Origin of the sequence: Prevotella melaninogenica, assembly GCF_013267595.1 — a bacterium.
Lineage (GTDB): Bacteria > Bacteroidota > Bacteroidia > Bacteroidales > Bacteroidaceae > Prevotella > Prevotella melaninogenica_D.
The window spans coordinates 519045-749730 of record NZ_CP054010.1 but is presented as its reverse complement, the minus strand read 5'-3'; the positions used below and the strand labels follow the sequence as shown (position 1 = coordinate 749730).

Genomic DNA, 230686 nt, shown 5'->3' with positions numbered 1-230686 from the left:
TTTCGCAGTTTGCGAAGCTTTTACCCAAAAGCCAACAGGAATTGTGGCAGAAAGAAAACATGATAAGTCTCTGAGAAAGAGATAATTAGGCAATAGAATATAACAAAGTATAACATAATAAAATCGGCTATCTCATTGAATTTCAGTAACTTTATAGATGTAAAAAGACAATAAAGTTTATGCTGATAACCAACTTGATTAGCCGATATATGAAGCTCTGCAAAGCAGCATTTAGTGCTGAAGATGGAGCAAAGTTAAACAAAAGTATTCAAACAAACGTCATGGAAATGCTTTTTCTTTTGATGGTCATCCCAAGGAAATGTAATTTTACGCAGATGGGACGCTATGGAAAGCGTGGCGAACAATGCTATCGGCAGACGGCAGAGCGCAGCGTGAACTGGCTCGAAATAAATATGTGGCTGAGTGCTTTCGCCTTCAAGCAGGGTAAAGGGCTCAATGCCATCGTTATTGATCCAAGCTTCATCAAGAAGGCTGGGAAGCATACCCCATACGTGGGTACGTTTTGGTCGGGCTGTGCAGGTGCGGTAAAGCACGGTCTTGAGATCCTCGGCATCGGTGTGATAGACGTGGACTTGCATGAGTGTATGATGCTCAAGGCTGTGCAGACCACATTGGAAAAAGGGGAGGAGAAAAAAGAGATGAGTCTATACGACTGGTATACCAAGGTGTTGGAGGACGACAAGGTAACCTTACAGCGTATTTGCAAGGTTCTTGTCGCTGACTCAGCCTTCTCCAAAAGACCTTTCATCGACAAGGTAATGAAGATGGGCTTCCATGTTGTGAGCCGCTTGCGTCATGACGCAGCCTTGTTCTACACATGGGATGGGGAACCCACGGGAAAGCCTGGCCGTCCTCGTATCAAAGGTGACAAGATTGACGTAAGGAACATCGACATATCCAAAGGCAATGAGCTTGATTTAGGAGAGACCAAAGGCAAAGCCTATGCGCTCAAGGCGTGGTGCAAGTCCTTGCATAGGGTCGTGTCGATTGTCATCCACGAGTTGCCCAACGGTGTCCGCCGTTTGTACTTCTCTACGGATGAGAGCATGAGTGGACGCGATGTGATGGAGTACTATACCACACGTTTCCAAGAGGAGTTTTGCTTTCGCGACGCAAAGCAATTCCTCGGTCTTACCGATTGTCAGGCACGCGACAAGAGAAAACTTGAATTTGCTTTCAACTCTTCATTCACAGCACTCAATGTGACCAAAATCATGTGCAAGGAACTTGGCACGTCCATCGGTCGACTTAAAGCGCAGATGGTCAATGCCTACTATGCACAACGAATTATTGACGTGTTCGAGAAGAACCCGAACACGCCATTAAATAAAGAAAGGATAAATGATATATTTAGTTTCGCTGCTGATGCAGCATAATATTTAACGGACTATTGATAAGCTATGTGATAAAAAAATCTCGAGTGGCTCTTGGGAATATTCGTGTCCCTCTGCTGCCGTTCTTCAAGGGCTTTGGATATAAAACCGAACTTTTCTGTATCTTTCAGATATGGCTCAATATCCGTACCTGGTGGACAGATAATGTCAATGTCTATGGATAGTCGATGGGCAGATTCTCCCAAAAGAAGCATCAGAGCCGAACCGCCCTTGAAACAGAAAGGGCAACCGGACAATTTCAGCATCTCCAAGAGCGACATTGCCCTAATAACTTTCTCTATCAGATTCAGGTCTTTATATTTGTTACGAACAGATATGGCCTTTATCCATTCTGCAGTCATACATTCCTTCTTGATCATACAAATTCTTTGATATATTTTTCTATTTGCGCTTTAATATTGCGCCGTGAGGCATAACGCAGTAACATTCCTATATTCACATTATAGTTGGCAAAGGCATTCTGCATCATGTACAAGGACTCTTGACCTTGCAGGTAGAAGAAATCCCTGTCACATTGGATATCAACTAAGAGTTTCTCTATTGTTGGTACATTGATACCGTTTACTTCCTGTATGGGCGATTCTGAAACAAGAGGCTTCACAATAAAGGATTTTTTGTCCAACCGGATATAATCGGACATAATATCCTCCTTTGGCGAAAGGAAACTGCGTTCGTGCATATCCTGTACAAAGTGGAAAATGGTTTCAGTGGCATCACGCTCCGTTTCTATATAGATATTGTTGTTGTACGACAGGTGATGCTGCAAGTCAGACAGTATTTCACCATTATAGACACAAAAGTCCAATAAGGGATATTCCGTTTTTAATTTCTTATACAACCGAATAGAGTGAACATTAGGAGCAGGACGGAAAATGGCTTTAGGGGTTGTTGTATATACTCCTTTGCTTATTCTGAATATTTTTTTTTCGTCCAACAACTTGCGTAAATGCCAAGACAACATCTTCTTGGAAAGTTCAATCTTCCCAGAAAGATACTCAGACAAGTCATTCGTCTTAAATTCCTTGTTGGCGTTTGCAAAATCTACAATTATATTACTGACGTTCATCCTGCTATCACTAATGGTTCGATGCAAAGATAGTTAGATTTTGGCAATAAAACAAATATTTTGCCAAAATCTAACTTATTATTATACCGTCTTTCGTTACCAACCATCTCGCTTTCGTACCATTTCATCAATTTCTTCCCGAAGGAAAAGTAACCTGCCATTTGCTTTGAGATAGGGAATTTTTCCTGCCCACACCCAATTATAGATGGTCTTTTGTTCTACTTTGAGTATCTTGGATACATTTATGATATCCAGATATTCCGGTTTCAGGGGAGGATGGACGGTTGTGTCAACAGATTGATCCTGCAGGACAAGCAGGCGGTCGAGTTTATCCTCGACGCTTATCAGCTTGTCGAACAGGCGTTTTTGCCAAGTGTCTTCGGTTTTATAATCTATGTACGGCATAGTTCTCCTTTTTGATAGTTACCATTGGTATCTTGTGCCAAGATACGTTGTTCTTTCATATAGGCGATGTATTTCTTTGCAGTTCTGTCCTTGATTTCCATTTCGCGCATCAGAACCTCACAAAGTTCTTGGTAAGTGAGCTTGAAAGAATTTCGGAAGGCTTCTTTGACAACGGCAATGAGTTCATCAGTCTTGCGCTTTTCCTTGTCCTCTTTAGATTTCTCGCCACGATAGACGTGCATGTCCTCAGCCTTATCCCAGCCGAAAAGCATCATCGGTACGTCCAACGGACTTCCGTCACGGACTTTCAATGCTTTTACGACCGAGTATTCGGGATTATCATCTTTCTCTGTGGAAAGAATTCCCGCTGCTTTGCGCTGCAATTCTGAGCCGATATGCCCACGGAGTTTAATACCATTCGGTACGAAGTGTAGCACGCAGATGATACAGGTATTATAAATCCCCGCCAAGCGATAAAGCTCGTCCACAATGGCAATACTTTCCGTTTCATCGTTGGCAGAACGTATCAAGTCGGCTATTCCGTCAATTACCACGAGGTGGATACCTCCATGCCTGTGATGGAACAAGTCCATACTCTCACGGATAAGGTTCAGTCTGTCCTTACGAGACAGAGAGGCAAGGTACAGAGAATGGCAAAACTCCGGTACTGCCGTCAAAGAAGCCCTACGCAGTGTCTTACCCAAGTTCTTGTGCAACTGTGCCTCGGACTGTTCCGTGTCATAGTGTAGGACCGCCAAGCCTTTGGGATTGGGGGTAATCTCTAATCCCAAGGTCTTCTCTATCGGTAATCGTTTTTCTCCCAATGTCCCAGCAAGGATAGCACCCACATAGTTGCTCTTGCTCGTACCTTCACCTCTGGTAATGCAGAACAGATTGTCCTGCGTTCCTAGTGGAACACCATTCACAGCCACAACCGATTTGGAAATGTCTGGTGGATTCTCATAATCAATCTCACAGGAACGTAACATCATCATGGTTTGACTATATAGATCTGAGAACATCTTGGCAAGCAGCTCTTTCAGTTCCTTTGCCCCATTACCCAAGGCAAAGAAATCAGAAATGTCTTTTTCGGACTTCGTGCCACAGAGCGGAAGTGAAAGGTTCAAGACCTTGTATTCCACCAGATGTTCAGACTGTTTATGTGCCTCCCGTACACCTGTTTCATCCGCATCATATAAGAGTATTATATGCCTAAAACGAAGCTGAAGGCTCTCAATGATACTTGTCGGTATCTGTGCGGTTTCACTGTTGAAGCAAATCGCATTGAAGCCGTGTGCATACAACGAGAGGATATCCTTTTCCCCACCTGTTATGAAAAGCATATCTCCTTTGGCAGGAATCTGCTCCATTCCGAAGCAATACGTGGCAGGCATCCGTCCACCATAAACCATAAAGAAAGCGGATTTTTGGACTGTGAGGTCGGCATATCTTTACATACCCGTTTCCGATATAGGCAAACATAGCTTCCGTAGGTGATCCATAAAGTTCAAATTTCTTACCTTCAGCAGATACACTTTCATAGCGTTTAAGACTATGTACCCGAAAGCGTCGGAGTGTATCCTCATGGATGCCGTAATGCGCCCAATAGTTCAGCAGGCCATCGTCAAATGGCTGTATCACGAAACTGTATGGGCGTTCTTCCGCATTTTTGTTATATCAGCCTTAGGACTGGAAATGATAGGGCTTTTATTAGCCAATGCAACACGCTTGCCGTGCTTCTCATCCTCACACAAAGAATACAGTTCCAGTTCTTGGACGATGGTTTTCAAGACTTCTGGAAAATCAGTTTTCAGATTTAAGCCAGGTAGGGTTGCCACAAACCAGAAACAGTCCCCTGAATAGGTGGTATCACCATGATCATAGAACTTATAGGATGAACTCTTCCTGTCATAAAAGATGTGGCATGAAGCCCGCTTGTCATCATAGAAAGGACTGCGGAAGTTGCGATGAAGGTTCACCTCAAAACCAAGGAAATGGGAAAACACATTCAAACCTCCTTGTGTAAGTAAAAGAATCTGTTCCTTTTCTATCATAGTTGTCGGTTTTTAGGATTAATACATGAACTCATGATGAGATTGTCCTTGAAACGGTTGAGCCGACCAAGAATCTCATCGTTTCTCATACCTGATACGCGGAGCCGGTTACACTTCGTGGCTATCACGATAGACTTGAAGAAGTATCGTACATCGCCACCCTTCGTGTAGCGATACCGTACCAACTGTTTCTTGCGCCAGCGGTAAAGTGTGGACTCTGAAACATTCAGAGTCCCGATAAGGTCTTTGGTTGTCATCTCCAGCTCGTCGTCAATGTCTTGAATAAGACGGGAGGTGCGTTCAACATACTGCTCAATTCTATTGAGCCTGTCTATCAAATCCTGATAAGCCTGGCTCTCCACTGCGATTATTTCCATTAGCGTAACCGTTTGGTTTTAATTGTTACATGTTCTATTCCAAGTTCACTGATAAACAGTGAAAGTCTTCTGAATGCTTCCTCAGTAAAAACCTCCAGATGAATTTCTGCTATAGGTAAAGGACTGGGCTGCCCATTACGTGCAAGAAACTCGAATATTTGGTAGACTGGATGCCCACTTTAGAAGTGTACGTCAGAATTTGTTCAAGGGTCATTGCTGTCTTTCCTTCCCCAGCGCGAGATCCAACTCGAGCTAACTTTCAGAATAATAGATAGATACTCCTGCGAATAACCATTTTTCACTCTTGCTGACTTCAGCATTTCCAATAACTTTTTCATACTTATAAAGTTACTAAAGCGCCGTTATAAGTGCAACCCGCCACATGCAAATGTTTGCACACTATGCAATCCGTCTTGCAGACGGTGCAAGTTTGTTTGTTAGTAGCGGAATACACAGTGTACCAATAGATATAACGAACTAAATCTAAAACATTTTATTACTCTTATATCTTTGTATAATTATTATTGCTTTGTAAAACTCCAGTGCAAGGTGCAAGTCCCTTTATATATAAGGGCTTGCACCTTGCACTGGAAAGTGTAGCAGTAAAATATCTAAATATTTATGGCACAAAGATTTGGAGATGTAAACAAAAAGATCTAACTTTGTACTCCGAGAATGGGAGTGAGCGTGCTTTCAACAGATAGTCAAAATAGCGGTCATAAACCAGTCAGTTTGCTGCTACATTTCTGCTACACAGACTATCAGTACAAAAGGTAAATATTTACTAACAGCGATAAGGATATACCGTGGATTAGTCCAGGCTGGTCCACAAAAGGGTATTAAAGAGTTGTAGAGGTTTCTGCAACTCTTTTTTTATGTGGTCATTTTCGAAGGTGGGGGTGGACGGTTGTCGCCTGTGTAAGGATGAAGGATACGAGCGTTTTTGATGTTGTTTACTCCGTATGTTGGATGAATAGGCTGATTGACATGCTGAGTCCGTTAACTGAAAGGGCTTCATTGGGCGTTAAGTATTGACTTATCACGGGAAGGAGATGTTTAGAATTAAGATGCTAATAACTGAAAAATATTCTTTTAAAAGGGGCAATTTTCTCTGATTTTATTTGTATTTTTGTCATGCTAATCGTATCGTTTCGGACGCTTTTATCTAATAATAAATAAGGTGACTTTTACGATGTGGCAAAGTCCTCATGATAGAAGCCTGTGCTATTCATGTCTGTTGAGACGCTACTGAGGCTCTATAAAGCTGATTCATTCATGGCTTTATATGAGGAAAAAACAAATGAAAAAGAACAAGTATGGCAATAATTTATCTACTTCTCGGCATCATCATCGGTGCAAGCATTATGCTCCTCTGGATGAAGAACAAATCAACACAGGAACAGAAGAATGTTAGTGAGCAATTAGCTGTCCTCCGTAGTCAACTTGAAACAGAACGAAAGAATGTTGACGAGCGTATTGCGGTGGTGAAAGAGAATGCTTTGCAGCAGCTTGAGGCAGAGCGAAAGCATGGCGAACAGCTACGCAACGAACTCCAGAAGCAGGCTGAAGCGAAGAACCGACTCTTACAAGAAGAGGTGCGCAATATGGCTGCACAGATGTTGGATGAGAGTCGGGAGAAGATGAATACGACTGATAAAGAACGTTTGGATGCTCTCCTCTCGCCGCTAAAAGAGCGTTTAGAGTCCTTTAATCAGACTGTTACAAATAACAGCAAGGAGAATACTGCCAATAAAACAGAGATTAAAACGACCTTTGAGGAGGCGATGAAACGTCTTCATGCGGAGCAGGAACTGACCATCAAGGCGATGCGTGAGGATCAAGAACGGGCAGTAAAGGAACTGCGTGAACAGACGGAACGTATTGGTAATGACGCTGCTTCGCTCACACAAGCCCTTAAAGGTGACTCTAAGATGCAGGGCGATTGGGGTGAGATGATTCTCGATAAGACGTTGGAAGACTGCGGTCTTATTCAGGGGCAACAGTATTTTCTGCAAGAGAACTACAAGGACAAGGATGGTAATAACTTCCGACCAGATGCCGTGATAGTCTTTCCGAATGAAGAACGTGCCGTGATAGATGCTAAGGTTTCACTGACAGCTTATCAGGCAGCAATCAGAGAAGAGAATGCCACGGAGCGTGAACGCTATTTGAAGGAACATGTTTCCTCAATCAAGAAGCATGTCGACGAACTGTCGGCTAAGAACTACGAGAAACTTGTACCGGGCTGTATCGGCTTTGTACTGATGTTCGTCCCTTACGAAAGTGGCTATTCTGCTGCTTTGAAGACCGATCCATCTATCTTGCAATACGCTTATCGTAAGCATATTATCATTCTGAGTCCAAGCAATCTTCTCATGGCTTTACAGTTGACACACACGATGTGGCAGAACTTCCGTATGACAAAGAATGTAGAGGAAATCCTCCACCAATCAAACGAACTCTTCGATAAGTTCGTCACCTTTGCAGAGACTTTCGTAAAGTTAGGTGCCGACATCGAACGCCTACAGCAGGATTTCAGCAGGGCGAAGGGTCAGCTAAACGAGGGTAAGGGTAACATCGTTCGCCGATTAGAAGGATTAAAAACATTAGGTATCAGTCCGAAGAAACAGATTCCGGAGAGCCTGTAATAAGTGGAAACCGAGCTATAAATAGCTTTCAAAAATTATATATAAAACGTCCTCAACAATCTGCTTTCAGATTGCTGAGGACGTTTTGTCGTTTCTGAATTTCCTTTACATTTCCTTGTGCTTTTATACCGAAAAAAGGCTAAAGAAAGGTCTTCTTTTCTACCTTTGTAACCCTCTTGTTATAAAGAAGTTACGAAACGGTGTTTCAAAAGGTGCTTAATAGGACATCAAAAGGGCGTTAGTAAGGGTCTTAAAGGGCACCTTTTGCAAGCCAAAAGGGCGTCTTTACGAACCTAAAAGAGCATGTGTTGATTTTCAAGTGTTGAATTTTTTATTACAAAATAGTTGGTTGTTTTTGGATTGTTCGGAATAGAGATTGGTAAAATCTATACTATTCAAAGAACATATTTATCTTTTATTTGTGTGAATATGTATTCTACTAAGAATAGATGGGTACACAGAAATAGAGCGGACGGAGCTAAAAGTAATATTACAAAAGTGCGATGGTATAAAGAATGACAGCGACGAAGCTTACAAATTTTATCAATAATTCCAGATAAAGTCTGCTTTGTTTAATACTTTCTTTATATCTTTGTAGAGTAGAAAATCGTTCATCTAAAAGGAGGTGACACGGTGTTGCGTGGGTGAAGGTAATCACTTGAGCATAAGCGTGTTTAGCAAAAAGAATCATATAGTAATGCTTCGTTATATCAATACAGATATTGTCTTTCAGGAGTTTCCCGATGAGGTGACGCTTGCCATTAATATTTCGGGATGTCCGTGTCGTTGTCCGGGCTGTCATAGTCAGTTCTTGTGGGCAAATAGGGGAGATGAATTGACGACTGAAGCATTGTCTGCACTGATTCATGGTGCGAAAGATACCATTACTTGTGTGGGTTTTATGGGGGGCGATGGTGACCCAGCGGCAGTTGACCTGCTTGCAAAATATGTCCAAGAATGTCACCACGGATTGAAGGTTGGTTGGTACACAGGGCGCACAGCAATCTCTCCGCTCATCAATCAACAGCATTTCGACTATATCAAAGTGGGCCCCTACCTCCGCCATTTGGGTGGACTCGATTCCCCACGTACTAACCAACGAATGTACCGCCGCTGCACAGATGGAAGCTTTGAGGATATCACTTCCCGCTTTTGGAAACATCAGACAGAGAGTAGCTTATAAGAAAAAAGTCTGCTCCGCTTGACATTCTGCTTTAGAATCATTACCTTTGCAATCGCTTTACGGCTACTCCTAAATAATGGAAAATATGTTTTTAGAGTCCTTGTAAGTCAAAGAATAACAGAATAATAATGAAAAAGTTTAAGACAATAATCATGTTGCTATTGGTTGCTATTGCATTATATGCGCAGCGAACTCCAAGAGTGACGAATGATTTTAAGGAGGGAGACTTAATCTTTCAAGTATCGCAAAGTCGTCAGTCACCTTTTATTCAATTAGCAACTAATTCTCCGTGGTCACATTGTGGTGTGATTGTAGAGAAGGAAGGAAAACCCTATGTGCTTGAAGCTTCTAATGTTGTCAAGCTCACTCCACTTAAGAAATGGATTGATAGGGGTAAGATGGGAAGGTATAAGAGAAGACGAGTACTGAACAAACCTGTCAAAATTAAGTACGCTAAATACCTTGGTAAGCGTTATGATTTAGCCTTTAAGTTTAATAATGACAAGTACTATTGTTCAGAACTTATATATGACATCTATAAGGATCAGTTTGGTATTCAACTCGCTACGCCCAAGCCTATCAAGTCTTATCATATCTTCGGACTTGGTAAACTAATGAAAAGACGTGGTATGGACCCAAATCAGAAAGTCGTTGCTCCTTGTGACTTGTTATAGATTTAGCTGCATAACGGAAACCGAATTCTCATGTTGCCTTGTACTCTCCACAAGCAACCTGTTAACTTGTCGGCTCGTTCACTCGTCTAACTTGTCACCCCCTCATGTCGCTTTGTTTTTTTAATACATTTCTATAAAACAAACTTTGCTGTCACTGCTTTCACTCGAAAAACTCGTCTAACTTATTGGTTTACAGTGTGATTACTTGAAGTGTTAAAAGTGACAGCAAATAAAAACTAAACTCTTCTTGTAAGAAGTGTATTAGTCTCTTGCTTTTTCAACCCCTTCTCACCCCATATATTATAAGTACTTACCCTGTCCGCCTGTTACTTTGTCTTCCTTCACAATCAACTCGTTTACTATCAACTTGTTTACTCGTCAACTCGTCCCCTTGTTACTTTGTCTTCCTCCACAATTAACTTGTTCACCTGTCCACTCGTTTACTTGTCCACTCGTCCCCTTGTTACTCTGTCTTCCTTCACAATCAACTTGTTTACTCGTCCACCCGTTCACTTGTCCACTTCCTCCCAAGAGTGTATTATTTACGTAATATCCTCCCTTTCTCATTGCTTATTTGTTTTTTTTTATTAACTTTGCCTACATTGATAAAAGAAATGAGGTCTGCATGCTGAGTAACAACCTTATAGCGTCTTTGGAGAAACCTTGAAGAAGGCAGTCAGAGACAGATAAGACAGAATATAACACCTAACTATTATGCATAAACAATTTTTAATCGGTTTATTATTATCGTCATTAACAGCTGCGCCTATACAGGCTGATGACTATCCTGCTGGAGGCTATCTCTTCGGTCAGGCAACAGCACCAACTGGTAATGAATGGCAGTCACCTGGTGCACTGGGTTATAACAAGTTGCCAGCTCGTGCGCTATTCTCTTCTTTCTCATCGGTTGATGAGGCAAGAAAAGTATTGCCAGAGTTTGCTAAGGATTACCTTTCTCTCAACGGAGAATGGAGTTTCCACTTCTCAAAGAACCCCGATGAACGTCCAAAAGACTTCTTCACAAAGGGGTATGATGACAGCAAGTGGGACCGTCTGCAGGTGCCAGTAAGTTGGAATATGGCAGGTATTCAGAAAGATGGAACACTGAAGTATGGTGTGCCAATCTATGTAAATCAGTGGGTTATTTTCAAATATAACATCGAACCGGGCGACTGGAAGAAGGGCGTTATGCGTGAACCGCCAAAGAACTACACCACTTACGAATATCGTAATGAGGTAGGTTCGTTTAGAAGAAGCTTTGATATTCCAACTACTTGGGACGGTAAGGAAGTCTACCTCAACTTTGATGGTGTAGACTCATTTTTCTATTTGTGGATCAACGGTCGTTATGTAGGCTTCTCAAAGAACTCACGCAATACGGCACAATTCGATATTACCCCTTATATCACTAAGGGAAAGAATGAGGTAGCAGTAGAGGTTTATCGTTCGTCAGACGGTAGTTTCCTCGAGGCACAGGATATGTTCCGCTTGCCAGGTATCTTCCGTAATGTCAGCGTAACAGCTACTCCGAAGGTACATATTGCTGATGTGAAGGCTATCCCTTCCTATACAGACGGCAAGGGTACTGTAAACCTTAACACAACACTGCAGAACCTCACTACAAAGAATGCGAAAGACTTACATCTGCGTTGGAGTATCTATAAGAACAGACTCTTTGCTGATGACAACGAGTTGGTGGCAACCTTCGAGGATGCAAAGGCAAAGACTGTTTGTAACAGTAAGGGACAGACTGACGTTCGACAGACACTCACTGTGAACAATGCGGCAGCATGGACAGCAGAAGAGCCAAATGTCTATGTTCTCGTTGGTGAGTTGATGCAGGGAAAGAAGGTAGTTGAAACGATAAGTTTCCAAACTGGTTTCCGTACTGTTGAGATTAAGGATACACCAGCAAGTCAGGACGAGTTCGGTTTGGCAGGAAGATATTATTATATCAATGGTAAGCCAGTGAAACTCAAGGGTGTGAACCGCCACGATACCAACCCATTGACAGGTAAGGTTATCTCTCGTGAGCAGATGGAAAATGAGATTATGCTGATGAAGCGTGCGAACATTAACCACGTGCGTACCTCTCATTATCCTAACGACCCTTACTTCTATTATCTCTGCAATAAATATGGTATCTACTTGGAGAGCGAGGCAAACATTGAGAGTCATGAGTACTTCTATGGTAAGGCGTCGCTTTCACATGTGCCAGAGTTCCAAGCAGCACACGTTGATCGTGTAATGGCAATGACTCACCAGCTTGTTAACCAGCCTTCAATCGTTATCTGGAGTTTGGGTAATGAGGCAGGACCGGGTCATAACTTCGTTGTAGCCTACGACTCTCTGAAGGCTTACGATGCTTCAAGACCAGTACAGTATGAACGCAACAATGACATCGTGGACATGGGTTCTAACCAGTATCCAAGTATTGCATGGACTCGCGATGCGGTGAAGGGTAAGATGGGTATCAAGTATCCTTTCCATATCTCAGAGTATGCCCATTCAATGGGTAACGCTGTAGGTAACCTCGTTGACTATTGGGAGGCAATGGAGTCTACGAACTTCTTTATGGGTGGTGCTATCTGGGACTGGATTGACCAGAGTATGTACAACTACACAAAGGACGGCAAGCGTTACCTCGCTTATGGTGGTGACTTCGGTGATACGCCTAACGATGGACAGTTTGTTATGAATGGTGTTATCTTCGGTGATGAGACTCCAAAACCACAGTATTATGAGGTGAAGAAGGTGTATCAGTATATTGGAACAAGCTGGAAGGACGCTAAGACAGCTACTTTAGATGTATTCAATAAGAACTACTACTCTGATGATCTCAGTGGTTATGCAATGTCTTATAGCCTGAGCGCTGATGGTGTAACCGTTAAGAAGGGCGACCTTGACCTCGGTAGTGTACCAGCAAGAAGTCATAAGAGCATTACAATCGCAGGACTCAACGAGGGTCTTGACCCAAATAAGGAGTACCTCCTCCACATTACCTATCGTCTCAAGCATGACATGCCATGGGCAAAGGCAGGATATGTTCAGGCTGAAGAGCAGTTGCCTGTACAGGTAGCAGCGGCTCGTCCAGCTATCGCTGCAGCAGGTAAGGTGAATATGTCTGCCGTAAAGGATAATAAGATAGTCTTCTCTGGCAAGACCTTCACAACGACATTCGACCTCACAAAGGGTACGATTTATAACCTTCAGTATGATGGTAAGACTATCATTGCAGACGGTTGTGGACCAGAGTTGAACGCTTTCCGTGCATGGGTTAACAATGACAACTGGGCTTACGAAGGATGGTATGCAAATGGTTTGAACAACCTACAGCACAAGTGTACTAACTATACAACCCACGCAAATGCTGACGGTTCTGTTTCTGTTGTGTTCAATGTTGAGTCACAGGCACCTTATGCTTATCGCCTTGAGGGTGGTAATGCCAACTGGAAGAAGCTCATCGAATACAAGGAAAAGCCATTCGGTAAGGATGATTTCCGCTTCAATACGCAGGTGGTTTACACCATCTTCCCTGACGGTAGCATTGAGAGCGAGAGCGCAATAACAAGCAATAAGCCTAATCTGACACTCGCTAAGTTAGGTTATACCGTACGTGTTCCAAAGGCACTCAGCTTGTTGAATTACTATGGTCGTGGTACAGTTGACAACTATCCAGACCGTAAGACAGGTCAGATGATTGGTATCTATGAGCAACAGGATGTTGAGGATGAGTTCGTTGCCTTCCCTAAGCCACAGGATACGGGTAACCATCAGGATACTCGTTGGCTCTCACTTACAGGCAATGATGGCGGCGATGCCCTCTATGGTGCTGTCTTCGTGGCTAAGGATAAGATGAGCTTCTCTGCGCTTCCTTGGTCGGATAACACCATCGCAATGGCTAACCATCCACACGAATTACCTCAGAGCGAATATACTTATTTGCATCTTGACATGGCAATCACTGGTCTTGGTGGTAACAGTTGTGGACAGGGTGGTCCGTTATTGCGCGACCGTGTTATGGCAACGCCACACACCTTCGGTTACATGATTCGTCCGATGAACTCTGTTAAGACCAACGACCTCGTTAGCAATGCGAATGTAAGTCTGAATGGTGCCACACCACTTACCATCGTACGTGACGGTGAGGGCAATGTGACAATCAATGCAAATGGTGCGAAGGGTGATATCTACTATTGTGTTAATGACAGCAAGAAGGCTGTGAAGTACACTGGTCCTGTTAGCTTGCGCAATGGTGGTACGATTTCAGCTTGGACAAAGGAGAATGATTGGCTCGTAGCTTCTCAGACCTTCTCACGCATTGAGAGCATCCCATTGTCAGTAGTCTTCGCTTCAAGTCAGGAGAGTGGTGAGGGTGATGCAAGCCACCTTACCGATGGAAATCCAAGCAGCTACTGGCACACAATGTACTCTGTTACTGTGGCAAACTACCCACACTGGGTTGACTTTGACTGTGGTGGCATGAAGACTATCAAGGGCTTCACCTACCTCCCACGTCAGGACAGTAACAATGGTAACATCAAGAAGTACAGCATTCTGGTAAGCAATGACGGCAAGACATGGGGTAAGGCTGTTGCTGAAGGTGAGTTTGAGAACAACAGAAAGGAAAAGACTATCCTCCTCACCACACCAGTTAAGGCTCGCTTCGTTCGTCTGACAGCCCTCAGCGAACAGTCTGGTCAGGACTTTGCAACAGGTGCTGAGTTTAAAGTGTTGGAGAAGTAAAGGCTTTTCTATCAGTTGTAGGGCATCCCTGCAATTGCTACCCCTGCTTCTGATAGAGCTACATAAAATGAATAAGGAGTGGAAGAAACGATATTTTCTTTCACTCCTTTTCGTTTTGTAAAAGCCTGAAATGTGACTAAATACAATGTTACACCTTGTTTGAACTATTGCCTTAGAGATGGAGAAACATTCCTCTCACACCAAGCGATGAGCGCTGAGATGAGTGGAAATAGTTCTTTTCCAATGTTTGAAAGGGCGTATTGTTTGTCGCTTTCAACAATAATCCGATCTTCTTTTAATATATTTAGCGAGGCGGATAGGGGAGAGTCGGGCAGGTCATACCTTAACTCTTCGTAAGTTGCTCTGCCTTTCTTACCGAGTGTTTGGATAAGGCAAAGCGTGTCCGCCACGCATATCCGTGAGAGGATATTACGTATCGGACACGTAGGGAATAGTGGGTCAATTACCATTTTAGTTCTTCATTCAGTATCACTCCATCGCCAGCAGGTGCATCATTCTCAGCAAAGCTGTTTGCCTTATACTGAATACAGAGCATTAACATCTCGTCATTACCAGTATTCTTCAGCGCACGCTTACCTTCTGGAGCAACGCGAATAATACTACCTTCAGTCACTGGGAATACCTCGCCATCAACCTGATATTCACCTTCACCTTTGAGGATAAAGTAAAGTTCCTCGTGTGTCTTGTGTGTATGAAGGAAACCACTGTCCTGACCAGGTACAAGAGTCTGGAATGAAAGTTCGCTACCTGTTGCTTGCAATGCCTGACCAGCGAATACCTTACCCGGAATCTCAATCTCTCCGAATGGGAGCACATAGTCCTTGATATCGCTGAGCTTACCTACGTTTACTGCTGTGAAGTTCTTACCGTTCTTGATCGTTTCAACTGTTTTCATAATTCTTTTTGTTTTATTGTTTTGTTTGTTTTGATGATGCAAAGGTATTGATTTTCAGTCTATTCTACAAGTAGGCACGCAAATGTCAGCCAGTTACCTTGAGGTAAGTAATACTGATAATAAAGCATTTAAAGGGTACTTGTTTTACATAGTTTAACACTAAAAGATGCGAGCCTTAGCTTATAATAGTTACTTTTGTGCAGTAATATAACTTAAAGAGCTTATAAGTATGAATAGAAATGAAGTCAGAGATGCCCTCTATCCTAACTGTCCTATAAGAAATGTACTCTCAAGAGTAGGGGACAAGTGGTCGATGTTGGTGCTTTTCACGTTGGAGAACAACGATTGTCAACGCTTTAAGGAACTGCAACGTAATATCCCCGATATTTCTCAAAAGATGCTGACTGCAACGCTGAAGATGTTGGAGGGTGATGGACTTATTCATCGGGAAGTCTTTCCAGAGATACCTCCCCGCGTTGAATATTCGCTTACGGAGAAAGGGAAAAGTCTACTACCGCTTATCGACAACCTCCTTTCATGGGCGAGTGAGAACATGGAAGATATTATAGAGTCGAGAAAACAGTATCTTTTAAAGTAGGCTTTTTAGAGGTTTTGGAGGTTAATAGTTTAACTGTTAGCAATCCTCTTTGTAATTATTTTTCATCTACTCGATTTTTATTAAGGCTTAATTACATTCGAATTAACGCCTTTTTGGCTTGCAAAAGGTGCTCTTTAAGACCCTTACTAACGCCCTTTTGAAGTCCAATTAAGCACCTTTTGAAATGCAATATCACAACTTCCTGACTCTCTGATAGTTACATAGCAGACTTCCAGAGGCATTTTTAGGGTAAAAAAGGGCTTTACGAAGACGATAAATGTAAATATTTTTCTAACAAACATATATACAAATACACTTGATAAAAAGCTATCAAAAAAATCCAAATCAACCATTAGAAAATGAGGACTTCAGATTCTAATGACTAACTTGGATTTGTTTTTTCGGTCTTTCCCCCTGCACAATGGCAGGAGGAAAAGATTAAGAGAGTTTTATGAAATTACTATCTTCTTTTCAGCGATGGGGTCTATAATTTAATTCCATCTTGGAATGGTAAATACATTATTCATCTGGGTTCTTAAGAAAGACCACTGCCCGTGCTTTATTTTTAGGTTCAAACACCGCCTTATTTACTTTTTGATAAGCGAAACTACCATCATGGAAGCTGCCGCTTTTCACCTTTAAATGGAAGTCAACACCAAGTCCTCCTAACAAATCATTATCAAAGTCCAGATCTCGAACTACTTCAACATGCGCACCTCCAATGTAAGTATCAAAGTTCATAAAACTTCTCCTATGAACCTTACCATTGGTATTATAAACTACGAAATTGATTACAAATATAGTTCTATTTTTTTCACCTGCCACATGTATATTTCTTACACCATTCACTTGAGCCACTCCGTATCTTCCTTCGTCCGTTCTGAAGTAGAATGTACCACTATGAAGTTCGAATGACTTTGAGTTCATCTTATCAATAGATTCCACTATACTGCCGAATGTTGCAATATCTTTTTCATCAGGACTATCTGAGCCGCCAGAACCACCAGAGCCACCAGAACCACTTGTTCCAATCTTTTCCTTAAGTTCGTCGAGCTTCTTAACGATGCCTGCGAGAGCCTTAGCAGCATCCGTATTTCCACTATTCACCGCAGAGATAAGGTTATTGATAGCTGATGTAGTATTAGCGAGTTCTGTAGACACATTACTTTGTGCTGTACCAACCTTTTCAACCTCTTTCTTCATTAAGTTGAGCGCATCAACGATGGCTTTGAACTTAGCATCATAGTTAGGCATAGCTGCAATGGCTGCTTCTATAGCAGTAAGCTGATCTCCATAATTAGGGAGTGCAGCGATAGCTGCCTCGATAGCCTCTAACTTCTCGCTATAATCCGGCAGTGCCTTAATAGCCTTCTCCAAAAGTTCCATCTTCTTCTCAAAAGATAAAGTTTGTGCCTTGAGGGCCTTTTCCAACAACTCCATCTTAGCCTCTAATGACAAAGTCTGTGCCTTGAGGGCCTTTTCCAATAACTCCATCTTAGCCTCTAATGACAAGGTTTGTGCCTTGATAGCAGACTCTACTGCAGCAAGTTTAGCTTCAAGAGTAGAGTTCATAGAAGTCAGAATATCGTAAAGTGCTTTTAGTTTCTGCTCCTGTGAAGTATTCATCTTATCGATGACTTTTGTTAGACTATCTACTGCCTGTTCATTCTTGAGGAAGCCCTCGTTGATAGCCTGCACAACCTTTGTAAAGTCATTTGTCACCGATACGTTCATCGTGTAATTAATCTCGGGTGCGTCTTCCTGACATGAAGTAAAGAAGACAGGTGTTGCCATCAACATCACGATGGCGAACATCATAGCTTTAATATGTTTCATAACTATTATTTCTTTGGGAGTTAAGGAAGGTAAACGAAGCAGGTTCGGTTGTTCTGTCAGTCGCTTTCCTAAACTCATGTTTATGATTATTGTTATTTTATTCACTCGTCAACTTGTTCACTCGTCAACTCGCCATCACTTGACCAACTTAATCGTAACTCTTCGTCCTGCGGCATCTGGTTTACCATCTTGTTCTCCAATGGCAATCTGCGGATGGAGGTCTTCTTTAGCAAAGCCTTCCTTCAAGAGTACCTTAACCACATGTTTAAGACGGCGTTCAGAGAGTTTCTGATTATAACCTGTTGGACCGGGTGTGCTCGCTTCGGCAATGATTGATAGCTGATGACCACGCATGTAGGCCGCGAAATACTTGAGATGTGCAAGTTCGTCGCGACTTATGCCAGCACTGTTGTTAGCAAATTGAACATAGTGAGCAATCTGAACGGCAGGACTTGGTTCACTTATGCTGCGTTCATATTCAGAGAGACGTTGTTGTAAGTCAGCATTCTTTTGTTCTACCCTCTGCCGTTCAGTAGCTTCGCGGTCGGCACGTGCTCTGTTTTCAGTAGCTTCCTTTTGGAGCGCATTCACACGGTCGTTAAGTTGAGATAGCTCTCCTTCATAATAAACTTGCTGTACCTTTGCACCACTTCTAACAAAGTTATAACGCACTGTAGCAAGGGCAAAGATATAGTTCTTTGGAGCAATTCCCCCACGACTCAACAGCCAGTCCATCTCCCCCTTCAGTCCAACCGTGAAGCGACGGCTCACGTCTGCCTCAACATGTAAGGTTGTAGGGATGAAAAGTTTGTTGAACTCTTCATGTCGGTTTGTTGTTCGGACGTTACCCGTAAGTGTTAATTCAGACTCGTTACTGATGGCTGAATTATTGCCAATAGGTGTTGTCTGTCCGTTCTGATTCATCGTATTGCTGAAATACATTCCATACTCATTACCCTTGAGAAAGGAATATCCTAAGCCTGTTCCCATCCAAACATTAAGCCACTGAGCACGCCGTTGTGGCCATAACTCCATGAAGTTGAGCTGCAAACCGAGTTTAACATTATGGAAGTTCATCATATAGTTACCATACACCTTGACTGGCATTGATTGAGTATTAAGGTTGGAGAATCGCTGTTCACGACGATAACGCGACCATAAATATTCTCCCCCTATGCGTATCCAAGGGCGGATAGTGAAGTCGATACCACCGCCAACGGCTGGTGATAGCTTGTAACTTCGTTTAGCATCAAGGTTCTGATACCACACATCCGTTGCCCAAGACAATCCTCCTTCGGCATAGATGCTCCATGTTTTCCTACGCAATTCGCTGTTTAGATTCCGTGGCAACTGAGTTCTGTTCTCCTGTTCATTCTGTGCCTGTATAGGAACAGTTGTCGACAGTGTGAATAAGACTATCAGTCCCACTCTTGCCCATCTTCCGCTGAGCGGTGGAATGAGCGGTTTAGATAGCTTCCTCTTCATAATAGAAACTGTGTCTCCCTTTTATAACTCCTTTCGGAGTAGTGCCGTATCGAAGACTTGGGCTTTTATGTTTAAATAATAGATATTCTCGCAGATTTGTGTTAGTGTTTAGAACATAGATTGCTCTTCGATAACATCAATGTCCTTTGTCAAATACGCAAAGTTTCCTTATAAGCGTATGTCATTAGTGTATAGATATCTTGTACAGTTGTAGTTTATTCTTATATACTTTACTGTCCCCCATTCTCCTCACCCACTCTTTGGGTGAGGATGCCGTTCGGGGACATGGGCGTTAAAGTTAGTTTCAAACGATTTTTTCTGAGTCTTTTAGTACTGACTGAGTCATCATCTTTAATAATACTGATAGCTTGAGTATTGATTCTCATATTGTAGATAAGACAGATAACTATTGAAAGTTTGTACGTTTCTATGTTATATTAAAAGTAAATTATAGCCTGCGCATGTATGTTACTATGCGATGTTAAATTTATATTGTCGTCTTAGTATGTCTGTTCTTATATGATAATGAGATTAAAATCTCTTCTCTGTTACCTACGTTTTGCCTCTCATCAGCGACTTCCACCACTTTTTAAAGCATCCACATAAGCTGTTGTAAGGGGATTCATTTACTATTGAAGGCGGTTTAATCTCATGTTCCACCTGATTCTCTTGATCTATCTTTATCCCTCTTTTATTGAGCTCAACGTCTATCATTTCATGAATCGTTTCAAGTAGTTGAAAGCGTTCTTCAGAGAATTGCATATTCTGCTTTTGCTTAGCTGTAAATTGCTTCTTGGCTTTTTGTACCATATCTTCTCTTTTATTGCTTAAAACTTCTGCTGCAAATTTAAGTTCAGAAGTGCGAAAGCTTGTTATCACTATCGGACAAAAAACTATCTTTTTCGGACATTTTTTATTTTGTTTATATGTCACATTCGGACACAAATGAAATATAACCAACTATAAAACAAGTATTTACCACTGACATTTTTACATATTTTTCACATACTACTTACAATAAAATTTATTTATAATATTCTATTATTCCAAAATAAAATCCTATCTTTGTCAAAGATGACATACTTATAATTTCCCTCACATATATATCAAATTAACTAATTATTATATATGCAATATCATAAGCACACCCAATCTATTACAGCAAAGAGAAATCATCGTATGCAAAGAAGCTACGGTTATTATCCATCGACTCTGCAGATATTAACAGTCTTCATTACAATTTTTACTCTTCTTTCATGTGGACAGAAAACGTCAACCTTTACGCCAGAAGAACGCAAAAGAGCAGATAGTCTTGTGAATACTGTCACCAATACCGACTCACTTGCCTTACTACAAAAACAATTAGAAAAGAAAGGAGATAAGCTTGGTAGCATCATTGCATTAAGGGAATGGGGAAAGAACCTCCGCAATGAAAGCCGATTTGAGGAAGCGTTGAAGGTACATAGTAAAGGACAAATACAAGCTGAAGACATAAAAGACACCCTCGAATGGGTGCAAGCCCGTAATAATATTGGTACTGACTATCGTCGTATTGGCATTCTTGACGTGGCACAGGACTACCATTACCGCGCATGGATGCTTAGCAAAGAAAGCACCGACACATCCTTTACTGTGAGGAAAAATCGTGTTGTTTCGCTCAACGGACTGGGTAACATCTATCTCACACTGGGCAATTATGAACGTGCTGACAGTGCTTTCCGCATTGCATTAAAGGGCGAGAAAGAACTGAACAGTACGGTGGGACAAGCCATCAATTATGCTAACATTGGTGCTATCTTTGAACATAAAGGAAAGCTTGACTCTGCTTGGGCCTACTTCCGCAAGTCAATGGCACTCAACATAGAGGCAGGAAGCGACCTTGGAATATCGCTCTGCCATACTTATTTCGGTTCACTCTATGAGAAAAACAAGCAATATGACAAAGCCACAGAGGAGTTTGAAGCGGCTTACGAGATAATGAAAGCTTCAAAAGACGAGTGGCATGCGTTGGGTACACTTATCGCTCTCGCCAGAATTAAACATACGACTGGAAACAACGAGATGAAGATGATCTACCTTAACAAGGCTAAGGAAACAGCAGAGCGCATCAAGTCTCCTGAGCATCTGGCGGAGATTTACACCCTATATTATAAACACTATACGCAGACAGGCGATTACCGTCAGGCTTTAGCTGCCTACGAACAAGCCACAACCTTGCAGGATAGTGTCATCAATATGAAGAAGGTGAATCGTATTCAAAACACGACACTCAACATTGAACGCAACAAACAGTTAAGAGAAATGGCACTGGCGAAACAGTCTTTAAACGAGGAACGTGAGGCGCGTAACATTGGCTTTACTATTTTTGGAATGACTTCAATCATCCTGATTGTTGCTTTAATCGTCTTCCTCTATCTACAACGTGTACATCGCCGCAACCATCTGGAATTAAAAAAGATGGCTGAACTCAGAGAGAACTTCTTCACAAATATAACCCATGAGTTCCGCACACCGCTCACCGTCATTCTCGGATTGAGCCACGACATGCAAGAGGATAGCAAAACAGGAATTAAAGAGAAGGCTATCATCATCGAACGACAAGGCAAAGGGTTACTTACGCTCATCAACCAACTCTTAGACATCTCTAAGATTAAGTCGACCATTGGCAAAGCCAACTGGCAGAATGGCAACATCGTAGCTTTCCTCACAATGATCGTTGAAAGCTATCATAGCTATGCCCATTCTCACAAAATAGACTTGCAGATAGTAAGCAAAGGCGAGGTTATAATGGACTTTGTGCCCGACTATGTGATAAAGGTAATGAACAACCTGTTGGCAAATGCTTTCAAGTTTACCCCACCTTACGGAAAGATAAAGGTCAGTGTATGGGGCGAGCAACAACAACTACACATAAAGGTATCAGACACTGGTAGGGGAATGAGCAAAGAAGCTGTTACACATGTCTTTGAACCTTTCTTCCAAGAGGAAAACGATGCGCATAACACTGGTACAGGCGTAGGGTTAGCACTGGTACATCAGATAATAAAAGCTGTGAATGGAAAAATCACAGTTGACAGCGAGTTAGGTAAGGGTACTACCTTCTATATCAGCCTGCCTATCTACAATCGCAGTCAAAAGCAGCTGAAACATTCAGCTGAAAGCAACAAGGCTATTATCCCAGAAACAGCAGAAGAACTGAAAGACAGCTGTAAAGAGAATGAGAAAAGTCTGCTCATCATTGAGGATAATCGGGATGTTGCTTCCTACATTGGTTCGCTCTTCACCAAAGATTACTCTGTCTTCTATGCTGAGAATGGAAAAGAAGGATTGGAGAAAGCACAGGAGATTGTGCCAAACCTTATCATTACCGACCTCATGATGCCTGAAACAGACGGTTTAGAGGTGTGCCGACAGGTGCGCAGCAACACAATTATCAGCCATATTCCAATCATCATTCTGACAGCAAAGGTTACGGAAGAGGAGCGCATCAAAGGTATAGAAGCCGGTGCCGATGCCTATATCTGTAAACCATTTAACTCTGACGAACTACGCACAAGAGTCGAGAAATTGTTAGAAGGCCGCAAGTTATTACAGGAGAAATTCTGCTCTATATCAGGCGAAGTTAAGAAAGAAGAAGTGCAAGCAAACTATGCCAAGAAAGAGGTTGACATCCGTTTCCTCACAAAGCTTTCAAGTGTTCTCTATATGCAACTCAATAATAACAAGAGTGTCGACATCGCTACTCTTGCATCAAGTATGTGTATGAGCCCTCGACAATTCCATCGTAAGATTAATGCACTCACAGGCTACACACCGTCTGCCTATATCCTTCGCCTAAGAATTAAGAGAGCTACTACCCTACTTAATAATCATCCACAGGTGAGCCTCAACGAGGTTGCAGATAAATGTGGCTTCAGCGACTACTCAAACTTCGTACGTGCTTTCAAAACCGTCTGTGGCGTTACCCCTACCGACTACCGACGAGAGAACAGCCTTTGAGCATTGAGAGCAACTGAAAAAAGAGACAAGAAAAGCAAAGGGAATCTTCTTTTTGTAATAAAAAAGTCAGCGCCCAAAATTCAACAGATGCTCTTTTAGTTTCTAATTAACGCCCAATTAGCTTGCAAAAGGTGCTCTTTAAGACCCTTACTAATGCCCTTTTGAAGTCCAATTAAGCACCTTTTGAAAAGCAGTTTTGTAACTCTTTTATAATGAATGAGTTACAAAGGCTGTAAGGAAAGTGTTTTTTCGGCTGTTTTTGGTAAATAAATCAATGGTGGATGTAAATAAAATTCAGAGCTGTGGGTTTCTTATAGGATATGAATTAATAAAGTTTATTGTAGCTATAGAATTCATGTAGTAACCATTTGTAGTACCTGAAAGCAACTAATAAACCGATAAGAAGGTATAGAATAGAACTCCAAAAGAATAATCAAAAAGGCTTAGTTAGCGCGCTAACTAAGCCTTAAATCCCAATCAATCATTAGACCACAATATGTTTGTATCATATTATGGTATTGTTTCCTAACATCTTTCATTTTCTTATCGGCATCTTGTTTGTCTCTGTAACTTGACGTAGCCCGCTACGCCTGTGTTCCAAAGCCAAACAATCTACTCGATAATAAAATAAAATATGTTTAGGCTCTAATAACCGATTGGGGTTTTAAAAATAACGTTACAAGAGTTTTGTTGAAGGCTAACGATATAGCCCTCCCTATTATTAGGCTGATGAAAAGAGAGGACAACAGGATGTGTATGGGCTGAGAAGATTCTTTTCAGCACGCTACACATCGGTTGTCATTCTCTAAAGTGTGTTAGTTACTACTTGGATTTTGTTCCAGATTGCCCTTATAAGCATTGATAGCCGACTGTGGAATGAAGTAAATCACACGGTAGTCGGTTGCTGGAATGTCAACCATTGGCTGATGAGGTCCAGGGAAACGACGAGTGAGGGTGTCGCCATTGCGGAACACATCGTAGCTGCGCTCTGCCTCAAATGCCAACTCTAACTGACGTTCTTTATCCACCAAAGTCTTTGCTGTGGCAGCAGTAAACTGAGCACTCGTATAGCTTCCACCCACGATAGCACGCTCACGGATTGTGTTCACGTCAGCCATCGCATTAGTGATATTACCCAATTTCACATTTGCTTCAGCACGATTGAGATACATTTCGTCAAGACGAGAGATGATAGGCGAATACAACTGATTCTCCTTGCCACCCTGACGAGAGCACTTCACCACATAGAACATAGGATAAACGCGGTTGAGCTTCATCTGATAATCAAGCACACCACGATAGGTATGTCCCTGATAATTAATCGAGTAAAGACGCTGTGCAGGGTCGATTGGGGTGAGAACAAGTGGGGTCGTGTGTCCTGTTCCAGTGGTATCGCAAGTCAAACTATTGTCTGGCTGACGAGTATAACGCAACTGTACGTAGTTGAAATTCACCTGATTGCCACTTGCATCATAGACATTCTTGATGAAGCGGAAGACTGGAACGTACTTGTCTGTCTTGTCTTTTACATACTGTGGCTCAATGAATTGCGCACGAATATCAGTGTACTTCTTATTAAACCAGTCGTTCTGTCCAGTCTCGTTCAGCAAATCAAGGTATTTACCAGACGCATACATTTCGCCCCAACCCATACCGCCGATATTTGAATACATACCGCCGATGGTGTAATAATAATCCCAACCAGGGAACTCAGAGTCTACTCTTTTCACCACGAAGATGTTTTCAGGGTTGTTTTCTGGCTCAAGAGTGTTGCTAACGCCATAGTCCTTACGGCTCAACAGACTAAACTTACCAGAGTCGATTACCTTTGTTGCGTACTCAACACTCTTCTGTGCATAGGCAGTGTTAGGCGTTTCGTAAGTTCCACTCATATAGAGATAGATTCTACTCAACATAGCCCAAGCAGCCTCTTTAGAAGCAAAGATACAACGTTCTTCGCCGTGCAGGTCTTCTGTCATCAGCGAAGCCGCCTTCTCCAAGTCCTTAATTGCCTGTTCGTAGGTCTCTTTCACAGTAGAACGATTAGGCAACATAGCGTGTACAGGGTCGTCAGGTGTACCGTTAACGATAGGCATACCGAGGTTTGTATCAGGGTTTTGCGCGTATGGTCTACCGTATGCACGACAGAGATAGAAGTAAATCATGCCACGTAGATAGTAGCATTCTCCTAACTGTGTATCGGTAATCGTACTCTTACCTTCAGGGATATCCTTGATGATATTAGATGCCTGCGCAACCACTTTATAGCTATAATCCCAGAAATTCTGCAATCGGTAGTTATTTGGAGTGCGCGAATAAGAGATAAACTCATAGAAAGCATCGGTAGACGTACCACGAATCATGATGTTATCTCCTGCGTATTCGCCACAGCGATACATAGGGTCCGACCATGTTTTTAGGAATCCATAGCATCCATTCAGTAGCGATGGAAAACTCTCATCAATGTTTTTAGTCATGGTATCATCATCCATCATGTATTCAGGATGACGCTCTACGCTACACGATACCATTGCAATAGCTGCTAAGAGCAGCACATATATTTTTTTCATAGGGCAGATTCTTTATTTAGAATGTGACGTTAACGCCGAGCATAAACTTACGAACAGAAGGATAAACGCCAGCGCCTGTTGAGATTGAAAGGGCTGTTGAGCGTTCGCCAGAAGCATTTCGACCACTATCAGCAGCAGGCAATTCTGGGTCTACACCAGAGTAATTGGTGATGCAGAAGAGGTTTTCACCACTGATATAAACGCGCAATGCCTTCACGATATCACTCTTAAGACTGAAGTTGTAACCCAAAGTTATTGAGCGAAGCTTCAAGAAGTCAGAGCTCTCTAAGTAGCGAGTTGACGCCTTGTTAGAGTTAGATGGGTTGTTATAGGCAGCAACTGGGTGTGTTGCAACGTCTCCCTTCTGTGCCCATCTCTTCCAACCTTTCTGCAAGCTGAACTGGTTACGATCGGTATAAGCACCATCTGAGTCATACTCCTGTCGTGAGTAGTTATAGATGTAAGCCCCCATTGAGTAGCCGAAGACAGCGTTGAAGTCGAAGTTCTTATAGGTAAGTGTGGTAGAGAAGCTACCGAATACACTTGGAGTGGCACGCTTGTCAAGGGCTACTTGATCAGCCTTGGCATAGTTGTGGGTAATTACACGATTGCCATTCGCATCCGTTGTGTACCATTGTGGCGCACCATTCTCTGGGTCAACACCTGCCCATTCACGCAAGTAATAGGTATCTGCGCTCAGACCCGGACGTAACAACGTGTTGGTTGAACCAGCAATACCATCACCTTCGATAATCTGGTCTCTACCGCTATACAGCTTTTTAATCTTGTTAGAGTTGGTAGAAAGGTTGGCATCAACTGTCCAAGTGAGGTCCTTACTCTTGATGATATCAGCCGAAAGAGTAGTCTCAAAACCTGTGTTGGTAAGCTCACCAATGTTCTGCCAGATGCTTGTCACACCGATAACACCAGATATAGGCACTGCAAAGAGTAGGTTGCTTGTACGCTTGCTATAGAAGTCGAAGGTCATACGCAGACGTTTAAACATATTCAAGTCGATACCTACGCCAGTGGTATAGCTCTTCTCCCAAGTCAGTTTCTTATTGGCAAGCTGAGCGATTACAGCACCAGGAACCTCGTTATAGCTTGCACGTAAGCTGTAAAGTCCGTATTGAGGATAGAGGCTGTTAGGGCGACTTCCTACTGAACCAAACGATGCACGCACCTTCAAATAGTCAATGCAAGGCACCTTAAACCACTTCTCAGCCGTAGCAACCCAGCCACCACTGACAGAGAAGAAGGTTCCGTATGCAGCATCAGAACCAAAGTTACTTGCGCCATCGGTTCTCAGTGAGAGTTGCAACAAGTACTTATTAGCATAATCAGCATTGAGGTTTGCGAAGAAAGACTGCACTGCCCACTCGTATTTATTACCTCCCACAGCCTCAGGAGTTGAGGTAATATCAAGTTGAGCAAAGCCCGGAACTAAGCCTGTTCCGTCACTACTATGATAGCGATATTCACCATCATTAAATTCATAACCAAGCATTAAGAAGCCATGATAATCACCGAAACTACGTGTTGCTTTCAGCAGCTGGTTGGTATAACGACGTGTGTTCGTACTCGTGCTTTCACTCACACGACCCTTACCCTCTGCACCTGATGTACGAGGATCAGCGTAACTCTTATCAAGGTGGGTACTCCAACGATAGCTATTCACAGAAGAGAACGTCAGCCAATCAGTGAGATAGATGTCAAAGTCGAAGTTGCCATTAAAGGCATAAGAATCGTACTTGCTCCAATTATACTGCAATTCGTAAAGGTAATTGGTAGAGTTGCTATTCACCCATGATGATGATCTATTGCCAACAATCTTGCCGGTTTCATCGTAAGGGCTATCCCATGGCAGCATAGAATACATAGAATAGGTAGAGCGTTGACGGTCGTCAATCACTCCCTTGCTACCATTAAAGGATGGACGGATAGCAATCCAAGAATAAGGTTTGAAGTTCAGCTTCATCATCGTGTTGTATCGAGTGAAGTCATATCCACGCACAGCACCATCCTCTTTATAGACACCACCTGTGAAGACAGCACTCAACTTCTCACCACCACTGTTAATAGTAAGGTCGTAATTCTGAACGTTTCCAGTGTGTGTAGCCAACTTCCACCAGTCGAAATTACTATCACGGAGCTTATCATTCCAGCGTGGGAAAGCAATCTCAGCAGCATTAGTAAATGACTTATAATAGTCGTATAGCTCGGCTCCATCCATCATCTTCACTTTACCATTGTTCAGAGTTGAAATGCCCATCTTGGCAGAGAAGGTAATAGAAGTCTTACCAGACTTTGCCCCCTTAGTTGTAACAACGATGACACCATTGGCACCCTGTGAACCATAGATAGCTGTTGAGGCTGCATCTTTGAGTACGGTGAGTGTCTCGATGTCGTTAGGATTGATGTCACCTGGGTCTTTACCGACGATTACTCCATCAATAACCCACAGCGGTGCAGTACTACCGTTGATAGTAGACTTACCACGAACGATGATGGCACCGAACGAACCTGGCTTACCAGAACCCGGCATAACGTTCATTCCAGGTATCTTACCCGTCAACATGTTGGTGACATTAGCCGTCGTAATGTTAGTAAGTTCTTTACTATCAATACTCTGCAACGAACCCGTCAGACTGTTTCGTTTCTGCGTGCTATAGCCCACAACCACTGTTTCGCTAAGCATCGTAGATGAAGAAACCATGCTTACGGTCATGTTGTTTTCAGCTCGCACCGTCGTTTTCTCATAGCCTAAGGACGTAATCACCAGCTCGTCACCAGCCTTTGCGTCGATAGAGAACTCACCATCAATGTTGGTAAGAGCGATTTTCTTTGTACCACTTACGGTGACACTGGCACTTATGACCGGTTCGCCTGTACGTGAATCGATAACTTTTCCTTTGATAACAGAGGCTTGTGCCTGTATGGTTACTGTCGGGGTGGCGTATGCCTTATGTGCAGTATAAGGACAACACACAAGGGGCACTACCAGTAGCAGCGACCTTCCAAGGTTAGATTTTCTCATAGCTTTCATGCTTAAAAGGTTTTTATTTATATTTTGTTTAGGTCTTGTGACATTAGATATGACACTTAGGTTGTCGATAGCTTAGATGTGTGCAAAATTATAGTATTTTTTTTAATTCATGCATGTTTTATCTTCTTTAACATAATATTACGTGCGTTTTTATTTCCAACTTGTATCTTGGACACATAATAGTGCATGTTTTGCGGTGTTTACCTTATATAAAAAGCAGTACGGAAAGGGTAGGTTGCTTTCAAAAACAAATGCGAAACAACACATTGATAAGTAGGCAAGAAAGCAAGGGAAAGAATGATAGTATTTGATTAGTTGTAATAAAAAAGTCACTAAGCAGAAATCAATAGATGCTTAATTGCCTTTGAAAAGACGCCCTTTAGGCTTGCTAAAGATGCCCTTTAAGACGCTAACTAACGCCCTTTTGAACCCTTAGAAAGCACCTTTTAGAATACGACTTTATAACTATTTGATTATCTGTTGCTTATAGCAGTCTGCTTTTAAGCCCTTTTTTAGCTAAGATAAGGACTAAAAGCGCTCTCGAAATGTAAGGATATTTCTAAACATCTGTTACTTAAAAACAGAAGATAAGAGGGTATAAGAAATGCAAAAGTTAGATAGAATTTCTTATTTCAATATAGTTTTTAAACAGCCATGAGTGTCCCTCTGATAAGAGTTTCACAGCCTCTGCACAGACGAAAAGTCCTATAAAGACCGAAAGGAGGAAGATAAAACTGAAGCCAAAGAATATCCAAAGGTCGCCATCTGTGTATTTCTCTTGAAAACGACGAAGCCATGAAGACGATTTATTTACAAACTCACTGGTACTTTCTGTCGCATTCTTCAAGGTCTCACCGGCCTGCTTAGATACGTGAAGGGCACGCTGAGAAGCCTCTATCAGCTTACTTCTCATCTCAGCAAGCTTCTCTTTTGAAGGCGAACTAACGAGATGGGTTGAGACTGTAGGAAGATCCTTGGCTTTCTTTATCTCAATAGGTGAGACGTCAGCCAATGGAATAACGGAACGAGCACGTGTGCGGAAAGACTTAGGGGCATCAAACCTACAGTTCAACACATTACCACAATAAGGGCAACGATATTTCATTGTCCCATATTGCTCAGTCTCAGCTACAAAGTCGCGACCGCAGTTATTGCATTTGACAGTATATCTCATGATGGTGGCAAAATTATAAAAAAATGTTGAAATGTGAGCAGAAAACTATGTTAATTCAGAATTTATCATTTAGAATTATTCGAACGGTGTTCTTGTCAGAGTGTTATAATTCTGATTATTCGTATGGTGTTCTCATTGGCATGATGTGTGAGATGTTGTGTCTATGGATTAATGATAAAGTCTTATGTCGATACTGATTTTTCAAGTTTTTTTAGTATCTTTGCATTTGAATCATTGTGAGATGCAAGGATTCAATAGCTTTACATCACTTTGTTAGAATGGTAAGAAGTGAGGATAAGAAGTTCAATAATCATTAAAAAACAGGATAAAACAATGAGAAAAATAATTCTTGCGGTATCTATAGTATTACTCTGTGCTGCTTGTGGAGGTGACGGAAGTTCGTCGGATCCAATACAGCCAAACCCATCTACTGAGCAAAATGCGGCAGAAGTAACGAATGACGATATTGTGAAGTTTTTTAATCTTGATAAGCAACAGAATGTTTATCAAGCATTGGAAACGGCAAAAGCAAGTTTAGGAAATAAAACTGTCAATGGTAAGGCGTTGAATGTTACGGCTGTAGATGTACTGAATAGCGATGAAGAGAAGGGTACTTTTACGTTGAGAGTAATGGGTAATAGCAGTGGTAAAACCTTTACTAAGGACGTTGAATATGCTGGTTTTGCACAGAAACCAAATGATTATGAGATGGTTTCACGTGCTGTTGCAGCATGGAAAACGGACGTTAACTATCTGAAAGACTTCGATTTCGATACACTTTATCGTCTTAAGGATAATAGGAAGTTTACTGCAGCGTATTTACAGAAGTTTATTAATCTGTCTTCTTCAAGTGTTGGTGGCAGCAAGCATTACACCTTTACGCCAGCTGATTGGGCAAATACGACGGTTAGCGATGTGCGTTACGTTGGTGGCAGTACGTCTGGTCAGGTAGCGTTTACGATTACTTATAAGGGTCGAAAGAATAGTTTGGTTGGTGTTGAGATAAATAAGAATGAGTATTATCGCAACCAAATCAGTGTAAATACAGAGGAGGTTAGCAAGTTATATATGCGTGGTGTGTACGAGCATGCAGATGTTTTTCATACCTCTTTGCTTAAATTTGATAGTGAGAAGTTCGTACCTTATCTTAAGAGTAAGCATCGAGATGATGGGACAAACGCTATCACGCTCTCTATCCAACTTGTTGCTAAGGATGGTCACGACACAGAATTGGCTAATTTCAATGTGGAACTTACAGGTTTTAAACCACTTTCTGCACTTGATAAAGAACTTCTTGTCGCCAACAGTACAGACGTTGGAAAGTTCTTTGGTAAGTATTTTAGAAGCAAGGCTGATGGTGACTATTCTGCAGCAGTGAAGTCATTTGACCCACGAGTATGGTTTAAGAAAGTTCAGATGTCATTAATGCGTGATGGCGAAAACATTGACTTGTATGCAAATGAGGTGCAAGGTGATAATGGAAATTCTAACCTTGTCGCATGGATTCCTGGTAGTGGTTTAGCGAAATATTTGGATATCTATCTCTTAGATCCACGTATCGAGGTGATAAGTGCGCAGAAAACTGGCAACTTCCTTGATATCAAGTATAAGCTTGTTTATGTCAATGAGGTGTCTGTAGCGGGTAAGGAAAAAACCTTGCATGTGCATCTATTGGCACCATAAAGAGGCTCAGCAGCATAAGTCGATTTGGGCAATTGGAAAGTTTTTTGTATTTTTGTACGACAAAAGGTAGTATATCCTTTCACACCTTATAATATATAAAGAGGGTAGGGAGGGTAAAGAAAGACTATCATATGCAGTAATGTAGAAATTACATGAAACAAAAACTATGGCAAAATTAACAGTAAACAATTATGATGAGCTTGCTGCCCGACTGGGTGAGAAGCTTGGTGAGAGCGAGTGGTTACTCGTTGACCAGGAGAGAATTAACCTCTTTGCTGATGCTACCCTCGACCATCAGTGGATTCATGTTGACACAGAGCGTGCAGCTGTAGAAAGCCAGTTCAAGAGTACTATCGCACATGGCTATCTTACACTTTCACTGCTCCCACACATGTGGCAGGAGATTATTGAGGTGAATAACCTTAAGATGATGGTCAACTATGGTATGGATAAGATGCGCTTTGGTCGTCCAGTCCTCGTGAACTCACGCATTCGTCTTGTTGCCACACTCGATAGTATTGAGAATATCCGTGGTATCTGCAAGGCTGGTATCAAGTTCCAGATTGAGATTGAGGGCGAACGCAAGCCAGCACTTGAGGGTGTTGCAACCTTCCTTTATTACTTTGAATAAGTAGAAATAAACCCTTATAAATACGCATAAGCGGACATAAACGATTTGTATTGTTTATGTCCGCTTATTATTGTTTTATGTTATCAAAACACGACTTTAGCTATACAATTAATGTTAAAAGTAGGCTTATGTCATTAACGATAAATATAAATTGTTGTACCTTTGCAGCACGAACAGATTATTTTCAGGTAACAATATAGTTTAAAGTTTACTTCAGGAGTTTGAAGTTATCAAAACATTTAAGGAAAAAAGAATGGTATACGACCAACTAAAACTGCAGAGCCAACTCTGCTTCAGATTGTACACAGCAAGCCGCCTTGTTACTCAAACTTATTATCCATTGCTTGAGGATTTAGGTATTACCTATCCTCAATATCTTGTATTGATGGCTCTTTGGGAAGAAGACAATCAAAAGGTGATGGAACTTGCACACCGGCTTTATCTTGACTCAAACACAATGACCCCACTTGTTCAGCGTATGGCTCAACTTGGATTGGTTAACCGTGTCAAGGGTGAAAAGGATGGAAGAGAAACCTATGTTTCGCTTACTGAGCATGGTAAGGAATTACAAGAGAAGGCGAAGGATATCCCATCTTGCATGGTAGGGAAGTTGTTTGAGAATGAAGAGGAGTTCGTTCAGTTCAAGGAGATAGCTGCTGATCTTGATCGTCTTATTGCTCGTCTCTCAGGACAACGCTCTAAGGAGAAGGAGGAAGCAATGGCTAAGATGCGTGAAGAGCGCCTGGCTTCTAAAAGAAAAAGAAAGTAATTGCAATAAGCTTTATCACATAAAGTAATGAAGGTGTACCAATAATAGGATGACTATTAGGGTACACCTTTGTTAATTCATAATGCATAATTCAGAATTCATAATTATGAATACTAATGTTAACTGTGGTTTATCGCTACAACTAATGGGCTAACTCGTCAACTACGAATTACGCAAATGACACGAATTACGTTGCAATAAGCATTAGCGTAATTAGTGAAATTCGTAGTCGGTAAAAGTGAGATAGAGGTTTGTACATATCATAAAGTTCAAAGTTCAAACCTCAAAGTTCAAAGTAAATGGTTCAAAGTTTAAAGTAAATTTTCTCCTTTTCTTGCTCATTCTCCATATTTTTCATAATTTTGTATCGTGTCATAATATCATTGTTTTAAAATGATAAAGGCAGATGAAGGCACGGAATAAATGAAAGAAGAAGAATGAAGAAAATACTACTATTATTGACAGTGCTTCTCTTTGCAATGGGAGCACATGCGCAAAAAGATATTGTTTCGATGGCTGATGCTATTAAAATCTTTCAAGCAAAGACACTACAAGTGGGTAAACAGGTGCTTGAGAAGCAAGGCTACAGCTATAAAGGAGTCTCATCGGACGAGTTTGGAAAGGACTATAACTGGGTAAAGAATATGAACCTAACCAGCGACTTCCTACCAACTGCCATGGGACGTGGTAACTCCAGTATGGTACTCTTGGCACAAAATGGCAAGACGGTTTATATCTATGTCTTTAACCGTACTGCCTTTGCGGGCTTGCAGGCACAGGTGAAAGCGATGGGATATGACATGGGTAATGCTGTGAAGGGAGACAAGACTACGCTGATTTGTACGAAGGATAATCAGCCAACAATTAGCTTTCTGACCCTCCAGCAGCCACTTCCTTACTGTGTGCAGATTACCGAGTAAGCGAAAAAGGCAATAAGATAAAAGGATAGAAAACGTAGATAATGAAGAAGAAACCAACCTATAAGGTACCCGTATCCATCTGTGCTATTGTGCTTGTGGTGGGTGCTATAGTACTTGCTGTTCTCATGGAAACACGTGAGATGGCTCCTCCTCGTAAGTATGAGGTGGATATGTCGGGTGAAGTTATCGGTATTGATAATGGTCCGAAGATTCCTGTATTGACAAAGGAAGAGGAGAAAGACGAAGAGGTGAAGGAGGAGAAGAAGACAGAAGCTCCAAAGAAAGAATCTTCTGAGTCGGAAGAGACAGCAGATCCAGAGAACCCTGTCATTGTTCCTAATGTTCCAGAAGGTCAGACAGAACCAGTTGTAAAGGCTCCAGTGCCTGAGATTAAAAAGCCTACGATTGATCAGATTGAGAATTAACGTGGGTGATAGGTGTTGGGTGTTAAATGTTGGGTGTTGATGGTTTGTAAAAAGGGCTATATAACATCTCACATAGAATATCAAGTTATATGTACTTGGTATTTTTAAAAATAAGTTGCTGTCACTTTTAACATTTCGTGTAAATGAATGAAATGTTGGTACTTATGAGCCTAAAATGGCTGACAGGAGTGACAGCAAGTTTTATTTTACCAGCCATTAACCCCAATGTAAAGCATATTGTTTTTGAATAGTCTTGTTTTATTGTCGGTTTTTTGTCAGTCTTTCTGTCTTGAAGTAATTCGCTACAACGCTAATATAAAGACAATTAGTTCGTTCGACAATAAAACAAAACTTGTTTGAGTGCTAATCTTATTTACCTTAAAAGGGTAAACCTATTACCAATTAATATGGGTTATTTTGCCGTTCTTGATTGTCGCAGAGATAACATAACTACGTTTTGACTTACCACCTTTGCGATCGATATCCAATGTAGCTGGTATCTTTAGGCAAATATCTGCACCCGCTTCATTACTCTTTTTGGTTACTTCTGCAGGCGAACCAAGGTGCCAATTGATTGTCTTGACATCAGCTTGATAAAGTCGGTCGGTCATATAACGGCGAATATCCTTCACCGTAGCACCACCTGAACCAAGGAAGTTTAATGATGGCGCAACAGCACCAGAAATCTTATCCGTGCTTTTACTGTTGATACCTTGTAAGAGTTGGCGCACCGCAGCAACCGCTTTTGCTCTCTCACCATCCGTTACCTTTGCAACAGCTGACTCCTCAGCCTTCTCTGGTGTCAGAATATTCTTCAACTTCTCATCGGCTTCCTTACTATGAATACCATTCGGATGCTGCGCCTTATAGCCAAGATAAGCATTCTCGTTGTTTTTAGCTACAGCTCCTGCCCAGTCTATTTCGTCAATCTTTGCTTCCAACTCACCACGATGTTTTGAGTCTGGATACTTAGCAATAAACTGCTGCAACACTTCTTTTGAGTTGCTGGTCAATGCCACAGAAAGGTCATTATCAGACTGTTGCATATTCTGAGTGGTAGTTGTCAGCACCTTTAGACGGGCTGATATACTATCACGATGTGCCTTAGAAGCTGATGGATTTTCCTTGAGATAATTCTTTAGTACGGTTGGTTCGCTACTACTCATTGCTTGTGTGAAAGCCTCCTGCTCATTGTTAGCTTTGCTTGCGCCCACCCCTTGGTTGTAAAGGAAGAGTAATACGGCTGCAGTGATCGCAGCGATGAGCAGTGAGACAGCCAATGACAGATGATTATTCTTATCTGGAGTACTTTCCTCCTCGTCCTCAGCTATAGCCTCGGCATTGGCAATCACCTCCTCGTCAGCATTATCATCCATGATGAAGTCGGCATCGACAGCCTCTTCCTCCGTCTTTGGCTCGTTGAAAACGTCTTGTGTCTTATCGTTGTAATTATCCGTTTCGTGTTCTTCCGTTTCCTCTACTGGGATGATAACATCATCGTTTCCTGTTGCTTCCTCCTTGTCAACTGACATGAGAACAACAGGCTCTTGCACCTTACTTTCGTTCGCAGCCTCACTTGTGTGATGCTCTGCAGCCGTAACAGAACTCTCTACATGGTGTTCTGTATGATGACAGTTCGGACATGATGATTCCTCTTTGAGGTATAATTCACCGCAATGAGAACATTTAATGATATGTCCGGCAATCTCTACACCGCAGCTTGGGCATACGGGAGCCTTGTCGCTCACTTGATGGCCACATTCAGGGCATTTGATGATCATTTATCTAACGTAAGATTATAGTAGTGTGGATAATTATCTATTTCCTTTTCTCTTTGTGTTGAAGCTAACGCTTTCGTCGGAATCGCAGTTCACGCATACTGTGGTTACCCATCAGTCGAGACTTATCAACATATCCTCTCACACCGTTGATACGTCCCTTGCCAGTGTACTGCCAAGCAAAGATGTCTCTTCCATCGTTCAGCTCTGGCTCGCGTCCGTTATATTGTGCAATGAAAAGTTTATAGCCGTCGAGTGCACCGCTGAGATACCTGTTATAGAAGTTTGTGTAGGTATAAACTAATGGTTTGACACCATACTCCTTTGTCATAAGCACAAGAAACTTCTGTAAACTATCGCGTAAAGCCTCCGTACTCAGTCCGCCAGTAGTCTCGATATCTACCATTGGGATGAGGTCTTGGTCTTGTGGACGACACTGCATGCGGAAGTTGCGCAACTGCTCCTCTTGTGGGATAGCAGGGCGATAGAAGTGGTAAGAACCGACATTCATACCATAACGTTGTGCTGCCTCAATATTATCAAGATAGCGTTGGTCAATACGTGAACCGCCCTCAGTGGCTTTTAAGTAAACGTAATTGAGCTTATGATTGCTGTTTTCAGCTACTGTCTCCCACCACACATCGCCTTGGTAATGGCTCATGTCAAGCCCATGAACATGGCTGCAGGTGTCTTCGCATTGGATAGTATATTGTGCCTTCAGACCTGCAAAAGAGAATATGCAGGCGATGAGCATTATTATCTTTTTTAACTTCATAGATGCAAAGATAACATTTTAAGTTGAGATAGCAGTCTGAACAAAGTATAATTCTGTTGATTTTAGTATTTCTTAATTCATAAATCTTAGATTTATAGTGTCTTAATGTTAGTGCGTAGAGTGAAAAGAGGTTCTTCTGGAATGTGAAGTAATGCACTAAAAATCTTATGTGTTATGGCACACAGAGTTATGGAGGGAACGGAGCTAAAGGCTATGTCACAGAGGTGCCGATAGCACAAAGAGCGACGGAGGTGTAGCGTACAGATTCCTGATAACTCTTTTGGGATAAAGGTTTTGTGTGTAAATTGCTAATAGAACTGACAAACAAACTCTATTGCTCCATGCACCGCCGGTGCCTCCGTGCCTATCGTTGCTTTGTTTTCAATAATCCTCCGTATCCTCTGTTTCTCTGTGTGACATATTGTCAAAGTCCTAAACTTAGGGCGGTATCCTTATCATTCCCAATTTATGAAGACTACAAAAAAGCGGATTGTTACTATGTCTATTCAGTGTTTTCTGTCGTTCAATACAATCTGATAGTTTTCTTGTAATGGTTTTTGTCAATTATTTTCTAACAGTTCGAACGCAATTCATGCTCTTTTAGCTTCTTAAAGACGCCCTTTAGGCTTGCAAAAGATGCCCTTTAAGCCCCTTACTAACGCCCTTTAGCAGTCCTATTAAGCACCTCTTGTTTTACTCCTTTATAACTATTTGATTTACTGATGGTTGTAAGCGTGGTGTTCTTAGGTGTTTTCCGTCTTTTTAGGAGTAGTTTTCAATGAAATTATGTAAGTTTTTTTCAAGTCTTTATTGTTATTTTTTGCGGTGTTAAGCTGGAGCATTTTTTAGTGTGAAAGGGTGGGCGAGATCGTTTGTTGGTAGTGTTTAGGATAGCTTGGGATAGCAAAAAAACAGGTCTTTTCGTTAAATGTGCGTACGTTTATCATACCACTTTAACGAAAGGACCTGAAAAGATAAGCCTTTTGTTAGCTTATTATGCTTCTGCAGCCTTTAGATACTGGTTGTAAAGCCACTGCTTTTGCTCGGCAATTGTGAGCTGACTGTTGTCGAGTTCGAGAGCATCATCAGCCTTGCGAAGCGGTGATGTCTCACGATGAGAGTCGATATAGTCACGCTCTTGCACATTCTTAAGGATGTCGGCAAAGTCTGCTTCCATTCCCTTCGCCTTCAACTCGTCGTAACGACGTTGCGCACGTACCTCAGCTGATGCGGTAACGAATATTTTAAGTTCGGCATTTGGGAATACCACCGTACCGATGTCGCGACCGTCCATAACGATACCTTTCTCTGCTCCCATGCGTTGCTGCTGTTCAACGAGAGCCTTACGCACAAAGGCGAGTGTGGCGATAGGGCTAACATGAGATGACACCTCCATCGTACGGATTTCGTTCTCAACATTCTCACCATTGAGATATGTTTCTGGACGCCCCGTCTCCTTATTGAGTTGGAAACTGATGTTGATATCCTTCATCTGTGCCTGCAACTCCTCTTCGCGGATGGTTCCGTCTGCGTTGAAGAGGTTATGACGTAGCGCATAGAGTGTAACGGAGCGATACATAGCACCCGTGTCTACATAGATATAGCCAATCTCTTTGGCAAGATCTTTTGCCATTGTGCTCTTTCCACATGATGAAAAGCCGTCGATGGCGATAGTTATTTTCTTCATATAATTTTAAATTCAGAATTCATAATCCTTATTTAATTCATAATTCAAAATTCACAATTCATAATTATGATTACCATTGCTTGATATGTTTATTGCTACACACAGCTTGTCAATTCATTATCACCCATCATTCAACACCAAATACTCTACCCATAGTTTGTTAATTCATTATCACCCATAACTTAACAAATCATCACCACCCAACATCTAACACCCATCACCCAATACCAAACACCCTACACACATTCTCATTGGTTTGTCGTGCAAACTCAGCCTCGTCAATACCATAGCTAAGAGCAAGGGTGCGCATTACTTCTACGATGAAAGCACTCTCGTTACGCTTACCACGATGAGGAACAGGAGCCATGTAAGGGCTGTCAGTCTCAAGAACGATGCGGTCAAGGGGTACTGCTGCAGGGAAATCTTCGCGCAGGTGACTGCTTTTAAAGGTTGATACACCACCCACACCAAGCACGAAGCGGTCGAAACGGAGGAATGCCTCTGCCTCCTTCTGATTACCGGTAAAGCAGTGGAAGACACCACCCGGCAATTCCTTTTCGTATGGTCGCATGATATGTAGCATCTCACTCTGTGCCTTACGGCAGTGAATCATCAGCGGAAGACGTGTCTCAACGCTCCATTTCACAGCCTCCTCAAAGGCAGCAAGCTGCTGTTTCTCGTATTCACGTGTCCAATAGAAATCAAGTCCTACCTCACCAATCGCAATCACTGTCTCACCTGGTTTGGCTGTTCCCTCTACCTTCTGTCGAAGCGATAGTAGGATTCGTTCGTGCATAGCGTCCAACACTTCACGCCAATCATCGCGCACCTCCTCTGGCTGCAGTCCAATCATTGGATAGCAGGTGTCAGGAAACTGTCGGCAAACAGCCAATACAGTATCCACTGATTTGAGGTCGATAGCTGGTAGGAAAATCTTTCCTACACCTGCCTCGTGGGCACGACTGATAACCTCTGGGAGGTCGTCAGCAAAGTCTTCTACATCTAAATGGGCGTGGGTGTCTATTATCATTGGGTGATAGGTGTTAAATGTTGGGTGTTGATGAAGTGTTTATTGGGTGTTGGGTGTTGAATGTTGGGTGTTGTTGATTTTTTGGATGACAGGTCTTGACGAGTAGTATTTCTCAGCAATCAATGCACCTATTTAACTTTATCCTGACCTTATCCTATTTGCCTCCCTCCCCCTTTGGGGAGGGTCGGGGTGGGGCTTTATCCTATTTGCCTCCCCTCCTTTACTTCCCTTCGGTCAGTGACCGTTGGTTCGGAGGGGTCGGGGGAGGCTTCACCACTTCCTATGTAGCATCTTCTGTGCATACGCTAACAGTTCAGCCTTGCGTTCATCAGGAAGGTTTACTGCCGCAATATATTTGTTTGCTTCATCAAAATAATAGTTGATGCGCTCAATAGCCATCTTGTCAACGCCGATGCTGTTATACAACTCAGTGACGGCAGCAACCTTCTCCTCGTGATTGAAGTTCTCACAGCCAATCCATTTCTCCAACTCCTTACACTGACGAGCATTCGCCTTGTTAAAAGCATTGATGAGCATGTAGGTCTTCTTGTTGCAAATAATATCGCCACCTATCTTCTTACCGAATACCTTTGGGTCGCCATAGACGTCAAGATAATCGTCTTGCAGTTGGAAGGCAAGACCAATCTGCTCGCCAAACTTGTAGAGATTCTCTACATCTTCTGCAGGAGCATCGGCAAGGATAGCACCAATCTTCATCGCACAAGCTAACAGAACACTGGTCTTAAGACGAATCATCTCGATGTATTCTTCTTCCTTTACGTCATTACGATTCTCAAACTCCATGTCGTACTGCTGACCCTCACCAATCTCAAGTGCCGTAACGGTGAAGAGTCGAAGCACTTCACTGAGGTGTCTGCTGTCGCACTGAGCCATTCTTTCGAAAGCCAAAACAAGCATTGAGTCACCCGATAAGATAGCCGTATTGGCATCCCAACGCACATGGACAGTCTGCTGTCCGCGACGAAGCGGAGCATCATCCATCAAGTCATCGTGCAAGAGTGTATAGTTATGATAGGTCTCAAGGGCGCAAGCCGGTGAGAGAATCGTCTCTGGGTCGTCCTTAAAAAGATTGTAAGAAAGCAGCATCAGCGTAGGACGGATGCGCTTCCCTCCCAATGAGAGGACGTATTTTATCGGTTCGTACAAGCTTTGTGGCTTGCGGTCATAAGTAAGGTTGTTTATATACTCGTTTACTTTACTCAGAATTTCATTAGCAGTGTACATATAGAATTGGAGTTAAAAGTTATTTTCAAAATAAGCGTTGAAGGCTTTTGGGCGGGTCAAAAGTCTTATGCAAGTTGGAAGACAAACGGAATCTCTATCAGCGAACGGCATGGTTTATTCTTCTCAATGCCTGGCTTCCACTTACCCATTGTCTTGAGAACGCGTAGTACTTCGTCGTTGAGAATAGGTACCTTACCACTCTTAATTCTGACATCATCAACCGTACCATCAGCATTGATGATGAAAGTAATATTCACCGTTCCCTGCAGTTTGTTCTCCTTTGCAGCAGCAGGATATTGCAATGTCTTTGTAAGCCATTTCATAAACTCCACCCATCCGCCCGGTGGTGTTGGTGTTTCGGAGAGTATTCGCTTGCTAACCTTGTCGTCATAGCGTTCTACAACCTTGTCGGAATTGTCATCGGTCATCTTCTCCATCTCCTTCTTAGCCTCTTCTTTTATCTTCGGAGGTTCAGGAGTAGTAGTTACCATCGGCATAACAATCGGTTCGTTACTTACCTGTGGAGCCCCCGTCTTCTTATCGTTCGAGTTCATACTTCCTGCATCGTGAGGCGTAACCTTATTCGGAATATCACGGCGTTTAAGGTTGAGCATGTCCTCCATCGTAGGCTTCTTGTCTTCTTGTGTCTTGGCAAGGTCTTGCTGGTCAATGGCAGGCAGCATGTCCATATCGTGGAGTGTGACATTCTTGATGGTCTTAGTATTAGCCGAATCATCGTCACTCCCCGTTGCATTATACTCCATGGCAACAAAGAAGAAAGACAGTGCAACGATGATTCCCAATAGGAAACCAATCCACCGCTTATTCTCTAAATCTGCTCTATTTGACTTCTTTATTTCCAAGATAAGATATACTAAACACCTTTTTCTGCCGTTATACAATCCATAATGGGCACAAAAACGCCTCATTATAAGTTGCAACGACAAAAGTAATAAGATATTCGGAAAAAGATGTAACTTTGCCGAGAAATTAATTTAGATTAAATGAAAAAAATCGTTTTCACCCTCCTGTTAACCCTTTTTGCGGTTGTAATACGAGCGCAGGAGAGTCAAACTGAATACAACTTCCTACGACTTCCAGTGAGTGCGCATGCTGCTGCATTGGGTGGAGAGAATATTACTATCATTGAAGACGACCCCTCACTGATGTTCTCTAATCCTGCTTTGGCTTCTTCCGTAAGCGATAAAACCGTGGGACTTAGTTACATGAATTATATGCGTGGAGCTCATTATATGGGTGCTTCTTATACGAAAGCATTGGGTGAGAAAGCAACGCTTGCAGGTGGTGTGCAGTATATGAACTACGGAAAGATGAAGGAAGTTGATGCTAACAACGTACAAACTGGTACTTTCAATGCCAGCGAAATCGCTGTTGAAGGTATCTTCTCCTACGAATTAGCACGTAATCTGGTGGGTGGTATCACGGCAAAATTCATTACTTCTTACATTGGTAGTTATAACTCTATGGCGGTGGGTGTAGACCTTGGTCTCAATTGGTATGAGCCTGAAAGACAGTGGTCGGTATCCTTAGTTGCCAAGAACCTCGGTGGACAGATTAAGGCATACGAAGAGGAGTATGGTAAGATGCCGATTGATGTGCAGGTGGGTGTGAGCAAGACTTTTGCTGCCCTCCCTGTCAGAGTGTCTGCTACGCTTGTCGATCTTACGCATTATGACTATCGTTTTATCAATCACCTCAATCTCGGAGCAGAAGTCTTACTGTCTGAAAGTATTTGGGTTGGTGGTGGTTACAACTTCCGTAAGGCAGACGAAATGACCATTGGTAAGGATGAGAACGCCAGTGTGCATGGTGCAGGATTCAGTGTCGGAGCTGGTATCAACCTTGAACAATTCAAACTCAACCTTGCCTACGGTAAGTATCATGCAGCCAGCAACTCGATATTGGTGAACTTGGCGTACTCCTTTTAGAAGGCGTTGGTAATTCATAATTCAAAATTCATAATTATGATTACCATTATTAGCTTTGAACTTTGAGGTTTGAACATTGAACTTTATGATATGTAACTTTAAAGAACTACGAATTACACGAATTTCTCGAATGTTGTTTGTGATAATGATTCGTGTCATTAGTGCAATTCGTAGTTGTCTATTAGCTGTTGACGAGTTTCACATTACTGTAGCTATAAACCACAGTTAACATTAGTGTTCATAATTATGACGTACTGATGGGAACTTCGTTCGAATAATTCTGGATTATGAATTCTGAATTATTACAGCGTCTATTCTCTCTTCTTATCACATGAACAGCATGCCCACTTGGAAGACCACAGCACTAACGATCCAAGCTAATGCTGTAGTGTAACCAGCAGCAAAGAGAGCCCAACCCCAACTGCCTGTTTCGCCTTTAATAGCTGCTATCGTGGCTACACAAGGGAAGTAAAGCAGTACAAAGAGGAGGAAAGAGAAGGCTGTCAGCGTTGCAATAGGCTCTGCTTCCTCGTAGCTGATGTGATGTATTGTCGCTACATCCTTTGTAATCAGATTATGTAGCTTTGAGTATTTACCTGTCTCACTACTATAACTGCTGTCGTCAGAGAAGCTATCATCATTAGAATAGAGTACGCCCATTGTTGATGCAACAATCTCTTTTGCACCCATACCAGACAATAAACCAACATCCAATTTCCAATTGAAACCCTGTGGACGGAACACTGGCTCAACGGCTTTACCGATTCGTCCGATATAGCTTTGTTCTTGTCGTGCTTGATTATCCATGTTCGGATCGTCTGGAAGAGGGAAGTAGCCTAAAGCCCATACGATGATAGAAGCAACAAGGATAATACCTCCCATCTTTTTAAGATACTGCTTACCTTTCTCCCATGTATGGCGACCAATCGCCTTCCATGTTGGGAAACGGTAAGGTGGTAGCTCCATCACAAATGGTGTATCCTCACCTTTGACCACAAAAGCTGAGAACAAACGACTCACCACCACTGCCATCAACACACCTATTATATATAAGGAGAGCATGGCAAGCGAACGATATTTCAACGCAAAGAACGAACCCGTAATCATTACGTAGATAGGTAGACGAGCCGAACAACTCATCAAGGGGAGAATCAACATTGTTATCAATCTACTCCTCCGACTCTCAATCGTACGTGTTGCCATCACCGCTGGCACATTACAACCGAAGCCCATGATAAGTGGAATAAACGACTTTCCATGCAGTCCCATCTTGTGCATCAGTCGGTCCATGATGAAGGCGGCACGTGACATATAGCCGCAGTCCTCCATGTAGGAGATAAAGAAGTAAAGTATTAATATCTGAGGAAGAAATACAATAACAGCTCCTACACCACCGATAATACCATCAACAATCATATCTTTTACTGGTCCGGCAGGCATATTCGTAGAAATGAACTCGCCTAACCAACCCACACCAGCCTCTATCCAATCCATTGGATACTGACCAATGACGAAGGTTGCCGTGAACATTACCAACAGTACAAAGAAAAAGATTGGGAAACCAAAGTATTTGTTTGTCAATACATGGTCGATGACATGGGTGGTTTGATAGGTGTCTTTCTTATCACCTGTCGAGAAGTTTGCTTCCTTCAGCGCACCATTAATAAAACCATACTTGGCATCCATGATGGCTGTTTCGCTATCATTACCCGTCTCTTCCTTTACACGAGCGGCTGCCGTATCACGATGATTGAATATCTCAATCGAATCACCTAACGGACTAACGAGTTGCTCTACGTCCTTGTCATGCTCTAACAGCTTGATGGCAAGATAGCGGGTAGAGTAGCGATGGCAGAGTTCAGGGTATTTCTTTAAATGCTCCTGCATCTCTTTAATACCATTCTCTATCTCATGTCCGTGGTTGATATGGATATGACGGAACTGCAACGACTCGTCTTCTTTCCCTTCATAAACGGCAATAATCTGGCGGAAGAGTTCCTTCACACCTCTACCATTGGTGAATACTGTTGGTATCATCGGCACTCCGAAGAGCTCAGAAAGCTTATGTGCATCAATATGGTCACCACGCTGTTCAGTCTCATCAAACATATTTAGCGCACAAACCATACGTATGTGCATGTCTATCAGCTGGGTTGTAAGATAGAGGTTGCGCTCAAGGTTAGACGAGTCTATCACATTGATGACTACGTCTGGTGTCTTGTCAACCAACTGCTTACGCACGTAGAGTTCTTCAGGACTATAGGCTGAAAGACTATAGGTACCAGGCAGGTCAACAAGGTTAAAAACATAGCCATCAAACTCAGCACGTCCCACCTTCGCATCAACCGTCACACCCGAATAATTACCTACTCGTTCGTGTGCTCCCGATGCAAAGTTGAAGAGCGATGTCTTACCGCAATTAGGGTTACCGACAAGTGCCACATTGATTGTATGGCTCTTACGGCGCACAGCATCTGATTGTTTCTCGGGCGTTAGCTCCTTGTCCGTACTGTCGTATGTGGTTGAATCCATCTCAACCTGATTGTCTTCCTGCTCCTCCTCATTCCCAAAAGAGTGAGTCTTCACATCCGACAATACCTCAATCTGGTCAGCCTCGCTATGACGAAGACTAACCTCATAACCCATAATCTTATATTTAACGGGGTCTTGCAAGGGTGCATTGAGCAATACCTCAACGGTCTTACCCTTGATAAATCCCATCTCTATGATTCGTTTACGAAAACCACCGTGTCCCGATACCTTTACGATAACACCAGTTTCTCCAGTCTTTAATTCTGATAGTTTCATATTCTCTATAATTCAGAATTCATAATTCAAAATTCATAATTATGATTACTACTATAATTCATAATTCATAATTCAAAATCCATAATTATGATTACTACTGTTTACTCTATTTATTGCTGCAAGCAACTTGTTTACTCGTTTACTCGTTAACCCGTTAACTCGTCAACTTGAAAGACTTGTTTACTTGTCTACTCGTTCACTCGTCCACTTGTAAAAGTTCCTTTGTCTTCTTCTCAAGCAACTCGTTCACTTGTCTACTCGTCTACTCGTCTACATCGTAAGAAACAAAGGTAATGAAAAAAAACAGAATAGAAAATGTTTATATAGTAAATACCTAATAATGGGGATAGGCAACCGCATGAAAAAAGGTTATAACAGGTAATTTTCTTCATGTAATAATAACAATACACTTGCCATAGGAATGAGGTAATTAATGCTTCCTAACAGGAGAGATACTATTACCAAACCTACAAGAATAGTTTTGTTTTAGTTTGCTGTCACTTTTAACACTTTGTGTAACAATACTGTAAATTAATGAGTTAAGTGGTGATTGTGGCTGACAGAAGTGACAGCAAGTCTGAAATACAGAGAAGACGTGATGTCTACTATCAATTAATAAACAAGGCGTTTATCCTCGAAGTTATTAGGAATCTGTACACTATATCTTCGTCGCTCTTTGTTTCATCGTTCTCTCTGTGCCATTTCCTTATCTCCGTTTCCTCCGTTTCTCAGTGTGCCTTATTATGTAAGTTTGTAAATAAAATTCACTACTCTGAAAATTAAAGAGCATCTTTTGGACTTTAATTAACGCCCTTTTGGCTTGCAAAAGGTGCCCTTTAAGAGCCTTACTAACGCCCTTTTGAAGTCCAATTAAGCACCTTTTACTTTCTTGTTCTGTAACTTGTTGATTATTATAGAGTTGTGAGGGTGATGAGAAATACTGTTTTTTGTGTGAAAAGAGGTGTTTTACGGGGTTGGTTTGTAAATATATTTCTAAGTCTGAAAACGGTAAATGCTATCTTTATTATCTCTTTAGAGACGAGTGCAAAATTATTCTATGCAATGGATTCATTGTTTTACAGATATGAAAAGATAAGAAGTGTTGCATAAATAATCGTTGTAAGTCAATACCACATATATGGTGTTTTTCGTCGCTTTCGATAAACTTTTTTGGGGTATTGTTAGGATAAAATGGGAATTTATCCCTATCTTTGTAATGAATTAAAGATATGACCGCAGTGCTATTCTCTACATGGTCACGCTTATATAATAAGGTAGGGCGACATGGCACCATAGGTAAAACGTATAAATATAAAAGATTGTAAGATATGAAATGTTTAGAATTACTATTCCCAAAAGCTGAGAGTACAAAGACATCACTTATTTTATTGGTATCACGCCTTGTGTTTGGATTGACATTTGCGAGCCACGGACTCGACAAGTTACTGCACTTCTCAGAAACAGCTACACACTTCCCTGCACCCTTCGGAATGAGTGGTGAGGTGGCAGTAGGATTGAGTATTTTCGGCGAGTTAGTGTGTGGTTTGGCTTTTGCCTTCGGTTTCCTCACACGTTTAGCACTCTTGCCAATGATTTTCACCATGCTCGTTGCTTTCACAACCGTTCATGGCGGTTCAGTCAGTGGTGGTGAGTTAGCCTTCCTTTACCTTGTCATCTTCGTTCTCTCATGGTTCGCTGGTGCTGGCAAGTTCTCAGTTGATGGCATCATCAGAAGCAAGATAAGTCGGGGTAATTGATAATTCACGGTTGTAATTCATAATTCATAATTCACAATTCATAATTATGATTACCATTATTAGCTTTGAACCATTAACTACGAACTTGAGCTTTGAACTTTAAGCTTTATGATATGTGCAAACTCTATCTCACTTTTACCGACTACGAATTTCGTTAATGCTTATTGTAATGTAATTCGTGTCATTTGCGTAATTCGTAGTTGGAGAGATAATACGTTACTGTAGCAATAAACCACAGTTAACATTAGTGTTCATAATTATGAATTGTGAATTATGAATTATGAATTGAGGCTTATTGCCCCCAGCATTCAATATCTTTTTCTATATCGGGCATTGTCTCACGTTTGAAGACAGGACTCTTCACGCCTGCGCGCTTCTGTTGACGATAATCATCGAGTAGGCGGAAGGCATATTTACCAAGTGTTAAGATAGCAACGAGGTTGCAAATTGTGATGAGTGCCATGAAGAAATCACCAATACTCCATACAAGGTCGAGGCTGGCAATGGCACCAAACATCACCATTACACCACCTGTTATCACACGCAAAGCGAGAATGGCTGAAGGCTTTTGAGTAAGGAATCGTACGTTTGCCTCACCATAATAATAGTTTCCGATAATACTGCTAAAAGCAAAGAAGAAGATGGCTATCGCTATAAAGATTGGACCAGCTGCACCCACTTCGCTCTCTAAAGCAAGCTGAGTAAGGAGAATTCCTGAGTCGGAATTGTTGACATAAAGTCCACTGATGATAATGATAAAAGCCGTACAGCTACAAACGAGGAGCGTATCTGTGAATACACCGAGCGACTGGATGAGTCCTTGTTTCACGGGATGAGTAGTAGATGCGGTCGCTGCAATATTTGGAGCAGAACCCTCACCCGCCTCATTACTGAATAGTCCACGCTTAATACCGTTCATCATCGTAGCACCTAAGCCGCCACCTGCAACCTGTTCAAAGCCAAAAGCGTTCTCAACGATAAGGCGGAAGACGTGTGGAATGAGTTGAATATTCATTACAATAATGACCAAAGCAAGGAGTACGTAACCCACTGCCATCAGCGGAACGAGTACGCTACTGACCTTTGCAATACGCTGAATACCACCGAAAACTATTGCTAAAGAGAGTATAGCGAGAGCGCCACCCATCCATGTCTGATCAATAGAAAATGCCTTTTGCATAGCACCACAAATCGTATTACTCTGTATGGAGATATAAGCCATACAGAAGGTCATTGTAATCAGTACGGCAAAGAGTTTCGCCATCCATTTACAATGCATACCATGTAGAATGTAATAGGCTGGTCCACCAATGAACGAGTCGGCATGACGACGCTTATAAAGTTGGGCAAGTGTAGACTCTATGAAGGCTGTTGCAGAACCTAAGAGGGCAATAACCCACATCCAAAAGACAGCACCAGGACCACCAATAGCTATCGCACTTGCCACACCAGCAAGGTTTCCAGTACCTACACGTGAGGCAATTGAGACTGCAAAAGCTTGAAAAGATGATACGTGTTTCTCACCTTCGTCATGCGTTCCTGTCGATTCTCCTAATAGGCGAACCATCTCGCCAACCATGCGAAACTGCACAAAGCGCGTCCGCCATGTAAACCATAAAGCACAAATAACGAGTCCTGCTACGAGGATATATGTCCATGTAAAATAATTGATAGATACTATGGCTTGATTCAGCCAGCCGTCTGCGGAAAATAATTCTATCATTTAATATAAGGCTAAAAATTACGCACAAAAATAATAAAAACATCTGAAAGATATAAGTTTTGTGCGCAAAAATTTTCGCTATTCACTTGACTTTCATAATTATTTCACTAACTTTGCAAAATGCTAATGGTTGACAAACACAATGGTAAGAAAAAGAAAAAACAAGTTTAGAGATGTACGCGAATTCCTGATGATTGCATTGGCAATGATCATCGGCAGCTTTGGCTGGTGTGCATTCTTATTGCCACATCATATCACGATTGGTGGTATTGCGGGTATTGCATCGGTTATTCAGTGGGGTCTTGATATCCCTGTGCAGTATACCTACCTTACTATCAACGGAATACTGCTCTTTGTCGCGTTAAAGATATTGGGTTGGAAGTTCTGTGTCAGGACGATTTTTGCCGTACTGGTGTTCGCCTTTTCGACGTCGGTATTGCGTGAGGTCTTTGCTGGACATCCGTTGTTTTCAGACGAACCTTTCCTCGCCTGCGTTGTAGGTGGTGTGTTATTAGGTGTCGGAGTCAGCATCGCCTTGCAGTATAATGCCAGTTCGGGTGGTTCGGATGTCATTGCAGCAATGATTCACAAGTATCGTGATGTGTCACTCGGACGTGTCATCCTTGCTTGCGACCTTTGTATCATTACCTCCAGTTACTTAGTTTTGGAGAATTGGGAAAAGGTTATCTATGGTTACATAGTTCTCTTCGTAATGACCTATGTGGTGGATTACCTTATCAATGGTATGCGTGGTTCCGTGCAGTTCTTTGTTATTTCTGAACACTGGGAAGAGATTGGTTCTGCCATTAACAACGATGTTGATCGTGGCTGTACGGTTATTGAGGCTCGTGGATTCTACACTGGCAAGAAGGTGGGAATGCTCTTTGTCATCGCACGTCGTTCTGAAGCACACTCCATCTATCAAGTGATTGACGAAATAGACCCGAATGCCTTTGTGTCACAAGGTGCTGTCAATGGTGTCTATGGCATGGGGTTTGATAGAATGAAAGTAGCACATAAAAAGAAAACAGCTGACGAAAAAGTCAGAACAAAAGAATAAGAAAGAAGGAAAGATTGTAAAGATGAATATTCAGGAACTCGAAGGTAAGCGTATTGCCGTTCTCCTTTCTGGAGGTGTTGACAGCTCGGTTGTGGTCTATGAGTTTGCACGATTAGGACTACATCCAGACTGTTTCTATATCAAGATAGGACCGGAAGAGAAGGAAGACTGGGACTGTAACTCTGAAGAAGACCTTGAAATGGCTACACTTGTGGCACGCCGCTTTGGCTGTAAGTTGGAAGTCATCGACTGTCATAAGGAGTATTGGGACAAGGTGACACGCTATACCATGGAGAAGGTGAAGGCTGGTTTTACGCCTAACCCAGATGTGATGTGCAACCGACTGATAAAGTTTGGGGCTTTTGATGAGAAGATGGGACATGACTATGATCTCATCGCAACGGGTCATTATGCACAGACAGAATGGATTGACGGACGTAAATGGCTCACCACAAGTCCTGATCCAGTCAAAGACCAGACAGACTTCTTAGCACAGATTTATGACTGGCAGCTGAAGAAAGCAATCTTCCCTATTGGCCACTACGAGAAGAATGAGGTGCGAGAGATTGCCGAGCGAGAGAATCTTATCAATGCGCACCGAAAGGATTCGCAGGGAATCTGCTTCCTTGGAAATATCGACTATAATGAGTATGTACGCCGCTATTTAGGCGAAGAAATAGGCGACGTCATCGAACTTGAAACGGGAAAGAAGATTGGCGAACACAAAGGACTATGGTTCCATACTATCGGGCAACGGAAGGGACTCGGTCTTGGCGGTGGCCCTTGGTTCGTTATCAAAAAAGATGTAACTAAAAATATCCTGTATGTAAGTCATGGCTACGACCCTGCTACAGCCTACAAAAAAGATTTCCCGCTCCATGACTTCCACTTCCTAACAGAAGGTATCACAACCTTACCTGAGAAGATTACCTTCAAGATTCGCCACACACCTGAGTACCATCCAGCAACTGTTGAACAGTTGTCGGACGGTAGGTGTATCATTCACTCTACCGAAAATATCCATGGCGTTGCCCCTGGACAATTCTGTGTTGTCTATGATGAACAGCACCATCGCTGCTTTGGTTCTGGAGAAATAACGTTGTAAAGTTGACGAGTTGATGTGTTGACAAGTTGACGAGTTAAGGGTTGACAAGTGGACGAGTTGTGTGTTCTGTTTGTTGAGTTAGCTTGAAGAACTTTCATTTTGCCTTTGCTACAATGATAAACAATCATAGTCGGGTTATTTTTTCATACAAAAAGAATAGATAAAGATAGGCTATAACAGCTTTTCTAAGTATTGCTATCTGGTAAACATTCCCTATATCCGTTAGAAATTAGTGGCTTACTATCTTTATTACTATAATCTTATCGCCCCTTTCTTTCCGTCTTCAAATAATGTGTTGACGCCCCGCACATGTCGTGCTGATGCTTAGCACCAATGGTGCTGAGTACTAATTACGTTGTAATATATGACCGATGAGGTCTTAATTTGGGTTCTTCCGAATATGGAGTGATAAACTAAAAGTCTTATATAATAGGCACACGGAGTCACGGAGGGGACGGAGGTAACGCAATGTCACGGAGGTGCCGATGGCACAAAGAGCGACGGAGGTGTTGCGTACAGATTCTTGATAACTCTTTTGGGATAAACGCTTTGCATATAAAGAGCTAATAGAATTGGCATACAAACTCCGTCGCTCTATGCACCGACGGTGCCTCCGTGACTTCCATTGCTTTGTTTTAATAATCCTCCGTACTCTCCTTTTCTCTGTGTGACATTGCTTCAAACTCTAAACACAAGTGGCAAACCTGATCACTCCAAAATCCTGAAGACCCTTAATTTGTTGTTAGAAGTGAGTCATACTATTAAAAATAAACTTAATAGATTACTGGTCTAAGAGCAGAGAAATAAATTAAAACGATTTTTCTTATATATTAATTAGGTGGGATTTGATTGTTTCCTGCCACTTATCAAACGACTTTGTAGATAATTCTTCTTGTTAACTTCGTTTTCTAATATCTTTTATTTTCTTAAACTAATGTTGTATACCTTTGTCTACTTATTTATATATTCAAATGTGTCCTTTTTACAACCACATCCCGTTCTCTTTTATCTAAATATCTGCTCAACCCTTTTGTAGCCTACAAACTACGAGAATTTTATAATTATAAGTGTTTTATGTACTCTTTTGTTTGAAATAGAAATTAAGAATACATTTTATGATTTAAAGTATAATTTTAATCGAAAAAAGATTGCTTCTTTTATAAATAATATTTATATTTGCACCAGATATGTTATAGAACGAATAACCTGTAAGAGTCTTTACTCATCATTCGTCTAAAAAACTCTTCAAATAAGAGTTAAGATACCATAGAGATAAGAGTTGCATCTGATATTTGGTCACTAATAAATATGTATATATGAAGCAGGTTTACTATTTTATTTTCTTAGTGCTACTGGCGTTCTCGTCAGTAAACGCAAAGGCTGACACAACTGTAAGGGTCAAGGTTGATGATATCAACAGAGTTTCAGTCAAAGTAAATTACGTGCCCGTTGTCAATCTTGCTAACGGAACAAATGAAATTACTGTGCCCCAATATGGTGCCTTAACCATTGAAGCAAAACAAGGTTATTACTTAAAGAGCGTTCTCAAGACGATTGATGCTGACAACTCTGCACCACAGACTATTAATAATCTAACCAGTTGCAATATTTATGTTTCAGATGCAGACAATAATAAGCTCTTCACTGTTAAAAGTGCTGACTTAGCTGCAGCGCGCACAGGTTCATGTACTGTAAACGTTGATAATGCCTCAAAAGTGAGGGTGTCACGCAATGAATCACGCACGTCTGTAGAGTTACAAAATGGTGAAAACACAGTTAAATGGATTCCTAATACCGAGAAAACACTTGTAATTACCAATGCTAATTATGGCGATGCTCCTATATATAAGGTGACACTTGATGGTATCGACGTTACTCCTTCAAGTGGTCAATACTTTGTCACGCTGACCGCTGGCTGTGTTGTAGATATCAAAGCAGATTATCCAAACGTATCTTATCCTGTTAAATTCAACTTTACTGACGAGAAAGCAAAGGGTGTTATCTCAAAGGTAATGGCTGATGGTGTGGAAGTTAAGAACTACAATGACGCTGATTTCAAGCTGAAAGCTGGAACAAAATTGTCATTAACTTTCGACCAAAGTAACTATGCTTTAGATGCTTTCAAGGTTAATGGGACTGCCACTACGATATATGGTACCTACGAATGCTATGTGAAAGACAATCTTGTCTTTGATATTCAAGCACATAAATATGCTACTGTAAAGGCTGTTTTGACTGTTGATAACGCAGCAAATATCACCGCTTATGAGGGACAAAGCTATAATAATAAGGTGATAACGCTACAGAATGGCAGTAATAATATTGAGTTAGGCGAGAAGAATAACCTCATCCAAATAAAACCTAATAGCGGTTGTAAGATTGAGTCTATCAAGGTAAACGGTACTCCTGTAACAGCTAATTACGAAGGAGCATACGAGATAAGATTAACCGATGGTATGACGATTGAGGTTACAACATCAGCCATTGTGCGCGACCAGAAGGCAACGGTTTTCATTGACGACATCAGCCTTGCTAACTATGGCTTCAACTTCTACCGCTCTGATCACTCAACGGTAAAGCTGCAGACAGGTGAAAATATAGTGATGTTCTCAGCCGACGACCATCACTTCATGCTTGGTGCTTACGGCAACGACTTGAGTAAGATGGTAGTTAAACTCAATGGAACGATACTTGCCCCATCCTATCCTGGCGGCACAAGCTTTGAGTTTGATTTGAAGAACAACGACCGTCTGGAGGTCTTACTCAAGGGCGACACAGCTGGTATTGATGCCATAGAAGCCGTAAAACAAGGGAAGGCTGTAGTCTATCGTCTCGATGGCAAGCGCATAGAAGGCACACAACTGCCTAATGGAGTATATATTATTAACGGTAAAAAAGTTATAGTTAACAAGCGATGAGAAAAATTCTACTCACTGTATTTTGTTTATGTTCAGTAGGATTAGCTTACGGTCAGTCGAAGCTTGACCTACAAAGTCAGTTGGAACTGTTCAAACTCCGTAACACTTCCATTCCTACCTACAACAGTCGTACACGTTCGTTTGAACGTCCAAAAAGTGTACCAGAGAACACAATGGCAATGGTCGAACTGAAGGATCAGAACGGCCGTGCAGACTTAGAGGCACAAGGAGTAAGGGTGCTGCGAGTACGTGGTAATATTGCCATTGTCGTAGCTCCAATAAAAGACATTGAGCGTATTGCAGACTTGAAGTGCGTTCGTCGTATGGAACTCCCACGTCGCGTTTATCAGAAGATGGACGTCGTACGTAAGGAGATTGGCGTAGATAAGATTCACCAAGGCATCGACCTCCCACAGGCTTACACTGGTAAAGGAGTGGTAACGGGTATTGTTGATGGTGGTATTGACCCTAACCATATCAACTTCCTCAAGCCAGACGGAAGCACGCGATTTGGTTATATCAGTAAGATTACAGCCAGTCAGTCAAATAAGGATGGTTATCAATTCGATAACTATTACCCTCGTGTCGTACTTGATACCTTAACAAACCGTGATAATGCATACGCTATTGAGGACTTTACGACCGATTCCTACACTACGTTCCATGGTACTCACACTACAGGAATCATGGCGGGTGGATACAAAGGTAATATCACCTATGCTAAGACTAACGATAACGATAGGTCTTATAAAGTGACAGGTCCTAATCCTTTCTATGGTTGTGCGACAGAGTCAGAACTTGTGGCTTCATGCGGTGATTTGCGTGATCAGTATATTGCATTTGGTGTTGATGATGTCGTACAGTATGCAAAACTATCAGGAAAGAACCCAAAGCCATGTGTTATCAACCTTTCATTAGGTAGTAACATTGGTGTACACGACTCTACAAGTGTAATGAATCGCTTCCTTGCAGAGGAAGGAAAGCACGCAATTATCTGTGTTGCTGCAGGTAACGAAGCGAACATGGGCATCGCATTAAAGAAGAATTTTACCGCTGCAGATGAGACGGTTAAGACTTTCCTCACGCCAATGCAGCCAGATACTTTGCGTTCTGGGAATAAGACCTACTTTAATCTTCGTAACGGACAGATAGCTGCTTATAGTAATGATTCTACAGAATTCGAGTTACAAATTGTTGTTACTAATGCAAATCGTCGTAATCGTGCTGTAGCCAGAATTCCTATTTTAAAGAATACAAATGGCCAACCTGTGACCTATGCATCAGGTGGTAATGACTATTCAATGTCAGGCGCTGTGATTGACCCAAACTTTGCGAAAGCGTTTGATGGTTACGTCACAGCAGCTTCTGCTATAGATGCTGAAACGGGCCGTTACTATGCTATGGCGCAGATAATGACCAGTGATAACCAGAAAGAAAATCAGGATGGCCACTATAAACTGGCATTGGAAATAAAGAGTAAGAAGCCTGGACAGCGTGTTGAAGTTTATAGCGATGCACAGTTTATCTACTTCGATAGTAACAGGCAGGAGGGTTTCGTAAGCGGAACACGTAATGGTTCTATCAGCGATATGGCATGTGCTGCAAACATCGTTACTGTTGGTAGCTACAATGTACGCAACCATTGGTCATCTCTCAACGGCTTTGTTTATGGATACAACAAGCGAGGTGACGAGGATGACTTCCCTGAAGGCGAGGCTTCACGCTTCTCTTCTTTCGGTACATTAGCCGATGGTAGAAACCTTCCACACGTATGTGCTCCGGGTGCATCTATCATCTCTTCTGTTAACACATATGCTGTAGAGAATCAAGAGTTAGGATATACTGACATGGCATTGCAGGGTAGATTGGAGAAAGGTGGTAAGAAATACTACTGGCATCAATCACTCGGTACATCCATGGCTACGCCTGTTGTGGCTGGTGCTATTGCCCTCTGGCTTGAAGCGAACCCAAGCTTGACAGTCAAGGACGTAGTCCGTATCATCCAGCAGACTGCTCGTAAGGATAACTTTGTTACTAATACAGGTGACCCAGTACAGTGGGGAGCTGGTAAGTTTGACGCTTACGCAGGTTTGAAGCAGGTACTAAAAGAAAAGGAAACCAATGGTATTAATGGCGTAAGATACGCTGAGAGTCAAGCAGTACCTGTCATCACAATGACTGGCGAACGTTCTTTCTCAGCCTTCCTTGCTGGTGCAAAGCAGCTGAACTTACGTGCTTACTCACTTAGCGGACAGTTAGTTCACTCGCTCTCAGCACAAGGTGACGAACTCAACGTTAATGCCTCTTCATGGAACAAGGGCGTTTACTTGATTCAAGTAAATGGTGGTAAGGCACAACGTATCGTTATCTATTAAGGCTTGATACATATTGAATAATATTCCCAAAGGATAGGACTAACACTCCTAACCTTTGGGAATACGATAAGTAAACATAAGCTATAAAATCAGAACACAATAATATTTATATTTATATGAAGCACAAATTTACTTTTTTTCCATCATTCCTCCTCTTAGTGATGGCTATGTTGTGGAGTTCGCTTGCTGCCCATGCACAAGACGAAGTTTTGATTCGATTCCACACCAATGTGCCTGAAAAGGCAAAAAAATCTGGTGTGGCAGCACAGGTTTCTTTTGTGTTGGGTTCTAAGTCAGACAAGGCCGATGTATCTATCGACTATGGTTCTGGTGATACCGAAGTTGAGATTAAGAAAGCTATTGTTGAGAATGATAATGGCGAACAGACCATTAAGGGTACTCTCTGTACAAGTGCTGTGACAGATGCAGGTTGGGTAACGATCTCTGGTGACCCAGACGACCTCTATTTCTTCAATGCTTCTGGCAACGAGATCGACCAGATTCAGTTTAATGACAACTTGAAACTCCAGGTCTTGAACTTAGAGCATAACAACTTAAAGTCACTCAACATCGACCGTTTGCAGAGTCTAAATATCATCTATTTGCAGGATAATCCTTTCTCTGCTACAACTCCATTGATGATTGGTCGTATGCCAAATCTTATGGTGTTGGAGGTTCCACAGATTGGACATATCTCTCTAAACTTCACACTGAAGAACTTCCCTAATCTCCGTTCGTTTGATGCTTACCACACTATCAGTCTCAAGACAGCAGATCCAACAGGCTGTCCATATCTGCAGCGTTTGAGCCTTGACATGACAAGTGTTGAAAGTGTAGACCTCTCAAAGAACCCAGAATTGCAGATTCTCAACGTGGGTGACTCTCGTGTAAAGACACTTGATCTTAGCCATAACCCTAAAATTACACAGCTCTATATCTCTCATTCTTCTGGAACTGTCAATACTGACGTGAAGTTTGAGACCATTGATGTATCGCATTGTCCTGAACTTTACTACTTCTATTGTGGTGGTAATAACTTGAAAGAACTTGATTTAAGAAGCAATCCAAAGCTCTTTACGCTCTCTTGTGATCGTAACCTCTTGAGAAAGCTCGACGTTAGTCAGAACCCTGCACTCTATAGTGTCAACGTACGTTATAACTATATGGATTTTGCTACACTGCCAGAGCCAGGCAACTGGTTTGAGTATTACCACGAGCAAAACCCTATGGAGTTGAATGATACATATAAGGTAGGTGATGTTATCGACCTTAGTAAGCGTGTGCTTCGTGCAAATACAACGACTCAGGCAAGACTCTACCGTGTTCCAAAGGCTGACCCAACAAAGCCAGTAGAGTTAGACGACAGCTATTACTCATACGAGGCTGGTAAGGTGACATTGAAGAAAGCACTTGATGAAGAAGTCTTTGTTCAGTTTACTAATAGCCGTCTCAGAGACTATCCTATCCGCACAGAGAACTTCCGTGTGAAGACTGTTGCCGAGTTTGGTAAGGATGTGAAGGCTGTTGAAATGTCAAGTCTTGGATCAGAGGGTTCTCCTGTTAACATGTCGGTGGGTATCCTTGGTGCTACAGCAGCTAATCCTGTAACAGTAAAGGTTGACTTAGGTGATGGAGAAACAAAGCCATTCCAGATTAAGGAAGAGCGCCCTGCTACAGCAAATATTGCTACTACACGTACTGGCGCAGGTAACATTATTATATATGTTCCACAAGATAAGTACGTAACAAGTCTTGAGTCTGATGGTCAATACATTGATAACATCGACCTCTCTGCACTTACAGAACTTCGCATACTGACGTTGAAGAATGCAGGTCTTACTACTATTGACCTCTCTTATAACAATAAGCTTGAGAAACTCGACCTCTCTCATAATCAGCTAAATCGTGTTGATCTTCGTGGTCCATCATCTTATTTTAATAAGAGTAAGTTGACTGATATCAATATTAGTCATAACCAAGTTGACTCATTGCTCTTCAATACCATCTATGGTGTAACCAAGCTCAATGTAAGTCACAACAAACTGAATAAGTTGGATCTTAAGGATGCCGACAACTTGCGTATGCTTGATATCTCTAACAATAAGTTCACTCGTCTCCTCCTTAATCACAGCGAACTCATCGAGGATATCAATGTGGCAAACAACGAACTTACTGAGGTGAAGATTCCACCTGTAGCACCAGTTAAGAAGTTGAATGTTAGTGGTAACTACTTCACATTGGCTAATATGCCTAACGACTTCGGTCTGACTCGTGGCAACTTTATCTATGCACCACAGCATGTATTGCAGATTTCAACCTCTTCACCAGGTATTGATCTCTCTGAACAGAATATTACAAAGGATGGGTCAACAACTAACTTTGTATGGAAGAAGAAAGATGGTACACTGTTACAGTTGGGCAAGGACTACACCATCACCAATGGTTCAGCTAAGTTCACCAACCTCGCACTTGACTCAATCTATTGCGAGATGACACATCCTGCTTATCCTGATTTCGAAGGTAAGAACGTCTTCAAGACTACTAATGTTCATCCTATCGCCTTCCCTAAATACGAGTTGGCATCATTTACTACTGTCAACCAGACCGATAGCGTAGTATTGTCTCTCGCAAGCTATGTTCCTGGTAAGTCTGTTTACTTCGAGTGGGGCGGCAATGGTAATGTCACACAGTATACACTTGGAGAGACTTACAAGATCTTCCGAGCTAAGTCAAAGCCGAATACAAAGGTACGTGTGCTTGTTGCTGAGCCTGATGATAAGGTGAAAGTCTTCAGTGTTGCAAACGTTAATATGACTAATGTAGACCTCACTGGTTTGAAGGAAGCGAAGCTCATTTCTATAACTCATGCCGGACTGACATCTGTTAAGCTCCCTGCAGCACCAAATCTTACTGATTTGAACCTTGAAGCAAATGAGTTGACTGATATTGATTTGTCAGCTTTCCCAAAACTTAATTTCATCTCGTTAACGGGTAATAAGATTAAGAACTTCGACTTATCAAAGGCGCCAAACCTTGGTATTGCTTACCTCTCAAGCAATAAGATGAAGGAAATCAAGCTTGACAACCCTAAGCTTTGGAACCTTGACTTGAGCGATAACGACCTCGAAAGCGTGTCACTCGACAAGCTTCCTCAGTTAGAGCAGTTGTGGTTGAACGCTAATAAGTTGACAAAGGTTGACGTATCAAAAAATACCAACCTTAGAGTTCTCAACGTTGTTGGCAACCGTCTGAAGTTCTCTACAATGCCATTGCCAAGCAATAACGGCAAACGATTTGATAGATACTCTTACAACCTTCAGGCACCAATCGATGTTAAGTGCGTTGATGGTAAGGTTGACCTCAGCTCTGAAGCTGTCGTTGGCGGTGAGATGACAACCTACCACTGGTTCATCGGTAATGTGACCTATAAAGATGGCGAGTTACAAGGTGAGAAGTTAGAGGTCAATGATGAGTATACCGTTGAGAATGGTGTAACTACATTGAAGCTCACTCAGCCTATCACCAACCTTGTTTGTGTGATGTCGAACGATAACTTCCCTAATGCACTTATCTATACAAACTACATCGCGTTTACACCTGACCCAACAGGCATTGATGCTGTTACAGCTGATAAGGATGTTAAGATTCAGTTCTTCGATGGTGCTGTTAATATCCTTGGTGCAAAGAATGCTACAACAGCTATCTACTCAATCGATGGTAAACTCGTTTACCAAGGTAAGGTTGCTGACGATAGCACACGCATCTCTCTTGCTCGTGGTACCTACATCGTACGTGTAGGAAACAAGGCTGCAAAGATTAGCGTAAAGTAAATTAGTAGTTAATAAATAGTCAATCCCCTTGTTTGTTGTAGAATACTTATTCGACAACAAACAAGGGGATTCTTTTATTTATGTAGCCTTATCGCAATCTTTTAGCACCTGACACCATTGGTGCTTACCATCAGCACGATGCGTGCTAAGCATCGACACGTTAGGTGATGAGAGTAGGAGAGGGACTTTATAATCATTAGAATGAATAGAATAGGTCATGTCCAGAATAGCAACAAAAAAGATTTAGAGGTCCTTAGCATGAAGATGAAAGTAGACAATTACTTCTTTGGCTATCTTAATCTCTCATAGGTTATTATACTACAATGCCTTTCATCTTTATTTGTCTACATTGAAAAGAATATCTCATCATTTCATAATCCCGAAGGCTCAATAACATCTTACGAACAGTTTTTACATAGGTAAATAAGAAAGTAACGTATACAAAAACAGACACATGGTTAAAATTCGTCATAAAAGATTAGATTATATGCCTTTAAATCTTTATCTTTGCACACACTAAATAATACTTATGGACTGGTTAATTGATATTTTTTCGGCAGAGAAACAGGATACGGTAGCCCATATTATGCTATTGTATTCTATTGTCATTGCCTTGGGTATCTACCTGGGCAAAATTAAAATTGGAGGTATTTCGCTTGGCGTTACCTTTGTGTTGTTTGTGGGCATTCTTGCTGGTCACATTAAATTTACAGGACCTATCCCCGTATTGACCTTTGTACAAGACTTTGGATTGATTCTTTTCGTCTTTATGATTGGTTTGCAAGTCGGACCGGGATTCTTTGAAAGTTTCGGTAAAGGTGGTCTGAAGTTGAACATTCTTTCGACGGTGGCAATCCTGCTCAACGTCCTTGTGATGTTTGCTTGTTACTACATTTTCTTTGACACGCAGGACAAGACAAATCTTCCTATGATGGTCGGTACGCTCTATGGTGCTGTGACGAACACTCCTGGTCTTGGTGCTGCGAATGAAGCACTCCACAGTGTCTTCAAGAATGGCATGGACTTCGACATCGCTTCTGGTTACGCTTGTGCTTATCCTTTGGGTGTGGTTGGTATAATCAGTGCGACGATCGCTATCCGTTATATCTGCAAGGTAAACCTTCAAGAGGAGAATGAAAAGCTGAATGAGGAAGAAGCTGAGAATCCTCATGCAAAGCCTTACACAATGTATTTGAAGGTACAGAATGCGTATATCGCAGGCCGTAAGCTCGAAGAAATATCAGAATTCCTTAATCGTGACTTCGTTTGTACACGTCTTATGCACGAAGGTGTATTGTCTGTTCCTACCTTAGATAATGTTTTTGAGTTAGGTGATGAGATTCTCGTTGTCAGTGCAGAGGGTGATGCAGCTGCCATCCGTGCTTTCATCGGTCCAGAGATTGAAGTAGACTGGCACGAGGAAGACCAGCCACAACAGTTGGTTAGCCGTCGTATTGTTATCACCAATAGCAAGATTAACGGTAAGACTTTGGGCGATATGCATTTCCGTTCAGTATATGGCGTGAACGTAACACGTATCAGCCGTCAGGGTATGGACCTCTTTGCTGGTCGCAACCACCGTTTTATCGTGGGTGACCGTATCATGGTTGTTGGTCCAGAAGAGAACGTTAACCGCGTTGCTTCTATGATGGGTAACTCTGAAAAGCGCCTTAACGCACCAAATATTGCAACCATCTTCGTTGGTATCATCGTTGGTATCATCTTCGGTACGTTGCCAATTGCGATTCCTCACATGCCTGTACCAATGAAACTCGGTCTTGCAGGTGGTCCGTTGGTTATCGCTATTCTTATTGGTCGTTTTGGTTATCGAATGGGACTTGTGACCTATACTACAACGTCAGCGAATATGATGCTCCGTGAGATTGGTTTGGCACTCTTCTTGGCTTCTGTAGGTATCAAGGCAGGAGCAACCTTCTGGGACACCGTAGTACAGGGTGACGGATTGAAGTATGTGTACACAGGTTTTATCATTACGATTGTTCCAATCCTTATTGTCGGCACTATTGCTCGTTTGAAGTATAAGTTCAATTACTTCACAATTATGGGTATGCTTGCCGGAACCTATACCGACCCACCAGCCTTGGCTTATGCAAACTCTATCTGTGCAGGTGAGGCTCCAGCTGTAGGTTACTCAACAGTTTATCCGCTCAGTATGTTCCTTCGAATCTTCTTAGCGCAGGTAATTGTACTCTTCTTCTGCCAGATTTAGGAAAGAATAAGATAAAAATAAAAAATAATTAGGGTGTATCAAATTTCTGATGCACCCTATTTTTATTCTCTTAAACCCAAATCGGTCATTAGAGCCTAAACATAATTTGTTTTATTATCGAGCAGATTGTCTGTCTTTGGGATGCAGGCATAGCGGGCTATGTTAAGTTACAAAGGCAGACAAGATGCCGACAAGAGAATAAAAGATGTTAGGAAACAACACAAAAACAAGAATTCCTGAAACATTGTGGTCTAATGACCGATTGGGGTTAAATGTGTGAGAGAATGTTTTACTCTAAATACAAAGTCCTTAGCTATCTGTTTTCTTACCACAAAGTTTCTTCTTAAGCCTCTGAATTTACTTTACATTATTTCGTTGTTTATTTGCCCCAAATGGCCATAAAACCTCTTTTTGAATAGCCTTTGTAACTTCCTTTATATCAATTTATTGCAAAACTGCTTTTCAAAAGGTGCTTAGTAAGATTTCAAAAGGGCGTTAGTAAGGCTCTAAAAGGGCATCTTTTACAAGCCAATTGGGCGTTAATTGCAAGCTAATTTATGCCCTTCTCAATTCGAATATTAAATTTTTCTTTACATTATATTATTGTTTTATGGTGTCTGGGATAGGAGGGTAGGGGTTGAGCGGTAACTCATTATGCTATTATCTCGTTCCATATTATTTTGTTATTTGGTCTTTGCTTACTTTGTTACCTTGTCTTTTTACCTTATCTTTATTCTGTCTCCCCTAATCTTTTGTCTTCCTTTAAATCAGCAATTTAGTTCATTTACACGCCCATTTACGTGTAAACAAAACTTATCAACATGTAAACAAAATCCTATTTTTCTTTTATAACTAATACCTTGTTCAGATGTTCACTTGTCAACTTGTCAAGTAAAACCTGTTTACTTGTCAACTAAACACCCTTCTGTTTATAATTATAAGTGTTTTATGTACTCTTTTGTTGAAATCAGTAAGTATTCAAGTAAATTTTAATAGAAAATGTAATTTTACTCGAAAAATGCTTGCAACTTATATAAATAATATTTAAATTTGCATCCCATGAAAGTAATAATCTTTTTATATTGTGAAAAAGCAGCAATATATTTAGGTTTAAGACTCATCTCTAATAAAATGTTTCAGAAAGGAACAAAATCGTAAAGTTTAGCGAAACAGTTACACAATAATATTTTAATAATCAAAAGAGATCTATGGAGAAAAGAATTACTCTCTTTTTGTTTGGTCTTATCCTGTCATTAGGAACAGCGTTTGGTCAGGCAAAGATTAACGGAACCGTAGTTTCTCAGGACGATGGAGAAGCCGTTATCGGAGCATCTGTCATGGTACAAGGTACTACGACGGGTACAGTTACCGATATTGATGGTCACTTCACTATCGACGTTCCTGCAGGAAAGAAACTCGTAGTCAGTTACATTGGTATGGTCACTCAGACCGTAACAGCAAAAGATGGCATGAAGGTTGTCCTCTCTAATGACAATCATCAGCTTACTGAGGTCGTCGTAACGGGTATGACCCAGCAAGACAAACGCCTCTTCTCTGGTGCTGCTACCAAGATTGATGCTTCAAAAGCTAAGCTCGATGGTATGGCGGATGTGAGCCGTTCGCTTGAAGGTCGTGCTGCCGGTGTGAGCGTTCAGAACGTGTCTGGTACGTTCGGTACTGCTCCTAAGATTCGTGTTCGTGGTAACACGTCAATCTTCGGTTCATCAAAGCCTTTGTGGGTTGTTGATGGTGTCATCATGGAAGACATTGCCAATGTTGATGCAAGTTCGTTGTCATCAGGTGATGCAAAGACTTTGATTTCTTCTGCTATTGCAGGATTGAATGCTGATGACATTGAAAGTTTCCAGATTCTGAAGGACGGTTCTGCTACATCTATCTATGGTGCTCGTGCTATGGCAGGTGTGATTGTTGTAACAACAAAGAAGGGTAAGGCTGGTCAGAGCCATTTGAGCTATACCGGTGAGTACACTCTCCGTTTGAAGCCAAGCTATAAGAACTTTAATATCATGAACTCACAGGACCAGATGGAGGTTTATCGTGAGTTAGAGAAGAAGGGCTATTTGAATTATGCCGAGATTGCTAACGCCTCTACAAGTGGTGTTTATGGTCGTATGTATCAGCTTATCTCTGAGTATGATGCTACTAAGGGACAGTTCGGTCTTGAGAATACACAGGCTGCACGTGACGCTTATCTGCGTGCTGCTGAGTATCGCAATACTGACTGGTTCGACCAGCTTTTCTCAAGTTCAATCATGCACAACCACTCTGTGAGTGCTTCTGGTGGTACAGACAAGGGTCAGTACTATGCTTCACTCTCTGCGATGTATGATCCGGGATGGTATAAGTCAAGCCGTGTTCAGCGTTACACAGGTAACATCAACACGACTTACAACATTAATAAGCAGGTAGGTTTGAACCTTATCGCTAATGCTTCTTACCGTAAGCAGAGAGCTCCAGGTTCGTTGAGCCGTACGATTGACCCATCAACAGGTGCTGTTAGTCGTGCTTTCGATATCAACCCTTACTCTTATTCTTTGAACACTTCACGTACACTCGACCCAACCGAGTCATATACACGTAACTATGCTCCGTTCAACATCTTCAATGAGTTGAACAATAACTACATGGACTTGAATGTACACGACTTCCGTATACAGACAAGTATTGACTATAAGCCAATAACAAAGTTGAAGCTTACTGCTTTGGTAGCTGTTAAGAGTGCTGCTTCAACGATGGAACATGTCGTTCGTGAAAACTCTAATCAGGCTTTGGCTTATCGTGCAATGGGTACAACAACTATCCGCGATGCCAATCCTTATCTTTATACTGATCCTGACAACCCATTTGCTCTTCCAGAGTCAATCCTCAAAGAGGGTGGTATTCTTGACAGAACAGGTAACCACTTCTTTGGTTGGGATACCCGTCTTTCTGCTGCTTACAACGATGTATTCAATGATACACACATCGTGAACCTCTATGCTGGTGTTGAGAGTAATAGCGTTGACCGTAAAGCTACTTTCGACCGTGAGTGGGGTATGATGTTTGATGCTGGTGAGATTGCTAAGCTGAACTATCGTGCATTCAAGATGTTCCAGGAGCAGGGTTCTGACTACTATAGTTTGTCAAATACCCACATTCGCAGTCTTGCTTACTTCGGTACAGGTACCTATTCTTATAAGGGTCGCTATCAGATGACTGGTACTTTCCGTTATGAGGGTACTAACTATCTGGGTAAGGCTACATCAGCTCGTTGGTTGCCAACCTATAACGTTTCTGGTGCATGGAACGCACATGAGGAAGAATGGTTTAATAAGGTGTTTAAGCAGGCGTTGACACATGCTACATTCCGCTTGAGCTACTCACTTACTGGTGACCGTCCTCCTGTAACCAACTCATTGCCAATCTTCACAGCAACAGTGCCTTGGCGTCCATTTACTTCTATTCAGGAGACTGGATACGATGAGCAGTTCGGTAATAAGAACCTTACTTATGAGAAGAAGCGTGAGTTCAACCTTGGTTTTGACTTTGGTTTCCTTGACAACCGAATCAATCTTACAACTGATTTCTACTGGCGTCGCAATAGTGACCTTATTGGTTACGTGAACCATCCACAGCTGGGTTCTTATAACCTTGCTAACGTTGCTTCAATGAAGTCTAATGGTATGGAGCTTTCATTGAATACACATAATATCAAGACAAAGGACTTCAGTTGGGAATCTAACTTTATCTTCTCATGGACACACAATGAGATCACAAGTCTCTTCACCCATGCACGTGTTATCGACCTCGTACAGGGAACTGGTTATAGTCTTGTAGGTTATCCTGTAAACTCTATCTTTAGCATCCCATTTGCTGGACTCGATGGTGAGGGTTTGCCTACATTCATGAACGAGGATGGTAGAAGAACAATCTCTGGTCTTAATCTCCAGGAGCGTGATCAGGAGAAGATTAAGTATCTGAAGTTCGAAGGTCCTGCCGACCCAACTACAACGGGTTCATTTGGTAACGTCTTCCGTTATAAGAACTGGGACCTCAACGTATTCGTTACTTATAGCTTTGGTAATAAGGTTCGTTTGAACCATATCTTCAGCAATCGCTATGACGATATGGATGCTCTGCCTAAGGAGTTCCGTAATCGCTGGACATACAGTGGTGATGAGGCTTTGACTACTATCCCTGTAATTGCTTCACGTCGTCAGAACCGCAACAATTCACAGTTGGATGTTGCTTACAATGCTTATAACTATTCTGATGTTCGTATCGCAAAGGGTGACTTTATTCGTATGAAAGAAATCTCATTGGGTTACACTTTCCCTGCAGCTATGATTAGAACGATTGGTGTTAGTAGTTTAGCTTTGAAGCTTCAGGCAACTAACCTCTTCCTCTTCTATTCAGATAAGAAGCTGAACGGTCAGGATCCAGAGTTCTTCAATACAGGTGGTGTAGCTGCGCCAGTTCCAAAGCAGTTTACCTTGACATTGAGATTAGGTCTTTAATATTTTAACGGAGGCTTCATATTCAGCTGAGAATATCCAAATGTTGATAGTAACTTTGGAGTTCCTAACAAGGTGAATGGTTGTAAAATGATACAGCCATTAGACAATAAAGAGATGCTGAATCAGAACCAGAAGTAATTTAATATAGAACGAATATGAAAATTAAGAATATCATATATAAGGGCAGCTTGATGCTTGCATCTGTAGCGATACTTGCATCTTGTGCTGACCAATTGGATACGTTGCCAGACAACCGTACGACTTTGGACACACCAAAGAAGATTGCTGGTCTGCTTGTGACAGCCTATCCTGACCGTACACCGACACTCTTTAACGAGTGGATGTCTGACAATACCGATTACATGGGAGCACAGAATAGTCAGGGTAATCGTGGTGGTGATCAGTACTTCTTCTGGCAAGAGCAGACAGAAGGTGGTAATGACTCTCCTGAGCAGGTGTGGATGCTTTATTATGAGGGTGTCTATAAGGCTAATGAAGCTTTGGCTGCCATTGAGGATCAGGGCGGTCCAAAGAACGATATACTTCGTAATTCAAAGGGTGAGGCTTTGCTCATTCGTGCCTATGACCACTTTATCCTTGCTAACGAATTCTGCCGTCCTTATAATGGCAAGACCAGTACAAAGGATGCTGGACTCTACTATGCAACAGGAATTGCAGACTTCTCTGCAGCTGCAGAACAGAGTAATCGTGGTACTGTAGCTGATGTCTATGCAAAGATTGCTGCTGATATTGAGGCTGGTATCCCATTGCTTAACGATACATATGAGGTGCCAAAGTATCACTTCAATAAGCAGGCTGCTTATGCTTTTGCAACTCGTTTCTACCTCTATTATGAGAAGTGGGAGAAGGCAAAGGAATATGCTGATAAGCTCTTAGGTAGTAACCCTGCTGCTTCTTTGCGTGACTATAGAGCATTGCAGGCTATGCCACTGAGTAAATCAGAGCAGGCAGTAAAGATTGCTGAGGCTTATTGTAGTGCTTCTGCAGACTGTAACCTCCTTGTTCAGACCAGTATTAGCAGTGCAGGTATGGCTCTTGCGCCATGGTTAACCAGTAAGCGTTATACACTCACTAACTACTTGTCAGAGACAGAGTTGTTCCAGAGTAATAACATCTGGGGCACATCATCAAACCTCATTTGGAAGCCATTTACCGTTAATTCAGGTGAGAGTAACTTCGCTTTATTGATGAAACTTCCACGTGAGTTTGAGATTCGTAATACTACAACAGGCTCTGGTTATCTTCGCACATTGAATGTTGACTTCACGATGGATGAGGCTTTGCTCAACCGTGCAGAGGCTGAAATCATGCTTGGTCAGAATGATGCTGCTTGTGCAGATATGACTATTTGGATGAAGAACTTCTTCAATACCAATGTGAGCCTTACCCCAACAAGTGTACAAACTTACTTCAAGACAGTTCTATATGCATATGCTGATGCTGCTAAGATGGTACCAAGTTTCAAGAAGCACATCAGCCCTCGCTTCACTATCGATGCTGAAGGCTCAGTGCAGGAGTCACTCTTACAGTGCTTGCTGAACTTCCGTCGTATCGAGACAGTACATCAGGGGATGCGTTGGATGGATATCAGACGTTACAATATCGAGATTCCACGTCGTTTGATTGGTGCTAACGGTAAGCCTTCAAAGAACCTTGATTGGTTGGAGAAGGACGACCCTCGTCAGGTGGTACAGATTCCACAGAGTATTCGTGAGGCTGGTGTTGCTGGCAACCCAGCTAAGGCTCTTGTAGCAGGTGCGAAGCTCGTTGACCTTTCTCAGTACAAATTGCCAGTACTTTCAGCGGTCAATCAGTATTCTGCTCCAGTAAGTGCACACTCTTTTTAATAGCTAATTAAAGGATTAAGAAATGAAGAAAAACATATTAGCTTTATCGCTATTGGCGGCAGTGACAGCAGGCTTCACTGCTTGTTCAGACGATAATTTGTCAAGCGAGAGCGTTATCAAGCCTTCTAAGACGGCAAACACTGTTTTCGACAAGTGGCTGTATAAGAACTTCGTAGTACCTTATAACATTCAAATCCAATGGCGTTATGAGGACAATGAGTCGGATATGTCTTACTATGATGTGCCAGCCGATTCAGCTCAGTCAGTGGAGTTAGCGCATATCGTGAAGTACACTTGTGTTGAAGCTTATACCGAAGCAGCAGGTATTGATTTCACACGTCGCTTCTTCCCAAAGCTCTTCAGCTTCTTGGGTGAGTTCGAGTATGGAAACAATGGTAGTATAAAACTCGGTACTGCTGAGGGTGGAAAGAAGATTCGTCTCTTGGGTGTTAATCATCTTGATAAAGTCAAGAACAATCGTACCGCTTTGGATGAATATTATCTTAAGACGATTCACCACGAGTTTGTTCACATCGTGAACCAGACTAAGGACTACCCACGTGAGTTTGGTAAGATAACACCAACAGGTTATGTTAATGATTCGTGGCTTTCTGAGAAGTATGGAACAGGCTATGAGAAGCGTGGTTTCGTTACAGCCTACTCACAGAAAGAAGAGCGTGAGGACTTTGCTGAGGTAGTAAGTACTTACATTATCTCTACCGATGCACAGTGGAAGGCTATCCTCAAGAAAGCAACCATTGTGGATGCGAATGGTGCAGAAGCAAAAGATCAGCCAGGTGTAACAGCTATTGAGAAGAAGCTCGAGATTGCTAAACGTTACTATAAAGAGACCTTTAATGTCGACCTTGATAAGGTGCGTGATACTGTCATTGAGCGTGAGAACAACGTTGTTAGTGGCAGTTATAATCTGACAAATCTTAATTATTAAGAAAGGATCATTATATGAAAGCAAATAAATTATTTATATATCTCCTACTTGCCTTGCCAGCTCTTTTCCTTCAGTCATGCCAGACAGAAGAAGAGAATGTCTTTGGAAAGCCTTACTCTGAGCGTATGGACGAATTCCTTCAGAAGGCACAGGAAACGTTGGTTGCATCGCAATATGGCTGGGCTTTAGACTATTATCCACAGAGAAACCAGGCTTATGGTGGCGTGGCTTATACGATTAAGTTCACCCGTGACAATGCGATTGTACGCTACGAGAATAATCCTGATGATGGCGAGGTAAAGTCATTGTATAAGATGAAAGAAGACGACGGACCGGTTTTGTCGTTCGATACGTACAATACCTTCCTCCACATTTATGCTACTCCAAAGAATGGTGAGTATCTCGGTAAGGAAGGCGACTTCGAGTTCGTTATCGATAGTATTGGTGCTGACCGCATCAAGATTCACGGCAAGCGTTCGTTGAATACTATGTATCTCAATAAACTCTCTGGCGAAGCTTCAGAATATATAGAGAAGGTAACAGAACTTACCAACCTCTTTGTTTTCTCTGATGTAGCTCTTACCATTGGTGGAAAGCCTTACACACTCGTTGTCACCGATAAGAACAATCGTCAGTTGGCTATCTATGATGGTGATAAACTTGTTGCTGAGTCTGCTTACGCCTTTACAGATAAAGGAATCCGTTTGTATGAGCCTATTATGTTGAATGGCGTACAGTTGTACGACTTAACATTTGATAAGGCAACAGCTAAGTTTACTGGAACAGGTGTGGAATCTACTGCTTCTAATGTTGATGTAAATCTCATTGCGAAGATGATAGGTGCTATCAACGCTTCTAATGGTGAAAAGACTATTACTAAGACCATTCCATATCTTAACAAACTCGACATCACTTGCGATGCATCATGGCTTCACCTCTCTAAGGATGGTGATAAGCTTACTATTAAGGTAGATGCTAATCCTATTGCAACGAAAGCACGTGGTGCAAAACTTAAGATTTCAAATGGTATAAAAGAGGCACAGGTTCAGATCCTGCAGTTCGACCTTTCTGCACTCATGGGTACTTATGAGCTCACGATGACTTCATATGTATCAAAGGATGGAAAGATGGGCTTCTTTGATAATACTCGTACAGCACGACTGAGATATGTTGGTTCTGGTGCGAACCGCAAGTTCTACCTCAATGTTCACAGTGCTTATGGCTCAGACTATGTATTCCCATTGACCTACGTAGCTTCTGCTAATGCATTCTTGATGCAGGGTGGTCAGAAGGTGATGACCTTCCAGGGAAATAATGTAAGCTATAACATCGGTAATGCCTTTAACATCGATGAGAAGAGTGGTACAGGTACAGGTACAGGTGCTTACAACCTCATTACCTTCACCGTTGCAGACAATGGCGACATCAGTGCGTCACTCTGTGGACCATTGTTCAGCATCTCTAATGGACAGGTACAGTATACTGGTTTGACTACTGAGCGTATCATTCTCTGGGCTTACACTGGCGAACCATTCACCTCTGAGAATCTTGCAGGTTGGTGGGATAAGTGGACTAACCCAGTAATCACCAAGAAGGCCTCTACATCTTCATCTGCCAAGCCTTCTATCTTGCCAGAGGATTCATTCGACAATACAGCGTCTGTATTGATGCCACAGTATCTACCAAACCGTGTTGCACGCTTCGATGTAGACTGGAACTCATTCCTCACAACATCTACAGCGTCTCAAGTAAAACTAAACAAGTAAGTGTTTTATGAAAAAGATATTTAATATTTGTCTTCTCCTTGCTGTTACTGCAGGCTTCGTTGCCTGCAGTGACGACAACGATGCAGGTAGTAATTACTTGCGTGAGAACCCTGTGCAGGTAGTAAATTCAAAACTTACCTTTACTGCTGCGGCACAGAAGGGTGGGGTGAAGTTTACTGCACCTGCTGGCTCAACCGTCTCTGTCAGTGATTCATGGGCAACAGCTCTGTTGCAGAACGATTCTATCGTAGTCAGTGTTACTAACAACCCAGCCATTGACAGTCGTTCTGCTGTGTTGACAATCAAGAATGGTAAGGATTCTACTAATCTGCCAATCTTGCAGGCTGGAGCTCTTTTCAAGTACAAAGGTACTAAGTATTACGCTGTGAGTGATAAGGATACAACCCTCACTCTACCTTATACTGCATTAGGTGCTGAGCCTTCTATGGAGCTTGCTGATGCTTCCGATGCTTCTGGTGTGGCATCAATTGAGAATAAGGACTCTGCTTTCGTGGCACATATTGGAGCTAACACAACAGGTGAGATTCGTACTTTCTCACTCGTTTTGAAGAACCAAGAGAATCGTGATACTATCACTGTAACACAGGGTGGCATTGACGATCTTGCAGGTAAGACCTATAGTCTCTATGGTTATGACCTTCTTAAGATGACCTCATCTACAACTGATATTAAAACTTTGGTTACGCAGATTGTTGGTACACTTGAGAAGAAATCTGATACCGAGTTGACCTTTAATTCAAGTGATACGGGTATGAAGATGACGCTCACCTTTGATCCTGCTAAGGTATCATTGTCATTGAAGGCTGGTGAATATGTTCTTTCAAAGAGAGTTAATGATACCACTTATTTCTACAGAACTGCTATTTGGGACATCAATCATTATGGTACATTCATGAAACTTATTCGTCAGCAGATTGAAGGTCATAATGCTGGTAAGGTGAGTGATACCGAATTTGCTGCATTCCAGAAGGTTGTTCCTGGTATTTATAACTATTATGCGTCAAATCAGTTGACAATGACAGCAAGGATGTCTTACTCTAAGGCGGATAAGATGGTTGCTGGTATTCTTGAGGATAGTGGTAAGAATGCCGCTTACATAAAGAGCTTAAAGTATTTAGGACCTTTAGGTTTCCCTCTTAATTCATTTAATGGAAATGTCTTCGCAATCTATAAGTACAACCAGCAGGGAAGCCAGTTATATCTTAATGGTCCTCTGTTCTTGCTTCAGCCTGTGATGCTTTTCCATCCTTTAAGCAAAAGTGCTAAGCCTGCTGCGTTCATGCAGAAGAGATAATGAAAGGTTTGAGAAGGCTTTAAGAGGGCGACTCTTTTTAAGTGGATGAGTCTTTTTAAGTAGACGGAGTACACAAGTAAACGAGTTGACAAGTTAATTGTTTTGAGGGGTATGGCTCCTTGGGATAATTAACTTGTCAACTCTTTTTTTGTGGTTTTGCATTCCTTGATGGAGACAGGGTAATGGGATACTAAGTAGACGGAGTACACAAGTAAACGAGTTGACAAGTTAATTGTTTTGAGGGGTATGGCTCCTTGGGATGATTAACTTGTCAACTCTTTTTTTGTGATTTTGCATTCCTTGATGGAGACAGGGTAATGGAAGACATGGTAACAGAGTAATAAGAGACATGGTAACAGGGTAATGGAAGACATGGTACAGGGTAATAAGAGACATGGTAACAGGGTAATAAGAGGTTCTTCCAAAATATGGAGTGATAAGCTAAAAGTCTTATATAATAGGCACACGGAGTCACGGAGGGGACGGAGGTAAACGCAATGTCACGGAGGTGCCGATGGCACAAAGAGCGACGGAGGTGTAGCGTACAGGTTCCTTATAACTTTTGGATAAATTGTTTGTGTATAGAATCTCTGATAAAGCTTGCAAATATGCTCCGTTGCTTTATGCACCTGCGGTGCCTCCGTGACTTCCATTGTTTTGTTTAAATAATCCTCCGTCCTCTCCTTTTCTCTGCGTGACATTACGTCAAAGCGGATTACACCAGAATTATGAATACTCAAAAGAAGGGTCTGAAATTTGTTTACAATAATTCCGCTTTCTACGCTTAAAAGCGGAATGAAAAGCGTTGATTTTACTACCTTTGTAAGTTTCCTATAATCAGATGGTTACAAAGTTGGTTGATAAAAGGTGCTTAGTTGGGTTCTTAAAGGGCGTCTTTAAGAGGTCAAAAGGGCGTCTCTTGGAAGCCAATTAGGCGTCTTTTAGAAGCCAAAAGAGCCTCTATTGAAATGGAGGTAGTGAAATTTTATTACAAAACGAAGGGTAAAGGGGGATTGCCCCAGCTCCCATTGAGTTAATAATTAATCTCAATGGAAGCTGGAAAAACTCTGTATGGGTCGAAATATTCGGTACAGCTATTAATCATGTCTTGGAGGTTTGCCTTCACATTCTTCCTATAGAGCTCTTTTCCGTTGACGATAACTGTCACAGGCTTGTTCATGTCTATGAGTTCGCTATTCAAATAAATGCGAAGTCTACCGCCCTTTGCATTTGTGTAGCTGCGGTTAAATCTCATTTCAATACCCCAATGTTTGTCCTTCTCAACAGCGGTATATTCCACCTCCTTGATATTTATCTTCACCACATTGTTGTGGATATTCATGTCATAGTAAGTGCGGTCCTTCGTGGGAGAGGTTAACACTTGTAGGTTGTAGAAGCCCGAACGATGGCGCCCATCCATGTCATAGTCTTCCCAGAGCACCGTCTTTGGATAGGGATTACGAACGAAATTCTTAAGCCATGGAGTAGTGAGGTCGTATTTAATATGATGCTGCATGCCAGGCAGTAGGTTGATACGATGAACAAAGAGAAGACGTTTGTCGGCATCAAGCGGTCGTGCCAACTGAGCAGAGTCAAATGCAATCTGCGTATAGTAAGTTAGAATATTACGGTAGAAACCAGTGTCATCCGCCCCTGTGAGGAATGAGAAACCAATGTTAGCACAGTTTTCTACAGGTGCATTCTTCAATGGTTCGCCACCAGCCATCGGACCAGCTGCAGCCCAATAGTCGGCATAGAAAGAGGCAAGACGCTGACTGCCATAGCCACCTTCAGATATACCGAAGACGTAGAGACGATTAGCATCAACATTACCCTCGACAAGTGCCTGTCGGATCAGTTTCTCCCAAGCAAACTGCTTTGCTACTTGCCACCAGCGATAGTAATCGCCTTCGTTAGGAATCTGTGGAATGAAATAGAGTGAAGGACCATCTTGGAATCTGTTTCCTAAGATAAGTCCGGTCGCCCATTCATGTTCCTTTGGACCAGAACCATGCAGGTAAAGGAACAACGGAAGCTTGCCTGCTGCGCTTCCCTTTACACCATAGTAGTAAGGCATGACGGCATTCTTTTCCAATGCTTCAGGTAAATTCCACGATGCTTTCATGCCCTTCCGCAAGTCTTCAGGCTTCGCGAGCTTCTGTTCATTCAACTCGCGATTCGCCTCACACCATGCCGCCCACACCATCTTTTGGTTTTGAGCGATATCTTTGTTCTTAATCAGCTGCTGTATATCTGTCGTATAAGTCTTATTACGTTGAAAGGCTTCCTTGCTCTGCTGCTCCACATTCTGCTTCGTTTTAAGCGTTTGAAGGAAGTAGTTTTTCACCTTCTCCTGCAAGTTTTTCACCTGTGCCTGTACATTGTTTGGTGTTACAGAGAAAGCGATTGTTAAGCCCACTGCTAAGATAAAGTTATTGATAGGTTTCATTATCAGTATTTATTTATTTGGGTTTACCCTTCTTTGAATGATTTAGGGTTGCAGACAAAGGTAAGCATTTTCAAAGGATTGTACAAGAGTTCTTGGTATAATACAGCCTCACCCCCAGCCCCTCTCCATTACTTCCCTTCGGTCAGTGACCGCTGGTTCGGAGAGGGATTGGGGGTGAGGCTGTTAGAATCCACCGAATCCACCGCCCATAGGAGGACGACCGCCACCGTTGCCAGAAGGACGACCATTTGGACGTGGACGCATTCTGGGAGCATTGCGGTCGAAGTCTGGACTATCCTTTGGTTTAGGCATAGCGTTCTTACCACCAAAGAGGTTCAGACGGTAGGTAGCACGCAGCATGATATAGCTATTAATACTATTGTATTCAGTATCTGTACGACTCATAGAGTTGATGACACGTGAGAGGTTGCTCTGCTGACGTAAGATGTCATAGAACTGCAAACTGAAGGTCAGTGCATTGCCTTTCAACATACTCTGTGAAATTTGCGCATTCCAAAGCAGCTCATTGGTGTTCAATGAAGCATCGCTATATCCACGACGACTGTTCTGGTGAAGGTCGGTCGAGATACTCATGTTCCAAGGGAGGTTAAGACTCAACGTACCACCGTATGCAAACTGCCATGTACGTAGATTGCTCATACTCTGAAGATTATTCTTCGTGTTCGTATAGTCTACTGAGCCGTCTAACTCTAATTCTAACCAAGAGGTACGATAGCTGGCAGCGAGTCGTTCTCCTAAGGTCAATGACTTCGTTATATTCTTCTCTAAGTTGCTTGTTCTGTTAAGCTGCAGATAGCTGACGTAACGATTGAAGTTAGTACGCGTAAAGGTGTGGAGATTCCATACGCCTGCCGAGTCGATACTTGTGTTATACATCAATCCAGCATCAGCATCCCAGTTACCATTTACGTTCACTGGCTGAATCGTACGAGCACCTGTAATCGCATCGTAGGTCACACTGTTGCCAATTGCATTTCGTGTCGTTGAGAAGTTCGCAAAGGTCATCAGCGCCTGTGAATGACTCTGCTTGTACGTGTTATAGAACAAGCGGAAGTTATTGGTGAAGGCTGGCTTCAGTCCCGGGTTACCAACAGATATATTCTGTGGGTCAGTGTTGTCGACGATACTCAACAGCTGACTCATCGTAGGTTGAGTGATCGTACCCTTATAATTGATACGCAGATTACTCTGCTCGCTGAACTTATAACGGAAGTCGAAAGTAGGACTCCAGTTGAATACTGTGCGCGCTGTGTCAACGTGTACACCGAGGTAATCCTGCATGTAAGTAGAGTGCTGTGGCTGGCACATCACACCCACGTTCATCTTCCACTTATCACGAATCATTCGCATCATCACCTGCATGTCGTGTGTATAGGTGCGATACTCAGAGTAACGGCTCAAGTTATCATCGAGATAGCTTGCCATAGGGTTGGTCAACAGTCCAAGATAATTGTCCCATGAACGGTAAGCAGGTTGCAGACTACCGAATGTTCCTGAAGGCATAGCAGAGAGGTCGTAGGTGTCACGGTCGCTCTTTGAGAAGCCATACTTAAACTGATAGCTGAACTGCAGGTAAGTCTTGCGGGCTATTGGCTCGCTATAAGTTGCCTGTAGGGCATAGTCCCAACTCTTTGTTGGCATAAGGTTGTAACGATAGGCACGATAAGTAGAGTCGTTTCCGAGTGCATCTTGCAACTGGAAATACTGAATATCTTGTGTTGAGAAAGTCTTTGAATCCGAATCACTATAGTTACCATCTACACGTAGGGTAACGTTTCGTCCGTTGCTTGAGAGCTTGCGATTCACCTGCAGCATAGCACCTAAAGCGGTGGTATTACCATAGCTTATGGTCATATTACGCTGTGTATTCACCATCGTTCCCAATGCTTTCAGCTGTGCGATAGAGGCTGCTGACAATGGATCATCCACTGTTTCGTATGGGTCAGCGTTATTGGCAGCAGAAGAACTAACCACCTGTCCGTCGTTCTTAGTGAGTCTGAAGTTGGGTCGGAACGTAATATTCCATACAGAGTCAGGTCGCCACTCCAAGCGGAAACGGCCGTCCCAAGAGTTCGTTCTGGTGTATTCTTGTGAAAGACGGTTGGCAAATGAGCCCTGACTTGCTACGAAGTTCTCACTTGATACACGTGTGTTCAGGTCGCCATCAGAGTGGTTCCAACGCACACTACCATCCCACTGCAAGGTGTTTCCGTTGTCATAATTCAGGTTCAGACCCACCATCTTGGTTGCGTTCAATCCCTGTCTTACACCACCGAAACCGCCACGTGGACCACCACCGAAGCCCATGTCGTTTACATTATTGGCTGATGCAAAGCCCATTATACGGAACTTATTATTGAAATAAGCGCCCATCGCCTTCTCTGAATAGCGGTTATGCGTACCGATACCCAAATCAATATTTGAGAATAAACCTTTGTTCATTCCAGCCTTGATACCAAAGTCGAGTACGGTTGACTCGTTACCATCATCGATACCCGTCACACGACTCAAGTCACTCTTTTGGTCGTAAGCCTTAATAGTTTGTACGATAGAGGTAGGGAGATTCTTCATAGCGGTCTTGGTGTCGCCCACCATGAACTCCTTTCCATCAACAAGTATCTTCTTAACTTCCTTTCCATTAATCTTAATGGTTCCATCACTCGACACTTCCGCACCAGGTAATCTCTTTACAAGGGCTTCAATTGTCGAACCTTCTGGCACGCGATAAGCCGAAGCATTGTACTGGAATGTGTCGGCTTTTACGACAACTTTCGGTGCACTTGCCACAACTTTCACCTCTTTCAAGGTGCGTGAGTCTACTTGGAAGTCTAACTGACCCACTGCCACATCCTGCTCATTGGCAATGGTAATGTTCTGAAAAATAGTCTTGTAGCCTACATACGATGCTTTTAAAATGAATCGTCCGTTTGTAGGAGCTGTAATCTTAAAGCTTCCTGCTTCATCTGATGTGGCACCAACAACATAGCTGCTGTCCTGCTTCAACAGCTGAACAACAGCAAATGGTACTTTCTCCTTTAACTCTGCATCGTAGAGCGTACCTGTAACGGTTCTGTTCTGTGCCAGCATCACAACAGTGCTGGTCAGCAGTAGAACGAAAATCAACAATCTTTTTGCCATAATAAACTTTTCTAATTCTTAATGGTATATATGACGCTAAGAATTTCAAAAAGTTTAATAGGCAAATAGATTTTTATTTAAAGATGAGAATATGGGTGCTTGTGGGAAACTTTAGAAATAAGTCTTATTTTATTCCTACTTGTTTAAGTTGATTCTGACACCCATATTAAGATTGAAGTTGGTAGGCTTGTCCTTGTAAATACTCTCAACGTTGCTCCCATTATTGAAGTGATGGCTTATTCCAGGCTCAATATAAGCACTGACATCTTTGCTAATTCTGAGCTCTCCTCCAATGGAAAGAGCGGTTGAGAATACTGGTCTACCCTCTTTAATAGTTGTATGTGTCGGAGTTATTTGTGACATGGCTTCAGCAGATAAGTTGACTTCACCTTTCACGAGTTTCTCTATTTCAGCACCTGCAGTCGCATAAACATTGAACCTTTTGGTCTTAATGAAACTGTAACTTGCATTTACAGGTATGCCGACGTATTGCAGTTTTTGTTCTACGGCATATTCTGTTCCTCTCTTTTCATAAGAGAAGTCGGAAGCAAGTCGACTGTAATTGAGTCCTGTCTGTAGGCTCCACCGATTGTTGATATTATACCTTATGGAAACACCTAACTTTATTGGTTGGTGGTGTTTAGTCCTCGTTCTTCTATCTTTTGTACCTATTGGGCTGTCTTGTATGTTTCTTCCAGAGAATTCTGGGTCATAGTCACCATAAGGGTTTGCTACTGGCAATAGCATCTTGTCAGAATTATGGGAAGTTCCCGTACCATAATTATAGGAAGTTCCTATGCAGAAGCGAGATGATGGATCATTCTTCTTCGCATTTGTTGCGTAGATTCTTTCCGAATTCCCCCACGACTGTGGTTTTGTAGTCTGTTGTTTATCAACATTTTCTATCTTGTCTTGTCTTGTCTTATTGGTTGTTTCTTGAGTTTCTGTGACATTATTATTATCTGTAGTCGTTTCTTTTTCTTCTTCTTTATTGTAGACCGTATTGCCAGACAAGTTGTTGTTAACAAGTGGATTCTGTATACTTTGATGAGTAGCAACAGCTAACTTTACGGAGTTTGTTACATAGTTCTCTTGAGTTATACTTCTAATTTGGGAAGGCTGAACATTCTTTATCTTATTGTTTATAATTGTTGCGCACTGCTTCGGAAGAGATGTGTGGTCAAAAAGCAAGTGACTTAGAAAAATTCCGATACCTATTATAGCTGCAGCAGAGGCAACACGATAGGTCCACAAAGGTACTACGCTTGCCTTCTGCCGAGTAGAGCGCATAGGAGTAACTCCACGACGGTTCATCTCCTGTTTGATATCATTGAGAAGACCATCTGGTGCCTTTACATCACATTCATTCTGAATGCGTGTACGCAATGTGTCAAGCCAATCTTCTTTCATACTTTTAATTCTATTTATTTTGCTCTTTCAGCATCTTCGCAAGCATATTCCTTGCCTTGTGGAATTGTGATGCAGATGTATCTGGTTTGATGTTGAGTATTTCTGCTATCTCCTTGTGACTTTTGCCTTCTACCACATATAGGTTGAAGACAGCTCTGTAGCCTGGTGGTAGTTTAAGTATTGTTTCTGTTATCTGTGTTATAGACATACTGTCAATATCAGGGTTCTCAGTACTACAATCAGGTATGTCAGTCGCCTTGTCTATGAAAATAGCTGGGTCATTGTCTCTGAGAAAGTGAAGAGATTCGTTAACTACAATCTTCGTGAGCCAAGCTTTTAATGACCCCTTCCCTCGATATTCAAAAGTATGTATCTTAGTAAATATTCTGATGAAAGCTTCTTGTAAAACATCATGTCTATCTTCTTGGTTTCCAATATACCTCGAACACACTTTTGCTAAATAATCAGCATACTCGCCATAGAGTTTATCCATGGCGAGTGCATCACCTTTTTCAAAAAGGCTTATAATATACTGTTCTCTATTATTCCCAAATAATCCCATTGACAAGCAGTGGATTTTCCTCTGTACTATTTACGGCTTTTGTATTTGAATTTGACTGTTTTTACACCTGAGAATGATTGCCACTTCAATGTCAGGTTCACTGTTTTCCCTTGTGTGTCAGGAAGATCACTAAGTCTGAATGCTACAAGTCCGTCACGAATCAAACCCTTTGTGTCGCCAGAAGCATTATGATGGAGTACAACTTCGTAAGGATTGTCTCCTTTGACAAGATTCACCACATGTTTTTTCCCATTACCGAAGTAGGTTCTGAAACGTAAAGTCAGGTATCCGTCCTCTACCACAGTTGTCCAGTCCTTGACTATTTCTACAGGGTCTTTTCCATATACTGTTTCGTTTTGTTTACCAAGAGTTGGTGCCATATTCTTAGTAAGTATAGTGTCGAGCCGGTTTACATATGCACTCTTTGAGTATCCTTCAGTCTTTCCGTCCTGAACTTTGATGTTCGTAAGTGCTCGCAGTTCCTTTTTACCATAAGGAGAAGTCTTCATGTTCGTAGGAAGAATTGTGGTCTCATCATTTAACTGGAAGTAGACCTGTCCAGTGGAACTATTTGTCTTGATTGTCACAAGTGCATTAGGAATATTGGTAGGGTAATCAGTATCATCATCGTTTAAGCAAGATTGCAAAGAGAATGTACCTAACACTATTCCAAGGATGAGGACAATATAAAGTAATGGATTCTTTTTCATATTCATTCCTTTTTAGTTAATACTGCAAATTTACTAAATCATTTTCATTTTTAAGTTGTTGCTTGAATTTATGTCTAATCTACCTTATAAAATCAAAAGTTGAAATAACTTGCTTCTTTAAAAGTTAAAATAATGTTAAATTTTGTCGGAATGAATGATAGAGTATTCTTTTTATTCGATTATATTTTATCTTTTGATTTATTGCACATAGGGAAAGCAATCTGCGCAATATTTGAGTTATCAGTATTAAAGAGTGTGAAATATAGGTTCTGTTTCGTCTGTTAGTGGTAGGAAAAACCGTATTTTTGTATTGAATATTAAAGGAGAAAGCTTATGGGACAGAATATTATTATATCAAAACAGTTCAAGTGTGAATTGGCTACAGCCATCTCAGAATGTGAGAAGGATAAGATCTTTGTACTCGTTGATGAAACGACACGTGATAAGTGCTGGGAACTTGTCAAGGATGACTTCTGTCTGAAAGGAGCACAAGTAATTACGATTGGTACGACTGACAGTAGTAAGACGGTTGATACGGTAGCTCATGTATGGGAAGCATTGCAGCAGGGAGGTGCTACGCGCCACTCTTTGCTTATCAATCTTGGTGGTGGTATGGTGACCGATCTTGGTGGCTTTGCGGCTTCAACTTTCAAGCGTGGTATCAACTTTATTAATATTCCAACCACGTTGCTTGCGATGGTAGATGCCAGTGTGGGCGGTAAGACGGGTGTGAACTTCGGAGGATTGAAGAATGAGATTGGCGTGTTTAGTGAGGCTGATGTCGTTCTCCTTAATACCGAGTGGCTTAAAACACTCGATACGGCAAACATCCGAAGTGGTTATGCTGAGATGTTGAAACATGGTTTGATAGCTGATGAAGCAATGTGGGCAGAGCTGATAAACTTTAATCTTGCACAGCCAGACTTGCAGCAGTTGAGCGCAATGCTTGGTAAGAGTGTTAGGGTAAAGGAACGTATTGTAGCGGAAGACCCACAGGAGAAAGGTATTAGAAAGGCTTTGAATCTCGGACATACCTTCGGTCATGCTTTTGAGTCATGGGCATTAGAAAACCATCCAATCCTCCATGGTTATGCAGTAGCTTTCGGTTTGATAGCTGAGCTTTATCTGTCTGTTGTGAAGACTGGCTTCCCAACTGAGCGTATGCGCCAGACGGTCAACTTCATTCGTGAGTATTATGGTACATTACCTATTACGTGTAATGATTATCCTAAGCTCATTGAGTTCATGCATCATGATAAAAAGAATCGTGGTAATGAAATCAATGTCACGCTCTTAGGTGGTGTTGGTGATGTCCGTATCAACCAGTCTGTCAGTGAGGATGAAGTTAAGGAAGCCCTTGACTTTGTGAGAGAAGGGTAAGCCTTTGAACTTTGAGGTTTGACCTTTGAACTTTATGATTTGCGTTTAACCTTTGAACTTTGAGGTTTAACCTTTGAGTTTTACCCTTATCTATTTATCAACTTCACTGTACCCCACTTTAATCTATTTGGGCTCCCCTCCTTTCGGAGGGGTCGGGGGAGGCTTTTTACACCCCCTCTTCCTCAGCTTTCTCCAACTCACTCTTTGGTTGTTGTTGTGGTTGGTCGCTTGGCGTATCAAGTTGTGTAGCCTTACTGATTCGCATGCGGCTCATATTATCGATGGTTACATCCAATGGCACATACTCATCGCTCTTTGGATCAGGTGAACCCACACTCGCACCAAAGTAGAGTTTGTTACCCTCTGCACGGTCGAACATGAAACCAATCAGTGCACCATCCTTACCATATTGGTTATCAGTATATTCTCTGAAATCATCTTTCGTAAGTGTACGCTCATAAAAAGATGAACCATCTTGACGGAGAATCTGTACCTGGAACTTATTATCGTAGTATTTACGTCCGTCTTCATCGCTGACGATTGACAATGACTTGTCTGCAAAGCGGTGGATACGAATCGTATAGGTACTACCCATCCATTCTATCTTCTTCTCATACTTGAAATCGGTCATTGGTTGTGGACCGCTTGGTACCTTTGGTTTAGGTGCTATCTTTGTGATAATATCGTTTGATTTCTTTTCTTGCTTGCAGGCTGTGACACCAAAAAGTATCAAGCCCAAGCTTAATAATTGAAATATCTTTCTTGTCATAATGCGTAATTCTTGTACGCAAAAGTACGTATTTTCTTTGAACCTTGCAAGTATGAAGTGTAAAAGATAGTTTTTCAAGTGGGGGAACGATAACGGATTATAAGGACATGTATAGAATAGAAAGAGAAAGATTCTCTATTCCCTGAAATCGCTAATCGGACATAAATCTCTTATTAGTATGCTCATCACAAAGGCACTATTCAAATAGTGTTGACCCTGCGCACCAATGGTGCGGACGCTCCGCACCATTGGTGTTAGGCGTTAACACGTTGCTTATCGATGCTAATGAGTTAGGATGAAAACGCTGAAGCAAAAAAAAGGATGCACGAAATGTGCATCCTAAAGAGATTCTATTGAGAAACAATCTGTTACACAATGAGTGAAAAGACCACCTTAGGCGTCTTTGATGCACTCCTTTAGTAAATTGATAAACTTCTCTTCGCCCAACCCTGAACGCTCTGAAGCGGTGCGGACAGTAGCTTTCTTGAGAATTAATTTACCCAATGGTGTGTTTAGCATTTTGAAAGATGGATAGCGAGAAGCAAGTTCTTTCTTCAGATTTGGATAAGCTGCAAAGAGGTCTTTCAGACGGGTGTCTGGTGTTATCTCAATAGGTGCGTTTGATTGTGCAGCAGACGCTTCGTCGCCTTCATTGTCAGAAGAAGTAGTATTCGCAGCACTTTTCTCTTCTTTCCCAGCCCATGTCAGCAAGGTCTGTGAACCTGTCAGCTCACGGATATGTGTACAGTCCTGCATCATCTCGAGTACACCACGGAAGCGGCCTTCTGCATCGCGCACAGCAAAGTAAACGATGTAGATAAATACTTCTGGCTTGTTAATCCAGAATTCGGCTTTATCTTGTTCGCCACTACGGAACTTCTCTACGATTTCCTCAACGATGTGTACGCTCTTACGTGGGTGACAATTAGAGACCTGTCGTCCGATGACATTCTTTGATCTTGGGAAGATACGATGGTCGGTATCTGAATAGAACTTCACCAACTCGTTTTCGTCTACGAAAGAGATGTCTACTGGCAGATGCTTATAGATAAGGTTTATCTGCTCTAAGGTCAGCTTACCTGTTGCCACATCCAACTCCTGCTGTGGACCTGCAGAGTAGCCATACTTGCTGAGTAATGCCTGCAGGTCTTCTGCAAAGCCCTTTTGAGGTGTTGAGTGTTGAGTGTTGGGTGTTGATGGTGTGTCTACTTTGAAGAAGGCAAAACCAATCTCTTGGTCGCCCGACTTCATGTCCTCAAACTCCTCTGCCGAGATAAGAGCGTATGAAGTAGGGTAGAGGATAGTCTCCTCCTTTTCCATCAAGTCGCGTGCATAGGCGATAAGCTCATTTTGTTTAGCGATGAAAGCTTCATCTTCGCCAGCCTCTAAGAGTCGGAGTGAATCCTTAATCTCATCACGAACGATGTCGTCAAAGTTCCACATTGTTGTCGTTGGGCGGTCGAATCCTTTCTTCTCCAAAAGTGGGTAGAGCTGATTCTGCTTACGGTGATAGTGGATAGGATACTGACGAATCTGGTCGTAGAGTTCTAACCACTGGTTTTTAATGACAGGATATTGTACAAGATCCTCGACCGCAAGGAGCAGTCTTCGCATCTCGTCATTCTCTTTATAATAATGTGAGAGTGGGTGATCCTCTGGTACATCAGGGCGGCTGTAGTCCATGAAACCTTCAACGAGTTCGATAATCTTGCGCATGTCTGCACGGATACACTCGTCGTCCTCACGCGACTTCATGTTCTGTTCGATGAAGGCAAGGTGATAAGGGCGAATCTTTCCTATCTTTGTCTTCATCACTTCGCGTGCCTCTTCTAATGAGAGCTGTCCTGTTTCGTACTTTTCTTCAAGCTCAAGCATTGCCTGCATTTTCTCCATCTCAATTGCTGGGAGAAAGTCTTTCATCTTATTTGCCATAACTTTGTTACTGATTTTTATTATTTCTAATGCAAAGATACTGAGTTATTGGTAAATAGTAAGATAACAAATGTGACCATGTTAAGTTAAATAATGGTAATTTATTGCTTAAATTAATGTGATGTTTTTGGCTGATTAATGTTTCCCCTTCTATCATTTCTTTTCTTCCTCATAATTTATTATCTTTGCCATAGTTTCATTGGATAAATTATTTTACGGACAATTTATGACCTTCCATTTTCGAAGAATCTATATCACTTGTAGATATGATTTATCTTAGAAAGGATTTATAACAATGGGGATAGATAATGTCTTGAACAAAATACTGCTAATAGAACATGGTTTTCAGCATATTATTGATGGGGCTGACGAGCTGGTTTCTACGTATCCGAAAGAACAATGTTTTGAACTTGCACTCACGTTGTTTAATCACGAAGCCTATCAAGCCCGAATGTTGGCAACAACGATATTGGGCAGATTGGCAACAGAAGATAATAACGCACTTCGTTTTCTGAAAGAGCGAGTAAGCACTGATGAGAATTGGCGAGTGCAGGAAATGCTTGCAAAGGCTTTCGATGAGGTGTGCCGACATAGAGGGTATGAAGTTTCTTTACCTCTCATAGAGGAATGGATAACAGACGATAATCCAAATGTTATCCGTGCTGTAACTGAGGGACTGAGGATTTGGACAAGTCGCCCGTATTTCAAAGAAAATCCATCGGTGGCTATTGCTCTCATTGCTAAGCATAAGGCACACGAAAGCGAATATCTTCGGAAATCCGTAGGAAATGCTTTAAGAGATATAAGCAAGAAGCACGCAGAATTGGTATGGCAGGAAGTGAAACGATGGGATTTATCCAATCCTCGAATTTCATTTACTTACAAACTCGCAGCCAAGCTGCTAAAATGAATATTACAATGCGCAAAGCCATTCTTTTTATTTTCTCTGGACTACCAGCAGTTGGCAAATCCACACTTGCAAGATTTTTAGTAAAAGAGTTTGGAGCTGTTTATCTGCGTATTGATACTATAGAACAAGGATTGAAAGATCTATGTCGTATCAATGTTGAGGGAGAAGGCTATCGGTTGGCATATCGTATGGCAGCTGACAATCTGCAATTGGGCAACAATGTCGTGGCTGATAGTTGTAACCCTATTGAACTGACAAGGCGAGAATGGGAAGAGGTTGCTGTCAATAACAACTGTCGTTTTGTAAATATTGAGGTTATATGTTCGGATAAGACAGAACACAAAAAGCGTGCAGAACAGAGAAATACAGAAGTAGCAAATATGAATCTCCCTGTGTGGGATGACATCGAAAACCGAGAATATCACGAGTGGCACAAAAGCCGTATCGTCATTGAAACGGCAGGAAAGACTATTAAACAATGTCAAACCGAGCTAAAAGAAAAGGTTGCAGATAGTCTTTCGCAAGAAGGAGATGGTTAAGAATATGAAGGCATAGACGATTCGTTGAAAGCAACCATCAACGAAAAGTTCTGTTATACAAAACTTGTGTATGAGAGAATAAACCGAAAGCTCGGACTTTATCTATCGCCACAAGAAATAGAAAGCTTGACTTCTTTAGACATTAAAACAGATAAAGTATAAGAAAAAAGTATGGAACTGCAAACAAAACGCCTAATATTGAGAGCGTGGAAAGAAAGCGATGCTGAAGCATTATACAAGTATGCTCGGAATCCAGACGTTGGTCCGATTGCTGGTTGGCCACCACATACAAGTGTAGAGAACAGTCGTGAAATAATAAAGGCAGTACTCTCTGCTCCTGAAACCTATGCAGTTGTGTTGAAAGAAACTGGAGAAGCTGTCGGCAGCGTTGGAATAATGACTGCAAGAAGTGAAATCAAAAGCGCACAAATGACAGACAATGAGTGTGAAATAGGTTATTGGATTGGTGAGCCCTATTGGGGACAAGGCTTGATACCTGAAGCCGTAAACGAATTGCTTCGGTATGCGTTTGAGGATTTAGGGAAAACTACAGTTTGGTGTGGGTACTACGATGGCAACGAGAAATCGAAACGAGTACAAGAGAAATGCGGATTCGTTTACAGTCATACAGAAGACAATAAGACTGTTCCACTGTTAAATGAGGTTCGCACAGAGCATTTTACCAAAATCACTTTAGAGGATTGGAAGAGACAGTATGGTAGTTTGAAATAAATAACAAGAGAAATTATGGCAAAAATAAACTTAATAATGATGCTTCTTCCTTTCGTGTTTATGGTTCATGATTACGAGGAAATTATTATGTTTAGGCGTTGGATTGACAGAAATAGGGAAGAATTGAAAAAACGATTTCCTAAAATCGCATCGTTTTTTACTCGACAAGGACCTTTCGATTATTCCACTTCGACCTTTGCCGTTGGTACTGCTCACGAGTTCATACTTATTTCTGTTGTTTCGTTTTGCTCGGTTTGGACAGGTCAATATCAATGGTGGTTTGCTGCATTGACAGGATATTCCGTTCACCTATTAATGCATATTGTGCAGTGGATTGTATATCGAAAGTATGTGCCCGTTATCATTACAAGCCTCCTTACATTGCCTTACTGCATCTATTCTTTTGCTGAATTCTCAAAAGTAACAGTTTTATCTTTCCCACAACTGGTTCTATGGGCAGTTATTGGTATTGTTCTTACCATACTAAGTGTGTTTTCTGCATTCTTCTTTATGGATAGGTTTCAACGTTGGGAGAAGGGTAATAAATAAGAAATACATGATGGAAGATTATTATAAGATAAACAAAGAAGCGTGGAATGCAAGAACAAAAATTCATTTGTATTCTTCATTTTACGACTTGGACAAGTTTAAAAGAGAGGTAAAGTCTGTTCCTGACTTGGATTTGTCTCTATTAGGAGATGTTCGAGGAAAGTCTATTCTGCATCTTCAATGCCATTTCGGCATGGATACGCTTTCCCTGTCAAAGAGGGGAGCTAATATCGTTGGTGTGGATTTCTCGGAAGAGGCTATACAAACAGCAAAGTCGTTGAATGAGGAATTAGGGCTGAATGCACAATTCTGTTGCTGCAATATCTATGATGCGCCTATCATGTTGAAAGGGCAGAAGTTCGACATTGTATACACATCTTATGGTGTAGTTAATTGGTTGCCAGACTTAATCCAATGGGGACAAGTACTTTCACAAATGCTGAAAGACGGTGGAAAGTTTGTTATCGTGGAATTCCACCCCGTATTGTGGATGTTCGATGAAAACTTTTCTCAAGTCCGATATGCTTATTCACGCAAAGAGCCTTACATTGTGGAAGAATCTACCTACACTGATTCGGAAAATGACAATCGGCAAAAGACCGTTACGTGGAACCATGGGTTAGCTGTAGTGCTGAATGGTTTGCTCAATAATGACTTACAGATCCAGTCTTTCGGGGAGTATGATTACTCACCTTTCAACCTATTTGGAAATATGGCTGCTGAAAATAATGGAACATTCAAAATCGCAGGAAAGAATGGTGAGATACCATTGCTGTTTTCTGTTGTTGCCGTGAAACCTTCAAAGTAAAGGAAAATTTGATAAAGAAGGAATGGTATGGCTATTGAGAAAAGTCTTTCAGTTTAAGGCTACGGTGTTCTTGGTAAATGGTATGATAGCAAATGTTTATTAAGTTAAATAATGATAGTTTATTGCTTATGTTAACGTGATATTTTTGCTTGAATAATGTTTTTCCTCCATTATTTTTTTTCTTCCTCATAAGTTTATTATCTTTACCATAGTTTCTATGCAATATTCATAGCATTATGATTAAGTTTCGCAAAAACATATATGTATTGGGATGACAATAATACTAAAAGGATAGGAAAAGAATAGGAGAGTGAGTATCGTTTAGTACTGATGACTTCAGAAGTTTATTAAGAAATATATGATTTTATGATTTGTAATGTTACAGAAATGCAGATAATAACCAGATTATTTGTAACTTTGCAAACAGATATATCAAAGTTGATAAAGTTATGAAAGGATTAGGAATTAGTGCTAAGAACTGCTATCTACTTATTAATTGTAGGACATGATTAATTCCATCTAAATAAACTTGCTAAGATTATTATGAGGCAAAAGAAACATTATGAAGGATTGAGCGACACAGAGGTGTTGAAGAGTCGTGAGCAATATGGGGCTAATGTGTTAACGCCCCGAGAGAAGAATCCACTATGGAAACAGTTCTTAGAAAAGTTTGAAGATCCACTGATTATTATTCTGCTTATTGCGGGTTTTCTCTCTATTGCTATCTCTTGTTGGGAGTATTGGGGACTTCATAGTGAAGATGGTGCGGCTGTTTTCTTCGAGCCTGTCGGTATTTTTATCGCTATCCTCTTGGCTACGACGATTGCTTTCTTCTTTGAATTAAAAGCGGATAAAGAGTTTGCTATCCTCAATCAAGTGAACGATGAAGAGGAGGTAGAGGTCATCAGAAATGGAAATACAACAACTGTTGCTAAAAAAGATATTGTAGTTGGTGATATTGTTATTATCAATACGGGTGCCGAGATTCCTGCTGACGGTAGGTTGTTGGAGGCTATCTCATTGCATGTTGATGAGTCTACACTGAATGGAGAGAGCGTACCTGCTTATAAATCGGTAAAAGAAGAGGAGTTTGAAAAGGATGCTTCCTACGCAACGAACCAGGTGTTACGTGGTACGAAAGTAATGGAGGGGCATGGTATCTTTCAGGTTGAGGCTGTAGGCGATAGGACCGAAAACGGTAAGGTGTTTGAGGCTGCACAAATTGATGATAGCGTTAAAACACCTCTTAGTGAGCAACTTGATGGACTGAGTGTGCTTATAACTAAACTAAGTTATGTCTTTGCAGGACTTATCATTGTAGGTAGATTAATGGTGTTTTTCCATTGGAGTCCTATTGTTTGGACTTTAACCATTCCTACTATCATCTTCTTTTGGCTTGTTATCAGGAAGTTTGATGGCTGGAAGTGGTATTCGAAAACAATCAGCACTGTAGCTTATTTCTGTATTTTGATGGCGTGTGTGATCGTTTTCCACGATTGCCTCATGCCTGATAAGAGTATGGCAGGATTGCTTGCTCATGCACTGAATACAATGATGATTGCCGTAACATTGATTGTTGTAGCAGTGCCAGAAGGCCTTCCTATGGCTGTGACATTGAGCTTGGCTTATAGTATGCGCCGAATGATGAAGACCAATAATCTTGTACGTAAGATGCATGCTTGTGAGACAATGGGTGCTACAACGGTTATCTGTACAGATAAGACGGGTACGCTGACACAGAACCAGATGCGTGTTTATCAAACTCAATTCTATGCTTTAGATAATCAAAGATTAGATGATGGTCTTGCTTCTTGCTTGTTGAAAGAGGGGATAGCTGTCAATTCTACTGCTTCAATAGATTATACCGATGCGTGTAATCTTAAGGTTTTGGGTAGTCCTACAGAGGGCGCGTTGCTTCTTTGGTTGAATGACCAACAGGTTTCTTATCAAGAGTTGAGGGAGACGGTACAGATTGTTGATGAACTCCCTTTTACTACAGATCGGAAGTATATGGCAGTGCTTGTCAACTCTGCTTTGATGGAGGGTAAGCAGATTCTCTATGTGAAGGGTGCGCCAGAGATTGTCTATGGTCTTTGCAAACAAACTGATTGCAATGTGCCGAAAGAGGAGATTGAGCATCAGTTGGAAGGCTATCAGGAGCAGGCTATGCGAACGTTGGGCTTTGCTTATCAGATTGTAGATGGTAAGGCGGAGGTCTTTAAGGAGGGAAGAGTTGTCGCTGATAATCTAACGTTCCAGGGTATTGTCGCAATTAGCGACCCTGTGAGAAGTGATGTTCCTGAGGCTGTCGCTGAATGTATGAAGGCGGGTATTGACGTGAAGATCGTAACTGGAGATACCGCAAGGACGGCTAAGGAGATTGGTAGACAAATAGGCTTGTGGACAAGTAGTGATACGGATAAGAATATTATAAGTGGTCCTGACTTTGCTGCACTTTCTGATGATGAATTGGATAAGCGTGTGAAGGATCTGAAGATTATCTCTCGCGCTCGTCCGTTGGATAAGAAACGTCTTGTGGAATCGTTGCAGCGTTGTAATGAGGTGGTAGCGGTTACGGGAGATGGAACCAACGATGCACCTGCGTTACAAGCGGCACATGTGGGACTTTCGATGGGTGATGGTACTTCTGTTGCTAAGGAGGCTTCGGATATAACAATTATCGACAATTCTTTTAGTAGTATTGGGAAGGCTGTGATGTGGGGACGTTCGCTTTATCAGAATATACAACGTTTCTTACTCTTTCAGCTAACTGTCAATGTTGCGGCTTGCTTCCTCGTACTTGCTGGTGCGTTTATGGGTACGGAGTCTCCGCTGACAGTAACGCAGATGCTGTGGGTAAATCTTATTATGGATACCTTTGCGGCAATGGCATTGGCTTCTTTACCTCCGTCGGAGAAAGTGATGAAGGATTGTCCACGTGATAGGAATGCCTTTATTATCAATCGTTCTATGGGCTGGAATATCATAGGGGTGGGTGGCTTCTTCTTTGTGCTGCTGTTGGCATTACTTTATATCTTCGAACATGCTGATATTACTGCATTGAGAGATATTCTTCATTTGCAGCTTGGTGAGGTTAATGGACTTAGCCCATACGAGTTGACCTTGATTTTTACTATCTTTGTGATGACGCATTTCTTCTATCTGTTCAATGCGCGTGCTTTTGAGACTGGACGGAGTGCGCTTCATTTCAAGGGGTGTCGTGGATTGCTCTTTATAATCTCAATTATCTTTATAGGACAAATTGCGATGGTGGAACTTCCTATTCTGCAGAAGTTCTTTAATATCGTTAAGGGTGGTCTATCTTTTGAAGATTGGGCTATCATCTTGATTGGTTCCTCTTTAGTCTTATGGGTTAGAGAGGCTTGGCATCTGATAAAATCGTTTAAAGAATAAGTGAATAGGGTGTTATAAGTCTCTTTTGTGAGTGGTTGAGTACCTTGAAGGGGGATTACTCATAGTGGTGTGATTACAAAAAGGTATTATCACGGTTTTACATATATAATAAGGTGAAATAGGGTTTATTTCCTCTCTAACGAAGAAAAAACACTTTTTTGATAAAATTTTCCTTCAAAACATTTGGTGGGAATAAAAATTCTCTATACCTTTGCATTCGCTTTACAAAACAAGCCACCTGGCAAGTTACTTAAAGCATTTAAGAAAGAGTTCTTTGAAAAGATTTACATAAACAGAGAAGTAGTACAAGAAGCGTCTGTTTGGTTTTATATCAAATGGATGGGTAAAAGAAATGAACCGATCAATTCGTTGTTCCTACTTTTGAGACATCGTCTCAAAACAATTAAGGAACAAAAGAAAAGGTGCTTTTTACTTGATACTTTTAGGATAAGCGTTCTGAAACAGAGGTTACTCGGTGGAGTGCTTGGGAAATATTGGTATCCATTATCATTTATCACCCATCACTTATCACCAAAACATATTTTACAATGGAGAGTTTGATCCTGGCTCAGGATGAACGCTAGCTACAGGCTTAACACATGCAAGTCGAGGGGAAACGGCATTGAGTGCTTGCACTCTTTGGACGTCGACCGGCGCACGGGTGAGTAACGCGTATCCAACCTTCCCATTACTGTGGGATAACCTGCCGAAAGGCAGACTAATACCGCATAGTCTTCGATGACGGCATCAGATTTGAAGTAAAGATTTATCGGTAATGGATGGGGATGCGTCTGATTAGCTTGTTGGCGGGGTAACGGCCCACCAAGGCAACGATCAGTAGGGGTTCTGAGAGGAAGGTCCCCCACATTGGAACTGAGACACGGTCCAAACTCCTACGGGAGGCAGCAGTGAGGAATATTGGTCAATGGACGTAAGTCTGAACCAGCCAAGTAGCGTGCAGGATGACGGCCCTATGGGTTGTAAACTGCTTTTGTATGGGGATAAAGTTAGGGACGTGTCCCTATTTGCAGGTACCATACGAATAAGGACCGGCTAATTCCGTGCCAGCAGCCGCGGTAATACGGAAGGTCCAGGCGTTATCCGGATTTATTGGGTTTAAAGGGAGCGTAGGCTGGATATTAAGTGTGTTGTGAAATGTAGACGCTCAACGTCTGACTTGCAGCGCATACTGGTTTCCTTGAGTACGCACAACGTTGGCGGAATTCGTCGTGTAGCGGTGAAATGCTTAGATATGACGAAGAACTCCGATTGCGAAGGCAGCTGACGGGAGCGCAACTGACGCTTAAGCTCGAAGGTGCGGGTATCAAACAGGATTAGATACCCTGGTAGTCCGCACAGTAAACGATGGATGCCCGCTGTTGGTACCTGGTATCAGCGGCTAAGCGAAAGCATTAAGCATCCCACCTGGGGAGTACGCCGGCAACGGTGAAACTCAAAGGAATTGACGGGGGCCCGCACAAGCGGAGGAACATGTGGTTTAATTCGATGATACGCGAGGAACCTTACCCGGGCTTGAATTGCAGAGGAAGGATTTAGAGATAATGACGCCCTTCGGGGTCTCTGTGAAGGTGCTGCATGGTTGTCGTCAGCTCGTGCCGTGAGGTGTCGGCTTAAGTGCCATAACGAGCGCAACCCCTCTCTTCAGTTGCCATCAGGTTATGCTGGGCACTCTGGAGACACTGCCACCGTAAGGTGTGAGGAAGGTGGGGATGACGTCAAATCAGCACGGCCCTTACGTCCGGGGCTACACACGTGTTACAATGGCCGGTACAGAGGGATGGTGTAATGCAAATTGCATCAAATCTTGAAAGCCGGTCCCAGTTCGGACTGGGGTCTGCAACCCGACCCCACGAAGCTGGATTCGCTAGTAATCGCGCATCAGCCATGGCGCGGTGAATACGTTCCCGGGCCTTGTACACACCGCCCGTCAAGCCATGAAAGCCGGGGGTGCCTGAAGTCCGTGACCGCAAGGATCGGCCTAGGGCAAAACTGGTGATTGGGGCTAAGTCGTAACAAGGTAGCCGTACCGGAAGGTGCGGCTGGAACACCTCCTTTCTGGAGAGTTCGCTTATTCGTTGATTTAGTTGATAAGTATTTAAGTATACAAGTCAACAAGTTAACGGTAATCAAGATAAATAAAAGAACCTTTGGTTCATTTTTCTTCTTGTACTCACTGCACTCTGTATTATATAAATGTAGGAGTTTAGAGTTTAAGGCTCACATAAAGGTTCAAGCCCTTATCCTCCACCACGCTGTTCTATGCTTCTGAGGCATTGCCTCAGAACACACAGAACAACAGCACAAGATCTTTGACATATTGACACAAGCAAGACTGTAATGTAGAACTATTCTTTCTTTAAAAAGGAAGAATTAGTATTCTAATTATTGAAGAAACAACTTCAAATTCTTTAGAATCACACAACAGCTGAAAGTATGAGCTACATTCTCTGTAAGCAATTACATAGAAGGCGAAGAAAGTAAGAAAGGGCGCATGGCGGATGCCTTGGCTCACGGAGGCGATGAAGGACGTGATAAGCTGCGATAAGCCTTGGGTAGGTGCAAATAACCTTTGATTCAAGGATTTCCGAATGGGACAACCCAACAGGTTGAAGACCTGTTATCACTACAGACGTAGTGAGGCGAACGAAGGGAACTGAAACATCTTAGTACCTTTAGGAAGAGAAAATAAATAATGATTCCCCTAGTAGTGGCGAGCGAACGGGGAGGAGCCTAAACCTGCTTTGTGGCAACGCTTAGCAGGGGTTGTAGGACCACGCTGTCGTACTTAGATTGTGAGAAGAATGTTCTGGAAAGAACAATCATAGAGGGTGATAATCCCGTATTCGAAGCATGACGAGACGTAGTGGTATCCTGAGTAACGCGGAACACGTGAAATTCTGCGCGAATCCGCCGGGACCATCCGGTAAGGCTAAATACTCCCGTGAGACCGATAGTGAACGAGTACTGTGAAGGAAAGGTGAAAAGCACTCCGATGAGGAGAGTGAAATAGTTCCTGAAACCATGCGCCTACAAGCGGTCGGAGCCGCGTAAGCGGTGACGGCGTGCCTTTTGCATAATGAACCTACGAGTTACCATGTCTGGCAAGGATAAGCGTCATGAGACGCGCATCCGCAGTGAAAGCGAGCCTGAAAAGGGCGTCGAGTCAGATGGGGTAGACGCGAAACCAAGTGATCTACACTTGCCCAGGTTGAAGTCCGGGTAACACCGGATGGAGGACCGCACGGATAAGCGTTGAAAAGCTTCCCGATGAGGTGAGTGTAGGAGTGAAAGGCCAATCAAACTTGGAGATAGCTCGTACTCCCCGAAAGGCATTTAGGTGCCGCGTGCGACGATCTCCATAAGAGGTAGAGCGACCGATAGGTCAAGAGGGCTTCACCGCCTATCGAGACCTGACGAACTCCGAATGCTTATGGACTGCAGTCGTGCAGTAAGGGGGCGGGTGCTAAGGTCCGTCCCCGAGAGGAGAAGAATCCAGACCGCCGTCTAAGGTCCCGAAATTCTGTCTAAGTTAGTCTAACGAAGTCTGGTCCCCGTGACAGCTAGGATGTTGGCTTGGAAGCAGCCATTCATTCAAAGAGTGCGTAACAGCTCACTAGTCGAGGGTCCGGGCATGGATAATAATCGGGTATAAGTCAGATACCGAAGGCGCGGGATAGTAATGTATATTAAAAGTATCGGTAGGGGAGCATTCCATTGGCGTTGAATGGTGAGGGTAACCGATCCTGGAGTTTATGGAAAAGCAAATGTAGGTATAAGTAACGATAAAAAGGGTGAGATTCCCTTTCGCCGAAAGACCGAGGTTTCCCGGGCGATGCCAATCAGCCCGGGGTTAGTCGGGTCCTAAGTCTCAGCCGAACGGCGAAGGCGATGGCAGATGCGGTTAATATTCCGCAACTCGCATATACAGTGATGTGGAGACGGAGCAGTGACACTGCCGCGCCCTGACGGAATAGGGCGTTTAAGTGCGTAGGCTATGAGGGAGGCAGGCAAATCCACCTTCCGAGTTGAACCATGAAAGTACAGGTAATCCTTCGGGATAACTTGAGTGCAGGTAATCATACTTCCGAGAAAATCCGCTAAACTTAATGTATGTGCGACCCGTACCGCAAACGGACACACGTGGTCGGGTAGAATATACTAAGGCGTTGAGAGATTCATGGTTAAGGAACTAGGCAAATTGACCCCGTAACTTCGGGATAAGGGGTCCTCATAGCAATATGAGGCGCAGAGAATCGGTCCAGGCAACTGTTTAACAAAAACACAGGGCTGTGCAAACTCGAAAGATGAGGTATACAGCCTGACACCTGCCCGGTGCCGGAAGGTTAAGAGGAGATGTCACCAGCAATGGGAAGCATTGAATTGAAGCCCCGGTAAACGGCGGCCGTAACTATAACGGTCCTAAGGTAGCGAAATTCCTTGTCGGGTAAGTTCCGACCTGCACGAATGGTGTAATGATCTGGACGCTGTCTCAACCATGAGCTCAGTGAAATTGTAGTATCGGTGAAGATGCCGATTACCCGCGATGGGACGAAAAGACCCCGTGAACCTTTACTACAGCTTAGCATTGACCTTGGTCATCCGATGTGTAGGATAGGCCGGAGGCTTCGAAGCGGGTGCGCCAGCATTCGTGGAGCCATCCTTGAAATACGGCCCTTTGGCTGTCTGAGGTCTAACGCGCCTGAGGTGCGGACACTGCTTGGTGGGTAGTTTGACTGGGGTGGTCGCCTCCAAAAGCGTAACGGAGGCTTCCAAAGGTGCCCTCGGGCCGATTGGTAACCGGCCTTATAGAGTGCAATGGCATAAGGGCGCTTGACTGGGAGGCAGACATGCCGAGCAGGCAGGAAACTGGGGCATAGTGATCCGGCGGACGTGTATGGAAACTCCGTCGCTCAAAGGATAAAAGGTACTCCGGGGATAACAGGCTGATCCCCCCAAGAGCTCATATCGACGGGGTGGTTTGGCACCTCGATGTCGGCTCGTCACATCCTGGGGCTGGAGAAGGTCCCAAGGGTTGGGCTGTTCGCCCATTAAAGTGGCACGCGAGCTGGGTTCAGAACGTCGTGAGACAGTTCGGTCTCTATCTATCGTGGGCGTTGGAGTTTTGCGTGGTGCTGACACTAGTACGAGAGGACCGTGTTGGACAGACCTCCGGTTTACCAGTTGTGCCGCCAGGTGCACCGCTGGGTATCTGAGTCTGGATTGGATAAGCGCTGAAAGCATCTAAGTGCGAAGCCAGCCGCAAGATGAGAACTCCTCATAAGGGTCGTCATAGACGATGACGTTGATAGGGTGTAGGTGTAAAGACGGTGACGTCAAAGCCGAGCACTACTAATTGCCCGAAACTTTCTTCGGGTCTCCCGCCTCCAAATTTTGGAGTGCGGGGACCAGTGACTCAGACTTTGAGCTGTGTATTCTTCTAACGTAAGAAGAAAAGTTCTATATGTTTTGCTTGTGGAAATACGTCACCTTATACGGCTGACAAGTCAGTAGACGAGTTGATAAGTTAACGAGTTAACAAGTTATTAGTTCTCGTGACATTATTTAATAACGGATTTACTGATAAGAAGACAGAAAGAAGACAGGAATAAAGACGAATATCTAGTCAACTTTTCTACTGTGAATTGGTCATCCGAAAGAAATATCAGGTGGTTATTGCGGCGGGGTCCCACCTCTTCCCATTCCGAACAGAGAAGTTAAGCCCGTTTGCGCCGATGGTACTGCAATGCAATGCGGGAGAGTAGGTGGCCGCCTTCTTTTACGAGAGCCTTGAAGAGAAATCTTCAAGGCTCTTTTTTGTTGTTGGGTAATGGGTGTTGGTTGTTGATGAAGTGTTGGTAGGACAGAAGCTGCAATATTATATTGGGCTAATAAGGCTTATAGGGCTTATATAATGTGACAGTAGATATGTGACAGTTGATTTTTAGTGGGGATAGGCATATATTTTAGCAAGTCTAAAAAGAAAGAAACTTTAATTTACTGAGCCATAAAGTTTATTGGGTTCATGAGGCTAATTGGCATAATAGGGCTAATTAGAGGAATATATTCTTTAATAGTATTTTTTCTGAAGTCTTTTATTTTCTTATTTGGTTTCTTGTCTGTTAAGGAAAGAATTATTTACTGTTGCCTGCTTTCTCGTTGTAGAGGTCGTCAAGATAATCATAGAAGCAGTATTTTTGCCATTTTTTATTTAGTTGTTCATAAGTAGGGTTGTGCTTTGTGCGGAGTGTGGTACCATTTGGCGCAAATGTTTCTTCGAGGAGGTAGATTCCTTTTGTATAGTCTCTTATGAGTTTGGAGTATAAAACAAACTTATTGTTGGTGTATTGATACATCTTCCATGTATAACAGTTTTTGTTATCATCACTTTGTTGTGTGACAAGAAATTTTAAGTCTGAAACAATAATAGGATAGCTATTAATGCTATCAGACTTTGCTTTTATGTATTTACCTTGAGCAGTAGACCATAGATAGATAATTGCTTTAGATTCTTGCTGTGGATAGAAACAGATGTCACGTTGTCCGTCAAAGTTGTAATCCTTTTGTTCAATTGTGTATAATTGTGACTTTGTAAGCTGTACTGATTGGAGGAACTTATGATTGACATAGATGTTGGCAAAGTATTTTTCTTTTACCATTTTTATTTCCCAAGTAACTACTTTCTCTTTATTTTTTCTCCACCATTCCCGTTGCTCTTCAGCAGTAGCTCTCTGATAGTTTTTATTATTTGGAGTCATTACGTTCATATAGGAATCCCATCCAAGATGTTGTTTTGAGGGGTCAACCCTAAACTCACTACTTCCAATATCTAATCCATTATCATTTGGAATGCGCCCAATACCAAAATTTGCTTTTTTTATAGCATTAGTTTTATATGATTTCCATACTCCTTCATACTGATTATTATAATAACCATCCACTTCACTATATATTTCATCCATATAGACAGAGTCTTTATATATATGAAGAAGTCAGACTCTAACTGACCAGAGAATAACCCTGCACCATATTGTTTAGTATCTTCTTTAAATTCATATTTTGCAAACATTTTATAGCGTTTGATAGGATAGAATTCGGCGTCAAGCTGCTTAAATCTGCTGATATGAATATTACCCGTAAAGCAGCATACGTTATCTTTTACACGGCTTTTGCCAATAACATGATAAAGTTCAGCTATCTTCTTATCCTTGTAAATGGTATCAAAGTGTATGTATAGTCGTTGCCCATTACCGATGCAGCCAATAGTATTGTTATTCAGCAACAAACGGCTGTAATCGTATCTCATACAATTGTCATCTTTTGCGTACGTTAATTGGAAAGATGTAACTAATAGTAGGATGAGTATTAGGTTTTTCTTCTGCATTGTTATATTTTTTTGTTTCTGCAAATATAATCTTTATTTCTTTATTGAAGTTACTTTCTCTTATATTTTTTTGTTTATCAAGATAGGGTATAGTTACTTGTCAATCGACGATGTCCTATAAAATAGCGTTTACAGTCTTTGCAAAACCAACGCTGATAACCATTCTCCTTACTTTTTTTAATGGTGCGATGAGAACCGCAATAAAAGCAATTTTTTGTCATCAAAAAGTTTTTACTCAAAACTATAGTAAATAAAGGGATTACAAGAGATTTCAGGTCTCTTTTTGTCATATAAGCCCAAATGTGAGCATTTGAGTAGAGTATTATTAGGACGGACGGAAAAGAGCACATTAAGTAAGCTGTGATGGCAATACTTAATGTGCTCTTATATTTTGTTTATAGTGTATTAATCTATACTATATTCCAAGTGAGGATCATTTGTTTAGGAGCTTTTGATTCTACATCACGCTCAATGTTGTCAGGGAGATTACAGAAGAAGTCGATGCCAGTTTTTGCTTCGAGTTCTTTGATGCTGATAACATATGGCTTAAGGGAGGTTCCGTTATTGTTTTCGTGTTTGAACCAGAAGGCAATAGCTTTATATTGCCAGTCGCCTTGACCCTTCACTTTGTATTTCATCAGTGCTGCAGAGAAGAAATAAGTCGGTACAATAAACTTATTTTTTATATAGGTGTACTGGTCTTGTTTGTCAATTGTACCGCCACGACAGATAAATAAAGTATCTTTAGAGCCACTTGTATAGGTGATGTATGTTCTCATCTTTCTCTCCATTACTTCCCAGATACCAGCGTTGAAGCCGTGAACTTGTGGCTGCATATTACTGAGATAGAAGGTTTGGTCATTAGACTCTCGGCTGTTCACTCTGTCTTGTGATGGGCAGAGATGGCCGTGGTCGTAGCCAAATCTATAATAAGGATCGGATGAAAAGAAGGAAGTAGGAGTCCACAGTGGGTCTTTAGGATAGAGGTCAACACTCTGTTGACTTTTTCTCTTTACAGTTTGTTGAGCATTGCTTGCGTAAATCTGATAGCAGGTCCAACGATTGGACATCTTTTCAATGTCCCATTCAACGCTGTAATTAATCTCACCACTGCTTAGTTTATGAGTGAGGACAGTACTGTGCCCACCCTTTAGCTTCGGAAACTCCAAGCGGTGCGTTGCTGTACGCAAATCTTTGAGATTTGAGTTTGTGTTATTGGTTATAGTTTCTGCAATTCCTGAATTATTAGAATTATCATCGTCCTTGCTACATGATGTGATTGTGCTAACTGTAAGGAGTGTTAAGCCCCACACAGTTGTGTATCGTATTATCTTATTCATTTTTGTCTTTGGATGGTTGACTATGAAGTTTTAGCTTGTTTGAAGCAGACGGATTATGAGTAGATGTCTGTTCTACGCGTTATCCCGAATCTTTAGCTTTCTATGAAGCTTTATCCTTTATCTTATACAATCTGTAAACAGCGCAGTATTCGTTTCTGTTCTGTTGAAAGCAAAAGTGCGAGCAAACGTATATGCAACTACGTTTGTCCGCACTTTGTATGTAATAATGTCGAAGGGTATTATCGATTACTTCTTCAACTTACCGTAACGGCTCATGAAGCGGTCAACGCGACCTGCTGTATCGACAAGCTTACTCTTACCAGTGTAGAATGGGTGAGAGGTGCTTGAGATTTCGACTTTTACCACTGGGTAAGTTTCGCCTTCAAATTCTACTGTCTCTGAAGTTTTGCATGTAGACTTTGTAAGGAACATATCGCCGTTGGACATATCCTTAAATACGACGGGGCGATAGTTTTCTGGATGAATACCTTGTTTCATTTTATTGTTATCTAATTGTTAATAATATACTTGCTGTAGTCTTTCCTTTAACTAAAAAGGATACAGACACTTTTCAGAGTGCAAAATTACGAATAATTCTGTAGGTAGCCAAATATTTTAAGCTGTTTTTTAGGCTCATTTGTCATTTCGAGTGATACAACTAAAAATATCTACGTTATAAACTTTTGCTTCCCTTTAGGTCATTTCGTAACCAATAAGTTTCCTTATACTTAGTAATTCCGTGTGTCATGAGCCTCCGCACCATTGGTGTTTACCATGCGCACCATTGGTGCGGGGCTTTCGCACGTAGATAAGATAAGGGAACTTTACTTAACTTCTACGTCCTTGATTTCCCATGTACCAGCTGCTGATGTTCCATCACAAGTGTAGAGGAAACCTATGCGGACATTGCTTTGACCAGCATAAGCAGAAAGATTACATGTTGAAGTAATAAACTTCCAATCTTTAGCAGGATATGTAGAAACAGGGACATCATGCCAAGTTGTTCCGTCAGTTGATACTTGAACCTTGAAGTTGTCAGCTGCTGTTGTGAAGAAGTTTGCTGCAACTTGGAAAGTTAAGGTTGCTGATGTCTTTCCAACAAGACTAAACGCTGGTGACTCTAAGCGACTTTGTGCTGCATAATTGGTATTGTTCTTATATGATGATGCCTTCATATATTTTTTACTTGTATCATGCTTCCATACGAAAGAAAGGTCTGATGGGAGTGTAATGTTATTGATAGTAAAGTTATCCATACCAGTCTCAAACTTAGCGGTAAGACCAGTAGCAGCAGGCTGAGGAGTAGAAGCACCACTGATAGAGATAATCTTATTGTTCTTGTCAATCTCCATGATAACCTTGCCCTGCTTATTGGTGAAAGCCTTCAAGTTACCCTTAACAACTACCGTCTGACCAGCTTGAAGATCAGTCTTTGCAGCGAAGTCAGCACCATTGAGACCCTTACCAGAGAATACCTGGAGCGTCTTATCTGTACCGTTATCAGAGATATAGTAAGTGATACTCTTATAGTTCTCGTTATAAGAAACTACCTCAGAGATAACACCCTTTACATAAGCCTCGCCCGTAGCAGTCTGGTTAGCCTGAATCTTTTGTACAGCTTCAGTAACAGTCCATGCAGTAGTCTCTGTATTCAAGTCAGCTGTTGGTGTTGGCTGAGCAGCCTTATTACCATTGAGAGAGTAGATATAGTTGCCCTGTGTGAACTCCTTCGTACCCTTGAAGTTTACAAGTTTACCATATACAACAACCTTATCGCCAGCGTTAAGTTTATCGCTTGCAGTGAACTTCTTATTACCAAGTGCATAGCCGCGATATACAGTCAACTGTCCGTTGGTCGTTCCATCGTCAGAGATAAGATAGGTAGCATTACCATAGTTGGCTGCATCAATCTCCTTAACGCTAACGATAGTACCAGAAACATATACATCCTTATCAAGGTTCTGACCAGCATCAATATACTTCAACGCTGCTGCAACGTTGAATGGATCAGCCTCTGTACCAGTTCCAGCAGTAGGAGTGGTAGGTGTGTTTGTGTTGTTATTGTTGTTCTCTTCAAATGTAACACTGTATGGAGCTGGAACATCCTCACAACTTGTGAAGACAGTTGTTGTCATAGCCAGCGCCATCATTGAATAAATAATCTTTTTCATATTCTGTATAGTTATTTGTCTTGTTAATTAATTGAGATAATCTTACTGTTACGACCAACCTGTGGAGTTGAAGTTGCCTCGTAAAAATCCAAGGTGCCAAGGATAACCACTTTCTTGCCAACACTTATCTGTGAGGAGTCTGTGAATTTATCACCATTAAGGTATAATCCACGAAATACTTGCAACTGCTCAGTAGAAGTGCCATCGTTAGAGAGGTAGTAACGAGCGTTACCATATTGGGTTGAGACCTCATCAATCTGTGAGATGATACCCTTGATATAGTAAGTGTTAGCATCCTTCTTGTTCAACTTAGCGTATGCCAAAGCACGTGTGATATCCAATGGGTTAGCCTGTGTGCCATCACCCTTGCCAGGGAGTCCCTTGAAAGGGTCAACCTTCTCTGCAGTCTTGATGTCATCAAGAGAGCGGATGACAATCTCCCACTGGTTATTAAAGCGTTTGAAGATACCAACGATGTCAACCTTACCCGTTGGGACCTTACTATTAGCGAATTTAGCAAAGTTACTATTATACACGATAACTTTTCTGCCATCCTGCTCGTTTAGGGTCCAGCTCACGCTACCCGCACCGCCATTAGCATCAGCGAAAGTATCAGTAACCTTACTGCTGTTGCTACTCTTAAAGCTAACGTTACGAATAATACCCAACTTGCCGCCATCAGTATCGAGGTCCCAAGTTGTTGCGTTAGTACCAGAAGCAAACTCAGTAGGTTCAACCTTATTACCAGAAGAGAGAATCTTATAGTGCTGATCCCAAACAGTACGGCTGATACGACCAATGGTTGTTGCACCAGAAGCATTCACAGAAGGAACACCAATCTGTGCCTGCTTGCCATAGTTGCCAACGTAAAGGTCCTTCAGACTTACCAAGACTTCCGTGCCGATAGGTAGTGCACCATGCAAACCACCCTGAGCAACACTAACGATAATAGCACCTGTTGCGTCCTGTAAAGCTAACTCCTGATAGATGTTACCCGCAACGTCAGAACTTGTAACGATAGCCTTTATCTTGACATCGTCTGTAACCTTAGCATAGCTGACGCCATCACGGTAATCCGTCGCAATATAGTTAGCAAACTTACTCTTCAGCTGAGCAATAGAAATGACATTTGTTTCGGTCAGTTCATTGTTGCCGTATGGTGCAGAACCTGTTTCAGCTGGCTCTGCGTAGCTATCGCCCATACAAGATGCAAAGAGCACGCAGACAGCTGCCATCATTAAATATTTCAGTTTCTTCATAATCGTTTCCTGTATTTAGTTTTAGAATTTGTAAGCTACGTTCAACATACCATTGATACCATTCACGTAATACTTCTTAGGATTGCGGTAGAAGTCGTAAGCACGTGTTGTAGCAGCTCCAGTAGTCTTGTTGACAGTGTAGTTGCTGCGGCCCTGCTCATAACCACCACTAACAATCTTCTGATTGTTCAGTAAGTTGGTAATCATCAAGTTGATTGACAGACTTCCATGACGGAGATAAAGACTCTTACCGATAGATGCATCGAGCATAAAGCCCCCATGTCCCTCACTCTGTGCGTAAGGAGTATAATTGCCATCAGCATCCATACCGCCAAGGGAGGTACCCATTGTGCGGAGTGTGTTACCATAACGGAGGCTTGGTGCGTAAGAGAGGTAGATACGATCATAGTAGTTACCGCTCAAATCGATGAACCAACCACCCTTGTGATAACTGAGGATTGCACTGTAAACACTCAGAGGAGTGCTTGCTTCGTGCATATTCTTATTGTAAACAATATCCTTGTTATAAGTGCTCTTTGTAGAGTTCAAGTAGATAACATCGGCATTGTTAGCATTCTTAGCCTCGCTCCATGTACCGAGCGCCTTGAAGTTAAGGAAGCTTGTGAGCTTGAAGTCAAGCCCCAACTCAATACCATAGTAATTCTTCTTCATGTTAGTCATGCTAACGTATGTGAAAGAGTTAGCATCATCAAAGTAGAAGTTCTGCCACTCAGTCACGTTTGTCATGTGGTTGTAATAGCCACTGAGGTTAGCACGGAGCCAACTGCCAGAGTATTGATAGCTAAGTTCGCTTGAGAAAATACGCTCATTGTGGAGGTTGAGAACGAAGTCATTGTTCATCTCAGGTGAAGCAAAAGCAGTGTTAGCATTTGGTGCACGATGCTCATAACCCAGTCCGAGAGAGAACGCATTACCACCACCGAGGGTAACGGTAGCATTAGACTTCACACCACCTGTAAGGAAGTTAGCATCCTTGCTCTTACCAGTAGAGTTGTCAGCAAACATACCATTGCGCATGTTACCTACGCGATACATGTTGTCATAGCCAACTCTACCAGCTACCATATAGTGAAGTTTGCCAATAGTTTGCGCATAATTAGCCCAAAGTTTAGCACGGCGTACGTTGATATTATAGTCGTAACCGAATGTATCACCCTCATATACGAGCTTACCTAAACCCAAAGTACCGGTTGTATTAAGGTCATACTGAACACGTGGGTCAGCTGCAGCGTAGGTTCCGAGGGCATAAGTATTGATATTATGGAAACTCTTTGCACCCAAGAGATCCTCCATCGTCTGATAGTGACGAGCTAAAGTCTGACCGAGTGAAAGCCCAGCATTAAACACCTTGTTCTTACCAAGATGGTTAGTAAGAGTAGAAGACAGTGTCGTTGTCATTGCATTGTTGTGCTTAGCCTGCACGTAGTAAAGTGCATCCTCGCCATTGGCTGCAGCCTGGCGGTTAGCATAGTAAAGTCGATCCCACTGAATCTGGCGGTTCTCCTTATAGCCCCACCAGTTGACAGCTGTCTGCCAATCAGAGAAAGTCTGTGCTGTGCGATAGCGTGCATTGCTCTGATCCCACACGTCATAGTAGCTACTTGGAAGGTTCTTCCAGTAGTCAGGCTGTGGGTTTTCGCTGTTGTTATAGTTTAGCTTAGTGCTCTTATACATAGAATACTGAGCAAAAAGACTTGTTGTCAACTTCATCTTCTTATTGATATCCCAATCCCAAGTGAGGATAGCAGAAGGAGCGAAGTCGTTTACAACACGGCTATTGCGCTTGTGACTATTCTGATAACCCCAATATGGGTTGTACTGATAGTCATTTGCAAGCCAGTAAGCCTCGTCAGTACTTGCGCCCTGTGTAGAACGCTCAGTTGGGTTGCCCCATGTAGACAAAGCCAATGAATGACCATTGTTCCACTTCTTTTGAACACCGAAGTAGTAAGACAATGAGTTATAGAAAGTACCCTCAACGTAACCACGGTTAGCCCAGCGATAAGCAACGCTGGCAGCAATAGCCCAGCCCTTAGCGTTGAATCCACTTGCATAGTTGTACATACCACGGAGGGTATAGTTACGGTTAGCAGCAGAAAGCGTGAGACGATGTCCGCCAGCCATTGAGCCAGCACGGAAGTCATAGTTGTTGCTTCCAGCCAAGGCAGTCATTGAGAAGTTGTTATTCTCAAAAGGAAGTGCATAGTCAACGTTACGTGTCTGCTGGTTGATACCACCTACCATAGAGTAACGGAACTGTCCGCTTTCCATATCGTTCATAGGTGCACCATTGATATAAACATCGTTATATTTCTGGTTCAAAGCACGGTAACGGAACCGCATGGGCGAATACAAGAAACCCACTTGTGAAGCATAGACGTTACTGTTTGAGTTGAGAATCGTTACATTTTCGTTCATGTCATTGTTCTCACCTAACTGCGCTTCAGTGAAGGTGAACGCCGATTCATCCATAGCGTTGGCCGTTTGCGCCTGCTGGTTCGTCTTGGTATCGGTATTCTGTGCGACCACCATAGACGAACTGCATAGTGCTAAAACGGCAAGTTTCAGCTTTTTCTGCATAGTTGATTACATTAAAATAGGTGTTATACTATAAACTGTAAAGTAACGAAATAAATTTGGATATAGAAAGTCTTTTTGATGAATTTTTCGAGAATTATGCGTAAATGTCGGATTATTTACCGATATTTGCAAACTAAACATGACTGTGTCCAGGATTCAGTTATAGGCTTTGTGTGTCTATACTTAAAAGTCGAGTACATATCAGCTTATGCTTTTGTTTTCGTATTATTGCTGATTCTTAGGGTACTATAAGTCTTTGTTTAGACGCTCTGATAAAAACAACAACATTAAAAATAATGAGAAAGTTACTATTAGTTCTTTTCTGTGCCGTTCTTTTCGGTACGTCAGCTTCAGCCCAGAAGAAGTTTTCTGTTTATGCTATAGGATTTTATAATGTAGAAAACTTGTTTGATACAACACATGATGAAGGGAAAAACGACCACGATTTCACGCCGACTGGTAGTTATCAGTGGAACGAAATGAAGTATAGTCATAAGTTGCATAATATGGCATCGGTATTGGCAGAGATGGGTACGGATGTACTTCCGAATATTGGTTGTGCGGCTATAGGATTAGCAGAGGTTGAGAACGACCATGTAATGAACGACCTCATATCCCAGCCAGAGTTGGCGAAACGTGGCTATAAGTATGTACATATCGAAGGACCCGATCATCGTGGCATCGACTGTGCCTTGATTTATAATCCCAAACTCTTTACCGTAAGAGATACAAAGTTGGTACCTTATGTTTATGATTTACCAAAGGACAGCACTCGTGCTACACGTGGCTTCCTTACTGTAAGCGGTACATTGGCTGGCGAACATGTGACCATCATCGTGTGCCATTTACCAAGTCGTGGTGCAGGTTCTTACTATCGTGAGTTGGGTGGTAAGCAGATAAAGGCATTGAAGGACTCACTTCTTCGTGAAGACCCAAAGGTGAAGGTGCTTGTAATGGGTGATATGAATGACGATCCAACCAATAAGAGTATACATGAGTGTCTGTCTGCAAAGGGCGAAATCAGCGAGGTTGGTGCAAATGATATGTACAACCCTTGGTATAATGTCCTTGTAAAGGAGGGCACAGGATCCTTGCAGTATCAGGGCAAATGGAATCTCTTTGATCAGATTATTATGACTCCTAACTTGCTGAATAAGGCTGGTAAGAAAGACTTCTCAGAGTTGAAGTTCTGGAAGAACCAAATCTTCCGTCGTGATTATCTCTTCCAAGAGTCAGGTAAGTATAAGGGTAATACCAAGCGAACCACTGCTGGTGGTGTGTGGCTCGATGGTTATTCAGACCACTTACCAGTTGTAACTTACTTTGCTAAACAGCAGTAAAGATTATTAGGCTTATTAGGCTAATTAGCTCAATAAGCCTTATTGAGAAGAATAAAACAATGGAAATAGAAACTCATCCTTTTGAGCCGTGGCTCCCATCCAATGCCAAATTGTTGCTATTAGGAACCTTCCCGCCAGCACCCAAGCGTTGGTGTATGGAATGGTATTACCCTAATTACACGAATGATATGTGGCGTATCTTTGGTCATATCTTCTTCGGTGATAAGCAGTACTTTGTAGATGAAGAAAAGAAGACCTATAAGCTTGATTTGCTCAAGCCCTTCTTAAAAGAAAAGGGCATAGCCATCTTCGATACCGCTTTACGTATTTATCGTACAACAGGAACGGCATCTGATAAAGACTTAGAAATCATTGAGCGTGCCGATCTTGATGGAATGCTTCGTTCATTGCCAGAGTGTAAGGCTGTGTTGGCAGCAGGTCAGTTGGCTACAACGGTCTTTACAGAGCATTATGGAATTGATGCGCGAAAGATGAAGATGGGAGATCGCAAGGAGTTTAGCTTTGAGGACCGGACATTATACCTTTATCGTGAGCCAAGTAGTAGTCGTGCTTATCCGATGAAGGTCGAGAAAAAGGCAGAGTATTACGAAAGGATGTTTAGGGATTTAGGGATATTAGGCTAATAAGGCTAATAAGCCCAATAATAAGAATAATAAAATCAACCAATATGAAGGATAAAATAACTATTATAGGAATAGCTGGTGGTACTGGTTCGGGAAAGACCACCGTAGTGAAGAAAATCGTAGAGAGTCTTCCTCCTCATTATGTGGCTGTTGTGCCGTTGGATTCTTATTATAATGACACGACAGAACTTACCGATGAAGAGCGCAAGGCAATCAATTTCGACCATCCAGACGCCTTTGATTGGAAACTACTCATTAAGCAGGTGAATGAGTTGCGTGAGGGAAGAGCTGTTGAACAGCCAACATATAGTTATATTCTCAGCAATCGCTTGCCAGAGACTATTCATGTAGAGCCAAAGCCTGTAATCATCGTTGAGGGTATTATGGCATTGAGTAACAAGCGTCTGCGTGATATGATGGATCTCAAGATTTTTGTTGATTGTGATCCTGATGAGCGCCTTATCCGTAATATTCAGCGTGATACGATAGACCGTGGTCGTACAGTTTCAATGGTTGTAGACCGCTATCTGGAAGTATTGAAGCCAATGCATGAACAGTTCATCGAGCCTACTAAGCGTTATGCTGACGTGATTATCCCACAGGGTGGCGAGAATGTAAAGGGTATCAACATCCTCTGTAAGTATATCGAAGGTTTAATGCCAGAGGATAAAAGCTTATCCGATATGTAAAGTGATAAAGTTAACTTTTGAAAGTGGAACTTCAGTATGAGAGATGAAACGCTCTTATTAACGTGCGGAGCCTCCGCACATATGGTGCGGAAGGTAAACACCAATGGTGCGGATGGCTGATAGCAATCGATTGGGCGGTTTATAACCTTATTAAATCCAAATAGGAAACAATACCATAGTAAGGACTATACATAAGCCTAAGTTAGAGTTTCTATGTAAAGATTGAATGTTTTTGAACGCTCTATCTCGATACCCTTTACAAGACAAATCACTTGAAACAAATTTTGCTGTCATTGCTATCATCCAAAGTGCTCTTGTAACTTGTTCTTTTACAGTTAGATAACGCGAAATGTTAAAATGACAGCAACGTAATATAAAACTATTCTTGTAAGATTTGTAATAGTTTTCTTTCGCACATTAGATAGATTCTTCTCACTCTATAGATCAGGATATCTAATAAAAAAGCGACAGCATCAAGGGATAACCTTTAATGCTGTCGCTTTTATATTGGAATCTTTTTGTTTTATCTGATTCTGTCAGCTGCTCTTACCAAGGCTTCATCAGCAAGGATAGAGTGGCGTGCAAGCCACAAGAGGATGAAGGCTACGAGTGGAAGACAGGCTGCAAACTTTATGTGGAAGTCGAAGCCAGTCATCAATACTTGGCTGAACACACCATAAACCACATACCAACCAATAATCATTAACATGGAGAACGTACAGAAACGAGCCTGACGCTTGCGGTTATGATAGTCGAAGATGGCGAAGAGGTTGATAGGACAAGTTACTAAAAGAATAGCAAACAACGCCCATACGTTAAAGTCCTTACCACCGTTAGCATCGCTTATCCAGAGATTCATTAACATGCTCTCTGCACCCATACCCTTTGGTTCAAAGCTACCTACAGGTAGACAGAGACACGCAATGGTAGTAAGCAATGCAAGAAACAGGAATACAGTTTGTTTCCTCTGTATCATAATTTAATCTTCTTCCTCGTTCAGAGCATCCTTAGAAGGATCGCGCCAATAAACGTCACCATCGACGAACTCCTGAGTAGCTAACAATGTTGGCTTAGGTAGTTTCTCGTAGTAACGGCTAATTTCAATCTGCTCACGGTTCTCGAATACCTCGTCAAGAGAATCGTTATAAGAAGCAAACTCAGCAAGTTTCTTACTCAAGTCCTGCTTAATTTCAACCGAGATTTGGTTTGCTCTCTTTGCTATGATAGCAACACTCTCATAGATGTTACCAGTATCTTTCCAAAGTTCCTGAACATCTCGGGTTACCGTATTTGACGGTGCTTTTGACTTCCTGTAATCCATTCTAATTGTCTATATTTTATAAGTCTGTTATTCTTTAATCTTTTGTAATTTGCTTACATTTCTTGATATAATCCTCAGCTGTCTTACGTTCCTTAGACTCTGGGTACTCGTTGATAAATCCGTAGCACTCGTCTTCAGCATCCTGGAAACGTTGTACTTTCTTTTCCTCAACACTCATTTGAGCTAATTCAAACTTACTCTTCATAATAAGGATAGCGAAGTTCTCGCGTAAGTCGCTATAAGGATAATCGTTCAAAGCATTCTGTGCGGTGATGATACAAGCCTCATAGTTATTACCACCACTGGTGCAGTTACCAAAGTAAGAGCCAAGGTTATAATATAACTTTGCATTGAGATACTCCTTTCGGACAAGTTTATCCTGTAAAGAAAAGAGTCGTTGCTGAGCAGTTTCTTTCATCTTGCCATTTGGGAAGATATCCAAATACTCTTGGAAAGCTGCGATGGCTGCGACGGTAGGAGTCTGGTCAAGACGTGGCTCAGGGGTTCCTTCAAAGAGACTCTGCCCAATGTAGAAGGATGCCATTTCAGCATACTGACCACGTGGGTAAGTCTGATAATACTTCTTAAATGTTTCTGAAGCAGCTTGATAATCCTTCAAGGAATACTCTGCCATAGCGAGCATATAGAGACATTCCTGTGCGTTATCAGTACCTTTCTCGATAGTCACAAGGTCTTGCAAAAGAGGTACGGCAAAGCCATACTTTCCTTTTGCAAAGCATTCCTTTGCAAATTCGTATTTATAATCGTTGTTTGTTGTCTTGTAAACTTGATTATATTCGTGTGCGCAACTTGTCAACAGTAAAACGGCACAAAGACCAATAAGAATTCTTTTCTTCATAATTTGACTTTGAAGTGCAAAGTTACATATTATTCTATAAATACGCAAAGGTGGTTTGCTTTTTTAGCAAAAAATCACTATTAATTATATACTATCAGCGCTTTTTTGTATCTTTGCAATCAAAGATTGATTCACTTGACGTGTAGAAAATGAACTTTAAATTAACATCGAAATATAAACCGACAGGCGACCAGCCAGAGGCAATCAGAGAACTTACAGACGGATTAGAGCGTGGCGATAAGAGTCAGGTGCTCTTGGGTGTGACGGGTTCGGGTAAGACGTTTACGGTTGCGAACGTGATTGCGAATGTCAATAAACCCACACTTATCTTGTCGCATAACAAGACTTTGGCTGCACAGCTTTATGAGGAGATGAAGGCTTTCTTCCCCGATAACGCTGTGGAGTATTATGTCTCTTATTATGATTATTATCAGCCAGAGGCTTACATGCCTGTGACGGATACCTATATTGAGAAAGATCTTGCGATTAATGACGAGATTGATAAGTTGCGTTTGTCGGCTGTATCTTCTTTGTTATCAGGTCGTAAGGATGTTATCGTTGTGTCTTCCGTTTCGTGTATCTATGGTATGGGAGCGCCAATAGCCATGAAGGAAAATGTCATTTCTATCAAGAAGGGGCAAGTCATTGATCGTAATGATTTTTTAAGACGCTTGGTCGATGCACTTTATATGCGCAATGACATCGAGCTACAGCGTGGAAACTTCCGTGTGAAGGGTGATACGGTGGATATTGCAATGGCTTATAACGACAATGTCCTGCGTATTACGTGGTGGGATGATGAGATAGACTCAATCGAAGAGGTGGATGCTGTTGACTTTCATCGCCTTGCTACCTTTGATGCTTACGAAGTATATCCTGCCAACCTCTTTGTTACGTCTAAGGAACAGACCGAAGGAGCTATCCGTCAGATACAAGATGACTTGGTGAAGCAGGTTGATTTCTTCACCGAGATTGGGGATAATATTAAGGCGCAACGAATCAAGGAACGTGTAGAGTATGATATTGAGATGATTAAGGAACTCGGTCATTGCTCTGGTATTGAGAACTATTCACGCTACTTCGATGGTAGAGAGGCGGGAATGCGTCCTTACTGTTTGTTAGACTTTTTCCCAGAAGATTACTTGATGGTGATTGATGAGAGTCATGTGAGTGTACCGCAGATTTCAGCGATGTATGGTGGCGACCGTGCCCGAAAAAAGAATCTTGTGGAGTATGGTTTCCGTCTTCCAGCAGCCTTTGATAACCGTCCGCTTCGTTTCGAGGAGTTTCATGATTTAATTCATCAGATTATCTATGTGTCGGCTACTCCAGCTGACTTCGAGTTGGCTGAATCAGAAGGTGTTGTCGTTGAACAGCTTATTCGTCCTACTGGTTTGCTCGATCCAGAGATAGAGGTGCGCCCATCGGAGAATCAGATTGACGACTTGATGAACGAAATCGTTATCCGTGCAGAGAAGGAAGAGCGTGTTTTGGTGACGACACTAACCAAACGAATGGCAGAGGAGTTGACCGAATACCTGCTGAATCATGATATCCGTACGGCTTATATCCATAGTGATGTTGCCAGTTTGGACCGTATTAAGATTATCAACGACCTGCGTGCGGGTATTTATGATGTCCTTGTGGGTGTCAATCTCTTGCGTGAGGGATTAGACTTACCAGAGGTTTCATTGGTTGCTATCCTTGATGCCGATAAAGAAGGTTTCCTCCGCAGTCATAGAAGTTTGACACAGACGGCAGGACGTGCGGCTCGTAACGTGAATGGAAAGGTGATTATGTATGCCGATAACATCACGGAGAGTATGCAAAAGACCATTGATGAGACGATGCGAAGACGCACGAAACAGCTGAAATACAACGAGGAAAATAATATTACTCCGACACAGATTGTCAAAGCAATTAAGGGTACACTGCCAGTGGGTGGTGAATCGAATCTCACCGCACAGACAGCTTCTATCAGTAGGAATGTCGGACAGGCATACGTTGAACCAAATAATGGTGTTCTCTTTGCTGCTGACCCAATTGTTGCGAAGATGAGTAAGGCACAGCTGGAGAAGAGTATTGCTAATACAACTATCCTCATGAAGCAGGCAGCAAAAGACCTTGACTTTCTGCAGGCAGCGCAGTATCGTGATGAGATAATACGTTTGCAGAAGGAGTTGGAGGGGAAGTAAGCAAGCAAACAAAGCCAATCAACCAGCCCAAGCAGCCACAACCAGCCCCTCCCCCGACCCCTCCCCCAAAGGGAGGGGAGTGATTAGCGAGATACCCCGAAGTTTTAAATGTATAAGATAGTAGCCTCACCCCCAGCCCCTCTCCGATTGGAGAAGGGAGTAAAATGCGAGATACCCCAGATGTAAAATGTAAAAAGAGGGGTAAGAGAAGGGCGAAAAAATGTTTGTTTAGTTCGTTTAGGTCATGGTGAAAACGTTGCTACAAGGGTTTGAAAATTCATTACATTATTTTAGGTAAGGGGTCCCTAATATAAGTGAAAAATATGTGTAAGAAGTGAGTTTGTAACTGTTAGTAAATCAGTATGTTATAAAGTTGCTTTTCAAAAGGTGCTTAATTGGACTTCAAAAGGGCGTTAGTAAGGGTCTTAAAGGGCATCTTTTGCAAGCCAATTGGGCGTCTTTAAGAAGCCAAAAGAGCATATGTTGAAAATCAAGTTGTGAAAAAAATAGGACAATTCTTTATTGAATATAGTACTCATAGTTATGAATAGTGAACTCTGAAAGTAATCATAATTATGAATTTTGAATTATGAATTCTGAATTATCGGTAGTTCTGTCTCAATAAAAAAAGATAAAAACTTACTGAAAGGTTCGATAAAGCAAACAATAATTTGTATCTTTGCTTGTTAAATTGTCATTAGATAAAAGTTTGAACATATGAAGAAATTTTTGATATTCTTGTTTATGTGCCTTCCAATGATGGCTGCGGCACAGACTACGCTGACTCCAGAACAGAAGTTGGAACAGGCACAACGCCAGTTAGAGGAGGCTAAGGCTGCCTTGGAACAGGCGAAGGCAAACGCTGCAAAAGCGAAGGCTGAGGCTGAAGCAAGAGCCAAGAAAGAAGCTGAGGATAAGGCGAAAGCAAAGGATATAGAAAAGAAGATTGCCGATATGAAGGCTGAGGCTGAACGCTTGTCACGTGAGGCTGAGGCACTCAGTGAGGCTGCTAATAAAGCTCAGACGACTACGGCAACACCAGCAACAAAGGCTGCGGCAACCACTACAAAGGCTGTTAGTAACGCTTCTTCAGATGCGTGGGTTGTTCCAACAACGCCAGCGACTGCTGCTGCACGTGCCAATAAGAATGTGAGTGCGGATAGTAAAGTAAACAAGGATATTTATCTTCAGAAGGGTATCATACCAGAGGTGAACGGTCAGGTGGTATGGACTGAAACATTCAATGTACCAGGAGCAACTGCTGACGAACTCTATGACAAGGCGTTTGCTTATCTTACAGAACTTACACAGGGCGACAATCAGTTGAGTGGTAGTAAGGTTGCCTTGGTGAACAAGGGTGAGCATAGTATTGTGGCAACGGTACGTGAGAAGTTGATTTTCTCATCTTCGTTCCTCTCATTAGACTATACGCAGTTTAACTATGTGCTTCAAGCAACTTGTCGTGATGGACAGGCAACATTGACAATGAACCGTTTGACTTATCGTTATGATGTTCAAGGCAATGTTTCTGACCTATCGGCAGAGCAGTGGATTACCGATAAGTATGCTGTGAACAAGAAGCAGACTCGTCTCTTGCCTGTATCTGGTAAGTTCCGTCGTGCTACTGTTGACCGTAAGAATAGTATCTTTGAAGGCTTCGCTCAGGCATTGAAGTAAGACAAAGAAGGGATATACTTTTGGGAGTGTCAGTGGTGATGGGTAGGGATAACGACCTTATGTACGTTTGTTCTTTGCCTATTCTAATGCGCTGAATAAAGCGTTATATCAAAGCTGCTGGCAAATATTTTAACACAATAAAGAATAGAAAATGGAACTACAGAATAGTACGGCACGTCGTCCAGAACGTCGTCGTCATAAACGTGAGACAGAAGATAGGTTTCTTCCTATCCGCCAATGGCTTAACATTATCTTTATGTTAGGTGCGCTTGTTGGTGTGATTGTCTATTTCTTAACCGATAACACTACGACTGGTACAATTATTATTCTTGTTTCGATGGTCTTTAAGATGGTCGAAAGCGTACTCCGTTTTATTCGTTAAATGAAGAAACTTACTATCTTATTTTCCCTTTTTGTGTTAGTGGCTAATGCTGCTATGGCACAGACAGACGCCACCACTCCGTATGATGATGGTACTTTTACGGCTGATGGTTATAGAAACAATCGTAACATAGGACGTTCTGATTCTATACAAAGTGAGCACAAGGAGATACCACGTGGCTTGAAGGTGTGGACGATTGATGAACGTTTCGGTGACCGCAAAGCTGCTGTTCCCGATACGCTGTCGTATATGTATATGAATTCTAACCTCACTTACGGCAAGCGAGGGGAGTATAACACCTTAGGAAACTTGGGTTCTCCACGTCAGAATCGTATCTTTATTGATCGTCCTGCCACGTCAGAATTTTTCTTCCTCGACCCGTATGATATGTTTATCGTACAGCCAAACAACTTCCAGTTTACCTCAACCCTTTCGCCAATCACGGTTCTCTCTTATAATACCGCTGGTAACAGAAACAACGGAGAAGACCGATTTAAGGCAATCTTTGCGGTGAATGCGGGTAAGGAGTGGGGCTTCGGTTTTAAGTTTGATTACCTATACGGACGTGGATATTATAGCAATCAGAGTGCTTCTCACTTCAACTATTCAATGTGGGGAAGCTATTTAGGTGAACGCTATCAGGCACATTTGCTCCTTTCTTTGAATCATCAGAAGGTCGCTGAGAATGGTGGTATTGCCAATGATGCCTATATCACGCACCCAGAATCGTTCCGCGATAGTTATAGTGAAGAAGAGATTCCAACCATATTAAAGAAGAATTGGAATAGAAATGATAATCAACATGTGTTTTTCAATCACCGTTATAGCCTCGGTTTCTTCCGTAAAGTGCCGATGACGGAAGAGGAGATTAAGGCAAAGCAGTTTGCTCTTAAATCTCAGAAAGCACAAGAAGCACAGCAGGATAAAGAGAAGGCTCGTCGCCGTGCAAAGGCAAAGGGCGAGAAGTTTGATGAGGAAGCTTACGATAAGGAGAAGCGTTCTGCAGGTCGACCTGACGATGCTGTCATCGCTGGTGATGCGTCACAAGTGAAGACAACAGCGGAGAATGCGAATGGCAATGAGCGTATGACGGTCAACTTGGAGGACTCTACTCAGATGGCAAACCTCAAGAAACAGGATGCTTTGGCTAAGGATTCCACTCAGAAATGGATGAAGGAAGAGTATGTCCCTGTGACGAGTTTCATTCATACAGTACGTTTCGATAATTACCGTCGTATTTATCAAGCATACGATACTCCGACTGATTTCTATGCACAGAACTTCTTTAACTATGGTACTGCAGCCAATGATTCGATTTTTGATACGACAAAGCATTGGTCATTGAAGAATACCTTTGCGGTCGCTTTGCTTGAGGGATTCAACAAATGGGCGAAGGCTGGACTGAAAGCTTTCCTTTCCTATGAGTTGCGACATTATGCCCTTCCTTCAATGATAACGCCAAGCGGCTCTGCGGTAGCATTCTATAACGGGGATAAGACATGGAACCAACATGACATTTCTGTCGGTGGTCAGCTGTTGAAGACACAGGGTAAGACGTTCCATTATGATGTTAGTGCTGAGGCTTGGTTGGCTGGAAGTAGGGCAGGGCAGGTTCATGTTGATGGTCATGCTGACCTCGGTTTCCCTCTTTTGGGTGACACAGTTCAACTCGCTGCAACAGCTTTCTTCCACCGTTCTGCTCCATCCTTCTATATGGGTCAGTACTATGGTAAGCATTATATGTGGGACAATAACCTCAATCAAGAGATACATTCTCGCATCTTGGGTGAGTTCTCTTTGAAGAAGACACGCACCAAGTTGCGCGTTGGTTATGATGTTCTTAAGAACTATACCTACTTTGGTATACAAAACGACCGCATCCAAAGCGGTGATAACTACCTCGTACAGCATAACAACTTGAATGTTCGTCAGTCCAGCAGTCCTATCAACTTGCTGACTTTACAGCTACAACAAGACTTCCGTTTGGGTATTTTCAACTGGCAAAATGTGCTGACTTTCCAGAAATCAAGTAAGGAAGATATACTCCCAGTACCGACATTCAACGCTTATAGTAATCTGTTTATACGATTCAAGATAGCACGTGTGTTGGATGTTGACCTTGGTGTTGACGGTCGTTACTTCACAAGTTATTATGCGCCAGAGTACATACCTGGAATCGGTGCTTTTGGTATACAAGAGACCGATGCGAGCCGTACAAAGATTGGTAACTATCCACTTTTGAATGCTTATGCTAACTTCCAGTTACAGCATACTCGCTTCTATGTAATGTTCACGCATGTAAACAGTGCTGATGGGGGTAAGTATTTCTATACGCCTCACTACCCATTGAACCAGCGCTTATTGCAGTTTGGTATCAGCTGGAACTTCTTTAACTAATCGTTTAGACATACGAATACATGATTTCAGAGAATGACAAGATAAAGACCAACAGTCTTTCTGCATGGGTACTTGCTGCGCGTCCGAAGACGCTCACAGGTGCAATGGTTCCCGTAATGATAGGAACTGCTTGGGCGTGGAAGCTAAGTGGCGGGGAGAACTTTCGAGTTATCCCTGCCATTCTTTGTTTTCTTTTTGCCTTTCTGATGCAGATAGACTCCAACTTCATCAATGACTACTTCGATTGTTTGAAAGGCAACGATGATCGTACCACTCGTTTAGGTCCGAAGCGGGCTTGTTCTGAAGGCTGGATAACCCTCCCTGCCATGCGTATAGGACTTGTTATCACTTCGTTATTAGCTTCTCTTGTTGGTATTCCCCTCATCTTCTATGGTGGTTGGGAAATGATACTTGTTGGTGTAGCCTGCGTTCTCTTTGCCTTTCTCTACACCACTTACTTCTCTTATCTCGGCTTAGGCGATGTCTTGGTACTGGTGTTTTTTGGTATTGTACCTGTCGTTTTCACCACCTATGTCATCCTTCCTGACCATTCTCAAGCCCTGTGCTTTGAGGTTATTATGTCGGGAATTATCTGCGGTTTGGTGATAGATACCCTGCTTGTTGTCAATAACTACCGTGATAGAGAGAATGATAAACGTGACGGAAAGATAACCCTCATTGTGAGAATAGGTGAGAAAAAGGCTGAAAAGCTGTACTTAGTATTAGGTCTTATGACCTATCTTCAGATGCTTCTTCTTCTCTTTTCAGGAGAGAGAGACAATCTCCTACCCTTTATCTTCGTGTTTATTATCTTCATACCTTATGGTATCTTGCATTACAAGACAGCTATGCAAATGAAGCTAATAAAGAAAGGTAAGGAACTAAATATCATCTTGGCGCAAACCGCTCGGAACATGCTAATCTATGGTATAGCAACCACGATTGCATTAGTTGGTTTATAAACCCGCTTTTAAATTTCCTCACCTAATCCCTCATTTCATCATCACCCAACATCCAACACCCCTCACCCAACCCCTATGTCCCAGCCCAACCTCGAACTAATGAACTTTGTGGAGCGACAGATACTCCCACGCTATAATGACTTTGGAAAGAGCCATGGACTCGGACACGTGCAGCGTGTCATTAAGAGTTCGCTTGCTTTGGCAGCCGTAACGGGTGCCGATGTGAATATGGTATATGTCATTGCCGCCTATCACGACCTTGGTATGGCGGGCCCAAGAGCCATTCATCATATCACGAGTGGTAAGATTCTCATTGCTGACGCACGATTGAGAAAATGGTTCTCTACCGAACAGTTGAAGATTATGAAGGAGGCTGTCGAAGACCATCGGGCAAGTAGTTCACGCGTACCACGTAGCATCTACGGCAAGATTGTTGCTGAGGCTGATCGTGACCTTGAGCCAGAAGTCGTCTTCTCACGTGCCATTCTCTATGGTATTGAGAACTATCCAGAGAAGAATGATGAGCAAATGTGGCAGCGTTTCCGCGATCACATGAAGGAGAAGTATGGTCGTTCTGGCTATCTGAAACTATGGATTCCCGGCTCACCAAATGCCAAGAATCTTGAAACAATCCGTAAGACGATTGACAGTGAGGCGGAGTTGCGAAAGGTGTTTGACCGCATCTACAAACAGATACGTGAACAAGACGAAAAGAACTAACAAAATACAACTGAAATGACGAAAGAAGAATTGATGCGAAGAGCTATCGAACTCTCTGCTGATAGTGTACGTAATGGGGGCGGCCCATTTGGTGCTGTCATTGCCCGCAATGGCGAAATCATTGCAGAAGGGAGCAATGGTGTGACCATTTACAACGACCCTACAGCGCACGCAGAGGTCTCTACAATCCGCAAAGCGTGTCAGAAATTGAATACCTTTGACCTCAGTGGTTGCGAAATCTATACCTCTTGCGAACCCTGTCCGATGTGCTTTGGTGCTATCTATTGGGCTCACCTCGATAAAATCTACTATGCCAACGACCGCAAAGATGCTGCCGACATTGGTTTTGATGATGATTTCATCTATCAGGAGATAGCCGTACAACCGCAATATCGTAAGAAGCCATCAGAAATCCTTTTGCGTAATGAAGCCTTAGAAGTCTTTAAGCAATGGACAGCAAAGGCTGATAAAACGGAATATTGATACCCTCTAATGATAAGTCAATGTAAGCACACTGCAGTTTACATTGACTCTTTTGTTTATAAGATTCTTACTACAAACAAAGCTTCTGATCATGAAAAAAGGAGTATTGAAAACGAGGAATAAAACACTTTTAATCACAGTATTCCTCTCAACGTTGATGATAGAATTTATCTTAGTATTCCTACATGGCTGTTCTGATGGCGAAGGTCTTGCTTTCGACATAGATAAACAAGCCTTCGTTGTGAAGCAAGGTTGTGTCTGTGGTGGTAGCTTATACATTAGCGGTGAAGCTGCATCAGATGAGTTCGCTGTCATTTATAATAAGAATGTACACGCCTTTTGGTATGATAGTTACAACCCATCTGTCCTTGAAATCAACAATCTACCCACTTGTTGTAATGTCGTTTCACATGGCGACACCTTATCTCTTCGTCGCCTCCCCTTACGACCCAACACCTCCTATGCCGTTTACCGCATGTCAGGTTGCTGCAGAACTTGTCCCCTTACTATCAAGACCGACAAGCAGGGTAGGGTAGTCAGTGCAGGAAGAGGGCTACAATAAAATAATATTGATTGGTCAATAACTCCCACAAACCCCTGCCATTCGTATCTAATAATAGGTGATTAATCCTTGCTCTTACTCTTTTCTATTGATGTGTTGATGCTCCGCACATATGGTGCGGATGCTTAGCACGTGTCGTGTGGATACTTAGCACCAATGGTGCGGAGTACCAAATCTCTTGCAATATATTCTCTGTCTGAAAACAACTTATGCCTAATATAATGCCATAAAAACACTACAACATTTGTAAGATATAATGAAGTGCAGGGCTTGAAATGCTTAATAATTGTTAAGCATACCCCTTTTATTTGATGTAATTATATATCTTTACAACCCTAAACAATTACTAACCCCGCTGCAAGCAAGAATAAACCTAAACGCACAACAAGTAAAGGAATAGTTTGAACGTTATTGCAGTCGACTAAATAGAAGTAGGGTTACGCCTGAAAAGGCATACTACTATGTGTGTGACATGGCGCAGAGATGGCGATATGAACGCACATAATGGCGAATAGCCAACCTAAAATGAAGCTATAGATAACTGAAAACAATTTACCTAAATTTATACAAATGAACATTTATCTACATCGAACTATGAAAGCGATGGGCAGGCTTTTGCTCATCATGCTGTTGCTTGTCCCACTGTGTGTGGATGCGCAAACGTTAACAACAATCACAGGTTCTGTAAAAGACAGCCAAGGCGAACCGCTCGTCGGGGCAACTGTTATGCAGAAAGGAACGTCAAACGGAACGGTTACGGACCTCGACGGACAGTTCTCTATACAGGTGCCAGCTGGCGTTACGTTGGTTTTCCGTTACGTTGGTTTTGACGAGTCAGAGCTGAAAGCAGCTGCTAATATGGCTGTAACACTGAAAAGTAATGTCAAAGCCATTGACGAAGTGGTGGTGGTTGGTTATGGATTACAAAAGAAAGCCAACCTCACTGGCTCCGTTTCTCAAGTGAAGATGAGCGACGTCTTGGGTGATAGACCTGTGGTGAATGCTGCAGCAGCATTGCAGGGAGCTATGCCAGGACTTACCATTGGTGGTGGATCAGGACCCGGTTATTCAAAGTCTTTGAACGTGCGTGGTACGCTTTCTATCAATGGAGGTGGTCCGTTAGTCTTGATTGACAACGTAGAAGGCGACCTGAGTACGCTGAACCCTGAAGATATCGAGAGTGTAACGGTATTGAAAGATGCTGCCAGTTCGGCTATTTACGGTGCGCGTGCAGCAGGCGGTGTGATATTGGTAACACTGAAACATCCGAAGAATGACGCCCGTTTTACAGCTAACTACAACTTTAGTTTAGGATGGGAACAGTCGCTCAACCATTTGGAGCAGGCTTCTTTGATGCAGTATTTGGATGCTTATCTTGAGGCTGGTTACTCTAATTCTTATTGGGCTGGTAATGGTGACGTGAGCAAGTGGCGCGACTATTTGCAGAAGTATCAGACTGATCCTTCTTCTGTTGCAACTGTAGGCGATGGTATCTTCAAGGACACTGATGGCCGTGTTTACTGGTTGTCAGAGAAGAATTTGGCTAAGAACATCCTTACCACAGGTTCGATAACCAACCATAATCTGACCATCTCTGGCGGAACTGACAAGATACGTTATCGTGTTTCAGGAAGCTTGAGCCGTGAGAATGGACCATTGGTTACGGATAAAGATATGTTTAGACGTAAGACAATCAGCGGCTTTGTGTCAGCTGATTTGCAGAAATGGTTTACGCAAGAGGCAACCCTTACCTATACCAATTCAGTGCGACAGTCGCCTGAGAACGTTGGAAACATGAGTGGTTTCTATTCAACTCGTTTGATTAATTATTACCCAGAAGGGCTCATTCCGGGTGATATCCTTGGTATTTCAGATGATTTACCATCGCAGACTCCTCTGAATATGTTGACCAATGCACCTTCTGCTTTTAGTGAGCAGTCTGTTCCACGCATCTCTTTGCGCTCTATCTTTAAGCTGTTGCCGGGTTGGACTGTTACTGGTGAATACACCTATAACCGCACTGATGAGCACTATCAGTTCTATTCTAACAGATTTAGATTTGCTGATGTGCAGTTGGCTGCTAAGTATTCAACCGAGAAAGGGCAGGACTTCTATCGTATGTATGACGCTACAACAAAGTATAATGCGTTGAATATCTTTACGAATTACGACCATTCTTGGGGTGCACATTCATTCAAGGCAATGGCTGGTTTCAACCAAGAAAAGTCGTTCTATCGCTATTTCTATGGTAATGTACTTGCTCAGGCAGTTCCTACCGTACCATCATTTGCAGGCGGAACAGGTGAGAAGACCATTGATGATAAGTACTCTGAGTATTCTATTCGTAGTGGTTTTGCACGTCTGAATTACACTTTCATGGACCGCTATTTACTTGAGTTAAACGGTCGTTATGACGGTTCTTCTAAGTTCCCTAAGAGTCATCGCTTCGGCTTCTTCCCATCAGTGAGTGTGGGATGGCGTTTAGGTCAGGAGTCGTTTATGAACTGGTCACGTAGCTGGTTGGATGACTTTAAGGTGCGTGCATCCTATGGTTCGGTTGGTAATCAGCGTATCAGTCCTTATCAGTTCTCACCAGTAATGAGCCTACATAGCAATGGTACTTACATCTTGGATGCTGAAGGAAAGACCACTTACATCACTTCTCCGGGCTTGGTAAGCCGCAACTTCACTTGGGAGAAGGTTACTACGCTTAATATTGGCTTCGATCTCTATGCTTTTAAGAATCGCCTTACCGCTACATTCGACTGGTTCGACCGTCGTACAACGGGTATGTTGGCAGCTGGTATAGAGATTCCTAAGGTTGTAGGTACAGCCGCTCCGCTGCAGAACGTGGCTGACATGAAGAATAGAGGATGGGAACTTAACGTCACATGGCGCGATAAGATTGGTGACTTCGGCTATCATGTAGGCTTTAATATCTATGATAGTCAGGCAGAAATCACGAAGTTTAATAACGAGTCTCGCCTGCTTTCGGACTATTATGTAGGCAGAAAAATCGGTGAGATATGGGGTTATGAAACGGATGGATACTACACCATCAACGACTTCAATGCAGATGATGCAAAGCATAAGACTTGGACTTTGAAAGAAGGTGTAGTAAAAATCAATGGTTATAATCCACAACCTGGTGACGTGAAGTTCAAAGACTTGCGTACTGATGGTGTAATCAATGCAGGCGATAATACCGTAGATAACCCTGGTGACCGTAAGATAATTGGTAATGATGCAGCACGTTATCAGTTCGGTATTAGCCTCGGTGCTTCTTATAAGGGATGGAGTTTGGAAGTACTTTTACAAGGTGTTGGCAAGCGAGACTACTGGCTTGGCGGTCCAGCTATGTTCCCATTCGGTGGTGCAGGGGCAGGAGATGCAGTGTTCCAAGCACTCTATGCGAACCAAACCGACTATTGGAGAGCTAAGAGTTACGACCCATCAAGCAGCGATTATATGGTTCCTGTAAATCCAGATAGTAAGCTGTTCCGTATTTATGATCAAGGTAACAATGTGGGTTCTAACACTCGTGTAAGCGACAAGTATCTGCAGAATGCAGCCTATATGCGTATAAAGAATATCACACTTGCCTATACCCTGCCTAAAGAATGGGTAAGAAGAGCTTTCATACAAGATGCTAAGTTCTATCTAAGTATCGAAAACCTCGCTACATTCAGTAGTCTTCCAAAGGGCTATGACCTAGAAGGTACAGCACCATCATCAACCGCTAACGCCTTGAGCAATGGCATTTCATGGGGCTATCCATATTACCGCACTATCTCTTTAGGTGCAAGTATCACATTCTAATCATAATAAGTAGTTATGAAAAAGATATTAACAGCCATCTGTGTTGCAGCAACAACGCTAACGGCATGCAATGATAATTTTCTTGAGAAATACCCTTTGACCGACCTCACTGAGGAGAATGCGTTTAAGGAATACGATAACTTCAAGGCATTTATGAACCCTTGTTACGAGATGTTCACGAACACTACCATTCATACCAGTATCAACAACAGCTATATGAATGCGCAATTCTATGGCGATTGGTATGGTGGATTGGTGACCCATCGTGATAACTCTCGCAACCCATATGCCTATCAAACCATTACAGCAACAGCTGATGGTGGAGGTTGGGACTTCTCTTATATCCGTCGAGTGAACATTATGTTGAGCCATCTCAATGATGGTGCGCTCACAGAGGCACAGGCTGCTCATTGGCGTTCGGTAGCTTATTTCTTCTCAGCTTACTGGTATATGGAACTCATCGACCGCTTTGGTGATGTGCCTTGGGTGAACAAAGTGCTTGACGAGAGTTCGCCAGAAAGCTACGGACCACGTACCCCACGTGCTGAAGTAGCTGATAGTATCGTGGCAAGATTAGAGTATGCTGCGGCAAACATTGGCAACTTTAACGATGGCGATAACACGGTGAATGCAAATGTTGTTAAGGCAGCTTTGTCTCGTTTCTTGCTCCGCGAAGGTACATAGGCGAAGTATCATGGACTCAACGAACCTTATGAAACCTATCTACGGAAGTGTCTAACGGTTTCGCAGGAACTGATGGATGCTTATCCAACCCTCTATAAGGGCGAGGACAAGCAAAACCAACCTGCTACCGGATATGGCGAGATGTGGACCACAGAGAGCCTAAAGGGTAAGCCGGGAATTATCTTCTATAAGGAGTTTGTTAACAATGTCTTGATAAATCGTTATAACGACTTTGAACACATTGCTGCCAACTCTGCCGATGTACCTCAGTACACGGTGGATATGTTCTTGATGAAGAATGGTTTGCCTATTGGCAATACAGCGTCAGGCTATCAAGGTGGCAAGGGCAAGGATATGTGGGGTACTTTCGCAGATCGTGACCCTCGTCTTTACCAGAATATCCAGCCTCCTTACGTTGTTGCTCCTCATAAAGGGGCGGTTGATAACGTAAACACCTTCAAGAGTTGGAAGTTCTTGAAGGCGGGTGATAACAACCAAGGACACGTCGTTACAGCTGATGAGGCTGCCAAGTATCGTTACTACATCGACTATATGGGCGCTAACGAGAAGTGCTTGCGTGGTGGTTCTTACGGCGGTGAGGGCATGAAGAGATGTCCTGGACAGAACTGGGGCGCTGCGCTTACACCAGTGAGTCCTAACCTCACGACCGACTCTCGTGTGCCATATATGCGTTGTCGTACGGGTTACTACTTCTGGAAGAACTATGATATGTGGGAGTTCTCAACCGGTTCATCGGCTTTCTGTACAGCTGACAAACCAATCTTTAAGATTGAAGAGGTGTTGTTGAACTATGCTGAGGCTGCATGGGAGTTACAGCAGTTCGACCAAGCTGTGGCTGATAAGACTATCAACAAACTGCGCGATCGTGCAGGTGTTGCACACATGACAGTAGCTGATATCAACGACAGTTTCGACCCAAATCGCGATAAGGGCAATGCTCCTTGGTGGACTGGTAAGGGCGGAAAGTTTGGTAACTACAATGTAAACCCAGTCTTGTGGGAGATTCGCCGTGAGCGTCAGATTGAGTTGTTCGGTGAGGGCTTTGCCTTCTATGACATCCGTCGTTGGGCAAAGGCTGCCTATTATGTCAACCGTCAGCCTTGTGGTTTGTGGACAACAGCTACTGATAATATCTATGCACCAAAGGCTAATGCCTACACAGGTCAGTTTGTAGACTACGAGGAAATCATGAGAAGTGGTAGGGCTTCTGCTGAGAACAACAGTGCTAGAAGTGGCTGGATCTATACCTACGAGAGTCCACTTGCACATGGTGGATGGTTAGATACTTACTACTTAAGCATGGTTCCTACCAGTCAGCGTGCGCTCAACAAGCAGCTAACGCAAAACCCAGGCTATAAAGAACTCTTCGGTTTGAGTGACTAATCCGCTCATACCTCCTCATATTAAACAGTCCCACACTAACTTTTCCACTCTCATTTTTTGAACGAGTAAAAGACTATGAGGTGATGGGAAGCTGGGGAATGATACGAAAAGAGGGATGCACAAGTTGATGTGTATCCCTCTTTAATCTCCTCTATTTTGTAAATAAACTTCAAAGACTGAAAATCAAAAGACGCTCTTTTGGCTTTCAATTAACGCCCAATTGGCTTCTAAAAGATGCCCTTTTGCAATGCAAGTAACGCCCTTTTGAAGTCTTACTAAGCACCTTTTAAAGTGCTGTTTTGCAACTCCTTGATAGCAAGCGACTTATAAAGTCGATTTTATCGCTTGTTTTTTACCCTTTTTAAGCGTAAATATACAGAAGTGTTGTAAAGAAAATTCAATCCTTCCGCAGCGTAATAAAACATCGTTATTAGCTGCAGAAAGTTGAATCCTTAGTCTTTCTTAGTGCTAAAAGAACGCACTATACATTTCTATAAGGGTTGAGAGCTGTTGTGACTTTGCATCAATAAGTTCCATTTTACAGTCTAACTGTCCGCGTTCACTATCTATCACCTCTAAATAAGTAGCTCTGTTATTGAGGTATAGTTTTTGAGCAGCTGAAACGGCTCTTACCAAAGCATCATTCTGTTTCTGCTTAAATTGTTGGAGCAACTTAATGTTAGAAATCTTAGATTGCAGCGTACTTGTTTCTATAAAAGCAGTAAGCAATGTTTTGTCGTAATTATAAAGAGCCTCTATCTGTAACGCATCAGCCTGAGCGAAGTTGGCTTGAATAGCCTTCTTATTGATGAGCGGAGCGGTAAGTCCACCTAAGGCATTAAACGCCAAAGACTCTGGTAGTTTGAATAAGTACTTAGGGTTAAAAGCATTTAATCCAATAGCCGCAGAGATATTAAACGAGGGGAGAAACTCTTTACGTGCAGTCTCCACATCCCATTTCGCAGCCTTTAGCTGGTGCTCAGCCTGTATAACATCAGGACGTTGTAATAGGAGTTGAGTAGATAAGGAATGGGCAGTTGTAGGCATTGGAAGCTGTAAGAAGTCAACCTTTGTGCGTTGTATGGTTTGAGGAAATCTACCTAATAGAAGGTTTAGATTATTCTCCGTCTCAACGATAGACTGACGTAGAAGGTACTCATCAGCCTGTGCTTTAGCCAATTCAGCCTCGAACTTCTCGACAGCTAATTGCGTATCAGCATCAGCTTCTTTCTGAATCTGAGCAATTCTCACTGCATCCTTCTGCAATGAGATATATTGTTGCATAACCGATAACTTGTAATCAAGAGCCAACAATAGATAATAGTTCTCTGCTACATCTGCCACTAACTGACTTTTGATAGCACGTTGTCCAGCTTCAGAAGCCAAATATCGCTCTACAGCAGCTTTTTTACCGCTATTTAATTTGTTCCATAAATCTATGGTCCAGTCTACTTGTAGTGATGGAGAAAGGTCAGGAATAACAGTTGGAATCTTATGCCCAGGAGTCATCTCCGTACCAACATTACCTGCTCCCTCAGCTGTGTAGCGGCCAACTTTAGAAACTCCCGCACCAATATTTGCTGTAACAGAAGGTAGGAGAGCAGCTTGTTTAGCATTAATCGCACTTCTTGCTATCGCCAGTTCCTGCAATGTAATCTTAAGATCTTGATTATTTTGTAAGGCAGTTTCAATCAGTGTCTGAAGCATTGGGTCTTGGAAGAACTCTCGCCATGCAGGAGATATAGTTACGCTACTATCCTTGGATAAGGCTGGTAAAGAGTCCTTAAGCGTATCTTTGGGCATTGTAGCCTGCGGTGTTTTGCAGGCAACAATGCTCATAAGGATTACAAGAATAGTAATAACATAATATAGTTTACTCTTTGTCGTCATGAGTACTTTCATTTAGTTGTTTTTTCTTATAACGTTTATCTTTCTCTTCACTCAGTGGTTTATCTTTCTGATAATGTACCAATTTGTCTGTCATTCCAGCAAAGATATAGTAAAGGCCAGGGATGAGTAACAAGCCGCCTAAGGTACCAATGACCATTCCTCCGACAGCAGCAGTACCAATGGTACGGTTACCAATAGCACCAGCACCTGAAGCAAATACCAATGGAATCAAACCTGCTATAAAGGCAATACTCGTCATAAGGATAGGGCGGAAGCGTGCAATAGCGGCTGAGATGGCTGCTTGAGAAATCCGTTCGCCCGCATTCTTACGCTGAACGGCATACTCTACCATCAGTACGGCATTCTTTCCTAACAGACCGATGAGCATCACTAAGGCTATCTGCGCATAGATGTTGTTCTCTAATCCACAAGCTTTTAAGAAGAGGAATGCTCCAAATATACCCACTGGTAGGAATATAATCACAGGTAATGGCAGTAGGAAATTCTCATATTGTGCTGCCAAAATAAGGTAGACAAATACGAGACAAACCACGAAGATGACGATAGCCGTATTACCTTGTTCTGCTTCGTCTTTAGAGATACCAGCCCAGTCATAGTCATATCCTTTAGGGAGAGAGCGTTGTGCAACCTCTTGAATAGCCTGCAATGCCTGTCCACTTGAGTATCCAGGTGCCTGTGCTCCTGTCACTTCTGAGGAGTTGTAAAGGTTATGACGAGTAATCTCACTCATACCATAAGTCTTTGAAAGCGACATAAAGTCGGAATATGGAACCATCTGTCCATCTTCATTTTTACTATAAAGACTTAATAGATGATTAGGGAAATCACGATACTGTGGAGCAGCTTGTACAATTACTTTATAAGGTTTTCCGAACAGAATAAAGCCTGTTTGGTAATCCGAACCTACTAAGATAGACAAGTTGTTCAGTGCCTTTCCAGGCTTAACTCCCTTTTGTAAAGCTTTCTCGTCATCAACATGAAGCATGTACTGAGGGAAGCTCGCAGAGTAGAAAGTGAACGCGTTACCAATCTCGGGACGCTTGTTTAGATCTTTAACGAACGCCTTGCTCACGCGCTCCATCTCATGATAATCGTTTTTACCAGTCTTATCTAAGAGACGTAATTCGAATCCACTGGCAGCTCCATAGCCTGGAATTGATGGCGGTTCAAAGAAGTCTATGTTTGCTTGTGTGATATTCTCACATTTTTGTTCCAAGTCACTAATAATCTCCTTTGCGGTACGTTTGCGATGTTTCCAGTCTTTGAGGTTAATCAAACAACTACCAGAATTGGCACTTGTTCCCTCAGAAAGAATCTCAAAACCAGCTAAAGAAGACACGCTTTCAACGTCCTCTTCTTTCTCTGCTATCTTAAGAAGCTGTTGTGCAACAGCGTTAGTTCGTTCGATAGTAGCCCCTGGAGGAGTCTCTATTACGGCATAAATCATACCCTGATCTTCTTGTGGAATGAAGCCCGAAGGGAGTCCCATATTGATCCAATATGCTAATCCACAGAAGACCAATATCAATATTATTGTTAAAGACTTCTTCTTTACTGTATGTTGTATGAGGCGTTCGTACTTACGGCTACCACTATCGAATTTAGCATTAAAGCGTTGCAAGACGCGTCCAATAAACCCTAATTTAACATGGTTCTCCTGCTCCTTTGTCAAGATAAGGGCACACAATGCAGGGGTCAAAGTTAGGGCTACAAAGCCAGAGAAGAGGATACTTGACGCCATCGTGATTGAGAACTGACGATAGAACATACCCTCTGGACCACCCATAAAGGCTACAGGAATGAATACAGAAGCCATAACTAAAGAGATTGCAATAATCGCTCCACTGATCTCTTTCATGGCTTTTTCCGTAGCTTCAACAGGTGAAAGTTTGTTGCGAGAGATCTCAACATTCACCGCTTCAATCACCACAATAGCATCATCCACCACAATACCAATAGCCATGACTAAGGCAAAGAGGGATATCATATTGAGCGTTATGTTGAACAACATCATTGCAATAAAGCTGCCCAAAAGTGATATTGGCACAGCCATAATCGGTATGATAGAAGCACGCCAATCCCCTAAGAAGATAAACACAACTATTGCTACTAAGATAAAAGCCTCAAACAAGGTGTGTATTACTTTCTCAATACTTGCATCTAAGAAGCGGCTAACGTCATAGCTAATCTCATAGTGCATCCCCTTAGGCATATCTTTCTGCAGATGAGCCATAGCGTCCTTCACCTTAGTGATAACGTTACGAGCATTACTACCATAAGCTTGTTTCAAGGTTACAGCAGCCGAAGGACGTCCATTGAAGGTTGAGTAGATATCGTACACCTCGCTACCTAAGTGTACATCAGCAATGTCTTTCAAGCGTACGATATTACCATCTTTATTGCTCTTGATGATGATATTCTTATATTCATCCTCTGTTGTGTAACGTCCTGGATACTTTAAGACATACTCTTTGACCTGTGGACATTGTCCTCCACTCTCTCCCAACTTTCCCGGAGAGACCTCAATATTCTGATCTTCAAGTGCATCACTGACGTCATCTGTTGATAATCCGTAGGCTATCATCTTGTCTGGATGGAGCCATACACGCATTGCATAATTACGTGTACCAAGGATATCAAGGTCGCCAACACCATCTACACGCAACAACTCTGGTGATATGTTGATATCGAAATAGTTGTAGAGGAAGCCCTGATCAACCTTTGGGTCATCACTGTAAAGATTGATATACATAAGTATGTTTGGCTCTTCACGTGATATCTTTACACCCTCTCGAATAACCTCTGCAGGCAATTTATTGGTAGCCGATGACACACGGTTCTGAACATTTACCGCATCAACATTTGGGTCGGTTCCCAACTTGAAGACGACATTTAGCTCGGCTTCACCATCGTTTCCCGCATTACTTTCGATATATTTCATGCCAGGAATACCATTCAAAGCCTGCTCCAATGGAATGATCACAGATTTTACCAACAATTCATTATTGGCTCCTGGATAATTTGCAATCACGTTTACCTTAGGAGGAGAGATGGAAGGAAACTGCGTTATAGGTAGATTTGAAAGCGACAGAATTCCAATAAAGGCTATGACCAATGACACTACAATAGAGAGCACTGGCCTACGAATAAAGATCTTAAACATACCTAATTAGCGTTTAACTTATCCAACTTCATTGATGCTTGTGGAGAAACCATAGACACACGAACTTTGTCTCCATCATTTACTTTCTGTATACCGTCAAGAAGATAACGGTCAGTAGGTTGTAACCCTGAGGAAACAACGTATGCTCCTGTAAACTCAGCATCAATCTTGATAGCACGTTGGCGGGCAATATTGTTCTTGTCTACCACAAATACATACTTCTTATCCTGAAGCTCATAGACTGCTTCTTGTGGTATCAATATTGCATTTTTCTTTTGTATAAAGAGTTTTATCGTACCCGTCTGACCATTGCGTAAAAGGTTGTTAGCATTGTTAAAGACGGCACGAACAGCAATCGTACCTGTTGAACTATCAAACTGTCCACCAATATCTAATATCTTTCCGCTTGCAGGAAAGACATCGCCATTCGCCAAAACAAGCTGTAACGGAGTTTGTGAAAAGCGTTCTGGATGGAGGCGGAAATCTAAATAATCTGTTTCTGAAATATTGAAATAGGCAAATACCTTACTATTATCTGATAAGCTGGTAAGTAAATCACTGGAATCTACCAGACTTCCAACTTTGTTAGGAATGCGCCCTAAGATGCCTGAGAAAGGCGCACGGATAAGAGACAGACGCTTATGTAATACAGCCAACTGATAGTCGGCTTCTGCTCCTTTCAACTTAGCCGTAGCCATGCGCTTCGCATTATTTGACAGCACTTTGTTATCCGTTAGTGTTGTTACATTCTGCAAGTCGATACTTGCCTGTTCTGCTGCAGCCTTCGCTTTGGCAATCTCTTCGTTAGCACCAACAATCGCAATGCGGAATAGAGGTTGACCTGCTTTCACAAACTGACCTTCACTAACATACACATCTTGCAAAATACCGGTTTGCTGAGAGTGAACTTCAATGTTGCGTTGTGAGGCAATGTTTGCCACATAAGACTGTGGTAGGGAGATGCTTTCTACCAGTGGTGTCGTTGCAGTGTAAACTGGTTTTACTTGTGTTTCTTTCTTTGAATGACACGCACATAGAAGAAACATGATTGCAAGACAAGACAATTGAATTAAATTCTTCATAAATTGGTCTTTTTGTTTTCGTAAAAACAAGTGAAAAGTTAACGCGTTAATCCAACACTTCCTGACTACTCCTTGTAGCCATATTTACTCATTCTGTTTTCTCTTTCCTATCCTACAATAATAGAAAACAGAGCTGTCGTTACATCTTTATGGAAACTTATTAAGAAAAGTGTTTCCTAAAATACCCTTCAGAATCATTGCTTTGCGATATAGAAATGTATTCTTTACGTTACCTATTGATTATGCTCGCAAAGGTACGTCGTTTTTGTGTAGTATGCAAGTAATTCTGTAGTTAATTTTATGCAAGTACTGAATAGTTTTCTCTGAAGTCATTTTTGTGGTTCTTCAGAAATATGGGTGATAAACAAAAAGGCTTGGATGATAGGCACACGGAGTCACGGAGGGGACGGAGATAAACGCAATGTCACAGAGGTGCCGACGGTACAAAGAGTGACGGAGGTGTAGCGTGCAGATTCCTGATAAGTTCTGAGATAAATGCTTTGGGTATAGAGTCTCTAATAAAACTGGTAAACTTCCTCCGCTGCTCCATGCACTGACGGTGCCTCCGTGACTTCCATTGCTTTGTTTTAAAAATTCTTCGTCCACTCCGTACCTCTGTGTGACATTTCGGCAGAGACCCAGGTTATTGTTTTAAGCCAAAGGCGAAGAAGCAAAGAAAAGATAACGGACTTAGCCTCATTATTCAAGCCCTCTGCAAAGATATTTGCTATTTAATAAGGTAACGTAGAGCAAGGAAAGACAAATGTTTTTATTTTTTTTCTATTTTCTTGTTTGTTTCATATATTCTCACTACCTTTGCGCCCAGTTAAATTAAAATTAACTTGTAATAACAATGAGCGTCATAAAGAATATTAATTCAGTAAATGTTTGCACCTTAGGAAATAAAGGTGTAGGCTCTATTTGTGCTGCATTAGATTCTTTAACGAAGAAAGATGAAAAAAATATCGCAAATTATTTGGTAGTTCCAAATAATTTTGTACTCTCTCTCTCTCTCTCTCTCTTTTTAGTAGAGCAGAGGTAAATTACACATTTTTTTCTTCTCGCATACGCGCGCGAGGCGTGCCGTGCAATCCCTGTAAACAAAGGACTTTTCGGAGTTTCCTTTGTTCGTTTTTTTGTGTCCCTACGTAAACGAAATAAAAAGAAATTAAGCACGAAACAATAACTTTATTTTAATCAATAAAACAGGATACACGTTTACTATGTATCCTCTAAAAATTAAACGAAATGATAGCAACTGAAAGAATGGTTTATCAAAAACCTCAATGCAAAATTGTTTGCACTGAAACAGAATTCTTGTTGAATAATGCCAGTGGTAATGCTGGAAAAATTCAACCTGGTACGGTAACAGGAGATGCAAAACAAAACATCTTTAGTGAAGAAGACTTGGATAATGTTTCTTGGAATGATACAGAAAAGAACTAATAACTGTTTGAAAAGAAAATGAATAAATTTATGAAAAGATCAACTATAACTTTAGTAATGCGAAGCATGTGTTATGGCTTCGCAGCTTTATTGTTTGCTGCCAGTTGTGCGAATGATGACGTTGCACAGAATGAAAAGCAAAAGAAAGATAACACTCCTGCTGGCGCAACTGTCTTTACAGGTACTTCCCAGCCAGAGACAACAACACGTACAGCCATCCTTAACCACACAAAAGGCGCGGGTGCTTCTGTAAATTGGAGCAGCACGGACAAGATATGGGTAAAGGACGATGGAGGAAACTGGCAGCAGAGTGGAGCTGTAACATTCCCCTTTGCTACTAATAAGGCACAAGGAAAGTTTGCCCTCTCTGGTACTTATACAGGTGCTACACACGATATTCTTTATACAAACAAGACTATTTCTGGGACGCAACCACAAGTAGAGATAAAGGCAACACAAACACAGTCTGCCCCAAACAACTTTGACCATGCAGGGGAATCAGGCGATTGTGGAATCGCTATAGGTAACAAGGCTGGTAATGATTATGGCTTTACCCTTAACCACAAAGCTGCTTATCTCTGTTTTATTCCTCGCTCAAGCAACCCATACGTAAATCGCAGTAAGTTGATTAAAGTTGAGATTATGAGCGACGATGATATTGCTGGCACTTACAATATAGCTGCCAATGGAGCTCTCACCCTCGCTTCGGGTGGTTCAAAGACAATCACCGTAACAACTGGTTCGGGCTTTGATATAGACAACTCTGCTGACGATATGAGCAAGAATGCAACCTACGCCGTCGTTGCTCCAGGTACCCATACTTTCCGTATTCGCTACTGGCTTCGCAATACAACAGACAATCCTGGTGGTGCAATAGAAGGAACAGTTTCTAAGATTGTTACGCTTAATTGTACAGCTGGTTCTATCCATGATGTAACTGCTAATCTTAATCCGCATGATTACGACGGTAATCATTATTACATGTGGGATGCTAAGGAACAATACTGGAAGGGTTACGAATGGACAAAGAACTTGGGAGTAGGGGTAGGTCAGCCAACCGTTAATTATTGGTTTCCAGGCGGAGCACCTTCCAGCAACTACCCCAAGCGCAGCGACGCTGACGGTCGTTTCTACCACGAGGGTAGCGGTTATATTCAAGCAAGCAATAGTTGCGCAGGTCTTCCAAACGTGAACGAGATGACATGGTACGCTGCCTATGGCGATTCCCGTTGGGATGCTGACGAATTATGGACCACTATGGGGCATTTATATAAAGGTGGCAGGTGGTTTAAGAAAAAATCAGTATTGCTAACCGAAGGTAATTACAACAGCAACACAGCCTATGACGGCACTGATTGGCGATTAGGACCAAATGACAAAGAATGGGACCAACCTCTACTATCTCTTCCTTCCGCAGCCGATGCAAGCAACTACTTTTACCTGCCCGCCTTAGGTCAATACACCAGCACTGGTGTGCTGTACTACATTGAAATGAACGTCATCTATTGGTCGTCTAGTGGTCACTCGTGGGATGGCATCCCCGCCGCGTACGCCCTGTACTTCGACAGATATAGCGTCAGAGTGATGCAATCTGCTGCTCGCGGATCTGGGTTGCTCATCGGCACATTCGAGTAGTCCGTGCGCTTGCCTCTACGGGTGTCGCCCTCTAAGAAACCCCTCCCCGAACCAACGGTCACTGACCGAAGGGAAGTAAAGGGGAGGGAGTGCCTAACGAACAAGGCTTCTGCCGAATGCGTATTCCGTTGCTGCGCTCACCGTATCTACGTGCTGGCGCATGCGTATTTAGCTACTCGTAGATACGCATTGCGCAGCCGTTAGATGCGTATTTAGCGGCAGCGCTCACCGCATTCAGCAGCAGCGCTCACCGCATCTAACGGCACGTAGATACGCATTCGGCAGCAAGGGAATACGTATCTGACGGGATAAGGATGCAGAAAGGAGGAAAAAAGAGACGATGAAAGGCAGGAAACAAACCAAGAAAATAGAATGGGGCAGCATGAAGATGCACAAAGAAAGCTGCAGAGGCGTGCTGCCCTATGCTATGATAATAAGAATCTAATGTATAACTTTAAACACGAAGAATTATGAAAATTCGTTTAGTACCAAAGAAAAATCCGCAGAAGCGGGAGGAAGTGAAGTTTTATGCTAACCCTGTTAACCTTGGGCATAAGTCGCTCGACGATATTGCACGTGACATTGCGGGGCGTTCGTCCTTGACACGTGGTGATGTGTCGAACGTGTTGTATAACTTCATAGATTGTCTACCACATTACCTCCGTGATGGTTTCAGCATTCAGCTGGGTAATTTTGGTTCGATGCGTGTCACTCTGTCGAGCAAAGGTGCAGAAACAGAAAAAGCTTTTAAGACTGAGACGATTAAGCCTCGTGTGGTCTTCACGCCTGGAACAGAATTGAAGCGCGAACTTGCTGTAAATTCCTACGAATCGGTGAGAAAGACAGAAGAGGCAGGGAAAGATAAGAAGAAAAAGGAAAAGAAAGAAGAGGAAAATGGACCTGTGCCAGACACCGTCTAACCCTCATTGAATGCGAAAGCTTTTGGTGTGGCTGTTTGAAAAGAACTTTGAAAACAAACTCGGTTTTGGAAGATTCTGAATTAATTTTTTTCATGTTTTTAGAGATATGCCCTTGATGTGATATCAATAGCAATACTTTTTAATTTATTAATTTAATTTTCGTTTTCTTGCCCCTGTCACCACTCTTGGTGTAATGGGGCAAGTTTTTTGTTTACAATTATCATCAACGCGTAAGGTTAACTTATGGACTTACGGCTTGCTCAATGCCTACAACAAGGTTTGCCTTTAGATATGGATGTGTATGATTTAGCGGAGTGGTGTTGCGTTGCCGAGCTATCCAAACGCTCTATTGAACAAGGTTCAATGCCTGTGATGATTCCCGACTTCGTAAATCGTAGGTCTTCTGTTGACACGGAATGTATTTAGCGGCAATGGCTGTTCTCGTCGGGTAGAATGGTAAATGTGCATTCCTCTCTTGGTGTTGAGGCTTCATACTTACCATTCTACCTTTATTGTTTAGCCTTATCAATAATCAAATCTCATACCTATAAGTTTGGAATATTTGCAAGAGTAGATTTCTTCTCACTATTTATAGGTATTTATATGCATATTTTAAATATAAGTATCTCTAAATACTTGATATTACGTTTTTATTGTCTATCTTTGTCCTCGGTAATTAGTAATGCTCAATCAGTATAACAATTAACAAGCATATTAATTAAAACGTTTCACATAATAACAAATAAACAGTCATGAAAAAAGCATGGAGAGGATTTACTGGAACCAAGTGGCTTGATGAAGTCAATATGCGTCAGTTTATCCAAGATAATTATGATAGTTATGATGGTGATGCTTCCTTCCTTGAGAAGCCAACAGAAGCAACAGAAAAACTTTGGGGTATGCTCAAAGAACTGCAGAAGCAGGAGCGTGCTAAGGGTGGTGTCTTAGACATGGAAACCGAGGTGGTATCCAGTATGACTGCATATGGTCCTGGCTATATCGGTGAAGGAACTAAGGAACTGGAGAAGGTTGTTGGTCTGCAGACAGACAAGCCTTTGAAGCGTGCCTTTATGCCTTATGGTGGTATCAAGATGGCTGAGCAGGCATGTACAACCTATGGTTACGAGCCATCAGAGAAACTTCATGAGATTTTCACGAAGTATTGTAAGACACACAACGAGGGTGTCTTCGATGCTTATACAGACGAGATGAAACTCGTTAGACACAACCATATCCTCACAGGTCTTCCTGATACCTATGGTCGTGGTCGTATCGTGGGTGACTATCGTCGTGTTGCACTCTATGGTGTAGACTTCCTTATCAACGAAAAAGTAAAGGATTTCCGCAACTGTGGTGACGGTACTATGACCGAAGAGGTTATCCGTTTGCGTGAGGAAATCTCTATGCAGATTAAGGCTTTGAAGGAGATGAAAGAGATGGCAGCCATCTATGGCTATGATATCTCTGAACCTGCAAACAACGCACGTGAGGCTGTACAGTGGCTTTACTTTGGTTATCTGTCAGCTATTAAGACACAGAACGGTGCTGCGATGTCAGTTGGTCGTATCTCAACTTTCCTCGATATCTACATTCAGCGTGACTTCAAGGAAGGCACACTTACGGAGGCTGAGGCACAGGAACTCATCGACCACTTGGTTATGAAGTTCCGTATGGTTAAGTTTGCACGTATCCCTTCATACAACCAGCTCTTCTCTGGTGACCCTGTATGGGCTACCCTCGAAGTTGCGGGATTGGGTATGGATGGTCGTTCAATGGTAACAAAGACCGACTTCCGTTTCCTCCATACACTTGAGAACATGGGTCCTTCACCAGAACCTAACCTCACTGTGCTCTATAGCTCACGTCTTCCAAAGCACTTCAAGGACTATGCTGCGAAGATTTCTATCTCTACAAGCTCTATTCAGTATGAGAATGATGACGTGATGCGACCAATCTGGGGCGATGACTATTCAATCTGCTGCTGCGTATCTGCAACACAGACGGGTAAGGAGATGCAGTTCTTTGGTGCACGTGCAAACCTCGCTAAATGTCTTACCTATGCCATCAGCGGTGGCGTTGACAGCAAGACACGTGAGCAGTGTGGACCTGCTTATCGTCCAATAGAGGGTGATGTCGTAACATATGATGAGTTTATGCCTCGCTTCATGGATATGATGGAGTGGTTGGCTGGTGTCTATGTAAACACATTGAACCTCATTCACTATATGCACGATAAGTACTTCTATGAGGCTGCTGAGCTTGCACTCATTGATACGGACGTACGTCGTACTTTCGCAACGGGTATCGCTGGTTTCAGTCATGTGGTTGACTCTATCTCTGCTATCAAGTATGCAAAGGTTAATATCATACGTGATGAGACTGGTTTTCCTATCGAGTTCAAGACAGAAGGCGACTTCCCACGTTATGGTAACGACGATGATCGTGCTGATGATATTGCTGTATGGTTGTTGAAGACCTTTATGAATATGATTCGCAAGCACCATACTTATCGCAATTCAGAGCCTACAACAAGTATTCTTACCATCACTTCAAACGTGGTATATGGTAAGTTTACAGGTAATATGCCTGATGGTCGTCCAGCTGGTGCACCGCTCGCTCCTGGTGCAAACCCATCTTATGGAGCAGAGCAGAATGGTTTGTTGGCATCGTTGAACTCAACAGCTAAGCTTCCATACGAGTATGCGCTTGACGGTATCTCTAACACACAGACAATTAGCCCAGATGCTCTTGGTCACAATGATGAGGAGCGTATCAGTACGCTTGTTGGTGTAATGGATGGCTACTTCGACCGTGGTGCACACCACTTGAATGTGAATGTCTTTGGTGTAGACAAACTGATTGACTGTATGGAACATCCAGAGAAGGAAGAGTATGCAAACTTCACCATCCGTGTGAGCGGTTACGCTGTGAAGTTCATCGACCTTACACGCGAACAGCAGATGGATGTTATTGCACGTCGTGCGCATGGTTCAATGTAAAGTGAATAATCAACATAACAACTTATCGGATTCGCCGACTTCCGAAATGATGCTACGGGTACACTCTGTAGAGTCGTTCGGGTCGGTTGATGGGCCTGGTATTCGTTTCGTTATCTTCCTTAAGGGTTGTGCTATGCGATGCCAGTACTGTCATAATCCAGACACATGGGACAGGGCGGGGGGAAACCTCCGCTCTGTTGATGATGTCTTGTCCCAAGCCCAACGTTATCGGAGTTATTGGGGAACGAAAGGTGGTATCACCGTGAGTGGGGGTGAGGCTCTGTTGCAGATACAACCTCTTACGGAACTGTTCCGTAAAGCTAAGGCTTTAGGAATCAATACCTGCCTTGATACTTCAGCCCAACCTTTCAATCGGGAGTCGAGTAGCTTCTCTGCTTTTGAGGAGTTAATGAAATATACAGACTTGGTATTGTTGGACATAAAGCATATTGATAGCGATGCCCATAAGCAATTGACTGGTTGGAAAAACGAGAATATCCTCGACTGTGCTCGCTATCTCTCTGACATCGGGAAACCTGTATGGATAAGACATGTCTTGATTCCTGGTATTAATGATGATGATGAATCTCTCTCTAAACTTCGTGCTTTCATAGATACTTTAAGCAATGTTGAGCGAGTGGAGATTCTGCCTTATCATTCGTTAGGTGTCTATAAATGGGAACAGTTAGGTATTCCTTATGCACTCACAGATGTAGAATCGCCTACGGAGGAAAGTGTTCTTCATGCGCGAAAGATATTGACAGAGGAGAGATAATTGGGGCTGTTAGAAAGTCTTTTAAAATCGTTCGGTGTAAATATTTTTCCTCTATCACTTTTTAATTAAGGCTTAATTGCATTCGAATTAAGCCTTAATTAGCTTCCAATAGGTGCTCTTTTGATGTCTTACTAACGCCCTTTTGGAGTCCAATTAAGCACCTTTTAAAACGCATTTTTGTAACTGATTGGTTTCGTGGAGGTTACAAACTTGGTTCATATATCTGTTTTTTGGCTTTGTTTCGAGGTTTTTACTTGGCGTTGTGTAATAATTTTTCAGAGTCTGAATAATTAGTTTTAACGTTATGAGAATCATTATGTTTGGGGGTAAGGATAAGGAAGGTGAGCAGAATAATCTTGCTATGAGTTTGTAAAATGATAGAGGTTAATTATATAAGCAAGATGCTGACTCGTGTGAAGTAATTTATGCGCTAAAGTTTTTTTAACCTTATTTTTTACGTAATAAATTACGATAATAGAAATGTTAAAGGCTATTATAGGGAAGGGATTGATACGTATTATCCATGTAATAATAATCTTAATTTTATAGTTATGACCATCCGAAAAATCAACAATAAAGGTTAATAGTGTTTTTAATAATAAAAAATATTTCTCTAAAAATTTGGTTATTAATAAAAAAACGTGTATCTTTGCATCAAGTTTTTTTAGTGGTTAATTTAGTTTTAGTATTTAAACCTTGGGTGATGTGAATCAGCCAAGGTCTTTTTTGTATATAGTGGAAGTCTTATACAAAGATTTCTTTTATTGGTAAGATTAACTCATAACAGATAATTCACAGTTTCAACTAATCATTTTTATATTAATTATGTACGATATGAAATATGTTAATGACCGCGTACGCAGACAAGATCGTCTGATGGATGAGGAAAGAGCTATAGAACTTCTGCGAGATGGAGAATACGGGGTTTTGAGTATGGTCTCAGAAGATATGGGATATGGTATTCCTGTAAACTTTGTTTGGGACGACAAGAATAGTATCTATATCCATTGTGCACCTGAAGGACGTAAGTTGGTGGCTATTGAGCAGAATCCAAAGGTTTCGCTCTGTGTCATTGGTAAAGTAAACTTGTTGCCACGCAATTTTACCACAGAGTACGAGAGCGCTATCTTCTTCGGTGAGGCACATATTCATCTTTCTGAGGAAGAGAAGATGCATGCACTGCATCTATTGATAGACAAGTTGTCACCTGACTTCAAAGAGCTTGGCGATAAATATGCTCACATGAGTTTTCATCGCGTTGAGATTATCCGTGTTGATTTCTCTGAGTTCAGTGGTAAACGAAAGAAGGTGCATTCATCTGCTACGCCAACCGGAGATTAAAGGGTTGCTCGTAGAATGGTAATCACTACACATTAAATGTATCACACAACAAAGGTCGGCGTCTGTCAGGACCTAAGTATTAGTTTTTAACGAATGGATATAGCTATCATTGGCGGAGGAGCAGCAGGGTTCATGGCTGCTATCATGGCTCGTAGAACAAACCCTTCAAGTAAGGTGACAATCTTTGAACGTGCACAGAAGGTGTTGGCTAAAGTTGAAATAACCGGAGGTGGACGTTGTAATGTTACAAATAGCTTTGCAGCCATTACGGACATGAAGCAGGCTTACCCACGTGGGCATAAACTCATGAAACGGTTAATGAAGACGTTTAGCCATGAAGATACTTATAGATGGTTTGAGCAACATGGTGTACCATTGGTAACGCAAGAAGATGAATGTGTTTTTCCGAAGGCGCAAGATTCTCATGCCATTATTAATTGTTTGGTGCGGCAGGCTAATGAATTGGGGGTGACTATATGTTGTCGACATCGTTTGGTGAATATCCATAAGATGGAAGATGGGAGATTAAAACTGGAGTTTGAGAATGGTACACATCGTGTGTTTCATCGTACTATTATAACAACTGGAGGCTCACCCAATGGACGTGGCTTACAATACCTTGCCCAGCTTGGACATGAAATTGAGGCTCCTGTACCTTCACTTTTCACCTTTAATATAAAAGATCGTGCTTTTTGCGACCTTATGGGAACGGTTGTTGATCCTGTTGTGACGACTATTCCTGGAACAAAACTGCGTGCGAAGGGTCCATTGTTGGTGACACATTGGGGCGTAAGTGGTCCTGCTGCCTTGAAACTTTCCTCCTATGCGGCTCGTCTGCTTGCTGAAAATGATTATAAAGCACCGCTTGCAATCAGCTGGATTGGCAAACTAACACGGCAAGAAGTGGAGGAGAATCTTCTAAAGTTGCAAACTGCTAACCCACGTAAGCAGGTTGCTACCTTACATCCATTTGGCTTGCCGAGTCGTCTGTGGCTCTATATACTAAGTAAACTTGGCATAGATGCTGTGAAACCATGGGCTGAGATTGGACGTAAAACACTAAACAGAATGATTGAAACATTGGTCAATGATCAATACACCATTGCTGGTAAAGGTGCCTTTCGTGAAGAGTTTGTGACGTGTGGTGGTGTGAGTCTTAGCTCTGTTAACTCTCAAACACTTGAAAGTAAGGTTTGTCCAAATCTTTTCTTTGCGGGTGAGGTGTTAGACATTGATGCTATTACTGGTGGTTTTAATCTTCAAGCAGCATGGACAACAGGTGTTGTGGCTGGGCAATGTGCTGCAGGTAGTTAGCATCTTACTGCTTTGCTTTTAGTTAAAAAGTGTTTTATTTTTAAATTCCTTCCCCATACATTTTGTAGTTTCAAAAAATATCTATACCTTTGCACTCGCTTTCAACAAGGAAGCAGGTTGACTACAAAGTAACCTTCTGGAGAGATGGTAGAGTGGTCGATTACAACGGTCTTGAAAACCGTCGTACCGAGAGGTACCGGGGGTTCGAATCCCTCTCTCTCCGCAAACAAGGGTGTAAATCAGCAAGTTATGCGATTTACACCCTTTATTACACCCACAAAAAAGTAAGATTGAGTGTTTTCTATTTGACTAGTCACAAGTATAGCTTAAATTGTAAAAAAGAGTGGTGGACCATATTCTTTCTTTGAGCAAGTCTCACTCATCATAGCCTTTTCCTATCCAACATCTCCAAATTCTCAAAAACTTCATCAAACCCACGTATCTTTTTCAACTCATACCCAACCTTTCTCGCTTCTTGAAATATGTATTTATTGAAAGGAAACACTTGATTTAATTCAAACTCTTCCTTATACTCAATATAGCTATTTATTAGATAAGCCAAATCCAACTTCTCGGCAGCAAAGAATTTTTCTATTCTCATCAACTGCTCAATATTCACCATCACTACATCCTTCACTTCGTAATCTGCTGTAACTCTCTTTTCACTAATGATTCGTTGAAACTCTTTATTTAGCAAATAGTTCGGGCCTTCCACATCAAAACAATCATCGAAGTATACTATTACGGGGTAGACAAATATCACACTATTGGGAGCCGACTTATCAACTTCTCTCAATATACTTGGTAACTTTTCGACAATCACATTTGCCAACTGCCCAACCCCTTTCGCATGCCCCTTGGAATTTGCGACATACTTCTCAAAAATTGCTTTCTTTATCGTCTCATAATCACCACTTAATTTCTTTTTTGCAGCCATCTGAACATCCTTACATTCAAATACGAATATCCTATTTCGATGTCTCAGATAATAGTCTGGCATTCCCTTTCCCAGAGCCTTTTCCAGTTCTTCTCCACTATAACTCACATAATTCAAACCAAAACATTTTTTCATCAAGGAATAAAAGAGGAAGCGTTCCGAGAACTCCTCACCTAAAAACGACCGAAGATTAGCATAACCCATTGTGCGATCCAACACTCCCCTCTTAACTAAAGCGTCCTTCATATCAAAAAGAAGTCCTGTATATGCTTTATCCAGAAACATTTTCATAAACATGAAGTTGTAGATATTAGGCCCCGTCTTAATTAGAGGCTTTTCCTTCATCATCAGAAAATCCATATCATGTTTATAATGCGATGGATTTAATGTCAACGAATCATAGAAACGACAAGTATCCTTAAGATTCTCACCAATGGCCATTTTGCAATTGGAGAAATCCTTTTCTCCCATTTCCAGAAAAGTCAAGAAGATTTTATCTAAATAATACTTGGCACTGGGTATATCCCTTTCCTTGCAGAATTCATCAACATATTGTGCAAACCGAGTGTTAAACTTTGGGAATTCTATCAAGAGCATATAGCACTTTATCATTAACAGCCTATAATCTCTTGGTGCTTCAATATTATTACTCTTCAAGCAATCTGGCATATAAGACTCTACAAACTCTTCTGCCTTCATATTGTTGTTAGGTAGCTTCTCATTCATTGCCAGACGTTCATCGCAACAGAGCATATATGCCAAGAACAGGTTCGACAAGTTATCCTCTGTCAATTCTTCATTTCTCCCATTATAACAAGTCAAAAGTCTGCTAATAAGCAGAAGCATAGCATATTTATCTATAAGGGCATAGTTCCCAAGGTTATATTGTTGAGCATACTGACCAACAGGATTCTTTACATCATTTCGCGTTTTCATTATCCATGGTGCCCAAATATCGAAGTCATGCTCACCAATAAACTGATTCACCTTCTTTGAGAGATTATATGAAATAAATTCTATGGCAGTGTTTGATGGAACATTAGCCAACAAGTCTTCTATCTTATCGTGTCGGTCTGGATAGACCACGCTATAAGACAGCAATACCTGCTTCTGTAATTCCATCTTCTCCATAACATTACCCTTTATTACCATTCATCATCCTTACCATTCTGCGCTCTCTATAGAAATTATATGACCCCGTGGTTACGTACTTTGTCTCTATCAGTCGAGCCTGCAGTTCGTCGTTTGAATTTGATTCCTTCACAATTAGCATTAATTGTTCAAAATCTAAGAACCAACTATTGAAGAAAGGATTCCTTTTAGAATCACCGTTGGTTCTCTCTTTTTTTAAGAAAGGCATCCATTTCTGCATGTCCTTGTTGAACTTCTTAACATCCTTGATGGTTTGTTTATCAGTGCCCTCATACTCAGCAGTCAACAGATTCTTACACATTTCATCCATAATGCTCTTGATAAGCATTCTGTCTTGGAGTGGACCAAAAGCACCTAGACATATCGAGATGCACTCAGCCGTTCTACCCTGTTTCTCTACCCTTGTCACATTCCCGTTTCCATCATCCAAATCCACATACCCATCTTTAATCATAAGATGCGAAGTCCTAAAACATTGGGCCTGTGAATCTATAAGGCTTCCCAGTAGATCTGCTACAATCTTAAACTCATTTCCAGACTTGGCCTTTCTAGTCAGACTTTTCTTCTTCATCTCAAAAAGCATGATACCTTTTGTGGCCTCAACCACAAGATCTGCTTCTCCTTTTTCTGGTGGAAGATAAGTGCCACTGCAATGCGTTATGCCTTTTTCATCAAGTTTCTCCTTGATATAATTCTCAATCAACTTTCCGACTTCCTTATCTATATCTTTCTGGTTGTCCTCTTTTTCTTGATTACGTACAACCGTCATCAGAGCCTCAAACCACCCCCATGAACCTATTGTAACAGGCAAGGCATATATCTTACCATTTGCTTTAATCAGTGGTTTGTTGAAGGCATTCTCTTTTTCTTCATCCAGTGGCGTTCTGAATCCTTTGTTTAATACGTCATCACTTGCTGACACATCATCTATCAATTGTCCAATAGCCTTGATTCCCAGTTTATTCAATTTGTCTTTTTTTAGTTCCACACATTTCAATGTATCCGCAGCAGAAAGGACATCGTTCATCAATCGCTCATATTCATCAAATGTGTATCCGCTTTCCAATACCCTTCCTGTATCGCGCATATACATAAGTACACGCTCACAGAACATTTTAGTAAACCAAACAGAATGTTGCGTCAATCCAAAAATACTCTCCTTATACACCAAATCCCTAAAAAACTCCACCGTGTCTCTATCTCTGTGGAATAAATCTCCCCATAAGTTTCCGAAGTTCTGAACAGGGTATTTAAGGAAACAGTAATCAGTTGCCAGTCGTATAGCCTTTCTGAATGCCTTTGTAGCCTCTCTATTACTTCCTCCATCTGCTTTGATATTTGCCAAAGCCAAATTTACAAGATAATTGTATGGCTTTACTATTATCACATCCTTAGGATTGGGAGTATTGCCGTTCATATCGGTCAAAAATCTTCCTTCAGGTTCCAAATATTCCATCTGCGCTAACAGCATCTTCAAAAACCTTCTTCCACCTGCCTCGCGAATCCATTTGATCAAGGCATCAAAAACTATATCATCATTTTCTGTCACATAGCTGCATCCTTCAATCTTTATTTGGAGACCAAACTCTCTCAACCGCTTTGCCGCTGCTGCGAGTCTGTGCTCCTTGTCATATTCTTTCAGCCGATCTGGTTGCTGCAAGGGCTTTTCCTCCCTGCAGGCTGCTATCACGTCTTGCCAACAAGGGTCACTAAAACCCTTTATGGCGTTTTGATTCCAGCCAAGATAATTATGAATAATCTCCACTATATCTATATAGCATTGGTTATCCACACCGTCCAGTAGTTGCTCTCTCAGTAAGCCTTTACCCAGCCTCTGGAAATCCTTATACAGGATTATTTCATCACCAGCAGATGGAAGCAGTGCCTTGATACGGGCATCTACTTTCCCAGCCTTATTGTTCACTGGCTTCAATAAACCATCTACAAACTTCTTGAAATCAGCTATTTTTACCATCGCTTCTTACTTCTGTATTTTCTTAATTATATCCTTTAGATAGTCTTCAATCAGAATATCTGCATAGGTCGTTTTATTGTCATTTTTCTGCACTAAGGCTTGCTCCAGATTCCTCACAAATGGCAATTCTGCATCATATACTTCGGAATATGGAACCTGTTGTAAGAAACGTCCGTTCAGTATTTGATAGAGAGCCATCACTTCTTTGGGCTGTATATTATTCACCTTCTTGGTAATATCCTTCTTAGGAATATGCTTTAATATTGGATAACTTAGGAAATCCGGTGTCTTGGTATCTCCATACTGAATAGTCAATCTATTGGCTAAAGTTGGCAGATCTTCGTTAAACTGGCGCAAGACCTCTTTAATATCTGTATCTAAATTGGCTTTCTTTATTTTATCCATCTTCTCACGTTCATACTTAACCACCCACCGGCTTTCCTTGGGAATCTTAGTTTCGACAACATCCAGATTTAGCTTATCAAGAAGGTTCGGCGTATCTATGCTTTCATACATCTTGTCAATGCCACAGCGAATTTTCTTTTGCATATCCTCCTTAGAAAAAGAGGTAAGAGGATAGAAGTGCTGAAGATATGTAGCAGAATTAATGTATGCCATATTATCACAGAATTCCCCGTCTTCCACATACTGCGCCAATTGCATCACAGCATCCGCCATTTCTTCATTACTCATATCCCATTGCGAATGTATAAACTTCTGCAATAGTGCATATGCGGGGCTTATATTATTCCTTTGCACTTGATTTTTATATCCTTCCCACACCGCTTTTAGTCCTTCCTTATCCAATGACATACCTGCCGTAACAAAGTCAAATATCTGCAGTGAAACAATGACAGGGAAATTATGAACTTTCACCAACTTCTTAAAGATGTACGTAATACGACGGTTTGTATATTCGCGTTGTTTTTCTTCCTTCTGCTTTTCCTGTTCCTCATCTTCTTGCGTGTCATCAAACAATCCGTCTGCTTTCCAGTCATCGTCACCAAACTCCCAGTCAATTGATGACAGTTCAACATATTGAGCAAACTGCAACCTATCTTTATAGGTCAAACGGTCTTTTTTATATTCAATAGCAACACCTACCGTACAAGCCCATAAAGACAGGAGAAAGCTATCAGCAGTATCTTTATTCTCATCCTTCAGGAAAGCATTGCAGACCTCATAAATCTTGCTAAAATGGGCTAATGCGAATTTCAGTATTCTGATGTTATGCAGTTCAACCTGCAAACCTTTATCTTCTTTATTTGATGGATAACTCGGATCAATTACCTCCACCGCCTTTTGAGCCGTCATGAATGCGGTAAATGGTGAAGAATAGCCCTTCCCACATAATTCCTTAAAGATGGACACCACATCTGGTTCATATACCAAGGTTTTCTCAATCACCTTTTCTTTGAACACAAGTTTTGCCTCACTCTTTTGTTGCATATAAGAGTTGTTGGCTATCACTACCACCTTATAACCTCGTTGTTCAACCAATTCATTGATGGCTCCCAAGAGAGTATGAACGTCAATTGTATCTATCACGCGTTCTATATCATCAAGAATGATAACGGTTTTTTCTGTGGGAATAAGTTTATAGAGCAAGCCGCTATTGGTACTAACCAACGTTTTCATGTCCACAAAACTCTCTAACCATGATATTCTAGAAGCGAATTGTGTTCCTTTAGCTACAACCTTACCAGCTTTCTCTTTTATCCAATCATACAGCCACAGTTTCTTGTTCTCCTTTTCTGTCCGTTTGTAATTAGCTGCTATTCGAAGTGGTATTTCATTAACCGACTCAATACCAAATAATGATACCTTCGTAGGATTCCATCCATCCTGCCGTAAGGTCGGTATTATCACCTAAAGTTTCCCACCCCTCTATTTCATGGGTATTTCAACCAAACTGCTTTGCGAATACCCATGAACGTGAGCCGTTAACACTTGTCTAAAATATGTTTACGGTTGTGAGCTTTTCTTGTTGCCTGTCTTCCAATGCTTGGACCATAATCTCAAAGTTGTTCCGCATTGCTGAGTCGGTGACTATTAACTGCCCTATCTCACTAACAGAGAACCCAAGAACGTCACAAAGAGCAGCAAGCAATCTCTCTATGCAATTCAGCACACGATGCCATAACGTAAGTGCCATGACATCATCTTCCATGTCAGCAAACAATTCACCCATGGTCTCATACTCTGACATCCGTTTTTCTAACGACATCACGATATATGTAATGTAGCAGAGCGTTGCATCAGCAATCTGACCATCAAAGTCTCTCCCCATGTATGAGCCGAGTCCGAGATGTCCTTTTGTCTCCTTGTTGACCACTTCAATGTTCCATCGTATCTGGTATAACTCGAAGGCACGCACAAAGCTCATCGATAGATCCGTACTAAGCATGATGTTCCAAGTCTGTCGACGCCCATATTTAATCAGGTATATCCTGACTGGTATATTCCCCAGACAGCCCCTCAACTCAATGTACTGACACTTGTACTTCCGGCAGCATTTGGTACGTCTTGCATACATTGCTACGAGCTCAGCAGCATTGTGTCGCTTATTCTCCACAAAGTACTTTGTCTTTCCCATCTTTGCAAGACCAATGTAGTGTATAGCTCCGTTGCCTACTCTCCTGATTTCCTCAATGAACTTCTCACAGGCAAACCAACTATCCGCCAAGGCATAATGGGGATGAATACCTCTCTTCCACATGCGCTGGAGCATCCTTATGGCGGAGTCCATCTTGCTCATACCGCATTCTTGATTCCGCTCATACGCTGGGCTCTCTTTCATGCGTCTCTTGGAGAATCTGCTGCGGAGTGCCTTCTTGCCAAGTCCGCCGTCCCCTTTCTTTCCTAATTCCTCATGGATGGAGAAGTCGAACGGCAGAGAGGACTTACCATCGAAGAACAGGCACAAAAGAAGCTTGTAGCCTAAGACATAGTTCATTCGTACATGGTCGAAAACCTTGGTAATATGCTCAAACTTCCTACCAGTCTTTTCCAAGGTTGTATCGTCAAATATAACACAGGAGTTCTCGCTCTCTGTCTGAATGCCATTCTTACGGAGAATGCATTCAAAACGAAGAACAGTATAGCTAAGCAAACGACGCCAATTCATTGCCTGCCTGACCATCATACGATAATAGCAGTTCTTTCCAGTGGTGAGAAGATGGTAGAAATTCTTCTTGTATATGGAGTGTATCGTCTCACCATTAATACGGAAAAGACAAAGGGAAAGAATCTGTTGAACAGCAGAGATACCATCGTGTTTCTCCAAAGAAAGCCTACAGAGCAGACGTCCAAAACCAAATTTTGAGAAAAGTGAGAGAATATCGCTACTCATCTTACTTTTAACACTTAAAAGCTTGGATATCTCGCTTAAATTGTCTAATTTTGCATCCATAACAGTTACTCTTTAATTTGTTGATAATCAATGTAATAAAGCACTACAAAGTTACCAATAATTATTGAGAAACTGTTATTTTAAGCCAACTTTTTGAGGGTGGGAAACTTTAGTTATCACTTTCTCTATATGATAAGTCTTACCACAACCCCATTCGCCCGACACCATCAAAGCGCCAGTACTTTCCATTGATAAATAGTTTCTTATACCGTTTAACATATTATTGTTTTTTAGAAATAAATCATTGTTTCAGGAAGCCATTTAGCGTTATGCATTATACCACCAACCTTTGTGGAGTCATTCTACACAATGTCGCCAAAAGCACCATTTTGGTCAATGCAATTGCTTCAGTTGTCTCAATATCCTTATTATAAGCAGCAAAGGACAGCACTAGTACCAGTCCTGCAAATATGAAGTTTCTTATTCCCTTTATTGCTTCATTCATGTTAGTTTTTATGCTTGCACTGCTCTGAAGTTACTTCACTAATTCTTTTGGTGACACACTGAGTAATTCCGCTACTTTGAAAATAATGGCGAGGTTAGGTTGCTTGCGATTGCCGACATAGGCATTTGTGATGCTAAAACTCATGCCCAGTTCTTTGGCGAGCCATGTTTGGGTAATACCTCGCTTCTTCAATGCTTCCTTGATAAGGTTGCTATGTTCTTTCTTCTGTCCCATTAGATGATTGTATATCTCAATATTAGTTACAAATATATGAACTTATAATGAATAAAACGAAGAAAAATGGGACTTTCATGCTACTGAAAATAGCTTTTCCAGTGAGAGGAAGCCCAAAGGAATTTCTTAAACAATCAATGATTATTGAAAACAACGTGCGTTTGTCCGAAATATTCCACTTTTTGAATATGTATTTAGCATTTTTGATAGTTGCTGATATCCTTGCATTTCCTTATACTTCCCGCTATATCCCTGCCTCTTGGAATAACATCAAAAGCCCTCTACTTTTGCATCATCAGAACTGACTGAATGCCCTATACACAGGGACGAGCTTTTCATTTCAAAACGATGGAATTATGACCGATTAGGGTTAAAAAAGTGTGTATGCCCTATTGTTTCTTTAATTAATTGATTTCAAATACAAAGATAATAAAAATATGGGCTTACACACTTTTAAGGACAGTACCAAATAATCAAAATAGCCTGCAAAATGACCATTACGCCGAAAATAAAAGGTTTGCCAATCATATTTGCCAACTGCCACCCCCTTTCGTATGCCCCTTGGAATTTGTGACATACTTCTCAAAAATTGTTTTTTTTATCGTCTCATAATCACCGCTTAATTTTATTTTTGCAGCCATCTGAACATCCTTACATCCAAATACGAATACTCTGTTTCGATATCTCAGATAATAATCTGGCATTCCCTTCCCTATAGCCTTTTCCAGTTCTTCTCCACTATAATTCACATAATTCAAACCAAAACATCTTTTCATCAAGGAGTAAAAGAAGAAGCGTTCCGAGAACTCCTCACCCAAAAACTGTACGTTGTCAAACAAAAGTGCATACGAAAATGTCCGTATACGGTTTTGCAATGAAGAACCTTTGCTGTGAAAAACGATAAAAATGGAAGCATATACTATTGACAACCAGTCTTAAGCTTATAAAGAATGTATGGAATTACTTCTTACAGTCTACTTTGGCAAATATATCCACGTTTTGCAACTGATAAATGAGGTAGAATTTCATTTTTATTGTATCTTTGTATAGTACTTTGTACATGAGAGAATTTTGAGGCTTGGTTTGCTAATACAAAGATAAGAAATCCTCTCAATTTTAACAAAATAAAAAGTCAAGACAACTTCAATATAAAAAGTAATAGAAATCGTTATAGGGCTTGTCATCGGCTTCTTCCTGGGTATCGACGATCTGATAACCCGTCTTTCCAGGACCTTCGATAAGACAAGGTAGCAGCTTTACGATGGAAGCGGCAACGTGATGCGCAGGGTGGAGAGCTTGAAGGGACTCGGCATAACGCCGAAGAAGCAAACCAAGGGACTGGAAGAAATTAATACATTGGACCGATAAATGAAAAATAAAGGCTTATCATATTTCCTAAGATTACAGGTTGATTTCCTGTGGCTCTTGTGCATTGTGCTGTGTTCGCAGCTCCATGCTCAGGAACATTTGACCCGCAATATGCTGATGTTGTCGAATCTCAATACGGACAATGGGCTCTCCAGTGCCCGTGTGTATTCGATAGTTGAGGCTGAGGATGGTGCTATGTGGATCAGTACCAAGCGAGGCGTTGACAGGTACAATGGTCAACAGGTACGAAACTATACCTTGGCTACGGATATGCAGTTTAGTGATGCCAGTGGTAGAAATATCAAGTTGACTAAGAATAGCCAACAGCATATCTATGCCTATGATAATAAAGGAAAGATCTATATATACAATAAGGTGAAAGACACATTCCAACTCCAGGTCAATCTGATGAATGTACTTGGAGGAAGTGTGGTGCTCAATGACTTGTTGGTTGATGACAAGGGATGCTTTTGGATGGCGTTAGATAGGGGCGTGTATATGATGGCTCCTCTATCTATTGCTGGTAGCAAAGACAAAACAGCGTATAGTTCGCCGAACAAAGGAAAATACATTCTGAAGAACATATATGTCAATCATATCCGATTCTTCGGTAAACAATTATTGATTGGTTCTCCTTCGGGAGTCTTCGTCTATTCACAAAATGCAGCCCAGCCTCGATTGCTCTTGCGAGGGTATTCCGTGCTTTCGTCTTATCACGACGTGAAGGCTCATCAGATATGGTTGGGAACTTTCCATCGTGGCATTCTCTTGCTCGATGACAGAACATGGAAGCCATTGTCTTCTCTCACACAATTCTCATCCTTATCAGATATTCCGCTCATCCCTGTTCGTTCCATTATCCCCTACGATGCAGCCACCATCTTGATGGCGGTGGATGGAGCAGGTGTCTATGCCTACGACAAGAAGACTTGTAAGACGAATCTACTTTTGAATACGGATGGCAGACCAGAAAATGTATTGCATGGCAATGGCGTCTATGCCCTTTGCAAGGACCATCTTGGCGACCTTTGGATGGGCTCCTATTCAGGAGGTGTGGATATGGCTATTCCAATGGAGCATACCTTGGAGTTTGTGCGCCATGAGTATCTCAACAGCCAGTCGCTTATCAATAATGATGTGAACGATGTCATGCAGAGCGTGGATGCACAGGGCCACAATAGCAAGATATGGTATGCTACCGACAAGGGGGTGAGCATCTATGACGAGCAAACTCATCTGTGGCATCATTCCCTATATAACAAGGTGGCGCTTACCCTTTGTCAGACTGCCGATGGCAAGGTCTTGGTGGGAACCTATGGTGATGGCATCTTTCAGGTTCATGCCGATGGAAGCAGTAGTCGGGCTTACTCTGTGTCGAATGGCAAGTTAAAGACTGACTATGTGTATAGCATTTTCAAGGATAGCGAAGGAGGCTTGTGGATAGGTTGTTTGGATGGAGACCTGGTATATATCCCATCATCATTAGAAAAGAATGGAAAAGTGGATAACTCCGTTAACTACTTGCCAATCAATGAAGTTCAGAGTATCGTGGAGTCTCCTGATAAGAAGATGATTGCGGTGGGAACGACCCATGGATGTTATCGTATCGACAAGCGAAGCCTTCGTGTCAGTCGATTCTTCTATCCGTCGGAATTTCCGTCAGTCGATTATAATTTCTTTGTCAATGCGATGGATTTTCAGGATGCACGGCATATCTGGATAGCCACCGATGGAGGAGGCTTGTACCTCTACGATTGGCAGAAGCACCAGGTTAAGAACTATACCATCTCGCAGTCTTTGCCTTCCAACACCGTCTATGCCTTGGTCAAGACTCCCATTGGCAAGGTGTGGATGAGTACCGACAAGGGACTGGCTTTCATCGATCATGGAAAGGTGACCAATCTCAACTTCTTCAAGGGATTGGAGCGGGAGTACAAGCGTATGGCTGTGGTCCGAACCCAAGACGGGCGAATGATATTCGGAAGCAGTGAAGGAGCTGTGGTCTTGGCATCCAAGTTTGCCAGAGGATTGAACTACAAGGCTCCTCTTCATATCACGGGTGTTGAGGTGGAAGGAAAGACTTTCGATGAGGCTGCCCAACAGGAAGATTGGAATGCAGAACTCTTCAAGATGTTGCAGACTGGCAAGATGAGCTTTTCACACAGCGAGAATACTCTCATCGTGTATTTCGAGAGCATCAATTACCAGTATCAGCACGACATTCAATACCAGTATTATTTGGAGGGGTATGACCATCAGTGGAGTGTGCCTTCTGCCTACCAGCAGGCTCGTTTCGCCACCTTGCCTCCTGGCAGTTACACCTTGCATGTCAAGGCAATGGGTAGGAGCAACGGACGCATTTTGGGAGAATCCACCTTGCGCATTCATATCGCCCAACCATGGTGGAACTCTTGGTGGGCATGGATTGTCTATCTCAGCATCTTTGGTGCTATCGTCTATTTCGGCTGGGATTACTACAGGGAGCGTTTGCATCGCAAGTACTACGATGACAAAATCAACTTCTTTGTGAATACCGCTCATAACATCCGTACCCCTTTGAGTCTTGTGCTGGCACCTCTTGCCGACTTGGCGAAGGATACTACACTGGGCGATAAGAGCCGAAAGTTCTTGGAGATGGCACTGCGTAATGGCGAAAAGCTTCTGAGGATGGTGACCGAGTTGCTTGATTTCCAGAAAATAGCCGTAGCGAAGACACAAGTCCACTTGCAGAATGTGGAGCTGTCTGTCCTCTTGCGTCAGCAGGTGGATAAGTTCCAGATGTCTGCCCAGGAGAAACATATCAGTCTTCGGTTGACAACCTGTGGACAGCATACCTTCTCTACCGATCTTTCTATGATGGATTTGATATTCGAGAATCTGCTCTCCAATGCCGTAAAATATACGCCGGTGGGTGGAACCATCACCGTCTCTGCTTCGATCGATGAGGTTGGCAAGCAGGTCTGCATCCAGGTGAGCGATACCGGCATCGGTATCCCGAAATCCGAGGCAAGGCATATCTTCCAGAGTTTTTTCCGTGCCTCCAATGCGGTCAACTCTCAGGAGATGGGCAGTGGCTTGGGCTTGATGCTCACTCGCCAGCTTGTGCAGAAACTGGGAGGAATGTTAACGTTCGAGAGCGAGGAAGGCAAGGGAACTGCTTTCTTGGTTGTTTTGCCTGATAACGGAAATGTTAATGTTCCCGTTTCTTCCAAGCCAGCAAGTCTGCCAGAAACTTCAGATACCTCCGTGTCTGCCGATGAAAAAATAAAATCAGAGGAATCCCTTAAGGACACGCTCCTTTTTGTAGATGACAACGAAGACCTCCATCAATACATCCGTATGGCTTTCGCTGACCAATATCATGTGGTGGATGTGGAGAGTGGTGAGGCAGCCTTGAACTATCTGGCAGAGAATGGCGAGTGCGACATCGTGATATCCGATGTGATGATGCCGGGTATGCAGGGCGACGAACTCTGCCGTCGCATCAAGGAAAACAAGGAGACCAGTTGGCTGCCTGTCATTCTCCTGACGGCGAAGGCTGGTCGCGACTTCATGATAGAAGGTTTAGACCTTGGAGCAGACGATTACATTGCCAAGCCATTCGACTCTGCCATTCTTGCCAGCAAGATAGCGAGCATGTTGAAGAACCGTTGTCGTCTGAGTCAATACTATATGGAGCGAAGTCTCGCCATCGTCAGAGGAGAGGACTCTGGGCAATCGTCTCAAAAGAGCCTGTTGCCAAGCGAATCTTCCGTGCCATCCGCTTCCGATGGAAAGAATAAATCTTCCGATGAAAAAGAACCGGAATTGGATCCGATGGACCAAGCTTTCGTTGAGAAAGCAACCCGTCTCGTCCTCGATAACCTGAGCGACACCGACTTCACCATCGACCGCCTTTGCCGGGAGATGGCGATGAGCCGCACCCTCTTCTATGGCAAGTTGAAGACTCTGACGGGGCAAGGGCCGCAAGACTTCATACGACTCATCCGTTTGGAGCAGGCAGCCCAGTATCTGAAGCAAGGCGATAGCGTCTTGGATGTCTCTGTGAAGACAGGATTTGTAAACGTAAAGTACTTCAGTACAGTCTTCAAGAAACATTTCGGGGTGTCACCGAGTAAGTATGGATAAAATGAGCAGTGTAAATTGCTGGTAAAGAAAGTAAAATTACTACTATCTGATATTCAGTTAGTTATATATAAATGTAAGGTTTCAGACCTGGCGATAAGTCAGATTTGAAACCTTTTTTGTTTGCATTCTAACCTGGTTTTTTCCTCTTTTCTATACTTTTGCAGCCAAGTCTAAACAATAACTCGCAATGAATAAACAATTAAGCATAAACAACAATAAACTTAATAATGAAAATGAACCTTTTGAAAACCTGCTTGCTATTTGTAAGTATGTTTACTGTATTTTCTTGCAGTGCTAGTCCTTCGGTGGTGGATACGCCTGATACAAGCGAATCGATTCCTACCGCCAAGCAATGGAACAAGAATGTATTAGGTTGGAATCTCGGCAATGAATTCGAGTGCTCAGCTCCTGGACAGGATGGAGAGTCGATGCAGATTGGCAACCCTGACGGTTCCATCCATGCAGAGACAGCTTGGGGCAATCCCGTTGTCACCAAAAAGATGATACAAGCCGTGAAGAAGGCAGGTTTCAATGCCATCCGTATTCCAATCCGTTGGCAGTGCCACATTACCAATGCTCAGGCGATGAGCATCGACAAGGCTTGGATTGCTCGTATCAAGGAGGTAGTGGGTTGGTGTCTGGATAATGACCTCAAGGTTATCATCAATGCGCATCATGAAAAATGGCTCGAAGGTCGTCCTACCTATCAATATAAGGATGAAAACTGCCAAAAGCTTGCGCTCCTCTGGATGAATATCGCCTCTGAGTTTGCCAATTATGACAGCCGCTTGGCTTTCGCCGGTACCAATGAGGTTCACGTCAGGGACAACTGGAGCAAGCCTACTGTCGAGAACCTCGAAGTGCAGAATGCTTACAATCAGATATTCGTGGATATGGTTCGTGCCACAGGCGGCAACAATGCCAAGCGCCACCTCATCTTGCAGACTTACGTTTGCAACCCTTGGTTTGGCATCGAGAATGGAGGATTCATCATTCCGAAGGATGCCGAAGGCAATGGCAACAACTATATGAGTGTGGAGTTCCACTACTATCAGCCATGGAGCTATGCCGGCGATTGCGCCTACGATTACTGGGGTGATGTCTACAAGGATGTTGGCAAGATACCTGCTGAAAATGAGAAGACGATGACGGATTTCTTCGATAAGGCAATGAATACCTGGAGCAACAAAGGACTGGGTGTCGTAATAGGAGAATGGGGAGTAACCGACCACTATAAGTCAAACTCAGTGAAAGTGCATGAAAACATGACCTACTACTGTAAGTTCTTGACTACGGAGGCTCGCAAACGAGGCTTCTCTACTTTCGTTTGGGACAACAACCACTTCGGCAACGGCTCTGAGAAGTATGGCATCTTCGACCGTTTCAAGAGTATGAAGGTGAATGCTCCTTGGATTCTCGAAGGAATCTTTGGGAAAGAATAATGTTAAACTAAAAACAAAATATCTATTATGAGAAAGAAAACCATGTTTCTCGGCATGCTCGGTGCAAGTTTGATGTGGATGCCTACTTCTGCCATCCTCGCTGCCCAGATGAACAATGCTGCTATGAGCGTTCAGCAGAACCAAGGTATCAAGGGTACAGTGGTGGATGCTACTGGCGAAACCTTGATTGGTGCAAGCGTGAAGGTGGCTGGTACAACCAACGGTGCCGTTACCGATCTGGATGGTAACTTTACGCTGAATTGCAAGCCTGGAGTAACGCTCGAAGTGAGCTACATCGGTTACAAGACGATGACCGTGAAAGCTGCTAATGGCATGAAAATACAGATGCAAGAGGATGGTAAGGTCTTGAATGAGGTAGTTGTCACCGCCCTTGGTATCAAGCGAGACCGCAAGGCCCTGGGCTATGGCTTGGAGGAAGTGAAGGGTGAGGAACTCAGCAAGGCGAAGGAAACCAATGTCATCAACTCTCTTTCAGGTAAGGTGGCTGGTCTCGTCGTGCAGAATACGGCTGGCGGTGCTTCTGGTTCTACCCGCGTGCTCCTTCGTGGTAATACAGAAATGGCAGGCAACAACCAGCCTCTCTACGTGGTGGATGGTGTGCCTTTGGATAATACAAACTTTGGCAGTGCTGGTGAAAGTGGCGGTTATGATCTGGGTGATGGAATCTCTGCCATCAATCCTGATGATATTGAGACGATGACCGTATTGAAAGGTCCTGCTGCCTCTGCCCTTTATGGTAGCCGTGCTTCCCACGGTGTTATCTTGATTACGACCAAGAAGGCGGAGAAGGATAAGATTTCCGTGGAGTACAATGGTTCTTACACTGTCGATACCCAGTTGGCTAAGTGGGATGACATCCAGGAGATATATGGCGCTGGTTACAATGGCGAGCTGCCTGCATCCAGCACCTCTGGTACCAATACCAGTTGGGGACCTAAGGCCGATGATTTCATGTTCAAGTATTTCGATGGTGAGGAGCGTCCATTCTTGATGCACCCTAACAACGCCTCCGATTTCTTCCGCACAGGTTTCACCACCCAAAACTCTGCCATCCTCTCTGTTAATTCCAGTAAGACGGGTATGCGTTTCTCTGTTACCGATATGCGCAACAAGGACATCCTGCCTAACACCAATATGAGTCGTGACAACTTCAACCTCCGTGTTAATACCTCTGCAGGTCCTGTTGACTTCGACTTCACCGCCAACTATACTCGTGAGAAGGTGAAGAACCGTCCTGCCCTTGGTGACTCCCAGAGCAACGTGGGTAAGAACCTCATGACTCTGGCGGGTACCTACGACCAGGCTTGGTTGAAGCACTATGAGGATGCCGACGGCAACTATTCCAACTGGAATGGTAACGACCAGTATAACAAGAACCCATACTGGGATCTCTATAAGAACAGCAATACATCCGACAAGGACGTGTTCCGTTTTACGGGTAAGGCCATCTGGAACATTGACAACCACCTCAAGTTGCAGGGTACCATCGGTACCGACATCAACAACATGAACTTCGAGGACTTCATCGCCAAGACAACTCCAGGTACTCCTGCCGGAAAGCTTACCGACCAAATCTTCAACAACCGCACACTCAACGCCGAGATACTCGCCCTCTACAACAACTCATGGGGAGACTTCGATGTCAATGCTACCGCTGGTGGTAACATCTTCAAGGTGAACAACAAGACCACTACCAACGTCGGTCTCAACCAGCAGATGAATGGAATACAGAACATCATGAACTATCAGGAGCAGAATACTCGTGAGAGCATGTACAAGAAACAGATCAGTTCTCTCTATGCCAGCGCGAGCCTCGGCTACAAACATACTTACTATCTGGAGGGAACTCTCCGTGGCGATAGGTCATCTACGCTCCCTACCAATAACAATACATATGTATATCCTTCGGTATCTGGTAGTTTGGTATTCTCCGAGTTTATCAAGAACAAGAAGTTTATCAATTACGGTAAGATTCGCGCATCTTGGGCAAAGGTAGGTAGCGATACTGATCCATACCTGTTGGCACTCAACTATACCACGGGCAAGTACAGCTACTCGGGTTATACCATCGGTATGATAGCCAACTCAACACAGCCAAACAAGGATTTGAAGCCTACTATGACAGATTCTTACGAGGTAGGTTTGGAGATGAAGTTCTTCAACGGACGCTTGGGTTTGGATGCCACCTATTACAACCAGAACTCCAAGGACCAGATTTTGAGTTTGGCTTCAACCACCACCTCTGGCTATGCTTACCGCCTCATCAATGCCGGTGAGATTCAGAACCAAGGTATTGAGATTGCCCTCAATGCCCGTGCCTTGCAGATCAAGGACTTCGCTTGGGACTTGGGTGTCAACTTCTCGAAGAATACCAACAAGGTGAAGTCGCTCACCAATGGTATGGACTACTTCGAGTTGGCGAAGGCATACTGGTGCGGTGTTTCTGTTGGTGCCAAGGTAGGAGAGAATTATGGAGCCATCCGTGGACACGACTTCCTCTACAACGACAAGGGTCAGGTGGTTGTCGATGCAGCTACTGGTCTTCCAAAGGTTGACCAGAAAATCAAGACCATCGGCAACTCTACTTGGGACTGGACAGGTGGTTTCTACTCAACCTTCAGCTACAAGAACTTCCGCCTCTCTGCTGCATTCGATGTTAAGGTAGGTGCCGACATCTACTCTATGTCCATGCGTTCCGCATACCAGACAGGTAAGGCAAAGGGAACATTGGCAGGCCGTGAGGAGTGGTACACTTCTGAGGAGGCTCGCAAGGCTTCGGGTATGGACCTTGCCGCATGGCGTGAAACAGGTAACTGCAAGGGATTTGTCGTAGAGGGTGTCATCGACAATGGCGATGGTACTTATCGTAAGAACGACATCGCCGTGAACCCTGAGGATTACTGGAAGCATGTGGCAAATGGTGTGCAGAGTGCCTTCGTTTACGACAACTCTTACGTGAAGTGTCGTGAGATTACTTTCGGCTATACCTTCCCAGAGAGCATCCTGGGCAAGTATGTCAAGGGCTTGACCGTATCCTTCGTGGCTCGTAACCCATTCATTATTTGGAAGAATATTCCTAACATCGACCCAGACTCCAGTTACAATACCTCTGGTCTCGGTCTGGAATATGGCTCTCTACCATCTCGCAAGAGCTATGGTTTAAACGTGAACGTGAAGTTCTAATCTCGAAAAAATAAATCATTTCTTTAGAAGAGTTCTAATATATAATAATGTATGAAAATGAACAATATAATCAAGAAATATATAGGTAAGAGCAGCCTGATGATGGCTTTCGCCCTGATGACAACCGGCACTGCGATGAATTCTTGCTCAGATGAAACCTTGAGCAACATCAATACTGACAAGACCAAGGTGAGCGAGCTCGACCCTAACGCACAGTTGACTACTGCTTTGTTGCAGACTTATGGTGACTTCAGTTTGATGGATACCTACCGTAACTATATCTCAGGTTTTCCACAGTATTTCGCTGGTGGTTGGAACGTAACCAACTATGCAGGTTCCAACTTCCGTGAGGACGATATCGCTCGTCGTGTCTGGGACCGCTACTATGAGGTCAGCATCAAGAATCTTGTGGATGCCATCCACAATTCAGCAGACAAGGCAAACTTGAATGCGGCACTTCGTATCCATCGTGTCTATCTCACGGCAGTCTTGGCAGATACCTACGGCGACGTGCCTTGTTTGGAGGCAGGTCTGGGTTACATCTCAGGTATCTCCACCCCTAAGTATGATACCGTAGAGGAACTCTACAGCTGGTTCTTTGAGGAGCTTGACGCTTGCGAGAAGCAACTTGGCACCGGTACCGACCGCATTTCTGGTGATGTCACCAGCATGGGTGGTAATATAGCTAAGTGGAAGAAGTATGCCAATGCGCTCCGTATGCGCTATGCCATGCGCATTTCAGATGTTAATCCACAGAAGGCAAAGAAAGAGTTTGAGAAGGCTGTTGCTGCCGGTGCTATCGCCAGTGCAGCAGATGATGCTTACATCAGATATGCCGATACTCCTTATACTTATTATGATGGAGCCAACGACTACGATTTCCGCACCAATGCTTTAGGAGAGATTCTCTATGGTCAGGATGCCACATCGCCTACCATGGTATGCTCTACCTTGTTCTATCAGTTGCAGAATACCAACGACCCTCGTCTCTATCGCATCTGCCGTCACTACTACAATATCAAACGTAGTCAGGTGAAGCCAGACAAAGAGCAGAACATCGACTTGACCGATGATTTCCTGGCTTACTTCCAGAGAAAGAATCTCGGTGAAGAGCCTTGCAACCCTGGTGCTACCTGGTACACAGACTGGATGAATCCAGCTACGGTTGATGACCTTCCCACTTTGAAGAAGTATGCGGAGATAGACAAGAACACTTATGCCAACTCTGATTATATAGCCCGAGCAGGTCGTCCTTGCCTGAACATCGACTTCGAGATGCCTTCTTGTCCTGGCGACTTGATGAGCTATGCTGAGGTGGAGTTCCTCAAGGCTGAGGCTGCAACCAAGGGTTGGAATGTTGGGGGTGGTGATGCAGAGAGCCACTACGAGGCTGGTGTTCGTGCCAGCATGGAGTTGCTCAACAACTACTATCTTACATCCAACAAGATTTCCAAGGAAGAGATAGATGCGTTCATTGCCAATAATCCGTTGGGTGACAATCCTAAGGAGACCATCAACACCCAGGCTTGGATTCTCCACATGATGAACCCTTCTGAGGGTTGGGCAAACATGCGCCGCTCTGACTATCCTGCCATCTTGAATCGTGATCTCTTGACCAAGAATGGTTTTACTTACACAGATTCTAACTGGTCAATGCCTGTCCGTTTGCAGTATCCTGAGTTGGAAGGTCAGTACAACAGTGCTAACTACAAGGCTGCCATCGACCGCATGGGTGGTACAGACGACTGGCACAAGCACCTCTGGTGGGACAAGGCTGATGTAAACCTTCAGCCAGACTTCAATCCTCCATTCGGAAAGGGATACAGCAAGTAGTGTTAAGCGTTTAATGTTAAGTATTAAATGTTAAGTTTTATAGGACAATAGATAGAATAATTAATTATGAATAAGACAATGAAACAATATAAGGGAAAAGTCTTGAAGGCTATGATGATGCTCTTCGCCATGAGTTTCGCACTGGCTGGTACATCTACTTTGTCTTCTTGCTCTTCTGACGATGATCCATACTTCACTGTCAGCGAAAATGACGATCCACGTATTTTGAACACCGACTTGGCTGATTCCAAGATAGACCGCAAGACAAATTATAAGTTGGAAATCAAGGTGACTCCTGTTCACTACACCACAGTGACATGGTTGCTCGACGGCACTCAGATTGCCGAAGGTACTACCATCGACCAAACTTTGCCTTTAGGTAATCATGAACTGAAGATTGTGGCAACCACCACCAAGGGCAAGACCACATCCCGCACCTTGAACGTTACCGTGACTCCTGCTGCCGATGACCCAGCCTTGGGTACAAATGCCATCGAGCTTAGGGTAGCTCCAGGAGAAACTACAACCATCCACGAGTGCAAGAACCTGGGTCTCGTTCAGAAAGTTCTCATCGCTAATAAGGAGGTTGCCTTCAAAGTTCTCGATGAGGGTACAACATTGAAAGTTACTGCTCCTTCCGACCTCGCCAATGGCGATTACGACATTACATTGGTAGATGGCAATGGTGTACAGTTTGCTGGCGGTACCATCAAGGTAACCACCGAGGCTCGCCCATCTATGGAGAACACCATCTGGGAAGGTGAGTTTGCCGTGACATGGGGTACACCATTCAATGCCTTGAAGGATACCTTCCTCTCAAAGGTGAAGGCTGGCACCATTCTCCGTGTCTATGTGAATGGAAATGGTCAGGGTACTGCTGCCACTGCTTGGTGGAACAACATCCTTACTGGTAAGGGCGACCCAGAGCGTGGCGACATCATGGTGGATGGACCTGCTAAATGGGAGTTTAAACTGACCGACTTATCTATCCAACTTTTGACAGAGCAGGATGGTTTCCTCCTCGTGGGTGACGGTTACACCGTAAAGAAAGTAACTATCGAATAAAATATTAGAAAGATTTCCGTTTTATCATAAAACGTCAAACCTTTGAACTTATGAAGAAATTATTATTATCTATTTCAATGTTGGCATTTGCTTATACAACCAGTGCCAATGTTCCAGTTATCAAAAGCAACCCTAAGATAGAGGCTCAAGTAGAACAAACCCTGAAGAAACTCACCTTGGAGGAAAAGATAGGTCAGATGATGGAATTGGTGACCGACCTCTTTGGTGCCAACGACAAGAACGGTGTGTTCTATATCGACGAGCACAAGACCGATTCTATCTTTTCTCGCTATAAGATTGGCTCTATCCTCAACGCTCCTAACACTTGCGCACCAACCGCCAAGCAGTGGGAGAAGTACATCGAGCAAATCCAGAAGATTTCGATGAAGCGCATCGGCATCCCTTGCGTCTTCGGTCTCGATCAGAACCACGGTTCTACTTATACACAAGACGGTACCCTCTTCCCGCAGAACATCAATGTAGCTGCCACCTTCAATCGTGAGATTGCTCGCCATTCGGCTGAGGCTACTGCTTATGAGACTCGTGCGGTGAGTGTGCCTTGGACTTACAGTCCTACCGTTGATCTCGGTCGTGATGCCCGTTGGCCTCGCATCTGGGAGAACTTTGGAGAAGATTGCTATCTCAGTTCAGAGATGGGCAAGGCCATGGTCTATGGTTTCCAGGGTGAGGACCCAAATAACATCGACCAGTATCACATCGCCACTTCAATGAAGCACTTCATGGGCTATGGCGTGCCTTGGACTGGTAAAGACCGTACACCAGCCTATATCTCTCCTGCCAACTTGCGAGAGAAGCACTTCGCTCCTTTCCTGGCGGGTCTGCAAGCTGGAGCCTTGACCGTGATGGTGAATTCCGCTTCCGTCAACGGTATGCCGATGCACGCCAACAAGGAAATCCTGACAGGATGGCTGAAGGAAGAGACAGGATGGGATGGTGTGCTTATCACCGACTGGGCAGACATCAACAATCTCTATACTCGTGAGATGGTGGCAAAGGACAAGAAGGATGCACTCCGCATCGCCATCAATGCTGGTATCGACATGATTATGGAACCTTATTCTTGCGATGCTTGTGGCTACCTTATTGAATTGGTGAAGGAAGGCAAGATTCCGATGAGTCGCATCGATGATGCCTGTCGCCGTGTGCTTCGTATGAAATACCGTCTCGATCTCTTTAAGAACCCAACCCAGAAACTGAAGAATTATCCTAAGTTTGGTGGCGAGGAGTTTGCCAAGCTCGCCTTGGAGGGAGCTACCGAGAGTATGGTGCTCCTGAAGAACGAGCGTAATATCCTTCCTTTGCAGCATGGCAAGAAGATTCTCCTCACGGGGCCTAATGCCAATCAGATGCGCTGTCTGGACGGTGGATGGAGCTATACCTGGCAGGGCCATCGTACCGATGAGTTTGCCGGCAAGTATAATACCATCTATGAGGCATTCTGCAATGAGTATGGCAAGGAGAATGTTATTTTGAACCAGGGTGTTACCTATAATGAAAAGGGCAAGTATTGGGAGGAGAACGAACCTCAGATTCTGGGGGCAGTGGCTGCAGCGAAGGATGCCGACGTCATTGTGGCTTGCATTGGCGAGAACTCCTATACCGAGACTCCGGGCAACCTGACAGACCTCTGGCTTTCTGAAAACCAGCGCAATCTGGTCAAGGCTTTGGCTCAGACAGGCAAGCCTGTCATCTTGGTACTGAATGAAGGACGTCCACGTCTCATCGCCGACATCGAACCATTGGCACAGGGTATCATCGATATCCTTATCCCTGGCAACATGGGCGGCGATGCCTTGGTAAACTTGGTATCGGGCAAGTCAAACTTCAGTGGCAAGATGCCTTACACCTATCCTAAGGAAATCAATTCGCTCGCTAACTACGACTTCAAGAAGAGTGAGGAGGTGGGTACGATGGAAGGGGCTTACGACTACAATGCGAAGATTACCCAGCAGTGGGGCTTCGGATATGGTTTGAGTTACACCTCTTATCAATATAGCAACCTGAAGGTTTCCAAGTCTGACTTCCGCCACGGAGACATTATCAAGGTGAGCGTGGATGTGAAGAACACGGGCAAGGTGGCAGGCAAGGAGAGCATTCTCCTGTTCAGCAGCGACCTCGTTGCCAGCATGGTACCAGATGGTCGTCGTCTCCGTGCCTTCGACAAGGTGGAACTGCAGCCAGGTGAGACCAAGACTGTGACCTTCGAATTAAAGGCAGACGACTTGGCTTTTGTAGGTTGGGATGGCAAATGGAGATTGGAGGAAGGCGACTTCAAGTTGATGATTGCCGACCAAACTGCCTCTGTTCATTGTGCAGATACTTATCTGTGGCAGACAGCCAATAGATAAGCATATATAAAGATTGGGATCCATTCCTGCAAGAATATTCTATGTATTCTTGTTAGGAATGGATTTTGGGAAAATCTTTGGTGAATATGGGGTAGAGAAATATATTGCTCATATTGAACTTATCTTGACTTTTGTTTCTTTTTCACTTTCTTCATCAGAATAACAATAAAGGCTCTTCCGTTAAATGTGTGGACCGCAGAGTCAACCAGCAAGTGCAAAATTACAAAAGGTGTTTAAAGAACTCGCACTTTGGAGTAGAAAAGTTTAATTTTTCTCTTGGTCTTTCGTTCAATTTCTTTTGTATGGACATAATTCTCTTGTCTGTATAGTTACAATAGTCCGTTAAATATTATGCTGCGTCAGCAGTGAAACTAAATATATCATTTATCCTTTCTTTATTTAATGGTGTGTTCGGGTTCTTCTCGAACACGTCAATAATTCGTTGCGCATAGTAGGCATTGATCATCTGCGCTTTAAGTCGACCGATGGATGTTTCATGTTCCTTGCACATGATTTTCGCCACATTGAGTGCCGTGAATGAAGAGTTGAAAGCAAATTCAAGTTTTCTCTTGTCGCGTGCCTGACAATCGGTAAGACCGAGGAATTGCTTTGCGTCGCGAAAGCAAAACTCCTCTTGGAAACGTGTGGTATAGTACTCCATCACATCGCGTCCACTCATGCTCTCATCCGTAGAGAAGTACAAACGGCGGACACCGTTGGGCAACTCGTGGATGACAATCGACACGACCCTATGCAAGGACTTGCACCACGCCTTGAGCGCATAGGCTTTGCCTTTGGTCTCTCCTAAATCAAGCTCATTGCCTTTGGATATGTCGATGTTCCTTACGTCAATCTTGTCACCTTTGATACGAGGACGGCCGGGCTTTCCCGTGGGTTCCCCATCCCATGTGTAGAACAAGGCTGCGTCATGACGCAAGCGGCTCACAACATGGAAGCCCATCTTCATTACCTTGTCGATGAAAGGTCTTTTGGAGAAGGCTGAGTCAGCGACAAGAACCTTGCAAATACGCTGTAAGGTTACCTTGTCGTCCTCCAACACCTTGGTATACCAGTCGTATAGACTCATCTCTTTTTTCTCCTCCCCTTTTTCCAATGTGGTCTGCACAGCCTTGAGCATCATACACTCATGCAAGTCCACGTCTATCACACCGATGCCGAGGATCTCAAGACCGTGCTTTACCGCACCTGCACAGCCCGACCAAAACGTACCCACGTATGGGGTATGCTTCCCAGCCTTCTTGATGAAGCTTGGATCAATAACGATGGCATTGAGCCCTTTACCCTGCTTGAAGGCGAAAGCACTCAGCCACATATTTATTTCGAGCCAGTTCACGCTGCGCTCTGCCGTCTGCCGATAGCATTGTTCGCCACGCTTTCCATAGCGTCCCATCTGCGTAAAATTACATTTCCTTGGGATGACCATCAAAAGAAAAAGCATTTCCATGACGTTTGTTTGAATACTTTTGTTTAACTTTGCTCCATCTTCAGCACTAAATGCTGCTTTGCAGAGCTTCATATATCGGCTAATCAAGTTGGTTATCAGCATAAACTTTATTGTCTTTTTACATCTATAAAGTTACTGAAAATCAATGAGATAGCCGATTTTATTGTGTTATATTTTGTTACCTAATCATCTCTTTTTCAGAGACTTATTATGTCTTCTTTCTGTCACAATTCCTGTTGGCTTTTGGGTAAAAGCTTTGCAAACTGCGAAAATTTAACGGACTATTGTATAGTTATCAAACGAATCCTTTTTAGGTATATACTGCCTGATTAATTTATGGTTCTTCTGTTAAATGTGTGGACGCTTTTCGTATTGCTTTAACAGAAGAACCAAAGTTACTCGCTAAACAAAAAACATTGCTAAGATTGTCAACTATCTATCTTATTATTATCCTCTGACATTGAAAACCATTTCTTTTTATACTTCGAAAATATGCAGATAAGGATTTGAAAAATCATTACATAATTTCAAAGAAAACATCTATAACTAACGGCAAAAAAAATACATAAGAAGCAGGTTTGCAATAAACAGAAAGTCAAGTAGTTACCAAGTAGTAAAGTGAAATGTGCTTAATAGGACTTCAAAAGGGCGTTAGTAATAGCCTTAAAGGGCATCTTTTGCAACCCAAAAGGGCGTCGTTTAGAAGCCAAAAGAGCATGTATTGGGTTTGAGTTGCACGAAAATAATTTACAAACATAATTTAATAAGGGAATAAGCAGGTTGTAGATGACAGATAGACATCGAACCTAATTACATTTATCATGTAGTTTATCCCCCTTTATAAAACCATCTAATTGGAGGTAAGCTTATCATGTATGTGGATTAATCTCATTCTATTAACATTCTACACATTTAACGGAAGAGCCATAAAAATGGTTTCATTAGATGTTTTTTGTCGTGACTTGTTAGGTGTCTCTTGAAATCCTCCATGAAGTTAAAAATTTTTATTCCGTCACTCGGCATAACCGCCATCAGCACCTTAATCAATTTATCTTGCTCAATAGTTTCATAAAAACCGTTCACATGAGTCTTAGGCTCAATCATTGACTCTATGGTTCCCAAAGGAAGATGAATAACCAGAACTTCTTTCCCCAAACCTGCAGCACACTTTCGATATGTGCTAAATCTTATATCCTTTTCCATCTTGCAAGCTTTAAGAAAATTTGAATACTCTATGCCACTTATATGAGCAGCTTCTTTTGTATTCTCACATAAAAGAACTAAACTCTCAAGTGTAGGGCTACTAATATAAAGATACCCTTTGGGTTTTAATTTGTTTTTATTAGCCATAATATACATAATTGTAATTATTATGGCTACAAAGTTCCTAATGAAACAGGCTTTAGATAGAATATTAAAATACTATTTTCTGGTAGTATAATACCATTTTACGTATTGATAATCAACGGTATAAAATATAAGGTAGGGACCATCAGTGCAAAGTGCAAGACCTATCTATATATATAGGCTTGTACCTTGCACTGAAAATTGTAGCCAAAGAATTTATAAAACATTTTCTACCAAATATTTGGGGCATGTTCATATTTTTAGTACTTTTGAACCCAAGAAACACAAGAGCGTGTTTCAAGCAGCAGTATCCACGTGTACTCTCAAAATACTCTGTTGTGGCTACAATCTGGCTACACAGAAAAGAAGAAAGTTTATAAATAACTATGATACAAGGAGATACGAGGAATATTCATTTTCCTCTCTCTCCGCAAACAAGGGTGTAAATCAGCAAGTTACGCGATTTACACCCTTTATCACACCCCAAAACTTACAAGCATAATGTCGATAGAGAATGCTTTATTTAGGGTTAATACTTAGAAGAAAAGCATCATATTGATCTGGATCTTTGGTCTTGATAGTCTCTAGTATATACTGGGCACATTTCTTTATCTCGGCATGATCAGACATAGACATTCCCCTCTCCATTAACCCCTCAAGATGTGAGAGTTCGTTATCAATACGATCTATAGTAGTAGCTGCACATTCATCTGAGAAGAAGCGCATCATTTTCTTATGGAGGCAGTTTGTATCGTTATCAGGATATTTATAATATAGATAGGCCTCTAAAAATTTACGTGCATTATTCCCAAAGTTATAGAATAGCTCATAGTTTTCATTTTCAGCTGCTTGACTGCACTTGTAAATTTGATGAAACAGGTAGTTGAACTCTGTCACATGATCTTTCATATACTTAGGCATGCCACGTAAACAAGACTGATCACCTTGTCGCTCAATCAAAAACCATCCACGTTGTTCACCCGTATGTATACGTTTAAGATACCTCAAGAATTCAAGATTATGGGTAGATATAAAGAGCTGTGTCCACTGATGCTTAGCCACTATTTGCTGGTCTATCAGCGAGAAGATGAAGAACACATGATTAGCATCTAAGCTCGATATAGGATCATCAATCCAGATTATTGGCTTTTCTGCTACAGTCTCAACATCCTCTAGTTTTGCAACAAAGTACGAAAAAGCAACAAGATTACGTTCCCCTTCACTTAAGTTATACGCTTTCTGCCCTCCCCGAAACACATCAAAGTAAATTCCATCTTCATTATCTTTCTTAACTGCTCTAAGTTCAATGAATCTATGCCCAAAATAGTTTTCCAGAATTGCATTTACTTTTCTTGCTCCCTCTTCTTCATTTTGACGGAGGCGCTCTTTTTCTTTAATAGCTTTCTCCTTGGAAAGAACAGTTTTTTCCTTTTCTTCCTTTGCTTCTCCTTTCTCATTGAGAACCGCCTCTTTCTCTAATATGAACTTGACTTTCTCTTCATAGCCTATATCTTCCTTAAAGCGAGCAACTTCAGATAAGCGCAGTTTTGCCTGAGCTTTAGATTGCTCCTGCTTAAGCTTAGCACCATATTCAGTTGCACTTTTCTCAAGATTCTCAATCCGACTATAAACTGCATTGAGTTCTGAAAAATCAAATGCGTATTCAATATAAGAAGGGGTAGAATGAATATCCGCTAATTTCTCTTTCAATTGTAGCAAAATGCCGTTCAACGCTGTGAAAAGTTTCTCTCGGAGTTTATCCATGTCCTTATTAATACCCTCTACCTCAACTTTAAAATGCTGATAGTATTTCTCAGGTGAGATTTTGTAGAGTTCCTTTGCAATTTGAATATGTTCTTCTAACCAATCAACCGCCTTCTCTGCCTTATCTTTCAATTTCCTTGTTGCTTCGTCGTAATGACGTTCTAACTCTGCCCAGCGATTGTTTGTGATTTCACCTCCACAGAATAAACAAGTTTTCTTCCCCTCATGTAGTTTGCATCCTTCCTCAACCCATTTGTTTGCTATTGCATTGCGCACTAATTCTTCAATTTTTCCTGATGACATTATCTGCTGCTCCACAATAGCCTTAATTCGTTGATTTATATTATCGAAACTTGGTAAAGAATGTTCTGATATATGAGGGATTTGCTTTGTCTCTTCCTTTAACGATGCCTTCAACTCAACTATTTGCTCGTCTGCCAGTTGATTGTCTTGAGTAACCTTCTTAAGTTCATCTTTGAGTTTGGCTACAGTGTAATTCTGATCGCCAAAAAAGTGAGATAGATATTTGATACCAGACCCCTTATCCAGAGCCTTAAACGAGAGCTTCTTCTCTAGCCATTCCTTCTCTTTCTTTATTTCTTTTTCTACTTTTTGATAGTCCTTGACTGCATTCTTTCTCTCCAGATAGAGTCCAGTTTCATTCTCTTCTTCTGCTGACCCTAACAGACCTTTTAGCTCTTGTATTTCTGACTCAATCTGGGCATTCTCACCCAATACGGCAAAAGGTGTTACACCTTCTTCAGGATTACCAATAAAGAGTAGATTATCTTTTACAAAATCTTCATTGAAGACACGAACAGGGATTGTAAAACTTGCTATAGATTTCTCGTCTATAGTATTTCCATCCTTCAGTTCCAACTTGAAAGAACCACTCTCATACTTTTCGAGTCCGCCTTTTAACTCAAAGGCACGAAAAATCCGAGAAAGAGTTGTCTTTCCCGAATAGTTACGCCCAAATATAATATTTACATTTTGTAGGGTCTCTATTTTTCTATTATCGTCTACAAGATTCTTGTTCCATTCAAAATCTTTGAAAACCCCTAGATTCTTGATGTCAAACTTTTTAATCATATCTTTGTAGAGTTTGAACTCCTTACACTCCTTTACCTTAGAATGCCTGTATAAGGTGTTATTTTCATTATAACTTCATCTATATCAACGCTTCAGAACTTTCTCCATCTGCTGTAGGGCTTCTTGCTCCTTGAGATAGGCTTGATAGCGAAGTTCATTGGCTTGCAGTACAAGATTGTTGATGCGAGATTGCATAGAGTTGTCTTTGAGGAGGGGAATGGCAACTTCTGATAACTGTTTGTCATCTATTTCGTCAACAACAGCTCCATAAATATGCCGCACAATTAAAGGTAAAGCATAGTCTGTAGACAGCCAAGCATATATATAACCAGCAATATCTTTATTTCGAGGAGATAGTCTTAAACAATGTTCGTTTGCAACCCATCCAGACCAATGTTTGGGAACAATTATTACTTTTCCTATTGTACCGCTTCTACTAATCAGACACATACACTCTTCCAATGAAAGCTCTCTCTTTATCCTATCGGCATGCTTGCCTAATGAAAGATGTTTATCTTCAGAAGGGTCTAGTTGCAACAGTTGTTTACCGCCAAAGAAGGGTACCCCTTGCTCTTTTTCTACATAAATACGTTTGAAACGTCCAGGTAGTATAATCTCTTTACTGATTCTGGGGTCGCCAAGTGTGGTGACTTCTGCGGCTTGCTTAGAAATCAGAGAGAGAATCTCCTTGATTTCGGGCAAATGATAGGATACATCGAAGCGATTGTTCAACTCATTACTATACATGGTGAAGCAGCGAAATCCTGCTTGCGGAGCATAATACTTTGGTTTTAAATCCATCTTCCCTGGCAAGCTAAGAGCTTCATAGAGCAATTGTTGCGCTTCATCAATCAAATCATTCGATTGGTCTCGCAAATCGTAAGAGGCTATGACTGCGTTATGAATGCTTCGTTTGATTTCTTCTGGAGCATTAGGGATAGGCAAGTTCTTTAGATGCTCGGGTTCTATCTCATCAATCACAGCACCATAGGTAAAGGACTTAACGATACTTTTCCCTACTTCTGTGGACAGATATGCATAAACGTATCCAGCATAATTCGCTGTTATTTTTAGGGCGTGCTGGCTAACGCAATAGCCCTCAAGTGTACGATTGACAAAGGAAGTACGTCCTATAGTTCCAGAACATGATAGTAAAACTTGACCACGCCTTACACCATAGTTATCAAGAAAACTCTTATCTACAAACTTTGTGGGATTTGGTTTCACCTCTAGCATCTCCGAACTACCGATGAAAGGAATTCCTGTTGGGAGGTAGTTGCGCTTTGCTCGTGGTCCGTGATACGCCTCTTCAACCAATCCGTTTTCACCCCAAAGATATACCCAACCATAGGGACTATGGTACACTCGAGAGAGAGCTTCCATAGCCTCTATATCATAAGCCGATGCATCAAGGCGATAGGCGTTGTTTCTTACTTCCTCTGCCGAAATGCCGCACCAACGCAGTGGCGATGGTGCAAGAATTGTATTGTCTGAGTTTACCATGTTATGCCCTGTTCGCGTTTCCACTTGAGAAATACATCAGCCACCAAAATAGTCTGGTCGTTTACTATCTTCTCTTCAAAAGTCTCTTTGCGATAGGTCACCTCGCCTGTAGTCGCATCCACTTCACGCACATCATTCTCTTCATGACGCAGTATAAGGTTGCCCTCCTCATCACGTTTATATATCGTGTTACCTCGCTTGTCATGCCCAATGTGGTCTACCATAGCCATGAATATCTGATTATCAGGGATAAATCCAAGATTTTGTTCCTCCTGCAGCTCTTCTGTAGTCTTCTTGACCACGAAGAGAATGGAGCACTGAGTGCCGTTGTGAGGTTGGAATGTATCTGCGTGCAGGTCTATGCTTGCGATGATGTGAGTGTGTCGCATCAGCCAGACTCGGATGAACTCTAAGCCTGGTGAAGAGAATATACTATCGGGCAAAACAATTGCTGCACGTCCTCCAGGGCGAAGCAACTGCACAATGCGCTCAATAAAGATTTGTTCGGGAGGCACACTTCCTCTAAGCTTTGTGGAATTCATCAACCAATTGCCGTGTTGATCCTTAACCCAACTATGGGCAAGGTCAAACTGCTCTAAAATTTGTTGATCGTTGATAGGGATTTTAGAGCCAAAGGGAGGATTAGTTACAATGACATCAAAAAGGTCTATGGTCTTGTGATTGACGATGGAGTTCTTAGGACGTCCCATACGTTCCTCAAGAAGTTGCTTTTTCTCTTCGCTCCACTCGTGGGGAGGGAGAAGACTATTGAGCTGAATGATGTTGCCACTACCATCATTATTCATCACCATGTTCATCTTTGTGGCTTTCACTAAGTCTGGATTGATGTCGAAGCCAAAGAAATTTTCTCCCGCAATCTCAGTGATTTTATTATTGAAAGCATCACGCACCACTGGTGGCCAATCTTCTAAATTCTCACCATAGTCTTTTTGCATTTTGCTCTTAATCGTAGCAATGACCGCATTCATGGCCGTAACAACAAAGCCTCCAGTGCCACAACTGCTGTCTAGCACCTTTTCTCCCTCTTGTGGAGCAATCATAGCCACAGCCATTTGCATCACATTACGTGGAGTGAAGAATTCACCTCTATCACCACGGAGATTGGAACCTACGATTTCTTCGTAGGCTTTTCCCTTAAAATCAATGCGCGTGTCCAAGAGCGAGTACTTTTGTAGCTCACCCACCAAATGGCTGAGTGTGCGAGGCTCAAGTTTGATTCGATCGTTGGCTTCAAAGATTTTTCCCTGCTTTTTCTTTACCTCCTCAAAGATAGCTGCAATACGTTTATACACCGTTGCTTGTCCGTCTGAGTTATTGCGTTCTGATGCTGTGGTATAAAACTCCACAGGCTTAGTTACATTTCGCTCATCGGTAATCTTACAGAAGATAACTTTAAGAAATTCAAAGAAGGCAGCTTGTTTTGAGTGTCCTTCATTGACAGAAATAATGTCGTGACAGGTGCGGAAAGTGAAGAGCAGATTATCATCGGTAGCCTTAGACATCTGTCCTCGCTTAGGACGTTCGTTAGCACTGTTGCTACCATCTGCAGAAGGGATGTCGTTAGCTTCCTCATAATGGATGCGCCCCTTGTCGTCTGTCACCTTCTGATAAACAGTTTTGTGCTTGCCATTAGTCCACATACCCCACACGCAATTACTGCATGAAGCCATATAGGTCTTAAGCTGCGACACTCCTTCTCCTTTGTCAGTAGGCTTGACAGACTCCTTTTTACACTCGATAATGAGAACTATATTCTGCTGATCCTGGAGGTCCTCTGCAGTTGCTTTCTCTGAGAATATAACGATATCTGCACGCTTCTTACCATCCCCCATTTTGATGGGGTATTCTACTGCGATACGCTGTTTGGGATACTTATGCTCAATTACCAGACGCTTTTCTACGGTCTGACGCACATATTCTTCTGGAGTATCCTTGCGAATGGTTCCATCTATATAATCTCGTATTTTCCCTTCTGGGACTATTTGATAATTAATATCTTCTGGCATAATATTTTATGATTTCTTGGGGACTTAGCTGAAGTAGATTTAGATCCTTAACGCAAGTAAATAATCTTTTAAAGTCGGGAATTACTTCTAATGGCAGTCGAATAACTACTTTCTTCTTCTCTACTTCAAGCGCTTCATCGGAGATTGCTATGCACTCTCTGTAGTCCCACTCTGTTTTTACCTGCAAAAATACAAACTAATAGTCAGGAATAAGAATAAATGTAAGAGCTTTTTGAGTTAGTGGATAGATTTTCAGGAGAAACACGTATCAATGACAGTCTGTTTCACTGTTTTTTCTCTCTCAAGATGCTGGAGGACTTCATCATTTATCCCTATTTATCACTAGGTATTGTAAATCATCAGACTAGCCCATACTTTTATAGGACAGTACCTGAAATAAGTTCATTAGACAGCATAATAAGAAAATAAAATATGGATAAATACACCTGAACTATGTCAGAAATGTATTTATCCATATCATTATATCTTATATCTTAAATGCTTTATGGAAGCTCCTTTAATGGAATAAAGTAATAGCTTTTTCCAGCAACATATATAGTATTCAAGCGTCCAGACTTGAAGCGTGTCTCGAGATTAACAAGCTTCTTAAACATCTCCTTGTAAGCCAGATCCCATTCGCTTTCATTACACTTCTTACGGCGAATATCCTTTACACGTACAATGTAGTTCAATGCATCAGAACTTGGAACTGAAACGCGATGATAATAAACCTTTGAAATTGAAGACTTCGTACTGAGAGCCTTGCGATAAGAAAGGATGTTAACCAGCTTGCTCTGACGCTTAAAGTTATTTCTCAATACTGCAAGTTCTTGGTTTCCAAGAGAGTCTGCATTGATATAAGGCATCAAATCACGATAGCCATCAAGAAGATTCTGCATCTCATCCTTATCAAAAAGATATCCCTCGTCATAAGTTGAAAGCTGCTGTGGTGTAAACCACATCTTCTTAAAGAGAAGGTCGTTGATGTTGTTCTTTTCAATGTCAGTTACAGAGATTGCAGCACTGTCACAGAGATTCACCACCTCTTGTGTAGGAATAGCACGAAGAACACCATATTTATTCTCTGCGCTACGTGTCACATTTACAAGTTCGTTGTTACGTGCATTGAGCTGCATAAACAGTGAATCAAGTACATTTGAAAGACCTGCACTTGAAAGTTCAGAATAAAGTTTTGGATAAACAAAACCACCTGTAATAACGCTGTTCTTTGGTGCATCAAGCAAATAAACATTCTCGTTATCAGTACTCATATCTTTGAACGAGCCATTCTTTGTCCATTTTGGTTCGCAGAGATAGTCTCCAGAGAAGCTCATATACTCCAGGATGTTATTATCAAGTAGCTGCTTAGACTGCAGGATGAAGTCTTGATAAGGCATACCATCCTTAGAAAGGATTTGAGCAAGAAGGAGAGTAGCTGAACGCGAATATATCTCAGAGTTGATGTCAGAAGTGAAAGTTGGGAACTCATCAGTACCCAAGATAATGAACACATTATTATCAAACTTAGAATAAGGTGTCTCTCTAAAGATGGTATTCATCGCATCATGGAAGCCGTAGCCACCTGTTGCCCCAATAGTGTTTGGTGAAGTCATCTTTGTAAGATAGTCAATCCACTTACCAAAGTCGGTTGTTGGTGAGAGATGTCTATTTCCCTTCTGAGAAACTGATGTAACAGAGAACTTCGCTTGAGAATCCTTTGATACCTTTTCGCTTATGCCCTGGAAAGCATTAACAAGGTTGCGCACAAGTAGACGGTCCTTATCAAAGAACACAAGGTGGACATTTATATTCTTGCTATTCTCAATGAGTTGATCGAGTTCTGCCACAGCAACATCTCTACCTTTTACATTAAGCATATAAGTCTTCTTCCTGTCCCATACAGACAAAGGAAGGTTTATTGGCACTTTCTGGTCTGTCGACGTGTTTGTCCAATTTCCATCAGCAGTAAAGAGAAGTTTAGAACCCAATGGGAAACCAGCAAACTCAGGATAATTAGCATCCAACAGATAAACGTGATTCTGTCCTACCATTGCAGTGAGGTCAGCAGGAATCCACCCGAGTGTTGTGCGAGTAGAGTCAGAGAGCGAAGGACGATCAGAAACAAGTATAGCCTGTTTACTTGCATCGTACTTATAAGCATACACAATCTGACCAGCTACAAGCTTTCCCTTGCTCTTATCGAGGAAGAAGGGATCGCCATAGAGGTTCAGAGAGTCAAGAGTAAAGAATCTCTTTATATTTGACAATCGTGACACAGTGGATGCACCGATTCGATAACGTACTGGGAAGTTGTTATCTTTAGACACAAAGGCATGATTATACTCCAGCACGCTATTCTTATCAATCCATCCTACGAATGGTGATTTTTTAGCATCTTTAAAGTGAGTTCTTGAACTGAAAAGTGGTGCAAACATACCCTTAGGCTGTCCGAGCAAGCTCTGGTTAGCAGCAACAACCTTATAGAATCCGTTTTTCTCACCAATAACATAGAATGGCGCACCAAGCTTCTGTTCACTCAGGATGCGCTGTGCATACGGTCCAGCGTATGCCTTGTTATGGTCACGATCTGAGAAGACAATATGCACATCCTTATTGTTGTGTGTCTTCTGCTTTCGTGTATCTTCTGTCAAGTAATTAAAACTCTTTTTACCGACAGCATGTGTCTTATCATATCTTCCCACCTGTGCCAGACTACTCTGAGCACCTAAAAAGAAGAATGCAAGACCTGCTATAATATGGAACGCTTTCATATTTCCTAATTTTATTTTCCTGTATTTCTTTGAGTTACTTCAATTTTTGTAATATGATGGAAATCATCTACCTTCACATCGTCAATAGTCACACGTCCGTAACGATTACTCTCGAGGAAGTGTAATCCTTGACAATAGTCTGGGAACACATTATAACGCTCGCCATTGATGTGTACAACGACTTGATTACCATTACCGCCGAGATAGTTATTGATAATGAAATTACGATGTGCATAGAATGCTTCCTTATCTCTTGCACCTGCATTGGCAATAGCTTGTAGATGCTTCTTGATACCATTCTGTACCATAGCTAATGTATCAATAGGCTCTGGTTTTGGCTGATCAGCCTCATCAGCTGGATTCTCGATGATGTCTTCAACCTTTGGAAGGATAGTTATGACATGAGATACAGGATACAAAGTGGTATTAGTCTTCAGTTTGATGAGATATTTACCAGGCTCGTCATACTTATAAACCACCTGACGCTCAAAAGCATCAATAGTTCCACTCTCACCGAATTCCCAAAGCCAGCTTGTCATACCATCGCCTTCGGCTGAGAATACGAGTCGCTCACCTGCATAACCTTGTGTTGGTCCGACAATCTTAGGAATAGAATCAACTGCTACAGTGTCCTTGGTAATCTTCACAATATCAATAGTCTTTTCTGTGACAACCTTACCATCAACCTGTAGTGTGATGAGGTACTTTCCTGCCTGTTTGTAAACATAACTAATGTTAGGCTTACCAATGATACTGTCGCCATTACCCATTTTCCATAATACTCTCTTGTCAACAACTGCTGCAGAGTCATTAATGGTAAACTTCAAAGGCTCATTTACTTCCAATTGACTATTTGCATTACTGTCCTGAATGAAAAAGTCAAGATTCTTGTTGACGTTGCGTGAGGGGAGAAGCAAAGCCACCAATAATCCGACTACAGCCAGTGCCGAAACGATAGCCAAAATGATTTTTTGTCTTTCAGTCATAATTATTGTTTTTTAATTGTTATATCATAAGGGGTTTAATTTGTTAATTGTTAGCCACATATAACTTGGTTGTAAACCGATGCGCTATATTCATAGCAATAGGATTATGGAGAGCATATGTTTCTTGTGGATGAATGAGTTTTATCAACTATTCCAGCAGAAAGGTAGACGAGAAACCAGGCAAAGCCAACAAAAGCCTTATCTAATCTTAGTCTTCATTTCTTCGAGAATCTTTTTTCTGTCTTCCGTATTCTTGGTTGTCCAATAGAGTTTCTGCTTTATGTCGAAATAGTCTTGTATCGTTTTGAATGCACGCATACAATAGAGATATTTCGGATCATAAGAATGTTTGCGATAGTTGTCTTGCAGCTGTGTCATACGATCTTTTATCTCACTGATACGCTGTGTCTGCTGTATCTCGAAGTTAAGCGAATCAATATCCTTCTTCAGCGTAATCAGTTTCTCACTCATTTCCTTCTGATCTTCAAGAATAGCCTCGGCATCATTGATTTCTGTCACCGCATTACCTGTAATGGATTCTGGAATTGGTGTGACATACTTACAAAGGAGGATATAAAGTAAGGCCACAGAAAAGCATAACAAAAGCGTAAACTTAATACTGGACCATATTTTTTCGTCTCTTGTCATAATAATAAATTATTATTCTCTTTTTCTATTTAAAATTTCAGTTGCTTTCTGAATCTGTTCCATAATGTAGTCTAAGTCACGTTTCTCATCAAAGTAAGTCGCAGTGGTTTCCTGCGTAGCTTGTAGTTGATCAAACAGTGTCTTATAGAGAACATAGTTGGTGGTGTCATTATCACCACGATAGATTTCATCCTGCATGTCTTGTCTGTGACGAGCAATTATCATCTGATATTGCGCCTGCTCATTATCCGTACGCTTCTCAGTAACAAGATTGTTCATATCCTTGAACATTTGATCCATACGGAAATTATAGCTTGCCTGCTTACGGAATACCTCATCATAACGCACTTTCTTTTCGTCTACCATGTTGATTCCACGTTCGGCAGTTTTCAATGTGCAAACAGCAAAGAGTACGAAAAGCAATAGCGTGAAGCTAAAGATAAAAACAAAAGAGTTCTTTGCCTGACGGCGTTCTTTTCTATTTTTTTCTACCATTGTCAAGTGTATCTCTGTTAATCCCAAACCTTCCATGACTTACGCTCACTCTCAGAGACCTTGCCACTATTATCCTCGCTAATAATAATATTCTCCTTGATGAGTCCAACGTATTCGAGTTCGCTCAACTTATGGAAAAGCGTATCAATTACATTGAGGAATGCTGCAATGCTCACAAAGAGAGTATTCAACTCAAGATGATTATAGCTCAAATGAGCAATATCGCTTGTCTTGTGCATAAAGTCAGACGGCTTAATATTTGTCCACTCATCAAAGTACTGCAATAGTGTCTCAAAGTCCTTCTCAGGTAAAGAACGGAGTGAAGTGAGCAGAAGATTAGCTAATGCATTTGCAAAGCGCACAGTATAGATTGGAGGCTGCTCAGCTGCAATATTCTTCAATTCAAAGCAATGCTGGCTATAGAAATTCTTCACCACATCGCAAAGAGCGAAAGTGTTGTCTGCAAGCATACTGCGGTGAGGGTTAGAAATATTCTTAGCATATACCTTGAGTGCATTGCTGTGAATACGCTCAAGTGTTTCTGTCATATTCTCTAAAGCATGCATAGCTCTCTCAGAACAGTTGATACGCTGAATAGCTGGGATATAGTCGCTATCTATCAAGAAGGAACCACCATCTACGATAACCTTTCCCGCTACTATACTATTACCCTCAAGGAAGGCCTTATTAAGATTCTGCTCCAATACCAATTGCAAAGTAACCTCTGGTAATACGTAAGGATGATGGAGTGGGGTAGTTTCTGGATCTGGCACACCAACTGGTAACATCTTATAAGGATTAACAGTAAGGAGAATGCAGACTACCTGACGTGTAGAGAGATCAATCTCGATATCTTTGAGCGTACACTTTGGTGTGAAATCGCCATACAATTCCTTTGTAAAGAGAATATGGTAACCATTACGAGTCACCGCATTACATGCTCTAAGTTCTACTGATAAAGTCTCTGCAGACTCACCCTTAATATCCATGTCAATAGAACATTCTTCTTTTTCAGACTTATCACCGAATCCATAGTTATAGCTTGTCAGTTCCTCTTCACGGTTCTGTCTTAGCATTTCAACTACATTGTAATATGTCTCAAAGAAATGGGTATTATTAATTTTCTGGCCGTTAACCCAGTTTATTGGCAAATGCTCAATCTTCTTCATGTTGTATCTGGTTTATGCTTTTTACTCGTTTTATATAGATAACTTGATTTTTCTTTATTTTGTTTTCTGTGGCTGTGCAACGTGGGTCCAGCATCCGAATAAATAGAGGATAGCGGAACCATCGGCTCGTATAGAAAATCCAACCACTTTCAGCACCTTCCATATTGATTTCAATCTGTGCCTGTGGAAAACGACGATTTTGGTCTTCAACAAGCCAGTCAAACCAGTCTCCTAAAGCGATACCCTCAGCCAAGCGAACTGAAAGGGTTGTATAATCGAAATCACCCACCTTTCGCTTAAGTTTCACCTTGACAGTTAATGCCTTGAAAGTATCGAGATTGTCCCAATAGTTTCGATTAAATCCACTATGATTGATTCTCCACAAGTCGTAGATTGCTGGTTGTATGTTTCGGAAATACTTGAAACTACGGAAGACGAAGTAAGGAATCATAAACCAGCAGACAGCTGTCATCGCCCAAGGGGTATATTCCAATCCTCCGCTAATCCAGTTGAATACAAGATAGTAAATCCACATTCCGATAATACCTGAGAGCACTGTTACGAGAAGTTCGATAGACATATCATCGTTCTTCTTGCTAATGACCACGCGCAATGCCCATAGATAGAAAAATCCGAGAATGAGATAAGAAGTAACAGTCAGTACAAGTCCTCCCCACACATATTCATTCTTCAAATAGCCGAAGAGAGAAGGAAGTCCAAGGAAAAGTCCTGCTAAAAGAGCAAAGACAATAATCCTCTTCATGCCCAGCTGCTGTCGAATAGACTTCAGTGCTCCCATAACGAACACCATGACCATTGCAAGAAGCGGAGCCAATAAGTATTTCAAAAAGAAAAATATTAAAGGTTTCATTATTTCTTCTTATAAATTCGTATCATAACCTAAATAATTCTGTCCTAAGACGAGTTCTGTATTTGTCGTGACAGTATATATTATCTTTATATCTCTGGACGAAATGAGAAAGAATGACAGCACATACTTTACTGTTTCTATCTGCTTTTTCAATACACTTTCTTTTATCGTATCATGAAAGCAGAGATTTACTTCAACATCATCCAACTCACATAGTAATTGTCCATCAAGTCCTGAGTCAACCCCCAACATGCAATCACCCAAGCTAATGTAAGGAAGATTCTCTTCGTAATGATAGACATATCGTATCTTAGCGTCAATAGCGCAGACTACTGAAAGTAATTCTTCCAATGCAGAAAGATTCTCCTTGTAATGCTCTACCTTGAGAAGACACAAAAACATCTTGTATCTTTCGTCAACAGTAAGAGGGGCTGTCTTCGAAAAGAAAAGACTGGTGACATTCTTGATAATAACATTCTCAGACGGCCTTTCAAATAAGGATAACTGCCGCTCAAAGATACGTACACTGTCATGGAACATCATTGTGTCGAACGGAGAGAAAAAGTGTATCGCCTTCTCTGCCTTCTTCCTATTCTCTCGAATTGCTTCAACAACCTCCTTGTTGCTCATTCCTGGTGAGCTAAGAGAAATAGGGTGGAACATAAACTCAGGCAACTGATGATAAAAACCATTTCTTGCAAGGTTAAGTATCAGTCGTTCCCTTAATTGTCCATCCTTATAGACTTCCTCTTTCTGCAACTCGATAATATCTTGAGAGTTCACACGGCTATTCATTCCGTGAGTCATAACAACGGTCTTGTCAAGCAAATCCTCCCCAGTAATAAACTGCAGTTCAGCATAGAAGACTTCCGCAATAAGATGACGTGCATCACTATTACTGAATCCTTCTAAATCCCTGTTAGAAGTTGTTATGCGTGATTCCATTGCAGATTTCCATCTTTATAGGTTGCTATTATGTGATTGCCAGATTTGATAGCCTCTGAGACAATCAGCTTGGAAATAGTCTTCTTCAGATAAGTTCTCACTACACCTGCAATAGGACGCGCACCATACTGTGGCGAGAATCCCTTGGAGGTAAGGTAGGCTATTGTCTCTGGTGCTAAATCCAACTGAATATCCTTCTGCTCCAACAACTGCTTCTGCAGGCGTGAGAATTGGAGAAGGAAAATCTGCTGAGCAACCGCCTCTGTAATAGGTGAGAATGGGACTACCTCTGTCAAACGACCAAGAAACTCAGGACGGAAGTACTTCGACATAACCTCAATCAGTTCGTTAGAGGTTGGCTGATGTCCCTTCTGAATCTGTTCAGCAATCCATTGACTACCAATATTAGAAGTAAAGATGATGATAGAATTGGAGAAGTCACCTTCACGTCCTAATTTATCATGCACCTTACCTTCATCCATAATCTGCAGGAAGATATCGTAGACACTACTATGTGCCTTCTCAATCTCATCAAAGAGTACGACAGAATAAGGCTTTTGGCGGATTTTTGTCACAAGCAAACCGCCCTCTTCATAGCCAACATATCCTGGAGGAGCACCATACAATAGGGCTGCTGAATGTTCTTCCTTAAACTCGGACATATCGAAACGAATCATTGCTGTGTCATCATCAAAAAGAAGATCGGCTAACGATTTCGTCAACTCTGTCTTACCCGTACCAGTAGGGCCAAGGAAGAAGAATGAACCGATAGGCTTCTTTGGGTCACTCAGACCACTTCGTGACTCGATGATAGCATCTGAAAGGGTACGAATAGCTTTATCCTGTCCCTTAACTCTTTCGTGCAACTTGGTTTCGATACCCAAGAGTCGGTCTTTCTCTTGTGCCTGAATCTTTCCGATTGGGATACCAGTGTCATCTGCCACAACTGATTCTATTTCTAATGAGCTAACCTTCTCAATACCTTTCTGTGAAAGGGCAGAGAGTTCGTTCAACATTTTACCAAGCTTATCTAATTTCTCCTGTGTTGAATCATCATCCGTTAGTACGAAGTCGTCTTCTATCTTTGAAGTCAAAACAACACTCACCTTGTTAAAGATTGTATGATAAAGCAGATGTAAGTCGAAATCACTCACATCTTCTACCTGCATTGCCTTGTACTTCTCATACTGCTCCACAAGTTGTTCTACAATACCTGCAGCATTCTTATTACTCAGTCTTACCGAGGCTGCAGTACTATCAATGAGGTCTAATGTTGAGGCTGGTTGGCTCTTTTCCTTGTAGTATCTGTTAGAAAGATTATATGCACTTATGAATGCCTCCTCCGTCATTGGCAGACTATAATAAGCCTGCAGAATTGTTCTATGTTTTAGTAATGCACTGCGAAGAATATTCGGTTCGAGTTCCTCTACATTTATAATATTCAGTCTATTTGCAATAGAATGTTTCTCAATGTGCTTACGGAAGGCATCCATAGACAGAACCATCAGCAGTGTGACTGCACCATCGCAAATTTGAGCATCAAGGTTGTTGAGTATATAGGTGGCTGCCGTTGGGTTACCACTTTCGAGCAACAACTGTAGGTCGTCAATGACAAGCACACCACGACTCTTTGCTTGATTCATCTTCTGCAAAAGTCCCGTAAGTTTTTGGGTAATCTCAGTTTCATTGCCTGATTGTGCAAGAATCTTTGATGTGTTCAGCCCGACCAACGATGTTTGGTTGATAATCTCATCTTGGTTGATTTCCATTTCATGGGCAAGTGCTCTGATAATACCCGTCTTACCAACACCCGGTGCACCTACAAGCAGAATACCTTGTCGTTCAGAACGTTCCAACGTTTCCAATATCAGACGTATTTCCTTGCTACGACCGATAATAGACTTACCTTCTTCTAAGAGTTCTGCTCGGCGGAGATCAGATACGTATTGGATAGAACTACCCATATCCATCTCTGCAACTGGAGATAAAGGAGAGGTTGAAGCCTCAAAATATTCCATTATCTCATCTTCTGTCACACCAATTGATTCTATCTGCTGATGGGAGTAAACCACACCATCTCTGACAATTGCTGAGAACACACACAAGGCGTCAACAGAGTCTGTACCAAGCTTAATCTTTGAGCGTTCTGCCTCATCAAGTACCGTCTCTACCTCGTGGTCGGCGATTATCTCACCTGCATCATGCTCAACACCGACATACATCTCACGGTAAGTCTCAAACCAATCGCTGATGTAGTTCACTTCCTTTTGCATCGAGTTCAGGATCTCACGCAAACCTGTCTGTTCAGTCAACATAGCGATAACAAGATGAGCTACACCGAATGATAGGTGCTTATCCTGATGTGCCATTGCCTTGGCTAACTTAATAGCAGCTATGAGGCTATTGCTGTAATTTTGTGTATTCATACGAAAAATATCTTGTAAGGTGTCTTATTGATAGAACGCTTTGAAAGTTCGTCTTCTAAGAAACTTGTCATTGCAGGTAAATCAACTTTTTCTTCTTTACTTGCACCTGAAAGTTCTATTCTTACTTCTGTTGTACGGATAATACCACGTCGCACATCGTTTGAGATAGCTATACCATCTCTGATATCTACAGATTTCGCCAATTTCCCTAAACTACAAAGTACGAAACTCTTTATATCTTCGCGTGTAACAATACGGTCCTTTGACAGTAGACCATAACGGAGTCGATTAATCAGATCACGTTCTGAGTCGTGAGCATTACCTTGTTTTGTCGTTGTCTGGAACAACAACCCGCTTTGTGAGAATTTGTCATTCTCGGTTTGGTAGACCACAGTACGACTATCCAAACCGTTAGCAACCTCAGCATCAGTAGTCCAATAACTCACCTCAACCTCTGATGTCTTTTTGTAAGGCTGTGTAAACAGAAAAGCACGAGGGATGCTCTTATCTTGAGTGAAATCGTAGATGCTCTTTTCTATGTTCTCTATATTGTTATAGAGATTATTCAGCTGATCCGTGAGCGTATCTATCTCCATACTCTCAAAAGCACTTCCGTCTTCATGGATTAACTGAATTAGTTTGTTTATCAATATGCGAGCATTGTCTGAGTCAAATCTTTCTATGTTTCCAAAGTAAAGACTGTAAGTGCCTGTAGAAGATTCATTATAATTCCGCACAATATCCACGTACTGGTGGTTAGCATCATCATGAAAAGATTCTACATTGAGGAGGAAACGATTTTCTTTGCATGGTAGAGCTACGATATTACCTTTTCGTGCAAAATCATGCTGTATTGTTACCAAGCTACGATTGACAACTGGATAAGTATTGAGTAGAAAACGTACTTTCCCAAAATCCACATGATTAAACATCACTGGAAATTTCAACTTTAACCATACCAGTTTACTGCTTTCATCGTCTCCCTCTTCAGAAACTTCCCATTCTGAAGGATAGGTACTGAAAGGATTAGATGAGAGGGCTTTTGAATCAAGACTTATCTGAACATAGTTTTTTGAATAATAGTCACTAATCTCATTAAAGTAGTGATACTTCTCACTCTGTTCAAGTGGGAACTGTGGAACCGATACTTCTAATCTCTCTCCAGTTCCATCATAGACATGCACATCTCTTAGGAAAGGTCTGAGGTTATTGTTTTCCAAAAGAATACACAATATCAGTTTATGAGTTGAGCGTAGTAGACTCTGTGTCATTTCCAGACCTATCCACACAACACCATCTTCTGACGGCACTACTATATTTGGAAGTTCTGTTTCTTGCAGACTACCCTCATACGAATACATTACCCGACTATCGTAGGATAAGGCCTTTATCTTGGCATTTACTAAAGGGTAATTACTTAGAGGAGAGAAGTCAAGGTCTACCCATCCCTTTTCAAACATCATCTTCCTCGTATAAAAACGATCTGTTAATGTTAGTAAGCGAGACTCGTCACTCTTAGGTTCCACACTCAACAAAGCATGGGAAGGCATTGGAAGTGACCACTGCTGAGGTACTAACAAACATGCCAAACGATACAGAATATTTGAATCAGAATCAGATATTTTCTGATGAAGTCTACTACTATTATAGGCTATTACGTCAAGAATTAAATCAATAACGGGATCCATCTGCCTCAGATCTGTGATATTCCACAAGTCCATTGCAAATCTCCGAAGACGTTCTTTTATACTCTGTTGCCTTTTATCTATCATATTTTATTTTCATCTCTAATAATAATGTATCTCATTTGGGTAACCTACTTGGTCCTTTAACAAAGACTATCAACGATTTGTATGCTCATTCCACCATAACACGTGCATACTGGGTTCGTATACAGGATAATACTTTGATACTATCAAAGCGGACTGCCATACAAAAAGTGAATCGTTTCTCATATTGTCCATAGTTCTTTTGCTGTCACACGATGTGCAACAGAAGAAAAGTAACAAGAGTGTTAAGTAGTTCAATATGTTTATTCGTTTCATCTTCTTATATTACACTTTCCTTTCTATCAGCCAATCTTATTGTGATATTGGACTTATATAAAGATGTGTATTAAAGTTGAAGTGCTGGTCATTTCTTACAATAAGACCACTTACCCACAAGCGTACACGCTTTCGAGCATTAGGGAACTTATCTCTGACATCTTCCTCAACCTCAGTAAGTTCTACTCTTACATGGACGTCTTTTAGACGAGGTTCATACTTAATTATAGTGGCTTCCAATGACTGTCTGACCTTATCTTCCCAGTCTTCGTTTTTCAAAACTTGATTGAATTCCAAGTCCCATATAATCGAACCGTAATCCTCTCTTCCTTCCACTTCTCCATGACGAGAAACCACCAACATCATGAGATGCTGGGCAATTGACTCCTCATAGGAGCAGCGTTGGATTTGTCCATTTAAAGCCCCTGATAAATCCAAAGGTAGTTTTAGATAGTTCATATCACACCAAAATATTGTGCAAATATATATTATTTTTAATAGATATGGGCAACTTTTTTCTGTTTTTAATATTTTATAAGTATTTAATTGATAAAGTTCTCTACCTAAACAAGAGATACTTATCTCATAAAACAAGCCTTAACTCTGTATCTAAAATCAACTTTTAGTATTATATCAGGCTTCTTCCGAAATATGGAATGATAAATTAATAGTCTTATATAATAGGTACAAAGAGCGACGGAGGTGTAGCCTACAGATTCTTGATAAATACTTTGGGATAAACGCTTTGTTTATAAATTGCTAATAGAAATAATCCTCCGTCCTCCCTTTTTCTCTGTGTGACATTTCGTCAGAAACCTAACCTTAAGTGGCAAAACTAAAGATATGAATTGATATAGGAGAAAGGGCGAATTGAAAAGTCTTTACATTACTGAACGTTTTTAGTAAGAAAAATACGTTTAAAACTAAGTTTTTATGTGGTTTTATAAATACTTAGTAGTCAGTTTCTTACAAGATAGCAAATTTAAAGGTGCCTAATTAGCCTTCAAAAGGGCGTTAGTTAGCCTTCAAAAGGGCATCTTTAGCAAGCCTAAAGGGCGTCTTTTCGAAGGCTATTAAGCATAAATGGAAAGATAGAAGATGAAAAATTGTTTACATCTCTATGAGGATGGACAAGTGAATAAGTAAGCAGGCTGATTAGTTGACAAGTTTATTCTTATTATAATTTAGGTGTTTCCTCTACTTTCGAAGTAAGGTGAGGATTTTGCTTATTAGATGTTAAACCCATGTTATTTTATGTTTTTCTTTAGCTTTTATAAAAATATCTTTCTACTTTTGGCATCGTAAAACAACAGATTGTGAATCTTCCTCTTTCTCCAAGAGCAAGACTGTTTAACAGCCGTACAGAGGGGACTTCAAGAAGTTGTTGAGGTTTTCTCTTTTTTGTTTTCTGGTTAAGGAGATGATAAGGGTGCCTCGTTTATCATTTTTTTTCTAACAACTTAAAACTTTTCAATTATGAGTTCATTTAGAGCAACTTTGGAATTGGGTGGTAAGGAGTATGATGTACTCTATTCTAACTACGAGTTCAGTCGTACAACTGACAAGAAGGGTCAGCCTGCATCAAGCATCTCTGGCGGTCGTATCAGTGTAACCATCGAGTCTACTGATGACACTTCTACTATCGAGGCTATGCTTAACAGCCAGTTCAAGCCTGTTGAGGGTAAGATCGTTTACAAGAAGAGTGAAGAGGATGCTAAGATGAAGGAGATTTCTTTCAAGAATGCTTACATCGTTCACTACAAGGAAACACTCGACGTTAACAACGAGGCTCCTATGACTATCGGTATGACTTTCTCTGCTGAGAATATCACCGTTGGCAATGCTGAGCTTGACAACCGTTGGCCTCGCACATAAGTCTGAGAAACATTAGGACTATGCTGAGCCTTCGTACTTGGCATAGTCCTTTTTCGTTTCTTACTCAAGCGAGGGGAAACTTTACGATCCTACATACTCCGATAGCTTTCCCTTGAGCTTCTAAATGTAATGCCGTATAAGCCAATTAGCTTTTAATTTTCAAAACAAACAACCCATGTCAATTCCTTTCAACCCCATTACTATCAGCATAGGAAAGAAGTCTCTTTCTTCTTTTATTTCTCTACAAATCGAACAAAATATAGGTAAACACCACCGATTCCAAATGTCTGTTGAGCTCGAATCGGGGGGAAATAAATATGTACATAATATCAGCAGTAGTAAAGAGTGGCTCGGACAAAGCATCGTCGTAAAGGCTGCAAACACTCCTATCTTCGTGGGAGTGGTGACAAATGTACAGTTACACAGAGAAGGAAGTGACTTTGGATGTATCATCGTTTCAGGTTATTCTGCTACTTACAGAATGGAAACGGCACACAGCTGTTTCTCATGGAATGACACAACCATTGGGGATGTGGTTAAGAAACTATGCGCAGAAGCTAAGGTACAGTTGGAGTTAAATCCGGCATTCAAGGAAAACAAAGACTATATCTGCCAATACGAAGAGTCTGACTTCGACTTTATCCGCCGTCTTGCACATCAGTATCAAGAGTGGATGTATTTCGATGGAACAAAACTCATCTTTGGTAAACCAAGGAGATTGGCTGACCCTATAATATTGGAATATGGAACGACGCTGTCTTCGCTTGACATTGGGTTACAGACATTGGCACGTTCAGAACAGGTGTTCTCTTATCACTCTGGTGCTGACCGTGAGATGCAACGTATGACACCAGACTTGGCATATGGTCATGACAAACTATCAGGTGAGGCTTTCCGTGCATCACTCGGAATGTTCTCAAAACCTGCACGACAACATGCACTACCACGTATCAGCAATGAGACGGAGCTTATTAATTACATGGGACGTAAGCAGGCGGCTGAGACTGCCGAGACACATTATATCACGGCAGAGAGTCAGGTACCAACCCTGCGTGTAGGTTCAGTCATAAGCCTCTACAGCTCGTTCTTGGAGCGTGTAGGGAACCTATCAGAAGAGAGCTTGGGTAACTTTATCATTATCGAAATAACACATGAGGTGAGTCAAGGAAGCTACTACAAAAACCGCTTTAAGGCTATCCCTGCAACAATAAAGGCACTGCCAAGTCCAAAGGTACGTATGCCATTAGCAGAGACACAGATGGCAACCGTGCTTAGTAATGCTGACCCACAGGGCAAGGGTCGTGTGCGCGTACGAATGAACTGGCAGACGGATGGTATGCAGACAGGCTGGGTGCGTGTAATGACACCAGATGGCGGTAGTAGTAAGGACGTAAAGAGCAACCGTGGTTTTGTATTTATCCCAGAGGTAGGCGACCAAGTCCTCCTCGGCTTTCGTCATGGAGACCCTGCAAGACCATACGTTATGGGTAGTCTCTTTAACGGAACAACAGGTGGTGGCGGTGGTCAGGGTAACAACTGCAAGAGCCTCACCACACGAAGTGGTAGCTCCTTGAAACTTGACGATTCTGCAGGTAGCGTAAGACTACACGATAAGGGCACTGTAAACATGTACTTTGATGGTGCAGGTAATGCTTGCATGGATGCTCAAGCTAAAATAGGTCTTTCTGTTGGGGATGCTAAAAGTGAACTCATACTTGATAAAAATGGTAACGTTATTTTAGCAGCTGATTCTATTATTACCTTTATGGTCGGAGATTCTTCTATCGTTATTGATAAAAATGGTATTAATATAAATAGCTCCAATATTAATCTTAATGGTACTACAATAAACATAAAGGGAACAACAAAGACTGTTGTCGGACCAAATGAAAATTTGGGTGTAACCGTTTCAGCTGATGGTCCTGTAGACATTGTGGGTAACCCTGTCAACATTAACCAAGGTAAAGGCGGAGTTGTCAATATTAAATAACGCGTAGATAATGAGTTTGATAGATCGATTACACGGTCACGTCCAAGAAGGTGGTCTGACACAAAGAGATTACAAGTACCGTTGTGTGCAGACCATCACCACGAAGCTTGACGAGATACCTGTCAGTACTATTGTCAGTAAGAAAGATTACTCAGTAGAGAGATTTACGGATGCAGAAGGAACACAGGGCTTTGCCTTCAGTGTAAAAGATGACATTCCTTCTATTTTTCCAGAACAATATGTGGAGTCAATAACCCTAATTAATGAATTAGAGAATATGAAGGTCAATGCCATAATAGGTATTGACCCTGACACTGGACTAATAACAAAGGTTCTCAATCATAACGAAATTATAGCATTATGGGATGAGGAGAAGAAACAGCTAACGGACAAATATAATTTCCTGAAAGGTACGGCTGGAAGCAATGCACTGAACAATCTCATCAAACTGGAAGATAAGATAATATACCAGTATGATAAGTTTATGGAGAGTTTGATAGCCAATCCCTTTTACTCTATTTTCTTTGGTCAACATTTAGTTTCTGACGAGCTATGTGTTGGGAATGATACCATCCCTTACGCATCTCGCCTTTTCCCAGATAACAAATTCAGTTTGGAAACACAACGAAAGTCTGAGGTTCAAGAAGATGGGACATTGTTATGGGAATGCAGTGGTAAAAATGCATCAGATTCTCGTTTTGACGAGACGATACGCAAAGCATACAATGAGAAGATAAAACCTTTGATACAATATAGCTTTACGCAGTATAACATCAACTTTACACAACAATCTTGGATTAATCAGGCTGAACGATGCCTTCAGAAAGGTTCACTGAGTGTTATAGAAGAAGTTACTGATAATGTCACATTGAGTGTCGACTTACAAATACGAAGACTGACTAATACAATTTAAATTATGGGACAATCCTATGTAAGACATGGTACGAATGTAGTTTGTACTAATATGACCTGCGGAACACCGCGAGAAATATGGAGAGTTGATAAGGATGGTAATGTTATCAATACTGCCTCAAAGCTGCCGTTACTGAATATTGATGACAAAAAAATCTCTGACACATTTGTTTGCAAAATGCCTATAAAGAAATGGGGAGGTCTGTTAACATTTCTTGCTGGCGTTGCAGTTGGAGCTTTGATTGTCGCTGCTATTGTTGCAACTGGTGGTGTTGGTGCTGTCTTACTATCTGCTGTAGCTATCGAAGGTTGGATGGTGGGTGCAGCAATAGCCGTTGGTACTACAGCAGCCGTTTATGCAGGCTATAAAGGAGTGAAAGGGGTTGCCCACGATTGTGACAATACACTGGAGTCATCTTGGAATTCAGCACACCCAAGTGTATTTATAGAGCATAAGAAAGCCCTGCTGAATGGATCCTATATGATGTGTACAACAGGAGGATTAATTAATATCATTGTTAATCCTGAACAGGCTAAAAAAGCAGCCTTGTATATTACCGCAATGAATGCAGCAGAAATATATGTTCAGCTAAAAAGTAAATTCATTCAAGGTGCTATAGGTGGTCTTACAGGAGGAGCCAATCCTTTTGCTTTAGCCCTCTCAGTAGGCTTCTACACTGGTGCACTAAACTTTGGAGGCTTTGACTTTAGTGAGACGGACAAATCCAACCAAAAGTCTGATTCTATAGGGAATTTAAAAAATACTGGTACGACTACTGGGGTAGGAACTGGAGAGTCTGTTGTTGAAAGTAGTATCACTACAGGTGTAAAAGCAAATAAGGCAGGAGTGGGTGAGGCTGCAAGGATAGATGCACAGGTAACATCAAAAACAGGAGAGGCAAACATGAAAGGCTTGGAGTCTTTGGCTTATGGAACACAAGCTGCCGATGCAAGTGCGGATGCTGCTACTTGGGGATCTCAAGTAGCCACGCGTACATCAAATGGTGCAAGTGCGACTTCTATTGCTTCTGCAGAATTAGCAGAACAGATGTATAAAGAATCTTCTGAGGAACTGATGCACAAAGCTGCTCAAGCAGCACTCGAACAACAAGATATTCTTGCTGAAGCAGCAAGTATTCAGGGAGGAAAGACTGCTGCAGTAAAAGCTGCTAAAACAGGTGCATGGAAAGATGGCTTTAAGAATTTTGGAAAGTCTTTGGGCTTAGGTCTTGCAGGAGCTGCAGTTGGTTATGCGGTAGATGAAGGGTCTAATTGGGTAGAAAATAAAATAGAAGAGGGAACAAGTGATATTTCGGAAGGTATAAATAGCTCTGACGACATCGATATTGCAAGTAATGCAAACTATATGGGTATCATTGCAAATTCATAATATCAATGGCAAATAATTTTTCAATAGGAGGATTTAAAATATTCTCAACAGCAGGAACAGTCTTTGCATCTCTTGTAGGTGCACCACTACTTATCTTTATTATAACGAGGTTTACGCTTGGTGGAAATAAAGACGCTATCCCTTATGCAGATACGTATATAAAGAATTCAGACACAATAGTAGTAAAAATTCCTAAAGACCGTCACAAAATTAAAAAGGATGATGATATCTTTACTACCAGCGGATGGTTTATGGGAGTAGCACAAACACGCTCGGCAACTTATAATATGTATTATTTCTATTCCCCTGAACATAAGAAATATTTAGGAGTTGTTACTTTTAAAGGCAGCTATAATACCATTCAAAGGGGTAGTGGCGAGAAAATCTGGTATGATGACATAGAAGTTCAGAGACTAACTTTTCTTTACAGGATTAAAAGTTTCTCAGCCTACGTAAATCGTCAGCAATGGCAGGACCCAACCTACGGTACAAAGGATAATCCTGTTCCTATCTTCTTTAAGCGTGCGTTGTCAGGACATGAAACTTTAGATATGGATGATTTTATTACCATAAAGCCCAGTGTTAACAAAAAGTTTGTTGAACTTTATCTTGCGCATGAATTGTCTTCAAAAGAGTTTAATCGTCTTTATGGAGAAGACATGAAACGCTTGGGGCTAAAGGATTAAGTTAGGTGACGAGTAGACTAATTTACGAGTTGACAAGTTGTTTGCAAAGTAAGAAATGTGATTAAAAAGTTGAGAACGCCCCAGATTATTTGTACTTTTGTGATGAGAACAATGCAGATGTAATGCAAACTATATGGGTATCATCGCAAATTCATAATATCAATGGCAAATAATTTTTCAATAGGAGGATTTAAAATCTTCTCGACAGCAGGTACAGTCTTTGCTTCTCTTGTAGGTGGACCACTACTTATCTTTATTATAACGAGGTTTACGCTTGGTGGAAATAAAGACGCTATCCCTTACGCTGATACATATATAAAGAATTCGGACACAATAGTAGTAAAAATACCTATAAATCACCGTGAAATAGATACCGACGACGACGTCTTCACTACCAGCGGATGGTTTATGGGAGTAGCACAATCACGAATGGCAACTTATAATATGTATTCTTTCTATTCTCCTGAACATAAGAAATATTTAGGAGTTGTTACTTTTATAGGCGGTTATAATACTGTTCCAAGAGGTCATGGAGAGAAGCTTTGGTATGAAGACTTAGAAGATCATAGACTAACTTTTCTTTACTGGATTAAAAGTTTCTCAGCCTACGTAAATCGTCAGCAATGGCAGGATCCAACCTATGGCACAAAGGATAATCCTGTTCCCATCTTCTTTAAGAGATCACTCTCTGGTCATGAGAAATTAGGTGGTATGGATGATTTTATTACCATCAAGCCCAGTGTTAACAAAAAGTTTGTTGAACTTTATCTTGCGCATGAATTGTCTTCAAAAGAGTTTAACCGTCTTTATGGAGAAGACATGAAGCGCTTGGGGCTAAAGGATTGAACTGGTTGACAAGTAACGCTTGACAACACAATGATGGCGTAGCTTTGTTTTAACTCCAATTCCTAAGTTCTGAGTAATAAAAAGATAAGATTATGGCACGATTAACATTTGAAGAAAGAAATAAAAACAACTATACCAAGTATAGTGATGTTCCTATTAAAACAATCAATAAATATAAAGGAGTACTTCCTGAAGAACTGTTAACCATCTGGCAAAATATGGGCTATGGTATTTATGAAGATGGTTTTATACAGTTTATTAATCCTGATGAGTATGAATTTGTATTTGATTACATTGATAAGTTGTTAGAACCTTCTATCGTATTTGGTGTTACGGCTTTAGGAGATTTGTTAATATGGGAGGGTAATGATAATTGGACGATTTCATCTGATGAGGGAAATAGAATCTTGTTTATAAATATAAGAAAGTGCACAAGCGAAATCTTAGGTGATATGGATTTTCTTTTAAACTTTACTTTAGGAGATGAAACGGCTATTATAGATAAGGAATATTTTGACTCCCGACCTTATTTAAATATTAAGGGAAAGTTACCTGCTTTGCAATATGGTCAGTGCTATGGTTATGTTCCAGCCTTGGCATTGGGAGGCAAAGCATCCAGTAAAAATCTGCAAGTGGTAGATGTAAAGTCGTATGTAGACATAATAGGACAAGCTGTTGGTAAATTTATAGATTTATCAGATTAAGAAAATATGGATAAGGAAGAAAGAATAAATCAGATTACCAAGCAGGTGAAGATACTGGAGCGAGTTCCACGAGACAAACGAATAGAGGTGTTTAATCGTGGTGCAAAGAACATTTATGTAGTTGGCAGTATTTTATTGTTAATAGTTCTTTGGATTGTCATTTTTGGAAGCACAATTCTTGAGATGGAACCACTTTGGCAACTGAATAGAGGGCTTATGAGAAATATTTGGAACATCATCGGCAAGCTTTTCTTTCCCGTTTTCTTACCATGTATATTCATCATTGGAATTCCAATAGAAATTCGCAATTACATTATCAAACGAATTGTGGATAAGGAATACCCACTAAAAACAGAAAAGTAGTCAATAAGCGAAGATAAAATAAAAAAGGTTCTTCTGTTAAATGTGTAGATTGTTAATAGAATGAGATTAATCCACATACATGGTAAGCTTACCTCCAATAAGATGGTTTTATAAAGTGGGGAGATAAACTACATGATAAATGTAATTAGGTGTGATGTCTATCTGTCTTTTACAAACAATTTATTCTCATGCTATTGATTTTTGTAAACTCTTTTTACGCAGTTCGAAGCTAACACATGCTCTTTTGCCTTCTAAAAGGTGCCTAATTGACTTGCAGTAGGTGCCCTTTTGAAGTCTTACTAATGCCCTTTTGAAGTTCAATTAAGCACCTTTTACTTTATTGCTTTATAACTAATTGATTTTCTGTTGATTGCAGACCTGATTCGTATATGTGTTTTTGCCGTTAGTTATAGATGTTTTCTTTGAAATTATGTAATGATTTTTCAAATCTTTGTCTACAAAAGAAGTTTATAGATGGATTCATAAATACAAAAAAAGTAGGCTGGAATAACCAGCCTACTAAATGTCCATTATATCTAAAAAAACTGAGTGTAAGAAACAAGTCTTATCACTCTAACTTTCTGAAGACCCAGAAATAAGAGTAACTTATTTATCTTGTGAGTACTGGCTTTCCCAGTTAGCCTCTTCTGGCTCTTCTCCCTTACGACCCTCAAGCTGAATAACAAAACTCTTTGCAGGGAAGTATGGAGTAATGTGAATATCAAGTAATACACGATCCTTTTGGTTTGGATCTTGCTCAATTCTCATCACTCGGAACTTCTCTATCAGACGAGTTGGACCCTGTATGCTATCAAGGAACTTCACAATCTGGCTTCTCAAGTCAGCCTCTGTACGAGTTGTCCAGTTCTCAAATGCGCGGCGGTTCAGGAAGTCGAAAAGGACTTTAGAGATATAATCGAATACGCGAACGACAGAGTAAGTCTGCAATCCAAGGTTATCACCATTGAAGAGTGTCTTGGCAGAGAATGCCATCACTTTACTATACTCGTTGACCATTGGTACAAGACCCATGCGCTCTATTTCAGAAATCTCGCTTTTCTTCAGATCAAAACGTACACTCTCAACATCATTAAGACCACCGAATTTCTTACCAGCAACAACCTGTGACATCAATGTGCTGTAGATTTTACCAGCAAGTGCAGATGAGCCTGGAACGTAAAGATTGTCTTCTTCTCCTACCTGTACTACTTTCTGGCGTCCTAAAAGCCAGTTACATGTCATAATAATGTTTGACTTGTATATATCACCACCAGAATGGTCAGCATTAAAGAAGACATCAACAACATCGTCTGGTGTTTCTAAATCCTGGAAGTCGGTTAGGAGCATTACCTTATTGCTGTGTGCAATTTTACCCCACTTATCAAGTACAGCATTAGAGCCTAAATATCCAGGGATGACAAGCAAAGAATAGTTGCGGCGGAGGTCAAGACGATCGAAGTTATGCTTAAGTTCATTACTGATATAGTCAATGAAAACAGGATTGTCTAAGTCTTTCAATTGATCCATCTCAGCATTGACAATAGTGATATTCTTAACCTTCTGACTTTCTGTATTGCGATAGAATAAAGCAACTGAACGATAAGAAGTCTCAAGCTCACGTGTACGAGCCAAAACCTTACTAAGATTCTTATTCAGTAAGTCCTCAACATGCAAGGCTCTTTCCTTAGCTTTATCTCTCATCTGTTCAGCAGACTGACCAGATTTTAAGAGATCAATCCATACTTCAAGACGATTAGCTAAAACCTTACGGTCATTCTCCCATTGTGCATCAGAGAGGAAGATGTTTCGGCGTGCCTTACGTGAAGGATTCAGATTGGAAAAGCCGTCAATGATATTCTCTAAGAAAGTAAATCCGCCATACTCTTTCAGTTTATCAAGCGCGTTGGCAGCAGAAGAGGTTCCCTGCTGTGCAATAGTACTCTTACTTATAGAAGGAGCCTGCTGTTCTTTAGCCTTTATTTTATTATTGTCCATTTTCAATTTAGTTTTTATTCTTACTTGGCTTCTGTGTTCTTAATTTCGTCAAGTGAACTCTGTAACAAATCAATTACAGCTTGGCGGGTTTCAGGATTAGCCAAAGCTTTCAGTAAGGCTTTATTTGATGAAAGTTGGCGAGCAATCTTTATATTCTGCTCTTTCTCTACATCAAGTTTACTAAGGAAAGCACTATGCTCTTTTAACTTTTCTGAGTCAAAATCCCCAAGATTCTTAAAGTGCATTGTCTCTGTGACATCTTCACCGTTGTCATCTTGCATCTCAAGTGTAACAGATGGTGAGAAATGTTCAAAGACATCTTCTACTGTTTGTAAACCATAAACCGCTTCAGGACTGGCTGGAGCCTCATCGGTTAATTTCTGTACTAACAAAGTTCTGTTGGAAGGGATGTCGGCAATTGACTCATTAGCGTCAACATTTACCTCATTTCCTCCAATTCCATAATCATAAATGGCCATATTTCTTATATTTAAGTTTTATCTAATAAGTTACAAATATACTCAAATCTGGCACAAAGCTATAAAAATTATACGTAATTCTCGCAAATTAAATGTGAAAAGACATTTATAAGCTAATTTTTATTATATTTTGCTGAATGTTTTTCTCAAAAAAGTTGTTCATAAAGCACTTTCTCCTCAAAACATCGCTATAGATAAAGATATTTTATAAAAGTTCATTACGGATAAAAAGCTATTCATAGATAAATGCGTAAAAACTCCAAATAGGGTTGGGGGGTACTTCATGATTAGCTATCTATGTGTACTTTATTTTCATATAGTCTTTTCAGTTCCTCCTTATTAAGAATTCTAATAAGGTACTCCGCCACAAAAAGTTTATATTCTTCAGTTGTAAGATTATCTTGAACATCAAAGTAGGGGATTGACTTTGTAGAGCGATTGTAGGGCATATTATCTTTCTTTATTTGCTTTTCAACACTTCCAGAAATGAATTTGTACCAAAATACGGGAACAGGATTTCCTTTTGTGCCATAATTTAGAATCATGTAGTTACATGTACCAAGAAGATATTTCCTGGATTAAAATACGATTTAATTCTGGCAGCACCTAAGTCTCCACCACGTTTCTCTTGATTAAAAAAGTCAATTCCTTCAAACATACATATCGCAATATACTTTTTGATTTTAGCATCATAAAAAGATACTGTGAAATAATATACCAAATTGTTATGTTGGACCCGATAATTAGCAACATACTTTCTTTCTATTTTCTCTCTATTAAGTGGTAGCTCAATCTGAACAATCTCTGAGTCATTGATATATGTTTCTAAATATTGCAAATTATCTGTATTGCCTGTATTGGCAAAATAACTATATATGGTATAGATTAACGGAGCTAATAAGAAAAATCCAATAGCTCTCCATATACCACCTGAGAAAGACGATAGTTTAGTCCGAATCTTTTTCTTATTCATTATTCTATTCATTGATTTAATCTAACATAAACGACACTATAAATGACCCATTATAAGGTTAGGCCCAAATCGATTATTAGAACCTAAATATATTTTGATTATAAAAGTATTTCTTTAATTTCCTATCAATACTAATCTTATTATACCACATACCAAAATCAATAACGAACAGACACATCCAGAGGTAAAAACAAATAACTCCTATACTTCCTAACCATGCAAGGGGAGTACGTATAAACGCTGCAACAAGTGGAGATGCTATCTCTTTTCCATTTACTACCAGACCTTCTGTATAGATAACTTCATCTGATTCAAAAGAGTGTCCTTCTCCAGGGATAAAACAATCACTCTTTATATAATTACCATTTTTATCGTTATCAATAAAGAAACTTATTGTATCTCCTTTGTGGATTATGTAGTCGTCAAGTTTATATTTAGGAGGAAATAAAAAGAAGGGATAAGAATTTTCATATCCTTGCCAATAGGTATGACTGGTATCACCTTCCAAAGTAAAATTAGCCTCCCAACCACTATGAGACTTCTGTAGTATATGTATTCTATTAACAATACCTGTTCTATGTGGAAAATCATCCTTTACCGTGAGGAAACCTATCAGATAGAAGGGTATCAAGAAAAAAAGAGTAGCTGCCATAAAATATATTCTGGCTGGAATATCCCAAAACTCTAATAGGGAATCAATCTTAAATTTATACTTCAAATTCATAAAGACATACTTTATTATAAATACACTTACTTCTTTATCATTTCAATCTTACATGCAACTTCAGAGACTATCGGTTCTAACAGTTCACTTATGGTTAGTTCAATAGAGTTAGGCCATTTAACTTTATTATCTCTTTCAACTGAGCAGAATAAATCATATTTATATTCTCCCATCTGTCTCTTTAAGAATGGGAAGTTTTTTATAAATTCTGACTTAATATCAGAATCTTCTCTACTACGTTTATTTTTTAAGGTTAGTAGAGTTGCTGGTGTATCACTAAAGTGAACAATATCATCTAATACAATAGAAACTTTCTTCTCAATTTGAGGGAATAAAAGTGAGGAAGTATTATAAAGGAAAGTCTTGTTGCCTTCTTTTTTTATTCCATCAAAAGGTATCAAACTCATTCCAAGAGCTTTATAAAATATCGTTTTATTAAGTTCTGCAGCAAAAGATTGCGAACCATGAGCATATAACTGATTTCCATCTGATATTATTTTGGAAATCTCTACTGATGAGTTTCTTATATCTGTTTTAATTCTTTCCCATTTTTCATGTAGTTCTGTAAAATTTAATACATCCTTCAACTTACCACATAAATCCATTGATATAAGTAGGTGGGATTGAATATCATTAACTTTATCAAGTAACTCAAGGGATTTCTGCTCTAAAAATTCTAAACCGTAGGTGTTGGTCTGGTTTAGTATTTTAATGTCAAGTAAATAATGATTATCTACAATCTCAGAGCATACAATACTCATTTCTTTCTTTGAACTTACCTCAAATAGGGGTCTACCAGAGATCGTATACTTAGAAGTCGTTTTAACTTTATATTTCCTAATAATGTTATCAAGGAATATTTCTGCATTAATAAAGTTATTCTTATTGTCCATCATATATTTTACGTGTAACTATTCAACAATGACAGGGGATATACAGTGTATGGCAATTTATCCGTTTTTTAGGTCTAAATAGAATTATATGGCGTTTTATAGTAGTTCTTAGCTGTTGCTGAGACCAAATAAACTTCAAGAAATGTGTCCACTCCAAAGTCAAAATGAAATGTATAAGAGTACTTTAGTTTGATTTTTAACTTGCTAATTTGGAGACTTAGGACATATATGTTAAGGTTCAATCTGACAATCTCAGCATACTGCTGATAGATAGTTTCACGCATCAACCGCATATCTTCCGTTATACCTTGTAATACTTTTGATATATTCGCAACTTGTTGTTTCATAGAGATAAAAGTACAAAAAATATATCAAGTATGCAAGGGAATACGCTTAATAACAGTTTTTCCATTAACCCCTAATCACTGCTGTCCATTTAAAATCAGTAATTGTTCTTTGAAATAGTTGAAATATAGCTAGTTGCAAAGTTTTTCAGAGTCAACGGATTTGAATTTGTACCAAACAATACCAAACAATATTGCACAAATACCATGGTACTTACCAATAAGCATAGCTATCACTGGTAATATCACCATAAGACAACCAATACATAAAGAAAGAAAACTTGAAGGTGTTATCAATCGTCTTCCTTTCTTTGCTATACGGTATACAATGATAGCACCTGCAACAAGGGATAATAAATCCCAAATATAATCACAATACATCATATTATTTTTCGTTCTGCTTACTTCCTATATTCTCTTTTTTCGATAAATTTATCTGTTAGCCGTTCTACACCAGATAGTTTCAAATTTACACCTTGTCTTACATCCATCTTTCCAGCACAGCATCATTGTGGCATACACCATAATCATACCACCCATTCCGTGATTACCTTATTTCTATATCATCTATCGTTATAAGCGGTTTATGTGTTTTTTTGACAAGACTTTGTCTGCTCTCGAAAATGTACAATTGAGCCGATAAGTTTCTTTTTTCACAACAACTTCTCCATCTATTTCATAATTTCTATAAATTGAAATTGTTTTATCGGGATTTAGTTTATACCACATTACCTTTTCACCAGTAACATCTTCACTGATTCTAAGTTTTGCAATTATTCGATTGTCTTTTTTTGAATATGATGCAAGATAAATATTAAGCGTGTATCCATCCGTTTGACCATATAAAAGTAGCCAATAGGATTTAAAATCAACCTTCCCTATTGCGTAATATGAGAACTCATATCCAGTTGAAAGATTGATTAAACAATCATTTTTTGTTTCACATAAATACAAAGAAACTAAATAGTCAGATATCTGTTTACATTTAAACACATCATATTCATTGGGAAGTAGTATGTGCTTCTTCACTGCATATAAGTCAACAAAACCATCTCGTCTTTGCCCTAACGCATGTTGCGATAAAGAACATAATAACGCTATAACTACAACAAACAATTTAATTATTCTGTTTCTCATATCATTTCTTATTATTATTGAAACATACTTAATGTTCTATTCTAAGTTCCCTACCCATTCAAAAAATGTAGCACTCTCAGGAATATCAATGTTTTCTTTCCAGTAGATAATATGGAGAGTGGCGCACCCAATGCTGGTACCTGGTGTCGTGTTAGGATGCGGAGTCTGAGTCTATTGTCAAAAGAGCTCTTTTTCTTCATGTTCCGACCACTACTGTCCCGTTAAAGAGTACTAATAACTCTTTGAATTAATTGAAATACAGTCTTTTGCAAGAGAGAACTCGATTGTCCTCTCTTTCCAGGGTTATTTGATTACTGGTCCCGATATTAACGGGATACTGATGTGTTCCGATTCATAAGTCGTAAATGCAAACCAATTACGAATAGCTTTTATATTATATGAATGGTCATAATAAATCGTTAAGACCAATACAGGGTGTATAATAATATGATATATAGATGTAGAAAACAGATTGGAATTTTCTTTTTTTATCAGAATTCGATGCTCTCCATAATAAGTGTTTCCTGGATATACAGTATCCAGCATCTCTGTTGTGGACATCAGTAATTCTTTGTGTCCACTATAGGAAGTAAAAATTTCACTGCCCTATTTATAAAATTTAATTACTTCTCGAGACTCTTCTTCTCTTTCTTCGAAAATTGTTGTTGTGTCATTATTCTCACATATTTTATAAGATTTGACATTATCTACAGGGAGTAAAACATGTTGAGATTTAGGATTACATGATCCCCACACGCCAAGCCCTATAATCAACACACAATAATTAATAATTCTTTTTGTATTCCTTAAAGTCATGATCAAATGTTTTTTTAATTACTATTTTGTTCAATTAACTCGGATTTAGTTGCTCTATACAACTTAGTTCCCTGTAAATTAGGGTACTTTTGTATTAAATCATGATGTTCTTTCTCAGCCGATGTGCTATAATCATAAACTGTTTGCTTAAGCTCAGTAAATGCAGGGAAGAAGACATCTGACTTTTTCTACGTCTGCAACTCATATTTATCTCCTAATATTTGCATTTCTTCATGATGCGTTCGCCAGCAGTGTTGGATGTATAACAGCTCACCTTACCGTTTGCATGGACAAGGCGGTCCAAATAATCATACTCATACGTATGCGAACTCCTTCCTCCTAACTTCGCCTTGTTGAGTTTTGTTAGCGACGTTGGGTTGGCGGCATTCGTAATACCGAGGATATTATCCACAGCATCATAGCGATACTTGTTTTCCATCACAGTCAGACCATCCGCTGTAAGGTTTATCGCCTGCAGACGTTCACGCTGCTTGTCATATGTATAGGTTGTCTCCGTGCCATTACCGAACTTCGTATAGACCTTATGACCGTCTTTTGTTGTAACCTATCCTATGCATAATAACGGATTTGACGTCCCTGTTTATTGCTCGTAAGGCTCTCCACCTGTCCAGCAGTATAGTAGTGATAAGTTTCACCATTAGGATAAGTCATCGTCTGCACACGATTCCAACTGTTGTATGTGATACCATAGACATAAGTCCTGATATCTGCCACATTCGCCATCACCATACGGACAGTCTTCGTCACCTCACCCTCAGGAAAGGTACTCGGAATAGGGTACTTCTTTCAGCCGTTCATGGTCGTAAGTACAGGATGTGTAGTCCTTCTTAGCGATAGACTTTTTCAACTATGCCGTGAGTTTACTCAGGAGGTTGCTCACCGCATCGTAGGTCAGCATTTATTTTTCATTCTTAGGTTTTTCTCAATCACGAATCCTTTTGATAAATTTTAGGCAGCACAAATATAAACAAACTATCGTAAATAAAAAAATAATATCCCATAAAAAAGGCTCTATGAGTAATTTATTGTATGGAAAAGTAGAATCATACTTTGCACTCGTTAAATGGATAAAAATAAAAGGGAAGCCAATATCTATCTTCCCATCAGTAGAGAAAGAAATTATATTGAATAACAATGATAGAATATTTATCAAAGCATATAGGACAATAATCGATGCAGCATGCCTCATAATTTCTTATCTGTTTACTTTATTACTACTATTTTTTTGAGAATTATGCTAATCTACTCTGGATTAATATCAGTTCTCTATTGCAGTCTGACCGCCTGCTGTAAGGCTCTTCACCTGCAGACGTTCACGCTGCTTGTCATATGTATAGGTAGTCTTCGTGCCATTACCGAGCTTCGTATAGGTCGTATGCCCGTCTTGTGTCGTAACCTATTCTGTCAACAATAGCGCGCTGACGCCCCTGTTTATTGCTGTCCAAAAGTGTTTTTCATGCGGAGATTGTTGTGGATAGTGCCAAGGTATCAATAGAAAAGAAAACCTACCATGTTAACTATCGGGTAGCCAATCTATAACATTGTTCGTAACTTAATGAGTTGATACCTTGAAAAGAGTAGGTTGTTGGGCGTGTATTGGTTTGCGAAAAATACTTACATATTTTTGAATAAGGGCCTTAAAATAAAGGAGAAAAATAAGTATATCAAGAGGTTTTGTAACTGTCAGTAAGTCAGTTTGTTATAATGAAGCATTTTAAAAGGTGCTTAATTGGACTTCAAAAGGGCGTTAGTAAGCCTTCTAAAGGGCACCTATTGGAAGCTAATTAGGCATCTTTAAGAAGCCTAAAGAGCATGTGTTGATAATTAAGCGTTCGAAATAATTTTACAAATATAGGTGGGTTGGATAAAAAGAGGTTGCTTCCTAAGATAGAATGATGGGCTAAAGTTCTTATCTAATAAGGCACATGGAAACATAGAGGGACAGAGCTAAACGAAATATCATGGAGGTGTCAACAGTACAAAGGGTGACGGAGATGGCGATAAGAAAATAAAATGTTAAGAAACAATGTCATAGTAATAAAAACTATACATTTTGTGGTCTGATGACAAATTTGAGTTTAACGAATGAAGCCAATTTATCATACTTTGCGCAATGTATTCCTTAAGAAAAAACTTGCAGTATTGGGATTTTGTTGCTATCTTCGCAGACACGAAAGCCATCAATGGCATCTGAATAAGAATCAAAACATGGGAAGAAATAAATTCGCAGAAGACGAGATAAAAGAAATAGCAAAGCTACTCCGACTGAAGAATGCGGGTAATCGGGCGAAACAGAAATTGGTTCGTCATGACCTCCGTACAATTTATGAATTTAATATCTCTGACTTCAATGAGCCTGGTAAGGCTTTCGGTGAAGAGGAGTTACAGGATGCTATCCAACGAGGAGCTATTCAGATTCTTGATGATGCTACTATCGCTGATATGAAGGCAAAGTGTGCGCGTGACAAGGCGCGTGATGAGGCTGCACGTGAGCAGCAAGCCATTGAAGCGGGAGAGATGACCGACTGGAAAGCTGTTGCAAAGGAATGGGACGAATGGGAGAACTCGCAGAAAAGTAGTAACTAATGTGACCATTCCTTTTGTGGCATTCTTTTTGATAATATATAGGTAATATTATCTAAAAATTCAACCGAAAGAAAGATTAGATGACAGAGTTAGAGCCCTAACATAGGACTCTTGGCAGAGAAAATAACAAGTAATTCTTAACCAGACTTTTTCTATCAAAGCTTAATTTGATAGTGATGTCAAGGTTATTTATTTAAAACAGAACAATGACATTATATCCCAAACTCATTACAGATGCACTGGAGAAAGTAATTTATCCAGGAACGAAAAAGAATATTATTGAAAGTGAGATGTTGGCAGATACACCCAGCATCAATGGTAATAAAGTAAGTTTCACGCTGATTTTCCCACGTGAGACCGATCCATTCCTCAAGTCTACTATTAAGGCTGCTGAGGCTCAGATTCACTATTCTGTTGGTAAGGAAGTTGAAGTAACCATTACAACAGAGTTCAAGAATGCGCCACGCCCAGAGGTGGGTAAGCTATTGCCTCAGGTGAAGAACATCATTGCTGTTAGTTCAGGAAAGGGTGGAGTAGGAAAGAGTACCGTCTCAGCTAACCTCGCTATTGCCTTGGCACGCCTTGGTTATAAGGTAGGTTTGCTTGATACCGATATCTTCGGTCCAAGTATGCCAAAGATGTTTGGTGTAGAAGATGCTCGTCCATACGGCGTAGAAAAGGATGGACGACAGCTTATCGAGCCTGTGGAGAAGTATGGTGTGAAGTTGCTTTCTATCGGTTTCTTTGTCAATCCAGACACAGCAACCCTTTGGCGTGGAAGTATGGCAACCTCAGCTCTTAAGCAGCTTATTGCTGATGCTGATTGGGGCGAACTCGATTACTTTATCCTCGATACACCACCAGGAACCAGCGATATTCACCTGACACTCATGCAGACACTTGCTATTACGGGTGCAGTAATCGTGTCAACTCCTCAGAATGTTGCATTGGCAGATGCACGTAAGGGTATTGATATGTATCGTAATGATAAGGTGAATATCCCAATTCTCGGTTTGGTTGAGAATATGGCATGGTTTACTCCAGCTGAACTTCCTGAGAATAAATATTACATTTTTGGAAAAGATGGTTGCAAGAACTTAGCGAAAGAACTTGGATGTCCGCTACTTGCTCAGATTCCAATCGTACAGAGCATTTGCGAGAATGGTGATAACGGAACACCAGCAGCGTCACAGGTTGACACCATTACAGGTCAGTCGTTCCTCAGTCTTGCGCAGAGTGTAGTCACTGTTGTCAATCGTCGCAATAAGGAACAGGCTCCAACAAAGATAGTTGATGTAAAGAACGGGTAAACGGCATTTACGTGTTTATATATAAAAAAATAGAGATATACGTGTTGGCGTATATCTCTATTTTTTGCAATAACAAATATATTATTCACTTTTTTACAAAAAGGAGGGCTGTTTACAAATTTATTTTATACTTTTGCACTCGTTATTATGAGTTAATTGACCTAACCTATTATTCATTAATAATCTTTACGTTTATACGTTAAACAACCTGTGTAAATAAAAAATGTTTCTTTATTCATCATTACCTTACTATAATAAGGTGATAGTGGTGTAATGCAGTTGTTTATGCAGCTGTGATTAATAAGTAACAATTAGGAACCTAAAATATAAATATTTAAACCCTGAACCTAATGAGAATGATTCATGAAACAAAGCAGAAGCATCTGTATTTCTCATTCGCTTTTGCCCTTTCTATTGCGTTAGCCCCAACGAGTGCTTATGCAGTAGGAAATCCCGTAGGCTCACCTGAAGCATCAATGCCTCAGGCTGTGCAACAAAACGGCAATCACAAGGTAACTGGTCGCGTTGTTGACTCTGCTGGTGAGCCACTGATTGGTGCCACTATTATGGTGGAAGGAACCAAGGAAGGTGCTGTAACGGATATTGATGGTAACTTTACCATCAATACCACGTCAAAGGCAAAGTTGGTCATCTCTTATGTTGGCTATACTACCCAGACAATCCTTGTGGGCGACAAAACCACCATCGATGTTACGCTTAAAGAAGTAGCAAACACTATGAACGAGGTTGTTGTGACAGCCTTGGGTATTAAACGTGCTGAGAAAGCTTTGAGTTACAATGTACAGTCAGTAGGCTCAAATGAGTTGACACGTAACAAAGATGCTAACTTTGTGAACTCATTAAACGGAAAAGTAGCTGGTGTTAGCATTTCTAAGAGTGCCAGTGGTGTCGGAGGTGCTACACGTGTTATCATGCGTGGTGCCAAGTCTATCGAAGGTGATAACAACGTGTTGTATGTTATTGATGGTATTCCAATCTTCAATTTCAGTGGTGGACGCGATAGCGGTATCATGGGTGAAGGTCGTGTAAGCAGTGAAGGTATTGCCGATTTCAACCCAGAGGATATTGAGAGCATCAGCGTTTTGGCTGGTCCTTCCGCAGCTGCTCTTTATGGTAGTAATGCTGCCAATGGTGCTATCCTTATTACAACAAAGAAAGGTAAGGAAGGACGTGTAGACATTTCATTCTCAAGTTCTGCCGACTTCAGTTCACCTTTGTTGATGCCAGAGTTCCAGAATACCTATGGCAACAAGCTTGGCTCTTATGAGAGTTGGGGTGAGAAGCTTGCAACACCAAGTTCATACGACCCAAAGAAGGACTTCTTCCGTACAGGAACGAACTTCATCAATGCTTTGACATTGAATATGGGTAATGAGTTCAATCAGACTTTTGCCTCTGTAGCAACCACTAATTCACGTGGTATCGTACCAAATAATACTTACGACCGTTACAACTTCACAATTCGTAACACCACCCGTATGTTTAAGAATAAGGTGCAACTCGACCTCGGCGCATCATATATCAAGCAGAAGGACAATAACATGGTGTCACAGGGTGAGTACTGGAACCCAATCGTTGCAGCCTATCTCTTCCCACGCGGCGAGTCTTTCGAAGGTATAAAGACCTTTGAGCGTTACGATAACGTGAGAAATTTCCCAACACAGTATTGGCCAATTAGCGATAGTCGTTTTGCTAATCAGAACCCTTATTGGACTGCTTATCGTAACTTAGCACCAGATGATAAGGATCGTTTTATGTTCAATGCTGGTCTTACCTATAACATCTTTGATTGGTTGAGCGTTGCAGGTCGTATCCGTCTCGACAAGACGTTTATCACAAGCGAGCGTAAGATTTATGCTTCTTCGTTCAACTACTTTGCAAAGGAGAAGGGTGCTTATGAGTATTATGACTACAAGGACCATCAGACCTATATTGATGCTATTGCTAATATCAATAAGACCTTTGGTAAGTTTAGTCTTGCTGCCAACGTTGGTTATAGCTATTCTGACTATGCTTCTCTTACTCGTGGTTATGGTGGTAACTTAGTATTAGTGCCAAATAAGTTCTCTTTGAACAATATTAACCCAAGTGATAGTAAGATTCGTGAAGGTGGTGGTGACTCAAAGGTACGCAACGTTGCAGCTTTTGCAAGTGCCGAATTGGGTTGGAGAAGTATGGTTTATCTTACTTTGACAGGTCGTAACGACTGGAACTCACGCCTTGTAAACTCATCTGAGGAATCATTCTTCTATCCATCAGTTGGTTTATCTGGTATTATCTCAGAGATGACAAAACTCCCTTCATTTATTTCTTATTTGAAGGTTCGTGGTTCTTACACAGAGGTTGGTTCACCTGTTTCACGTTCAGGTATGACACCAGGCACTATTACAACTCCAATCGTGGGTGGTAGCTTGAAGTCTACTGATATCTATCCATTTACTGATTATAAGGCAGAGCGAACAAAGTCATACGAGTTCGGTTTGACTGCTCGTTTCTGGAAGAAGTTGTCATTCGACTTCACTTGGTACAAGTCTAATACTTACAACCAAACCTTTATCGGTGAATTGCCAGAGAGTTCTGGTTACAAGGCTGTTTACTTGCAGGCAGGTAATGTAGAGAACCGTGGTGTCGAGATGGCATTAGGTTATAACGATAACTTCGGAGGTCTGCAGTGGAACTCATCATTGGTTTATTCTAAGAACGTCAATGAGATTAAGGAAATGGTGAAGGACTACTATCATCCATTGAGTCCTAAACCTCTCAATATCCCTGAGGTATCAAAGGATAATGGTCGTGTACTGCTCAAGGTGGGCGGTTCTATCAACGATATTTATGCAAGAAAGGTATTGGCAAAGGACAATCAAGGCTTTGTAAATGTTAGTCCATCAGGCGGTATGAACTTAGAGACAGTTGAGCCTATCTACTTAGGTAAGACTACCCCAGACTTCACAATGGGTTGGAACAATAACTTCACCTATAAGAACTTTGGGCTTAGCTTCTTGATTAATGCACGCTTTGGCGGTGTTGTTACTTCTTCAACACAGGCATTGTTAGACCGTTTTGGTGTGTCTAAGGCATCAGCTGATGCAAGAGATGCAGGTGGTGTGATGATTCCAAATCAGGGCTTGTATGATGCAAAGAAGTATTATACACTTGTTGCAACAGGTGAGAACGACCTCGCAGGTTACTATACCTACAGCGCAACAAACGTTCGTTTGCAGGAACTTACTTTGAGCTATAAGTTTAATTCAAAACTGTTTAATAATGTCATTAAGGATTTGACACTTTCATTTGTGGCTACAAATCCATGGATGATTTATTGTAAAGCACCTTTCGATCCAGAGCTTACAGCTTCAACAGGTACATACGGACAGGGCAATGACTATTTCATGCAGCCAAGTCTGAAGAGTTATGGTTTCAGTGTTAAATTTAAATTCTAATTGAACATGAAGACAAAAGCATATAAATATATCGTAGGTGTCCTTGCGCTGTCCTTGTTTACGGCTTGTGACTTCCAAAAGGTAAACACTAACGAATTTGAACTCCTCCCAGAGGAGGGATTGATGGATGGTATTTCTATTGGGGGTCCTATAACCGCCATGCAGAAATGCGTCTTCCCAGTAGGAACACAGGCAGATGGTACCAGTGTTGCTAATAGATATCAAACAGCCTATAACCTTGCAGCAGATTGTTGGAGTGGTTATTTCGGTCAGAATAATAACTGGGGTGGTCCTAATAACCTCAACTATTTCCTCAAGGATGGTTGGGTAGCATCGTCTTATACCGAGTCTTACTCTACTGTTGTACCTTTGTGGCAAGACTTAAAGGGTAAGACTGAGACTCAGTTCCCAGAGGTTTTCGCCTTAGCACAGATCCTGAAAATCTCTGCATGGCATAAGGCTACCGATATGTTCGGACCTATCCCTTATAAGGAGGCAGGTAAAGGACTTATCACTGTGCCATACGATAGTCAGGAAGAAGTGTATAAGGCAATGTTCAAGGAACTCTCAGATGCTATTGAGGTGTTGACAAAGTACGCTGATAATGGTAACAGCAAACTCTTGCCAAATGCTGATGCTGTCTATGCAGGCGACGTTCACAAGTGGGTTGTGTATGCTAACTCTTTGATGTTACGTCTTGCTATGCGTGTTTATTATGCTGATGCTGCACTCTCAAAGAAGTATGCTTTACAGGCTGTCAATCATTCTTATGGCGTGATGAAGATCAAGGATGATGAGGCTAAGATGGAGAGAGGTGCAAGCTTGGAGTTCAAGAACAACCTCGATGTTCTTATCAACCAGTATAACGAGTGCCGTATGGGTTCTTCTATGTTGGCTTACTTAGGTGGTTATCAAGACCCACGTTTGCCAAAGTACTTCAATACAAGTACTGTTTCTCAGGCTGTGACTGTGGGCACATACGGAAAGTATTCAGGTGTACCAACAGGTCATGACGTAAGTTCTAACGATGCTTTCAAGGATTCTTCTCGTCCAGCTATCACAAGTACAACTCCTACTTATTGGATGCGTGCTTCTGAGGTTTACTTCCTCTTGGCTGAGGCTGCTCTACATGGATTCGCTGTGGGTGGTACTGCTGAGTCACTTTATGAGAAGGGTATCGAGATGTCATTTGAAGAGAATGGTATTGCAAGTTCTGAGGTAGCAGACTATATGTCGTCTGGTCTCAAGCCATCTGCTTACAGTTTCCATCTCACCAATCCAGGTGTGAATGTTGACGTACCAGCAGTAACAGAGGCTACTACAGCATGGAGTGGAACCGATGAGGAGAAACTTGAGAAGATTATGATACAGAAGTGGATTGCACTCTATCCTAACGGACAAGAGGCTTGGACTGAGTATCGTCGTACAGGTTATCCTAAGTTGCATAGTGTGGTTACAAACTATAGCAACGGTGAGGTTGATAGCGAGGTAGGCATCCGTCGTATGCGCTTCCCAACTAATAAGTCTACATCGGCAGAGGATATCGCCAACTTAGAGAGTGCACGCAAGCTACTTCGTGGCGGTCTGGATAAGGCTGGAACACGTTTGTGGTGGGACAATAAGAATCATTAATATCAAGCATTTTGAATATGAAAAACTTTAAATACATCAGTTCGTTGGTATTGCTCTGTGCAGGAGTCCTTTTCTGTGGATGTAGCAAGATGACAGAGGTAGAGAACGAACCTTACGATCATATCGGTGGATATAATACGATGAACAATGCTGAGAGCGAGAAGTATTATGCCGATTTGAGAGCTTATAAGCAGCAAGCTGTTAACTATGGTCGTCCTGTTGCCTTCGGTTGGTATTCTAACTGGTCGCCAGCAGGTACCTATCGCCGTGGCTATCTTACTTCTATGCCAGATAGTATGGACATTGTTTCCATGTGGAGTGGTGCACCTAACCGCTTTAATATTACACCTGAGCAGAAGAAGGACAAGGAGTTTGTGCAGAAGGTGAAGGGTACAAAACTCTTGGAAGTTACACTCTTGTCTTACATTGGTAAGGGTAGAACTCCTGACTCTGTCTATACTGCTGTTGAGAAGCAGGCTGAGAAAGAGGGTTGGGCAAACGACCAAGCTCGCGTTGAAGAAGCTAAGAAGAAGGCGCGTTGGAAGTTCTGGGGCTACGAGGGTGTTGCTGGTTCTGACAACCATAAGCAGGCTTTGGCTCGTTTTGCTAAGGCTCTCTGTGACTCATTGGTAGCCAATGACTGGGACGGTTACGATATCGACTGGGAGATTGGCAGTGGTGTCTTCGATATGGATGGTACACTCAGTACCAATGCCGACCTCGTTTACTTGGTAAAGGAGATGAACAAGTACATCGGTCCTAAGAGTGATCCAGATCACAAGGGCCACCGTCTTATCTGTATTGATGGACACTTTGGTGGACTTACTGAGGATTTAGATGGATATGTTGACTACTGGATTGATCAGGCATACGGTCGTGTAACTCATTTCGATTACTATGGTGTTGACCCAAAGACAATTATCACAACCGATAACTTTGAGTCATCTTTCAAGAGTGGTGGTCAGTTGTTAAGACAAGCCAAAAGTATGCCTTCTAAGGGTTACAAGGGTGGAGTAGGTGCTTATCGTTTCGATAACGACTATGACAATACCCCTAACTACAAGTGGATGCGTCAGGCAATTCAGATTAACCAACAGGTGTTCAAGGAGAGGATGGGGCAAACCGCTCAACCTTAACATTGTAAATCTCACATAATAATTTTAATAGAATACAAATATGAATAAGCATATTTTCAAACATATTGCTGTGGCGTTTGCCGCATGCTGTGTGGTGAGTTGCCAGGACAGTGAGAGCGATTTGTTGAAGCAGAAGGTCTATTTTGATGGTAATCTGCAGAAAGTCGAAATGCCAGACACTGGTTCAAGCTTAGATGTTGATATTGCTTCTCGCCTTTCTAATAAGCAAGGTGAGGCGGTGGATGTTTCTTATTCACTTGCCGACTCATCACTGGTTGCTCTTTATAATAGCAAGTATGGAACAGACTATGTTGCTTTCAAGCATCAGAATGTTACGTTCAGTAAGACTTCTTCAACGATAGCTGCAGGAAGCATCTACGCTGACAAGGTGTCGTTGACGCTTAATAATCTTGATCAGTTAGAGGCTGGTAAGAACTATATGTTGCCTATCAAGCTTCATTCTGCTTCTACACCTGTCATTGATGGCGAGGACGTTGAGTATATTGTTTTGGCTAAACCTGTCAAGATTACGAAGGCTGGTGATTTCTATAACAAGTATATCTCTGTGAAGTTCCCTGCTGGAACCTACTTTAAGTCATTTACTTACGAGGCTTTAGTTCATTCTATCTGGTGGGGCAGCAACTGTACCATCATGGGTTCTGAGGGTCTGATGATTTTCCGTGTTGGTGATGTTGGTGGTGGAATCTCTGCTGGTATTCTTCAGATAGCAGGTAGACAGCACTACGAAGCACCTGAGAAACTTCAGATTTATAAGTGGTATCATGTGGCAGTAACCTTCGATCAAGCAACGGGTAAGACCGTTATGTACCTTAATGGTACGAAGTGGGCGGAGTCTGCATGGAACATCTCTGGTTTCGATCCTAACGCTGATGTTGGCTTCAACATTGGTAAGATTCCGGGCTTCCCTTGGGGTGAGCGTCCATTCTATGGTTATATGAGTGAGGTTCGTGTATGGAGTGTTGCTCGTACCGAGAATCAGATTAAGCAGAATATGTTAGGTGTTAATCCTAAGTCTGACGGCTTGGAACTCTATTTCAAGATGGATGGCTCAGAGACCGTAAATGGCAATAAGATTAAGGATGCTGCTAAGGGTATCGAGTGTACCACTGGTGGTCTTGAGTTTGCTACTCTTGCTCAGCCTGTTACAATGAAGGATCTTCAATAAGGTTATGCCATAAAGAAATTGTATATAAAAGAGTCGGACAACGGTGTCTGACTCTTTTATTCTTTGATTTTTGAGGTTTGACCTATGACCTTTGATCTTTGAAGTTTGAAATTTGATTTTGACCTTTCCAACATCGGTAATCATAATTATGACGTACTGATAAGAACTTTGTTCGAATAATTCTGAATTATCAAAGTAATCATAATTTTGAATTCTGAATTCTGAATTCTGAATTACTTCTGTATCACTGGCTTTCCCTCTTCAAAGCGAATGGGTAACCAAAGATGTCTACTATCACTCAGCTGCTTTGGGTTCCATATATCCGCCATAAAAACATACTCTGCACCACCAAACAATTTCTTCGCTGCTGTCGTCTCAATCTTATAGATATATGTACCCTGTGCACCAAAAGTCTTGTCAGCACCATCGCCACGGCAGGGGTTAGGCAATTGTTCCCATGGTCCAAAGATATTCTTTGCACGGAACATTCGAGCAGCATTTGGTGCCCAACCAGTGCAACCGCTTGTTATCATCCAGTATATATCGTCTTTCTTGAAGATTGTCGGAGCCTCATTCTGACCTCCTGCTGCAACACGTATAAACGTACCATTATGTTGCATATAGTCGTCAGTGAGCTGTGCAATATGTAGGGTGAGGTTATCCTCCGATGAATAGATATGATATGCCTTACCGTCATCATCGACAAAAATCGTCATGTCACGTGACATCTGACCGCCTTCCAAGTCACGCATAAAGAACATTCCACGCTCTATCTGTTTGTACCAAGCAGGCGTCCACCATGCTTTATCTTCTGGCTCATGAAGCCGCTGTCGTAAGTCTGTTGTGTCAGTCTTTGAGAAGCCTATTGGATAGATTCCTGCATTGACACGTCCCGACCGCACAAAACGGAATGGACCAAGTGGTGTGGCGCTCACTGCAACTCCAGCACGAGCTGCCCCATAGCCACGTCCTTTCAACTCCAAGTGGAACCACATCACAAACTTCCGTGTCTGCTTATTATATAACACCTTTGGTCGCTCAATGATACAGCCTCCTTCGATGTCGCTACCTGCTTCATTGCTCACAGGCAGCACCAGCCCCCTGTTCGTCCAGTTCGTTAGATTCTTTGATGTATAACAGCTGACTCCCAGCGAGCTATATGGCTTCCCATCCGCTGAACGGCTCTCACCATACCAATAATACGTATCCTTATAGCGAATGATGTTTCCGCCGTGTGCATTAATATGTTTGCCCGTGCTGTCCTTCCATTCGCCTCCTATCGTCGGTGCTTGCGCATGAATAGTAAGCAACGACATCATTAGCATCAGTAATAACAATATCTTTTTCATTCTTTTTGAAGCAAATTGATGAATGAGTTTTCTGTTGCAAAGATAGCCAATTCATGGAAGGAATGCAAAGAGTTAAAGCGTATAAATATATGTAGTATGCAAGTTCTTTTATATCATAAAGGTTAATACCAACTATTAGTAGATTCTTTTGGGAGTCTTAACGTTTATGTTTCTTCTTTTCTTTATGATATTTATTAAATAGTCTGCTGTCTCTTTGGGAGTGTTTTTTACGTTGAAACTATCTGCTATAATCCATTCCCCATCAGTTAATAGATAGGTTTTATAGATTGCGTTACTATTTGGTTGAAACTCATCTTCAGCGTTTTCCTTTATCATACTCTTTTTAATACAAATAGAAAAGATATAATATTGTTCTCTTTTCGCATTGAGATATTGTTCTATCTCTTTGGTGTACAGATGTATCCGCTCACTATCTTTGCCTTTCCAAAATCCTTTTTTATTATATACATCCCAATATTGACGTTCTCTCTCTGTACGCCCAAGGAAATAAACTGTATATAAATCTGTTGCATTCTCACCAGAGAAGTAAGGCAACAACGTCTTCTCACCGTCCGATAATAATAGGGTAGAAGTTCTGTTTTGCTTATTCAGAAAGTCTATTTCCTTTTGACTTTCACACCAACCAGATGCCAAGCTTATCAAAATCAGAGAAAAGATTAAAGTTATATGTTTCATTTCTGCTTTTATTATAAGATTACATTTTATGGAGGTATATTGATGAATATTTCTTCTCCGATGCAAATATAGTCATAATCAACTAATAATCCACGAACAAAGATAAGTTGTTTGTAACTTGTTTATAAAAGACTATTCCAAGAAACTCCCTTACGTTAGAATTACAAGTTTCTATCCTAGTATAGGTGTCTATATCTATGCCGAATAGTATATGGCTAATATAGATTTTAAGATTAAATCTTGGTTAATGATCTAAAATTTGTGATCAAAAATAAACTAATTAAACCAATAATACAATACGTTTATAAAAGTTTGTATATTTGTGAACAAAAGATCAAGTCATTAATGGAAAACCTTGGGTACGATAAGACAAGTATTGCCTCAATCTTTGAATATAGTAAAAGATTGATAGGGCATTCATTGAATGAAGTTGTTGATAAATCATTATTTAAGGAGCTGAATCTACAAGGACAAGGCAAAGGTGGTCTTGGACAGATGATAGAAAAATACTACTTCAAGTATGATATTAACAACGACCCTACTCCAGATTTTCAAGAGGCTGGATTAGAGCTGAAAGCAACAGGCTTAAAGAAAAACAAAGGTGGAGAATTACAGATAAAAGAACGATTAGTTTGTGATATGATAGATTACTGTTCTGTTGTTAACGAGCAGTTTGAAACATCTCTCTTTTATCTAAAGTGTCGTATAATGTTACTTATATTCTACCTTTATGAAAAAGGTGTAAGTAAGTGGGATTTACGATATATCTATACGGTAATTTGGCAATTACCAGAAAAAGACTTGTTAATTATAAGACAAGATTTTGATACTATTGTCAATAAGATTAAGAAAGGTGAAGCTCACGAACTGTCAGAGGGAGATACTGATTACCTTGCTGCATGCCGTAAAGGAAAAAAAGGAGAAAAAGATAGGAAACAGCCTTTTTCTGATATCCCTGCACCAAGACGTGCCTTCTCTTTGAAGCCAGCTTATATGCGTACGATACTTTCCTACGTGAAAGATCAGAAAAGGAGTGATGTCAGTAATATAGAGATTCCCTCAATAGCTACAGGGCTTGTGTCAGAAACTGATTTGAAAGGAGACACCCTAGAGGGCATTATATTGAAAAGAATTAAACCTTGGATAGGAAAGTCTGTTCAAGATATTATTGATTATTACCAGCCAGGTTTGATGGTTAATGCAAAAGATATCAATTATGTGGTATCATGTTTGATAGTCTCTGATGGTAAATTTAACGGACGTGGTAAGCAACATATAGAAAAGGCAGATGAATTTGTTAAATCAGGTTTAAGGCTGAAGACAATACCGGTATTTTCAAACAATAGACTTAAAGAGGCTATGTCGTATGAGAATATTGATTATGAAGAGTTATACAATAATGATAATTGGTTTGATTCAACAACCTATGAACTTTTCTCTAGCAGATTCCTCTTTATGGTTTTTCGTCATCCGAATATTCAGTCAGGAAGTTTCCACTTTGATTATGGACCAATGATTTTAGAAAAGGCTTTCTTTTGGACTATGTCTCAAAAAGACTTAAAAATAGCAGAGGAGTACTGGCTAGACATCAGAAAACATGTACTGAGAAATGAAATAGGACTTGATTACTTTTGGAAAGCTGGTTGGAGTAATAAAAACGGCAAACACTTTCATGTCCGTCCAAAGGGTACAAAAAACAGTTATCTTGGCGCTGCAGATAATCCTAATGGAGGAAAAGCGGATAAATACTGTTATTGGTTTAACAAAGAATACGTAACAAACATTATTGAAAATAATAAATAAATATGTCTACAAAGAATAATACATACAGTATAAATCAAGGCGATTGGGTGCTATGTGAACCTATTGCAGAATACTGTAAGAAAACGGTACAATCAATACGTGAACTATCTCTATTCTCTGTAGATTCTAATATTATAACTAAACAAGATGATATTCGAGTTGTAGAATTGTTTGCAGGTGTTGGAGGCTTTCGTGTAGGATTAGAACGTGCTTCCGAGCATTACAAAACGATATGGAGTAATCAGTGGGAACCATCTACAAAGCGGCAGGATGCTTCTATAGTGTATTGCCATAGATTTGGAGAACAAGGACACAGCAACGAGGATATAGCAACAGTCCCAACAAGTGAGATACCACAATGTGATTTGCTTGTTGGCGGATTTCCATGCCAAGACTATTCTGTTGCAACAACTCTGAAGCGTTCGGGCGGTATTGAAGGTAAGAAAGGTGTGTTATGGTGGCAGATATATCGAATCTTAGACGAGATGAAACAAAAGCCTAACTACTTGCTTTTTGAGAACGTAGATAGACTCTTGAAGTCGCCTGCTTCACAGCGTGGACGTGATTTTGCTATTATTCTTGCTTCATTAAATGACCTTGGCTATACTGTAGAATGGCGTATTATCAATGCTGCAGACTATGGTATGCCACAACGTCGTAAGCGTACTTATATCATAGGTTACAAGAATGACCTTGCTATGACTAAGCAGATAGACAACCCTTTGGAGTGGATTCTGTCTAAAGGTGTAATGGCACAGGCTTTTCCATTGAGCATTGATTATAAAAACCAACAGACAAGTTTTCGTATAGAAGGAGATTTGTCTACCGTTTCATCCTCATTTAATAAAGGTAAGAAGGAATCACCTTTTGAGAATGTAGGTATTATGAAGAATAGGGAGGTCACAACTCTTGAAGCTAAGGCAAAATACGATGGTCCGCTATTAACGTTGGGTGATATACTGTTAGATGATAAAGAAATACCAGCAGAGTTCTTTATTCCTGAAGAAGAACTACCGCGCTGGGAATACTTGAAAGGAAGTAAAACAGAGAAAAGAGTTAATAAAACAACTGGTTACGAATACAACTATTCAGAGGGAAGTTTGGCTTTTCCAGACTTTCTTGACCGTCCGTCACGTACTATCATTACAGGTGAAGGAGGTAAAGGACCGTCCCGCTTCAAACATGTTGTTTATACTCCCAACGGACGTTATCGACGTCTTACCCCACTCGAGTTAGAACGGCTAAATATGTTCCCAGATTATCATACGGAAGGAGTGTCAGATATGCGTCGTGCTTTCCTAATGGGAAATGCACTGGTAACTGGTATCGTTGAGCGTATTGGTGCTGTGTTGATAAAACAAATGGGTTAGACAAGTTAACGAGTTGACGAGTAAACAAGTTGTTTGTGGACAGGGTAATGGGAGACAGAGTAACAGGGGAACAAGGAGACAGGGTAACATGTTTAACAGGTTTTTTGGGGGTGAGGTAATTAGTTGATAATGTAGGGTTGGAGTGAAATATGTTTACAAAAGTCGGTGTGTTTTGGGTCGAAAAATGGTCTTAAAAGGGCTAATCTTGGTGGTCTTGTAACTTGCAGAGAATCAAATACTTGTAAGATTGTGTTTTATAAGGGCGTTAGTAAGGGTCCAAAAGGGCGTTAGTTGGAGCTCAAAAGGGCATCTTTTGCAAGCCAATTGGGCGTTAATTGTAAGCTAAAAGAGCATGTGTCAGATTTGAAGTGTGCGAAAAAATGTGACAAAACAAAGAAAAAGGAGAAGGGGAAGGAGAAGGGGAAGGGGAAGGAGAAGTAGCCCCTCCCCCTTACCCCTCCCCCAAGGGAAGGGGAGTAGATAGCGAGATACCCCAGTGAGTCTTTGACCTTTGAGGTTTTAACATTGAACTTTATGATTTGAACCTTTAATAACTACGAATAGCGCAAATAACACGAAGACACGAAGACACTTAGACCTTTGAACTTTGAGTTTTGAACATTGAACTTTATGATTTGAATAGTGAGCTTTAAACTTTATCTTTGTCAGTAATCATAATTATGGATTTTGAATTATGAATTCTGAATTAAAGCAGTAATCATAATTATAGATTTTGAATTATATCAGTCTTTCTCAAATACAAAAGTTGGCAAGTAAGCGAGTTGTTAGTTATAATAGATATAACTATTTACTCGTTTGCTTGCCAACTATACAATTATTTTGTAAACCTGTTCACTTGTCAACTACACAAGCAACTTGTTTACTCGTTAACTCGTTCACTTGCCAACTATACAAGCAACTTGTTAACTCGTCAACTCGTCAACTTGTTTACTTGACAACCACCTTACGTGTAGTACCATCAGAAGACTTGATGATGTTAAGACCCTTCTGTAGCTTCTGAATCTGTCGACCATCAACGGTGTAATACTTTTCTGTTGTAGTCTTGTTGAAGTTTGCACTCTCAATACCATCGGTAGGAAGTGTAGCAACCATTGGCTCACTTGAATACTTCTTGCCGTCAGACTCATAAACCATTACGACCTTGAGGCGTGTGATAGAACTATCATAGAAGTGAAGAATACGTAGGTTATCGATAACCTTGAAGTCATAATTTCTCTTGTCCTTGTAGTTGAAAGGAATATTAGTCATTTCGTCCTCATGCATGTCACGGTACAGACTTTCAGTCTTCTTGAACTTGAAAGGTTCTGTACTGCCATTAACATAGACATTGTAGTACATCTTCTCTGGGTTGAGAACGTTGCCGTTAACATCTGCGTTCTTTACATAGAATGCTAACTTAATCTCATTAGAAGTGTTGTCGTAGTTTGGAGTAGATGTTAAATAGAAGTATTCTGGTGTCGCTGGGGCTCCAACCTCCTTCTGAACGTAAGGAGTCAAGGTAAGAGCTTCATAGCTCTCTATATAGTCTTCACCAGTAATGTTATCATTACTTGCTCTACCTAAAGAAGTTCTAAGAAGCTTAGAAGCAGTCAGTTTACCAGTTGCATCAATGCTGAACTCAAGGTTCTCTGCAGCCTTGGTTTCACTCTCGAAAGCAGCTGCAAAGGTGTGATATTCCGACTTATCGCTATCGTATTTCTTAAAGTCTGTCTTCTGGGTAATACCCAAATACTGATTAGTAGACATGACAGCCTTGTCGCCCTGCTTGGTAAGTTTCACCCAAACGTTTGCGAGTTTCTCAGCCTTGAACAAGCCCTTGACATAGATATCGTTATTATCGGTCATTACTTCAACAATACGTGGTGAAGGATCAGACTTAGAAGTAACGGTGTACTGGCTCTTTGTAGCTGTAGCTGGTGGTGTAATAAGCTGCTCTTTAAGTGGTTCAATCGTAAGAGCCCAGTCGCCACCATAGTTATTTAGCCAGCTATTATTATAGGTAGCACCCCATATTTGCTTCTTCTGACCCATACCAGACATCTTGAGTGTTCTTCCTTCCACTGTGAAATCTACGTAGTTCAAAGCTGTACCAACAGGCTCGTAATTCTTTCCATCATCAGAAGAAACCAAACGATTAAGAGAGATAGTACGCTCACTACTTTCCTCCTCATCATCGTCCCCACCATAGTCGTCTGTAAGGATATCCTGTGGTAGCTTTGCTCTATACTTGCCATCAGGTTGTCTCTCAAGCTTCAACCATGACTTACTGTCGAGGCCTGATAGTGGATTGTAAATGTAAATACAGCCATCTTCACCGATAACAATCTTAGATACCAAGCCTTCATATCTGCCTGCTTGTGTACCAGTCCAACCCTTCTTAACCCAAGACTTGCTTGAGCGATACAGGTTTTCAATCAGCTTACCTTTAGGTGTGTCTTTTATTATCTGAGCGGAAGCTGTAAGGCTCAGTACTAATGCACAAATTGAGAATAAAGTTCTTTTCATAACTGTTACTTTTGATTAAATAATTTATATTGTTTGTCCTTGTTTTAGAAGTCGTAACCAATACCTATGGTGCAGTAGCTACTTCCTGCATCTGCTGTCTTTAGGTTATATGCTCCGTTCAGACGTAAGCCATGGTACTTGAAGCCTGCACCCATAGTAACATGGCTAAGGTCGTGGTCACCATACTCATAGCCTGCACGTACTGATGCCATCTTATTATAGGTGTATTCAAGTCCGCCACCAAGCATAAAGAGTTTGGCTTCTAAAGGTTGGAAGAAGTAACGAGAAGACAAGGCTGCAGCAACTTGATGCTTCTCTGCTACCTCTACAGACAGCGCACCACCTACGGCAAGATAGGTTGGGAGCGTCGTTTTGTGCTTGTTACCATAGTCGAGTTGAGGACCAATGGCACCCACCTTCGCATCGAGCATGAGGTTGGCAGGTTTGTTGGCAAGGGTCAACTCGTTGTTTTGATAGGCTCCACCCACGCTGAAAGCAGCACCTGTAGCATTCTTAGAGAGGTGACTATAGATAAGACTTCCTGTTGCATAAGCAGCGAATCCCTTACCTAAGAAATAGGTATAACCCAAGTCGAGGGTCCAGTTATAAGGCTTATAGTCCTTGGTTGGATTGCCCAAGAGGTCGGAACCCTTTAGACTTAGTCCTCCAGCATAACGGAAACCAGCGAAGACTGCATGACGCTTAGCCAACTTATAGCCAGCAGAAAGCGCGTAAATGGCAAAGGTTCCTTCGGCACCCTCAGTCTTTTCAAAGAGAGCGGCAGAAACATCTGCGGTGAACTTCTTATCAGTTGCGAAGATAGCAGCTGGATTGTTGTATAGATACATGCCCTCAGCAGCAGCCGACGCATTACCCATAGCGGCTGTTCGGGCATCGGTATTCGCTGTTAATATCGAGAGATCTTGTCCCTGAGCATTAGCCTGCGTAGCACCGAGGAGTGCTGCGCAAGCCATGAGAATGATATGTTTTGTATTCATACTTGTTGTGTTTATCGTTTAATGAACATCTGGGTATGGTTGCCCTTACTGGTATATACGGTCAGTTTATACGTTCCAGGATTTAGTTTAGAAAGGTCAAGTGTGGCTACGTTGTTCTTATCTGGAGTTACAGTAGCCTTCATCAGACGCTCACCCACAGTAGAACTGATAACGAGTTCAGCCTGTTTTATCTCTGGATTGAGTAGGGTGTGGATGTCTCTCTGTACTGGAATAGGGTAGACGGCATAGACAGGAGCCGACTTCTTTTCAACAACTCGTACTTGGAAAGAGCCATCAGAAGATGTCTCACGACCGTCTGTAGCAGCGATGCTGATGCGTGTAACACCCTTTGCCATTCCCTTCAATTGAAGGTTGTCATTGCTGATAGTAGCTGCAGCGATACTACCATTGGCAGCTGTGGCTTTGTAAGTAAGCTGAGTATTGCTACTATGTGTGTAATGACCAGTCAATGGAATCGTTACTACTCCCTCGTCCAATCCGATGATATAGTTCTCGAAAGGCTTTGTTAACTGTGGCGGGATGTACTTCACAATCTTAAATGTAAAACTCTTCTCCGCCTTTGCTCCTAAGTCATCTGAGAGTATAAAGGTGCAGTTGTAACTACCAGCTTCGAGCACAGGAACGAGGTTGACGGTCACAGTATTGCCCTTCACTGTGTAAGAAATGCCCTTTGTCTCACCCGTAGCTTTGATGTCCCAGTTGTGACCATCAGGGTCAGCAACGTTGAAAGAGAATGATTTACGATCGTTCTCCATGACCTCTATTGCCTCTGTTGGGAAGTTTGTCGCCTCTGGAGCATGGTTGAGTTTGGTCGTACACTTCTGAATCTGTGGCTCAGAGAGGTTGCCCCAACGGTCTACTGCTACCACTGCAACGCTATAGGTGGTGTTGTCTTTCAAGTCATCAAAGTCATACTTAAGTGTCTCACCCAAGCTATGACCCATGCCATTGATTTCTCTGTAGGTCATATCCTTGAGTTTATCAGCCGTCAATTCACCCTGAGCAATATAGAGTCGATAGAAGGCTGCAGTCTTATCCTCGTCCTTGGCGATGCTCCACTCCGCATTGATGTCTACGAAATCGGGCTTGAGCGTGAGTGTACCCACCTTCTCTGGAGCTATCTTTGTGTCTGATTCAAAAGCTGCTTCGGCATCAATATAACCCTTACCTAACTTACCTTTGTAGGTTGGGTTTTGTTCATCGATGTTATAAGGGCGATAAGCAGTAATCAAACGTGACTTTAGTTCTTCATTTGTAAAGCCCTGACGACCGAAGTAAGAGGCGATGAGTGCTGCAATACCTGACACGTGTGGGCATGCCATTGATGTTCCTTGGAAGTAAGCATAACCTGATGCAACCTTCTTCTTTGGTACTGTACTCAATACGCCAGCCTCTGTTCCGAAGCGGTCTTGATCACCACCTGGAGCGGTAATGGTCACCCATTTTGCGTAATTACTATAACTTGCCTTACTGAAGTCCCATGCCATTGCTGCGACGGAGACCGTCGGGGCATAGCAAGCAGGGTAAGCAGAGAACTCTTTGTTCTCATTACCAGCAGCGAACATTACCACACCACCCTTCATTGGAGAGTCTGGACGCTGGTTGCCGTTAGCATCACAACCCGCCATCTTGATGAAGTAGTCCACAGCTTCTTTCAGCAACTGAGGCATAGAGGTGACACCTGCAGTAGAGGAATATCCCCATGAGTTTTGACAGATAACAGCTCCGTTGTCAGCTGCATACTTAATGGCAGCAGCCGCATCGCCCTGTTCGTCTTTGTTTCTAAATATCTGACAACTCAACAAGCGAACACCACTATCGGCCGAACCATCGCCACCTGCGATACCAGCCACACCCTTTCCGTTGTTGTTGCGGGCAGCAACAGTACCCGCAACGTGGGTTCCGTGTCCGCCATCATCGGGTTCGATAGTACCGCCAACAACGTCTTTAGCTGTTACAAAGTTGTAACCATAGATATCATCAACAAAGCCATTGCCGTCATCATCGACGTTAGGTTGACCGTTCTTTTCCTTTTCGTTGACATAAAGATTGTCTTTCAAGTCCTCGTGGGTGATGTCAATACCACCATCAACAACGGCAACAATAACGTTTTTCTTACCTGTTGTGTACTTTTCCCAAACAGGTTTAACATTACAGTCAGCCCCTTTTACTGCACGTGGATTTATAGTACCGTTGTTGTAGTAATGCCACTGTTTCGGAAGAAGAGGGTCGTCAAAGTTGCTTCCTGTACCCTGCATGCTTGCTTCAGGAGCGCTATAAGGAGTCATCTTAACCGTTGGTCTTGCCATTGGTAGTACTCGTTCAGCACATTCAACACCTTCAGCTTTCTTGAATTGGTCTAAGACAGCAGCCACATCTTTGCTCTTATCAAAATAGATTGTGTACCAACGGTCGAGTCCTTCAGCTACGGTTCGTGCTTCATAGATACCTGCTGGCTTAAAGACTCTTTCCATCTTATAAGCTCCAGAATACTGCATTGCAGAAGTCATAGCCGATGGGACGCTCTGCATCTCCACACTACCACTACGCGTTGAAGGTATAGATTCGTTTGTACCCTTTGCCAACTTCACGTTAATACAGCCTTTTATAGCAAAAAGGTCTTTGTCAATATTGACAGAGCGTGTGTTGGAAACGCCCGCATCCGAGTCCAAGCTGTCCTGGCATGAGGTAGTAACCATCATGCCAGAGAGCGCACACGCACATAGATATATAATCGATTTTCTCATCAATGTTCCTTTATTTTATTTCTTTGGATTGTATTGTTTGAGCATACGTTCTACCTTTGCCAGACGTTGTTCTTTACTTCCTGCAAAGACAGTTGGCTTGTATAGAACAGTAATTTGCATGACTGCCTTACCATTATTGACGTCAGCATATTCTCCACCTGAGATTGCCAAGGTCAGATAGTCAGAACGACGCGCATAGACATGATGCTTACCATTGTAGCCAACGAACTCAAAGTTGTTAGCGGTAAGCAGTTTGTCAAACTCATGGGTTACGAACCATTCATTACCATACTGCCATATTCCTAAGTTCGGCTGACTGTAGAACAAGCTGTATTGTTCAACGCTTCCAGCCTTCTCTTGTGGCACAGCCGCATCACTATGAAGGTAGAAGAAGTAAGTACGTGCAATCAGTGTAGGGTCATTTGTCTTGTAGAGAATAGCCTCAACCTCATTACTCTTAGACATTTGTCGCTTCATTTCCTCACTGTTCTTACCTGCCTCATAAGCTTCTACATCACTTATCTTCTTGTCAGTTTTGTTCAAAAGGTCTATAGGACCAAGGTCAAGACTACTAAAGGTAGGGTAGCTACGGTCTTGTGTGTGCATCTGATAGAAGAATAACACAACACTGTTGTTCTCCTCTCTAATGTCTACATCCATCGTGAAAGCTTCCTTTATATTGACATAATGATTCGTGTCTTTCTCGTCTCTTGTGTATCCATTGGCTCTCATAAACTCTTGGAAAGCCTGCGACTTCACAGCGTTAACACCCTCTCTTGTCAGTGAACGTGTGTAAATACGCGTTGGAACAGAATACTTTGTGTCGTGTACATAGACCACATCCTTGAACAAAGGCGATGGAGTCTTGAAGAAGTAACTCTCTTCAAAGATGCCGTTTACCTCATCAGGACCGCCATATTCCGTCAAGAAACTACCACGGCGATACTCAAAGTCCATCATCTTATGCAGACTATAAGGATTACCTGGGTTACAAGCCAAGATAAAAGTAGCAACGCCCGGCTGCTTAACAACCACCTCATGGTTCTTTCCAGCAAAGGCGATTGTTAGTTTTGTGGTTCTTTCCGTAGTGCCATAATTAGGCTTAGAAATAAACTTCAAACCATGCTTTTTCTTGATAACCTGCATCCACTCTGGCTGCTCATTCTGTGTAAGGTCATAGGAAGTAGCATCCAACTTCAAGTCGACAGTAGTCGTACCACCTGCCTGTGGCAGAATTACCTCACCATTGTTTAAGTTTAATGTGATGTCAGCAGCACTCTGAATTACCATGATTTTCTGTACAGCCAGTCCACCATCAACAAGGATATAGCTACTTCTCTCCATACCTGTTGTATTAGGGTCGAGGTGTACAGCAATCTCGTTTCCGCTTTGTGTAAGGTGTACCCACGCCTTCGGTGTCGTAGCCATCCACTCCTTACAGTTCGTGTTTACGGTAATTGTCTTCTCACCAATCTGATTAGAGAAAGAAATCTCCTTCTCTGAAACATTCAGATAGGGCTGTTCAAAGCTGTCATTCTCAGCACATCCAGCCGCTATTCCTAATAATAGGCATAGCAAGGAGAACTGCAGCAGCTTATGTATATTGATTATACGCATATCATGTAATAATTTAAATAAGGTATAACAATTTGCTTAGAACTTCAATGCCTTCTTGGCAGCAGCAAAGTTTCTAATCATCTTAGCCTGTGCCTTTACGGCTTTACTACTTGCGCCCGATACGGATGGATCGTAGCTGTAAAGCAATGCGAGAACAGGTGAGTTGTTGTCTAACACACAGGTAACATCAATAACCAAGTGGTCGCTTTCACGTACAAAGAAGTGGTTATTACCTGATGTGCGGAGGAAAGAGAAGCCCTCATCACCCAATACCTTCTTGATTTCTTTGGTTGCAACCCATTTAGTACCGTACTTCCATACACCGAGGTTGGTGTCTTTGAAGAGTAATGCACCAATCTGAACACTACCAAGATTGTCTGGAGCATCACCATCCTTGTCTGTTGTGTAGAAGATGTGAATACGTCCGTAGGCTGCAGAAGGGTCTGTACTTGCTTTCAGTTTATACTGAATCTGTGATACCTCAGTATTCTTATGTTCGTTGAGGCTACGCTCTTCTTCTGTACTACCAGCCTTCTGCTCGTATTGTTCAATCTGTGCCAACTTCACGTTGTCTTTCTGCAGAAGCTCAAGAGGATAGAATGGTAACTTACTGAAAGTCTTGTAATCGCCATTCTGCTTCATGATAGGTGTGAAAGTGAGGTTTACACCTTCGTTGTTCTCCTTTTCTGATACATAAACCTTCAAAGAGAGTAAATCCTTGTCATTGGTATATTCTCTGTCAGACTGAGAATTACTGCGTACATAGCCATTGTCTGTCAAGAACTTATCGAAAGCCTTGTCCTTTACGGCATCAATAGCCTTTCTGCCATCACCAATCATGATAATCTGTGACGGAT

Annotated in this window: 151 protein-coding genes, 1 tRNA gene, 3 rRNA genes and 7 pseudogenes (1 of these 162 running past the window's edge); 81 read left to right on the top strand and 81 right to left on the bottom strand. The window is 41.7% G+C overall.

Features of this window, described 5'->3' with window-relative positions:
• The first annotated feature begins 209 nt into the window (after positions 1-209).
• Positions 210-1397, top strand: coding sequence for a transposase (locus FIU21_RS02780; RefSeq protein ID WP_254361422.1), 1188 nt, complete (start codon positions 210-212; stop codon positions 1395-1397).
• A gap of 14 nt (positions 1398-1411) precedes the next feature.
• Here the strand turns inward: FIU21_RS02780 and FIU21_RS02775 are convergent.
• From FIU21_RS02775 to FIU21_RS02755, 5 genes and pseudogenes are all read right to left on the bottom strand, one after another.
• Positions 1412-1774: pseudogene (locus FIU21_RS02775) on the bottom strand (nucleotidyl transferase AbiEii/AbiGii toxin family protein); the annotation flags it as partial.
• A complete protein-coding gene (locus FIU21_RS02770; RefSeq protein WP_036885838.1) occupies positions 1771-2481 on the bottom strand; it encodes a DUF6577 family protein in 711 nt (236 codons plus the stop codon). The pseudogene FIU21_RS02775 and the gene FIU21_RS02770, both read right to left, overlap by 4 nt.
• 96 nt (positions 2482-2577) lie before the next feature.
• Positions 2578-2886: a helix-turn-helix domain-containing protein gene (locus FIU21_RS02765; RefSeq protein WP_004359330.1), complete on the bottom strand. Its 309-nt coding sequence runs from the start codon at positions 2884-2886 to the stop codon at positions 2578-2580.
• A pseudogene (locus FIU21_RS02760) lies at positions 2874-4940 on the bottom strand (bifunctional DNA primase/helicase). The gene FIU21_RS02765 and the pseudogene FIU21_RS02760 overlap by 13 nt, the downstream one beginning before the upstream one ends.
• Complete coding sequence (locus tag FIU21_RS02755; protein ID WP_036885842.1) at positions 4937-5317, bottom strand: MerR family transcriptional regulator; 381 nt, start codon at positions 5315-5317, stop codon at positions 4937-4939. Before FIU21_RS02755 ends, FIU21_RS02760 begins: the two are co-directional and overlap by 4 nt.
• Before the next feature lie 1316 nt (positions 5318-6633).
• On the opposite strand from FIU21_RS02755, the gene FIU21_RS02750 reads away from it, so the two are divergent.
• The 3 genes from FIU21_RS02750 (at position 6634) to FIU21_RS02740 (ending at position 9822) form a co-directional block, all read left to right on the top strand.
• Positions 6634-7965, top strand: coding sequence for a DNA recombination protein RmuC (locus tag FIU21_RS02750; protein WP_004359333.1), 1332 nt, complete (start codon positions 6634-6636; stop codon positions 7963-7965).
• 697 nt (positions 7966-8662) lie between these two features.
• Positions 8663-9148 carry an anaerobic ribonucleoside-triphosphate reductase activating protein gene (nrdG, locus tag FIU21_RS02745; protein ID WP_004359334.1) on the top strand — a complete coding sequence of 162 codons (486 nt, stop codon included), beginning with the start codon at positions 8663-8665 and terminating at the stop codon, positions 9146-9148.
• A 128-nt stretch (positions 9149-9276) separates the two neighbouring features.
• On the top strand, positions 9277-9822 hold the full coding sequence (locus tag FIU21_RS02740) for a YiiX/YebB-like N1pC/P60 family cysteine hydrolase (RefSeq protein ID WP_004359335.1): 546 nt from the start codon (positions 9277-9279) through the stop codon (positions 9820-9822).
• Positions 9823-10200: 378 nt separating this feature from the next.
• On the opposite strand, the gene FIU21_RS02735 is transcribed toward FIU21_RS02740, so the two are convergent.
• Positions 10201-10389 (bottom strand): hypothetical protein, encoded by a 189-nt coding sequence (locus tag FIU21_RS02735; RefSeq protein ID WP_036885846.1) that lies wholly within the window; start codon positions 10387-10389, stop codon positions 10201-10203.
• 147 nt (positions 10390-10536) lie between these two features.
• Between FIU21_RS02735 and FIU21_RS02730 the strand changes: the two genes are divergently transcribed.
• Entirely contained in the window at positions 10537-14568 is a 4032-nt protein-coding gene (locus FIU21_RS02730; protein ID WP_004359336.1) for a glycoside hydrolase family 2 TIM barrel-domain containing protein, read from the top strand.
• A gap of 463 nt (positions 14569-15031) precedes the next feature.
• Here FIU21_RS02730 and FIU21_RS02725 read toward each other — a convergent pair whose 3' ends face one another.
• On the bottom strand, positions 15032-15484 hold the full coding sequence (locus FIU21_RS02725) for a cupin domain-containing protein (RefSeq protein WP_004359337.1): 453 nt from the start codon (positions 15482-15484) through the stop codon (positions 15032-15034).
• Positions 15485-15713: 229 nt separating this feature from the next.
• Here FIU21_RS02725 and FIU21_RS02720 point away from each other — a divergent pair, with 229 nt between their 5' ends.
• The gene (locus FIU21_RS02720; RefSeq protein WP_004359338.1) at positions 15714-16082 is read left to right on the top strand and encodes a winged helix-turn-helix transcriptional regulator; all 369 of its coding nucleotides are present in this window, start codon (positions 15714-15716) and stop codon (positions 16080-16082) included.
• 519 nt (positions 16083-16601) lie between these two features.
• Here FIU21_RS02720 and FIU21_RS02715 read toward each other — a convergent pair.
• From FIU21_RS02715 to FIU21_RS02705, 3 genes are all read right to left on the bottom strand, one after another.
• Entirely contained in the window at positions 16602-17918 is a 1317-nt protein-coding gene (locus FIU21_RS02715; protein WP_050759734.1) for a coiled-coil domain-containing protein, read from the bottom strand.
• A gap of 135 nt (positions 17919-18053) precedes the next feature.
• On the bottom strand, positions 18054-19403 hold the full coding sequence (locus FIU21_RS02710) for an OmpA family protein (RefSeq protein ID WP_004359340.1): 1350 nt from the start codon (positions 19401-19403) through the stop codon (positions 18054-18056).
• Between the two features lie 552 nt (positions 19404-19955).
• The gene (locus tag FIU21_RS02705; RefSeq protein ID WP_155812481.1) at positions 19956-20336 is read right to left on the bottom strand and encodes a hypothetical protein; all 381 of its coding nucleotides are present in this window, start codon (positions 20334-20336) and stop codon (positions 19956-19958) included.
• A gap of 246 nt (positions 20337-20582) precedes the next feature.
• Between FIU21_RS02705 and FIU21_RS02700 the strand changes: the two genes are divergently transcribed.
• Positions 20583-23402: a hybrid sensor histidine kinase/response regulator transcription factor gene (locus FIU21_RS02700; protein ID WP_231291309.1), complete on the top strand. Its 2820-nt coding sequence runs from the start codon at positions 20583-20585 to the stop codon at positions 23400-23402.
• Between the two features lie 815 nt (positions 23403-24217).
• Here the strand turns inward: FIU21_RS02700 and FIU21_RS02695 are convergent.
• The 3 genes from FIU21_RS02695 to FIU21_RS02685 all read right to left on the bottom strand — a co-directional run bounded on the left by FIU21_RS02695 (position 24218) and on the right by FIU21_RS02685 (position 30192).
• Positions 24218-25972 (bottom strand): RagB/SusD family nutrient uptake outer membrane protein, encoded by a 1755-nt coding sequence (locus FIU21_RS02695; RefSeq protein ID WP_004359345.1) that lies wholly within the window; start codon positions 25970-25972, stop codon positions 24218-24220.
• 16 nt (positions 25973-25988) lie between these two features.
• Positions 25989-29018, bottom strand: coding sequence for a SusC/RagA family TonB-linked outer membrane protein (locus FIU21_RS02690; protein WP_004359347.1), 3030 nt, complete (start codon positions 29016-29018; stop codon positions 25989-25991).
• Between the two features lie 613 nt (positions 29019-29631).
• Positions 29632-30192, bottom strand: a complete 561-nt coding sequence (locus tag FIU21_RS02685) for a TFIIB-type zinc ribbon-containing protein (protein WP_004359349.1) — start codon at positions 30190-30192, stop codon at positions 29632-29634.
• A 333-nt stretch (positions 30193-30525) separates the two neighbouring features.
• Here FIU21_RS02685 and FIU21_RS02680 point away from each other — a divergent pair, with 333 nt between their 5' ends.
• From FIU21_RS02680 to FIU21_RS02660, 5 genes are all read left to right on the top strand, one after another.
• A complete protein-coding gene (locus FIU21_RS02680) occupies positions 30526-31875 on the top strand; it encodes a hypothetical protein (protein ID WP_004359351.1) in 1350 nt (449 codons plus the stop codon).
• Positions 31876-32041: 166 nt separating this feature from the next.
• Positions 32042-32506 (top strand): MaoC family dehydratase, encoded by a 465-nt coding sequence (locus FIU21_RS02675; RefSeq protein WP_004359353.1) that lies wholly within the window; start codon positions 32042-32044, stop codon positions 32504-32506.
• 253 nt (positions 32507-32759) lie between these two features.
• Positions 32760-33275: a MarR family winged helix-turn-helix transcriptional regulator gene (locus FIU21_RS02670; protein WP_036885851.1), complete on the top strand. Its 516-nt coding sequence runs from the start codon at positions 32760-32762 to the stop codon at positions 33273-33275.
• Positions 33276-33712: 437 nt separating this feature from the next.
• Complete coding sequence (locus FIU21_RS02665) at positions 33713-34195, top strand: hypothetical protein (protein WP_004359357.1); 483 nt, start codon at positions 33713-33715, stop codon at positions 34193-34195.
• A 41-nt stretch (positions 34196-34236) separates the two neighbouring features.
• Positions 34237-34620 (top strand): hypothetical protein, encoded by a 384-nt coding sequence (locus tag FIU21_RS02660; RefSeq protein ID WP_004359358.1) that lies wholly within the window; start codon positions 34237-34239, stop codon positions 34618-34620.
• A gap of 395 nt (positions 34621-35015) precedes the next feature.
• Here the strand turns inward: FIU21_RS02660 and FIU21_RS02655 are convergent, their stop codons facing one another.
• The 6 genes from FIU21_RS02655 to FIU21_RS02630 all read right to left on the bottom strand — a co-directional run bounded on the left by FIU21_RS02655 (position 35016) and on the right by FIU21_RS02630 (position 41998).
• Positions 35016-36401 (bottom strand): zinc ribbon domain-containing protein, encoded by a 1386-nt coding sequence (locus tag FIU21_RS02655; protein WP_004359360.1) that lies wholly within the window; start codon positions 36399-36401, stop codon positions 35016-35018.
• Positions 36402-36465: 64 nt separating this feature from the next.
• The gene (locus FIU21_RS02650) at positions 36466-37173 is read right to left on the bottom strand and encodes a glycoside hydrolase family 25 protein (protein WP_004359362.1); all 708 of its coding nucleotides are present in this window, start codon (positions 37171-37173) and stop codon (positions 36466-36468) included.
• Between the two features lie 994 nt (positions 37174-38167).
• Positions 38168-38860: a (d)CMP kinase gene (gene cmk, locus FIU21_RS02645; protein ID WP_004359364.1), complete on the bottom strand. Its 693-nt coding sequence runs from the start codon at positions 38858-38860 to the stop codon at positions 38168-38170.
• Positions 38861-39077: 217 nt separating this feature from the next.
• Positions 39078-39890, bottom strand: a complete 813-nt coding sequence (locus tag FIU21_RS02640; RefSeq protein WP_004359366.1) for a TatD family hydrolase — start codon at positions 39888-39890, stop codon at positions 39078-39080.
• A 270-nt stretch (positions 39891-40160) separates the two neighbouring features.
• Positions 40161-41135 (bottom strand): polyprenyl synthetase family protein, encoded by a 975-nt coding sequence (locus FIU21_RS02635; protein ID WP_004359367.1) that lies wholly within the window; start codon positions 41133-41135, stop codon positions 40161-40163.
• Positions 41136-41200: 65 nt separating this feature from the next.
• Complete coding sequence (locus FIU21_RS02630; RefSeq protein ID WP_004359369.1) at positions 41201-41998, bottom strand: energy transducer TonB; 798 nt, start codon at positions 41996-41998, stop codon at positions 41201-41203.
• Between the two features lie 141 nt (positions 41999-42139).
• Between FIU21_RS02630 and porQ the strand changes: the two genes are divergently transcribed.
• The gene (porQ, locus tag FIU21_RS02625) at positions 42140-43084 is read left to right on the top strand and encodes a type IX secretion system protein PorQ (protein WP_004359371.1); all 945 of its coding nucleotides are present in this window, start codon (positions 42140-42142) and stop codon (positions 43082-43084) included.
• Between the two features lie 327 nt (positions 43085-43411).
• On the opposite strand, the gene feoB is transcribed toward porQ, so the two are convergent.
• Complete coding sequence (feoB, locus tag FIU21_RS02620) at positions 43412-45892, bottom strand: ferrous iron transport protein B (protein ID WP_004359373.1); 2481 nt, start codon at positions 45890-45892, stop codon at positions 43412-43414.
• A gap of 1328 nt (positions 45893-47220) precedes the next feature.
• Between feoB and FIU21_RS02615 the strand changes: the two genes are divergently transcribed.
• Positions 47221-47649 (top strand): DoxX family protein, encoded by a 429-nt coding sequence (locus FIU21_RS02615; RefSeq protein ID WP_004359375.1) that lies wholly within the window; start codon positions 47221-47223, stop codon positions 47647-47649.
• A 292-nt stretch (positions 47650-47941) separates the two neighbouring features.
• On the opposite strand, the gene FIU21_RS02610 is transcribed toward FIU21_RS02615, so the two are convergent.
• Complete coding sequence (locus FIU21_RS02610) at positions 47942-49372, bottom strand: alanine/glycine:cation symporter family protein (RefSeq protein WP_036885854.1); 1431 nt, start codon at positions 49370-49372, stop codon at positions 47942-47944.
• Between the two features lie 142 nt (positions 49373-49514).
• Between FIU21_RS02610 and FIU21_RS02605 the strand changes: the two genes are divergently transcribed.
• The 5 genes from FIU21_RS02605 (at position 49515) to FIU21_RS02585 (ending at position 60660) form a co-directional block, all read left to right on the top strand.
• Positions 49515-50432 (top strand): YitT family protein, encoded by a 918-nt coding sequence (locus FIU21_RS02605; protein WP_036885857.1) that lies wholly within the window; start codon positions 49515-49517, stop codon positions 50430-50432.
• A gap of 22 nt (positions 50433-50454) precedes the next feature.
• Positions 50455-51537, top strand: coding sequence for a tRNA 2-thiouridine(34) synthase MnmA (gene mnmA, locus FIU21_RS02600; RefSeq protein ID WP_004359381.1), 1083 nt, complete (start codon positions 50455-50457; stop codon positions 51535-51537).
• A 1316-nt stretch (positions 51538-52853) separates the two neighbouring features.
• Complete coding sequence (locus FIU21_RS02595; RefSeq protein ID WP_004359383.1) at positions 52854-54455, top strand: hypothetical protein; 1602 nt, start codon at positions 52854-52856, stop codon at positions 54453-54455.
• On the top strand, positions 54452-56830 hold the full coding sequence (locus FIU21_RS02590) for a S8 family serine peptidase (protein ID WP_036885859.1): 2379 nt from the start codon (positions 54452-54454) through the stop codon (positions 56828-56830). The genes FIU21_RS02595 and FIU21_RS02590 overlap by 4 nt, the downstream gene beginning before the upstream one ends.
• A gap of 116 nt (positions 56831-56946) precedes the next feature.
• A complete protein-coding gene (locus tag FIU21_RS02585; RefSeq protein WP_036885861.1) occupies positions 56947-60660 on the top strand; it encodes a DUF6383 domain-containing protein in 3714 nt (1237 codons plus the stop codon).
• 78 nt (positions 60661-60738) lie between these two features.
• On the opposite strand, the gene FIU21_RS02580 is transcribed toward FIU21_RS02585, so the two are convergent.
• Complete coding sequence (locus FIU21_RS02580; RefSeq protein WP_155812482.1) at positions 60739-60879, bottom strand: hypothetical protein; 141 nt, start codon at positions 60877-60879, stop codon at positions 60739-60741.
• Positions 60880-61189: 310 nt separating this feature from the next.
• Here FIU21_RS02580 and FIU21_RS02575 point away from each other — a divergent pair, with 310 nt between their 5' ends.
• The 6 genes from FIU21_RS02575 to FIU21_RS02550 all read left to right on the top strand — a co-directional run bounded on the left by FIU21_RS02575 (position 61190) and on the right by FIU21_RS02550 (position 73305).
• Positions 61190-62890 (top strand): putative transporter, encoded by a 1701-nt coding sequence (locus FIU21_RS02575; protein ID WP_004359387.1) that lies wholly within the window; start codon positions 61190-61192, stop codon positions 62888-62890.
• 1208 nt (positions 62891-64098) lie between these two features.
• Complete coding sequence (locus FIU21_RS02570) at positions 64099-67407, top strand: SusC/RagA family TonB-linked outer membrane protein (protein ID WP_004359388.1); 3309 nt, start codon at positions 64099-64101, stop codon at positions 67405-67407.
• Positions 67408-67562: 155 nt separating this feature from the next.
• Entirely contained in the window at positions 67563-69275 is a 1713-nt protein-coding gene (locus FIU21_RS02565; RefSeq protein WP_036885863.1) for a RagB/SusD family nutrient uptake outer membrane protein, read from the top strand.
• A gap of 22 nt (positions 69276-69297) precedes the next feature.
• Positions 69298-70224 (top strand): zinc-binding metallopeptidase, encoded by a 927-nt coding sequence (locus FIU21_RS02560; RefSeq protein WP_004359390.1) that lies wholly within the window; start codon positions 69298-69300, stop codon positions 70222-70224.
• A 14-nt stretch (positions 70225-70238) separates the two neighbouring features.
• A complete protein-coding gene (locus tag FIU21_RS02555) occupies positions 70239-71990 on the top strand; it encodes a DUF4302 domain-containing protein (protein ID WP_004359391.1) in 1752 nt (583 codons plus the stop codon).
• 7 nt (positions 71991-71997) lie between these two features.
• Positions 71998-73305 carry a BACON domain-containing protein gene (locus tag FIU21_RS02550; RefSeq protein ID WP_004359392.1) on the top strand — a complete coding sequence of 436 codons (1308 nt, stop codon included), beginning with the start codon at positions 71998-72000 and terminating at the stop codon, positions 73303-73305.
• 1033 nt (positions 73306-74338) lie between these two features.
• Here the strand turns inward: FIU21_RS02550 and FIU21_RS02545 are convergent.
• The 5 genes from FIU21_RS02545 to FIU21_RS02525 all read right to left on the bottom strand — a co-directional run bounded on the left by FIU21_RS02545 (position 74339) and on the right by FIU21_RS02525 (position 81595).
• Positions 74339-75754, bottom strand: a complete 1416-nt coding sequence (locus FIU21_RS02545) for an alpha/beta hydrolase family protein (RefSeq protein ID WP_004359393.1) — start codon at positions 75752-75754, stop codon at positions 74339-74341.
• A 183-nt stretch (positions 75755-75937) separates the two neighbouring features.
• Positions 75938-78913 carry a TonB-dependent receptor gene (locus FIU21_RS02540; RefSeq protein ID WP_036885865.1) on the bottom strand — a complete coding sequence of 992 codons (2976 nt, stop codon included), beginning with the start codon at positions 78911-78913 and terminating at the stop codon, positions 75938-75940.
• Positions 78914-79048: 135 nt separating this feature from the next.
• Complete coding sequence (locus tag FIU21_RS02535; protein WP_004359395.1) at positions 79049-80323, bottom strand: porin family protein; 1275 nt, start codon at positions 80321-80323, stop codon at positions 79049-79051.
• A 10-nt stretch (positions 80324-80333) separates the two neighbouring features.
• On the bottom strand, positions 80334-80885 hold the full coding sequence (locus tag FIU21_RS02530) for an RNA polymerase sigma factor (RefSeq protein WP_004359396.1): 552 nt from the start codon (positions 80883-80885) through the stop codon (positions 80334-80336).
• Between the two features lie 26 nt (positions 80886-80911).
• Positions 80912-81595 carry a NigD1/NigD2 family lipoprotein gene (locus tag FIU21_RS02525; protein WP_036885891.1) on the bottom strand — a complete coding sequence of 228 codons (684 nt, stop codon included), beginning with the start codon at positions 81593-81595 and terminating at the stop codon, positions 80912-80914.
• 333 nt (positions 81596-81928) lie between these two features.
• On the opposite strand from FIU21_RS02525, the gene aroB reads away from it, so the two are divergent.
• Positions 81929-82975: a 3-dehydroquinate synthase gene (gene aroB / locus FIU21_RS02520; RefSeq protein WP_004359398.1), complete on the top strand. Its 1047-nt coding sequence runs from the start codon at positions 81929-81931 to the stop codon at positions 82973-82975.
• 166 nt (positions 82976-83141) lie between these two features.
• On the opposite strand, the gene FIU21_RS02515 is transcribed toward aroB, so the two are convergent.
• Together FIU21_RS02515 and FIU21_RS02510 are read right to left on the bottom strand one after the other, a co-directional pair.
• Positions 83142-83744: a DUF4738 domain-containing protein gene (locus FIU21_RS02515; protein ID WP_004359399.1), complete on the bottom strand. Its 603-nt coding sequence runs from the start codon at positions 83742-83744 to the stop codon at positions 83142-83144.
• 393 nt (positions 83745-84137) lie between these two features.
• The gene (locus FIU21_RS02510) at positions 84138-85676 is read right to left on the bottom strand and encodes a DUF438 domain-containing protein (protein ID WP_004359400.1); all 1539 of its coding nucleotides are present in this window, start codon (positions 85674-85676) and stop codon (positions 84138-84140) included.
• A 295-nt stretch (positions 85677-85971) separates the two neighbouring features.
• On the opposite strand from FIU21_RS02510, the gene FIU21_RS02505 reads away from it, so the two are divergent.
• From FIU21_RS02505 to rrf, 10 genes are all read left to right on the top strand, one after another.
• Complete coding sequence (locus FIU21_RS02505; RefSeq protein ID WP_004359401.1) at positions 85972-86586, top strand: DNA alkylation repair protein; 615 nt, start codon at positions 85972-85974, stop codon at positions 86584-86586.
• A complete protein-coding gene (locus FIU21_RS02500; protein ID WP_021671978.1) occupies positions 86583-87125 on the top strand; it encodes a P-loop nucleotide/nucleoside kinase family protein in 543 nt (180 codons plus the stop codon). Before FIU21_RS02505 ends, FIU21_RS02500 begins: the two co-directional genes overlap by 4 nt.
• 66 nt (positions 87126-87191) lie before the next feature.
• Complete coding sequence (locus FIU21_RS13510) at positions 87192-87287, top strand: hypothetical protein (RefSeq protein WP_436972087.1); 96 nt, start codon at positions 87192-87194, stop codon at positions 87285-87287.
• Between the two features lie 9 nt (positions 87288-87296).
• A complete protein-coding gene (locus tag FIU21_RS02490; RefSeq protein WP_004359403.1) occupies positions 87297-87857 on the top strand; it encodes a GNAT family N-acetyltransferase in 561 nt (186 codons plus the stop codon).
• Positions 87858-87872: 15 nt separating this feature from the next.
• A complete protein-coding gene (locus tag FIU21_RS02485; protein WP_004359404.1) occupies positions 87873-88406 on the top strand; it encodes an HXXEE domain-containing protein in 534 nt (177 codons plus the stop codon).
• A gap of 10 nt (positions 88407-88416) precedes the next feature.
• On the top strand, positions 88417-89214 hold the full coding sequence (locus tag FIU21_RS02480) for a class I SAM-dependent methyltransferase (protein WP_036885867.1): 798 nt from the start codon (positions 88417-88419) through the stop codon (positions 89212-89214).
• A gap of 540 nt (positions 89215-89754) precedes the next feature.
• A complete protein-coding gene (locus tag FIU21_RS02475) occupies positions 89755-92628 on the top strand; it encodes a cation-translocating P-type ATPase (RefSeq protein ID WP_496109402.1) in 2874 nt (957 codons plus the stop codon).
• Positions 92629-93173: 545 nt separating this feature from the next.
• Positions 93174-94704, top strand: a 16S ribosomal RNA gene (locus FIU21_RS02470).
• A gap of 416 nt (positions 94705-95120) precedes the next feature.
• Positions 95121-98021 (top strand): 23S ribosomal RNA (locus FIU21_RS02465).
• A gap of 290 nt (positions 98022-98311) precedes the next feature.
• Positions 98312-98424 (top strand): 5S ribosomal RNA (rrf, locus tag FIU21_RS02460).
• The 16S, 23S and 5S rRNA genes sit together here, the layout of an rRNA operon.
• Before the next feature lie 356 nt (positions 98425-98780).
• Here the strand turns inward: rrf and FIU21_RS02455 are convergent.
• The 8 genes from FIU21_RS02455 to FIU21_RS02425 all read right to left on the bottom strand — a co-directional run bounded on the left by FIU21_RS02455 (position 98781) and on the right by FIU21_RS02425 (position 107401).
• Positions 98781-99608 (bottom strand): XAC2610-related protein, encoded by an 828-nt coding sequence (locus tag FIU21_RS02455; protein ID WP_172891292.1) that lies wholly within the window; start codon positions 99606-99608, stop codon positions 98781-98783.
• Positions 99524-99952, bottom strand: coding sequence for a hypothetical protein (locus FIU21_RS02450; RefSeq protein ID WP_172891291.1), 429 nt, complete (start codon positions 99950-99952; stop codon positions 99524-99526). The genes FIU21_RS02455 and FIU21_RS02450 overlap by 85 nt, the downstream gene beginning before the upstream one ends.
• A gap of 155 nt (positions 99953-100107) precedes the next feature.
• The gene (locus FIU21_RS13505; RefSeq protein ID WP_436972085.1) at positions 100108-100251 is read right to left on the bottom strand and encodes an IS1/IS1595 family N-terminal zinc-binding domain-containing protein; all 144 of its coding nucleotides are present in this window, start codon (positions 100249-100251) and stop codon (positions 100108-100110) included.
• A gap of 189 nt (positions 100252-100440) precedes the next feature.
• Positions 100441-101370: a DNA/RNA non-specific endonuclease gene (locus FIU21_RS02445; protein WP_004361524.1), complete on the bottom strand. Its 930-nt coding sequence runs from the start codon at positions 101368-101370 to the stop codon at positions 100441-100443.
• 246 nt (positions 101371-101616) lie between these two features.
• Positions 101617-101868 carry a type B 50S ribosomal protein L31 gene (locus FIU21_RS02440; protein ID WP_004361523.1) on the bottom strand — a complete coding sequence of 84 codons (252 nt, stop codon included), beginning with the start codon at positions 101866-101868 and terminating at the stop codon, positions 101617-101619.
• 326 nt (positions 101869-102194) lie between these two features.
• Positions 102195-103541 carry a choice-of-anchor J domain-containing protein gene (locus tag FIU21_RS02435; protein ID WP_004361522.1) on the bottom strand — a complete coding sequence of 449 codons (1347 nt, stop codon included), beginning with the start codon at positions 103539-103541 and terminating at the stop codon, positions 102195-102197.
• 23 nt (positions 103542-103564) lie between these two features.
• Positions 103565-104800, bottom strand: a complete 1236-nt coding sequence (locus FIU21_RS02430; protein ID WP_036886921.1) for a DUF5689 domain-containing protein — start codon at positions 104798-104800, stop codon at positions 103565-103567.
• Between the two features lie 21 nt (positions 104801-104821).
• The gene (locus FIU21_RS02425) at positions 104822-107401 is read right to left on the bottom strand and encodes a porin family protein (protein WP_036886918.1); all 2580 of its coding nucleotides are present in this window, start codon (positions 107399-107401) and stop codon (positions 104822-104824) included.
• Between the two features lie 296 nt (positions 107402-107697).
• Here FIU21_RS02425 and FIU21_RS02420 point away from each other — a divergent pair, with 296 nt between their 5' ends.
• Genes FIU21_RS02420 through udk form a run of 3 tightly spaced genes read left to right on the top strand, consistent with a single transcriptional unit; the run spans position 107698 to position 110074 of the window.
• On the top strand, positions 107698-108741 hold the full coding sequence (locus tag FIU21_RS02420) for an endonuclease/exonuclease/phosphatase family protein (protein ID WP_004361519.1): 1044 nt from the start codon (positions 107698-107700) through the stop codon (positions 108739-108741).
• A gap of 59 nt (positions 108742-108800) precedes the next feature.
• Positions 108801-109385, top strand: coding sequence for a uracil-DNA glycosylase family protein (locus FIU21_RS02415; protein ID WP_004361518.1), 585 nt, complete (start codon positions 108801-108803; stop codon positions 109383-109385).
• A gap of 44 nt (positions 109386-109429) precedes the next feature.
• The gene (gene udk / locus FIU21_RS02410; RefSeq protein WP_004361517.1) at positions 109430-110074 is read left to right on the top strand and encodes a uridine kinase; all 645 of its coding nucleotides are present in this window, start codon (positions 109430-109432) and stop codon (positions 110072-110074) included.
• Positions 110075-110597: 523 nt separating this feature from the next.
• Here udk and FIU21_RS02405 read toward each other — a convergent pair.
• Genes FIU21_RS02405 through FIU21_RS02395 form a run of 3 tightly spaced genes read right to left on the bottom strand, consistent with a single transcriptional unit; the run spans position 110598 to position 112254 of the window.
• Positions 110598-111050 carry a DUF4293 domain-containing protein gene (locus FIU21_RS02405; RefSeq protein WP_004361516.1) on the bottom strand — a complete coding sequence of 151 codons (453 nt, stop codon included), beginning with the start codon at positions 111048-111050 and terminating at the stop codon, positions 110598-110600.
• A gap of 3 nt (positions 111051-111053) precedes the next feature.
• The gene (locus FIU21_RS02400; protein ID WP_004361515.1) at positions 111054-111395 is read right to left on the bottom strand and encodes a DNA-directed RNA polymerase subunit omega; all 342 of its coding nucleotides are present in this window, start codon (positions 111393-111395) and stop codon (positions 111054-111056) included.
• A gap of 34 nt (positions 111396-111429) precedes the next feature.
• Positions 111430-112254 (bottom strand): outer membrane protein assembly factor BamD, encoded by an 825-nt coding sequence (locus FIU21_RS02395; RefSeq protein ID WP_004361514.1) that lies wholly within the window; start codon positions 112252-112254, stop codon positions 111430-111432.
• Between the two features lie 149 nt (positions 112255-112403).
• Between FIU21_RS02395 and uvrB the strand changes: the two genes are divergently transcribed.
• The 10 genes and pseudogenes from uvrB to FIU21_RS02345 all read left to right on the top strand — a co-directional run bounded on the left by uvrB (position 112404) and on the right by FIU21_RS02345 (position 127539).
• On the top strand, positions 112404-114449 hold the full coding sequence (gene uvrB / locus FIU21_RS02390; RefSeq protein WP_004361513.1) for an excinuclease ABC subunit UvrB: 2046 nt from the start codon (positions 112404-112406) through the stop codon (positions 114447-114449).
• A gap of 717 nt (positions 114450-115166) precedes the next feature.
• The gene (locus FIU21_RS02385; RefSeq protein WP_004361512.1) at positions 115167-116126 is read left to right on the top strand and encodes a DUF4468 domain-containing protein; all 960 of its coding nucleotides are present in this window, start codon (positions 115167-115169) and stop codon (positions 116124-116126) included.
• 151 nt (positions 116127-116277) lie between these two features.
• Positions 116278-116508, top strand: coding sequence for a hypothetical protein (locus FIU21_RS02380; RefSeq protein WP_004361511.1), 231 nt, complete (start codon positions 116278-116280; stop codon positions 116506-116508).
• On the top strand, positions 116509-118905 hold the full coding sequence (locus tag FIU21_RS02375) for a putative porin (protein WP_004361510.1): 2397 nt from the start codon (positions 116509-116511) through the stop codon (positions 118903-118905).
• 20 nt (positions 118906-118925) lie between these two features.
• Positions 118926-119867, top strand: coding sequence for a 1,4-dihydroxy-2-naphthoate octaprenyltransferase (menA, locus tag FIU21_RS02370; RefSeq protein ID WP_004361509.1), 942 nt, complete (start codon positions 118926-118928; stop codon positions 119865-119867).
• 75 nt (positions 119868-119942) lie between these two features.
• Positions 119943-120587, top strand: a complete 645-nt coding sequence (locus FIU21_RS02365) for an HD domain-containing protein (RefSeq protein WP_004361508.1) — start codon at positions 119943-119945, stop codon at positions 120585-120587.
• 15 nt (positions 120588-120602) lie between these two features.
• Complete coding sequence (locus FIU21_RS02360; protein WP_004361507.1) at positions 120603-121070, top strand: nucleoside deaminase; 468 nt, start codon at positions 120603-120605, stop codon at positions 121068-121070.
• 91 nt (positions 121071-121161) lie between these two features.
• Complete coding sequence (locus FIU21_RS02355; RefSeq protein ID WP_004361506.1) at positions 121162-121632, top strand: hypothetical protein; 471 nt, start codon at positions 121162-121164, stop codon at positions 121630-121632.
• A gap of 570 nt (positions 121633-122202) precedes the next feature.
• Positions 122203-125451 (top strand): SusC/RagA family TonB-linked outer membrane protein, encoded by a 3249-nt coding sequence (locus tag FIU21_RS02350; RefSeq protein WP_004361505.1) that lies wholly within the window; start codon positions 122203-122205, stop codon positions 125449-125451.
• 15 nt (positions 125452-125466) lie between these two features.
• Positions 125467-127539 (top strand): annotated as a pseudogene (locus FIU21_RS02345) (RagB/SusD family nutrient uptake outer membrane protein).
• A gap of 468 nt (positions 127540-128007) precedes the next feature.
• Here FIU21_RS02345 and FIU21_RS02340 read toward each other — a convergent pair.
• From FIU21_RS02340 to FIU21_RS02330, 3 genes are read right to left on the bottom strand one after another with little or no spacing between them, the layout of a single operon-like run.
• Positions 128008-129429, bottom strand: coding sequence for a TolC family protein (locus FIU21_RS02340; RefSeq protein WP_036886924.1), 1422 nt, complete (start codon positions 129427-129429; stop codon positions 128008-128010).
• Positions 129413-132613 (bottom strand): efflux RND transporter permease subunit, encoded by a 3201-nt coding sequence (locus tag FIU21_RS02335; RefSeq protein WP_004361502.1) that lies wholly within the window; start codon positions 132611-132613, stop codon positions 129413-129415. The genes FIU21_RS02340 and FIU21_RS02335 overlap by 17 nt, the downstream gene beginning before the upstream one ends.
• Positions 132614-132615: 2 nt before the next feature.
• Positions 132616-133695, bottom strand: a complete 1080-nt coding sequence (locus FIU21_RS02330) for an efflux RND transporter periplasmic adaptor subunit (RefSeq protein ID WP_004361501.1) — start codon at positions 133693-133695, stop codon at positions 132616-132618.
• 853 nt (positions 133696-134548) lie between these two features.
• On the opposite strand from FIU21_RS02330, the gene FIU21_RS02325 reads away from it, so the two are divergent.
• The 10 genes and pseudogenes from FIU21_RS02325 to FIU21_RS02280 all read left to right on the top strand — a co-directional run bounded on the left by FIU21_RS02325 (position 134549) and on the right by FIU21_RS02280 (position 144348).
• Positions 134549-134737 carry a hypothetical protein gene (locus FIU21_RS02325; protein ID WP_172891290.1) on the top strand — a complete coding sequence of 63 codons (189 nt, stop codon included), beginning with the start codon at positions 134549-134551 and terminating at the stop codon, positions 134735-134737.
• A 206-nt stretch (positions 134738-134943) separates the two neighbouring features.
• The gene (locus FIU21_RS02320) at positions 134944-135141 is read left to right on the top strand and encodes a hypothetical protein (protein WP_004361500.1); all 198 of its coding nucleotides are present in this window, start codon (positions 134944-134946) and stop codon (positions 135139-135141) included.
• An 18-nt stretch (positions 135142-135159) separates the two neighbouring features.
• The gene (locus tag FIU21_RS02315) at positions 135160-136776 is read left to right on the top strand and encodes a hypothetical protein (protein ID WP_036886914.1); all 1617 of its coding nucleotides are present in this window, start codon (positions 135160-135162) and stop codon (positions 136774-136776) included.
• Between the two features lie 470 nt (positions 136777-137246).
• Positions 137247-137696 (top strand): HU family DNA-binding protein, encoded by a 450-nt coding sequence (locus FIU21_RS02310; protein ID WP_004361498.1) that lies wholly within the window; start codon positions 137247-137249, stop codon positions 137694-137696.
• Positions 137697-137939: 243 nt separating this feature from the next.
• A pseudogene (locus FIU21_RS02305) lies at positions 137940-138122 on the top strand (glycosyl hydrolase); the annotation flags it as partial.
• A 326-nt stretch (positions 138123-138448) separates the two neighbouring features.
• Positions 138449-140695, top strand: coding sequence for a formate C-acetyltransferase (pflB, locus tag FIU21_RS02300; RefSeq protein WP_004361494.1), 2247 nt, complete (start codon positions 138449-138451; stop codon positions 140693-140695).
• A complete protein-coding gene (gene pflA / locus FIU21_RS02295) occupies positions 140682-141470 on the top strand; it encodes a pyruvate formate-lyase-activating protein (protein WP_050759769.1) in 789 nt (262 codons plus the stop codon). The genes pflB and pflA overlap by 14 nt, the downstream gene beginning before the upstream one ends.
• 834 nt (positions 141471-142304) lie before the next feature.
• A complete protein-coding gene (locus FIU21_RS02290) occupies positions 142305-142811 on the top strand; it encodes a pyridoxamine 5'-phosphate oxidase family protein (RefSeq protein ID WP_004361490.1) in 507 nt (168 codons plus the stop codon).
• A gap of 93 nt (positions 142812-142904) precedes the next feature.
• Entirely contained in the window at positions 142905-144125 is a 1221-nt protein-coding gene (locus FIU21_RS02285; RefSeq protein ID WP_004361488.1) for a BaiN/RdsA family NAD(P)/FAD-dependent oxidoreductase, read from the top strand.
• 138 nt (positions 144126-144263) lie between these two features.
• Positions 144264-144348: transfer RNA gene (locus tag FIU21_RS02280), tRNA-Ser, on the top strand.
• 159 nt (positions 144349-144507) lie between these two features.
• On the opposite strand, the gene FIU21_RS02275 is transcribed toward FIU21_RS02280, so the two are convergent.
• The 6 genes from FIU21_RS02275 to FIU21_RS02250 all read right to left on the bottom strand — a co-directional run bounded on the left by FIU21_RS02275 (position 144508) and on the right by FIU21_RS02250 (position 153098).
• Positions 144508-146193, bottom strand: coding sequence for a hypothetical protein (locus FIU21_RS02275; protein WP_231291376.1), 1686 nt, complete (start codon positions 146191-146193; stop codon positions 144508-144510).
• A gap of 4 nt (positions 146194-146197) precedes the next feature.
• Positions 146198-148189, bottom strand: a complete 1992-nt coding sequence (locus tag FIU21_RS02270) for a hypothetical protein (protein ID WP_004361484.1) — start codon at positions 148187-148189, stop codon at positions 146198-146200.
• A gap of 6 nt (positions 148190-148195) precedes the next feature.
• Positions 148196-150058, bottom strand: a complete 1863-nt coding sequence (locus FIU21_RS02265; protein WP_254361434.1) for a hypothetical protein — start codon at positions 150056-150058, stop codon at positions 148196-148198.
• Positions 150059-150143: 85 nt separating this feature from the next.
• Positions 150144-151601, bottom strand: a complete 1458-nt coding sequence (locus FIU21_RS02260) for an IS4 family transposase (protein WP_172891275.1) — start codon at positions 151599-151601, stop codon at positions 150144-150146.
• 475 nt (positions 151602-152076) lie between these two features.
• A complete protein-coding gene (locus FIU21_RS02255; RefSeq protein WP_004359713.1) occupies positions 152077-152280 on the bottom strand; it encodes a helix-turn-helix domain-containing protein in 204 nt (67 codons plus the stop codon).
• A gap of 524 nt (positions 152281-152804) precedes the next feature.
• Positions 152805-153098: a hypothetical protein gene (locus tag FIU21_RS02250; RefSeq protein ID WP_231291320.1), complete on the bottom strand. Its 294-nt coding sequence runs from the start codon at positions 153096-153098 to the stop codon at positions 152805-152807.
• Between the two features lie 661 nt (positions 153099-153759).
• Between FIU21_RS02250 and FIU21_RS02245 the strand changes: the two genes are divergently transcribed.
• From FIU21_RS02245 to FIU21_RS02220, 6 genes are all read left to right on the top strand, one after another.
• Positions 153760-157776 carry a hybrid sensor histidine kinase/response regulator transcription factor gene (locus FIU21_RS02245; RefSeq protein ID WP_036886008.1) on the top strand — a complete coding sequence of 1339 codons (4017 nt, stop codon included), beginning with the start codon at positions 153760-153762 and terminating at the stop codon, positions 157774-157776.
• Positions 157777-158003: 227 nt separating this feature from the next.
• Positions 158004-159218, top strand: coding sequence for a glycoside hydrolase family 5 protein (locus FIU21_RS02240; RefSeq protein WP_004359711.1), 1215 nt, complete (start codon positions 158004-158006; stop codon positions 159216-159218).
• Positions 159219-159245: 27 nt separating this feature from the next.
• Positions 159246-162422: a SusC/RagA family TonB-linked outer membrane protein gene (locus FIU21_RS02235; RefSeq protein WP_004359710.1), complete on the top strand. Its 3177-nt coding sequence runs from the start codon at positions 159246-159248 to the stop codon at positions 162420-162422.
• 57 nt (positions 162423-162479) lie between these two features.
• Positions 162480-164255: a SusD/RagB family nutrient-binding outer membrane lipoprotein gene (locus FIU21_RS02230; RefSeq protein ID WP_036886006.1), complete on the top strand. Its 1776-nt coding sequence runs from the start codon at positions 162480-162482 to the stop codon at positions 164253-164255.
• A gap of 78 nt (positions 164256-164333) precedes the next feature.
• Positions 164334-165320, top strand: coding sequence for a hypothetical protein (locus FIU21_RS02225; RefSeq protein ID WP_231291317.1), 987 nt, complete (start codon positions 164334-164336; stop codon positions 165318-165320).
• A 50-nt stretch (positions 165321-165370) separates the two neighbouring features.
• Positions 165371-167689 (top strand): glycoside hydrolase family 3 N-terminal domain-containing protein, encoded by a 2319-nt coding sequence (locus tag FIU21_RS02220; RefSeq protein WP_004359707.1) that lies wholly within the window; start codon positions 165371-165373, stop codon positions 167687-167689.
• A gap of 220 nt (positions 167690-167909) precedes the next feature.
• Here FIU21_RS02220 and FIU21_RS13225 read toward each other — a convergent pair.
• The 16 genes and pseudogenes from FIU21_RS13225 to FIU21_RS02145 form a co-directional block, all read right to left on the bottom strand.
• Positions 167910-168020 (bottom strand): annotated as a pseudogene (locus tag FIU21_RS13225) (IS30 family transposase); the annotation flags it as partial.
• 18 nt (positions 168021-168038) lie between these two features.
• Positions 168039-169226, bottom strand: a complete 1188-nt coding sequence (locus tag FIU21_RS02215) for a transposase (RefSeq protein ID WP_254361433.1) — start codon at positions 169224-169226, stop codon at positions 168039-168041.
• 840 nt (positions 169227-170066) lie between these two features.
• A complete protein-coding gene (locus FIU21_RS02210; protein WP_036886042.1) occupies positions 170067-170504 on the bottom strand; it encodes a hypothetical protein in 438 nt (145 codons plus the stop codon).
• Positions 170505-171020: 516 nt separating this feature from the next.
• On the bottom strand, positions 171021-173357 hold the full coding sequence (locus FIU21_RS02205) for an AAA family ATPase (protein WP_004359705.1): 2337 nt from the start codon (positions 173355-173357) through the stop codon (positions 171021-171023).
• Between the two features lie 84 nt (positions 173358-173441).
• Positions 173442-174860, bottom strand: coding sequence for a restriction endonuclease subunit S (locus tag FIU21_RS02200; RefSeq protein WP_036886004.1), 1419 nt, complete (start codon positions 174858-174860; stop codon positions 173442-173444).
• On the bottom strand, positions 174854-176887 hold the full coding sequence (locus tag FIU21_RS02195) for a type I restriction-modification system subunit M (RefSeq protein ID WP_004359703.1): 2034 nt from the start codon (positions 176885-176887) through the stop codon (positions 174854-174856). Before FIU21_RS02195 ends, FIU21_RS02200 begins: the two co-directional genes overlap by 7 nt.
• 503 nt (positions 176888-177390) lie before the next feature.
• Positions 177391-179658 (bottom strand): type VI secretion system protein TssR domain-containing protein, encoded by a 2268-nt coding sequence (tssR, locus tag FIU21_RS02190; RefSeq protein WP_004359702.1) that lies wholly within the window; start codon positions 179656-179658, stop codon positions 177391-177393.
• An 11-nt stretch (positions 179659-179669) separates the two neighbouring features.
• Positions 179670-180644 (bottom strand): PKD domain-containing protein, encoded by a 975-nt coding sequence (locus FIU21_RS02185; RefSeq protein WP_036886002.1) that lies wholly within the window; start codon positions 180642-180644, stop codon positions 179670-179672.
• A gap of 198 nt (positions 180645-180842) precedes the next feature.
• Positions 180843-181292: a type VI secretion system TssO gene (gene tssO / locus FIU21_RS02180; protein WP_004359700.1), complete on the bottom strand. Its 450-nt coding sequence runs from the start codon at positions 181290-181292 to the stop codon at positions 180843-180845.
• A gap of 12 nt (positions 181293-181304) precedes the next feature.
• Complete coding sequence (locus tag FIU21_RS02175) at positions 181305-181787, bottom strand: type VI secretion system TssO (RefSeq protein WP_036886040.1); 483 nt, start codon at positions 181785-181787, stop codon at positions 181305-181307.
• 17 nt (positions 181788-181804) lie between these two features.
• A complete protein-coding gene (locus FIU21_RS02170; RefSeq protein WP_004359697.1) occupies positions 181805-182956 on the bottom strand; it encodes a hypothetical protein in 1152 nt (383 codons plus the stop codon).
• Positions 182943-183827: a TssN family type VI secretion system protein gene (locus tag FIU21_RS02165; protein ID WP_004359695.1), complete on the bottom strand. Its 885-nt coding sequence runs from the start codon at positions 183825-183827 to the stop codon at positions 182943-182945. Before FIU21_RS02165 ends, FIU21_RS02170 begins: the two co-directional genes overlap by 14 nt.
• Positions 183828-183836: 9 nt before the next feature.
• Positions 183837-184772, bottom strand: coding sequence for a hypothetical protein (locus tag FIU21_RS02160; RefSeq protein WP_004359693.1), 936 nt, complete (start codon positions 184770-184772; stop codon positions 183837-183839).
• Positions 184757-187198, bottom strand: coding sequence for an AAA family ATPase (locus tag FIU21_RS02155; protein WP_004359692.1), 2442 nt, complete (start codon positions 187196-187198; stop codon positions 184757-184759). The genes FIU21_RS02160 and FIU21_RS02155 overlap by 16 nt, the downstream gene beginning before the upstream one ends.
• The gene (locus tag FIU21_RS02150; protein ID WP_004359689.1) at positions 187195-188970 is read right to left on the bottom strand and encodes a type VI secretion system baseplate subunit TssF; all 1776 of its coding nucleotides are present in this window, start codon (positions 188968-188970) and stop codon (positions 187195-187197) included. Before FIU21_RS02150 ends, FIU21_RS02155 begins: the two co-directional genes overlap by 4 nt.
• A gap of 309 nt (positions 188971-189279) precedes the next feature.
• Entirely contained in the window at positions 189280-189702 is a 423-nt protein-coding gene (locus FIU21_RS02145) for a GPW/gp25 family protein (protein WP_004359687.1), read from the bottom strand.
• A 1017-nt stretch (positions 189703-190719) separates the two neighbouring features.
• Between FIU21_RS02145 and tssD the strand changes: the two genes are divergently transcribed.
• The 8 genes from tssD to FIU21_RS02105 all read left to right on the top strand — a co-directional run bounded on the left by tssD (position 190720) and on the right by FIU21_RS02105 (position 198009).
• Positions 190720-191118 (top strand): type VI secretion system tube protein TssD, encoded by a 399-nt coding sequence (gene tssD / locus FIU21_RS02140; RefSeq protein ID WP_172891288.1) that lies wholly within the window; start codon positions 190720-190722, stop codon positions 191116-191118.
• A gap of 175 nt (positions 191119-191293) precedes the next feature.
• Positions 191294-193108, top strand: a complete 1815-nt coding sequence (locus FIU21_RS02135; protein WP_172891287.1) for a type VI secretion system Vgr family protein — start codon at positions 191294-191296, stop codon at positions 193106-193108.
• Positions 193109-193118: 10 nt separating this feature from the next.
• A complete protein-coding gene (locus FIU21_RS02130) occupies positions 193119-194021 on the top strand; it encodes a hypothetical protein (RefSeq protein WP_004359683.1) in 903 nt (300 codons plus the stop codon).
• A 3-nt stretch (positions 194022-194024) separates the two neighbouring features.
• Positions 194025-195410, top strand: coding sequence for a PAAR-like protein (locus FIU21_RS02125; RefSeq protein ID WP_004359681.1), 1386 nt, complete (start codon positions 194025-194027; stop codon positions 195408-195410).
• 5 nt (positions 195411-195415) lie between these two features.
• Positions 195416-196096 carry a DUF8188 family protein gene (locus tag FIU21_RS02120; protein ID WP_004359679.1) on the top strand — a complete coding sequence of 227 codons (681 nt, stop codon included), beginning with the start codon at positions 195416-195418 and terminating at the stop codon, positions 196094-196096.
• Positions 196097-196258: 162 nt separating this feature from the next.
• Positions 196259-196942: a DUF8188 family protein gene (locus FIU21_RS02115; RefSeq protein ID WP_004359677.1), complete on the top strand. Its 684-nt coding sequence runs from the start codon at positions 196259-196261 to the stop codon at positions 196940-196942.
• Positions 196943-197034: 92 nt separating this feature from the next.
• A complete protein-coding gene (locus FIU21_RS02110) occupies positions 197035-197646 on the top strand; it encodes a GAD-like domain-containing protein (protein WP_004359675.1) in 612 nt (203 codons plus the stop codon).
• A 6-nt stretch (positions 197647-197652) separates the two neighbouring features.
• Positions 197653-198009, top strand: coding sequence for a hypothetical protein (locus FIU21_RS02105; protein ID WP_036885998.1), 357 nt, complete (start codon positions 197653-197655; stop codon positions 198007-198009).
• A 606-nt stretch (positions 198010-198615) separates the two neighbouring features.
• On the opposite strand, the gene FIU21_RS02100 is transcribed toward FIU21_RS02105, so the two are convergent.
• The 9 genes and pseudogenes from FIU21_RS02100 to FIU21_RS13500 form a co-directional block, all read right to left on the bottom strand.
• Positions 198616-200004 carry a DUF5458 family protein gene (locus tag FIU21_RS02100; RefSeq protein ID WP_004359673.1) on the bottom strand — a complete coding sequence of 463 codons (1389 nt, stop codon included), beginning with the start codon at positions 200002-200004 and terminating at the stop codon, positions 198616-198618.
• A 20-nt stretch (positions 200005-200024) separates the two neighbouring features.
• Positions 200025-200483 (bottom strand): hypothetical protein, encoded by a 459-nt coding sequence (locus tag FIU21_RS02095; protein WP_004359671.1) that lies wholly within the window; start codon positions 200481-200483, stop codon positions 200025-200027.
• Positions 200484-200770: 287 nt separating this feature from the next.
• Positions 200771-201028 (bottom strand): DUF8188 family protein, encoded by a 258-nt coding sequence (locus tag FIU21_RS13555; protein ID WP_004359670.1) that lies wholly within the window; start codon positions 201026-201028, stop codon positions 200771-200773.
• Entirely contained in the window at positions 201025-201456 is a 432-nt protein-coding gene (locus FIU21_RS13220) for a DUF8188 family protein (RefSeq protein ID WP_004359668.1), read from the bottom strand. The genes FIU21_RS13555 and FIU21_RS13220 overlap by 4 nt, the downstream gene beginning before the upstream one ends.
• A 76-nt stretch (positions 201457-201532) precedes the next feature.
• Positions 201533-202180: a hypothetical protein gene (locus FIU21_RS02085; protein ID WP_004359667.1), complete on the bottom strand. Its 648-nt coding sequence runs from the start codon at positions 202178-202180 to the stop codon at positions 201533-201535.
• 26 nt (positions 202181-202206) lie between these two features.
• Entirely contained in the window at positions 202207-203076 is an 870-nt protein-coding gene (locus FIU21_RS02080; RefSeq protein WP_172891286.1) for a hypothetical protein, read from the bottom strand.
• A gap of 914 nt (positions 203077-203990) precedes the next feature.
• Positions 203991-204554, bottom strand: a complete 564-nt coding sequence (locus FIU21_RS02075) for a hypothetical protein (protein ID WP_004359665.1) — start codon at positions 204552-204554, stop codon at positions 203991-203993.
• Positions 204555-205644: 1090 nt separating this feature from the next.
• Positions 205645-206181: pseudogene (locus tag FIU21_RS02070) on the bottom strand (RHS repeat-associated core domain-containing protein); the annotation flags it as partial.
• Between the two features lie 471 nt (positions 206182-206652).
• Positions 206653-206836 (bottom strand): annotated as a pseudogene (locus FIU21_RS13500) (hypothetical protein); the annotation flags it as partial.
• A 763-nt stretch (positions 206837-207599) separates the two neighbouring features.
• On the opposite strand from FIU21_RS13500, the gene FIU21_RS02065 reads away from it, so the two are divergent.
• The 6 genes from FIU21_RS02065 (at position 207600) to FIU21_RS02040 (ending at position 216702) form a co-directional block, all read left to right on the top strand.
• Positions 207600-207977: a hypothetical protein gene (locus FIU21_RS02065; protein ID WP_004359659.1), complete on the top strand. Its 378-nt coding sequence runs from the start codon at positions 207600-207602 to the stop codon at positions 207975-207977.
• A gap of 206 nt (positions 207978-208183) precedes the next feature.
• Positions 208184-209287 carry an Mrp/NBP35 family ATP-binding protein gene (locus tag FIU21_RS02060; RefSeq protein ID WP_004359657.1) on the top strand — a complete coding sequence of 368 codons (1104 nt, stop codon included), beginning with the start codon at positions 208184-208186 and terminating at the stop codon, positions 209285-209287.
• 350 nt (positions 209288-209637) lie between these two features.
• Positions 209638-212748 (top strand): SusC/RagA family TonB-linked outer membrane protein, encoded by a 3111-nt coding sequence (locus FIU21_RS02055; protein ID WP_004359655.1) that lies wholly within the window; start codon positions 209638-209640, stop codon positions 212746-212748.
• Positions 212749-212754: 6 nt separating this feature from the next.
• Positions 212755-214380 (top strand): RagB/SusD family nutrient uptake outer membrane protein, encoded by a 1626-nt coding sequence (locus tag FIU21_RS02050; RefSeq protein WP_004359653.1) that lies wholly within the window; start codon positions 212755-212757, stop codon positions 214378-214380.
• Positions 214381-214397: 17 nt separating this feature from the next.
• On the top strand, positions 214398-215516 hold the full coding sequence (locus tag FIU21_RS02045; RefSeq protein WP_036885986.1) for a glycoside hydrolase family 18: 1119 nt from the start codon (positions 214398-214400) through the stop codon (positions 215514-215516).
• 40 nt (positions 215517-215556) lie between these two features.
• Positions 215557-216702, top strand: coding sequence for a DUF1735 and LamG domain-containing protein (locus FIU21_RS02040; protein ID WP_004359650.1), 1146 nt, complete (start codon positions 215557-215559; stop codon positions 216700-216702).
• 233 nt (positions 216703-216935) lie between these two features.
• Here FIU21_RS02040 and FIU21_RS02035 read toward each other — a convergent pair whose 3' ends face one another.
• Positions 216936-218051 (bottom strand): glycoside hydrolase family 43 protein, encoded by a 1116-nt coding sequence (locus FIU21_RS02035; RefSeq protein ID WP_004359649.1) that lies wholly within the window; start codon positions 218049-218051, stop codon positions 216936-216938.
• Between the two features lie 135 nt (positions 218052-218186).
• Positions 218187-218747: a hypothetical protein gene (locus FIU21_RS02030; protein ID WP_004359648.1), complete on the bottom strand. Its 561-nt coding sequence runs from the start codon at positions 218745-218747 to the stop codon at positions 218187-218189.
• A 345-nt stretch (positions 218748-219092) separates the two neighbouring features.
• Between FIU21_RS02030 and FIU21_RS02025 the strand changes: the two genes are divergently transcribed.
• Positions 219093-220550, top strand: a complete 1458-nt coding sequence (locus tag FIU21_RS02025; protein ID WP_004359647.1) for a Sau3AI family type II restriction endonuclease — start codon at positions 219093-219095, stop codon at positions 220548-220550.
• Between the two features lie 2 nt (positions 220551-220552).
• The gene (gene dcm, locus FIU21_RS02020; protein ID WP_172891285.1) at positions 220553-221920 is read left to right on the top strand and encodes a DNA (cytosine-5-)-methyltransferase; all 1368 of its coding nucleotides are present in this window, start codon (positions 220553-220555) and stop codon (positions 221918-221920) included.
• Positions 221921-222868: 948 nt separating this feature from the next.
• Here dcm and FIU21_RS02015 read toward each other — a convergent pair.
• The 5 genes in view from FIU21_RS02015 to FIU21_RS01995 are tightly spaced (at most 44 nt apart) and all read right to left on the bottom strand, a layout consistent with a single transcriptional unit that may run on beyond the window.
• The gene (locus FIU21_RS02015; RefSeq protein WP_004359646.1) at positions 222869-224446 is read right to left on the bottom strand and encodes a hypothetical protein; all 1578 of its coding nucleotides are present in this window, start codon (positions 224444-224446) and stop codon (positions 222869-222871) included.
• A gap of 44 nt (positions 224447-224490) precedes the next feature.
• The gene (locus FIU21_RS02010) at positions 224491-225444 is read right to left on the bottom strand and encodes a PorV/PorQ family protein (protein ID WP_004359645.1); all 954 of its coding nucleotides are present in this window, start codon (positions 225442-225444) and stop codon (positions 224491-224493) included.
• Between the two features lie 11 nt (positions 225445-225455).
• On the bottom strand, positions 225456-228212 hold the full coding sequence (locus FIU21_RS02005; RefSeq protein WP_036885983.1) for a S8 family serine peptidase: 2757 nt from the start codon (positions 228210-228212) through the stop codon (positions 225456-225458).
• A 15-nt stretch (positions 228213-228227) separates the two neighbouring features.
• Positions 228228-229829: a BACON domain-containing protein gene (locus tag FIU21_RS02000; protein ID WP_004359643.1), complete on the bottom strand. Its 1602-nt coding sequence runs from the start codon at positions 229827-229829 to the stop codon at positions 228228-228230.
• 36 nt (positions 229830-229865) lie between these two features.
• Positions 229866-230686, bottom strand: the 3' portion of a protein-coding gene (locus FIU21_RS01995; protein WP_004359642.1) for a BACON domain-containing protein. The gene runs 799 nt beyond the window's last position; only the last 821 of its 1620 coding nucleotides appear in the window; its start codon lies off the right edge, out of view — the gene reads right to left on this strand; it ends in the stop codon at positions 229866-229868.

Coding starts and splice junctions, on each gene's coding strand:
- FIU21_RS02780 (WP_254361422.1), top strand. CDS start 210: ATGAAGCTCTGCAAAGCAGCATTTAGTGCTGAAGATGGAGCAAAGTTA.
- FIU21_RS02770 (WP_036885838.1), bottom strand. CDS start 2,481: ATGAACGTCAGTAATATAATTGTAGATTTTGCAAACGCCAACAAGGAA.
- FIU21_RS02765 (WP_004359330.1), bottom strand. CDS start 2,886: ATGCCGTACATAGATTATAAAACCGAAGACACTTGGCAAAAACGCCTG.
- FIU21_RS02755 (WP_036885842.1), bottom strand. CDS start 5,317: ATGGAAATAATCGCAGTGGAGAGCCAGGCTTATCAGGATTTGATAGAC.
- FIU21_RS02750 (WP_004359333.1), top strand. CDS start 6,634: ATGGCAATAATTTATCTACTTCTCGGCATCATCATCGGTGCAAGCATT.
- nrdG (WP_004359334.1), top strand. CDS start 8,663: ATGCTTCGTTATATCAATACAGATATTGTCTTTCAGGAGTTTCCCGAT.
- FIU21_RS02740 (WP_004359335.1), top strand. CDS start 9,277: ATGAAAAAGTTTAAGACAATAATCATGTTGCTATTGGTTGCTATTGCA.
- FIU21_RS02735 (WP_036885846.1), bottom strand. CDS start 10,389: ATGAGAAAGGGAGGATATTACGTAAATAATACACTCTTGGGAGGAAGT.
- FIU21_RS02730 (WP_004359336.1), top strand. CDS start 10,537: ATGCATAAACAATTTTTAATCGGTTTATTATTATCGTCATTAACAGCT.
- FIU21_RS02725 (WP_004359337.1), bottom strand. CDS start 15,484: ATGAAAACAGTTGAAACGATCAAGAACGGTAAGAACTTCACAGCAGTA.
- FIU21_RS02720 (WP_004359338.1), top strand. CDS start 15,714: ATGAATAGAAATGAAGTCAGAGATGCCCTCTATCCTAACTGTCCTATA.
- FIU21_RS02715 (WP_050759734.1), bottom strand. CDS start 17,918: ATGAAACATATTAAAGCTATGATGTTCGCCATCGTGATGTTGATGGCA.
- FIU21_RS02710 (WP_004359340.1), bottom strand. CDS start 19,403: ATGAAGAGGAAGCTATCTAAACCGCTCATTCCACCGCTCAGCGGAAGA.
- FIU21_RS02700 (WP_231291309.1), top strand. CDS start 20,583: ATGCAAAGAAGCTACGGTTATTATCCATCGACTCTGCAGATATTAACA.
- FIU21_RS02695 (WP_004359345.1), bottom strand. CDS start 25,972: ATGAAAAAAATATATGTGCTGCTCTTAGCAGCTATTGCAATGGTATCG.
- FIU21_RS02690 (WP_004359347.1), bottom strand. CDS start 29,018: ATGAAAGCTATGAGAAAATCTAACCTTGGAAGGTCGCTGCTACTGGTA.
- FIU21_RS02685 (WP_004359349.1), bottom strand. CDS start 30,192: ATGAGATATACTGTCAAATGCAATAACTGCGGTCGCGACTTTGTAGCT.
- FIU21_RS02680 (WP_004359351.1), top strand. CDS start 30,526: ATGAGAAAAATAATTCTTGCGGTATCTATAGTATTACTCTGTGCTGCT.
- FIU21_RS02675 (WP_004359353.1), top strand. CDS start 32,042: ATGGCAAAATTAACAGTAAACAATTATGATGAGCTTGCTGCCCGACTG.
- FIU21_RS02670 (WP_036885851.1), top strand. CDS start 32,760: ATGGTATACGACCAACTAAAACTGCAGAGCCAACTCTGCTTCAGATTG.
- FIU21_RS02665 (WP_004359357.1), top strand. CDS start 33,713: ATGAAGAAAATACTACTATTATTGACAGTGCTTCTCTTTGCAATGGGA.
- FIU21_RS02660 (WP_004359358.1), top strand. CDS start 34,237: ATGAAGAAGAAACCAACCTATAAGGTACCCGTATCCATCTGTGCTATT.
- FIU21_RS02655 (WP_004359360.1), bottom strand. CDS start 36,401: ATGATCATCAAATGCCCTGAATGTGGCCATCAAGTGAGCGACAAGGCT.
- FIU21_RS02650 (WP_004359362.1), bottom strand. CDS start 37,173: ATGAAGTTAAAAAAGATAATAATGCTCATCGCCTGCATATTCTCTTTT.
- cmk (WP_004359364.1), bottom strand. CDS start 38,860: ATGAAGAAAATAACTATCGCCATCGACGGCTTTTCATCATGTGGAAAG.
- FIU21_RS02640 (WP_004359366.1), bottom strand. CDS start 39,890: ATGATAATAGACACCCACGCCCATTTAGATGTAGAAGACTTTGCTGAC.
- FIU21_RS02635 (WP_004359367.1), bottom strand. CDS start 41,135: ATGTACACTGCTAATGAAATTCTGAGTAAAGTAAACGAGTATATAAAC.
- porQ (WP_004359371.1), top strand. CDS start 42,140: ATGAAAAAAATCGTTTTCACCCTCCTGTTAACCCTTTTTGCGGTTGTA.
- feoB (WP_004359373.1), bottom strand. CDS start 45,892: ATGAAACTATCAGAATTAAAGACTGGAGAAACTGGTGTTATCGTAAAG.
- FIU21_RS02615 (WP_004359375.1), top strand. CDS start 47,221: ATGAAATGTTTAGAATTACTATTCCCAAAAGCTGAGAGTACAAAGACA.
- FIU21_RS02610 (WP_036885854.1), bottom strand. CDS start 49,372: ATGATAGAATTATTTTCCGCAGACGGCTGGCTGAATCAAGCCATAGTA.
- FIU21_RS02605 (WP_036885857.1), top strand. CDS start 49,515: ATGGTAAGAAAAAGAAAAAACAAGTTTAGAGATGTACGCGAATTCCTG.
- mnmA (WP_004359381.1), top strand. CDS start 50,455: ATGAATATTCAGGAACTCGAAGGTAAGCGTATTGCCGTTCTCCTTTCT.
- FIU21_RS02595 (WP_004359383.1), top strand. CDS start 52,854: ATGAAGCAGGTTTACTATTTTATTTTCTTAGTGCTACTGGCGTTCTCG.
- FIU21_RS02590 (WP_036885859.1), top strand. CDS start 54,452: ATGAGAAAAATTCTACTCACTGTATTTTGTTTATGTTCAGTAGGATTA.
- FIU21_RS02585 (WP_036885861.1), top strand. CDS start 56,947: ATGAAGCACAAATTTACTTTTTTTCCATCATTCCTCCTCTTAGTGATG.
- FIU21_RS02580 (WP_155812482.1), bottom strand. CDS start 60,879: ATGACCTATTCTATTCATTCTAATGATTATAAAGTCCCTCTCCTACTC.
- FIU21_RS02575 (WP_004359387.1), top strand. CDS start 61,190: ATGGACTGGTTAATTGATATTTTTTCGGCAGAGAAACAGGATACGGTA.
- FIU21_RS02570 (WP_004359388.1), top strand. CDS start 64,099: ATGGAGAAAAGAATTACTCTCTTTTTGTTTGGTCTTATCCTGTCATTA.
- FIU21_RS02565 (WP_036885863.1), top strand. CDS start 67,563: ATGAAAATTAAGAATATCATATATAAGGGCAGCTTGATGCTTGCATCT.
- FIU21_RS02560 (WP_004359390.1), top strand. CDS start 69,298: ATGAAGAAAAACATATTAGCTTTATCGCTATTGGCGGCAGTGACAGCA.
- FIU21_RS02555 (WP_004359391.1), top strand. CDS start 70,239: ATGAAAGCAAATAAATTATTTATATATCTCCTACTTGCCTTGCCAGCT.
- FIU21_RS02550 (WP_004359392.1), top strand. CDS start 71,998: ATGAAAAAGATATTTAATATTTGTCTTCTCCTTGCTGTTACTGCAGGC.
- FIU21_RS02545 (WP_004359393.1), bottom strand. CDS start 75,754: ATGAAACCTATCAATAACTTTATCTTAGCAGTGGGCTTAACAATCGCT.
- FIU21_RS02540 (WP_036885865.1), bottom strand. CDS start 78,913: ATGGCAAAAAGATTGTTGATTTTCGTTCTACTGCTGACCAGCACTGTT.
- FIU21_RS02535 (WP_004359395.1), bottom strand. CDS start 80,323: ATGAAAGAAGATTGGCTTGACACATTGCGTACACGCATTCAGAATGAA.
- FIU21_RS02530 (WP_004359396.1), bottom strand. CDS start 80,885: ATGGGATTATTTGGGAATAATAGAGAACAGTATATTATAAGCCTTTTT.
- FIU21_RS02525 (WP_036885891.1), bottom strand. CDS start 81,595: ATGAAAAAGAATCCATTACTTTATATTGTCCTCATCCTTGGAATAGTG.
- aroB (WP_004359398.1), top strand. CDS start 81,929: ATGGGACAGAATATTATTATATCAAAACAGTTCAAGTGTGAATTGGCT.
- FIU21_RS02515 (WP_004359399.1), bottom strand. CDS start 83,744: ATGACAAGAAAGATATTTCAATTATTAAGCTTGGGCTTGATACTTTTT.
- FIU21_RS02510 (WP_004359400.1), bottom strand. CDS start 85,676: ATGGCAAATAAGATGAAAGACTTTCTCCCAGCAATTGAGATGGAGAAA.
- FIU21_RS02505 (WP_004359401.1), top strand. CDS start 85,972: ATGGGGATAGATAATGTCTTGAACAAAATACTGCTAATAGAACATGGT.
- FIU21_RS02500 (WP_021671978.1), top strand. CDS start 86,583: ATGAATATTACAATGCGCAAAGCCATTCTTTTTATTTTCTCTGGACTA.
- FIU21_RS02490 (WP_004359403.1), top strand. CDS start 87,297: ATGGAACTGCAAACAAAACGCCTAATATTGAGAGCGTGGAAAGAAAGC.
- FIU21_RS02485 (WP_004359404.1), top strand. CDS start 87,873: ATGGCAAAAATAAACTTAATAATGATGCTTCTTCCTTTCGTGTTTATG.
- FIU21_RS02480 (WP_036885867.1), top strand. CDS start 88,417: ATGGAAGATTATTATAAGATAAACAAAGAAGCGTGGAATGCAAGAACA.
- FIU21_RS02455 (WP_172891292.1), bottom strand. CDS start 99,608: ATGGATGAAATATATAGTGAAGTGGATGGTTATTATAATAATCAGTAT.
- FIU21_RS02450 (WP_172891291.1), bottom strand. CDS start 99,952: ATGAGATACGATTACAGCCGTTTGTTGCTGAATAACAATACTATTGGC.
- FIU21_RS13505 (WP_436972085.1), bottom strand. CDS start 100,251: ATGACAAAAAATTGCTTTTATTGCGGTTCTCATCGCACCATTAAAAAA.
- FIU21_RS02445 (WP_004361524.1), bottom strand. CDS start 101,370: ATGAATAAGATAATACGATACACAACTGTGTGGGGCTTAACACTCCTT.
- FIU21_RS02440 (WP_004361523.1), bottom strand. CDS start 101,868: ATGAAACAAGGTATTCATCCAGAAAACTATCGCCCCGTCGTATTTAAG.
- FIU21_RS02435 (WP_004361522.1), bottom strand. CDS start 103,541: ATGAAAAAGATTATTTATTCAATGATGGCGCTGGCTATGACAACAACT.
- FIU21_RS02430 (WP_036886921.1), bottom strand. CDS start 104,800: ATGAAGAAACTGAAATATTTAATGATGGCAGCTGTCTGCGTGCTCTTT.
- FIU21_RS02425 (WP_036886918.1), bottom strand. CDS start 107,401: ATGCAGAAAAAGCTGAAACTTGCCGTTTTAGCACTATGCAGTTCGTCT.
- FIU21_RS02420 (WP_004361519.1), top strand. CDS start 107,698: ATGAGAAAGTTACTATTAGTTCTTTTCTGTGCCGTTCTTTTCGGTACG.
- FIU21_RS02415 (WP_004361518.1), top strand. CDS start 108,801: ATGGAAATAGAAACTCATCCTTTTGAGCCGTGGCTCCCATCCAATGCC.
- udk (WP_004361517.1), top strand. CDS start 109,430: ATGAAGGATAAAATAACTATTATAGGAATAGCTGGTGGTACTGGTTCG.
- FIU21_RS02405 (WP_004361516.1), bottom strand. CDS start 111,050: ATGATACAGAGGAAACAAACTGTATTCCTGTTTCTTGCATTGCTTACT.
- FIU21_RS02400 (WP_004361515.1), bottom strand. CDS start 111,395: ATGGATTACAGGAAGTCAAAAGCACCGTCAAATACGGTAACCCGAGAT.
- FIU21_RS02395 (WP_004361514.1), bottom strand. CDS start 112,254: ATGAAGAAAAGAATTCTTATTGGTCTTTGTGCCGTTTTACTGTTGACA.
- uvrB (WP_004361513.1), top strand. CDS start 112,404: ATGAACTTTAAATTAACATCGAAATATAAACCGACAGGCGACCAGCCA.
- FIU21_RS02385 (WP_004361512.1), top strand. CDS start 115,167: ATGAAGAAATTTTTGATATTCTTGTTTATGTGCCTTCCAATGATGGCT.
- FIU21_RS02380 (WP_004361511.1), top strand. CDS start 116,278: ATGGAACTACAGAATAGTACGGCACGTCGTCCAGAACGTCGTCGTCAT.
- FIU21_RS02375 (WP_004361510.1), top strand. CDS start 116,509: ATGAAGAAACTTACTATCTTATTTTCCCTTTTTGTGTTAGTGGCTAAT.
- menA (WP_004361509.1), top strand. CDS start 118,926: ATGATTTCAGAGAATGACAAGATAAAGACCAACAGTCTTTCTGCATGG.
- FIU21_RS02365 (WP_004361508.1), top strand. CDS start 119,943: ATGTCCCAGCCCAACCTCGAACTAATGAACTTTGTGGAGCGACAGATA.
- FIU21_RS02360 (WP_004361507.1), top strand. CDS start 120,603: ATGACGAAAGAAGAATTGATGCGAAGAGCTATCGAACTCTCTGCTGAT.
- FIU21_RS02355 (WP_004361506.1), top strand. CDS start 121,162: ATGAAAAAAGGAGTATTGAAAACGAGGAATAAAACACTTTTAATCACA.
- FIU21_RS02350 (WP_004361505.1), top strand. CDS start 122,203: ATGAACATTTATCTACATCGAACTATGAAAGCGATGGGCAGGCTTTTG.
- FIU21_RS02340 (WP_036886924.1), bottom strand. CDS start 129,429: ATGACGACAAAGAGTAAACTATATTATGTTATTACTATTCTTGTAATC.
- FIU21_RS02335 (WP_004361502.1), bottom strand. CDS start 132,613: ATGTTTAAGATCTTTATTCGTAGGCCAGTGCTCTCTATTGTAGTGTCA.
- FIU21_RS02330 (WP_004361501.1), bottom strand. CDS start 133,695: ATGAAGAATTTAATTCAATTGTCTTGTCTTGCAATCATGTTTCTTCTA.
- FIU21_RS02325 (WP_172891290.1), top strand. CDS start 134,549: ATGAGCGTCATAAAGAATATTAATTCAGTAAATGTTTGCACCTTAGGA.
- FIU21_RS02320 (WP_004361500.1), top strand. CDS start 134,944: ATGATAGCAACTGAAAGAATGGTTTATCAAAAACCTCAATGCAAAATT.
- FIU21_RS02315 (WP_036886914.1), top strand. CDS start 135,160: ATGAATAAATTTATGAAAAGATCAACTATAACTTTAGTAATGCGAAGC.
- FIU21_RS02310 (WP_004361498.1), top strand. CDS start 137,247: ATGAAAATTCGTTTAGTACCAAAGAAAAATCCGCAGAAGCGGGAGGAA.
- pflB (WP_004361494.1), top strand. CDS start 138,449: ATGAAAAAAGCATGGAGAGGATTTACTGGAACCAAGTGGCTTGATGAA.
- pflA (WP_050759769.1), top strand. CDS start 140,682: ATGGTTCAATGTAAAGTGAATAATCAACATAACAACTTATCGGATTCG.
- FIU21_RS02290 (WP_004361490.1), top strand. CDS start 142,305: ATGAAATATGTTAATGACCGCGTACGCAGACAAGATCGTCTGATGGAT.
- FIU21_RS02285 (WP_004361488.1), top strand. CDS start 142,905: ATGGATATAGCTATCATTGGCGGAGGAGCAGCAGGGTTCATGGCTGCT.
- FIU21_RS02275 (WP_231291376.1), bottom strand. CDS start 146,193: ATGGAGAAGATGGAATTACAGAAGCAGGTATTGCTGTCTTATAGCGTG.
- FIU21_RS02270 (WP_004361484.1), bottom strand. CDS start 148,189: ATGGTAAAAATAGCTGATTTCAAGAAGTTTGTAGATGGTTTATTGAAG.
- FIU21_RS02260 (WP_172891275.1), bottom strand. CDS start 151,601: ATGGATGCAAAATTAGACAATTTAAGCGAGATATCCAAGCTTTTAAGT.
- FIU21_RS02255 (WP_004359713.1), bottom strand. CDS start 152,280: ATGGGACAGAAGAAAGAACATAGCAACCTTATCAAGGAAGCATTGAAG.
- FIU21_RS02245 (WP_036886008.1), top strand. CDS start 153,760: ATGCTGATGTTGTCGAATCTCAATACGGACAATGGGCTCTCCAGTGCC.
- FIU21_RS02240 (WP_004359711.1), top strand. CDS start 158,004: ATGAAAATGAACCTTTTGAAAACCTGCTTGCTATTTGTAAGTATGTTT.
- FIU21_RS02235 (WP_004359710.1), top strand. CDS start 159,246: ATGAGAAAGAAAACCATGTTTCTCGGCATGCTCGGTGCAAGTTTGATG.
- FIU21_RS02230 (WP_036886006.1), top strand. CDS start 162,480: ATGAACAATATAATCAAGAAATATATAGGTAAGAGCAGCCTGATGATG.
- FIU21_RS02225 (WP_231291317.1), top strand. CDS start 164,334: ATGAAACAATATAAGGGAAAAGTCTTGAAGGCTATGATGATGCTCTTC.
- FIU21_RS02220 (WP_004359707.1), top strand. CDS start 165,371: ATGAAGAAATTATTATTATCTATTTCAATGTTGGCATTTGCTTATACA.
- FIU21_RS02215 (WP_254361433.1), bottom strand. CDS start 169,226: ATGAAGCTCTGCAAAGCAGCATTTAGTGCTGAAGATGGAGCAAAGTTA.
- FIU21_RS02210 (WP_036886042.1), bottom strand. CDS start 170,504: ATGGCTAATAAAAACAAATTAAAACCCAAAGGGTATCTTTATATTAGT.
- FIU21_RS02205 (WP_004359705.1), bottom strand. CDS start 173,357: ATGATTAAAAAGTTTGACATCAAGAATCTAGGGGTTTTCAAAGATTTT.
- FIU21_RS02200 (WP_036886004.1), bottom strand. CDS start 174,860: ATGGTAAACTCAGACAATACAATTCTTGCACCATCGCCACTGCGTTGG.
- FIU21_RS02195 (WP_004359703.1), bottom strand. CDS start 176,887: ATGCCAGAAGATATTAATTATCAAATAGTCCCAGAAGGGAAAATACGA.
- tssR (WP_004359702.1), bottom strand. CDS start 179,658: ATGAAAGCGTTCCATATTATAGCAGGTCTTGCATTCTTCTTTTTAGGT.
- FIU21_RS02185 (WP_036886002.1), bottom strand. CDS start 180,644: ATGACTGAAAGACAAAAAATCATTTTGGCTATCGTTTCGGCACTGGCT.
- tssO (WP_004359700.1), bottom strand. CDS start 181,292: ATGACAAGAGACGAAAAAATATGGTCCAGTATTAAGTTTACGCTTTTG.
- FIU21_RS02175 (WP_036886040.1), bottom strand. CDS start 181,787: ATGGTAGAAAAAAATAGAAAAGAACGCCGTCAGGCAAAGAACTCTTTT.
- FIU21_RS02170 (WP_004359697.1), bottom strand. CDS start 182,956: ATGAAGAAGATTGAGCATTTGCCAATAAACTGGGTTAACGGCCAGAAA.
- FIU21_RS02165 (WP_004359695.1), bottom strand. CDS start 183,827: ATGAAACCTTTAATATTTTTCTTTTTGAAATACTTATTGGCTCCGCTT.
- FIU21_RS02160 (WP_004359693.1), bottom strand. CDS start 184,772: ATGGAATCACGCATAACAACTTCTAACAGGGATTTAGAAGGATTCAGT.
- FIU21_RS02155 (WP_004359692.1), bottom strand. CDS start 187,198: ATGAATACACAAAATTACAGCAATAGCCTCATAGCTGCTATTAAGTTA.
- FIU21_RS02150 (WP_004359689.1), bottom strand. CDS start 188,970: ATGATAGATAAAAGGCAACAGAGTATAAAAGAACGTCTTCGGAGATTT.
- FIU21_RS02145 (WP_004359687.1), bottom strand. CDS start 189,702: ATGAACTATCTAAAACTACCTTTGGATTTATCAGGGGCTTTAAATGGA.
- tssD (WP_172891288.1), top strand. CDS start 190,720: ATGAGTTCATTTAGAGCAACTTTGGAATTGGGTGGTAAGGAGTATGAT.
- FIU21_RS02135 (WP_172891287.1), top strand. CDS start 191,294: ATGTCAATTCCTTTCAACCCCATTACTATCAGCATAGGAAAGAAGTCT.
- FIU21_RS02130 (WP_004359683.1), top strand. CDS start 193,119: ATGAGTTTGATAGATCGATTACACGGTCACGTCCAAGAAGGTGGTCTG.
- FIU21_RS02125 (WP_004359681.1), top strand. CDS start 194,025: ATGGGACAATCCTATGTAAGACATGGTACGAATGTAGTTTGTACTAAT.
- FIU21_RS02120 (WP_004359679.1), top strand. CDS start 195,416: ATGGCAAATAATTTTTCAATAGGAGGATTTAAAATATTCTCAACAGCA.
- FIU21_RS02115 (WP_004359677.1), top strand. CDS start 196,259: ATGGCAAATAATTTTTCAATAGGAGGATTTAAAATCTTCTCGACAGCA.
- FIU21_RS02110 (WP_004359675.1), top strand. CDS start 197,035: ATGGCACGATTAACATTTGAAGAAAGAAATAAAAACAACTATACCAAG.
- FIU21_RS02105 (WP_036885998.1), top strand. CDS start 197,653: ATGGATAAGGAAGAAAGAATAAATCAGATTACCAAGCAGGTGAAGATA.
- FIU21_RS02100 (WP_004359673.1), bottom strand. CDS start 200,004: ATGGACAATAATAAAATAAAGGCTAAAGAACAGCAGGCTCCTTCTATA.
- FIU21_RS02095 (WP_004359671.1), bottom strand. CDS start 200,483: ATGGCCATTTATGATTATGGAATTGGAGGAAATGAGGTAAATGTTGAC.
- FIU21_RS13555 (WP_004359670.1), bottom strand. CDS start 201,028: ATGATTCTAAATTATGGCACAAAAGGAAATCCTGTTCCCGTATTTTGG.
- FIU21_RS13220 (WP_004359668.1), bottom strand. CDS start 201,456: ATGAATAAGAAAAAGATTCGGACTAAACTATCGTCTTTCTCAGGTGGT.
- FIU21_RS02085 (WP_004359667.1), bottom strand. CDS start 202,180: ATGAATTTGAAGTATAAATTTAAGATTGATTCCCTATTAGAGTTTTGG.
- FIU21_RS02080 (WP_172891286.1), bottom strand. CDS start 203,076: ATGATGGACAATAAGAATAACTTTATTAATGCAGAAATATTCCTTGAT.
- FIU21_RS02075 (WP_004359665.1), bottom strand. CDS start 204,554: ATGAGAAACAGAATAATTAAATTGTTTGTTGTAGTTATAGCGTTATTA.
- FIU21_RS02065 (WP_004359659.1), top strand. CDS start 207,600: ATGGGAAGAAATAAATTCGCAGAAGACGAGATAAAAGAAATAGCAAAG.
- FIU21_RS02060 (WP_004359657.1), top strand. CDS start 208,184: ATGACATTATATCCCAAACTCATTACAGATGCACTGGAGAAAGTAATT.
- FIU21_RS02055 (WP_004359655.1), top strand. CDS start 209,638: ATGAGAATGATTCATGAAACAAAGCAGAAGCATCTGTATTTCTCATTC.
- FIU21_RS02050 (WP_004359653.1), top strand. CDS start 212,755: ATGAAGACAAAAGCATATAAATATATCGTAGGTGTCCTTGCGCTGTCC.
- FIU21_RS02045 (WP_036885986.1), top strand. CDS start 214,398: ATGAAAAACTTTAAATACATCAGTTCGTTGGTATTGCTCTGTGCAGGA.
- FIU21_RS02040 (WP_004359650.1), top strand. CDS start 215,557: ATGAATAAGCATATTTTCAAACATATTGCTGTGGCGTTTGCCGCATGC.
- FIU21_RS02035 (WP_004359649.1), bottom strand. CDS start 218,051: ATGAAAAAGATATTGTTATTACTGATGCTAATGATGTCGTTGCTTACT.
- FIU21_RS02030 (WP_004359648.1), bottom strand. CDS start 218,747: ATGAAACATATAACTTTAATCTTTTCTCTGATTTTGATAAGCTTGGCA.
- FIU21_RS02025 (WP_004359647.1), top strand. CDS start 219,093: ATGGAAAACCTTGGGTACGATAAGACAAGTATTGCCTCAATCTTTGAA.
- dcm (WP_172891285.1), top strand. CDS start 220,553: ATGTCTACAAAGAATAATACATACAGTATAAATCAAGGCGATTGGGTG.
- FIU21_RS02015 (WP_004359646.1), bottom strand. CDS start 224,446: ATGAAAAGAACTTTATTCTCAATTTGTGCATTAGTACTGAGCCTTACA.
- FIU21_RS02010 (WP_004359645.1), bottom strand. CDS start 225,444: ATGAATACAAAACATATCATTCTCATGGCTTGCGCAGCACTCCTCGGT.
- FIU21_RS02005 (WP_036885983.1), bottom strand. CDS start 228,212: ATGAGAAAATCGATTATATATCTATGTGCGTGTGCGCTCTCTGGCATG.
- FIU21_RS02000 (WP_004359643.1), bottom strand. CDS start 229,829: ATGCGTATAATCAATATACATAAGCTGCTGCAGTTCTCCTTGCTATGC.